The organism is Streptomyces pseudovenezuelae (assembly GCF_001513955.1).
Lineage (GTDB): Bacteria > Actinomycetota > Actinomycetes > Streptomycetales > Streptomycetaceae > Streptomyces > Streptomyces pseudovenezuelae.
Map to the genome: position 1 here is coordinate 659,416 of NZ_KQ948148.1, position 228,231 is coordinate 887,646.

The window sequence follows — 228,231 nt, forward strand, 5'->3', positions numbered from 1 at the left end:
CCATGCCGACCAGCGAGTTAAGTTCCTCGATCCGCATCTTGCGTGCGGCGATGAAGAAGATCCCGAGCAGAACCGCTCCGCCCGCGATCAGAGCGGCGAGCGAACCGAGGACTCCCTGACCGAGCGACTGACCGATGCTGTAACAGGCCGCCCCGCTGAGCAACGCCGCCGGGACGGAGGCGATGCAGAGCCGGGCGTAGGTCCGCAGGACGCGGTTGCCGTCCAGGTCGCCGCCGAGGCGCTTGCGCAGCCGGTTCCAGGCCACGCCGACACCGATGGCGTAGGCGAGACCGTAGGAGGCGGCCATGCCCGCCACAGCCCAGCGCGGCGGCAGCACCACGTAACACAGGGCCGAGGCGCCCGCGTTGACCGCCGCCACGATGACCGTGTTGTAGAAGGGGGTGCGGGTGTCCTCGTAGGCGTAGAAGGCGCGCAGGACGACGTACTGCACGGAGTAGGGGATCAGGCCGAGGGCGAAGGCCATCAGCATGAAGCCCATGTTCGTGGCCTCGCTGGTACCGGACGAGCCGAAGATCAGCGTGCACATCGGGATGCCGAGGGCGAGGAAGCCGAAGGCGATGGGCACGATCGCGACGGCCGTGGTGCGCAGGCCCTGGGAGATGTCGTCACGGACGGCGCCGCCGTCGCCCTCGGCCGCCGAGCGGGCCAGACGCGGCAGCAGAGCCGCCATCAGGGAGACGGTGATGATGGCCTGCGGGAGGCCCCAGATCAGCTGGGCGTTGGCGTAGGCGGCGAAGCCGGTGCCGTCGACGGGAGAGGCCTTGCCGGACGCGGTGGACAACTGGGTGACGACGAGCGCGCCGGCCTGGTTGGCGAGGACGAACAGGACGGTCCACTTGGCGAGCGTGACGGCCTTGCCGAGGCCGTGGCCGCGCCAGTCGAAGCGCAGCCGCATCCGGAAGCCGGTCTCGCGCAGGTACGGGATCATGGCGAGCGCCTGGACCACGAGACCGAGCAGGACGCCGATGCCGAGGAGGCGCTGTCCCTCCGGCGGGATGTTCGAGACCTTCATCCCGGAGTCGGCCGCGGTGCCGTAGACCCACATGAACGTGCCGAGCGTCACGATGATGACGATGTTGTTCAGGACCGGGGTCCACATCATCGCGCCGAACTTCCCGCGCGCGTTCAGGATCTGCCCCATCACCACGTGGATGCCCATGAAGAAGATGGAGGGCAGGAAGTAGCGGACGAAGGTGATGCCCACCTCGTTGGCCGCCGGGTCGCTGGCCACCGAGTCGGACAGCAGACGGATCAGGAACGGGGCGCCGAGCACCGCGATCCCGGTGAGTACGCCGAGCGCCACCATCACGAGGGTCAGCAGCCGGTTGGCGTACGCCTCGCCGCCGTCCTCGTCCTCCTTCATGGCGCGCACGAGCTGCGGTACGAACACGGAGTTGAGGCCGCCGCCGACGGTCAGGATGTAGATCATCGTCGGGAGCTGGTAGGCGACCTGGAAGGTGTCACCGAGCAGACCGACACCCAACGCCGACACGATCAGGGCCGAACGGATGAAGCCGGTCAGGCGCGAAACCATCGTGCCGGCCGCCATCACGGCGCTCGACTTGAGCAAACCTGTGGCCTTCCCGCCCTTTTTCGCGGGGGCTGCGGGGGCTGCGGGGGCTGCGGGAGCTGTGGACGCCGCCGCAGCCGTCGCCGTCGCCGTACCGAGATTCATGGTCTCGTCGGCCGAGGGCGCAGCCGCCGCGGGAGCCTGGAACTGCGGTGTCTGCGGCGGGCCGCCCGGACCCGGTACCGACGGGGGATCCGTCGGCCGGCCGCCGCGCTGCTGCTGATCGCGGAACAGGTGAGCGAAGGCATCCGGCTCGTGGCGTTCCTCGCCGGAGTGGCTCACCAGATCATCGACGCCCACGAACTGGGTGGTGCGAGGGTCGTCGCCGTACGGCAGGTACTGCGTCGGGCCCTCCGGCTCGGGGGCCGGGGTCTGTGCCCACACATGCGGGTCCGGGGCGTAAGGGGACTGGGGCGGCTGGGAGTACAGCGGCTGCTGCGGCTGATGGGTCCCAGGGGGCGGCGGGGGATGCGCGGCACGGTCGTAGAGAGCCTCCGCGACCGGGTCCTGGGCATGGAGGTCCTGCGCCCGGTAGGGGTCCTGGTCGTAGGCGTCCTGGAGGTACATGTCCGCGGGAGCCTGTGGCGGCACCTGGCCATGCTCGGGCGGCGGCCCCTCGGGGCGACCCGAGTTGTCCGCGCCCTGACCGCGATCACCGTCGTACGGCGCGTTCATGGTTACCCCACCTCATCGTCCCGGGCCCACCGGCCACGACATCCTCAACGGTCCACTCTCTCACCCGTGCCGGACGGGTCGGCGTTTTGCGCTGCGGTGTCCGCCGTCAGGTCACTCGGCTGCTCCGGGTCCTCTGCCCCGGGCCCGGAGTCGGCCTCCTCCGTGAGACGGTCCTCGGGACCTTCCGGGTTCTCCGGACCGTCCGCGGCTTCGCCCGTCTCGTCGTCGGGGCCGTTCTCCTCGGCCTCACGGGCGGCCGCGCGCTTGCGCTGGGTGTACATCCGGAATCCTGCCAGCACCAGCAGCAGGACACCGCCGCCGATGACCAGCATCACGGTGGCCGTGAACTCGGTGACCTTCACGTCGAACCTGACGGCCTGGCCGTACGGTTGGCCGTCCTCCGTGTACAGCTGGGCGATCACCGAGGCCTTGCCGTTGGCGTTGGCCGTCGTGGTGAACTTCACCGTCTGGCTGTGCCCGCCGGAGACCTCGACCGCCTGCTCGTCGTAGGAGGAGCCACCGATCTCGAGCCGGTTGGGGCTCAGCGAGGTCAGCCGCAGCCTCAGGTGTTGCACTCCCTGCACCAGGTTGTTCTGCACCGTCACGGGGATCGTGGCGCTGCGGCCGGAGAGCTTGGTCTCCGACTTGTCGATCAGGCTGATCTGGGAGATCAGTTCGTCGAGATACGTCTCGACGTCGCTGCGGAAGCTGCTCGCCTCGGTGGCGTTGCCCCGCCACGACGTGGACATTCCGCGGTTCATGGCCAGCCCGAAGGGGGTCACCACACGGGACTGGTCGAAGAGGATCACCTTGAAGTTGTCGAGCTTGTTCTGTGTGCTCGCGATCTGCTGGAAGGCCCACTTCGGCAGCTCCTGCTTGCGCAGCGAGGCGGGGTAGGCGGACGCGGCGGGCACCTTGGTGGTGGCTCCGGGGTCGGGCTTGGCCGCGGCCGCCGCCGAGAGCTTCTGGGTCTGTGACCAGTTCCCGCCCTGCAGCGCGGTGATCGCTTCGGCCATGGCATCGGCCTGGCTCGCCGTGGGCATGCGCTGCGGGGCGACGACGATGCTGCGCTGCTTGTGCGTCTGGAGATCGAGAGCGAGGCTCTGGGCGAGGAACCGCTGGACGGCGAGGGTGGCGGAGGAGGCCTTCGTCAGATCGCCCTGAAAGGCCGTCGACAGCCGTGCGTCGGCGACGACCGCCGTGGTGCCGCCCCCGATGGGACGGGCCGCGGAAGGCGTGTACGACAGGCCGGCGGTCTCCTGGAGGCTGTCGCTGCGGGCGATCACCTTGTCGGCTCCGGCGGAGGTGGCGACCTTGACGATCGACCGGTCCACCGCGCCGTTCACGGGCCAGGCGAAGTCGGTGCTCGGCGTCACGTGGAGCACGGTGCGCACCGTGGTCGCCGCGACGTCGGTGGCCTCGTCGAGGTGGCTGAGCGAGCCGGTGACGCTCGTGCCGTTGTGGGCCAGGGAGGCGAGGTCGGGATCGGCGAACGGAAGCGCCACGACCTCCTTGTCCTCCACCGCCTTCTGCAGCCTGGCCAGCCACTGCTTGGCGAGTGCCTGGTGGGTGCCCGGGGTGGTGGTGTCGCCCTCGCCCTGGATCCGGTAGCTGTGGGTCATCGCGTCGACGGACGCCAGCAGGTCCGGGTCGATCACCCAGGTGACGTCCAGGTTCTCGCCCAGCGACAGCATCTGGTCCAGTCGGCCGCCCGCCGAGATCTCCTTGGCGAGGTCGTCGTCGAGGAAGACGGGCGTCTGCTGGGCGTTCGAGCCGGTCTCCGCCGTCATGTGCACGGAGGAGATCAGCGGCCACAGGAACGTTGTCTTCGTCTTCGTGTCCGCCTCGTCGGACTGCCACGGCAGGAAGGTTCGCTGGATGCCCAGCTGCTGATCCCACGACTGTGCGGCGGTCCTGCCCGACAGGGAGACGGCGAGCTGGTAGACCCCGGCGTCACCGAGGTCCAGCTCGTCGACCGGCACGGAGAGGGAGAAGGGCTCGGCGACCCCGGGGGTCAGTTTCGCGAACTTCGCCTCGTACTTGCCGTCGACCTCGGATCCGGTGGCGCCCTGGAGGGAGTCCTTGCCGTCGCTGACGGTGTCGATCGACGAGCGGGTGTTCAGCTCGGGACCCACCTGCAGCCCGACGTGGGCGGCGGTGACAGCCTGCTTGCCGTTGTTGGTCACTGTCCCCGAGACGGTGAGAGTGTCACCGTCCGTAGGCGCGCTGGGGCTGAGGGTGTCGATCGCGACGGAAACGGACCCGGAGGCGTCGGCGGCCTCAGCGGGTGCCGCGGCGGGAAGCTGGCACAGGCCGGCCAGTAGGGGGACCCCTGCGAGCAGGGCTCCGGTGCGCCGCAGCCAGCGGCGGGCAGGTGAGGGACTCGTCCCCTGGAAGTCTGCCGCCTCGGCCACGCGCTCGCCCGTCCCTCGTCGTCGTCAGTGGTCGTCGGAATGTGCGTCCACGCATGGTAACGATGCGCGCTGAGGGGAAGTGCCGCGGACCGGTCCACAAGATCGGGGGACGCCCCCGCGCTGTCCTGAATGTGCACGTATAAAGGGGAGCGTGCCCGTGAGCCTTCGGAGCAGACCTTGTGCAGGTCCCGATGGCGAGTCTGTGCACGTTCAATGGAGGCGCCCGCGGACGCCCGGGCCACGTACCCTCTTCTGTTGTGCCGAACGCCAACGAAGACAACCTCAGTGCCCCGTATCAGGTGCAGGACCGCGCGGTGAACGAACTGCTTGAGGTCACGCCTGTCGCCGACGATCTCGCCCGCCGCTTCCAGCAGGCCGGGTTCTCACTCGCCCTCGTCGGCGGTTCGGTCCGGGACGCACTGCTCGGGCGGCTCGGCAACGACCTGGACTTCACGACCGACGCCCGTCCTCAGGACGTGTTGAAGATCGTCCGGCCGTGGGCGGACGCCGTCTGGGAGGTCGGGATCGCCTTCGGCACCGTGGGGGCGCAGAAGGACGGCTACCTCATCGAGGTGACCACCTACCGGTCCGAGGCGTACGACCGCACCTCACGCAAGCCCGAGGTGTCGTACGGCGACTCCATCGAGGAGGACCTCGTCCGGCGTGACTTCACCGTGAACGCGATGGCCGTCGCGCTCCCGGAGAAGAAGTTCATCGACCCGCACGGCGGCCTCGACGACCTCGCGGCGCGTGTGCTGCGGACGCCGGGTACTCCGGAGGCGTCCTTCTCGGACGATCCGCTGCGGATGATGCGGGCCGCACGGTTCGCGGCGCAGCTCGACTTCGAGGTGGCGCCCGAGGTGGTCACCGCGATGACGGAGATGTCCGGGCGCCTGGAGATCGTCTCCGCGGAGCGGGTGAGGGACGAGCTGAACAAGCTCGTGCTGTCCGCCCATCCGCGCAAGGGACTGACACTGCTGGTCGACACGGGCCTCGCCGAGCATGTCCTGCCGGAGCTGCCGGCCCTGCGGCTGGAGAGTGATGAGCACCACCGGCACAAGGACGTCTACGAACACACGCTGATCGTCCTGGAGCAGGCCATCGCGCTGGAGAAGGAAGGGCCCGACCTCACCCTCCGCCTGTCCGCGCTGCTCCACGACATCGGCAAGCCGCGCACCCGCCGTTTCGAGAAGGACGGCCGGGTCTCGTTCCACCACCATGAAGTGGTCGGAGCCAAAATGACCAAGAAGCGGATGACGGCACTCAAGTACTCCAACGACCTGGTGAAGGACGTCTCGCGGCTCGTCGAGCTTCATCTGCGTTTCCACGGATACGGCGACGGGGAGTGGACGGACTCGGCGGTTCGCCGCTATGTGCGGGACGCGGGCCCTTTGCTCGACCGGCTCCACAAGCTGACCCGTTCGGACTGCACGACGAGGAACAAGCGCAAGGCGGCCACCCTGTCGCGTGCCTACGACGGTCTGGAGGAGCGGATCTCCCAGCTTCAGGAGCAGGAGGAGCTGGACTCGATCAGGCCCGACCTCGACGGCAACCAGATCATGGAGATCCTCGGCGTGGGACCCGGTCCTGCCGTGGGTCGCGCGTACAAGCACATGTTGGAGCTCCGTCTGGAGAACGGGCCGATGGGGCACGACGAAGCAGTGGCCGCCCTCAAGGAGTGGTGGGCCGCGCAGGGCTGAGGCCGTGAAACGGGGTCATGTTTCACGTGAAACATGACCCCAAGCGCTGGGGGGGCGGTGTTTCACGTGAAACATCGCCCCTTCATCGCTCTGTCGCCATCTGCCGTTCCTTCGTCATCGCCACGGCGATCACTGCGTAGAGCACGGCGACACCGATCACCAGGGGCGCCGAGCGTCCGTCCGGCGGCAGGACCAGGGCGGCCACGGCTGCGGCTCCCACGAAAGCGATGTTGAACAGGACGTCGTAGACGGAGAAGATCCGGCCCCGGAACCCGTCGTCGACGGACGACTGCACGATCGTGTCCGTGGCGATCTTCGCGCCCTGGGTGATGAGGCCCAGGACGAACGCCGCGACGAGCATGGGGACGGTGGCGAAGGGGAGCCCGAGGGTGGGTTCCAGTGCTGCGGCGGTTGCCGCGCACACGACGATCCAGCGCTGCGGGCCGAGTTTCCCCGCCGCCCAAGGAGTGATGACCGCGGCGACGAAGAAGCCGGCACCGGAGATTCCCAACGCCAGTCCCAGCAGGGCGAGTCCGTCGTCCGGATCCGACGTCAGGGCGTACCGGCAGAGCATCAGCACCGTGACGAGCAGAGCCCCGTAACAGAACCGCATGACCGACATCGCCCCGAGCGCCCGGGCCGCCGACCGACGTGGGGGTGCGGCAAGGTGCCGTACACCGGCGGCCAGGTCGCGGGCCGTTCCGGCGAGGGCAGCGTCCAGGCGGGGCCGGATCAACTCACGGTCGGGGCCCAGCAGGTCCGGTGGGATACGCAGTGCGGCGAGGGCACCGCACAGGTACAGCCCCGCTCCCAGCAGCACAACGGCTGCGTCGGAGTCGGCGACCAGTAGCCGTACGACGAAAGCCAGGCCACCGCCCACGGTCGCGGCGAGCGTTCCGGCGGTCGGGGAGAGCGAGTTGGCGATCACCAGCCGTTCCTCGTCCACGACGCGGGGCAGTGCGGCCGAGAGGCCGGACAGGACGAAGCGGTTGACGGCGGTGACGCACAGGGCGGAGACGTAGAAGAGCCAGTCCGGGACGTGGCTCAGCATCAGGACGGCTGTCCCCGCTGCCAGCAGGGCGCGCACGAGGTTGCCGTAGAGGAAGACCTGGCGGCGCCGCCAGCGGTCCAGGAGGACGCCGGCGAACGGGCCGACCAAGGAGTAAGGGAGCAGCAGGACCGCCATCGCCGAGGCGATCGCGGTGGCTGAGGTCTGCTTCTCTGGGGAGAACACGACGTAGGCGGCGAGTGCGATCTGGAAGACGCCGTCCGCGCCCTGGGAGAGCAGACGTACCGAGAGCAGACGCCGGAAGTCCCGGAAGCGGAGAAGGACACGCAGATCGCGGACGACGGACATGGGGCACAGCCTCACACACGGCGAGGGTCCTCGGGCTGTACAGCCCGAGGACCCTCCGCAGCCCTGGCAGGAGCGTTTTCGGTGAGCCTTAGCGCTCGACCTCACCCTTGATGAACTTCTCGACGTTCTCGCGGGCCTCGTCGTCGAAGTACTGGACCGGCGGGGACTTCATGAAGTAGCTGGAGGCCGACAGGATCGGGCCACCGATGCCGCGGTCCTTGGCGATCTTCGCGGCGCGCAGGGCGTCGATGATGACACCGGCGGAGTTCGGGGAGTCCCAGACCTCGAGCTTGTACTCCAGGTTCAGCGGGACGTCACCGAAGGCGCGGCCCTCAAGACGGACGTACGCCCACTTGCGGTCGTCGAGCCAGGCCACGTAGTCCGACGGGCCGATGTGGACGTTCTTCGCTCCCATGTCCCGGTCGGGGATCTGGGAGGTCACGGCCTGCGTCTTGGAGATCTTCTTGGACTCCAGGCGCTCGCGCTCGAGCATGTTCTTGAAGTCCATGTTGCCGCCGACGTTCAGCTGCATCGTGCGGTCCAGGATCACGCCGCGGTCCTCGAACAGCTTCGCCATGACGCGGTGCGTGATGGTGGCGCCGACCTGGGACTTGATGTCGTCACCGATGATCGGGACGCCCGCCTCGGTGAACTTGTCCGCCCACTCCTTGGTGCCGGCGATGAAGACCGGAAGGGCGTTGACGAACGCGACCTTGGCGTCGATGGCGCACTGGGCGTAGAACTTCGCCGCGTCCTCGGAACCGACGGGCAGGTAGCAGACGAGGACGTCGACCTGCTTGTCCTTGAGGATCTGGACGACGTCTACCGGGGCCTCGGCGGACTCCTCGATCGTCTCGCGGTAGTACTTGCCGAGACCGTCGAGGGTGTGGCCGCGCTGGACGGTGACACCGGTGTTGGGCACGTCGCAGATCTTGATGGTGTTGTTCTCGGACGCTCCGATGGCGTCCGACAGGTCGAGGCCGACCTTCTTGGCGTCCACGTCGAACGCGGCGACGAACTCGACGTCACGCACGTGGTACTCGCCGAACTGGACATGCATCAGTCCGGGGACCCTGGCCGCCGGATCGGCGTCCTTGTAGTACTCGACGCCCTGAACCAGCGACGCGGCGCAGTTGCCCACGCCGACGACGGCTACGCGAACCGAACCCATTCCGGTTGCTCCCTGTGTGTACGAGTGAGGCCCTGGCAGGGACCTCACGTGGCGGTGTCGCCGGGCGTATCCGGCCCGGGGGTGTCCCCGGGCCGGGGCAGGACGCCCGGCGCTCCCTCTGTGGTGTCGCGAGTGGGTTCTCCACGGCCGGGACCCTTCAGGTCCCGGCCGGCCCGCTCGCTCTCGATGAGCTCGTTCAGCCAGCGCACTTCGCGCTCCACGGACTCCATCCCGTGGCGCTGGAGCTCAAGCGTGTAGTCGTCGAGGCGCTCCCGGGTGCGTGCCAGCGAGGCACTCATCTTCTCCAGGCGCTCCTCCAGTCGGCTGCGGCGGCCTTCGAGGACTCGCATGCGGACGTCGCGCGAGGTCTGCCCGAAGAAGGCGAAACGAGCAGCGAAGTGCTCGTCCTCGTACGCGTCGGGACCCGTCTGCGAGAGCAGTTCCTCGAAGTGCTCCTTACCTTCCGCCGTCAACCGATAGACGATCTTGGCGCGACGCCCTGCGAGTGGTGCGGCGAGGGCGTCCTCGGTGGTGTGCCCCGGTTCCTCGATCAACCAGCCGTTGGCGACCAGCGTCTTGAGGCAGGGGTAGAGCGTGCCGTAACTGAACGCGCGGAACACACCCAGTGACGTGTTGAGACGTTTACGCAGCTCATAGCCGTGCATCGGGGACTCGCGGAGCAGGCCGAGTACGGCGAATTCGAGGATCCCGGCACGCCGGCTCATCGTCGCCTCCTCTTGACTGTCTCGCACCGATGTATCGACTCGATACATCAAGACGATAGAACGCCCTTCCGGAAGCGACAAGTGGGGGGACGGTGAACGGGATCACATCAACGATTCATGTGAACCAAGTTGCCTGTTTTGGGGTGAACTTCGGGGCTCGGCGGGTTTTGACGGTGCGTAGTCTGTGCGGCATGCACACCACCGGGAACCGAGTGACGCCTGGGGGGCGTCGCTGTCCCGGTGCGGTACGGATGAATGCGGAACCGACCACATCCGTACTTCGGGGGGACCGGAAACCAGCCGCCGTTTCCAGGCGCGCAAAGGTGCGCCTGCCCGAGGAGTAGTCGTTCGATGAGCGAGCACCGTCGCAAACCGCCGCAGCCGCAGGGAGGCGGACGTGCCGCGGCCCGACGCGGCCAGTCCGGCTCGTCCTCCGGCCGCCGCGCGGCACCGCGAGGCGCCACCGGGTCTCTTGCCGACTCCTATGGGACGAGTTCCCAGGAGTCGGGTTCGTACGGCCCGGGAGGCGAGGAACGTTCGTACGGCAGCCGCGCCGAGGCCCGCCGTGCGTCCCAGAGAAGCACAGGCGGCGGTGGTCGCCGCAGAGGGGCGGAGCCGGGCCGCGGGAGCCGGCGCGGGGCGCCGACCGGTCGCGGGCGCGCGTCCGAGGCCGGCAAGAAGCGGTTCATCGACTATCCGCGCGCGGGCAGGTACGGCGTGGCGCGCTGGGTACCGTCCTGGAGGCTGGCGGCAGGGCTGTTCATCGGGTTCATCGGCAGTCTGGTCGCGGTCGCCGGCATCGGATACGCGGTCGTGGCCGTGCCTGACCCGGCACAGACCGCGACGGCGCAGAATAATGTCTTCTACTGGTCCGACGGCAGCCAGATGGTCGCGACCGGCGGTGAGACCAACCGACAGATCGTCAAGCTCGCCCAAATCCCGAAGGCGATGCAGCACGCCGTCGTCTCCCAGGAAAACAAGACCTTCTACACGGACAACGGCATCGACCCCAAGGGCATCGCCCGCGCCGTATTCAACATGGCCAGAGGTGCCAACACGCAGGGTGGCTCCACCATCACCCAGCAGTACGTGAAGAACGCGCGCCTGGACGACCAGTCGCAGACGGTCTCGCGAAAGTTCAAGGAGATCTTCATCTCGATCAAAGTCGGGACCACCGTCTCCAAGGACGACATCATGGCCGGCTACCTGAACTCCGCCTACTACGGACGCAACGCCTACGGCATCCAAGCCGCGGCACGGGCGTATTTCGACAAGGACGCTGAGGACCTGAACCCGGGTGAGTGCGCCTTCCTGGCGGCGATGCTCAAGGGCGCCACTTACTACGATCCGGCGGGCGCGATCTCCATCGACCCGACCGCCACCCCGGACGCCAACAAGCGGCGGGCTACGCGTCAGATGCAGGACACGCTCGACAAGATGCTCGAGTACAACTACCTGAGTCCCACGGACCGCGCCCGGTACACAACGCTTCCCCCGGTGAAGAACCCGCGGTCGAACACCAGGCTCAGCGGTCAGACCGGTTACCTCGTCGACCTGGCCAAGGCCTATCTGATCAACAACACGAAGATCACCGCGAACGACCTTCAGCAGGGCGGCTACTCGATCTACACGACCTTCGACAAGAAGAAGGTTCAGGAGCTTCAGCAGGCCGTCGACAAGGTTCGCAAGGCCAACATCAAGCCTGACAAACGCCCGGACACGGACACCCACGTTCAGTTCGGCGGGGCTTCCGTGGACCCGGCCACCGGCGCGATCCGCGCGTGCTACGGCGGCGAGGACGCGACCAAGCACTTCACCAACAACTGCGACTCGACTGGTGCCCAGGTCGGTTCGACGTTCAAGACCTTCGTGCTCGCGGCAGCGATGAAGTGGGGCGTGCGCGACCCTGATCTGGGCGAGAGCCAGGCTCAGGACGAGCGCACCGTCGCCTCGCCGAAGAGCCTGTACAGCGGCAAGAACGACCTCAAGATCAAGAACTACGACGGCTCGATCTGGAAGAACGAGAAGGGCAAGGAGTGGAACCAGGAGAACGACGGCAAGCAGTCCTACGGCTCTCCGCCCCAGTACCAGATCGACCTTCGTGAGGCGATGCGGGAGTCGGTGAACTCTGCCTTCGTCCAGCTCGGTATGGACGTCGGCCTGGACAAGGTGAAGGAGGCGGCCCTGGATGCCGGGCTGCTGGAGAACAGCCTGACGGGCACCAACTACCCGTCCTTCTCCATCGGCATCTCCGACCCGAGCGCGATCCGCATGGCCGGTGCCTACGCCACCTTCGCCGCCAGCGGCAATCAGAACACCCCGTATTCCGTGGAGAAGGTCACCAGCGAGAAGGGCGTGGATTTCGTCCACAAGAAAAAGACGAAAGAAGCTTTCACGCCGAACGTCGCCAACAATGTGACCGACGTTCTGAAGACTGTGGTGGAGAAAGGTACGGGTACCAACGCCCGGCTGCCAGGTCGTGATGTGGCGGGCAAGACCGGTACCACGGACGGCAACAAGTCCGCGTGGTTCGTGGGGTATACCCCGCAATTGTCCACTGCAATCACGATGTTCCGTTACGACGATGACGAGAGCAATAAGAGCCGTACCTTCCTGGAAATGTACGGAACGGGTGGCCAGGAGAAGATCCATGGTGCGTCGTTCCCCTCCGAGATCTGGCACGACTACATGGAGGAGGCGCTGAAGGGCCAGAAGTCGATGGACTTCCCGGCGCCGGAACCGATCGGTGAGGTCGTCAACGATGTGCCGAGCCCGACGCCCACGCCGACACCCACACAGAGCGAGTCGGCCAGTCCAACGCCCACCCCGACCCCCAGCGAGTCCTTCCCGTCTCCGACGCCCACGGCGAGTGAGACCTGTCGGTTCGAGTGGCAGTGCACCGACGCGGGCGGTACGAACAACGGTGGCACCGACGGAGGCGTGAGCCCGACACCTACGGCCACATCAACGGATACGAACGGTGGCAACACCAACGGGAACGGTAATGGGGGCCTATTCGGCGGTTCGCCCGGATAGCACCTTTTCCTGATCTCCTGTCATGAGGCGCATTTCAGTCCTTCGGGGCGAGATGCGCCTCATGTGTCTTCCGCGGCACCGGCCGACCGGGAAAATGCTTTGAGCTTCCTGCGCGGGCGATGTTAAGTTGGCCACGAAGTTCTCGCGGAAGATGGAGTGGTATGAATCGCTCGTTCAGGAAAATTGGTGGAACCGCATTGGCGGGGTCTGTGCTGCTGACGGGCTTTGGCCTTGTCTCGGCGACCCCGGCTGCGGCCGCTGATACGTGTAGCGCCTATCAGAGCAAGGAGTTCGACACTCCTGGCGTCGACGTCGATGTCAAGATCAGGCTGTGCGTCCGGAAGAGCGGAGGCGTGCATTTGGCCTACGCCGAGGGTACCTGGGGCGACGGGGGCGGCCCTGTAGCCAATTTCGAGCAGTTCGACATCCACGTTCGGGTCGAGCGCAGCGACGTCGTCAAGAACCAAAGCACGTGCAGCCTGTCGGGTGACCTCAACCTGTACGGCTCGGGTTCCTTCGACGAGCGCGGGACCTCGCGCAGCGGCAGTCTCCACTGCGGGTTCATGACTTCCACGACGGCCTCCGGCACTGGTGGTTGGAGCGCGGACGGCAGCGTCACCTACAACATCAACAACGATGGTGAAGGCGCACACACCTGGGACCTCACCGGATCGCCGACCATCGGCTGACCGCTGTTTCCCCTTGCCGCGAGGGCTGCCGTACCCGGAGAGGATGCGGCGGCCCTCGTCGTGCGCCCAGCCTTGTACGGCAAGATGTGCGGCATGCCCAGTGCTGAATCGACGCCAACGAGCGTGCACGAGTCGGAGCCAGTGCGTCCGACCAAGGACGACGAGGTCTCCAGGAACGGCAGCGAGTTCATCGGCGGTCCTCTCGGGCGGCGCGCCCTTCTGGGGACCTCCTGGTGGACGCCCGTCCGGGTCATCGCGCTCGTGGCCATCGGCGTGTTCGCGCTCGGCCTGGTCCAGAAGGCGCCCTGCTACAACGGCGGCTGGTTCTTCGGCGCCAGCACCCAGTACACCCACGCGTGCTACTCGGACATCCCGCACCTCTACCAGGGGCGTGGCTTCGCCGACGGACTCGTCCCGTACTTCGACAAGCTCCCCGGTGACATGCAGTACCTCGAATACCCGGTGCTGACCGGTGTGTTCATGGAGGTCGCCGCCTGGCTCACACCCGGAAGCGGCAGCATCCAGCACCAGGAGCAGTGGTACTGGATGGTCAACGCCGGGATGCTGATGGTCTGCGCGGCCGTCATCGTCGTCTGCGTGAGCCGTACCCACGCCCGCCGCCCCTGGGACGGTCTGCTGGTCGCCCTGGCGCCCGCCTTCGCGTTGACCGCCACCATCAACTGGGACCTGCTGGCGGTCGCTCTGACGGCCTCCGCGATGCTGATGTGGGCGCGGGGCCGTTCGCTCGCCTTCGGTGTCCTCCTGGGGCTCGCCACCGCCGCGAAGCTCTACCCGGTCTTCCTGCTCGGCCCGCTGTTCGTGCTGTGCTGGCGGGCGGGCAAGTGGCGGGACTTCGGCAAGGCGCTGGGCGGGGCGGCCGTCTCCTGGCTCGTGGTGAACCTGCCGGTGATGTTCTTCGCCTTCGACGGCTGGTCGAAGTTCTACACGTTCAGCCAGGAGAGGGGCGTGGACTTCGGTTCCTTCTGGCTGATCCTGGCGCAGAACTCCAGCGACCCGTGGAGCACCGACACCGTGAACACCTTCGCCACGCTGCTGGTGCTGCTGTGCTGCGCGGGTATCGCGGCGCTGGCCCTGGCCGCCCCGCGTCGGCCGCGCTTCGCCCAGCTGGCGTTCCTGATCGTCGCCGCGTTCATCCTCACCAACAAGGTCTACTCGCCGCAGTACGTCCTGTGGATGGTGCCGCTGGCCGTGCTGGCCCGGCCGAAGTGGCGGGACTTCCTCATCTGGCAGGCGTGCGAGGTGGCATACTTCCTGGGGATCTGGATGTACCTCGCGTACACGACCAGCGGCAACGCCCACAAGGGTCTGCCGACCGATGGCTATCACTGGGCCATCGGACTGCATCTGCTGGGCACGGCCTACCTGTGCGCGATGGTCGTGCGCGACATCCTCATGCCGGAACGGGACGTGGTGCGCCGGGCCGGCGACGACGATCCCTCGGGCGGTGTGCTCGACGGAGCCGAGGACGTCTTCGTACTGGGCCCAGCCGCCCGTCCGCCACGGCACGCGGCCCACTTCGAGGGACCACAGGTCGAGTGGGGCGGCGCCCCCGAGCCCACTGACCGTTCGCTCTGAGCGAACAACTTCTGGACGACGTACGCCGGTTGAGCCATACGTGTGAAAGGCCGTACACGGACCTCCCGTGTACGGCCTTTTCCGTCCGTGGTGCTGAAAGGGCTCAGCGGTCGACGATCCGGTCGAACTGGGTGGTGGTGTGCCGCAGATGGGCCACCAGCTCCTCGCCGACCTTCGGCTCCGCGGCGTCCGACGGCACGAACAGGATGGAGACCTGCATGTGCGGCGGCTCGGCGAACCAACGCTGCTTGCCGTCCCAGACGAACGGAGAAAGGTTCCGGTTGACCGTGGCCAGGCCGGCCCGAGCCACCCCCTTGGCGCGCGGCATGACGCCGTGCAGGGCCTTCGGGGCCTCCAGACCCACCCCGTGCGACGTACCGCCCGCCACGACGACCAGGAAGCCGTCGGAGGCCGCCTTCTGCTGCCGGTAGCCGAAGCGGTCCCCCTTGGAGACGCGGGTGACGTCCAGGACGGCGCCGCGGTACTCCGTGGAGTCGTGGTCCCCGAGCCACAGCCGGGTTCCGATGCGGGCCCGGAAGCGGGTCTGCGGGAACTGCTGCTGCAGCCGGGCGAGGTCCTCGGCCTTGAGGTGGCTGACGAACATGGTGTGCAGCGGCAGCCGGGCGGCGCGCAGCCGGTCCATCCAGCCGATGACCTCCTCGACGGCGTCCGAGCCGTCGGTGCGGTCCAGCGGCAGGTGGATCGCGAATCCTTCGAGGCGGACGTTCTCTATGGCGGCGTGCAACTGCGGCAGTTCCTGCTCACTGATGCCGTGCCGCTTCATCGAGGACATCACCTCGATGACCACGCGGGCGCCCACCAGGCCGTAGACCCCGTCGATGGACGACACCGAGCGGATCACCCGGTCGGGCAGCGGCACGGGTTCCTCGCCCCGCCGGTACGGCGTCAGCACCAACAGGTCACCGCCGAACCAGTCCTTGATCCGAGCGGCCTCGTAGGTCGTGCCGACGGCGAGGACGTCCGAGCCCAGCCGGGTGGCCTCCTCCGCCAGCCGCTCGTGCCCGAAGCCGTAGCCGTTGCCCTTGCAGACCGGGACGAGTCCCGGGAACTGCTCCTGCACGTGCTTGTGGTGCGCCCGCCAGCGCGCGGTGTCGACGTAGAGCGTGAGCGCCATGGCCGGACCCGGAACCTTTCTAGTGGCTGCGGTGTATCAGAGGTATGCGAGCTATTGAAGCGAAGAGCGCGACGTCAGCGGCGCGACATGTAGATGTCGAGGGCCTTGTGGAGCAGCTTGTTGAGCGGGAAGTCCCACTCACCGAGGTACTCGGCGGCCTGGCCGCCCGTGCCCACCTTGAACTGGATCAGACCGAAGAGGTGGTCGGTCTCGTCCAGCGAGTCGGAGATGCCCCGCAGGTCGTAGACGGTCGCACCGAGCGCGTAGGCGTCACGCAGCATCCGCCACTGCATCGCGTTCGAGGGCCGGACCTCACGGCCGATGTTGTCGGAGGCGCCGTAGGAGTACCAGACGTGGCCGCCGACGATCAGCATCGTCGCCGCCGACAGGTTCACGCCCTCGTGCCGGGCGAAGTACAGCCGCATCCGGTTGGGGTCCTCGGTGTTGAGGGCCGTCCACATGCGCTGGAAGTACGACAGCGGGCGGGGCCGGAAGTGGTCGCGCACCGCCGTGATCTCGTACAGCCGCTGCCATTCCTCGAGGTCCTGGTAGCCGCCCTGGACGACCTCGACGCCGGCCTTCTCGGCCTTCTTGATGTTGCGGCGCCACAGCTGGTTGAAGTTCTTGTGCACCTCTTCCAGCGAGCGGTTCGCGAGCGGCACCTGGTAGACGTAGCGGGGCTGCACATCACCGAAGCCGGCTCCCCCGTCCTCGCCCTGCTGCCAGCCCATGCGGCGCAGCTTGTCGGCGACCTCGAAGGCGCGCGGTTCGATGAAGTCGGCCTCGATGTCGCGCAGGCGCTTCACGTCCGGGTTCTGGATGCCGGCCTTGATGGAGGTGGCCTCCCAGCGCCGGATGATCACCGGCGGGCCCATCTTCACGGAGAAGGCGCCCTGGTGCTTGAGGTGCGCGAGCATCGGTTCCAGCCACTCGGTCAGATTCGGCGTGAACCAGTTGATGACCGGGCCCTCGGGCAGATAGGCGAGATAGCGCTTGATCTTGGGCAGCTGACGGTAGAGGACGAGACCCGCGCCGACCAGTTCGCCGGTGCGTTCGTCGAACCAGCCGAGGCTCTCGGAGCGCCACTCCGCCTTGACGTCTGCCCAGGCCGGAACCTGCATGTGGCTAGCCGACGGCAGGCTCTGGATGTACGCCAGATGCTGCTCGCGACTGATCGTCCTCAGGGTCAGGCTCATTTCGGGGCGCTCCTCGGGCTGGTGTGTCCCCATGGGTACAGGGGCTCCGGCTCTCGCGCCGAAGCCTACTGCGCCTTGAGAGCGCCCCGACTGGGCGTACGGAACCTGCGCCCCGGCTCATGGGCCGCTGAGGCGTTCCGTGGTGCTTTGGGTGATGTTGAGAAGACGGGTGCCCGTGGCGTCAGCTGATGACTCCGCCGAAGAGGCCGCCGTGCGCCATGCCGAGGAAGAAGCCGATCGCCGAGGCACCGAGACCGAGGATCAGTCCGAAGCGCTCCCGGGTCGTCTCCGAGATCCACTGGCCGTACGCACCGGCGAGGATGCCCACCAGACCGGCCCAGGAGCTGAGCAGGTGCAGGTTGTCGAACATCGCCGTGACGAAGGCCGTGACACCCAGCACCAGGGTCACCGCGAGCAGCGTGTCCTGGAGGGGGTGGGGCTTTCCGTCCGTGGCGAAAAGGCCTCCGGCGGTGTTGGGTCGCATTGCCTGTGCCATAGGGCACCTCCTGCGGAAGACGGCGCACCGTAGCGCCATACACACCCGATGTGTACAGAGTGACCGTCCTCCGGGCCGGATTTCAACCGGAAGCCGGTGTGCGGGTAGTCTGTACCGTCTGCACGGTGTCTGCCCATGTCACGACCGGGACTACCGCAAGGAAGCCCCGATTGTCAGTGGCGGCCGATACCGTTGCGTACGCATCACAACCCTCCTGCCACGGAACGACCGTGGCCGTTGAGTCCAAAGGAGGTGGGTTCCACATGCGTCACTACGAGGTGATGGTCATCCTCGACCCCGATCTGGAGGAGCGCGCTGTCGCCCCCCTGATCGAGAACTTCCTCTCCGTCGTCCGTGAGGGCAACGGAAAGGTCGAGAAGGTCGACACCTGGGGCCGTCGTCGGCTCTCGTACGAGATCAAGAAGAAGCCCGAGGGCATCTACTCGGTCATCGACCTGCAGGCCGAGCCTGCGGTCGTCAAGGAGCTCGACCGCCAGCTGAACCTGAACGAGTCGGTCCTCCGGACCAAGGTCCTCCGCCCCGAGACCCACTGAGCTTCCGCTCAGCTGATCCCGGGATTCGAGTAGCAGCAACCAAGCAGCCAGAGCAGCAAACCCGCCGAGAGGTTCCCCATGGCAGGCGAGACCGTCATCACGGTCGTCGGCAATCTTGTCGATGACCCCGAGCTGCGCTTCACCCCTTCCGGTGCGGCGGTCGCGAAGTTCCGTGTCGCGTCCACCCCCCGCACCTTCGACCGTCAGACCAACGAGTGGAAGGACGGCGAGAGCCTGTTCCTGACCTGCTCGGTCTGGCGTCAGGCGGCGGAGAACGTCGCCGAGTCGCTCCAGCGAGGCATGCGCGTCATCGTGCAGGGCCGACTGAAGCAGCGGTCCTACGAGGACCGTGAGGGCGTCAAGCGCACGGTCTACGAGCTGGACGTCGAGGAAGTCGGCGCCAGCCTGCGCAGTGCCACGGCCAAGGTCACCAAGACGGCCGGCGGTGCCGGTCGTGGTGGCCAGGGTGGTTACAGCGGCGGTGGCGGCGGCGGCCAGGGTGGCGGCGGCTGGGGCGGTGGCCCCGGCGGCGGTCAGCAGGGCGGCGGCGCTCCGGCCGACGACCCCTGGGCGACCGGTGCTCCCGCCGGTGGCAGCCCGGCCGGCGGTGGCGGTGGCGGTGGCGGCTGGGGTGGAAACTCCGGCGGCGGCGGTGGCGGCGGCTACTCGGACGAGCCCCCCTTCTAGGCCCTGGGCCGAGGGGTGGGTCGTACCCACACTTCTTGATCACACAGGAGAAACACCATGGCGAAGCCGCCTGTGCGCAAGCCTAAGAAGAAGGTCTGCGCTTTCTGCAAGGACAAGGTCACGTACGTGGACTACAAGGACACGAACATGCTGCGGAAGTTCATTTCCGACCGCGGCAAGATCCGTGCCCGCCGCGTGACCGGCAACTGCACGCAGCACCAGCGTGACGTCGCCACGGCCGTCAAGAACAGCCGTGAGATGGCGCTGCTGCCCTACACGTCCACCGCGCGATAAGGGAAGGGTGACCGACTAATGAAGATCATCCTCACCCACGAGGTCTCCGGCCTCGGTGCCGCGGGCGACGTCGTCGACGTCAAGGACGGTTACGCTCGCAACTACCTGATCCCGCGGAACTTTGCGATCCGCTGGACCAAGGGTGGCGAGAAGGACGTCGAGCAGATCCGTCGTGCTCGCAAGATCCACGAGATCCAGACCATCGAGCAGGCCAACCAGGTGAAGGCCCAGCTCGAGGGTGTCAAGGTCCGTCTGGCCGTCCGCTCCGGCGACGCCGGTCGTCTCTTCGGTTCCGTCACCCCGGCCGACGTCGCTTCCGCGATCAAGGCTTCCGGTGGCCCCGAGGTCGACAAGCGCCGCATCGAGCTGGGCTCGCCGATCAAGACCCTGGGCGCTCACGAGACGTCCGTGCGTCTGCACCCCGAGGTTGCCGCCAAGGTCAGCATCGAGGTCGTCGCGGCCTGACCGCTGCGGTTGTCTTGAGCATTGGTGAGAGGGGCCGTACCCGTGAGGTGCGGCCCCTTTCGCATGCCGGGAGCCGTTGTGGAAGGGGTGGTGTTTCACGTGAAACGTGACGGCCCCCGATGTTTCACGTGAAACGGTCAGCGGGTCGCGCCGGTGACGATCCAGCGGCCTGAGCGGGTGCGTAGCCAGAGCGTCAGCATGCGGATCACCATCATCAGCGTCATCGCTGCCCACAGGGCGGTGAGACCGCCACCCAGTGCCGGCACGAGCAGTGCTGCCGGAGCGAAGACAGCCAGGGTGATCACCATGGCCCAGGCGAGATAGGGTCCGTCGCCCGCTCCCATCAGTACGCCGTCCAGGACGAAGACGACACCGCAGATCGGCTGGGAGAGAGCCACGATGACCAGTGCGGGCAGCGCGGTGTCCTTGACCGTGGGGTCGCTGGTGAACAGGGGAAGGAACAACGGTCGGGAGAGTACGACCAATACGCCGAGAGCGACTCCGACCGCGATGCCCCACTCCACCATCCGACGGCAAGCCTGGCGGGCGCCTTGAGCGTCGCCGGCGCCCAGATAGCGCCCGATGATGGCCTGCCCGGCGATGGCGATGGCGTCCAGTGCGAAGGCGAGCAGGCTCCACAGGGACAGGACGATCTGGTGTGCGGCGATGTCGGCGTCACCGAGGCGAGCTGCCACGGCTGTCGCGATCATCAGGATCGCCCTCAGGGAGAGCGTGCGGACCAGCAGAGGAACACCGGCTTGTGCGGAGGCCCTGATCCCAGCGGCGTCGGGGCGCAGAGAGGCGCCGTGCTTGCGGGCGCCGCGGACGACGACCACGAGATAGGCGGCGGCCATGCCCCATTGGGCGATGACCGTGCCCCAGGCGGAGCCCGCGATGCCGAGGTCGGCGCCGTAGACGAGGCCTGCGTTGAGGACGGCGTTGGCTATGAAGCCGGCGATGGCGACATAGAGCGGCGTCCTGGTGTCCTGCAGCCCGCGAAGTACTCCGGTGGAGGCGAGCACCACCAGCATGGCCGGGATGCCGAGAGCCGAGATCCGCAGATAGGTGGTCGCATAGGGAGCGGCGGTGTCAGAGGCACCGAAGAGTTCCACGATCGACGGCGCGGTGGGCAGGACGGCGGCGATGACGGCGGCACCGAGCAGCAGTGCCAGCCAGATGCCGTCCATGCCCTGGCGGATGGCGGCCTGCAGATCGCCCGCTCCTACACGGCGGGCGACGGCGGCAGTGGTGGCGTAGGCGAGGAAGACGAAGACGCTGACGGCCGTCGTGAGAAGGGCCGAGGCGATGCCGAGACCGGCGAGTTGGGCGGTGCCCAGATGGCCGACGATCGCGCTGTCGGCCATCACGAAGAGGGGCTCGGCGACGAGCGCGCCGAAGGCCGGAACGGCGAGTGCGACGATCTCGCGGTCGTGTTGTCGCCGGGTGGCCTTGGGGGTCGCGGACGCCTGTGTCATGTGCACCAATCTAATCGTCCACAGGTAAGTGATGCAATGGGTGTTAGACCCTTACTGGCGTTCAGAAGGCGTGCACTGCTGTGTACAGTTCGCACTGATCTTGAGCCGACCGGAAAAGTTTTTCTTCTGCACAGCCGGTGGACGGCGAAAGCGCAGGTCAGGGGAGTTCCTTGCGGATAGGGCGGAGCTTGTTCACAGGCCTGTCCACCGGGTCGTGCACAGGTTTTGCGGAGTTCTCCACAGCATCCGGGCCGTCGTCCACATGGCCTGTGGATAACCAGATTGGCTGACGGTGCCGACGGGCCTACCGTGGTCCGGCGCCCGCTCCGTCCGTCGGCCTGGAAACCATCACAAAACCGACGCGCCAGAACCGGAGTTGGGCGTCTCATTTGTCAGTGCCGTGCCGTAGAACTGAGAAGCACGGCGAGGTCCGCTCGGCGGACGGGAGGAGGTGGCTCGGTGAGTATTTCCGAGCCCTTGGACGACCCGTGGGCCGACAGCGGTCCCAGTGATCGTCTGCCTTCCTCGCGCCGCCGCGGCGACGGGGGCCGTGGGCGCGACGAGCAGCACGACCGCGGCAGGGACTCCGACACCTGGGACGGCGGAGGCACGGCCTTCGAACGGGTTCCGCCCCAGGACCTGGACGCCGAGCAGTCCGTGCTCGGCGGCATGCTCCTGTCCAAGGACGCCATCGCGGACGTCGTCGAGGTCATCAAGGGCCACGACTTCTACAAGCCCGCCCACGAGACGATCTTCCAGGCGATCCTGGACGTCTATGCCAAGGGCGAGCCGGCCGACCCCATCACGATCGCCGCTGAGCTCACCAAGCGCGGCGAGATCAACAAGGTCGGCGGCGCATCGTATCTGCACACCCTCGTCCAGACGGTCCCGACGGCGGCGAACGCCGAGTACTACGCGGAGATCGTCCACGAGCGGGCGGTCCTGCGGCGCCTGGTCGAGGCGGGGACGCGCATCACCCAGATGGGATACGCGGCCGACGACGACGTCGACGAGATCGTCAACCGCGCCCAGGCCGAGATCTACGCGGTCACCGAGCAGCGCACCAGCGAGGACTATCTGCCGCTCGGCGACATCATGGAGGGCGCGCTCGACGAGATCGAGGCGATCGGCTCGCGCAGCGGCGAGATGACCGGCGTGCCGACCGGCTTCACCGACCTCGACTCGCTCACCAACGGCCTGCACCCGGGCCAGATGATCGTCATCGCGGCCCGTCCCGCCATGGGAAAGTCCACCCTCGCACTGGACTTCGCCCGAGCCGCCTCGATCAAGAACAACCTGGCCAGCGTCATCTTCTCCCTCGAAATGGGCCGCAACGAGATCGCGATGCGTCTCCTGTCGGCCGAGGCGCGGGTGGCCCTGCACCACATGCGTTCGGGAACCATGACGGACGAGGACTGGACCCGGCTGGCGCGCCGGATGCCCGAGGTGTCCTCCGCGCCGCTCTACATCGACGACTCCCCGAACCTGTCGATGATGGAGATCCGGGCGAAATGCCGGCGCCTGAAGCAGCGCAACGACATCAAGCTCGTGATCATCGACTATCTGCAGCTGATGCAGGCCGGTGGCTCCAAGCGGCAGGAGAGCCGTCAGCAGGAGGTCTCGGACATGTCCCGTAACCTCAAGCTCCTGGCCAAGGAGCTGGAGGTCCCGGTGATCGCGCTCTCGCAGCTCAACCGTGGTCCCGAGCAGCGCACGGACAAGAAGCCCATGGTGTCCGACCTGCGTGAGTCCGGCTCCATCGAGCAGGACGCCGACATGGTGATCCTGCTGCACCGCGAGGACGCGTACGAGAAGGAGTCACCGCGCGCCGGCGAGGCGGACATCATCGTGGGCAAGCACCGTAACGGACCGACGGCGACGATCACCGTCGCCTTCCAGGGCCACTACTCCCGCTTCGTGGACATGGCCCAGACCTGATGTCCGCGCCTCTTCGGGGCGTGGCGGTCGGCTAAAGAAGTCGACGTCCGCGTCCCGCACGGGATGGACTGGGGGCATGACGACACCTCAGGAAGAGCTGCTTCCCGGCACGCGTCGGGCGCTGCTGCACCGGATCGCCGTGGCCCAGGCGGAGGGCAGAGCACCCTCGCTGGTCGCGGCGGTCGTGCGGGACGGACGGACCGTGTGGCACGGGGCGCGTACCTCGGTGGACGGGCACGGCCCGGACGAGAACGTGCAGTACCGCATCGGCTCGATCACCAAGGCCTTCACCGCCGTCCTCGTCCTGCGACTGCGTGACGAGGGGCTGCTCGACCTCGCCGACCCGCTGGAGAAGCACGTACCCGGCACGGGAGCGGGGGAGGCCACCGTCGCCGAACTCCTGGCTCATACCGGCGGGTTGGCCGCCGAGTCCCCAGCGCCCTGGTGGGAGCGCACCTCAGGGACGCTGCGTCCCGAACTCCCCGACGTACTGGGCGAGCAGCCCCTCCTTCATCCGGCGGGACGCCTCTTCCACTACTCCAACCCCGGCTACACCCTGCTGGGAGCACTCGTCGAGAAGCTGCGCGGAGCTCCGTGGGAGGAGGTGCTCCGCAGAGAGGTACTCGCACCGCTGGGTCTCGACCGCACGAGCGGCCGTCCGGAAGCGCCGCATGCCGGTGGCTGGGCGGTCCATCCGTGGGCCGATGTGATGCTGCCCGAGCCCTCCGAGGACCTCGGCCTCATGGCTCCCGCCGGGCAACTCTGGTCCACCACAGCGGACTTGGCGCGCTTCGCGGTCTTCCTGGCGCACGGGGACGACCGGGTGCTGTGCGCGCAGACCCTACGTGAGATGCGTACGCCCGCGGCCCCGTCCGGGACGGGGGATCTCGCCGACGGTGCCACGTACGGGCTCGGGTTGCAGATCCAGCACCGGGACGGACGGCTGCTCGTGGGCCATTCCGGCTCGTTGCCGGGCTTCCTCGCGAATCTCACGATCAGTGTGACGGACGATGTCGCCGCGGTCGTGCTGGCCAACTGCACCTCTGGCCCCCTGCTGTCCGCCGCGGGGTCCGATCTCGTACGGATCGTCGCCGAGGCCGAGCCCAGGATCCCCGAGCCGTGGCGCCCGATGCGGCAAGCGGCTTCGCCCGCACTGGAGTTGGCCGGGCAGTGGTACTGGGGGACGCACGGATTCGCCCTACGTCTGACGGAGGACGGACTCGCCTCGCTGGAGCCCCTGTCGGGCGCAGGCCGTCGCTCCCGGTTCCGGGCCAACGCCGACGGCACCTGGACCGGTCTGGAGGGCTACTTCCAAGGGGAGGTCCTCAAGGCCGTACGGCGGCCTGACGGATCCGTGGACCACCTCGACCTCGGTTCGTTCGTGTTCACGCGGCAGCCGTACGAGGAGGGGGCTTCCGTACCGGGTGGAGTGGATCCGGAGGGGTGGCGTGGTATCGGCTAGGCGTTCCTGGCCTGGTTGACGAGTGGCGCCCTGTTTCACGTGAAACAGGGCGCCTTGCCGTGCGGTGAGGAGACGGCCAGGGGAGGGATCAGAGGGTCAGTTTGAAGCCCACGTGTGAGGCGGTGAATCCGAGCCGTTCGTAGAAGCGGTGGGCGTCCGTTCGTGTGTTGTCGGACGTCAGCTGTACCAACTGGCAGTTCTGACGGCGGGATTCCTCGATGGCCCACTCGATGAGCCGGGACCCGAGCCCACTGCCACGCTCGTCGGCGTGGATGCGCACCCCTTCGATGATCGATCTGGTGGCACCTCGCCGCGACAGCCCCGGAACGACGGTGAGCTGCAGCGTGCCGACCACGCGTTCCTCCCGTGTGGCGACGACCAGATGCTGGTTCGGGTCGGAGGAGAGGCGTTCCAGCGCGGCCAGATAGGGGGTCAGGTCGTCCGGGGACTCCCGTTGGGCACCCAAGGGGTCGTCGGCGAGCATGCCGACGATCGCGGATACGTCGTCCGTCGTGGCGGGCCGTATGTCGAGTTCTCCCATGTCGGCACCCTACGCAGGGCGCCCGTCCGCGGGCACCGCAGGTGTCTGGAGGGTCTCCAGGGCTCGTACGAGCTGATGTCAGGAGCGAACCGATATTGCCGTCGCTTGCAAGTATAGGGCGTCTGCAATTATTGTGGACGTGCGCAACATGCTCCTGCAATCGTCTGGGAAGGTGTCACCCCCCATGCCGCTCGCGCTTCTGGCCCTCGCGATCGGGGCCTTCGGAATCGGAACGACCGAGTTCGTGATCATGGGGCTGCTGCCCGAGGTCGCGGACGACTTCGGGGTCTCCATCCCCACCGCCGGCTTCCTGGTCACCGGCTACGCGCTCGGCGTCATGTTCGGCGCCCCGCTCATGACCGCCCTCGGCACCAAGATCTCGCGCAAGCGGATGCTGATGCTGCTGATGGGGCTGTTCATCGTCGGCAACCTGCTCTCCGCCTTCGCCCCGGCCTTCAGCGTGATGCTCATCGGCCGGGTGGTCGCCTCCCTCGCCCACGGAGCCTTCTTCGGTATCGGCTCGGTCGTCGCCGCCGACCTGGTGGCCCCGGACAAGAAGGCCGGAGCCATCGCGATGATGTTCACCGGCCTGACCGTCGCCAATGTCGTCGGCGTCCCGCTGGGCACCCTGATCGGTCAGAGTGCCGGCTGGCGTCTCACCTTCGCGATTGTCGCGGCCCTCGGAGTCGTCGGCCTGGTCGGCATCGCCCGGCTTGTCCCCGAGATGCCCAGGCCGGAGGGCGTGCGTCTCCGTCACGAACTGGCCGCTTTCAAGAACGCCCAGGTGCTGCTCGCCATGGCGATGACCGTGCTCGGCTTCGGCGGTGTCTTCGCCGCCATCACCTACATCGCGCCGATGATGACCCACGTGGCAGGCTTCGCCGACGGCTCGGTGACCTGGCTGCTGGTCCTCTTCGGCCTCGGTATGGTCGGCGGCAACCTAGTCGGCGGCAAGTACGCCGACCGGGCGCTGATGCCCATGCTGTACGTCTCCCTGGGCGCTCTGGCCGTCGTGCTCGCGCTCTTCACGTTCACCGCGCACCACAAGGTCCTGGCCGGCGTCACCATCGCTCTCATCGGTGCCCTGGGCTTCGCGACCGTGCCGCCGCTCCAGAAGAGGGTCCTCGACCAGGCGCACGCGGCCCCCACGCTCGCCTCGGCCGTCAACATCGGTGCCTTCAACCTCGGCAACGCCCTCTCGGCCTGGCTGGGCGGCCTGGTCATCTCGGCCGGATTCGGCTACACCGCTCCCAACTGGGTGGGCGCGGCCCTGGCCGCGGGAGCTCTCCTCCTGGCGTTCCTCTCGGCCGCGCTGGAGCGCCGGGACAGTGCTCCCGGCGCCGTGGTCGCAGGAGCGACACCCGCGGAACAGCGGACCACGGTGCACCACTGAAACGAGGTGCACCTGCACCGCTGAGACCGCGACGCCTGCCTCAGAGCGCCGCCACCGTCAGCGGGGCGAACCGCCGAGTCCAGTCGCCCGGCAGCTCCTGGATCCCGTACGTCATGACCGAGTTGAGGGCGACCGGCGCCAGGCCACGTGCCCTGGCCCAGGCCCGCAGCTCTTCGTGCCGTACGTCGATGTCGGTGCGCAGGGGACGGTCGGTACCGGCGGCGAGTGAGGTCATGAGGGCCTGGGCCGTCTCGGTGTCACGGGCGATCAGCGGGCCCACGACGTGGGTGTGCATGTTGGGCCAGGCAGCCGCGTATCCGGTGATCCGGCCGTTCTCCTCGGCAACCCGGAACTGGTCGGCGAAGGCCGGCAACCGGGTGATGAGATGCGTGCGATCGGTACCGAGCACCTCCTCGTCGAGCCGGAGAATCGCGGCGAGGTCGTCGGCGGTGACCGCGCGCGTGCTCACGGCCGGTTTCGGGCCGCCCGGAGCGAAGTGTCCGTGGAGCATCTCCGCCTGGCCGGCGACCTTGAAGCCCAGTTCCTCGTAGAGCGGGCGGCCGTAGGGCGTCGCGTGAAGGGTCAACGGGGTGGTGCCCATCGCCGAGAGGATGTGCCGCATGAGCCGACGGCCGATGCCCTGTCGGGCGTGCCGTTCGGCGACCAGCACCATTCCGATCGCTCCCAGATCGGGCTCGCTGTAGGGGCCGTACTCCGTGACCACACAGGCGGTGACGAGGCCTCCGTCGGGGTCGTCGATGCCGTACCCCTTTCCGGCCGCGAGGAGGAGGCCCCACTTGTACTCCTCGCGTGGCCACCCCCGGTCCTCGGACAGGTCCGCGCAGGCGGTGAGATCGCGAAGCGTCAGACGGCGGATGGGGAGAGCGGTGAGAGAAGGAGTCGGCACGCAGGTCAGGCTGTCCGACGGGTGCCCTCGGCGTCCACCCGTTTCCCGGGGTGCGTACGGGCTTTTGGCCATGTCGTGGCCAAGCGCACAGGACGCGATCAGATACTGGGTGTTTCACGTGAAACATCGGAGAACGACGACCGTCCGGCGATCGGTGGAAGTCCCCATGAAGGCTCCACCGGGCTTAAGGACCATTAGCCTCACGAGCATGGCGCGACTTCATCTCTTCGACCTCGACGGCACGTTGCTGCACGGGACCAGCGCGCCCGTACAGATCTCCCGGCAACTCGGACTGGAAGCCGAGGCGGTGGCACTCGACCAGGCGATCGGAGCCGGGCTCATAGGCCCGCCCGAATACGCGCAGCAGGTCCGCACGCTGTGGGCCTCCTTGACCGAGGCACACGTCGTCGCGGCCTTCGAAGGTGCCCCTTGGCTGGCCCGTATTCGGGAAGTCTGGGCGGAGATCCGGGCACAGGGGGACTATTGCGCGGTCGTATCCCTCTCCCCGTCGTTCTTTGTGGAACGGCTCACCAGTTGGGGAGCTCATGCCGCGTACGGATCCCGCTTTCCGGCCGTCCCCTTCACCGAGCCCGTGGATCCCGCCGGGGTGCTCAGTGCCGCCGCCAAGGTCCTGATCGCGGACCGGCTGTGCGAGCAGTTCGGAGTGACGCGGGACGACTGCGTCGCCTATGGCGACTCATCGTCCGACAAGGATCTGTTCGCCATGGTGCCGGTCTCGGTGGCGGTCAATGCGGATCATCACCTGTCCGACATCTCGACCCACTCCTATGACGGCATGGATCTGTGGGAAGCCTATGAATTGGTGCGCCACGCGCGGTAATGGGGCAATGCGTGATTCGCTTCGCCCGGCCCCCGCGCGCAATCCGTGGAGAAGGAGGGGGACTTGTGTGCGCGGCGGCGACCGGTAGGGTCGACTCCGGTTCTTGTCCCCGTGGGGGTGTGACCGGCCCGCGTGGTCGGGTGCGGGCAATGCAGCTTAATGCGACGGACAGATCGAAGACCCGCATTCGTGGTAAAGCGGTCCCGGCATCCATGCGCGGTGGCACGCTGCGGTGGACTGCGCACAGGGCTGAATGTGGCCGTGTCGGCCTGACGCGGAGCGGGAAAACGAGCCGTCCGCGGGGGAAAGCAGGCTTCTTCCGACCGAGGAAGTGCGCAGACCGACCGAAAGACGTTCGAGGCGAGGCACACCATGGACGCTCCGACCGGCATGTCGGCCGACAACGGCACTTCCGGGGGCGGGGCCGGCTGGTTCGCTCCGCACCATCAACCGACGGCGGCGCCCGGTGCCGTGCACGAGACGGCGGAGGGAAGCAGTCGGGCCGAGCTGCCCCCGGTCGGCAGGCCAGGGCCGGGCACCTCTCCGGCAGCCCCGACGGCCATCGGGGCGGACCTGTCGGCCCAGGCGGCAGCGGCGGAGGAGATACCCGGCCTGGCCGACGAGGCACAGGGCCCGACACGGCCGTACGAGACACCTCCCGCGGTGCGGACCCCGTCCTTACCGCGGTCCGGCCCGGCGCAGCCCCTGACAGCGCAGGACGAGACCCCTTCTGCACGCGAAGCCCCCGCCCCGCACCAAGGCACCCTCATGGGGCTCGGCACCGCTCCCGCGCAGTTCCCGGGCCTGTCCCCGAGGGACCAGCCGCCCTCCCCGGACGCCGTCCGCATCCGCCGGACCATGGCCGAGGTGGCGCCCGTCGCCGACAAGGTCACGTCGTACTTCTACGCGCTGCTCTTCGTACGCCACCCCGGACTGCGCCCGCTGTTCCCCGCCTCCATGGACGCCCAGCGGGACCGCCTGCTCAGGGCGCTGCTGACGGCGGCCGAGCACATCGACAACCCTCCGGTGCTGGTCGACTACCTGCGGAACCTGGGCCGCGGCCATCGCAAGTACGGCACCCGCGCCGAGCACTATCCGGCGGTCGGGGAGTGCCTCATCGGCGCGCTGAGCCAGTACGCCTCGGACAGCTGGGACAGGGAGACCGAGGCGGCCTGGGTCCGGGCGTACACGACGATCTCGCAGGTGATGATCGACGCGGCGGCCGCGGACGAACTGCGGGCCCCACCCTGGTGGTACGCGGAGGTCGTGTCGCACGACCTGCGGACCCCGGACGTCGCCGTCGTCACCGTCCGGACCGACCAGCCCTATCCCTTCCTGGCCGGCCAGTACACGAGCCTGGAGACGCCGTGGTGGCCGCGCATCTGGCGGCACTACTCGTTCGCCTCGGCGCCCCGCTCCGACGGTCTGCTGTCGTTCCACGTGAAGGCCGTCCCCGCGGGCTGGGTCTCCAACGCCCTGGTGCACCGGGCCCGCCCCGGCGACACCGTCCGGCTCGGTCCGCCGAGCGGGTCCATGACCGTGGACCACACCACCGACAGCGGACTGCTCTGCCTGGGCGGCGGTACCGGAATAGCTCCGATCAAGGCGCTGGTCGAGGACGTGGCCGAACACGGTGCACGACGGTCGGTCGAGGTGTTCTACGCAGCCCGCACCGACCACGACCTGTACGCCATCGACACCATGCTCAGGCTCCAGCAGTCCCACCCCTGGCTGTCGGTCCGCGCCGTCGTCGACCAGCAGGCCCGTCTTCGGTTCCCGGACGCCGTACGCGCGTACGGCCCCTGGCGCGACCACGACGCCTACCTTGCGGGGCCGCCCGGCATGATCCGCAGCGGTGTGGACACGCTCAGGTCCCTCGGGATTCCGCCGGAACGCATACGCCATGACTCCGTGGAGGAACTCGTTCTGGCCCAGTGACCGCGTGCGAGGTCAGCCCAGGTCCGGTGCGTGCATGGCCCGTACGCCCTCGATGTTGCCGTCCAGATAGTGGCGCAGGGACAGCGGGACCAGGTGGACGGAGGCGATCCCGACGCGGGTGAAGGGCACCCGGACGATCTCGTACTCCCCGATGGGCTCGTCCACTTCCGGCCCGTGCCGCAGGGACGGGTTCATCGACTCCAGGTGGCAGACGAAGAAGTGCTGCACCTTCACTCCGGTCGCACCGCCGTCGTCGCCGATGTGCTCGACGGTGTCCACGAAGCAGGGCACCACATCGCTGATCTTGGCGCCGAGTTCCTCGTAGACCTCGCGGTGCAGGGCGTCGACGACGGTCGTGTCCGTCGGCTCGACTCCACCGCCGGGAGTCAGCCAGTAGGGATCCATGCCGGGCTTGGTGCGCTTGATCAGGATCAGATCGTCGCCGTCGAGCAGGACGGCACGTGCGGTGCGCTTGACCACGGGTCTTACGGTCATGGGGGGAATGTGGCCCGGATGGTTCCACGTGAAACATCGCGTGCCGTCATCGCTCGGGATCGCCGGGCGGAGAGCGTGAAGCGTCGGCTCAACACCAGTCGGCAGCCGCCCGCAGCAGCCATTCGTGCGCCCGCGCGATATGCGGCATCGCCAGCGTCCCGGTGCGCACCACCAGGAAGTACGTCCGCAGCGGGGGCACGGTGGGCTCGTGCAGGGCCACGACCTCGCCGCGCTCCAGGGCGGTCGCACACAGATAACGCGGCAGCACCGCGAGCCCGGCGCCCGCGACCGCGCAGGCCAGCACCGCGCGCAGGTCGGGGACGACCACGGTGCCCGGTGCGGCCGGGCGGGAATCGAAGACGGAGGCCCAGTAGCGCGAGACGAAGGGCAGCGACTCATGCACCTCGACCACGGGAACGTCCTCCAAGGCGGGAGCGCGTTTGACCCCGGGAACGGCCCTGAGCGCCTCCCCCGAGCCGAGCTTGCCGGCCCAGCTGGGGGCGGCGACCAGCACGTGCTCCTCGTCGCAGAGCGTGCTCGCGGTGAGCAGCGCCCCCCGTGGACGGGCCGTGCTGATGGCCAGATCGTGATGCCCGGCGGCCAGACCCTCCAGGGTCTCCTCGGCGTTCCCGAAGGAGGCCCGCAGGGCGAAACCCTGGCCGTCCTCGCCGGTCAGCTCGGTGAGCGCGGGCAGCGCCCGCTCGGCGGTGAACTCGGGTGGCCCGGCCAGATGCAGGGTGCGCAAGGAGGACTCGTCGTCGAGGCCGGTCTCGGTGATCTCCACCAGGGCGTCGAGATGAGGGGCGGCCTTGTGGGCGAGCTCGTCACCGATGGTCGTGGGGGTCACGCCGCGGGCCTGCCGAAGGAACAGGGGACGGCCCAACTGCCGTTCCAGGGTGCGGATCTGCGAGGTGACGGCCGGCTGCGACAGCCCGAGCAGCGCGGCGGCGCGGGTGAAGGAACCGGCCCGGTGCACCGTCACGAAGGTGCGCAGCAAGGCCAGATCCATGGTGACGTCCCCCTCCCTGCCCCTGCCACGGCCCCGGGGCAGGGGCCCAACTATAAATATGTCGATAGGTCTCTGTCGCTACTGTGATTGGACACTGACACAGAGTCAACTAGCCTTGTTCGCGCGGTTCTTAGCGCGCGGGAACCGGGGCGGTCCGAGCCACGAGGGGGGAGGCTCGGACCGTCCGTCGTGCGTACCCGGACACGGTCGCGCGTCCGTGGAAAGCCCCGCGGGGACTGTCAGTCGACCGATTCGTCCAGCGCGCGCAGCACATCCGCCACCAGGTCCTCGGGATCCTCCGCCCCGACCGAGAAGCGGACGAAGCCCTCCGGCACATCGTCGCCGCCCCAGCGCCGACGCCGCTCGGCCGTGGAGCGCACCCCGCCGAAGCTCGTCGCGTCGTCCACGAGCCGCAGGGCGTCGAGGAAACGGTCGGCACGCGTGCGCGTGGGCAGCGTGAAGGACACCACGCATCCATAGCGGCGCATCTGCTGCGACGCGATCTTGTGCGAGGGGTCGTCGGGCAGCCCCGGGTAGCGCAGCCCGGTCACCTCGGGCCGCTGCCGCAGCGCCTGGGCGAGCACGAGCGCGGTCGCGTTCTGCCGGTCGACCCGCATCTGGAGGGTCGCGATCGACCGGTGGGCGAGCCAGGCCTCCATGGGTCCGGCGATCGCCCCGACGATCTTCCTCCAGCGGCGGACGGCGTCCATGGGCCCGCCCTCGCGACCGGTGACGTACCCGAGGAGGACGTCTCCGTGCCCCGTGAGCTGCTTGGTGCCGCTGGCCACGGAGAAGTCCGCGCCGAGCTCCAGCGGACGCTGTCCGAGCGGAGTAGCGAGCGTGTTGTCGACGGCGACCAGCGCACCACGCGCGTGTGCCGCCTCGACGAGCCGCCGGATGTCGCACACGTCGAGACCGGGGTTGGACGGGCTCTCGATCCACAGCAGCCGCGCGCCGTCGAGGACGTCGAGCTGGGCGTCGCCGCCGGTCGGCGCGGTGCGCACCGCGATGCCGTACGCCTCCAGCTGGGCGCGGATCAGTGGCAGCACCTGGTAGCCGTCGCCGGGCAGGACGACCGTGTCCCCGGCGCGCAGCTGAGAGAAGAGCACGGCGGAGACGGCGGCCATGCCCGAGGCGAAGACCAGCGTCTCGACACCGTCCTGACCCGGCGCCTCCAGCTCGCCGATGGCGCGTTCCAGCAGGCTCCAGCTCGGATTCGTGTCACGGCCGTAGGTGTACGGGCCGTCGACCTCGCCGGGCAGATGGAAGTGGGCGGCGAAGGCCGGACCGGGCAGGGTCGGTTCGTTCTTGACCGCCTCGGGCAGTCCCGCGCGCACCGCGCGCGTGCCCTCTCCCTGGTCCGCAGCCCTGTCGCTCATGCCACCCGTCCTTCCGTCCGCTCGCGCACCTCGGCGAGCAGACCCTCGCTCGCTGCCTCCACCATCTCAAGGCACTCCTCGAAGCCGTCCAGGCCCCCGTAGTACGGGTCCGGAACGTCCAGCTCGTCGCCCGCGGCGGGGTCGTACGACCGCAGCAGCCGTACCTTCCCGGCGTCCTCCGGCGTGGGCGCGAGGCGTCGCAGGGCCCTGAGGTGGCCGACGTCGAGGGCGATCACCAGGTCGAGGCGGGAGAACCAGGCCGGCTGGAACTGCCGGGCCGTATGGGCGCCGTCGTAGCCGTGCTCCTCCAGGACGGCCACGGTGCGCGGGTCGGCGCCGTCGCCCTCGTGCCAGCCGCCCGTGCCGGCGCTGTCGACCTCGACCAGGTCCTCCAGACCGGCCTCGGCCAGGCGGGCGCGGAAGACCGACTCGGCCATCGGGGAACGGCAGATGTTGCCCGTGCAGACGAAACAGACGCGGTAGGTCATGCCTTCTCAGTCCTCGTCAGTCCTCGTCGGGCAGGACGACGTGCAGGGCCCAGGACACGATCGAGATGATCAGGCCGCCCAGAACGGCCGTCCAGAATCCCTCGACATGGAAGCTCAGGTCGAGCTTGTCGGCGAGCCACGAGGTCAGCAGCAGCATCAGCGCGTTGACGATCAGCGTGAACAGACCGAGCGTCAGGATGAACAGCGGGAAGGTGAACACCTTCACGATGGGCTTGACCAGGAAGTTCACCAGGCCGAAGACCAGGGCGACGAGGATCAGCGTCCAGACCTTCTTGCCGGTGCTGTCACCGGTCAGGGTGATCTTGTCGAGCAGCCAGACGGCGACCGCCAGAGCACCCGCGTTGGCGATCGTCTTGACTAGGAAATTCTTCATGTGTCTGATCGTGACAGAAGAGATCGGTTACGGGCACTGACGAGGGTGGACTAAGTCGATGAAGGCATTCCGGTTGGATGAACTGGAGGCGGAGCGCGCCGCCAACGACGGTGCCTACCTCCAGTTCCTGCGTGAGCGGAACATGTCGGTCGGCCTGTACGCACTCGACGCGGGCGCGCAGGACCCGCAGCAGCCGCATCGCCAGGACGAGGTCTACTTCGTGGTCAGCGGACGCGCGGCGATCACCGTGGGCATGGAGACCACCCAGGTCTCGCGCGGCAGCGTCGTCTACGTGCCGGCCGGTGTCGCCCACAAGTTCCACCACATCAGCGAGGACCTCAGGGTCATGGTGGTGTTCTCTCCCCCCGAGAGCTGACCTGCGACCTCGGGGTTCCCTAGGGGATCAGTCAGGGGAGGACAAGGGGTGCGAGACCCCCGCAGCGGCACCTCCCGGCTCTAGCATCGAGTGCAGGACATTGGTGGATCCGGTACCAGAGGGGCCGGACGGTGCCGGAATGCAGAGAGGTAAGTGCGATGGGAGAGATCTTCGCGGGGATGCCGTGGTGGGTGAAGTGGATCGCGGTGCCGGTCATCGCCCTGGTCGTGTTCGGCGGGCTGATAGCCACCGTGGTCGGCTTCGTCATCGGCCTGCTCTTCAAGCTGCTGGTCTTCGTGGCCCTGGTCGGCGGTCTCGTCTACGTCGTACGGAAGTTCATGTCGAGCTCCTCTTCGCGCAGCGACTGGTGAGCATCCGGAGCGGGCGGGGCGACCGGTAACAGGAATGCCCCGTTCCCTCGGGCGAGGGAAGTTTTCCGGACGGGCCGTATACGAGCGGTGGCGGACCGTTAAAGTCCGGAACTCGACGCGGGGACGACCCCGCGAGCGGAGTACACCCCCTCCCGTGTTCCCCGCACGGGCTGCCCCCTCGCGCCCCGGGAGTGACCCTTGGCCACGGTTGACACCGCACCCGCACAGATCGACGCCCGCTCGACGACTCCTCCGACCCAGCCGACGGCTTCGGTACGACCGACAGCTTCGGTACGACCGACGGATCCAGGAGGCCCGGCAGCCGCTGCCCAGCCGGTGGGCCCCGCGCAGCCGGTAGGCCCCACCCCACCGGCAGCCCCGGCTCAGCCGACAGCTCCGGTACGGGCGTCAGCGCCCGCTCTGCCGCCCGATCCCGCTCCGCCCACGGCTCCGGTCCGGACGTCGGCTCCCGTGCAGCCCACCGCGTCCGTACGGCCGTCCGCCGCCGTCCAGCGGCACGCGGCGCCCTCCGTCGAATCTCCCGAACAAGCCCACTCCGCCACCCTGATCGGGTCCGTGCAGCGCGCGATGCGCCTGCTCGAATCCGTCGCGGAGCACGAGCACGGAGCCCCCGCCAAACAACTCGCCCGTGAGACCGGGCTGGCGCTCCCCACGGCGTACCACCTGCTGCGCACCCTCGTGCACGAGGGCTATCTGCGCCGCGACAAGGGCCTGTTCTTCCTCGGGGAAGCGGCTGAGCGGCTGAGCAGCAGCGGAGCCGAGCAGAAACGTCGCAGCACCGTCGTCGACGCGCTCGCGCACTGGCGGGATCTGATCGGTGTGCCGGTGTACTACGCCCAGTACCGGGACGGCGAGATCGAGGTCCTCTGCGTCTCCGACAGTCCCGCAAACCCTGCGGTCGAGGAGTGGGCCGACTTTCGCGAGACCGGGCACGCACACGCGATCGGGCAGTGTCTGCTCGCCCAGCTCGACGACGAGGGCCGGCGTGACCACCTCGACCGGTACCCGGTGCGGTCCATCACGCCGTACACCGTGCGCGACGACCACAGTCTGCTCCGGCGTCTCGAACGGACCGCCCGGATGGGGCCGGTGATCGAACGTCAGGAGTACGCACTGGGGACCATGTGCGCGGCGATTCCGATCACGGTGGGTAACGCTGCGTCAACGATGGCCATCTCATTGCCCGCTCATCAGGCAGACCGATTGGTGGCCGCAACCCAGCAATTGCAAGAAGAAATCGGGCGGTTGATGGGATCGCTCGCGATCTCTATCAGTATCTGAAAACTCACTCCTTGTGATCTGTCGTACACGTTCAGCAAGATGCCACCAGTGTCAAAGGGATCTTTTCGGCCGACGAAGGCAGATGACGGGGTAAGCGATGCGCGAGACCGTACAGGCAGAGGTCATGATGAGCTTCCTCGTGTCCGAGGAGCTCTCCTTCCGCATTCCCGTGGAACTGCGCTACGAGGCCTGCGATCCGTACGCGGTCCGGCTGACCTTCCATCTCCCGGGCGACGCCCCGGTGACCTGGGCTTTCGGCCGTGAGCTGCTGATCGACGGGGTGGGACGGCCCTGCGGGGAGGGCGATGTACGCGTCTCGCCCGCCGGCTCCGACCTGCTGGGTGATGTCCTGATCAGGCTTCAGGTCGGCGGTGACCAGGCCCTGTTCCGCTCGTCGACGGCGCCGATCATCGCGTTCCTCGACCGCACCGACAAACTGGTGCCGCTGGGCCAGGAGACCGCGCTGGCTGATTTCGACACCCATCTCGACGAGGCGCTGGACCGGATCCTGGCGGAGGAACAGAGCGCGGGCTGACCCCCTGCGGGGGCGAGCCGACGGAACGCTTCATCGTGAGGTGGGAGGGTGCAGGAACGCTTCTGCCGGACCGGAAGCAGTCGGGGCCGCCCGGAACCGCTCGGACGACGAGGTCGGAGCGGGAGCGGATGTGGCGCGATTCAGCGCGTGCCCTGGCACGCCGTTGTACGGCGAGCGATCTCCTAGTGGCCCGTGAGCTGTGGCAGGGAGCCGGGAGCCGTAAGCCGGGCGACGGGTCCCCTGGAACCGGAAGGAGCCTCGGAGCAAGCCGGCCGGAGTGCCGCTACGCCCCGCCTCGCCTTCTCGCTCCCTCGGCCCCCTCTCACCGCCTGCGCCGCCGCCCCTTCCCGCCACGTCCAGCCGTCGGCCGACTGTCGGCCGTGCCCGCGCTCGCACTCATCGCCGGTACGGGCGTGGACGCCACCGCCTCCGTCCCCGGGCGGTCGGCCGAGACCACCAGGGCCGCGAGGGCCGTGGTGACCGGGACCGAGGCGACGAGGCCGATCGAGCCGACCAGCGTGCGCACGATCTCCACCGCCACCAGCTCGCTGTTGGCGACCGTCCCCACGCTGGACTGCGCGATGGAGAAGAGCAGCAGCAACGGCAGCGCGGCGCCGGCGTAGGCGAGGACGAGGGTGTTGACGACGGACGCGATGTGGTCGCGGCCGATCCGGATACCCGCGCGGTACAACCCCCGCCAGCCCATCGTCGGGTTGGCCTCGTGAAGCTCCCAGACCGCCGAGGTCTGCGTGACCGTCACGTCGTCGAGGACACCGAGCGAGCCGATGATGACGCCGGCCAGCAGCAGACCGCTCATGTCGATCGACGGGTACAGCCCGTGGATGAGCCCGGTGTTGTCGTCCGTGTTGCCCGTCAGAGCCGCCCAGCTGATGAACAGCGAGCCGAGGACGCCGATCAGCACGAGGGAGATCAGCGTGCCGAGGACCGCCACGGAGGTTCTGGCGGACAGCCCGTGGCACATGTAGAGGGCGATCAGCATGATGGCGCTCGACCCGACCACCGCCACGAGCAGCGGGTTCGAGCCCTGGAGGATCGCGGGCAGGACGAAGAAGTTCAGCAGGAGGAAGCTGACGGCCAGGGCGATCAGCGCCATGACACCGCGCATTCGCCCGACGATCACGACGGCGAGCGCGAAGATGCCGGCGAGCAGCGCCATCGGGAACCCGCGGTCCACGTCGGTGACCGAGTACTGCAGGTCCCTGGGCGCGGAGGGCTCGTACGCGACCACGACCTTCTGGCCCTCGTGCAACTGCCGTGACTGGTCCGGCTGGACGATCTCCGTGAAGGTGCGGCCCTTGTCCTTGCCGGTGTCGACCCGGATCGTCGCCTTCTTGCAGCTGCCCTTCGCCTGCTGCTCGGCGGACGAGCCCTCGGCGGTGGAGGTGTCGCCGGTCGGGGTCTCCCCCGAGGCGTTCACCGACTTGCAGCTGACGCTCACGACCTTGCTGACCGTGGCCTTCTGGGTCTGCCGGTCGAAGCCGACCCCGGTGCGTTCGTGCGCCGGGGCGCCACCGGGCCACAACACCCCGAGCCCCACGAGCACGGCCACACCGAACGGGATGAGGATCGCCGCGATGACCTTGCGCAGATGCTTGGAGACGGGAGTCGCCGGTCCGTGGCTGTGACTGTGCGAGTGGCCGTGCCCCCCACCGGAGCTGGGCCCGCTCCCATGCCCATGCCCGTCACTGGAACCGTGCCCATGCCCGTCACTGGAACCGTGCCCGTCACCGGATCCGTGTCCGCCGCCGTGCCCGTCACCGCCCTGGCCGTCACCGCCACTCAGACCGCCGCCACCGAGGCCGCTGCCTCCGCCGCCCTGGACACCGTGGCTCGCCCCCTGGCCGTAGCTGTGGCCACCGCCGTGGCCATCCGCATGCCCGCCACTGTGCTCGCGTTCATGCTCGTGCCAGCCGCCGACCCCACTGCCCCCACCGGTCCCGCCGGTTCCACCGTCGCCGAAGCCACCGCGGGAGCCGTTGCCGGGGCCGTGCCCAGGGCCGTTTCCGGAGCCCGGCCGGCGCGGAGGCTCGGGGGGCGGGTACGGGGGCTGATGCGTCGTGGTCACCGCCCGATCATCGCAAGAACGACAGGGGCCCCCTGTTCACCGCGCCCGAATTGACGCTAGCGTGGAGCCACCTTTGTACACGCGGGAGCTCGGAGCACCGGGCTGAGAGGGCGCTGACCTCCGTCCCAGCGATGTTTCACGTGGAACGTCATCTCAAGCGAGTGACGTTCCCCACGAAACGTCGGCAGACGGAAGCCGCTGCGTCGACCGCCGAACCTGTTACCGGGTAATGCCGGCGTAGGGAGTAGGTCTCATGACCATCAAGGACGCGCGCACGCCTGCCTCCGAACAGAACGACGACCAGCTCGACTCGGAGGCCGGGAAGTCCATCGGCTGGCACAAGGCGTACGTCGAGGGCTCGCGCCCCGATCTGCGGGTGCCGGTCCGTCAGGTGCACCTCACCAACGGGCAGTCGGTCACGCTGTACGACACGTCGGGCCCGTACACCGATCCGCTCACCGAGACGGACGTCCGCCGGGGCCTCGTGCCACTGCGGGAGAACTGGATCATCGCCCGCGGGGACACCGAGGAGTACGCGGGCCGTCCCGTGCGCCCCGAGGACGACGGGATCAAGCACACCTCTCCGCGGGGTGGCCTCCGCAACCTCGACGCGGTCTTCCCGGGGCGCTCCCGCCAGCCGCGCCGCAGCCGTGACGGCCAGGCGGTCACCCAGCTCGCCTATGCGCGACGCGGTGAGATCACCCCTGAGATGGAGTACGTGGCGATCCGGGAGAACGTCGCCCCCGAGGTGGTCCGTGAGGAGATCGCGGCGGGCCGCGCGGTGCTGCCGGCGAACGTCAACCACCCGGAGATCGAGCCGATGATCATCGGCAAGCGGTTCCTGGTGAAGGTCAACGCCAACATCGGCAACTCGGCCGTGACTTCCTCCATCGAGGAGGAGGTCGAGAAGATGACCTGGGCGACCCGGTGGGGCGCCGACACGGTCATGGACCTGTCCACCGGCCGCAACATCCACACCACCCGCGAGTGGGTGCTGCGCAACTCCCCCGTCCCCATCGGCACGGTGCCGCTCTATCAGGCGCTGGAGAAGGTCGACGGCCGCGCCGAGGAGCTGACCTGGGAGATCTACAAGGACACGGTCATCGAGCAGGCCGAGCAGGGCGTGGACTACATGACGGTGCACGCGGGCGTGCGCCTGCCGTACGTACCGCTGACGGCCAACCGCAAGACCGGCATCGTCTCGCGCGGCGGCTCGATCATGGCCGCGTGGTGCCTCGCGCACCACAAGGAGTCGTTCCTGTACGAGAACTTCGAGGAACTGTGCGAGATCCTCGCCGCCTACGACGTCACGTACTCGCTCGGCGACGGCCTGCGCCCCGGTTCGATCGCGGACGCCAACGACGAGGCGCAGTTCGCGGAGTTGCGCACGCTCGGGGAACTCAACCGGATCGCGAAGCGTTTCAACGTACAGACCATGATCGAGGGCCCGGGCCACGTCCCGATGCACAAGATCAAGGAGAACATCGACCTTCAGCAGGAGATCTGCGATGAAGCTCCGTTCTATACGCTCGGCCCGCTGACCACCGACGTCGCGCCGGCCTACGACCACATCACCTCCGGCATCGGCGCCGCGATGATCGCCTGGTGGGGCACCGCGATGCTCTGCTACGTCACGCCCAAGGAGCACCTGGGCCTGCCCAACCGGGACGACGTCAAGACGGGTGTCATCACCTACAAGATCGCCGCGCACGCGGCCGACCTCGCCAAGGGACATCCGGGCGCCCAGGAGTGGGACGACGCCCTCTCCGACGCCCGCTTCGAGTTCCGCTGGGAGGACCAGTTCAACCTGGCCCTCGACCCCGACACGGCCCGGGAGTTCCACGACGAGACCCTCCCGGCCGAGCCGGCCAAGACGGCTCACTTCTGCTCCATGTGCGGGCCGAAGTTCTGCTCGATGAAGATCTCCCAGGACATCCGCCGGCGCCACGGCGACAGTCAGGAGGAGATCGAGGAGGGCATGGCCCAGAAGTCGAAGGAGTTCGCGGCGGCGGGCAACCGGGTCTATCTCCCGATCGCCGACTGACGCGGGCGAACCGTCGACGGCCGGTCCGCGGTCAGGTCTTCGGCTTGCGCTCCCCGTGGTGGGGGCGCAAGCCGAGGGGCTGTGCCGGTGTCATTCCGGCTGGTGTTCCGGCCCCCCGAAGTCCGGGCTGGTGTAGTCCGGGCTCGTGAAGCTCGGTCGGGCGCCGGAGGCTCCCTCATCCGGGCTGCTGAAGCCCGGGCGGTCGTAGCCGAGGCTGGGCATCCGGCTGGCCGGCGGGGGCGGTGCCGTGTGGTGCAGTGCGGCGGTGCCGGGGTCGGCCAGGGCCTCCCTGAGGAAGGGGAGGAGGCCGCGTTCCAGCAGGGCCTCGCGCCAGGCGTCCCTGGCCCGCGCCACCTCCTCGCTCAGGGCGCCGTACTCCGCGTCCGGCGAGGGCCGGTTGCGCAGGGCGGTGATCAGCAGGCCGCCGGCGGCGACCAGGATCGCGGCCGCGGTCAGGGCACCGAACACCCAGCCGATGGTGATCATGGCGTGGGCGAACGCCGGCGGTGGGCTGAGCATCTGGAGGATGTAACCCACGAGCAGGAAGATCGCCGCGGCGATCCCGGCCAGGACAGGCGTCAGAACGGCGGCGACGGCGACGGCGCCCGCACCGGCGGTCTCGGCGACCTCTCCCATGGTGGTGGCGAGCCCCATCGCACCCGTGCCGGACTCGGCCGGGCCGGGTTCGTGCACGGACGACAGGGTGGACTGCGTCGCCGGGCGGCGCTGTTCCTCGCGGACCTTCACGTAGTGCTGGTACTCGGTCGCCGCGGCCGCCGTGATGAGTGCGGTGGCGTTCAGCGCCATGGTGCGCAGCTGTTCGGGATTCAGCCGCTGTCCGATCGCGGCCAGTTCGGGACGGTGTGGTGCGGAGCGCAGCGCCTCATCGAGGATCCGCTCGTACTCCTGGCGGTCCTCGCTGTGCAGGTGCTGCGGAACGCTGTTCATGTGCATCCCCCGATGCTCCGTAGGGCTTGGGGCTCGCATGCCAACGAGCCGTCGGGCAGAAACGGAGGGGAGCCTGCTACGGATAAGCAGATGGTAGAGCGGTCACGGCACAGGGTGACAGGGGGTTTCCAGAAATTGGCCTCTGGCCTGCGCGGTCGACGGTCGTTCCGCCGTGGGGGAACGAATGCCCTGTGAAGGCTCAGATATCCAGGGGCAGTTGCTGGACCAGCAGTTTTCCGGCCATGGTCACCCCGCCGTCCATCGCGATGGCCAGTCCGTCGGCGTAGACGTGCGGTCCCTCGACCACCGGACCGGATTCCTCCTTGTCGTCCTCGGAGCCCACTTCGCCGAGCAGATAGGGGATCGGGCTGTGTCCGTGGACGATGCGGGTGCCGCCGTACATGTCGAGCAGGGAGCGCACATGGTCGGCGCCGCCCTCGTCGCGGAAGGAGAAGCGCTTGGTGAGCTTGCGGAACAGGTCCCACACCTCGTCGGCGTCATTGCGCGTGAGGGTCTCGCGGACGGTGTCGTTGACCGCCTCGATCGAGTCGCCGTAGTCGAGGTAGGCGGTGGTGTCGGAGTGCACGAGCAGATGGCCGTCGACTTCCTCGACGGCGTCGAGGCGGGCCATCCACTGCAGGTGGTGGTCCTGGAGGCGGTCCATGTCGGTCTTCTGGCCGCCGTTGAGCAGCCAGGCCGCCTGGAAGGTGGCGGTGCCCGCGCCGGAGTTGACGGGGGTGTCGCCGAACCGCTTGGCGCCGAGCAGCAGCAGCTCGTGGTTGCCCATGAGCGCCTTGCAGTAGCCGCCGGCCGCGGCGGCCTCCGCGGACAGCCGCATCACGAGGTCGATGACGCCGATGCCGTCGGGTCCGCGGTCGGTGAAGTCACCCAGGAACCACAGCCGGGCGGTGCCGGCGCACCAGTTGCCCGCGGCGTCGACCAGGCCCTTCTCGTGGAGTGCGGCCATCAGTTCGTCGAGGTAACCGTGGACGTCGCCGACGACGTACAGCGGGCCGGGGCCGTCCTCCGCGAGTTCGGCGGGGTCGGCGGCCGCCTGGATCCCGTCACCGTGGTCGATGACGGGCAGGTCCTGCTCGGTGGGGGTGTACCCCTCCGGGTAGGCCTCCTCGTGGGCCGGCGCGACGTCGCCGGGGTGTGTGCTGTGGCCGTACGGACCGGTCTCGTTGACGTACGCGGGCACCCGGAAGTCGCGCAGCACCGCCGTGCGCTCCACCTCGGGTCCCTGACCGGCCCCCTGAGTCATCAGACCCCTCCACCATCGCGCCGCATCTGCACCGCTTCGGACTGCCTGGTCGCAGCGGCCCGCGGTGTCGTGGGCCCATCATAGGAATGCGGATCGCGCCGTGTGATGACCCAGGGGTGGTGAATCGGAGCAAGACTCCTGTTCATCGCGGCATTCGCCCCGGTTGGGCCGGGCTTCGCCCCTCGCCCGGCCACCGTGCGGCTACTGTCCCTCGGGCGACCGCGGCGGGCTGACCGTCGTGCGCGGGGCCCGTCGCTGGGACGAGGTGCGCACGATCAGCTCCGTCGGTATCACCTGCTCGACCGGTTGGTCCGATTCGACCCCTTCGATGGCGTCGATGAGGAGCTGGATCACGGCCGTGCCGATCCGGCGGGGCTTGAGGGAGAGCGTGGTGACGGGCGGCTCGGTGCTGGCGTACACGGTGGACTCGCTGCAGCAGACGATCAGCAGGTCGTCCGGGACGCGCAGCCCGTAGCGGCGGGCGGCGGCCAGCAGGTCGGTGCCGTTGGGGTCGAACAGGCCGTAGACGGCGTCCGGTCGGTCCGGGCGGGCGAGCAGCCGGTCGGCGGCGACGGCGCCCGCGCACGGATCGTGCGCCGGATAGGCCTCGTAGACCGGGTCCTGGCCCACCCGCTCGCACCAGCGCAGGTAGGCGGTGGTCGACAGGTGGGTGTACGTGTCCGTCGTCGTCCCGGTCAGCAGGCCGATGCGGCGGGCGCCGGCGTCGGCGAGATGGTCGAGGATGCCGAGGACGGCGGCCTCGTGGTCGTTGTCGACCCAGGCCGTGACCGGGAGCGCGCCGGCCGGGCGGCCGTCGGAGACCACCGGTAGGCCCTGCCGGACCAGTTCGCTGACGACCGGGTCCTGGTCGGACGGGTCGATGACCACGGTGCCGTCCAGGGCGACGTTCGACCACACGTCGTGGCGCGAGGTGGCCGGGAGGATGACGAGGGCGTAGCCGCGGGCGAGCGCGGCCGAGGTGGCGGCCCGCGCCATCTCGGCGAAGTACGCGAACTCCGTGAAGGTGAAAGGTTCATCCCCGTACGTCGTCACGGTCAGGCCGATGAGTCCCGACTTGCCCGTACGGAGGGTTCTGGCGGCGGCCGAGGGCCGGTAGCCCAGCCGGTCGGCGACCTCCCTGACATGGCGGCGGGTGGCGTCCGGGAGCCTGCCCTTGCCGTTCAGGGCGTCGGAGACGGTCGTGATGGAGACTCCGGCGGCGGCGGCCACGTCTCTGATGCCCGCCCGGCCCGGCCGACTGCCTCGACGTGAGGTTTCCGCGCGGCTCACCTGGTGCTTCCCTGCTGCTGTCATGGCGAGCCGATAGTAGGGCTCATGCGGTGGGGTAGGGCGGACGCATATGCACGCGTTGACAGGCACGTTTCTGCAAGGTCATTTAGTGTCAACTACCTTTGAAACAAAGTCAGTTAAACGATCCAATGGCACTACGTAACTTGTCGGCACGCATGGACCTGCCGAGGTCCCGATGTTTCGAAGAGGTCTCAACTCACCTGCACGGGTGACGCGCGCTACGGCGTGAGCCACCGGCGCATAGATATATGTGACCGCGCCCCCTGATTCGTCTGCCTTCGTACGGTGATGCCCCTGATGCCTGTGGGGCTGATGAGGTTGGTTCTCACCTGTACGCAGCGGCGCCCAATCCTCATAAGGTGAGCAGTATTGGAGCCGGCTGCCCGAGTCGGCCGCCATGTGTCGGTGGTCATGAGGAGGACTGCGGTGAGCGAGACAAGCCCGAAGCTGCGCGCCGAGCTGGAGGGTATCCCCACGTACAAGCCGGGAAAGCCCGCCGCGGCCGGCGGCCCGGTGGCCTACAAGCTGTCCTCCAACGAGAACCCGTATCCGCCGCTGCCGGGCGTGCTGGAGACCGTGACGGCCGCGGTCTCCTCCTTCAACCGCTACCCGGACATGGCCTGCACGGGCCTGATGAACGAGCTGTCCGAGCGCTTCGGCGTCCCGCTCTCCCATCTGGCCACCGGAACCGGGTCCGTCGGCGTCGCCCAGCAGCTGATCCAGGCGACCTCGGGACCGGGCGACGAGGTCATCTACGCCTGGCGGTCCTTCGAGGCGTACCCGATCATCACCCAGATCAGCGGCGCCACCTCGGTGCGGGTACCGCTCACGGCGGGCGATGTGCACGATCTGGACGCGATGGCCGACGCGATCACCGAGCGGACCCGGCTGATCTTCGTCTGCAACCCCAACAACCCGACGGGCACGGTCGTGAGGCGGGCCGAACTGGAACGCTTCCTCGACCGGGTGCCGAGTGACGTGCTGGTGGTGCTGGACGAGGCCTACCGCGAGTTCATCCGCGACCCCGAGGTGCCGGACGGCGTGGAGCTGTACCGCACGCGGCCGAACGTCTGTGTGCTGCGCACCTTCTCCAAGGCGTACGGTCTCGCGGGCCTCAGGGTCGGCTTCGCGATCGCCCATGAGCCGGTGGCCGCGGCGCTGCGCAAGACGGCGGTGCCCTTCGGGGTGAGCCAGCTCGCCCAGGAGGCGGCGATCGCCTCGCTGCGAGCCGAGGACGAACTGCTCGGCCGGGTCGGCTCGCTGGTCTGTGAGCGCAACCGCGTGGTGGAGGGGCTGCGGGCCCAGGGCTGGACGGTGCCCGAGACCCAGGCCAACTTCGTCTGGCTGCGGCTGGGGGAGCGCACGGTCGACTTCGCGGCGGCGTGCGAGCAGCACGGTGTGGTCGTACGGCCCTTCGCGGGCGAGGGTGTGCGCGTGACGGTCGGGGAGGCCGAGGCGAACGACATCTTCCTGAAGGTGGCGGAGGGCTTCCGCAAGGAGCTGTGACGCGAGGTGGTGAGTCCGCGGGCCCGGGGTTTCACGTGAAACCCTGGGCCCCGCGCGCCAGGGGCCGACCGGTCCCTTCCAGATGTGACCTATCGGACCCACTCAGGGACCCCCCTCCCGTCCCGTGTCGAACGGCCATGCGTCATAATTGCTTGTGAATGTGAACGCTTTCACAAGCGCATCTCTTTGCATGCATTTGTTCCACAAGCCTGTGAGGTAAGGAGCGGCGACGTGGACCTGGCTCTGGCGCCGGAGACCCTGGCGCGCTGGCAGTTCGGCATCACCACCGTCTACCACTTCCTGTTCGTCCCTCTGACGATCTCCCTGGCCGCCCTCACGGCAGGCCTGCAGACCGCCTGGGTGCGTACGGAGAAGGAGAAGTACCTCAGGGCCACCAAGTTCTGGGGCAAGCTCTTCCTGATCAACATCGCGATGGGTGTGGTCACCGGCATCGTGCAGGAGTTCCAGTTCGGCATGAACTGGTCCGACTACTCGCGGTTCGTCGGCGACGTCTTCGGTGCCCCGCTCGCCTTCGAGGCCCTGATCGCCTTCTTCTTCGAGTCCACCTTCATCGGCCTGTGGATCTTCGGCTGGGACAAGCTGCCCAAGAAGATCCACCTGGCCTGCATCTGGATGGTCTCGATCGGCACGATCCTGTCGGCGTACTTCATCCTCGCGGCCAACTCGTGGATGCAGCACCCCGTCGGCTACCGGATCAACAAGGCGAGGGGACGCGCCGAGCTCACCGACTTCTGGGCGGTGCTGACCCAGAACACGGCGCTCACCCAGGTCTTCCACACCATGTCGGCCGCCTTCCTGACCGGTGGCGCCTTCATGGTCGGCATCGCGGCCTTCCATCTGTTCCGCAAGAGGCACATCGCCGTGATGAAGACCTCGCTGCGCCTCGGCCTGGTCACCGTGGTCGTCGCCGGCATGCTCACCGCGATCAGCGGTGACACGCTCGGCAAGGTCATGTTCAAGCAGCAGCCGATGAAGATGGCCGCCGCCGAGGCCCTGTGGGACGGCCAGGACTCCGCTCCCTTCTCGATCTTCGCCTACGGCGACGTGGAGAAGGGCCACAACACCGTGGCCATAGAGATCCCGGGTCTGCTGTCCTTCCTCGCGGACGATGACTTCACCTCGTTCGTCCCCGGCATCAACGACGTCAACAAGGCCGAACAGCAGAAGTACGGGCCGGGCGACTACCGGCCCAACATCCCCGTCACCTTCTGGGCCTTCCGCTGGATGATCGGCTTCGGCATGGCTTCCTTCGCCATCGGCCTCGCCGGACTCTGGCTGACCCGCAAGAAGTTCATGCTGCCGCAGCACCTGAGGGTCGGCGAGGACGAGGTGCCGCATCTGGTCCTGTTCAGGAACAAGGCCCTCAGCCCCAAGCTCGGCAGGCTCTACTGGCTCGTGGCGATCTGGACCCTGGGCTTCCCCCTGATCGCCAACTCCTGGGGCTGGATCTTCACCGAGATGGGCCGCCAGCCGTGGGTCGTCTACGGCGTCCTGCAGACCCGGCACGCGGTCTCCCCCGGCGTCTCCCAGGCCGAGGTGCTCATCTCGATGCTCGTCTTCACGGCTCTGTACGCCATCCTCGCCGTCGTCGAGGTCAAGCTGCTCGTGAAGTACGTCAAGGCCGGCCCGCCCGAGCTCACCGAGGCCGACCTCAACCCGCCCACGAAGATCGGCGGCGACACCCGTGACGCCGACAAGCCGATGGCCTTCTCGTACTAGGCCGAGGGAGATCGAGTCATGGAACTTCACGACGTCTGGTTCGTGCTCATCGCCGTCCTGTGGACCGGCTACTTCTTCCTGGAGGGGTTCGACTTCGGGGTCGGAGTCCTCACCAAGCTGCTTGCCCGCAACCGGGTCGAGAAGCGCGTCCTGATCAACACCATCGGTCCTGTGTGGGACGGCAACGAGGTGTGGCTGCTGACGGCGGGCGGCGCGACTTTCGCCGCCTTCCCCGACTGGTACGCCACGCTCTTCTCCGGCTTCTACCTGCCGCTGCTGGTCATCCTGGTCTGCCTGATCGTCCGCGGTGTCGCCTTCGAGTACCGGGCCAAGCGGCCCGAGGAGAACTGGCAGCGCAACTGGGAGACCGCGATCTTCTGGACCTCGCTCATCCCCGCGTTCCTGTGGGGCGTGGCCTTCGGCAACATCGTGCACGGGGTGAAGATCGACCAGCACTTCGAGTACGTCGGCTCCCTCTGGGACCTCCTGAACCCGTACGCCCTGCTCGGCGGACTGGTGACGCTGACCCTGTTCACCTTCCACGGAACGGTGTTCACGGCCCTGAAGACCGTCGGGGAGATCCGGGAGCGGGCACGGAAGCTGGCGACCCGGGTCGGTCTCGTCACCGCTGTCCTCGCGCTGGTCTTCCTGCTCTGGACCCAGGTCGACAGCGGTGACGCCAAGAGCCTGGTCGCGCTCGTGGTGGCCGTGGCCGCGCTGGTCGCCGCCCTGGTGGCCAACCAGGCCGGCCGTGAGGGCTGGTCGTTCGCCCTGTCGGGCGTCACCATCGTGGCCGCCGTGGCCATGCTCTTCCTGACGCTCTTCCCGAACGTCATGCCGTCCTCGCTCAACGCGGACTGGAGCCTGACGGTCACCAATGCCTCGTCGAGCCCGTACACCCTGAAGATCATGACCTGGTGCGCGGGGATCGCCACACCGGTTGTCCTGCTCTACCAGGGCTGGACCTACTGGGTGTTCCGCAAGCGGATCGGCACGCAGCACATCGCCGAAGCCGCGCACTGAGCCCGCATGGGGGGCATGTTTCACGTGAAACATGCCCCCGTGAGAAGAGGGTGTGTTTCACGTGAAACCGATCGACCCGCGTCTGCTCCGATACGCCCGGGCCACCCGCCTCTTCCTGGTGGCCGTGGTCGGCCTGGGCGGTCTCGGAGCCCTGCTGGTCATCGCCCAGGCGATGCTCATCGCCGAGATCGTCGTCGGTGCGTTCCAGCATGGTCTCGCGGTCGCTGAACTCCGCACTCCCCTGCTGCTGTTGGCGGCCGTCGCTGTCGGCCGTGGGCTCGTCGCCTGGCTCACCGAGTTGGCCGCCCATCGCGCGAGCGCCGCAGTGAAGTCGGAGCTGCGGGGGCGGCTCCTGGAACGAGCCACGGCTCTGGGGCCCGGGTGGCTGAGCGGGCAGCGGACGGGTTCCCTGGTCGCCCTCGCCACCAGGGGGGTCGATGCCCTCGACGACTACTTCTCGCGCTATCTCCCGCAGTTGGGCCTTGCGCTGGTCGTGCCGGTGGCGGTGCTGGCGCGGATCGTGACCGAGGACTGGGTCTCGGCGGCCATCATCGTCGGGACCCTGCCCCTCATCCCGGTCTTCATGGTGCTGATCGGCTGGGCCACGCAGTCCCGGATGGACCGGCAGTGGCGGCTGCTGTCCCGGTTGTCGGGGCACTTCCTCGATGTCGTGGCGGGGTTGCCGACCCTGAAGGTGTTCGGCCGGGCCAAGGCGCAGGCCGAGTCGATCCGCCGCATCACCGGTGAGTACCGGCAGGCGACCATGCGGACGCTGCGCATCGCCTTCATCTCCTCCTTCGCCTTGGAGCTGCTGTCGACGCTTTCGGTGGCGCTGGTCGCCGTGACGATCGGGATGCGGCTCGTCCACGGCGAGATGAACCTGTACGACGGCCTGGTCATCCTCATCCTGGCCCCCGAGGCTTACCTGCCCCTGCGGCAGGTGGGTGCGCAGTACCACGCGGCGGCGGAGGGGCTGGCGGCCGCCGAGGAGATCTTCACGGTGCTGGAGACGCCGGCACCGGCATCGGGCACGGCCGCGGTACCGGCCGGGGCGCTGGCCTTCGAGCAGGTCACGGTCAGGTACCCCGGGCGCTCGGGGGACGCCGTCACGGACGTGTCCTTCGAGGTCGCGCCCGGGGAGACGGTCGCGCTGGTCGGGCCCAGCGGGGCGGGCAAGTCGACGCTGCTGAGCGTCCTGCTCGGATTCGTACGGCCGGCCGAGGGGCGGGTACGGATCGGGGGAGCCGATCTCGCCGAGGTCGGCCTGGAGGAGTGGCGGTCACGCATCGCGTGGGTGCCGCAGCGGCCGCAGCTGTTCGCCGGGACGATCGCCGAGAACGTACGGCTGGCCCGGCCCGAGGCCGACGAGAGCGCGGTACGGAAGGCGCTGGGGGACGCGGGGGCCCTGGAGTTCATCGACGCCCTTCCGCAGGGGGCGGACACCGTGCTCGGCGAGGACGGGGCCGGGCTGTCCGCCGGGCAGCGGCAACGGCTGGCGCTCGCCCGGGCGTTCCTCGCGGACCGGCCGGTGCTGCTCCTCGACGAACCGACGGCGGCGCTCGACGGAGCCACCGAGGCGGAGGTCGTGGCGGCGGTGCGGCGGCTGGCGGCCGGGCGGACGGTCCTGCTGGTGGTGCACCGGCCGGCGTTGCTCGGGGTGGCGGACCGGGTGGTGCGGCTGACGGAGCCCGCAACACCGGCCCCCGCGCCAGCCATGGCCCGGACGTCCACGGCACGCACGATCGAGGACGGCGGCCCCGTGTCGGCCGAGCCCGGGACGACCGAGCCGACCACGCGGGCGCACGGCGTTCTCGCCCGTGTCCGTGCCATGTCGGGCCCGCGACGAGGCCGGCTGGCGCTCGCGCTGCTGCTCGGCAGCCTCGCGCTCGGAAGTGCGGTGGGACTGATGGCCACCTCCGGCTGGCTGATCTCGCGGGCCTCGCAGCAGCCGCCTGTTCTGTATCTGATGGTGGCCGTGACGGCGACCCGGGCCTTCGGGATCGGGCGGGCCGTGTTCCGGTACGCGGAGCGGCTGGTGTCGCACGACGCCGTGTTGCGCATGCTCGCCGACACCCGGGTCGCCGTCTACCGGCGCCTGGAACGGCTGGCACCCGCCGGTCTGCGCACGGCCCGCCGGGGTGATCTGCTCTCGCGGCTCGTCTCCGACGTGGACGCGCTCCAGGACTACTGGCTGCGCTGGCTGCTGCCCGCAGGTGCCGCCGTCCTGGTGTCGGCGGCCTCCGTGGGCTTCACGGCCTGGCTCCTGCCGGCGGCCGGTGCCGCGCTGGCCGTGGGCCTGCTGGCCGCCGGTGCCGGTGTCCCCCTCATCACGGGAGCCGTGGCGCGCCGCGCCGAGCGCAGGCTCGCCCCCGCCCGCGGGGCGCTGTCGACGCACGTGACCGATCTCCTCACCGGGACCGCGGAGTTGACCGTCGCCGGTGCCCTGCCCGCCCGTACGGCCGAGACCCGGCGGGCCGACGGCGTACTCACCCGGATCTCCTCCCGCGCCGCCACCGCCACCGCACTCGGTGACGGCCTCACCGCCCTGATCTGCGGCCTGACCGTCACCGCCACCGCCCTGGTTGGCGCACAGGCGGTCGCCTCCGGGCGGCTCGGCGGGGTCGCGATGGCCGTGGTCGTGCTCACACCGCTGGCTGCCTTCGAGGCCGTCCTCGGGCTGCCGCTCGCCGTGCAGTACCGCCAACGGGTGCGCAGGAGCGCGGAGCGCGTCCACGAGGTGCTGGACGCATCCGAGCCGGTACGGGAGCCGGAGCACGCTCGGCAGGCGCCCGCCTCGCCGTTCCCGCTCGTCCTCAGGGGACTGACCACCCGGCACGCAGGCCAGGACCGGGACGCGCTCGCGGGCCTCGATCTCACCCTCGCCGAGGGCCGGAGGACCGCCGTGGTCGGGGCCTCCGGCTCCGGCAAGACGACCCTCGCGCAGGTGCTGCTGCGCTTCCTGGACGCGGGCGCCGGCACCTACACCCTGGGCGGCGTGGACGCCTATGGGCTGCGCGGTGACGACGTACGGCGGCTGGTGGGGCTGTGCGCCCAGGACGCGCACCTCTTCGACAGCTCGGTGCGCGAGAACCTGCTCCTCGCCAAGAAGGACGCGGACGAGGAGGAACTGCGGGACGCCCTGCGGCGGGCCCGCCTGCTCGACTGGGCGGAGAGCCTGCCCGACGGGCTCGACACGCTGGTCGGCGAGCACGGGGCGTGGCTGTCCGGCGGTCAGCGTCAGCGGCTCGCACTGGCCCGGGCGCTGCTCGCGGACTTCCCGGTCCTCGTGCTCGACGAGCCCGCCGAGCATCTCGACCTTCCCACCGCCGACGCGCTCACCGCCGATCTGCTGGCCGCCACCGAAGGCCGTACGACCCTCCTCATCACCCACCGTCTGGCGGGACTCGAGTCGGTGGACGAGGTGGTCGTGCTCGACGAGGGGCGGGTCGTGCAGCGGGGCTCCTACGCGGAGTTGGCGGGTGCGGAGGGGCCACTGCGGAGGATGGCCGAGCGGGAGGCGGAGTCGGAGCTGCTGGTGGCGGCGGGCTGACGCCGCCCGACGACGCCGGCGGTACGACGGTCGGGTGGCAGGCGCCGCACTGACCCGTCCGCAGCAACGTGTCCCCCGGGCGTACGCCTTGAACAGGACCGGGTCCAGGTACCCGGGACAGGATCGCTGACATGCGATCACCTCGCCGTCATCCGCTGCTCGTTCCGGCTCTGCTGTGTGCGCTCGCGGTGCTGGTGGCGCGGCCCGCGGACGCCGCGGCCGACGGCGAGGACGGCCGCGCGGACGCTGATCCGGGGATCAGCGCGCAGGTGTTGCGGCTGTACCAGGACGCGGCGCTGGCGACCGGCCGGTACGAGGCGGGGCGCCAGGAGGCGGAGGCGCAGCGGGCCAGGGAGCTGTGGTTCCAGGAACTGCTCGGCCGGGAGCGGCGGGAGATCGCCGTTCTGCACGAGGGGCTGGGCCGTATCGCCCGGGCCCAGTACCGCGACGGTGGCGGGCTTCCGCTCACCGCGCAGATCATCTTCGCGGCCGACCCCGCCGACCTGATGCGAGGTCAGCACGTCTTCTCCCGGACGATGCTGGCCGTCGACAACGCGGTCGAGAAGAGCCGTCGGGCCGAGGCCCGGCTCGCGGCGGACGAGGCGAGGGCCGCGGCGGTCCGGCAGCGGCTGGAGCGCCGCAGTGCCGAACTCGCCGCTCTGAAGCAGGACATCGAGCAGACACTCGAAGAGGCCCGGTGGCGGTTGCAGGGACAGGCCGACGCCTCGGTGGCGGCCGGTTCGTGCCGGGGTGCCGTGCGCCTGGACCAGCCGCAGCCGGCCGCGGAGCACACCTGGGTCACTCCGGTGGCGGCGTACGAGCTGTCCGCCGGGTTCGGCAGCGGCGGGTCGCACTGGGCGAGCCGGCACACCGGGCAGGACTTCGCGGTGCCGATCGGGACGCCGGTGCGGGCGGTGGGCGCGGGCCGGGTGGTGAAGGTGTCCTGCGGAGGAGCCTTCGGCATCGAGATCGTGATCGAGCACACGGGCGGCTATTACACACAGTACGCCCATCTCGCCGCCGTCACCGTCGACCAGGGGGAGAGCGTCGTGCCGGGGCAGTGGATCGGCCAGTCGGGCACGAGCGGCAACTCCACCGGTCCGCATCTGCACTTCGAGGTGCGGGTCACGCCCGAGGCGGGTTCTGCGGTGGACCCGGTGCCGTGGCTGGCGGCACGAGGCGCGCCGGTCGGCTGAGCCGCGACGACCCCTACAGCCGCTCCAGCATCCGTTCGATCACCACGGCCACTCCGTCGTCGTTGTTGGCGACGGTCTGGCCGGAAGCGGCCGCGATCACGTCGGGGTGGGCGTTGCCCATCGCGTACGACTGCCCCGCCCAGGTGAGCATCTCGACATCGTTGGGCATGTCCCCGAAGGCGACGACCTGTTCGTGCGAGATCCCGCGCTCCGCGCAGCACAGGGCGAGCGTGCTGGCCTTGGAGACGCCGGGGCCGCTGATCTCCAGCAGGGCGCTGGGGCTGGACCGGGTGACGTTGGCACGCTCGCCGATGGCCAGGCGGGAGAGGGTGAGGAAGGCGTCCGGGTCGAGCGAGGGGTGGTAGGCGAGGATCTTGAGCACCGGCTCGGCGGCTCCGGGACCGTCCTCGGCCAGCAGTTCCTCGGCGGGGGCGAGGTTGTCCGGGATCTCCATGTGCAGCTTGGGGTAGTCGGGCTCCTGGTGGAAGCCGTACGTCTGCTCCACCGCGTACACCGTGCCGGGCGCCGCTTCCCGCAGCAGCCGTACGGCGTCCAGCGCGTTGTCCCGGGCCAGGTCGCGCACCTTCACGAAGCGGTGGGCGCCGGGGCCGCCGTGCAGGTCGACCACCGCGGCTCCGTTGCCGCAGATGGCGAGACCGTGGCCGTGGACGTGGTCGCTGACGACATCCATCCAGCGGGCGGGGCGGCCGGTGACGAAGAAGACCTCGATGCCGGCCTTTTCCGCGGCGGCGAGGGCCGCGACCGTACGGGGGGACACCGACTTGTCGTCGCGCAGCAGAGTGCCGTCGAGATCGGTGGCGATCAGGCGCGGCGGTATGCCGGCGGCCGGGGTCTCGGGCTGTCGAGTCGCTGAGGTCACCCGCTCATTCTCCCGCATATGCGTGCACGGCCGTGCGGGTGCCCGCACAGGTGAGACAGAGACGACGCGGGGGCGGACCCACCCGCCCCGGTGCCGTTGTCTCAGCCCAGTTGTGCCGGTGCCTCCATGGCGATCTGCTCGAAGACCTTCTGGTCGGCGGCGAAGTCCGAGTCGGGGATCGGCCAGTGGATCACGAGTTCCGTGAAGCCGAGTTCGCGGTGGCGGCCCGCGAAGTCGACGAACGCGTCCAGGGACTCCAGAGGGCGGCCGCGGTCAGGGGTGAAGCCGGTGAGCAGGATCTTGTCCAGGCTGTTCACGTCCCGGCCGAGTACCGCGCAGGCGTCGGTGAGCTTGTCGACCTGACCGCGGAGGGCCTGGCGGGACTGCTCGGGGGTGCCGTTCTCGTACAGCTTCGGGTCGCCGGTGGTCACCCACGCCTGTCCGTGGCGTGCGGCGAGCTTGAGGCCACGCGGTCCGGTGGCGGCCACGGCGAAGGGCAGCCGGGGCCGCTGGACGCAGCCCGGGATGTTGCGGGCCTCGTGCGCCGAGTAGAAGTCGCCCTCGTAGGACACGGAGTCCTCGGTGAGCAGGCGGTCGAGCAGCGGGACGAACTCGGCGAGCCGGTCGGCACGCTCGCGCGGGCTCCACGGATCCTGGCCGAGCGCGGTGGCGTCGAACCCGGTGCCGCCCGCGCCGATGCCGAGGGTGACACGGCCGCCGGAGATGTCGTCGAGGGTGATCAGTTCCTTGGCGAGGGTCACCGGGTGCCGGAAGTTCGGCGAGGTCACCAGGGTGCCCAGGCGCAGCCGTTCGGTGACGCCCGCGGCACCGGTCAGGGTGGGCACGGCACCGAACCAGGGACCGTCGCGGAAGGTGCGCCAGGACAGGTGGTCGTACGTGTAGCCGGTGTGGAAGCCGAGCTGTTCCGCGCGCTGCCATGTCTCGCGGCCCCCCTCGTTCCAGCGGCGGTGGGGGAGGATCACGGTACTCAGACGCAGACTCATGTGTCCGAGCGTAAGCGCCGGGCCCTGTTTCACGTGAAACAGTGACGCACGGTCACTGTACGCGGCCGCTGAGCCAGGGGCTGAGGCCGACCGGGATGAACTCCTTGTGCACGCGGTCGCCCGGAAGCGGCACCATCAGGAAGTGGCTGGGCGGGAAGCGGCGCGCTTTCACCCAGGCATGGCCCTCGTAGAGGGCGCGGAGGAAGGCGGGGACGTCGTCGCGGGCGACGTCGGGGCACTCGACTCCGTCGACGGTGATCAGGGCGTCGTCGTCCGGGAACAGGCGCACATCCACCCGGGGCCGACCGCCGAGTTCGACGTAGGCCTCGTGGGGCAGGGTGCCGTCCGGGTCGGTGGTGACGCCGATGCCTGCGGCGCTGCGGCGTGAGGTCTGGTCGGCGCCGATATCGTGGGTCACCTCGATGGCGAGGCCGTACTCGGCGGCGAGGGCGCGGAGCGCGGTGACTGCGGCCTCGGTGGTGGGCAACTGGTCCATACCACTGATCATGCCTGGAGGGGGGTCAGTGCGACTCGGGAAACCGCAGATAGCGCGGCGGTACGGCCCGGGTGAGCCAGACTCCGTTCGCGCTGACGTGGAAGACATGGCCGTCGCGGTGCATGGCCTGTGCGTCCACGGAGAGCACGACGGGGCGGCCGCGGCGGGCTCCTACCCGGGTCGCGGTGTCGCGGTCGGGAGACAGGTGCACGTCGTGCCGGTTCATGGGGCGCAGTCCCTCGGCGCGGATGGCGTCCAGGACGCGGGCCACGGTGCCGTGGTAGAGGTACGGCGGCGGGGTCGCCGGGGGCAGTCCGAGGTCGACCTCGACGCTGTGGCCCTGGCTGGCGCGGATGCGGGTGCCGTCGACGGCGAAGCGTTGTTTGTCGTTCGCGGCGACGACCTGGTCCAGTTCTGCACGGCTGATGCGGAAGTTGTGCGCGGCGGTCGCGGCCAGCAGGGCGTCGATCTCGACCCAGCCCGCCTCGTCGAGAGTGAGCCCGATCCGCTCGGGCTGGTGCCGCAGGTGTTTCGAGAGGTACTTCGACACCTTCACGGTGCGTCTTTCGTCCATGTCGCCAGGGTGCCGGGAGAGACGTGAATCACGCGAATGATTTTGGCCCGGATGTTTGGTCCACAACCAACTGTAGTTATCCACAGGCTACTTGGCGTTTCTGTGGACAACTCCCTGTCATGTCAGCCCCCTTCGCCAAGATCGACTGGGGGACGCTCACTTGACGTGAGCGCATCCAACTTCCTTGCCCGCACCTCCCGTTCAGCCGCCAGCGCGAAGAACTCCGCCACCCGCTCCGCCCCAACGAGCTCTTCCACAGCCCGCATCGTCTCCTCGGGCACGGCCACGGAACGTGACTCCGATCGCCCTGCGGGCCGCTCCCCCGTATCGAGGTGCTGCCGCAGCTGCCGTACCGCCAACAACCGCATGGCCCGAGCGAGTTCGGCGTCCACGGTCTGCTGGGCGAGGGGCCGCAGCCGGCGTACTAGAGAGGCCGCTTCGGAGGCGTCGGCCTCGGTCGGCCGGTGCGGTCCCTGCAGGTACCGGGCGAAGACGTGCTCGGTGGTGAACTCCAGGAAACGGGCGGCGATGTGCTCGACCTGCCCCCTCAACTCCCGCAGATGGCCCGAGATCGCGGAGAGCGGCACCCCGGACGCGTGCAACTCGGCTGCCACAGCTAGCTCTTGGGGGCTCGGCACGAGGAAGGAGCCCTCGTCCCCGGGCACCGGCTCCAGCACGCCGAGTTCCACCGCCTCGGCGACCGCTGCCTCGTCGGGGATGCCACCGAAGCGTGCGTCCAGTTCGGCGCGGGAGATGCGGACGGCCTCCTCGTCGGTCCACGGGCCGTCGACCTCGGCGACCAGCCCGAGGATCCCGCCGAGGCCGCGGCCGGAGTCGTAGGCCTCCAGGAGCTCCTTGATGGAGGCCAGGCCGTAGCCGCGGTCGAGGAGGTCGGCGACCTGCCGCAGCCGGGCGAGGTGGGAGTCGGTGTAGATGTTGGCGCGGCCGCGACGTTCGGGGCGGGGGAGCAGTCCGCGGTCCTGGTAGGCGCGGATGGTGCGGACGGTGGCGCCGCTGAGGTGGGCGAGGTCCTCGATCCGGTAGGCGGGGGTGTCGCTCACGAGGCCGCTCTCGCCGCCGGTGACCGCTTCAGGTATTCCACCGCACGGCTCAACGACCCTTCCCGAGACGGGTGGTAGGACCGCCGGAGGTATCGCGGGACGGCCGCGCCGAGCTCTCGCCAGGCGGGCAGCAGACCCTTTCGTACGGCCTTCTCGTGCTCTTTGAGGGAGTAGCGCAGCCGCCCGGCCAGCTGTGGATCGTGGCGCATGAGGTAGGCGGTGCCCCATACCCACAGGTACAGCATCACCGGGGCCGTCACCGCCATGCCGGCGATGCGGCGGGTGTAGCGGGCTGTGCCGGTGCCGCCGCAGTGCTGGTACATGTCGAAGGCGACCGCGCGGTGTTCGACCTCCTCTGCGCCGTGCCAGCGCAGCAGGTCGAGCATGACCTCGTCGGCGCCGGCCCGGTCGAGGCCGTCGGCGGCCAGGACCCAGTCGCCGAGCACCGCCGTGAACTGTTCGACCGCGGCGACGACCGACAACCGGAACCGCAGCCACTCGCGCGCGGGAATGGGCGCGTTGAGCGGTGGGCGCTCACCGAGCAGCCGCTCGAAGAGGAAGTCGGCGTACTTGGTGAAGTCGGCGGTGTCGAGCCGCTGGGCCGCCAAGTGGTCCAGCACGTGCGTGTGCTGGACGCTGTGCGTGGCCTCCTGGCCCATGAACCCCTTGACGTCGGCGCGGAGTCCGGGGTCCGTGATCAGCGGCAGGCCCTCCTTGAAGACCTTCACGAACCAGCGCTCCCCCGCCGGCAGCAGCAGGTGCAGGACGTTGATGACGTGGGTGGCGGTGGGCTCGCCGGGGATCCAGTGCAGGGGTGTGCGGGACCAGTCGAAGGCGACGCGGCGCGGGGCGATCTCGTGGGTCACGTCGGCGGCTCCAGCCGTGCGATCGCGCGCAGTGCCTTCGGCGCCCACCGGGCCAGGGCGTGGGCGCCGCGGGCCTCCGGGGTGACCGGTACGACGGCCTGGTTGCGCACGACCGCTCTCAGGATGGCGTCGGCGACCTTCTCGGGCGGGTAGTTCCGCAGCTGGTAGAGGCGGGCCGTGCGCTTCTGGCGGCGCTTCTCCTCGGCGGCGTCGAGGCCCGCGAAGCGCGCGGTGGAGGTGATGGCGGTGTTGACGAAGCCGGGGCAGATCGCCGAGACACCGATCCCCCGGCCGGCCAGTTCGGCGCGCAGGCTCTCGCTGAGCATGAGGACGGCGGCCTTGGAGGTGCCGTAGGCGGACAGCGCCCTGGAGGGCTGGTAGGCGGCCGCTGACGCGATGTTGACGATGTGGCCGCCCTGTCCGCGCTCGGCCATCTGCCTGCCGAAGAGCCGGCAGCCGTGGATGACGCCCCACAGATTGACGTCGAGGACCTTCTTCCAGTCCTCGGTGGTGGTGTCGAAGAAGGAGCCGCCGATGCCGATGCCGGCGTTGTTGACCAGGACGTCCACCACGCCGTACTCGGCGGTGACCTTGGCGGCGAGTTTCTCCATGGCCTGTTCGTCGGAGACGTCCACGGTCTCCGCCCAGGCCTCGGGAGCGCCGAGCAGCCGGGACAGCTCGGCGGTGCGGGCGGCGGACTCGGTGTCCCGGTCGACGGCGACCACGCGCGCGCCGGCCTCGGCGAAGGCGAACGCGGTGGCCCGTCCGATGCCGCTGCCCGCGCCCGTGACGAGGACGAGCTGCCCGCCGAACCGGTCGGCGTGCTTCCCGGTCGCCTGTACGGTGCTCCGGCCGCCTTCGACGGAGGTCACGAACTCCGTGATCCACGCCGACAGCTGGTCGGGCCGGGAGCGGGGGATCCAGTGCTTGGCGGGCAGCGTGCGCCGGGTCAGCCGCGGGGCCCACTGCTCCAGGCCGTCGTAGAGCTTCTCCGAGAGGAACGCGTCCCCCAGGGGCGTGATGAGCTGCACGGGTGCGTGGGCGTACGCGTCGGGGCGCGGGTGGCGCAGCCGGGCCCGGATGTTGTCGCGGTACAGCCAGGCGCCGTGGGCCGCGTCGGTGGGCAGCGAGGCGGTCGGGTAGCCGTCGGCGGGGATCTTCTCGGCGCGCTCCAGTACGCGCGGCCAGACCTTGCCGAGCGGGCCGCGCCAGGCCAGTTCGGGCAGGGCGGGGGTGTGCAGTGCGTACACGTACCAGGACTTGGCGCCCTGGCCGAGGAGCTGGCCGACGCGGCGCGGGGTGGGGCGCTTGAGGCGGCCCGCGATCCAGTGGCCGAAGTGGTCGAGGGAGGGTCCGGACATCGAGGTGAAGGACGCGATGCGGCCCTCGGTGCGCCGGACGGTGACGAACTCCCAGGCCTGCACCGAGCCCCAGTCGTGTCCGACCAGGTGGACGGGCCGGTCCGGGCTGACGGCGTCCGCGACGGCCAGGAAGTCGTCCGTCAGCTTCTCCAGGGTGAACCCTCCGCGCAGCGGCTCGGGTGCCGTGGAGCGGCCGTGGCCGCGGACGTCGTAGAGGACGACGTGGAAGCGGCCGGCGAGGCGGGCGGCGACGTCGGACCAGACCTCCTTGCTGTCCGGGTAGCCGTGCACCAGGATCACGGTCGGCTGTCGGGGGTCGCCCAGTTCGGCCACGCACAGGTCGACTCCGCCGGTGCGTACCCGGCGCTCGCGCGCATCGTCGAGCAAGGTCACTTCTCCTCCGCCCAGCGCCGCACGTGCGGCAGGTCGTCGTCCAGCCAGAAAGCGCTCTGCTCGGGATCCCGGGAGTCGGTGACGACCAGGATCTCCTCGAACTTGGCGCCGGTGCCCCGGAATCCGAGGTGCGGTTCGACCGCCCACAGGCCCGGCTGCGGCGGGTGGTCGGAGAAGCGGTACGGCGACCACAGGGGCGACCAGCCCTCCCGGTGACCGTGCAGCGCGTCGGCGGCCAGGCCTTTCAGGGACTGGGTGCCGAACCCGAGGACATGCGGTGACCAGCGGCGCTGCTTGACCTGGTCGACCTTGTGGGCGATCACGCCGAAGGGGTACGCGCGGTGCCGGTTGGCGTAGCCCTGGCGGACCATGAGGCGGTCGACGTCCTCGTAGATCTCGCGCAGCGGCCGCCGCTCACGGACCTCGCGCAGGATCAGCTCGCGGTGCGCCTCCAGGTCGGCCATCAGCCGGTCCTGGACCGGGTTGACGCCGAGCGAGCCGGAGTAGCCGATGTCCGCGGTGCAGCCCCCGTGGACCGGGGCCATGTCCAGGATGAACGGCATCCCGGGCTCCAGTCGGCGGTCGGTGGGGAAGAACTGGAGCGGCACGCGGAAGCCGGTGAACGCCGTGCGGTCGCCGAACCAGGCGAAGGGCAGGTGGAACCAGTCCCGCACGCCCCGCTCGCGCAGCCACTCGCGCTGCATCCGGGCGGCCTGCCGCTCGCTCACGCCGGGCTCCAGGCGGGCCGCGACCGCCTCCGCGCAGTCGTACGCGAGCCGCTGGACCTGCCTGAACCCCCGCAATCGGGTGGAGAGTTCGCTGTTCACTGCTGTGGTCATGCCGCCTCGTCCCCGTCGACCGCGGTACGTGCCCGTAACGTGACACTGGCGAATGTGACAGTCATTGGAGGCTGCGTCAATAGGGCCCGGACCGGGCTGTGGAAAAACCCGCCGACGGGGAAAACGGCGGCCGCGTTGTTGGACTTCAGGGTGACCCCTAGGTGCCCGTACCTCTGGAGTCTGATGCCGATGCAGCTCTGCGGGGTGACGACCTGAGTGGTCCGCGTCACTACTGTCGGGGATGTGACTGTGATCGCGACCGAAAGCCTGAGCAAGCGGTTCCCCCGGGTGACCGCGCTTGACCGGCTCTCCTTGGACGTCGGACCCGGTGTTACCGGACTCGTCGGCGCCAACGGAGCCGGCAAGTCCACCATGATCAAGATCCTGCTGGGTCTGTCCCCCGCGTCCGAGGGCCGTGCCGAAGTGCTCGGGCTCGATGTCGCGACCAAGGGCGCCGCCATCCGTGAGCGGGTCGGCTACATGCCGGAGCACGACTGCCTGCCGCCCGACGTCTCGGCCACCGAGTTCGTCGTGCACATGGCCCGCATGTCCGGCCTGCCGCCCACCGCCGCGCGTGAGCGCACCGCGGACACCCTGCGCCATGTCGGCCTGTACGAGGAGCGCTACCGCCCCATCGGCGGCTACTCGACCGGCATGAAGCAGCGCGTGAAGCTCGCGCAGGCCCTGGTGCACGACCCCCAGCTGGTCTTCCTCGACGAGCCGACCAACGGCCTCGACCCGGTCGGCCGCGACGACATGCTGGGCCTGATCCGCCGTATCTACACCGATTTCGGCATCTCGGTCCTGGTCACCTCGCACCTGCTGGGCGAGCTGGAGCGCACCTGCGACCACGTCGTCGTCATCGACGGCGGCAAGCTCCTGCGCTCCAGCTCCACCACCGACTTCACCCAGACCACGACGACCCTCGCGGTCGAGGTCACCGACACCGACGAGCACCCGGACGGCACCCGCGCGGTGCGCGAGGCGCTCCAGGCGCGCGGTGTGGAGGTCCTCGACTCCCAGAGCGGGCTGCCGGGCGCCGGCCACATCCTGCTGCTGACCGCGCAGGGCGAGGAGACCTACGACGTCGTCCGGGACCTCGTCGCCGATCTCGGCCTGGGCCTGGTCCGCATGGAGCAGCGCAGGCACCACATCTCGGAAGTCTTCACCAACGAGGACGAGCAGCGGAAGGAGGCCGTCGGCCATGGCAGTTGAGCACCCGGTCACCGTCCCCTCGGGTGACCAGACCCGCATCCACAACATCGGCTACCGCACCTACGACGGCCCCCGGCTCGGCCGTTCCTACGCCACCCGCTCGCTGTACTCGCAGTCCCTGCGCGGCGCCTACGGCCTCGGCCGTTCGGTGAAGTCCAAGGTGCTGCCGATGCTGCTGTTCGTCGTGATGTGCGTGCCCGCGGCCATCATGGTGGCCGTCGCGGTCGCCACGAAGGCGCACGACCTGCCCGTCGACTACACGCGGTACGCGATCATCATGCAGGCCGTCATCAGCCTGTACGTGGCCTCGCAGGCTCCTCAGTCCGTCTCGCGCGACCTGCGCTTCAAGACCGTGCCGCTGTACTTCTCGCGGCCCATCGAGACGGCGGACTACGTGCGCGCCAAGTACGCGGCGCTGGCCTCGGCGATGTTCATCCTGACCGCCGCCCCGCTGATCGTGCTCTATGTGGGCGCGCTCCTGGCCAAGCTGGACTTCGCCGACCAGACCAAGGGGTTCGGCCAGGGCCTCGTCTCGGTGGCGCTGCTCTCGCTGCTCTTCGCCGGTATCGGCCTGGTCATCGCGTCGGTCACTCCGCGCCGCGGCTTCGGCATCGCGGCCGTGATCGCCGTCATGACCATCTCCTATGGCGCGGTCTCCACCCTCCAGGCCATCGCCGACGCCCAGGGCAGCTCCAGTGCCGTCCCGTGGATCGGCCTGTTCTCGCCGGTCACGCTCATCGACGGACTGCAGTCCGCGTTCCTCGGCGCGAACTCGGCGTTCCCGGGAGCGGTCGGTCCGTCGAACGGCGAGGGCGTGGTCTACGTCCTGGCCGTCCTCGGCCTGATCGCCGCCAGCTACGGCCTGCTGATGCGCCGCTACAAGAAGGTGGGACTGTGACCACGCTCCAGATCGACCATGTCTCCCGCTGGTTCGGCAACGTGGTCGCCGTCAACGACATCACCATGACGATCGGCCCCGGCGTCACCGGCCTCCTGGGCCCCAACGGCGCCGGCAAGTCCACCCTCATCAACATGATGGGCGGCTTCCTCGCCCCCTCCACCGGCACCGTCACCCTCGACGGACAGCAGGTGTGGCGCAACGAGGAGATCTACAAGCACATCGGCATCGTCCCCGAGCGCGAGGCGATGTACGACTTCCTCACCGGGCGCGAGTTCGTCGTCGCCAACGCCGAGCTGCACGGCCTCGGCGCCAAGGCCGCCCAGAAGGCGCTGGCCACGGTCGAGATGGAGTACGCGCAGGACCGCAAGATCTCGACGTACTCCAAGGGCATGCGCCAGCGCGTGAAGATGGCGAGCGCGCTCGTCCACGACCCCTCGCTGCTCCTGCTCGACGAGCCCTTCAACGGCATGGACCCGCGCCAGCGGATGCAGCTCATGGACCTGCTGCGGCGCATGGGCGACGAGGGCCGCACCGTGCTGTTCTCCTCGCACATCCTGGAGGAGGTCGAGCAGCTCGCCTGGCACATCGAGGTGGTCGTCGCGGGCCGGCACGCGGCCAGTGGCGACTTCCGCAGGATCCGCCGCCTGATGACCGACCGTCCGCACCGCTATCTGGTGCGTTCCAGCGACGACCGCGCCCTCGCGGCCGCGCTCATCGCCGACCCGTCGACGTCCGGCATCGAGGTCGACCTGGCGGAGGGCGCGTTGCGCGTGCAGGCCGTCGACTTCGGCCGTTTCACCACGCTGCTGCCCAAGGTCGCGCGCGACCACGGCATCCGACTGCTCACGGTCTCGCCCTCCGACGAGTCCCTCGAGTCCGTCTTCTCGTATCTCGTCGCGGCGTAGGAGGCCGAAAGATGTACGACCCCACAGTCGCCCGACTCACCTACCGGGCCCTGCTCGGCCGCCGCAGGGCCCTCATCCTGGGCGCCCTGCCCCTGCTGTTGATCGTGATCTCCGTGATCGTGCGCGCCCTGGTCGGCGCCGACGATCAGACCGCGTCCGACCTGCTGGGCGGGCTCGCGCTCGCCACCATGGTGCCGATCATCGGCGTCATCGCGGGCACCGGGGCGATCGGCCCGGAGATCGACGACGGTTCGGTGGTGTACCTGCTGTCCAAGCCGGTCAAGCGGCCGACGATCATCTTCACCAAGCTGATCGTGGCGATCGCCGTGACGATGGTGTTCTCGGCCCTTCCGACGCTGATCGCGGGCCTCATCCTCAACGGCAACGGCCAGCAGATCGCCGTCGCCTACACGGTGGCCGCGCTGGTCTCCTCGATCGCCTACGCGGCGCTCTTCCTGCTGCTCGGCACGGTGTCCCGGCACGCGGTGGTCTTCGGTCTGGTCTACGCGCTGGTCTGGGAGGCCCTGTTCGGCTCCCTGGTCGCCGGGGCGAAGACCCTGAGCGTCCAGCAGTGGTCGCTGGCCGTCGCCCACAAGGTCGCGGGCGGGGACCTGGTCACCTCGGACGTCTCCCTGCCGACGGCCACCGTCCTGCTGGTCGTGGTGACCGTCCTCGCGACCTGGTACGCGGGACAGAAGCTGCGGTCGCTGACGCTGGCGGGCGAGGAGTAAGCGCCCCTGACGTCCCGCTTATTGACCGGGACTTCACCGATGTCCGGTCACACTGGACAAAGGGGAACGTCGGGCTGCGAGTCGAAGGGAACGGGCATGGCAGACGACTGGGACGACCTCGTGCTGGACGAGGACTTCATACGGTCCGCGGGGACGACCGAGCCGTCTGCCCGCGCCCGGATGCTGGCGGCGCGCTGGCGTGACGAGGAGCCCGAACCGCAGCCCTGGCGCTCCGACGAGCCGCCCGCCGGGTGGTTCTTCAGCAAGCGCCGACGGCGGTGGCGGCGTCGCTAGCCTCGAACACACGGCCGCATTTAATCGGTGGCGCCCAACTCGTCGTACCGGCACAGTGGTTGTGTCCACACCGCCGGACGACCCTCCGGCGCCACGTTCTGGGAGAGGAGCCGGACGACGTCCCTGCACGGCAGTACGTCCAGCTCCCGTCAGGGCGGCCCGCGGAGGACTCCGGTGTAGTTACGCCACCGTGGAGTCCAGCGCAGGAACCGCCCGGGGCGGCCGCTTCGAGCACGCGACGTCGCTCTCGCGTGAGGCCGCCCACCCGGAGGATTGGCCGAGTGGTAAGGCACCGGCTTGCTAAGCCGTGGTCGGGCCTGGAAAGCCCGCGCACGTTCGATTCGTGCATCCTCCGCAAGACGTTGCCGGCCCGTCGACGCGCTCCCGGCCCAGCCGGACAGCGCGCGGCCGTCAGCCCAGCAAGCGCTCCAGCACCACCGCGATTCCGTCCTCCTCGTTGGAGGACGTCACCTCGTCGGCCACCGCCTTGAGTTCCTCGTGTGCGTCCGCCATGGCCACGGCGTACGAGGCCCAGGCGAACATCGGGATGTCGTTGGGCATGTCGCCGAAGGCGATCGTGTCCACCGCCTTCACGCCCAGGCGGCGGGCGGCCAAGGACAGGCCCGTGGCCTTGGACAGGCCCAGCGGGAGCAGTTCGACGATGCCCTCGCCCGACAGCGCGACCGACACGAACCCGCCGGCGGCCCGCAGAGCGGCCTGCGCCAGTTCGTCGTCCGACAGCTCGGGATGCTGTATGTAGATCTTGTTCAGCGGGGCGGCCCACAGATCCGACGCGTCCGTGAACGGCGTCGACGGCAGGGCGCCCGTCACCGCGTACCCCGGCCCCACCAGCACGTCGCCGTCGAGGCCGTCACGGCTCGCCGCCAGGTACAGCGGGCCGACCTCCGCCTCGATCTTCGCGAGGGCCACTCCGGCGAGCTGCCGGTCCAGCGTCACCGACGTCAGCAGACGGTGTTCACCGGCGTGGTACACCTGTGCGCCCTGGCCGCAGACCGCGAGACCGTCGTAGCCGAGGTCGTCGAGGATGTGCCGGGTCCACGGGACGCCGCGTCCGGTCACGACGATGTGGGCGGCGCCCGCCGCGGTGGCCGCGGCGAGCGCGTCACGGGTGCGCTGCGAGACCGACTCGTCGGAGCGCAGGAGCGTTCCGTCGAGGTCGGTCGCGATCAGCCGGTACGGAAAGGGCCGGCTCACTTGGCGACCGGCTCCAGCAGCTCCCGGCCGCCCAGGTAGGGACGCAGCACCTCGGGCACCCGCACCGAACCGTCGGCCAGCTGGTGGTTCTCCAGGATCGCCACGATGGTGCGCGGTACGGCGCACAGCGTGCCGTTGAGCGTGGCCAGCGGCTGGACCTTCTTGCCGTCGCGCATGCGGACGGACAGGCGGCGGGCCTGGAAGCCGTCGCAGTTGGAGGCCGAGGTCAGCTCACGGTACTTGCCCTGGGTCGGGATCCACGCCTCGCAGTCGTACTTGCGGGAGGCGGAGGAGCCGAGGTCGCCCGAGGCCACGTCGATGACCTGGAACGGCAGTTCAAGACCGGTCAGCCACTGCTTCTCCCAGTCCAGGAGCCGCTTGTGCTCGTTCTCCGCGTCCTCGGGGGCGACGTACGAGAACATCTCGACCTTGTCGAACTGGTGCACGCGGAAGATGCCCCGGGTGTCCTTGCCGTAGGTGCCGGCCTCGCGGCGGAAGCACGGCGAGAAGCCGGCGTAGCGCAGCGGCAGCTTGTCGGCGTCCAGGATCTCGTCCATGTGGTACGCGGCGAGCGGGACCTCGGAGGTGCCGACCAGGTAGTAGTCGTCCTTCTCCAGGTGGTAGACGTTCTCCGCGGCCTGGCCGAGGAAGCCGGTGCCCTCCATGGCGCGCGGGCGGACCAGTGCGGGGGTGAGCATCGGGGTGAAGCCGGCCTCGGTGGCCTGCGCGATCGCCGCGTTGACGAGGGCGAGCTCCAGGAGCGCGCCGACGCCGGTGAGGTAGTAGAAGCGCGAGCCGGACACCTTGGCGCCGCGCTCGACGTCGATGGCGCCCAGCGCCTCGCCGAGCTCCAGGTGGTCCTTGGGCTCGAAGCCCTCGGCACCGAAGTCGCGGATGGTGCCGTGCGTCTCCAGGACGACGAAGTCCTCCTCGCCGCCGACGGGGACGTCGGGGTGGACGAGGTTGCCGAGCTGCAGGGCGAGACGCTTGGTCTCGTCGTCGGCGTCGTGCTGAGCGGCCTCGGCGGCCTTGACGTCGGCCTTGAGCTGCTCCGCCTTCTGGAGCAGCTCGGCGCGCTCCTCCGGAGTGGCCTTGGGGATGAGCTTGCCGAGCGACTTCTGCTCGGAACGCAGCTCGTCGAAGCGGACGCCGGACGACCTGCGCCGCTCGTCGGCAGACAGGAGGGCGTCGACGAGGGCGACGTCCTCTCCACGGGCGCGCTGGGAGGCGCGCACTCGGTCGGGGTCCTCACGGAGCAGGCGAAGGTCAATCACGCGGCCAAGGCTACCGGTGCGGGGATACGGCCCACGACTCACTATTCCCAGCCGTACCGAATCGTGTCTTACGTACCGCTATGGGTGAATTGCGGAGCGTGTCAATGAAAGGGGCGCCGGGTCCCCGGGACGAAGCATGGGCGGGGAGTCGGGTTGACTGGACTCCCTTGCGGCGAGCGGGACTTGGCGTGCGGTTGTCCACAGGAATCCACACCCCTCGAAAAGTTATCCACAGGGTGTGCGGGAGGTCTGTGGATTTCGGAATTGATCACTCCGAAACCTGGGGATCACGTCGAGGATTCCCCTCGCAAACCCGCTTTTACCCCTACTTTCGAGTGGAAAGTGGTCACCCCAAAGGATTGCCTAAAGGAAAACAGTGGACGAAGGGTGACGTGCGCGCGTGTGGACACTGATGGGCCCTGAGGGCCGATTTGTCGACAGGGTCGCCTTTTGTTGTCGACTTGTCCCCAGGTCGAGAAGCAGGCCTGTGGATAACTCCTGTGGATAACTAAAATCTGCAGGTAGGACCGGTGTTGTCCGCAGGCAGGACCGGTGTCAGAAGCGTCCGTCCTGGCACCGGGCCACCCAGTCCGAGGCCGCCATGAACTCCTCGTCCGAGGTGCCGGCCAGCGGTGCCCGCAGGTCCGCGGCGTCTTTGTCCGCACGCGGGTACGAACCGAGGAAGCGCACCTCGCGGCAGATCCGCTTCAGCCCCATCAGCGCCTCCGCCACCCGGCGGTCGCTGATGTGGCCCTCGGCGTCGACGCAGAAGCAGTAGTTGCCGATGCCTGCGCCCGTGGGCCGGGACTGGAGCAGCATCAGGTTGATACCGCGGGTGGCGAACTCGCCGAGCAGGTCGCGCAGTCCGCCGGGGTGGTCGTCGCGCTGCCACAGCACGACGGAGGTCTTGTCGGCTCCGGTCGCCGCGGCGGGCCGGGCCGGGCGGCCGACCAGCACGAACCGCGTCTGCGCGTTCTCGGCGTCATGGATCCCGGTCTCCAGTGCCGTGAGGCCGTACCGGGCCGCGGCGAACGCGCCGGCGAAGGCCGCGTCGTACTGTCCCTCCTGGACCAGCCGGGCCGCGTCCGCGTTCGAGGCGGCCGACTCCCAGTGGGCGTCCGGGAGGTGCTTCTTCATCCAGTTGCGCACCTGCGGCTGGGCGGCCGGGTGCGCGGAGACCGTCTTGATGTCCGCGAGCCCGGTACCCGGCCTGACCAGCAGCGCGAAGGTGATCGACAGCAGCACCTCGCGGTAGATCATCAGCGGGGTGCCCGCGACCAGCTCGTCGAGGGTGGCGGTGATGCCGCCCTCGACCGAGTTCTCGATCGGCACGAAGGCGGCCTCGGCCTCACCCACGCGCACCGCGTCCAGCGCGGACTGGACCGAGACGTAGGGGATCAGCTCCCGGGTCGCCGCCTCGGGAAGGGTCCGCAGCGCGACTTCGGTGAAGGTCCCCTCAGGGCCCAGATACGCATAGCTCGCTGGCATGACCTCACCCTAATGGCCCTTGCGAAACGGCACGCACCTGTCTCAGGAGTGCCCCTCCGCCGAGTGAAACGGCGTGACCAAGGGACCACCCTGGACGTTCGCGTGACCGGCTGACCGGCTGACCGGCTGACCGGCTGACCGGCTGACCGGCTGACCGGCTGACCGGCTGACCGGCTGACCGGCTGACCGGCTGACCGGCTGACCGGCTGACCGGCTGACCCAGGCGCCGCCCTCGCCACCCAAGCGGCACCCCCGCCGTCCCGCCCGTCTTCACCCCGCCCCGCCCGCACTCCCCGCTCTCACCCCTCCAGCAGCCGCTGCCCCACGTACTCCCCCTCCGCCGCCCCGCCCGGCACCGCGAACAGGCCGCTCGACTCGTGCCGGATGTACTGGGAGAGCGCGTCCCCGCGGTCGAGCTTGCGCTGGAGCGGGACGAAGCCGCGCAGCGGGTCCGCCTGCCAGCAGACGAACAGCAGCCCCGCGTCCGGAGCGCCGTCCGCGTCGATGCCGTCGTGGTACGAGAACGGGCGGCGCAGGATGGCCGCGCCCCCGTTCTGGTCGGGCCGGGTGATCCGGGCGTGGGCGTTGACCGGGACGAGCAGATCGCCCTGGGCGTCCGTCTTCTCCAGGTCCATCGCGGTCGTCTCGGTGCCCCCGGACAGGGCCGCGCCGTTCGCCTTGCGGCGCCCGATGACGGCCTCCTGGGTCCCCAGGGACAACTTCTCCCAGTCGTCCAACAGCATCCGGATGCGACGTACGACCGCGTAGGAGCCGTTCGCCATCCACGCGGGCGTGCCGGATTCCGGGACGAAGACGCGCCGGTCGAAGTCGGACTCGCCCGGCTTCGGATTGCGCGTGCCGTCCAGCTGGCCCATGAGGTTGCGGGCCGTCATGGGGTGGGCCGTGGCTCCCGGGGTGCGGTTGAAGCCGTTCATCTGCCAGCGGACCTTCGCCGCGCCGCCCGCGTCCTTCTGGACCGCGCGCAGGGCGTGGAAGGCGACCAGGGCGTCGTCGGCGCCGATCTGCACCCACAGATCGCCGTTGCTGCGGGCCTTGTCGAGCTGGTCGGAGGAGAAGTCGGGGAGCGGGTCGAGGGCGACCGGACGCTGCTTCTCCAGTCCGGTGCGGGAGAAGAAGCTGTGCCCGAAGCCGAAGGTCAGCGTCAGTGAGGAGGGGCCGGCGTCCCGGGCGACGTCCGTGTCGTGGGCCCCGGTGGCCTCGCCGGCCATCAGCCGCCGAGCCGTCTGCGACCAGCGGCGCAGCAGCGCGGCGGCCTCCTTGCGCCCGGCGCCCGCCGCGAGGTCGAAGGCGACGAGATGGCCACGGGCCTGGAGGCCCTCGGTGATGCCGGCCTGATGTTTCCCGTGAAACATCACCTCGTCGCTGCCGACCGAGGTCAGCGCAGTCGCCGCGGCGGGTGCGGCGGCATAGCCCACGGCCGCGCCGGCCGCGCCGAGGACGAGCCCGGTGGCGCCGGCGGTGCCGAGCAGGGCACGGCGTGAGATGCCCTGCCCCGCGGCGGGACTCTCCTCTGTGGCGGCGGCTTCGGCGACGCCGGGAAGGGACTGTTCAGCCATGGTGCGGTTCAGCCGATCTGCGCGTTCTTGGAGACGGTCGTCTGGTCGATGTCGGAGGTCCGCACGGTCACGGCGACCTTCCAGTCGCCCGCCATGGGGATCTGTACGTTGCTCGCCGACCAGTGGCCCGTGGCGATGCGGTCGGGGGTGACGGCCAGCGGCCCGATCTTCTTGGCCTCCAGGGTGAGGGCGACCTTGACTTCGGGGATGTCGAAGGCCCGGCCGTTGGACCGCTGGACGTAGACGTGCATCTCGTTGCCGCCCACGCGCGCGGGGTCGAAGTCGACCGTCACGACGCCCTTGCCGTCGGTGCCGCCGGTGTCGAAGGACATGTCCAGGGTCACCGCACCGGACCCGGCCGAGGAGGACGAGGAGGAGGACGAGGAGGCCGCCGTGGCCGCCTTGGCGTCCTCCTCCGTACGGCCGGGCTCGGTCTGCGTCAGCACGGTCGTGACCGCCAGCAGCACGACCGCGACACCGGCCTCGGCGAGCACCGAGCGGCGCAGCCCGAACCGGTTCGGATCGGCGTCCCGCGTCCGCTTCTGGCGCGCGGAGTCCATCGCGGCCTGCTGCCGGGCGAGCTGAGCGGCCCGCTTGGAGTCACCCGCGCCCTTCGAACCGGCCCCCTTGGACTTGCCGGGGCCGGCTCCGGAGCCGGAAGCATTCGCGGCGACCCGCTCCTTGTCCGGCATCCGCTCCTTCTGCTGCGCCCGCTTCCCCCGCTGCACCACCGTGTCGGCGAGCTGCCCGGTCCACCGCCGCGAGATGAACGCGATCCCGACCAGCAGCGCCACCAGCCCGATCTTGACCAGCAGCAGCTGCCCGTACCGGGTCCCGGTGAACGCCGACCAGGAGCCCAGCTGCCGCCAGGACTGGTAGACGCCGGTCGCGACCAGCGCGACGACGCTGCCGAAGGCGACCTGGGAGAACCGTCGTACGGCGGCCGACTCGACCGGGACCTCGGAGCGGTACAGCGCGACGAGCAGCGCGGTCAGCCCGCCGAGCCAGCCGGCCACGGCCAGCAGGTGGAGGACGTCGACGGGCATCGCGATGCCCGTCTGGAGGCCCACCGAGGCGTGTTCGGCCATCGCCCAGCTCGCCGCGAGCCCGGCCGCGACGACGGTCCCGCCGATCGCGAGCCCGAAGGTGAGGTCCCGCTTCTCCTCGTCCTCGCGCTTGTCATAGGCCCCGAAGAGCACGGAGATGAACAGGGCGGCCGCCGCGAGCAGCAGCAGCCGGGAGACGAGGGCCGCACCCGACTTGGTCTGGAGCACGTTCCCGAGCAGGTCCAGGTCGAAGATGTCGCCGACCTTCCCGGAGCCCGTGTAGGAGCCGCGCAGCAGGAGCAGCAGCAGGGTGGCCGCGGTGAGCGTGAGCCAGCCGCCGACGACGAGCCGCTGCATGGGCCGTACTCCGGCGCCGCGCTGCCAGCAGCCGAGCACGAAGGCGGCGCCGCCGACCAGCACGATGAAGCCGGCGTACGACATGTACCGCCCGAAGCCGTACAGCCAGCCGACGAACCCGCCGCCCGCGGTCTCCCCGGAGACGGAGACCGAGGTGGTCGAGGGGGCGCCGATGGAGAAGGTGAAGGCACCGGCGACGGGATGGCTGTCGGCGGAGACGACCTGGTAGGTGACGGTGTAGGTGCCGTCGGGCAGTCCGCTGTGGAGTTTCACGGCGTACGTCGTGCCGCTGACCTCGGACGGCTTGCCCTGCTGGACGGCCTTGCCCTTGGGGTCGAGGACGCGCAGCGAGTCGTTCGACAGGGCGACCTTCTCGGAGAAGGTCAGCGAGACCTGGTCGGGCGCCTTGTCGACCACCACCCCCTGCTGGGGGTCGCTGCCGGTGAGCGCGGCGTGCGCCGAGGCCGGCCCGGCCGTGGTCAGCAGCAGGCCGCACGCGGCCAGGAGCAGCAGTACCAGGGTCCGGACGCGGGGGGCGATGGTCTGCGTCAAGGTGGTCCCTCCCTCAGTGTCCGGTCTTGGGGACGTAGGTCGCCGACTTCACCGGCATCTTCACGACGACGGGGTCGGACGTGGCGAAGTGCAGTTCGACGGTGACCGTCCGGCCCTCCTTCGGGGTCCGCTTCAGCTTGTCGAACATCAGATGGTTGGCGCCGCTTTTGAACACGAGTTGACCGTGGGCCGGGACGGGCAGGCGGGAGACCTGCTCCATCGCGCCGCCGTCGGTCGTGTGCATCGTGACCTCGCCCTCGTCGCTGGTGACCGAGGTCAGCTCGTCCTTCGACGAGCCGGAGTTGGAGATGACCAGGTACCCGGCGGCCATGTCGGCGGAGACGGGCTGCGGGATGTAGGCACCGGAGACGCTGAGGCCTGCCGAGGAGTCGCCGCCGTCCGAACAGCCGGCCAGCAGCAGGGCCGCCCCCGTCAGGACGGCGAGCCCGGTGGACGCGCGGTTCACGGGTTCTGCCCCTTGATGAGCTTGGGCAGGTCCTTGGTGTAGTCGTCGACGGTGGCGTCCTCGCCGTAGAGGACGTATCCCTGGTCGGTCCTGGGGGAGAAGGCGACGACCTGGGTGCCGTGCACCGAGACGGTCTTGCCGGTCTTCTTGTCCTTGTGGGTCGGCTCGATGGAGATGCCGAGGGTGCGGGCGCTCGCCTGGATGGTGGCGAAGTCGCCGGTCAGGCCCACGAACTCGGTGTCGATGCCCTTGAGCCACTTGCCGAGCTCGGCCGGGGTGTCGCGGGCCGGGTCGGTGGTGACGAAGACGACGGTCAGCTTGTCCTGCTCGGACTTGGGCAGCTGCTTCTTCGCGACGGCGATGTTGTTCATCGTCAGCGGGCAGATGTCGGGGCAGTGGGTGTAGCCGAAGTAGATCAGCGTCGGCCTGCCCTTCGTCTCCTTGCGGAGGTCGTACTTGCCGCCCTTGGTGTCGGTGAGGACCAGGTCCGGCTTCTCGAACGGCTGGTCGAGGACGGTGGCCGCCTTGTCCGAGCCGGACTCCTCCGAGACCACGGAGACGGGGGAGCCGCTGTCGTCACCGCTGCCGCAGGCGGAGAGGGTCAGGGTGGCGGCGGCGACCAGCGCGGCCGCCGCGAACATCTTCTTGCGCATATCGAAATGTCCCAGAGGTAAGTTTTTCGGTGGTGCGCGCCGGGGTCGTACGGACCCCGGCGCGCGTCCCGCGCGTACAGGTCAGGCGTCGCTGCGCCGGCGGCCGGCGAGCACGCCGTAGGCCACGCCCAGCGCGCCGACGACGATGCCGACCACGCCGAGGACACGGGCGGTGGTGTCACTGCTGTCGCCGTCGGAGGCCTCGGTGGCCGCGGCGGCGTTCTCGGTCTTGGCGTCGGCCTCCTCAGCGGCCGTCGAGCCGTGGTGTCCGTCCTCGGAGGCCGCGGACAGGGCGAGGACGGGAGCCGGCGTCTCGGGCTCCTCCGCGCCGTCCTCCTGGACCTCGATCCAGCGCACGACCTCCTTGTTGGAGTAGGTCTGGATCGCCTTGAAGACCAGTTCGTCGGCGTCCTCGGGCAGGGCGCCGACGGAGACCGGGAACTTCTCGAAGTAGCCGGGCTTGATGCCGCCGTCCTTGCCGGTGGCGGTCCAGGTGACCTTGGAGACAGCCTCGGTGATCTGCTCGCCGTGCAGGGTGAGCGGCTTGGCGAGCTTGGACTTGGTGACCTCGATCTTCCAGCCCGGCATCGGCTCCGGCATGACGGAGGCCAGCGGGTGGTCGGCCGGGAAGTTGACCTCGAGCCTGGTGGTGGAGGCGTTGTCGCGCTCGTTGGGAACCTTGAAGTCCACGACCGCGTAACCGCCCTTGGCGGCGGTGCCCTCGGCCTGCACGCTGACGTGCGCGAACGCGGGTGAGGACAGACCGATGACGGCGGTGGCGGCGACGGCACCGGTGGCGGCGAGACGAGAAGCCTTCATGAAGAGCACTCCGCTTCGAAAGGGGTGGCTGTGAAGAGGGGTACGCGTGCGCACACGCGCGTGCCGCACGACGGCGGCCCTCATCCAGGTCCTTCCAGGTCCGTCGGGGACCGTCCAGGACCTCGCGGGTCCCTCGGAAGTGGAGTGGTGGTCGCGTCGCGTCAGGCGGCGAGAGCGAGTTCGGCGGCGGCCGGCGGCCCGCGCCTGATCACCGTGTGCTGGAGTGCCGCGGTACACGGGCGGGGCGGGAGGAGCGATACGGCCAGCGGGGCGCGCGGCCCGGTGTTGGGAGCCCCCGGCAGTCCCGCACGCAGGGCACGCACCAGGGCGAGCGCCCCGCGCAGGGATCGTACGAGTGCCCCCTCGGCGACCGACTGCGCCGAGCAGGTGGAGAGTTCGGCGAGCCGGAGCAGCGCCAGGTCCCCGTGCCGCAGCAGCCATCCGGCGGCGACGGCAGCGAGGACGTGCCCGAGGATCATCGGCAGGGACGGCCAGACGGAGCCGGCGCTCATGGCGTCCGCGGATTGGGGCATCGCGGTGGTGCCGGTACCGGGATAGAGCCGCGCGTCGGTGAGGATCTTCTGCGCCTGCGCCGGGCTGATCGCCGCGGCGGTGGTCCCGCACAGCAGCCGTGCGGCCTGCTGGACCAGCGTGGCGTCGGACACCGGCGGCACGGACGACATCGACATGGACGACATCGACGACATCGACGACGTCGAGAACAGCGACGACGACATCGCGGCCGTGCCGTGCTGCCCGAGCCCGAAGAGCACATGCAGCACGGTCTGTCCGACCGCGAGCAGTGTCGCGATCCCCGCCAGCGAGCGCGCGCGCCCGGCGAGAGGTGCCACGACGAGAAGGACCCCGGTGAACCCCGCGCCGAGCGTCCACAGCGGAACCGTGGCGCAGGAGGCGAGGGAGTGACCGGCCGCGGCCAGCACGACGCAGACCGCGGCGAACACCGCGGCCCGCAGAACCCGGAGATCTCCTCCGGAGCGCGCGTGGGGGGCAGTCATGGCGGGCTCATCATCGCACTGGGCTTATGAGCGCCATACGGCAGGTCCACAAGATGACGTACGAGGGGTACGCCCGGAAGGTCACTTCTGGTGCGCGCTGTCCCACATACACCGTGCGTTGTCGCCGACACATCGCCCATATGGGCGGCATCACGTCAACGATGTGCTTACACCGGGGCGCGCGCGGCAATACGTAACGGTATGTCGAGCCGCGGCCAGGAGGCTGGAGCATGAGCATCTGGTGGTCACTCCATCTGCGGCGCGAGGCTGCGAGCGTTCCGCTCGCCCGGCGTCTGCTGCTCGGCACCATGGAGACCGCGGGCGTCGACCCGGACGTCTCCTACGACCTCTCCCTAGCCCTCAGCGAGGCCTGCGCCAACGCGGTGGAGCACGGCGGGGAGAGCGGGCCGCAGGACTCCACGGCGGCCTACCGGGTCACCGCCTACCTCGACGGCGAGAAGTGCCGGATCGAGGTCACCGACTCCGGCCCGGGCTTCCCGCCCGTGCGGCCCCGCCCCACCCCCGTGGAGGCGGAGAGCGGCCGCGGCCTCGGTCTCATCCAGGAACTCGCCGACCACGTCCAGATCGGCAACAAGCCGGGCCGGGGTGCCGTGGTGAGCTTCGACAAGATCCTCAAGTGGCGCAAGGACGCACCGCTGATGGCGGTGTGAAGACCGGGCTTCAGCTTTCTCGGCATCCTCAGGCTGCGCACAGCCTCCCCCCACGCTCCTGACGGCCAGGGCTCCTAATTTCCTGCCCATGACGGGAAACCACGGGAACTCCAGCATCACCCGGCGCCGCGCCCTCGCGGTGACGGGCGGTACGGTCGCGGCGGGCGGGCTCGCCGTCACCGGCTACCAGTCGGCCTTCGCCGACACCACCGGCACCACCGAGGCGACGGCCACCGCCTCGGCGACCGCCACCGACGCGTGCATGACGCTCCTGTCGAGCGTCACGGAAGGTCCGTACTACCTCGACGGCGCCCTGGTCAGGAAGGACATCACCGAGGGCAAGAGCGGGGTCCCGCTGACGCTGCGGCTGACCGTCGTGGACGCCACCGACGGCTGCACCCCGGTCAAGGGCGCGGCCGTGGAGATCTGGCACTGCGACGCCTGGGGCTACTACTCCGGCTACACCACCGCCAACCCCGGCGGCTCGGCGCCCGCGGAGAGCGAGGACGGCTCGACCGCGAACGACGCCACCTATCTGCGCGGCTACCAGATCGCGAACGCCAACGGGGTGGTGAAGTTCGAGACGATCTTCCCGGGCTGGTACACCCCGCGCACCTGCCACATCCATGTGAAGGTGCACACCGGGGGCGAGAAGGAGGACGGCACCTACGAGGGCGGCAAGGTCAATTACACGGGCCAGCTGTTCTTCGACGACACGGTCGCCGAGGAGATCTTCGCGCTGGAGCCGTACTCCCGGCACTCCGGCAGCTACACCACCCTCGACAACGACATGGTCTACGACGGCGGCGGCGCCTCCAGCGGCCTGCTCACCCTCAAGGCCGTCCACAAGGCTGACCCGTCCAAGGGCTACAAGGGCTCCCTGAGCCTGGCCGTCGATCCCGACGCCGAGAACACGGGCGCGGGCAGCGGCGGTGGCGGCACGCCCCCGAGCGGCGGCCCGACGGGCGCACCGCCGAGCGACGCTCCGTCCGAAAGTGCCAGTGCTTCGGCCGCCGCGTCCTCGTAGGGTACGGCCGTGAGCAGCCGCGAGGACGAGGCGCTGGCGCTGGCCGCCGTGGACGCGCTGACCGGTCAGCTGGCCCTGGTTCCCAAGCCGGGCCTGCCCGACCCGCGCGACCTCGGCGCCCGCGCCACCCGTCGGGACCACTGTTCCCTGCGCTGGTCGGCCAGGGCGCTCGCGCCCGGCCTCGCGGCGATGGCCGCCGCCGCCCGTCGCACCGGCGAGCCCAGCCCCCAGCTGCGCGCGGAGCTGGGCGCGATCGGCCGGTGCACCGAGCACTCGGTGGGCCTGGCGGGCGGCGGCCACCGCGGCGCCCTGTGGACTCTCGGTCTGCTGGTCGCCGCGGCCGCCCTCGACCCGGGCGCACGGTCCGCGGACGTGTCCGCGGCCGCCAAGAAGATCGCCGCGCACAGCGACAGACGGGCCCCGCGCCGGCCCTCCCGGGGCTCCTCGGTGTCCGCGAAGTACGGCGCGGCGGGCGCCCGGGGCGAGGCGCGGGCCGGATTCCCGCACGTACGGCGGGCGTTGGACGCACTGGACAGGTCCCGCAGGGCGGGTGCGGCAGAGTCCGAGGCCCGCCTGGACGCCCTGCTCACCGTGATGTCGACCCTCCAGGACACCGAACTCCTCTACACGGCGGGCCCCTTGGGCCTGCGCCACGTCCAGGCGGGCGCCCGCGGGGTCCTGGAGGCGGGCGGTACGACGACGGCCGCGGGCCGGGAGGCCCTGCTCGCCCTCGACGCGGACCTCCACGCGCGCGCGTGGAGCCCTCGCGGCAGCGCGGGGTTGCTCGCGGGGGCCCTGTTCGTGGACGCGCTTCCGGTCCGGGCCGACCCGGTGTCGGCCTGACCCGGTGTCGGCCTGGCACAGGGCCGGTCGTCGAGCGTCGGTCAGTTCGCGAGCGCGTGCGCCTCGACGTCCTCGCAGGGGGCGTCCGTCTCCGGCACACGGCAGGCGGCCCGCCTGGTCGCCGGTCCCATCGCGTACGACGCCACCAGCGTCGCCCCGCCGAGCAGCAGCCATCCCGGCGTGCCCCACTCGACGAGCAGCGTCGTCAGGACCAGCGGCCCCAGGGTCCGGGCCACCGTCACCCCGGTTCCGAAGAACCCCTGGTACTCGCCGACCCGTTCGGCCGGAGCCAGGTCGAAGGAGAGCTGCCAGGACCCCGCCGACTGCCCCATCTCGGCCACCACCTGCAACACCGCCCCGAGGACCAGCGCCCCCACGGCCACCCACGGCGAGACCCCCGCCGACAGCGCGAACACCGCGCAGGCCGCCAGCATGACCCACCCCGACCGCCGCACCGCGCGCGTGGCCGACGCGAGCCCGGTCACCCCGCGGGCCATCCGCACCTGGAACACCATCACGGCCCCGGTGTTGAGCACGAACAGCGCGGAGACCAGCCAGGTCGGAGCCGCGGTCCGCTCGGCGATCCACAGCGGGATCCCGAGGCTCAGCAGCGGCATCCGCAGCAGCAGGACGGTGTTCAGCAGGGTGATCACGGCGTACGGCCGGTCGCGCAGCACTCCGGAGCCTCGACGCCGGTCCACGGCGCCGCGCGGCGCCACCGACGGCAGCCGCAGCAGCAGCCCCGCACACACCAGGAAGCTCACCGCGTCCACCGCGAACACCCCGAGATACGCCGACCGCGTCCCGGCGTGCAGCGCCAGCCCGCCGAGCCCCGCGCCGACCGCCAGTCCGGCGTTGAGTGTCGCCTGGAGGTGGGCCAGCAGCCCGGTCCGCTCCCGGGCGGACACCAGCCCCGCGAGCAGCGCCTGCCGGGCCGCCGCGAGCCCCGACTGCGCGGAGGCGTAGGCACAGGCCGCCAGGACGAACGGCACGAAGTCCCGCACCACCAGGAACGACGCCACCGCCAGCCCCGTCGCCAGCGCCAGCAGCACCGCCGTACCGCGCGCCCCGCGCCGGTCCGCCAGCCGGCCGAGCGGCACTCCCACCATCGACCCGACCCCCCATCCGACGGTCAGCCCGAGCCCCACGCGCGCGGGGTCGAGCCCGACGACGTGCGTGAAGTAGAGCGCCGACGTCACGTAATAGGCGCCGTCCCCGACGGAGTTGCTCAACTGGGCGAGCGCCAGGACACGTTGCGGCCCCGCGGGCGGGACGAGTGAGTTCGTCATGGGAACGACACTAGAAGCGCGGTGGACCGCTGGGCAGGCCCAATAGGAGCGCCTATGAATGGCCCAATTCCAGGACGCGGGCCAGGGCGTCCAGCGCCCCGGGATACGCCCCCTCCCGGGGCGTCCCGTATCCCACGACGAGCCCCTCGCGGGACCCCGCCGTGTGCCAGTGCTCCCGGAGGGACCCCACTGCGAGCCCCTCCACCGCGGCCCGCGCCAGCACCGCCGCCTCGTCCCCGACCTCGACCAGCGCGTGCAGCCCGGCCGCGATCCCCTGGACCCGCCGGCGCTGCCCCAGCCGCTCCACGAGCCGGTCCCTGCGCCGCCGGTATCTGAGCCGGCACGCGCGCACGTGACGGTCGTAGGCGTGACTGCGGATCAGTTCGGCGAGCGCCAGCTGACCGAGGGTCTCGGTGCTGTGGTCGCTGTGCAGCTTGGCGTCGGCGACGGGTCCGACGAGGTGCGGCGGCAGCACCATCCAGCCGAGCCGGAGCGCGGGTCCGAGCGTCTTGGACGCCGTCCCCAGGTAGACGACCCGGTCTGGCGCCATCCCCTGGAGCGCCCCGACGGGCTGCCGGTCGTACCGGAACTCCCCGTCGTAGTCGTCCTCGACGACCAGCGCCCCACGCGCGCGTGCCCAGTCGGTCAGCGCCCGCCGCCGCGAGGGGTGCAGGGTCACGCCGGTCGGGTACTGGTGGGCGGGAGTGACGACGACGGCCGCGGGGTCCCCGAGACCGTCGACCTCGACGCCCCGCTCGTCGACGGGCACCGGCACCACCCGCCCGCCACCGCGCCGTACGACCTCACGGTGGAACGGCAGCCCGGGGTCCTCCATGGCGACGTCGGCACCCGCCAGGACGCGCGTGAGCAGAGCGAGTCCCTGCACGGCCCCGGAGGTGACGACGATCCGCTCGGGCGGTGCGACGACCCCACGGGCCCGCCCCAGATATTCGGAGAGCGCGACCCGTAGCTCGATCCGTCCCAGGGGATCGCCGTAGTCGTAGGCGGAGACCGGTGCGGTCGCGACGGCCCGCCGCACGGCCCTGAGCCAGGCGGCGGCCGGGAAGGCGCCGACGTCCGGACTGCCGGGCCGCAGATCGAAACGCGGCACGGGCGCGCGTGCCGCGGCCTTCAGGGGTGCCGCGTCGAGAGCGGGCAGGGGCGCGACCTCGGTACCGGCCCCTTGCCGAGCGGTGAGGAACCCCTCGGCGATCAGCTGGTCATAGGCCGCCTTCACGGTCCCCCGGGAAACCCCCAACTCCTCGGCGAGCCGTCGAGTCGCGGGCAACCGGGCGCCGGGGGCCAGCTGACCGTCGCGGACGGCGTCGCGCAGGGCTCGTTCGAGCCCGACCCGACGCCCTTCACCGGCGATGACTTCCAGATGCAGGTCCACCGGACCCACTTAAGGGGCGCGGGGAACCGCGCGACAAGCCACGACGCACCCGCGCCCGAAACTCAAGCCTTCAGACCCGCCATCCACGCCTCCACCTCGTCGGAACGACGCGGCAGCCCGGACGACAGGTTCCGGTTCCCCTCGGCCGTCACCAGGATGTCGTCCTCGATCCGCACCCCGATGCCCCGGTACTCCTCGGGCACGGTCAGGTCGTCGGCCTGGAAGTACAGACCGGGCTCGACGGTCAGCACCATCCCCGACTCCAGGACCCCGTCCACGTACGCCTCCACCCGCGCGGCGGCGCAGTCGTGGACGTCCATGCCGAGCATGTGCCCGGTGCCGTGCAGCGTCCAGCGCCGCTGGAGACCCAGCTCCAGGACCCGCTCCACCGGGCCCTCGACCAGGCCCCACTCCACGATCCGCTCGGCGAGCACCCGCTGGGCCGCGTCATGGAAGTCCCGGTACTTGGCACCCGGCTTCACGGCCGCGATCCCGGCCTCCTGGGCGTCGTACACGGCGTCGTAGATCCTCTTCTGGATCTCGCTGAACCGGCCGTTGATCGGCAGCGTCCGCGTGACGTCGGCCGTGTAGTACGTGTGCGTCTCGACGCCGGCGTCCAGGAGCAGCAGCTCACCCGCCCGTACGGCCCCGTCGTTGCGCACCCAGTGCAGGGTGCAGGCGTGCGGTCCGGCCGCGGCGATGGTGCCGTAGCCGACGTCGTTGCCCTCGACCCGCGCGCGCAGGAAGAAGGTGCCCTCGATGTAGCGCTCGGAGGTGGCCTCGGCCTTGTCGAGGACCTTCACCACGTCCTCGAAGCCCCGCACCGTCGAGTCGACGGCCTTCTGGAGCTCCCCGATCTCGAACTCGTCCTTGACCAGCCGCGCCTCGGACAGGAAGACCCGCAGCTCCTCGTCCCGCTCGGCGGTGACCTTGTCGGTCAGCGCGGCCTCGATGCCGGCGTCGTAGCCGCGTACGACCCGCACCGGGCCGGTGGCCTCGCGCAGCTTGTCGGCGATCTCCCGCACGTCGGACACGGGGACGCCGTACAGCGTCGACGCCTCGGTCAGCGAGTGCCGGCGTCCGACCCACAGCTCACCCTGACCCGACAGCCAGAACTCACCGTTCTCGCGGTCGGAACGCGGCAGCAGGTACAGCGTGGCGGTGTGGCCGCCGGAGACGGGCTCCAGGACGAGCACGCCGTCCTCGGTCTGGTTGCCCGTGAGGTACGCGTACTCGACGGAGGCCCGGAAGGGGTACTCGGTGTCGTTGGAGCGGGTCTTCAGGTTGCCCGCCGGGATCACCAGCCGCTCCCCGGGGAAGCGCGCGGAGAGCGCCGCGCGGCGGGCCGCGGTCTCGGCGGCCTGAGCGATCGGCTCCAGGTCGCGCAGCTCGGTGTCCGCCCAGCCGGACTGCATGCTCTCGGCCAGCTCGTCGGAGACGCCCGGGTAGAGGCCGTTCTTCCGCTTCTTGATCGGCTCTTCGGACTCATCTTCCGGGGTCGCCGGGGTGAGTTCTTCGGCCACGGTCATCCTCCTTGAAACGGCACTGGACCCCGTCCATCGTACGGTCGTACGGAAGGGGGCCCAGGGCCGGAAGACCTGTTACCACCCGCTACTCGAAGTGAGCCGCGAGCAGCACGACGTCCTCCGGGGAGTCCGCCCCGTCCAGCCCGTCCGGCAACACGGTCCGCAGCACGTGGTCGGCCACGGCGTCCGGGTCGGCGCGCAGCGCCTTCGGCACCCCGGCCGCCGCCGCGTGCAGACGCGCGAAGGCGCGGTCGGTGGCGTCACCGGTGCGGTGCAGCAGCCCGTCGGTGTACAGCAGGACCGTCTCTCCGGGCTCGGCGCTCAGCTCCACGCTCGGCGCCTCCCAGCAGGCGAGCATGCCGAGCGGCGCGGACACGGAGGTCTCCACGAACTCGGTGCGCCGCTCACCGATCAGCAGCGGCGGGCAGTGCCCGGCACCGGCCAGCGTGATCTTGCGCAGCGCGGGCTCGCAGTAGGCGAACAGGGCGGTGGCGGAGCGGGCCGGCTCGGTCAGCCGGAGAAGCAGCTCCAGGTCGGACAGGACGGCGACCGGGTCCTCGCCCTCCATCACGGCGTACGCCCGCAGGGAGGCCCTCAGACGCCCCATCGCGGCGATCGCGCTCGGGCCGGAGCCGGTCACCGAACCGACCGCGAGACCCAGTGCCGCGTCCGGCAGCGGCAGCGCGTCGTACCAGTCGCCGCCGCCGCGCGGGCCGGTGCGGTGCCGGGCGGCGAGCCGGACGCCGGGGACACGGGGGAGCCGGGACGGCAGCAGCTCCTCCGCCATCGTCGCCATGCACGCGCGGGTGCGCTCGACCTCAAGGAGCCGGGCCAGGTGCTCGGTGGCGTAACGGACGTACAGGCCGACGAGGTGGCGCTGGCGCTCGGACGGCTCGGCGGGCTCGTCGTAGAGCCACACGGCGGCACCGAGGCGGCCGGCGTCGTTGGTGGCGAGGGGGAGCGCGTAGCAGGCCGCGTAACCGAGGCGGGCGGCCACCTCGCGGTGGCGCGGGTCGAGGCCGTCCTCGGCGAGCAGGTCGGGCTGGGCGATCTCACCGTCGCCGCCCGGCAGCCCGTCGAGGATGCGGCCGTACGACATCGCGCTGCGCGGCACGGTCTCGATGTGCCCGAGGTCGGCGCGGGCGAGGCCGAGGCCGATCGTGGTGTCGGGACCGAGGCCGTCGTCCGGTTCGAGGACGACCAGCGCGCGCCGGGCTCCCACCAGGGCGGATCCGGCGCGCAGGAGTTCCTGGAGGGCGTCGGACAGCGCGTCCGTGCGGGCGAGGCGTTCGGTGAGTTCGTGCAGGGTCGTCAGGTCTGAGACCCAGCCGGCGAGCCGGTCCTGGAGCAGGGCGCCGGGTGCGTTCGGCGCGGGGACCGAAGGGGTGCCCGGGGCGGCGGGCGCGGGCGCGACAGTGTGTGCGGGTGCGGGAACCGTGGAATCGATTCCGGCCACTTTCGGAGGGTGAGGGGCGTTCATGGCGTCCGGCTTTCCGACCGGTGCGTATTGCTCAAAAGCATCGCAAACCCCCATGTCATTCTGCGCCGCTAGCAGTGTCTCCACATGTACACGCACTCGTAAGGGGATGTCCAGCATTGTCCTGCCGGGATTCCTGGTGTCCGTGGGTAACCGGTGGAGAGTGGGTTGACGGGTAAAGTTGGCTAAAAACTGCCTCGGGTTACGGTGTATTGAGGTCGACTGGCCTTGCTCCACAGAGCGTCACAGCGGTCGTGATGGGTACGTACTCGGTAAGGACCAGGGGTGGTGGACCGTCACCCGGAACCTGGTGACCGACCCGGGCGTCTTAGCCACCGACGATCGAGCCCCATCCTCCCGTGGCGGAGGCGGAGAGAAATACGCGGGACGGCAAAACGCCAGACTTCGCCACCCCCCGCCACGCCCGCGCTTTTGATAGACGCAGTATGGGGTTCCCCTTGTCTCGGACAAGGGTGTGATGCGCCAACAGGTACGCACAGTGAAGTGATCGACACATGGTGTGATGTGGTCCACGGTGTTGCCAGCGGTGCAACGGAAAGGAACGAGCGCTCATGCGCGAGATCCTCGGAAGGCGACGCAGGCTCCTGTCCCAGCGCAGCGACGGAAGGCCTGAATTGTTCAGCGCGGCCCTGACCTTCGCGAAGGAATGGCAGTGGCCCGTACTCCCGGGCGTGGCGCCGGACCCGGAGGGCCGGGCCCGCTGCGGATGCCCCGACCCGGAGTGCACGGTCCCCGGTGCCCACCCCTTCGACCCGGGGCTGCTCGCGGCCACCACGGACGAGCGCATGGTGCGCTGGTGGTGGACCAACCGCCCGGCCGCGCCGATCATCCTGGCCACCGGCGGCAGCGCCCCCTGCGCGGTCAGCCTGCCGGCCCTGCCGGCCGCCCGCGCCCTGGCCGCGCTCGACCGCGAGGGCATGCGACTCGGCCCGGTGATCGCCGCGCCGACCCGCTGGGCGTTCCTCGTCAAGCCGTACTCCATGGAGCAGCTGGGCGAGCTGCTGTACGCCCAGGACCACGTCCCCGGTTCCCTGCGCTTCCACGGCGAGGGCGGCTACCTCGCCCTGCCGCCGTCCGAGACCGGCCACGGCGACATCACCTGGGAGCGGGCCCCGCTGCCGGGCTCCGCCTCCCCGTGGGTCCCCGATGTCGAGGCCGTGGTGGACGCCGTGGTCGAGGCCCTCACTCGTACGGGTGTGAGCGCGCCCGAGTTGTAAGGGTGTCGGGCGCGGGCGGAACCGGGTGCCCGCGCCAGGTCGTTATCGTCCGCTTCATGCTGCGACATTCCGGGGGACGACCCCCAGACCCCCGATGGGTTCGTCTGCTCGCCCTGTCGGGCATCGTGGTGTGCGCGATCGCGCTGCCCCTGGCCGTGGCCTCCGCGGGACAGGTGGGCGACGGAGGCCGCACGGTCGTACGCGATCTCGTGCGCCCCGCGGAGCCCCCCGCCGTACGACCGTCCGCGGACCCCTCGGCCGTACGGTCGTCGGCGGCCGACGACTACAAGGCGCCCCGGGCCGGCGCCGGACGCGCCCCGCTGCTGCTCGGCCTGGGTCTCGCCACCGCCGCGCGCTGCGGTCCCGAACTGACCTCCCCCGACGGCATCGAGGCGCAGACCTGTGTGCTCACGCAGGGCGAGGAGACCTGGGCGCGGACCTACTACCGCAACGCGACCGGCGCGGTGCTGGACGCCGCGCTCAGCTTCATGGGCCCCGGCGGGCGCACGGTGCAGCTGCACTGCGCGGTGAGTGCCGGGGACGAGCCGGACAGCTGTGAGACACCCCGGGAACACACCCGGGGAGCGCCCACCGACTACACGGCGGTCGCGGAGTTCGCCCGGCGGGGCAGCGGACCACTGCTGCTGCGAACCGGGAGCAACTCCGGGGAAACTACGGGCAGTTGACGCGCGCTGCCGTTCCGTAAAGCTGCCCGGGCACAGAAAGACCCGGTTGCTGGCGACGGGGGATGCACCAGCAACCGGGCTATTGGAACGGTAACAAGAGATCGGCCGTTCGCAAATTCGACCGCTCCGCTCCCTGGCTTATTCGGACACCGATTCGCCTACTCCTGAGGGGAGTTGTGGACGGAGGTGGCCGTTCCGCGGAGGCTCGGTGCGACTGACCGGCCGGTCAGCCGCACCGGCTTCGTCAACTCAGCGTCACCTGGCGGTTGGTGAGTCCGCCACGGGCGCGGCGCTCGTCGGGGGTCAGCGGTGCGTCCGTGGCCAGAGCGCCCGCGAGACGCTCGGCGAACTCGGCGGCCGGCTTCTCGATGTCCTCCGCGGTGACCCCGCTCGGCAGGTCCCAGACCGGGACGGTCAGGCCGTGGGCGCGGAAGGAACCGACGAGCCGGGTGCCCTCGCCGAGGCTCGACTTCCCGGCCGCGTGCAGTCGCGCGAGCGCGTCCAGAAGTTGCTCCTCGGGGTGCGGCATGACCCAGCGCAGGTGGTTCTTGTCCGGCGTTTCGCACCAGTAGGCGGCGTCGACGCCGGTCAGCCGGACGGTCGGGATGGCCGCCGCGTTGGCCCGCTCCAGGGAGGCGGTCACCTCAGGCGTGGCGTTCTCCGCGTCCGGGACCCAGAACTCGAAGCCCTCGTGCACAACTGGCTCGAAGGCGCCTTCGGGGTCGAGCAGATCCTGCAGTCGCGGACCGTCGGCGGGAGCGCGCCGGCCCTCGACCGGGGTGCCCGGGGCCGCGGTGAGCGCGCGCTGGAGGGTGTCGGCGAGGTCGCGGCTGATGTCACCCGACGCCGTGTCGTTCTGCAGGCCGAGCAGTACCGAGCCGTCGTCGCGGCGCAGGGCGGGCCAGGCCATCGGCAGGACCGTGGCCAGCGTGACCGACGGGACGCCCTCGGGGAGACCGCTCCTGAGGGTCAGCCCGACCGTGGCGGCGGGGACCAGCTCGCGCAGGGCAACCCAGTCGCCCTCGCCGGCGAGGCCCTCGAAGGGGCGGTGCACCAGCTCGGTCGCGGCCTGTGCGGCGGCCCGGCCGTGGCAGGCCTTGTAGCGGCGGCCGCTGCCGCACGGGCAGGGTTCGCGCGCGCCGACGACCGGGATCCGACCATCGGCGCCTGCGCCGCGGGCGCCATCCGTGGTCTGCGGGCGCTTGGCCTTCGTCTGGGGTCGCTTCTTGGCCATCGTGGCTGTCTCCCGGTTACGGCTCGTCTCGTACGGGCGCGAGCCTAGCCGCTTGCGACTTGGCCGACGGGAGCCTGTGGACAACCACCCGGGCATCCTGCTCGGACGTCCGGGCCCGGTCGCCTCAGCCGAGATCGTCGAACGCGTCCGAGAAGTCCAGGTCGGGTATCGCCACCGACGGGGCCACGACCCGCGCGGCGAAGTCGCTCCGCCGGCGGCCGGCGTCCGGATCGTGAACGTCCGAGTGGACGATCACCCAGACCGTGACCTCGCCCCGGGCGTCGTCCCTGACGCCCCAGTCGTCGGCCAGCGCGGTGATGATGTTGAGCCCGCGGCCGCCGTGCGCGGTGACCGAGGGGGTGGCCGGAGCCGGGCGGGTGGGTCCGCCGCCGTCCGTCACCTCGACCGTGAGCCTGCCGCCCGCGTCCACCCGCCAGGCGGCGCGGACGTCGCCGTCCCCGGCCAGGGCGTCGCCCAGCGGCCGGCCGTGCTTGCACGCGTTGCTCAAGAGTTCGGAAAGAATCAGTACGGCGTCGTCGATGACCGATTCCGCCACGCCACCCCTGCGCAGCTGCACGCGCATACGGTGTCTCGCTTCCCCCACGCCCGCAGGGCCATGGGGTACGGCCATGCTCGACGACGTGGGCACCTCCTGTGCCACCACCAACGCCACCCCCGAGACCTCCTTCGCCCCACGCCACGGTGTGGATGCCCCATTGGCCTGTACCGGAAACCGGCCAATCACGTTCCGCCGACGCATTCGCAACGGTCGAACACGCACCGAACGCGCCGGGGCACACCCTGTGACGGAGGGGACGTCAGCGGCCCAGTCGGTCGAGCACCGCGCGCGGGCGGTTGGTGATGATGGCGTCGACGCCGAGCTCTACGCAGAGGTCCACGTCCTCGGGCTCGTTCACGGTCCACACGTGCACCTGGTGGCCCGCCCGCTTCAGGCGCTCGATGTATCCGGGGTGGTTGCGCACGATCCGGATCGAGGGTCCGGCGATGCGCACCCCCGCGGGCAGCCGGCCGTCCCGCAGCCGGGGCGAGACGAACTGCAGCAGATAGACCGTGGGCAGGGTCGGCGAGGCGGCACGCACGCGATGCAGTGACCGGGCCGAGAAACTCATGACCCTGATCGGCGACTCGGCGGCGGAGGCGGGCGCGTCCAGGCCGAACCGCTTCAGCAGCGCCAGCAGCCGCTCCTCGACCTGTCCCGCCCAGCGCGTCGGGTGCTTGGTCTCGATGGCCATCTCCACCCGCCGCCCCGCGTCGGCGACGAGTTCGAGCAGCCGCTCCAGGGTGAGGACGGAGGTGTCCTCCCGGTCCTCGGGCCGGAACACCCAGTCCGGCTCCTCGTCCCGGGTGCGCCAGAACTCCCGCGTCCTGCGCGAGCCGAAGTCCAGGGCGGCCAGGTCGGCGAGCTCCAGGGCCGAGACCGCTCCGCGGCCGTTGGACGTACGGTTGACCCGTCGGTCGTGGACGCACACGAGATGGCCGTCGGCCGTGAGGCGTACATCGCATTCGAGGGCGTCCGCACCGTCCTCGATCGCCTTGCGGTACGCGGCGAGCGTGTGCTCGGGAGCGTCTTCCGAGGCTCCGCGGTGGGCGACGACTTGAGTCAGCTGCTGCCGTGCGTGGGTCACCGCGTCATGGTGCCACCGCTCGGGGGTACGCGTGCGAACGGAGGCATATGGATTGCGCCTCATTTGTCTTGCATGGCCTATATAAAGAGCAGCCACAGACCCACAGGCACCGCTTATGGTGCCCTGACGGCCCGTGGGAAAAGCTGACGGCATACAAAAGGACATGCACAGCTGACGCACGCCGGACATGAAGCGGCACTGGCCGAGCGTGACCGAGTGCGACCGACAACCGACAGCCGTGGACCGAGGAGAGAAGCTGTGAGCACCGAGAACGAGGGCACCGCGGTACCCCCGGCCCCGTCAGCACCCCCCGTGCCGGTGGACGCTCCCGCGGCTTCGGCACCCCAGGCCCCCGACGCGGGCGCCCCCACCACTCCGATCCCGCCGCACCCCTCCGGTGGCGCCCAGGGTCCGGAACTCGTGCACGCGGGACCGGCTCCGGCGTACGCCTCGGCACAGGGGCAGCCGCACGGCGGCCCGGGCGGTCCCGAGGGCGCCTGGCCGCCGCCACAGCCTCCGGCCACCCCGTCGTACGCCGACGGCGGTGCGGGCGGTGCCGGTGCGGGCGGCGCCGGTCCTACGGGTGTCTGGGGCGCGGGCTACCAGCAGCCGACGCCGAAGCCGAAGAACGGCCGCGGTGGTCTCGTCGCCGCGATCCTGGTGGCCGCGCTGGTCGCCGGCGGCCTCGGCGGTGGTCTCGGCTACACCCTGGCCAAGAACAACGACAACGGCTCCTCCACGACCCTGTCCGCCTCCGACAGCGGCGGCAGCGTCAAGCGGGACGCCGGTACCGTCGCGGGCGTGGCGCAGCGGGCCCTGCCCAGCACGGTCACCATCGAGGCCGAGTCCACCAACGGCGAGGGCGGCACCGGCACCGGCTTCGTCTTCGACACCCAGGGCCACATCGTCACCAACAACCACGTGGTCGCCGACGCGGTCGACGGCGGCAAGCTGACCGCCACCTTCCCCAACGGCAAGAAGTACGACGCCGAGGTGGTCGGCCACGCGCAGGGCTACGACGTGGCCGTCATCAAGCTCAAGAACGCGCCGGGCGACCTCAAGCCGCTCACCCTGGGCAACTCCGACCAGGTGGCGGTCGGCGACTCCACGATCGCGATCGGTGCCCCCTTCGGCCTGTCCAACACCGTCACGACGGGCATCATCAGCGCGAAGAACCGCCCGGTGGCCTCCAGCGACGGCAGCGGCAGCAACGCCTCCTACATGAGCGCCCTGCAGACGGACGCGTCGATCAACCCGGGCAACTCGGGAGGCCCCCTCCTCGACGCTCAGGGCAACGTGATCGGCATCAACTCCGCGATCCAGTCCACCAGCGGCGGCGGCCTCGGCGGCACCAGCCAGTCCGGCTCGATCGGCCTCGGCTTCGCCATCCCGATCAACCAGGCCAAGTACGTCGCCCAGCAGCTGATCAAGACCGGCAAGCCGGTCTACGCCAAGATCGGGGCCTCCGTCTCCCTGGAGGACTCCACGGGCGGCGCGAAGATCACCACCGAGGGTGCCGGCGGCTCCGCCCCGGTCGAGGCGGGCGGCCCCGCCGCGAAGGCCGGCCTCAAGCCCGGCGACGTCATCACCAAGCTGGACGACCACGTCATCGACTCCGGGCCCACCCTGATCGGCGAGATCTGGACCCACAAGCCCGGCGACAAGGTCAAGATCACCTACGAACGCGACGGCAAGACCCGCACGGTCGACCTCACCCTGAGCTCCCGCACCGGCGACAGCTGATCGACACGCGGCCGTCCCCACCTGTCCCCCTGCTCCCCGCGCCGCGGCCACCAGCGGCGAGGGGAGCGCCTTAGCAGAGGCCCCGGATCACTCCGGGGCCTCTGCGTCGTCCACGGCGGGGCAGAACCGGCATCCGCCCGGCCGGGCGGAGAAAAAAAGAGGGGCTATGTCCGCTCGCTCGGTGATCCGCACAATGCTGCCGCGCAGGTGTCGGCCGCGAATCCGACGGACTGCGGGGCGCAGGAGAACAGCGCCGCCGGACTCTCCCGCTGCCTCATCTCGATGACATGCAGAAGTGCGCCAAGGACTACGCGAACCGCGGGGCGCAGAACGCCGACTTCCTGGTCGCCGACGTGTCGGACCGCGACGCGGGCTGGTGCGCACAGCCGGCCCACGGCGGCCATGACAACTTCTGGACCGACCAGAAGGCCGCCGCCTCGCTGAAGTTCTATACAAGGACCACATGGTCGACTGGTTCTTCGGGCACATGGACCAGGTGGCGAACGCGCACATCGCCGGCCTGCTGTTCTGCGCGGGGCAGCAGGAGCAGACCTCGGTCGAGACCGACGGCCGAAACCCGATCAACAAGACGATCGCCTATCGCCACGCCGGGGGCACAGCCCTCAAGTAGGCACTGGAGAGGGGGAACGGCCGGACGCCAGTAGCCTTGCCCGGTGCCGGCCTGAGCCACGGGACCTTGTGTGGGCCACGCGCTCCGCCCGCCACCGGAGGCCGGTACGCTGTACCCGCCCCGCCCCAGGTGGGACGGGGCGAGGTGGGTTGCCCGAGCGGCCTAAGGGAACGGTCTTGAAAACCGTCGTGGCAGCGATGTCACCGTGGGTTCAAATCCCACACCCACCGCAGGTGAACGGCCCCTGACCAGGCAACTTGGTCGGGGGCCGTTCTCGTATGGTCGCACCGCGATTGCCCGTGGTTCCCCGTAACTTCCCGCTCGATCGGGCACGTGAGGGGCACGCCAGCCTCGCGGCATGACCGCACAGCCACGGATCGGCTCCCTCCGGGCTCGACGTATCCCCGATTACCCGCAGCACGACCGCGACTTTCTTGAGTACATGCTCGACTGCGCGAAGCCCGTGACTGGCGACGACGGTACGGCGTACTGATCTTCAGCTTGCGCCTCGTCGAGCCCCCTTCAACTCACCACTGTACGAACGACCTGGACGCCATGGGCCGCGTCTGCTCGGCTCTGCCTGGGTCGATGGTGGACGGGATGGGAGCACCCCGCGCACGCCACTACGGACTCGCAGTCGGGAACGGCGCCCCCTCCATCCCGGTGTCGGCCGATTCCCCGCCGGAGCCACGGCCTTGACCGTGGGCCGCGCCATTGCGGTGATCGGAAACGGGTTTTTCCCGGCCTACAGCTCGTAGTCGCGCGCCAGTTCCTCCCACGCGACCTCCCGCAGCCCCTCCTGCGCGTCGCATTCCGACGGCACGCGTGCGTGGGGCTGGAACCAGATGATCGTGAGGTGGCTGCCGTGCAGGACGGGGTCGCGGGACGGGGTCAGGGCCGTGGAGCGGAAGACGCCGACGCAGGCCACCGCCGGCAGCATCTCGACCGGACCGAAGGCGCCCGGGTAGTGGTCCGGGTACTCGTGCGGCGGCGGTATCAGGTGCACGGGGGCGGTCGGGTAGTCGTGTTCGGCCGATCGCAGCAGGCCTTTGATCCGCAGCTCGTTGACCGGTCTGCACGGGTAGCCGTCCAGCATCCCGCCGTACGTCGACGTCAGGCGCAGCTCCCCGAGGTCGACCCTGCGGCCGGAGGTCAGGACGAGCCGGGACAGGGTCATGATCGGCACTCTGTGGCGCTCCCATGGTGCGGGTGGTTCTGGTGGTGCGGGTGGCTCTGCTCTATGGCCGGCGGCCGGTCATCCGTGCCGCCGACGCGATCGTCGCCCGTGCCTCGCGTTCCGTGAGTCCCGTGGTGCGGGCCGCGTCCACCAAGGGGGCGACCAGCGCCGATCCGATGCCGTTCTCGTAGGCGCGGCAGGCGGCCCAGAAGAGGCGGGTGTTGCGCTGGCCCTCGTGGGCGGCGAGGACGAACTGCACGAGCCCCTGGCCCCGGTCGCCGGCCGAGGGATGGGTGGCGGGGTGGGTGGGGCGGGGCGGGGGCAGCAGCAGGTGCAGCAGGGCCGGCGGGCAGGCCGCGGGGGCGAGGTGGGCGGTGCCGGGGGCTGTGGAGTAGGTGCCGTGGTCGGTGCGGGAGCCGGGGCCGACGAGGTAGCCGCCGGCGCCCCGGATGTCGATGCCGGGGGCGAGTCGGCCCGCCGAGTTGGGCACGGCGGCGTCGGGCGGGCCGGTCAGCCACAGGTGGCGGCCGCCGCTCGGGGTCAGGACGACGACCGTGTCGGGGATCGTGAAGAGGTGGCGCAGGGCCAGTTCGCGCAGGGCCGCCGAGGAGTCCGTGCCCGACTTGGTGTCCAGGTCCACGCCGATCAGATGGTGGGGTGGCAGACCGCACGCGATGCCGTAACCCGTGGCCCAGGGCGCCGCGGCGAAGAGCTCGCGGATGCGGACGGGGTCGGTCGAGGCGTCGTAGACCCCGTGGCCGAACGCGCCGCACTCGCCGTGGCAGGGGGTGGCCAGGAGGCCGTCGTCGCGGTGGGGGGAGCGCAGGGCGGGGAGCTTGGTGCGGGACAGGGGGATGACGGCCAGCCCGCGCTCGGCGGCTGACAGGGCGTGGGCGAGGGCCAGCGTCGTGGCCTGCCGGTCGGTGGTGGCCATGTCTCCATGTTCGTACGTGTGTTCGAAAAAGGGAAGGGGTGGCGGGTGCGACGCGCCGAGGTCCTGGGATTGGCCGGAAAAGTGCCGGAACGCTTCCTCTGTTGTCCCGCTTGACGATCAAGAGTCCGGATCATCCCGCTCTTCTCCGTGAAGTCGCGAAAGGGGTTTATCGACTTGTCCTCACGCTTCAGGGGGAATAACCGCTTCCGCTCTGGTTCGCCGGGGATTCGGTGGGCAACTCTGATCTCGCGACGTCGTGCACAGCACCGGGGCGGTCGGCCAACTTCCCTGGAAACAGCCTTACTTGACGCACTACCGGTCACAGGCCGGGTTCTGGAGGAAACACCATGGCAAGCATCCGTACCGCTCGCGTCATCGCCGCCGTCTCCGCCCTCCCGCTCGCCGTCGCACTCTTCACCGGCGTCGCGGCAGCGGACAACGGCGGCTTCGCGGACGACGGATCGAACGCGGGAGTCGCGAGCATCGTGGGCAGCGGTGTCGGACACGACAACAAGGGCAACTCGTCCACGACACAGCAGAGTGCCGTCGGCTCCGGGGCGTCGAACCAGAGCAACACGGCGCAGGTCAACGGCTCCGCGTTCACGGCCATCAACCAGGGGAACAACAACACGTCCGTCAACTTCACCCCCTTGTGGTGGTGATCCGCGAGGGCTGACGGCCCTCGCCGGGGGGTGTGCTTCATGGGGTGGGACACGACCGCGCGGCGGCGCTTCGGCGCCGCCGCGCAGGCGTGTGCGCGGGCGCCTGCGGCGACCTTGACACCGCACCAGATCTGACGGACAGTCAGGAAATCTTGCGGACAAGGAGGTTGTCGCCATGACCGACGATCCGCACGACCTGACGTCCGGGCGGGAGGCCCAGGGCCCGCAGGCCTACGGCCGGGATGACGTGGTGGTCCGGTCGAAGTCCCGCGGTGCGGGTGAGCCGGCGGGTGGGCCGGGGGCCCGGGAGGCGGTCGGTCCGGTCGTCGGGCGGGAGGCGCAGGGCCCGGATGACGTGGCGGCCCCGTTGAAGTCCCGCGGTGCGAGTGCGCCGGTGCGTGAGTCCGGGACCGACGATCCGCACAGCCTGACGCCGGGCCCGGAGCCCCGCGGCCCGGAGGCGCATGGCCAGGATGATGTGGTGGCCCGCTCGACGTCCCGCGGTGCGAGTGAGTCGATGAGTGAGTCCGGGACCGACGATCCGCACGACCTGACGTCCGACCCGGAGGCACATGGCCGCGATGACGTGGTGGTCCGGTCGAAGTCCCGCGGTGCGGGTGAGCCGGCGGGTGGGTCCGGAGCCGGGGAAGCGGTCGGTCCGGTCGCGGGGCGAGAGGCCCACTGCCCGGATGGCGGGGTGGCCCCGTCGAAGGCCCTCGGCGCGAGTGAATCGGCGGGTGGGCCAGGGGCCGGGGAGGCGGTCGGTCCGGTCGTGGGGCGGGAGGACCGCGGTCCGTTCGTCAGCCGGGAGGCCCACGGTCCGTTCGTCGGCCCGGAGGCCCGTCGCCCGGTGGGTGGCGCGTCGCTCCAGGCAGGGACCGACGGTGCCGTGCCCGAGGACCACCCCCCGGCACACGATCTGCAGACCCGCCTCAAGTCCTACGAAGGGCGCCCCGCCGCTGTCTCCGCCACCGGCAAGGACCCCGTCAACCTGCCCATGATCCGCCACTGGTGCGAAGCCCTGGGTGATGCCCACCCGGCGTACACCGGCCCGGAGGCCATCGCCCCGCCCACCATGCTCCAGGCCTGGACGATGAGCGGCCTGGGCGGCCCTGGCGGCCTCGGCGGACACACCGGACGTGCCCAGGCGTACGACGAACTCCTCGCGCTCCTGGACGCGTCGGGCTGCACCTCGGTCGTCGCCACCGACTGCGAGCAGGAGTATCTCCAGCCGTTGCGCCCCGGCGACGAGATCACCTTCGACACGGTCATCGAGTCGGTCTCCGAGCGCAAGACCACCAGGCTCGGTACCGGCCACTTCGTCACGACCCGTACCGACGTCCGCGTGGGCGAGACCCTCGTAGGCACCCACCGTTTCCGCATCCTCAAGTACGCGCCCGCACAAGCGAGGAAGACCCCTCCCCGGCCCCGCCCCGTCGTCAACCGCGACAACGCCGGCTTCTGGGAGGGCGTCGAACGGCACCGGCTCCTCATCCAGCGCTGCACCGCCTGCGCGGCCCTCCGCTTCCCGTGGCTGCCTGGCTGCGCCCACTGCGGCGGCCCCGACTGGGACACGGTCGAGGCGAGCGGAGAGGGGACCGTCTACTCGTACGTCGTCATGCACCACCCGCCCTTCCCGGCCTTCGACCCTCCCTACGCCGTCGTGCTCGTCGAACTCGCGGAGGGCGTGCGGATGATCAGCAACGTGGTCGGGACGCCGTACGACAAGGTGCGGATCGGGATGCCGGTACGGCTTGCCTTCCAGTCGTACGACGGTGACCTCACCCTTCCGGTCTTCCGCGCCGCCGAGAGGGACGTCGCCGAGGAGGCCGCCGTATGAGAACGGGCGACGCGCTGCCACCCCTGGAGATCCCGATCACCCGCACCCTGATCGTCGCGGGCGCGATCGCCTCCCGGGACTACCAGGACGTGCACCACGACCCGGAGTCGGCCCGGCAGAAGGGCTCCCCGGACATCTTCATGAACATCCTGACGACGAACGGCCTGGTGGGGCGCTACATCACCGACCACTTCGGCCCGCGGACCGTGCTCAAGAAGGTGGCCATCAGGCTGGGCGCGCCCAACTACCCCGGCGACACCATGGTGCTGAGCGGGACCGTGGAGACCGTCGAAGGCACCACCGCGACGGTCCGGATCGTCGGATCCAACGGCATCGGCAACCACGTGACGGGGACGGTCACCTTCTCCCTGAAGGACGCCGAATGAGCACACGCGCGCGTGACCGGCTCGGCGGCCTGGCCGCGATCGCCGGCGTCGGGGCCACGGAGTTCTCCAAGGACTCCGGCCGCAGCGAACTGCGCCTGGCCGCCGAGGCGGTCCGCGCGGCGCTCGACGACGCCGGGCTCACCGCGGCCGACGTGGACGGCATGGTCACCTTCACCATGGACACCAGCCCGGAGATCACCGTCGCCCAGGCCTGCGGGATCGGCGAGCTGTCCTTCTTCTCCCGCGTCCACTACGGCGGCGGCGCGGCCTGCGCGACCGTCCAGCAGGCGGCGCTCGCGATCGCGGCGGGCGTGGCCGAGGTCGTGGTCTGCTACCGCGCCTTCAACGAACGCTCCGGCCGCCGTTTCGGCTCCGGCGTTCAGCACCGCGAGCCCTCCGCCGAGGGAGCCGCCCTCGGCTGGCCCCTGCCCTTCGGCCTGCTCACCCCCGCCTCCTGGGTGGCGATGGCCGCCCAGCGCTATCTGCACACCCACGGCCTCGGTCCGGAGGCCTTCGGGCAGGTGGCGGTGACCGGCCGCGCGTACGCCGCCACCAACCCGGCCGCCTGGTTCCACGGCCGCCCCATCACCCTCGCCGACCACGCGTCCTCCCGCTGGATCGTCGAGCCGCTCAGGCTCCTGGACTGCTGCCAGGAGACCGACGGCGGCCAGGCGATCATCGTCACCTCGCTCGCACGCGCGCGTGACCTCCCGAACCCGCCCGCCGTCATCACGGCCGCCGCCCAGGGCGCGGGCCGCGCCCAGGAGCAGATGACCAGCTTCTACCGCGACGACCTCACCGGTCTCCCCGAGATGAACGTCGTCGCCCGCCAGCTGTGGCGGACCTCGGGCCTGGCCCCCGAGGACATCGACGTGGCGATCCTGTACGACCACTTCACCCCGTTCGTCCTGATGCAGCTGGAGGAGTTCGGCTTCTGCGGGCGTGGCGAGGCCGCGGACTTCGTACGCCGGGCCGCGCTCCCCCTCAACACCCACGGGGGCCAGCTGGGCGAGGCCTACCTCCACGGGATGAACGGCATCGCGGAAGCCGTACGACAACTGCGGGGGACGGCCGTGAACCAGGTGCCGGAGGCGGGGCGGGTGCTGGTGACGGCGGGGACGGGGGTACCCACGTCCGGGCTGGTGCTCACCGTGGACGGGTAGCCCTCAGACGGGTAGCCCCCAGGGGTGATCCCGCAGTAGACGGGCCCTGCTCGTCCACCTTCAGGAGGTGCAGTCAGCCCCACTTCTACAACCTGAGGGGGAGTCCTCTTCGGGACCTGTGGCCGATGAGCGGGGGGTGGTCGCGAATCTAGCGTGGAGCCATGACCACACCCGTCTGCACCAGCGCTTCGAAGGCCGCCGTACCGGCGACGCAGACCCTCGCGTACCCCTCGTTCGCCTCGTACGTGAAGGCCCGCCAGCCGGTGCTGCTGCGTACCGCCCGGTCGCTGACCGCGAACCCGAGCGACGCCGAGGACCTGCTGCAGACCGCCCTGACCAAGACCTACGTCGCCTGGGAGCGCATCGAGGACCACCGGGCCCTCGACGGATACGTGCGCCGGGCCCTGCTGAACACCCGCACCTCGCAGTGGCGCAAGCGCAAGGTCGACGAGTTCGCGACCGACGAGATCCCCGAGCCCGAACCCGTGCCCGGCGGCGACGACCCCGCCGAGCAGCAGGCGCTGCACGACGCCATGTGGCGGGCGATCATGAAGCTGCCGGCCCGGCAGCGGGCCATGGTCGTCCTCAGGTATTACGAGGACCTCAGCGAGGTGCAGACGGCCGAGGTGCTCGGGGTCTCCGTCGGCACCGTGAAGTCGGCGGTGTCGCGGGCGCTGGGCAAGCTCCGCGAGGACCCCGAGCTGGTGCTCGCCCGCTAGGAGCGGCCAGGCGCGGCCCCCGTCAGGAGCAGCCAGGCACAGCTGGGAACAGCCAGGAACACCGGGGAACCGTGGGTGACGGCCGGCCGTTGTGAGGGCATCGTGACGTGATCGATCGCCCGGCTCTAGTGACATACCGCGCGGTATGTGCGCAGAATCGGCGCAACCCTTACTACCGCGTAGGCAATGTCGCCCCGGGAGGACGCCGTGCTGAGCACGATGCAGGACGTACCGCTGCTGATCTCCAGGATCCTGACCCACGGGTCGTCGATCCACGGCACCTCACAGGTGACCACCTGGACCGGCGAGCCCGAGCCCCACCGCCGCTCCTTCGCCGAGATCGGCGCCCGGGCCGCCCAGCTGGCGCACGCCCTGCGCGAGGACCTCCAGGTCGCCGGGGACGAGCGGGTGGCGACCCTGATGTGGAACAACGCCGAGCACGTCGAGGCCTACTTCGCGATCCCCTCCATGGGCGCGGTCCTGCACACCCTCAACCTCCGCCTCCCGGCCGACCAGCTGGCCTTCATCGTGGGCCACGCCGCCGACCGGGTCGTCATCGCCAACGGCTCGCTGCTCCCCCTGCTCGCCCCGCTGCTCCCGCACCTCAAGACGGTCGAGCACGTGGTGGTCTGCGGCCCCGGCGACCGTACGGCCCTCGACGGCTCCCACGCGCGCGTGCACGAGTACGAGGACCTCATCGCCGGCAAGCCCACCACGTACGACTGGCCCGAGCTGGACGAGCGCCAGGCCGCCTCCATGTGCTACACCTCCGGCACCACGGGCGACCCCAAGGGCGTGGTCTACAGCCACCGTTCGATCTATCTGCACTCCATGCAGGTCAACATGGCGCAGTCGATGGGTCTGACCGACCAGGACACCTCGCTGGTGGTCGTCCCCCAGTTCCACGTCAACGCCTGGGGCCTCCCGCACGCCACCTTCATGACCGGCGTCAACATGCTGATGCCGGACCGCTTCCTGCAGCCCGCCCCCCTCGCCGAGATGATCGAGCGCGAGAAGCCGACCCACGCGGCCGCCGTCCCCACCATCTGGCAGGGGCTGCTCGGCGAGCTCACCGCCAAGCCCCGTGACGTCTCCTCCCTCACCCAGGTCACCATCGGCGGCTCGGCCTGTCCGCCCTCCCTGATGGAGGCCTTCGACGCGCTGGGCATGCGGGTCTGCCACGCCTGGGGCATGACGGAGACCTCGCCGCTCGGCACCATCGCCCGCCCGCCGGCCCATGTGGTCGGCACACCCGAGGAGTTCGCGTACCGCCTCACCCAGGGCCGCTTCCCGGCCGGCGTCGAGGCCCGCCTCACCGGCCCCGGCGGCGAGCGCCTGCCCTGGGACGGCGAGTCCGCGGGCGAGCTGGAGGTCCGCGGCCCCTGGATCGCCGGCGCCTACTACAACGGCCCGGACGCCGAACCCCTGCGCCCCGCCGACAAGTTCAGCGAGGACGGCTGGCTGAAGACGGGCGACGTCGGCACGATCTCGGCCGACGGCTTCCTCACCCTCACCGACCGCGCCAAGGACGTCATCAAGTCCGGCGGCGAGTGGATCTCCTCGGTCGAGCTGGAGAACGCCCTGATGTCCCACCCGGACGTCACCGAGGCCGCCGTCGTCGCCGTCCCCGACGACAAGTGGGGTGAGCGCCCCCTGGCCACGGTCGTCCTCAAGGAGGGCTCCACCGCCGACTTCGAGTCCCTGCGCGCCTTCCTGGCGAGCGATGTCTGCAAGATCGCCAAGTGGCAGCTCCCGGAGCGCTGGTCGATCATCGAGGCCGTCCCGAAGACGAGCGTCGGAAAGTTCGACAAGAAGGTGCTGCGCAGGCGGTACGCGGAGGGGGAGCTGGACATCACCCAGCTCTGACCACAGCGCCGGGAGACCCGGAGGACATGGCGGTCAGGGCGCCCTGAACGAGAACCGGGGGCCCTGACCGCCGTACCGTGTCCGTCCTCGCCGTACCGCATTTGTCATCGCCGTACCGAAGTGGCGATCCAGCCCAGCGTGAGCCAGACCCCCGCCACCGCGCACACCCCGCCCCAGCCCCACCATCCGTACGCCGACCCCGCCAGTGCGGACGCCGTCGCGCCGCCCGCGAACCCGGCCACGACATACGCCGTGTTGGCGGTGGCCGGGGTCGAGGTCGTCGTCAGGGCGAGGGTCTGGTTGGCGACGTGGGAGGCGACCAGGGCCGCGTGGACGGCGATCGCCGCGACGAACAGGGCCCACATGACGTGTCCGCCGAGCCAGAACAGCGGTACGGACACGGCCGCGAGCAGATACGCCGACCGTACGACCCTGGCGGCGCCGAAGCGGTCCACGAACCCGCCGGCCAGTGGCGCCACGACGCTCGCGGCCAGCCCGAAGAGGCCGAAGAGCCCGGCGGTCGCGGTCGACAGGCCGTACCCAGGGCCGGTCAGCAGGAGGGCCAGCGAGGTCCACAGCGCGCTCCAGGCGCCGTACATCCCTGCCTGCCGCACGCACGCGCGCCACAGGTCGGGCGAGCGGCGCACGACGGACGGCAGGGTGGTCAGGCCCGAGAAGAGCGGGCCGGAGCGGCGCGTCCGTTCCGCCGGCAGGGCGTACGCCGTCGCGAGCCCGAGGACGGCCGTCAGGGCGGCCGCGCCCACGAACACCACCCGCCAGCCGAAGGCCTGTCCGATCAGCCCGCCGAGCACCCGGGCCGCGACGACCCCGGTGAACAGGCCGGCGATGACGGCAGCGACATGGCGGGCCCGGCGGTCGGCGGGGGCCCGCTGGGCGACCAGCGGGACCAGCAGCTGGGGGACGACGGTGGCCGCGGAGGCGACCAGGACAGCGGCGGCGAGGGCGGTGGTGCCGGTGGCGAGCGCGGCGGCGGTCAGGGCCGCGGTGGTCACGAGCGAGAGGGCGGCGACCAGGCGCCGCCGGTTCACGCTGTCGCCGAGCGGCGCGAAGACGAGCAGGCCGAAGGCGTAGCCGAACTGCGCGACCGAGGCGACCCAGGCCACCGCGGCGGGGGTCGAGCCGTAGTCGCGGGCGATGAGGGGGAGCAGCGGGGCCGCGAGATAGATGTTGGCGGCCGTGACGGCGGTGCAGACGGCGATGAGGACGAGGAGGAGCGAATCCGCGCGCCGGGCGGGGGCCTGGGTGGACCGTCCGGTGGTGACGGTTGCTGTCGGCATGACCGGGGGACCCTTCGAGTCAGGTCTAACAACTAACTGGTTGGTTGGTCGAACGGCTCAACAGTCTGGGAAGGCTTCCCATTCCCTGTCAACCAAATAGTTGGTTACTTGCCTGGCGTGCCCCTACCCTGGCCCCATGGCAGCAACCAGGGACCCCGAGGCCACCCGAGCCCGGATCTTCGAGGCGGCGGTCGCCGAGTTCGCCCGGCACGGCATCGCGGGCGCCCGCATCGACCGCATCGCGGCTCAGGCCAAGGCCAACAAGCAGCTGATCTACGCCTACTTCGGCAACAAGGCGGAACTGTTCACGAAGGTGCTGGGCAAGGCCATGCTCGACCTCGCGGTCGCCGTCCCGGTCGACCCGGACGACATCGAGAACTGGATCGACCGCCTCATGGACTACCACGAGGCCCACCCCGAGGTGCTGCGGCTGCTCTTCTGGGAGGGCCTGGAGTACGGCTCCGGCACCGAACTCCCCGACGAGGCCGAGCGCCAGGAGCACTACCGCCTCAAGGTCGAGACCCTCCGGGACGGCCAGGCCCGCGGTGTGGTCACCGACGCCATCCCACCCCGCGACCTGCTGTTCCTGCTGATCGCCGTGGCCAACTGGGCCGCGGTGGTCCCGCAGATGAAGCGGATCCTGGTGGGTGGGGAGCCCGCGGACCGGGAACGGCTACGGGCGTCGGTGCGAGAGGCGGCACGGCGGCTGGTGGCCGATTAGAGGTGTTGCGGGGCGCGGGGAAGGGCCGTTGGGGACGGGCGGAAGGGCCATTTGGGGGCCACTTGGGGGCGCGCGGAAGGCTTTTCAGGGGGGCGCGCAGGGGCTTTCGGGGGCGCGGGTAGGGGCTGTTAGGGGCGCGGGGAACTGCGCGACCAGCCACGACGGCGCCGCAGCCGCCGGACGACCCGCAACGCCCCCTCGGACGGCGCCTCAAGAACCGACGGCGCCCTCAGTTCGTCCCGATCCTGGCCAGCAGATCCACGATCCGCGCCTGAACCTCCGCACTCGTCGACCGCTCGGCAAGGAACAGAACCGTCTCCCCGGACGCCAGCCGAGGCAGATCCGCCTGATCCACAGCCGCCGTGTACACCACCAACGGCGTCCGGTTCAGCTGCCCGTTCGCCCGCAACCAGTCCACGATCCCCGCCCTGCGCCGATGCACCTGCATGAGATCCATCACGACCAGGTTCGGCCTGAGCTGCCCCGCCAACGTCACCGCGTCCGCGTCGCTGGCCGCGCGGGCGACCTGCATCCCCCGCCGCTCCAGCGTCGCGGTCAGCGCCAGCGCGATCTCCGCGTGCTCCTCGATCAGCAGCACCCGCGGTGGGTGCTGCTCGGTGTCCCGGGGCGCCAGCGCCTTCAGCAGGACGGCGGGATCGGCGCCGTACGCCGCCTCCCGCGAGGCCTGGCCGAGCCCGGCGGTCACCATGATCGGCACCTCGGACGCCACCGCCGCCTGCCTGAGCGACTGGAGCGCGGTCCGCGTGATCGGCCCGGTGAGCGGGTCCACGAACAGCGCGGCCGGGAACGCCGCGATCTGCGCGTCGACCTCCTCGCGCGACTGCACGACGACGGGCCGGTACCCACGGTCGCTGAGCGCCTGCTGGGTCGTCACGTCCGGCGCGGGCCACACCAGCAGCCGCCGCGGGTTGTCCAGCGGCTCCGGGGGCAGTTCGTCGTCCATCGGCTGCGGCCGCGGGGTGTCCGGGATCTCGACGGCCCCACCGGGACCGTCCAGCGGTTCGGGCCCCTCGGCGGCGTTCTCGTCCGGTGCCCCTATGGCGTACGACCGCCCGGCCGCCTCGGTGGCGTGCGCGAGCCGCGACTGCCCGGCGAGCGACGGCTGCGGTGCCTGCGCCGGTGCGGACACCGCTTGCTCGGCCGCCGGACGCGTTCCCGTCTCCGGGGTCGCGGCGGCAGCGGGGTCGGGCCGGGTGCCGAGCTTGCGCCGCCGCCCCGACCCACCGGACTGGTGCGGAGGAGGCGTGGCCGTCCCCGGCTGCTGCACCTGGGCCGCCTGCCGGGTGAACGGAACTCCCTGACCGAGGGTGCGCACGCTGATCGCCCGGCCCTGGGTGGAGTTCGGGTCGACGGGCGCGGCGGGTGCCACCGCGGCTTCGGCGGGCAGCGGCTGCGCCGACGGCGTGCCGGGCGGCGGAGCGGCCTGACCGGCTTCGGGAGCCTGCGCGGGCTGGGGCGCGGCCTGGTTCGGGGGTACGGCGGTGGCGGCGCCGTTCGCCGGTACGGGGACGCCGGCACCGGAGGCGTCGTGGCCACCGGGCCATGGCTGGGAAGCGGCCGGTGCCGGTGCCGGTGCCGGCACCTGTGCCTGGGGTGCCTCGGCGGGGAGCGGCATGCCGGGGGCCGGTGCGGGAAGGTCCGGGGCCGCGGGGAGCGGCGAGGCCGGGGCGGGTGCGGCCTGCGGGATCAGGCCGGCCTGTCCGGTCGCGTTCTGCACGGCGACGCCCGGGAACTGGGCCGGCGGCACCGCGCCGGGGACCTGCTGGGCCGGTGCCGTAGGAACTCCCACGGGCACGGGCCGACCGGCGGCGGCTGCCGGGACACCCTGCCCGGACTGAGCCTGGGCCTGGGCCTGGGCCTGGGCTTGAGCCTGGACCCCCTGCGCGGGCGTACCGGCCGTCGCCTCCGCGGGCTGGGCCACGGCCCGTCGACGGCGGCCCGTCGGCGCGTTGGTGGGGTGCGGCTGCGGCGGGGTGTGGTCGTCGGCCTGGTCGTGCGGCACGGCATCGTGCCGGCCTTCGTCACCGTGAACGTCGGCGGGGTGGGGCTGCGCGAGGCCGTTGGCGGGAACGGGGGCCGGAGCCTGACCCGGGGCCTGGACCGGGCCGGGCACCTGCGCGTTCGCGGGGACCTGGGCCTGACCGGGTGCCGGAATCTGACCCGGCAGCAGTCCTTGACCGGGGACCGGCACCTGTCCCTGACTCGCCACCGGCACCTGTCCAGGAAGCGGCCCCTGTCCCGCGACCTGGCCCGGGATCTGCCCGTGGGCCTGTCCCGGAACCTGCCCCGGCACCGCAGCCTGTCCCTGTACTTGGCCCTGCCCCTGTCCCGGGACCGGAGCCTGCGCCTGAGCCTGCACCTGAGCCGGTCCCGTCGGGTCCGTGCCGTCGGCCGGTCGGTCCGCGTCGGCGGGCGGGAGGGCGAACACCGAGCGGGGGGCGGCCTCCTGCGCCGCCGCGCGCTCGGAGGCGGCCGCGAGGGCGCGCCGCCGCCGTCCGTCCTGCTGCGGTGTGCCGTCACCGGACGGGCCCTGCCCGGCGATCTGGAGCTGCCCCTGCGGCCGGCCCGCCTCGGCGGAGCCGCCCGCGGGCAACGCCGCCGGCAGCGCGTGCTGTTCGCCACCGTCCTGCCGGGCCCGGTGCCCGGCGGGTACGGGCACGCCCTGCGGCGGCACGGTCCCGCCCAGGCCGGTGCCCGCGGCCGCGGAACCGGCGCCGTGCTCGGAGGCCATCACCACGGCGCCCTCGGCCACCCCGGCTTCGGCGCCCTCGGCACCTTCGGCGGGCCGCCCGCGGCGCCGCCCGGTACCGCCGGAGCCGTCCCCGTCGTCGCCGGAGGCCTGCGCCGGTACGGACACCTGCTGCTGGTCCTGCTCGCCCGCCGCCCGCCGCCTGCGCCGCCCGGTGGGCGCGACGGAGTCGTCGGTCCCGGAGGGGACGTCGGCGTCCAGGAAGGAGTCGGTGGAGGAGCGCCGGGCCCGCCGCCGTCCGCCGCCCTCGGCCGGGGCGCTCTCGACGGGGGCGCCCTCCTGGGGCCCGGCCTCCAGCGCGGCCGGACCGGGAACCGCGACGGCCCCCGCGCCACCGCCGATGGGCACTTCGAGGACGTACGCGCTGCCGCTCATGCCGGGCACCTCGTGCGTCTGGAGCACACCGCCGTGAGCGCGCACGATGCCCCGCACGATCGGCTCGTGCACCGGGTCTCCCCCGGCGTACGGCCCGCGCACCTCGATGCGCACGCTCTCGCCGCGCAGCGCGGCCGCGACCACGACCGTGTTGTCCATGTAACCGCCCGCGGACACGGGAGAGTTCCCGGTCGCGTCGACCCCGGCCACGTCCGCGATGAGATGCGCGAGCGCGGTCGCGAGGCGCTGGGCGTCGACCTCGGCCTCGATGGGCGGCGCGTGCACGGCGAACTGGACGCGCCCCGGCCCGATGAGCTCGACCGCGCCGTCCACACCGGCGGCGACGACCGCGTCGAGCATGACGTTCGTACGGACGACGACGTCGGTGCCCGCGTCGAGGCGCTGGTAGCCGAGGACGTTGTCGATGAGGTTGGTGATGCGGGAGTAGCCGGCCGAGAGGTGATGCAGGACCTGGTTGGCCTCGGGCCACAGCTGTCCGGCGTCGTCGGCGGCGAGCGCGGACAGTTCGCGCCGCAGTTCGTCGAGGGGCCCGCGCAAGGAGCGTCCCAGCAGCGTCAGTAGTTGGTCGTGCCGACCGGCGAGGGCCTCGTAGCGGTCCTTCTCGCGTTCCCCGAGAGCGGCGTAGCGCTCCTCGCCCGCGGCGATCTCCTCGTCGTGGCGCTCCTGGAGCTCCTCCAGCTCGGTGATGTGCTTCTGGCGCAGCGCGGTCAGCTCGGAGGCGTGCTCCTCCTCCAGCCGCTCCAGCTCCTGCGCGTGGGCCTTCTCCGCGGTGGACTTCTCGTCGGCGAGAGCGTCGTAGGGCCGCCGGTCGGTGAAGGTGAGCACGGCGCCGACGAGCTGGTCGCCGTCGCGCACGGGCGCGGTCGTCAGGTCGACCGGGACCTTGTCGCCCTTCTTTGACCACAGCACCTGCCCGCGCACCCGGTGCTTGCGTCCGGAGCGCAGGGTGTCGGCGAGCGGGGACTCCTCGTACGGGAAGGGGGTGCCGTCCGCGCGTGCGTGCAGGATGAGGTCGTGGAGCTCGCGGCCGCCGAGGTCGCTGGCCCGGTAACCCAGTATCTGAGCGGCCGCCGGGTTGACGAGCACGATCCGCCCGTCGGTGTCGGTCCCCACGACACCCTCCGAGGCGGCCCGCAGGATCATCTCGGTCTGCCGCTGCGAACGGGCCAGCTCGGCCTCGGTGTCGACGGTCCCCGTCAGATCCCGTACGACGAGCATGAGCAGTTCGTCGCCGCTGTAGCCGTAACCGTCGTAGGCCTGCTGGCCGTTCTCCAGGTTGGCGCTGGTGACCTCGACGGGGAACTCGCTGCCGTCGGTCCTGCGCGCCACCATCCGGGTCGGCTTGGTCCGCCCGCGCGGGTCCATGTGGTCGGGCCGCCGCATGGAGCCCGGGATGAGCCGTGAGTCGAAGTGGGGCAGCAGATCGAGCAGCCCGCGCCCGACCAGCGCGGTGCCCGGCGCCTCGAAGGCCTCCAGCGCGATGGTGTTGGCGTTGACGACGGTCCCATTGGCGTTGACCAGCACCAACGCGTCGGGAAGCGCGTCGAGTATGGCTGCGAGGCGAGCAGCGCCTCGGGATGGCCTGCTGCTCACGAGACGCTTCCTCCCTGTTACCGCACCTTGCCGACCGCTCGGGCCATCTTGCCAAGGGGCCCGCGACGTGTCACGCGAGGGAGTCTAAGCGCAGCGCCTGCGCGGGGGTGCCGGATGAGAGGGAGGTCGCACGACGAAGTGAAGTAGAACGTGTGACCGCCTCCCGGAGGCTAGGTGCCCATGCCGGGGAGGAGCGGCACGAACCGGTCCCAGCGGGCGGTCTCGCATCCGTTGCTCCGGTCGAACCGGGCGTCCACGGGTCGACCGGCCCAGGTCCCCGTGACATGGGCGGTGGCGGGACCGCCGTAGAGCATCGTGCAGACGCTGCCCTCGGGGACGGGGGCGAAGGTGTCGCGCCCCCACCGGGTGTTCTTGTCCAGCCCGGCGCACGCGCCCACGGGGTCGGGGTGGGTGCCGCGCGCGGGGTGACAGTCGACCTCGAAGGTCCCGTCGGCCCCGCTGCCCGCGTCCCGGACGGTGACGGTGAGGTGGTCGCCGGCCTCGGTGTACGCCGAGGCGGGGACGGGCGCCAGGGCGGCGAGGAACAGGGGGAGCGGGATCGAGCGGGCGAGCCGGCGGAACGGGGTGACGTATGACATGCCCTGACTAACGGCGGACGAGGCCGGACGTTGCGCGGAAGCACTTTGCCCTGCGCCCCGCCTGCCTAGTACCGTGGGAGCCGATTGGTGGCGCGACCTTCGGCTGTGTCATCATCTGCACGCACCACTCGCGCTCGCGCGGGCGGCTGTGCTGGAGGCGTCGCCTAGTCCGGTCTATGGCGCCGCACTGCTAATGCGGTTTGGGACTTCAATCCCATCGAGGGTTCAAATCCCTCCGCCTCCGCGCAAGATCACCGAAGCCCCGGTCCGAGCGACCGGGGCTTCGTCGTTCCCGGCCGTTCCCGGTCGTTCCGGATCTCGCTCAGATGTACGTTTCCGCAGCTCACAACGGGTATGGCAAACGGATTTCACATGCGAGCGGCAGTCATGTAATGTTCTTCCTGTCGCCGCGAGCGGCCCGGAAGGGCAAGAAACGGCGAGAAAACAGAACAAGCACTCGTAGCTTAACGGATAGAGCATCTGACTACGGATCAGAAGGTTGCAGGTTCGAATCCTGCCGAGTGCACAGCACGTCAGAGGCCCTGTGGAGTGATCCACAGGGCCTCTGCTTTATGTCTTGACGGCAGTGTTTGACGGCAACCGCCTTTGGAAGTCGATCAGACGGCTACCGGGACACCGGCCGCGCCGTCGTCATCGTCCGGGTCGTTGCCGTCACCCCTTAGAGCATCCCCGACGCGATCGAACGCGGAGCGCTGCGAATCGAGCCGTACGAACGTGTAGATGTCCATGGTCACGCGGATCGAACTGTGGCCGAGGACTTCCATGATCATGCGGGCGTCGGCGCCCTGTTCGTGGAGGAGCGAGGCGCAGGTGTGTCGAAGGTCGTGGAAGCGGACCTTGCGGACGCCGGCCCGTAGGGACAGCGCCTCGAAGGAGCGGTTCAGGTTGCGTGGCTCGATCGGGGTCCCGTTCTTCGTCGTGAAGACCAGACCGTGCCCCGTCCCCTTCCAGTTGTCGCCCGCACTCTTCCGATCGGCGACTTGCTGGGCGCGCTGAGCACGGAGCGCCGTCACGCACTCGGACGGCAGGGCCACGCGTCGCGCCGAGCGCTGCGTCTTCGGAGCCACGATCAGCAGCTCACCGCCGACCCGCTGTAGAGCCTGTCGGACGGTGAGGACGCCGTCGTGAAGGTCGAGATCCGACCAGCGCAGGCCCAGCAGCTCACCGCGACGCAGGCCGATGCGCACCGCCAGCTCGTACGCGGCCCAAAGCCGGTTGTCACGAGCCGCCGCCAGGAGCTGACGGCCCTCCTTGACCGTCAGTGGTTCGATCTCGCGCTTCGTTCCCATGCTCAGCTCCACGTTCCGAGCCACGTTGCGGGGCAACTCGTCTTCTCGTACGGCGTGCTGGAGAGCGGCACGCATGATCACCAGCAGAAAGCGCACAGTACGGTCCGAGGGGAGTTTCTTGCAGCACTTACCGAGGGCGCAGCAGCGCCGCTTGTGCTCCGGACGCTTCTTGTCCTTGCCCTGCGCGCAGCACTGGCAGGTGACGGCCGTCTTCGCGAGGAAGGCGCGGATGTCGCGGGCGGTCAGCCGGACCAGCTTCTTCCGGCCGAACTCCGTGGTGACGTAGTTGCGAACGAGCGATTCGTAGTTGACGTAGGTCGTCCGGCGGACCTTGCCCTGCGCAACGTTCGTCAGCCAGTAGGCCAGATACTCGGCAATCGTCATCTTGTTGGTGGCGACCGGGAGCCCACTGAGGGAGTTCGCCTTGAGCTTGGTGAGCTTCTCGTGGGCGTCATCCCAGGTCTTGCCGTAGACGCTGCGCCGCTTGTATGTGCCGTCTGTCGTGAGGACGTACGCGCTTCCCTCCCAACGACCGTCCTTGCGCAGGTAGATGGTGCCCTCGTTGTTGGCGTTCTTCTTCGACTGGGCCATCAGGCGGCTTCCTGTTCGGTACGGAGGGAGATGTACGAGTCCACGGCGGCTTCGCTGATGCGTCGGCAGCGGCCGATCTTGAAGGAGGCGAGTTCGCGGGAGCGGATCAGGTCGTGGACCTTCCAGCGGCTGATGCCGAGACGCTCGGCGACCTGGTCCACGGTGAGCACGGCCGTCGTCATGCAGGCAGCAGCCCTTCCTGTTTGGCGCGTTGGGTGAGGGCGATGTCGTGGCGGACCTGGGCAGCGAGGAGTTCTTCGCCGGGGCTGTAGCCACTGCTGAGGTAGGTCCAGGAGGAAGCAGTGACGAGGGTGGTGTTCTCGTCCTCGACGGGGAGGCCGGCCCGGATGCGGGCGGCTTCGGCCTGAGCCGTTCGCCAGGCGCGGCGTACATCGCGGAGTGCGCCCAGGGTGGTCGAGTAGGCGCGCGACTTGCTGGAGAAGTGGCCGCGGAAGCCGAGCATGTGAGCCCACTTCCAGAGCTTGAGGTGGGCGAACTCGGGGAGGTGGCCGAGGGCCCAGGCGGTGCGGATCATCTGCCGGGCGTGCTGCTGGACGGGGAGGTCTGTGAGGGGTTCGGCTTGGCCGGTGCCGTCGCAGTCGGCGCACAGGTCGCGGAATCCGTCCGGGCCGCGTACGTAGCCGCGTCCGACGCAGGGGCGGCATACGAGGGTGCGGTCCACGGTGCCCGCGCCTTCGGCGTTCTTGGTCGCGTACTTGGCCACGTATCCGGCGACCTTGGCATCCGTGAGTTCGCCGTCCCCCAAGGCGGAGATCTGGTCCACCTTGAAGCGGTCGCCCCACCGGATGATGCGTTCGCCGACCGCGTCCGACTCGACCGTGAGCCGGGCCCGCTCGACCGCCAGGCCGACGGCGACCCGGAGGGTATCGAAGGTTGCCCAGGCCGGGGGCGAGGTGGTGTGGCCATCGGGCCCGTCGAAGCGGACGACCGCGTGGAAGTGGACCAGGCCGCGTTGTTGGTATTCGGCGACCTTGGCGAAGGAGACGCGGAGAGCCGCGTTGAGTGCCTTCTGCGTCATGCTGAGGTGTTCGGCGAGGGCGCGGCGCAGGTAGGTGGTGAAGCGTGCCCACAGAGCCCCGGCGTGAGCGTTCCACAACACGGCCCCGGCATAGTCGTAGCTCGTTGGACGGAGTGGGGTGCCGAGTTCGGGAGCGTCCTGGAGGTGGCTCTCGCCGCATGCGCAGGGGCGGGGCTTGCCCGCGTCGGTCGTCGGACGGTTGTGGACGGGGCCGAAGGACGGGGCGGTGAGGGTGACGAATGCACGAGGGTGGTCGCGGACGGCTTCGGCGACGTTCTTGCCGCCGGACAGTCCGGCCTTGATCAGGTGGTAGGTGTCGGCCGCGTAGACGCGGGAGCAGGAGGGGCAGCGGGAGGCGCGGCGGTTGCCGCAGGTGGTGAGGAGGCGTCCGGAGGGTTCGTCCTCGGAGCGGTAGGAGCGGACCACTTGCTTGGTGGTCTGGTCGGTGGTGACTGTCCAGCCGTGCAGGTTGACGGGACTGGTGCAGCCGCGAAGGTCGCGGATCTGTTCGGCGACTCGGTCGAAGTCGTCCGTGTTGGCCAGTTCGACCAGGTGCCGCAGGCCGGGGCTGATGACGTGGCGCAGGTCGAGGGGGCGGCGCATGAGTGGCGGAGAGTCCTTTCTGGCACGAGGGTGGGCCTGCGGGCAGCAGCGATTCAGTGCGCTCGGGCTGCTGCCCGCAGGCATGGCAGGTCGGGCCCAGGGGTGGGCGGCGGTGGGAAGTGCCGGAGAGGCCGGCGAAGGGGAGCAGCCGCTACAGAGCGGCGTGCAACGCGGTGGCCATGGGCAGGCCGATCCCGAGTCGCGTTTTGAGCTGGGCTGCCGTGATCGGTTCACCGTGCTCGGTGTGGTGAGACGTTGCGATGGAGCGTGCTTCGGTCAGCAGCGGCTCAGGAACCTTGATTGCGGGTGAAGCGGGAGCCGGGGCGATCTGAGGAGCGACCGAGGCCGGGGCAGGAACGGTGAGCGGCACCGCAGGACGGGAGACGTCGGAAGTCGTCTCAGGCTCCGACCCGATCGCGTTCGGCAGGGGAGTTGATGCGGCGGGGCGCGCAACAGTGTGGAAGGCGCGCAGGAGCTGCGGGCCGACGGTGCCCCAGCCGAGGAGGAGCAGCGGGGCGACCGCGTCGACGGCGGCACGGCCGTAGTGTCCGGCGACGATCGGTTCGGCGACGTTGAGGGCGAGGGTCAGCAGTCCGGAGAAGTGCATGAGGCGCGTGGCAGACGTCATCTGCTCTGCTGGGAGACCGCGTAGAGAGAGGTAGCGGAGTGCGACCAGGAGGCCGACCACGGATAGGTCCACCATCGGGGCGATGAGCGGTGCGATCGGGCGGGGCACGCCGAGGCGCAGGGCGAGGGACCAGACGTTGCCGAAGGAGAAGACGAATGCCAGCGCGGCAATGACGATCATGACGGCGGTGATGGTGCGCTGTGTGATCCGGTCTTCTGCCATGAGTGTTCACCTCCTCTCCTGAGGTATCAGGGACGTGCGAGGGCGTACGTCGGGCTGGTCAGGCGTCGAGCTTCGTAAGATCCACATCCGCCATGCGAGGGCCGAGGACGGCTTCCAGGAGGGCGTACGGGTGGGTGGTCAGGTCGGCCGTTTCTTCGGCTATCCGAGCCGCTTCCGTGTCGGGTACGTAGGGCGTACGGATGCGGGTGAAGCCGGGTTGCGACTGGTGGTTCATCGACGCGACGCCGACGTAGGTGGGGTCCTGGAGGTTGATCGGGTTGGCGTCCGGCCATTCCCGGATCTCGTCGCCGAGAGCGGCCACGGCGGCTTCGGCGGTCTTCTGAGCGAAGCTCAGACCTACGGGGCAGACGTCGCGGATGAAGGTGGGGATCGCGTCGCCGGTGGACTTCTGAGTGGTGAGGATGACGAGTAGTCCCACGGACCGGCCCTTTTTAACCAGGTCTTCCACGAGCCGGGCGTTCTCGGCGGCGAGCGCGGCCAGCTTCTTCGTCTGCTGGTCGCTGCCCTTGTGGTCGCGGAAGTAGGTGTGTGCTTCGTCGATGATCAGTACGACGAGGGGCCAGCTCTCGGAGGGGCCGATGTCCCACATGGACTTCACGCCGAGCACGTGGCGCACCGACGCCGACCGGGCGCGGCGGAGCTCCACCAGGTGCCGGAACAGCTTGTTGGCCTCTTCCAGGTCATCCCCCACGAAGGCGAACATGCGCTGTACCCAGTCCGCGTAGTCGCCTTCATAGGCAGCCGACACCTTGCCGTCCGCGCAGGCGAACTGCACCGCAGGCGAGGGCGCCCAGTCGGAGAGGAGCCGGTTGATCAGGCTGGTCTTGCCGAAGCCGGGTAGGCCGGCCACGGTCACGCCGGGCACCTGAGTGAGGTTCACGGACACGGGCTGTGCGTACTCGTCCAGGCCCAGATCCCACTGGGCTGTCTCCTCCGGTGGCTCACCCGTGGGGTGGTGCTCGGTGGGAAACTTCAGCGGATCCAGTCGCACACCCCGGATGAGGACCTGCCCAGGACTGTCCTGGGTGACCGCCACTCGCGTGCACCGCCAGGCGTCCGCTAGGTGTGGACCCGCCTTCTGGAATTGCTGCAGCCCTACGCCAGGCAGGCACTGCGCCCGAGCGATCACTCCGTACGCGTCGTGCTTCACCTTCAGGGAGGGGATGAGGACGCGCGGCTTGATGGGCTTGCCGTTCGTGTTCGCCAGCGACGCCAGCGCGGTCGGGGTCTTGTCCGTGGCGGACAGCTTGAGCATGGGTGCGAGCCGCTTCCAGCCCCACCGCACGCGAATGGCCTGCCGTATGGACTGCCGGGTCATGGCATCGGCGCGAACGTAGCGGACCACCCACCAGACTGCCCATCCGACAAGCACGGCGAGCGCGAGGGCGACGACGAGCGGGACGTGACCGAAGATGCCTTCCGCCGGGGGGTTCGGATCCTTCATGTGCGCTTCTCCAACGGGTTGTAGAGGAAGGCCCCGAGGGCTGTTTCGAGGGCCGCCCGATCCGCCGGGCGGTCGAGGCGGGGGTAGCCGTAGCCGACGAGCACAGCCGCCACCGAGGTCACGAGTGATTCGGTGAACCGGGCATCCGGCCCGGCGTGAGGCAGCGGGTAGCTGCGCTCAGCGCCGGACCGGGAAGTGGTGCCGCTCACGCCGCCTCAGCGGCCGGGGCCACCAGGTCCAGGCGGTCCGCGCGGTAGGCGATGCCGTCCGAGAGCGAGCCGTTGAAGATGCGCGCCCACGGTGTGGCGAACAGCTCCACCGGCATGACCGGGACACCCGGCCGGAGGCCGTTGGGGAGGCCGGTTTCCGGGACGGTGATCTTCAGGGCCTCGGCACGGTCCTCTTCCATGAAGAAGAGGGTGATCGTGTAGAGCTTCGCGCCGGTCTCACGGTCGGTGGCGAACTGCGTCTTCTCCTGGTCCGCGTACTTCGGCACCGGCAGGGTGCCGACCATGAACGAGGACGTGGGGAGCAGGCCAACGCGGATGCGTGCCATGGGAGTTGAGTCCTTTCGATTGCGCTCCACCGGAGTGGTGGGGCGTGCTCTCCATTGAACATAGCAGACCTAGCAGAGTCAAGTGAATCGAGTGAGCTAGGCTTCAACTGACGTAGGCCACCTATGTCAGTGGGGTGTGCTAGGGCTGCTAGGAATCGCTACTCTTGGGCCATGAGCCCCGCGCCAGAGAGCAAGCACGATCGCCGGCCGCCCTATCAGCACGCTGCCGACGAGATTCGGCGCGACATCTTGCAGGGGCGGATCAAGCCGGGCGAGCAGATGCCGTCCATCCGCGAGCTACAAGAACGCTTCGGCGTGGCGAACATGACCGCCAGGTCCGCGCTCAACGTGCTGCGCGATGAGGGCCTGATCTACACGATCCACGGGCGGGGCAGCTTCGTCGCTGACCACAACGCCGGCGGGGAGCCCTCGGCGAACTACAACGCTCCAGCCTGGTATTTGGCGAACAAGGACGCGAGCGCTGGCCAGTCAGGGGCGAGGGAGGGAGAGCCCGACGACGCCGAAGCAGTCGAAGTCGCCGGGACCACCCTTGCCGAGGTACTCACCGCACTACGTGACGAGATCCGTGTTCTCAGTGCCGATCATCAGGAACTGCGGCGTGAGGTCGAGGAACTGAAGGCAGCTCAGCAGCCGAAGCCGCAGTCCTGAACTGGGCCACTTCCTCTCGCAACTCCCTTGTCTCTCTGCTGAGGCGAGCGACCATGGCCCGCATCTCCTCGATCAGTGCGACCACCTGATCCGTGTCCCCGCCGTGAATGCTGGTCGACCCCATTTCGTTGTCCGGTATGTGCTCGGTCATCGTTCCTCGCTTGCCACCGTGCCGTCGTTGCGTGCCGCACTCGCTCGCTCCGTCGGGGCCCGCCCGCCGCATCCGTGTCTCTCCCAGGTCGATCGACTACTTCGCTGCGGTGCTGTTCAGAGTTTCTTTACTGGATCAAGGCGGCCCGCCTGCGGCGGACCGCGCGCGCTGGCGGCCACGGGCCGCCGCCGCTCCCTGTCTCCGCCACCGCTGCGCCGGCCCCCGGCCGCTCAGCGCGCAGTACCGCCGAGTCAGACAGCCAGGGCAGGAAGCGGTTCACCCAGACCAAGGACCAGGCCGAGGCCGAGCAGGCACGACCCCGCCGCCCTGGTGACCCTCGTTCCGAAATCTGGAAACGTGGCTGATGCCGGAACAGGGTTGCTGGAGACATACATGACGGGTGCTTGTTCGGCGGACTCGCCGTCGTGGCTGACTTTCGGTGGTCCAGGTCAGAACTGTGCGCCCGATGACCGTCGTTCATCCGCCCTCCTCCCCAACGCAACGCCAGCTGACAGGGGTTGCAGCCGCACCCGAATCCGAGCACGCCGACTGCCCCGGTACCATCGGCACCGGGGTCCTGATCAGGACTTCCATGACCGGACCACCCGGAATGCTGTCCAGGCTGAGGGTGGTCCGGTCTCTTGCTGTCGGCCGCCCGCGCGAGCAGGCTCGGTGAAACGGGCCGTGGGATCAGCTCAGGGCTTTACCCACCTCGTAGATCGTTGGCCGATCTTCGGGAGCGTGGCTGAGCATCGCGTCGACCAGATCGCCCAGCTCACCGGGCGCCTTCACAGCACGGCGCCTTCCGTTCGCCACTGCTTCTCTCTGGACGGCGCGTGGAGCGTCGTCCGGGTACTCGACCGCTCGCCACCCGGTGGCTGAGATCAGGAGGGACGCCCCGAGGGCGTAAATGTCGGCCTCCTGCGTCGGCTCGGCTTCTCCGATGTCGAGCACGCTGCGAGCGATCTCTGGTGCCTCGTAGTGGACGAGGCAGCCGCGGAACGGGAAGTCGTAACTCTCAGGTACCTGCCCGCCGCGAGCTAGCGCGAGGTCGATGAGATGAGTTCGTACCGGCCCGATGATGAAGTGGGCAGGCTGCACGTCGCCGTGTGCCCAGCCCCGTACATGGAGTTCTGCCAGCGCTTCGACGCAGCCCAGTGCCACGCTGTAGTGCGGCGCGATGGATGAGCCCCGCCTGCGGCAGGGCTCCCAGATCCGGTACAGGTCTGGCCCCTCGTGCCACGGCTGGAAGTTCCAGGTTCCACGCTCCCACTCGCCGTACGCGACCTCACCCGAGCCGAGACGGTGCAGCACGGCCCCTTCGCGTGCGGGCGCAAGCGCGGTCCAGGGTTGGGCCGGCCACTCCCCAGTGGCCTCGATCGGATAGCCGAGTTTCACGGCGTAGTGACCACGGGGGCCGTCCACCTCCCAGACCGTGGAGCCCCGACGGCTCAGGACCAGCCGCTGTTCCGTGGGCATGAGCGCGTCGAGCACCACAATCGGCATTTCAGGGGTTGAGTCGGACAACGTCCTCTCTCCTTCCGGCGACGCGGCCGACCACCAACCCGGGCCGACCGCACCGCTGTTGTCTGGTGCTACGCGTCACCGTAGGGACGGCCGCAGTCCGAGTCGCACTGTGCGAGGTTCGTGCCGTCGACGGTCCACAAGTCGTCGAAGACCGCGAATCCAGCGGCCTTCATGGCACGGGCCGAGCCCGCGACCTTCTCCGGGTCGCGGGCCCCGCCTCCCGGCTTCGGGTTGTGATGCAGGAAGCGGCCCGCGTACCGCTCACACAGCTGGGCGTACTCCTTGGTGTGCAGGATGAGTGCGTGAAGGCCGAGGTCGACATCGTCCGAAGGGACCATGGAAACGGTGGCAGTTGCCGCCGTGACCACGAAGGCCACCGCCTGGTCCGCGATCCGCTCGGCACGCTCGGCCGACTCGCTGTTGTGGGTGACCACGAAGTGGGCGAGGCTCTCGAACAACTCCTCACCTGCGACCGCGCGACCGGTCCTCTGCACGCTCGCCGTTGCTGTCATGTGCCGTCTCCTCATGTGAAGTGGTGCAGGGCACTTACCTGCCGCCTCGATCGCCGAGTTCAACTCGAAGGCGATCGCCAGCGGGATCGGAGGCCGGCCCCGAACGGGGACGGGGAGCCGTACGTGGCACCCGCTCGGGGCGGCCGGTCTAGTACTGGCCGGTGCCGAGGGCCATGCCGATCACCAAGCCGCACGAGCCGCTGATGCAGATGATGAACAGGACCCCGGCATACCGGCCGACGGCGCGCATCACAGCCCGACCCGACTGTTGCCGTTCCTCGTTGCCAGACGGGCGTTCAGTTCTTCCCGAGCGCTGAGCGCGACGACGTTGTCCGGCATGGCATCCCACTCCCTGCCTCCAGGGATTGGCCGCATCTGCACGCGACCGCCGATCTCACCCATGACGACGCCGATGCGTCTGCTGGCACTGTCCTTCGCCAGTTCGCCGATGCCTGGCCTGGTCTGCTGGTTGCTCGCCATGCACACGAGCTTCGTGCCGACCACCAGGACGTCGGAACCACCGACAATCCCCACTTCAGGACGTCCCGCGTCGGGTAGAACGTCCCTAGTGCCGTCCCCGGATGTTAGGAGAGATTGAAATGGCAAACGAGAGACTACGTGCGGCCATGGCGGCCGGTGGCTGGACGTACAACGCCCTCGCGGGCAGGGTCGAAGTCGATCCCAAGTCCGTCGAACGATGGGTCAACCTGGGGCGTACGCCGCGTCGTGCCACAGCCATGTTGGCAGCAGAAACGCTAGGAGAAGACGTGCACGCTCTATGGCCATCACTCAGGCAGGCACGCCCCGCCCGCGCCGTCAGCCCAGAACTTGTGGCCCTCTACGACCAGCGGGCGGACATCCCCGTATCCACCTTCGTGGACCTCCTGACCCAGGCGCGCGAGCAGATCGACGTGTTGGTGTACGCCGCTGTCTTCCTGCACGAGGCGTACCCGAGACTCAACGAGCTCTTGAAGGAGCGAGCGGCCGAGGGCTGCACTGTCCGCATCGCGCTCGGCGACGCGGAGAGCTCGAACGTCCAACAGCGTGGTGAGGAGGAGAAGTTCGGCCACGGCATCCAGTCACGTTGCCGCCTCGCGCTGATGCACTACCGCCCGCTTATCGGGACGCAGGGCATCGAGGTACGGACCCATGCCACGACGCTCTACAACTCGATCTATCGGGCCGACGACCAAGCACTGGTCAACGCCCACGTCTGGGGCGTGAACGCCTACCGAGCCCCTGTGTGGCACCTGCGCCGAAATGGGGAAGGCGGCATGTTCGAGACCTACGCTGACAGCTTCGATGCAGTGTGGGCGACCGCCAAGCCAGTACGAGAGAAGTGATCATGGCACGCACGGAGTACTACGACGACCCGGACGCCCCCAAGCCCAACAGTCTGGTCGTCGCCGCGTCCGCAGTGGTCACTGACGACGAGGGACGCATCCTCCTACAGCGCCGGCGGGACAACGATCTCTGGGCGCTGCCTGGCGGCGGCATGGAAATGACGGACTCCCTGCCAGGCACCGCCGTCCGTGAAGTGAAGGAGGAGACGGGCCTGGACGTGGAGATCACCGGCCTCGTCGGGACCTACACCGATCCTCGCCACGTCATCGCCTATACGGATGGTGAGGTGCGTCGACAGTTCAACGTCTGCTTCACCGCGCGTGTGATCGGAGGTCAACTCGCGATCTCGGACGAGTCCACGGAGCTGAAGTTCGTCCAGCCTGAGGAGATTGATCAACTGCCCATGCATCACACGCAGCGGCTACGAATCCGGCACTTCTTGGAGCAACGTGAGCGGCCCTATCTCGGTTGATTTCGGCGTCTTTGGATCAGATAGGCCGACCTCTGAGGCCTAGCGCAACAGAGGCTGGTCACTGGAGGTCATTGATGCCGAGGGCGACCACGCCCTTGTCGGCCACTGCGGTGTCAGTGGAGGTGACCACACGGCTGCGGTCTTGGAGGTGGGGTCTTGCTGGTTCCGTGTTGGGGAACGAACGAGGATCATGTGCGCGGCTACCGTTAGAGCAGCCACCGCACACGCACCCGAAACCCGACGAATAGTAACCACACTCACGAAAAGCCCCCGAAATGCCCGGAACCGGGCACCAAGGCAGTCTCCCAAAACCATTCACCCAATGTCGGTCACCTGGCACGCCCCGCCAATCGATGTTGGGCCTCGGGAGCAGCCAAGGGGGCTGTGAACAGCATTGCCGCTGTTCACAGCCCTTTCGAACAGGGGCGCTTGTCAGGCGGGGTGAGGTCTACTTCGTCAGCCGTCGCATCAGATCGGTGAGCTCCGCTTCCTGCTTCGCCAAGCCACTGGTCGCCCCAGCGGCTGTGCACATGTGCTGGGCCGCGCGTACCACCGGGGCGACTTCTGACAGGTGGGCTCGCCTTTCCAGGCGTATGCGAGCGAAGGTGATGTGGGCGTCTACCGCGATCTCTAGGGGTGTTGCGCTCAGCTCATCCGTCCGGATGAGTGAAACCGCCTCCCGCGTGGCTGCCCGCGCCTCCTGGTCGCGTGCCAGTGCGTGGTATGCCGAGCCGAGACTGGTCAGGCAACGGACCTGGAACGGCACCAGAGAAGGATTTTCGTGGCCGTTCTTCCGAAGCTCTGTCAGCAGAGTGTTCGCTGTGATGAGGTCTCGCAGACCGGACTCACTGTGGCCCTGTTCGACGGACATTTTCCCTTTCATTTCAAGGACGGTGGCCAGCTCCAGCCTCACCCCGGGCCGCTCCGCGCCCCGGGCTTGGTAGAGGCGAACGGCATTCCGGGCGCTTGCCGCCGCTTCCTCCCGATGGTTTGCCGCCCACTGATGCAGGGCGAGCAGAGCGAGAAAGACCGCTGTCTCCACCCCTTCCGTTCCTCCGATTTCCCGCAGCGTGGAGCCGAGCCTTCTGATGCCTCGCGCAGATCTTCTGAGGTCGCCGACGGCGACCAAGGCACGCACGTACGAGGTCGTCAGCCGGACGTCCAGCCAGGGTAGGGGAGCGTAAATCTGGCGGAAGTGCGCGTAAGTGCGTAGTGCGATCAGGGACATCGTCACGGAATTGCTCAACTCGCCTTTCGCCAGGAGGATGTCGGCGATCCTGCTCTGGCGCTCCGCGAGGTCCGGTGCGAACCACGGGAGGCGTTGCGCGAGTTCTTCGCTCGCCTCCGCCGCCTGCCGCGCGAGGGTGAGCGCTTGGTCGTGATCGCCGGCCATCTTGAGCGCATCGGCCCGCGCCCCAAGGACCAGTGCCAGGACAGTCTTGTCCCCTGGAACCGGGACGCGGGTGTTCGCCTCTGTGCCGGTGAGGGTAACGCTCTCAAGGGAGAGCGGAAGCGCGGTGGTTACCCGTCCGCACTTCAGGAGGATCGTCGTGTGCTTCGCCAGGGCGACCGCCAGCGCTTCACGATGCCGGGGTTCCTTTCTCGCCAGGCTCCGGTACAGACGCAGTGACTCCGACGAGACGGTCAGCGCCTTGATCGGGCTCTCGTGTGCCATGGTGTCGCCCAGGACTGCGAGCGCCTCTGCCAGCGGAACGGTCCGCCTCTTGTCCGCGTCCCTCACCTTCCGTGCGAGCGACACCGCTTCGCTGGCCGAGTCGATGGCGGCGCGTGTGTGTCCTTTCCTCACCTGCACCGTGCTCATGAGGGCAAGAGCCTGTACAAGGCGCTCGGCACAGTGGACGGACCGTTTCTCGGCGAAGAGCTTGCGCCATTCTGAGATACTCTGCGCTGCCGTGCGCCAGGCGGCTTCCACATCCGCCATGCCCAGCAGGAAGCTGGCTTGTGAGTGCAGCGCACGGGCCAGGTACACACGGCGATTCGGGCCCCATTCGGACACTCGCCGGAGTCGGCTCACAGCTTCGTCGCAGATCATGAGGGCCCGCAGGTCACCCGATTCGTAGAAGAGCCATTCGGCATGGTGTACCAAGGAGGCGGAGAGCGCTGTTCCGAAGGTACCCGCGCTCCTCTCGGGGGCAGTCGGGCGGGAATCGTCCGGCGCTCCGCCCACTGACAGGGAATCCTTGATCTTCAACGCCTCCGCGCCAGCCTGCGCTGCCTCCTTGTGGCTGCCCTGCTCGGTTAGGGCGGCGCACAGACTAAACAACGCGTCGGCCAAGGCGGCGCTGTGGCTGTCCGATCCCGCTTCGGCGAGAGGACGCAGGAGGGCGATCTCTTGGTGTGCAGTCTCGGCAGCCTGGTCGAACAAACCGGCAAGCTGGTAGATGGCGGTGAGTTCGTGACACAGGGTTGCTTGCTCCGCCGGGTCCTCCACCTCCTGCAACCGGGCCTTGGTGACGCGGGCGAGGATCGCTGCCGCACCCGTACCCAGTCCCTTGTGTTGGTGGGAACGCAGCGTCTCGGCCACGATCCGCAGAGTCCCGAGTTCGATGTGTGGATTGTTCGCTAAGGTGGCCAAGGAGGCATTGCCGCATTCCAAGACGATCCGAGGACGGGCCTTGAGCAAGGGGGAGAGGTAGTCCACGGAGATGTGGCGCCACCGGGGTGCCATCTCGATGAGCGTGGTGAGGGCCGCGCGAACGCTCCGGCTGTCGTCCTCACTCGACGACTTCAGCAACTGGTCCGTGGCCTCAGCCATCCAGCGCTGCCCCGTGAACTCCGCACCGTGACCCGGTAACGTCAGGGCGACGAAGTCCTCGGCCAGCCGATCGGGTTGCAGAGGCTCCAGGACATCCTCCTCCTCCCTGAGCACGGAGGGAGACGGATAGCAGAAGGCGTGGTCCTCGACGATTTTGCGGGCGCGCTCGTTATTGCTCGCGGTGCCCATGAGGACCGCGATCTCGTAGGCCTCACGCCGTCGCAGGGGGCCGCACAACGAGGCTGCATAGACCGCGCTTTCCAGCGCTTCGGCATCGGTGCGGAGCCGCTTGCGGCGCTCCAGGTTCTGCCAGTGGTCCCGTTCCCGTTTCAGAAGGTACGAGGACAGTCGTGCGGGATCCACAGGAGCCGAGGTCTTCTGGTGATAGGCGTCGACCGCGGCGAGCGCCGCCATGTGGATTGTGAGGATCAAGGAGTAGGCGGGGTCGGAGAGCAGTCCCGGAGGTGGGTTGACCGCTTCGAGCTCGGAGACCTTGAGCCGCGCGGCGAACGCGTTGCGTGCTTCGAGGAAGGCGCGCTCCCGGTCTTCTAGTCGGGCGCCCAGAGGGGGTAGCCGGACCGCTTCCGCGACCAGGTCCAGATCCCTGTCGAGACTGTACTCAAGCTGCTCCCACCAGGCGCCGGCGGGTCGTGAGAGCAGGAGAATGCGAAGCGGTAGCTTCCAGAGTTCTAGGGACTGACGGATGAACTCCGACAGGTCATGCTCGGGCCATCGCTCCGCGTAGTCGACGATGACCAGGACACCTGTGGCGTCTTCGCCCACCACGGGCGCGCTTCGCATGTCCGGCGCTGAGTTCTTCGTGTGCTGGGCTTCCAGAGCTATCCAGCCAGCTTCACCCCAGGTCCGGGCGAGGTGCCGGGCGAACCGGGTCTTGCCCTCGCCGCCGGGGGCGTGCAGAAGGCGTAGGAGTACGTCCTCGTCACGGTCGCGCCATGTGGCGAAGTCCTCCTCCTCGTCGGACCGCCCGGAGAAGTCCACCACCTCATCGCGCGTGCGCAGGAGCTTGCTCGGTTGCTGACGTCCCTGTGCGGCAGCCGAAAGGGAAATGCGGTTCTCCAGGAACAGCTTGTTGATCCGCCAGGGGGGTGTGACCTGGGGGATGATCATGTCGCGCCCCGCCTGATAGACGGTCGCGTTTTCGTCCGCCCACGCGACGATGCTGGAAAGGGGCCGGTCCCACTCGGTCAAGGACGGTCCAGAGCGATGTCGCGACCTGCCTCGCCAAGCTTCGTCCGCCGAACGTCCGGCGTCGCTCCCATCCTCGTCAGCAAGAGATCCATGGCAGCCCCCAGGTTCACCAATAGTGGACAAATGCTACATGCGGTTGAAGTCCCTGCGAACGGGTGCGCACCGACCGGGAAAGCCGCAGGGCGCGGTCTCAGCGTTCACTCCGACGGCTCCTGTGGCCTCGACCGGTCCGAGCCGACGATGTAGTCGCGGCCGACCTGGATAAGGCGGGCGTTGCCGCTGGCCCGCCCCCGAAGGCGCACCGAGGTGCCGCGTTCGGCGGGTCTGGCGTCAAAGTTGGCGTCCCGCTGCCTCGCAGTGCGGTCCCCTTGCCCGGGCTCCACCGCCTTGACAGAGAGATAGGGTTTGATCACTGCCGTGACCAGACCCGGCACGAAGACCCAGCACATCTCCTCAAATTCCGGCTTGCCGTTGACTCTGGCTGTGGCCGGAAGGAAGTGATGTGGTTGCAGCGTGGGTGTGCGGCCTGCCCGGACGGCTCGCCGGAACACCGGGTCTGACACCACGGCCGCCAGCGGAAGACCGTGGTCGACCGCCGCCGCCATGGCCTGATAAGCCGGTTCGCTGTCGATGAGCCGGCACGCGTCATTGACCGCATCACCCCGGTGCGCGGGTGGCTCCAGCGGGCCGACATGCACGCTCGCGCGCAGCATGAGTTTCGGTTCGTCGGCTAGCCGGGTTCGCGCATGTTGCTCCAGCGCCCGGCTGAGGTTTGCGAGAAAAGGGTCGACAAGTCGGGCCGCGTGTCGCGCGTGAAGTACGTAGATGGCTCCGTCCCCCCGGTCTTTCACCGCGTCCTCTGGCGTCGAGACGTCGCTGATACCGCTCTGCGTGAACAACGTTGAGACGATGTCGTCGAGGCGGGCGCGGGTGGGCGCCATGTGCATTTCGGGAATCTGGCTATACCCCTTCATATCGATGACCAGGAGCGCGTGCTCTTGGGGCACGTCAGCTGCGTCGGACGCGGGGAGAGCGGGCATGGAACCTGGCCTTTCTGGCTCATGAGAGCTTTCCGGCTCATGAGAAGGGGTGAGATGTGACGTACGCGATGGTCCTCGGTCTCACGGTCGTGTGGTGCCCAGGAGTGGGCAGCACACAGGCGTGTTGCGTCACTCCCGGGTGTTTGCGTGAGTCTGGATCGACGCGATGTCCCGTACGACGAGACCACCGGATGCCTCCGTGTCGAGCCACCCCTGCACTCGCCATGGTCGGAGAGCTGATCCGACGGCGTTGCGAGATGCGCCGATCATCTGTGACAGCTCCGTCTGCGTCAGCCGTAGGACGTGATGGGTGCCCGGGGCCGAGGCCGCCTGGAGCAGGCGGCCGAGGGTAGAGGCCAGCCGGACAGGCACTGGCGCAGTGGCCATCTCCAGGCGTACCGCCTCCGCTTCGCGGACTCGTGCTATGGCGTGACGCAGCAAAGGGCCCAGAAGTTTGTTGCTGTTGGTGAAGGACAGGAAAGCCGATGCGGGTACCACGTGAACCCTGCAGACCTCGGCAGCCGTCACAGACGCCGTACGCGGCTGATTATCCAGGACGGCCAGCTCTCCGAGAATTTCACCCGAGCCGCGCACTGACAGTAATGTCTGCTCCCCTTGAGCTCCCGTCACCGTGATCAGGACGGAGCCGGAAGCCAGTAGGACGACGTGAGTGCCGCGATCACCTTGGCGTAGCAGTACAGACCTTGCCGGCCGCACGTGAAGCGGCGCCAGGTCGCACAGTTGCGCCCACAGATGCTGACCGATGACCGAGCTGTGTGACCGGTACATACCCACCCCCGTCGTGATGGCTGTCACCCCGTGATGTTCTCAAATGGTGATGTACAGGATCAACAGTGCTGCTCCCGATACGCTGAGCGCCGCCATCGTGACGTCCACGGCACACCTGAGGATCCGGAACTTCCGTTGAGCCAGTGTCGTGAACAACGCGAGCCGCTCGGCTTGCAACAGCTGATGCCGGTCCGCTTCCGGCGCCACGGCGTCCGCCTCGGCGGTCTCCGCCCGCCCGGGAGTAGCGGTGAGACACGCGAAGATCCTCAACTTGCCGTCTGGCGGGAGGACGGGGCGTATGGCCCACATCGTCATCATGAGTGCCGCACCGAGAAGGCCAGCGACACCCACCAAGGCGGTCATAGGCACCCATGCAGATTTCGGCATCGTGGACAACAGCGCCGCGTCGGCGGTCAGTAGACCGCCGATCAGGCCGCACAAGATTGCCGCTTTCATGTCTGCGCGCTGTAACTCCTGGAACATGCCGTCCGCTTCGGGCTCAAGCCGACTACACCACACCGGTCCGTGCGCGCCGGAGTTCCCACTGGGCTCGGACATACGCCCCCCTGACGTCTCAGCCACTGTCTGTGATCTCAACCGTGCCAGGCCGACAGCAGCGAGGGTGACCAACGCAGGGCGCCAGGCCTGCCGAACGCGTCACACACTGGTCGCAACACCAGCCCCTGAGGGCGTTGCCTTAACCAAGCCACGGCGGACCTATTAGAGGCGTGGACCTCCCCTGTTGGCGGAGAAGCGTGCCCAACTTCTTCGACTCACAGCGCAGGGTTTGATTAACGCGCCGCGTGCCCACGGCTGGCAGACGCCCCCCGATGGACCGTCAGCAGAGCTGAGTGATGACCTTGAGCAGGGTGCCGCTTCCGCCGCAGATCAGGTGGTGTTTGCTACCCGTCTTGCGCCGGTCGACTGGCAACGGACCGGTGTGTCGGCACACCCATTTTTTCGTGTGGATGTGTGAGCCGTCCACACAGGCTCGTGACCAGTCGAGTTCGCCAGCCGCGTTCACTAACCGTGACCTCGCTGGGCTCGGAGGCTTTACCGTGATTCCCGCGGTTCCCCGCTCGATCTGGGGCGCTATAGAAGCGCCGACAGGTGGCAATCGGAGGCAGGTCTCTTGTTGAGAGTCAGACTATGTCTGCGGAAGCGTAGCTCGTTGAGCCGCAAGTTCTGCCCTTCCGTAGTAGCCATCAGCCTTATAAAGGAAGGCGAAACTACTGACGATTAGACCAACTGCTGTGCATAGCCACAGTGCTATATGTCCTCCTCCGATGGGGTGTACGAAGAAGGACCCGATGGTTCCGCTGCCAAGTAGCGACGTGACCGCGAGAGCGGCGGCACGCAATCCTTTGCCTAACGTTCGGCGGCGGTCTTCCGACTTGGCGAAGTCATCCATAAGGTCTGTACCGCTGTCGATTTCCCCGATGCGTGTCTTCAGGATGAAGGCGTGCAATCGTTCAAGGGACTCGATGCTGGCATCCGGAGAGATCTGCTCGGCGATGCTTTCACGGATGTCAGTATGGAGGTTGTGGCCGCCGATGCTCTGAGCGATCTGGTTGAAGAGCTTGTCTTTCCACCAGTAGGAGGGGCCACCATCATCCCCGGGATACTTGCTTTCCAAGCCTTGGTGTCCATAGTGCCGTTCAGGCTCCTCAGTTAGCTTGATGAGGATCAGCTGTGCAATGGGCATGAGTGGCGCAAGGCGAACGCGGGAGTGCGCGAAGCTAACGATCTCGACAGGCATATGGCCCTGCCAGCCGGGATTGATGAAGTCACCAGTGCAGTGAATCATTAAGCCGAGTCGGGCGTAAGAACTGCGCCCCTCGATCTTGCCAGCGTAGAGCGGCGGCACCGTGAACTTCTCGTAGGTTCGGCCGAGCAGGACCTCATTGGGCTTGAGATCAATGGCCTCGCCGGGGCGATATTTCACTTTCTTCCAGCGGCGTCTAGGCGCTAACTCTTGGAGTTGCTTGTTGCGGAGATCGAGTACAGGCCGGCGCCAAAATCGCCAACCAGGCGGACGCGGGACCTTTCGAGCTTTCCAGAAATGAGTATCGAGGCGCAGGTCGATCGAGCAGGGCTGAATCTGCCTGTCAGGATCGAACCCGTAGTCCGGGTAGCGAGCCTCAATCCCCAAGTCTGGAAGGATATCTCTAATGGTCTTGTCCGCTGCGTACAACTACGCCTCCGCCTCATCCCACGCCTGGATATCCTTTAGTGCGAAGCTACGCTCAACCTGCTTGTCGAGATCAATGGCATCCATTAGCCATTGCTTGCCAGGGTGCCAATCGGTTGAACCAAACCAGATCTTGAGTGGCTGGATATGTCGCCAGCCCTTTTCGCCCCGGTAGTTGATGTAAAGGATCCTGACTTCTTGTTCGGACAACACAGTGAGCTCGTTATCGGAAGAGGGTGTATCCGTCATACTTTCATTCCCCCTCTTCCTTCACCAACTCGAATCGCTGTTGTGTCCCCGTCTGGGTTTCTACGGTTTCTTGGAACATGGTGAGTGGTCGAACCCATACACCATGATCACCGTAGAGTGCTTGGTAAACGACGAGCTGTTCGGATGTCTCGGTGTGTTGTGCCACGTGCAAAACTCGGTACAAGTTTCCCTTGTAGTGTCGATAGACACCCGTGCTCAACTGGCACCTTTTTCCGTAGAGCATAGATTTACGGTAAGGCAAGATTGCCCCCTCTCCTATGCATGAATCCCCGAAGCTGTCGAATGTCGCCGTGCGCTTATGCGTATCTTCCGATGGGCTAATTACTACCCATGGCCCACGCTCTCAAGCGTGGGCGCGCGTCCACACCGTAGCGCGAGCGCGCCCCGAGGGAGCCTCGCTTGTGGGGAACGTAACGCAGGCGTGTGGACTCGCATGATGATAGTTTGTCATGTTTTCAGATACTTTTCATGATCGATTATTCACTCGATCGCTGACCACGCGGGCGTTCTGGTCCTATTGGAATCGGACGGCAATGGCACCAGTTGGCTTGCTCTGTTGCAATGCCGGCAAGCGTAGTGATCCGTGATGGCGGCTGACAGGTGGCGGCCATGTAGAGCTCTCGATGCCGTGAGCGCGGGAAACCCGGTGGAACGGCACTCGCGGACCATCCACACTGCCTTCATGGACAACACCCCGACTGGCGGCTGGTCACCGGCCGACAACCCCTATGCCATCGCTGTCTCCGAAGCGCGGTGGTGGAAGGAATCCGCTCGGCTTGCCGTTCTGCGCATGCGTCCAAATGATGACGCCCGCTTCGGCTGGTTCAGCACCCAGCAGATCGACGCGCGGCAGCTCGTTTTCGCTCTACGGCAACTGATCTCCGCTGAAGACCTTGAACAGTTCGCGCTCAAGGAGATCGGCATCGACCAGGCCGTGCGGGATGCACTCACCGAGGCGCGGCAGCGGTTTGAGAACGCGCTCCCTGGTATCAAGGAGATGCGCGACGGCCTCATGCACTTCGAGGAGTGGGCGCGCGGCCTGGGGCGCGGTCCGCAGAAGAAGCAACGGGATGATGGTGTCCTGCCGCGAGATGTTGCACGACACTTCTGGGGCTTCGGGTTTAACCCGACCGCGGGCACGGTGTCGTTCGGCCCTTACATCATCAGTATTGATACAGCAGAGCGGGCCGCTCATGAATTCGCTCATGCCATCTATATGGCAGCACATGAGGTGGATAAGAGGAATACGGCAGAGCTGCGCGCAAAGACGATTGCTGCCCTGACGGTTGGGGGTATTCAATCCGGCGTGCCTGATGCTGGCTTCAAGGTCTCGCCCGGTGATGATCTGAGCATCTGGGTATCGCTGGACCGAACTCCTGGAGTCGAGGAGTTGGTGTACATCGGCCTTGCAACGCGCATTGTTGAGGCCCTGGCATCGGCCGACTTGCGGCTTGTCTCGAACATAGATACTGCGGACCAGGCGGCAGTCGTTCGACTGGCACGTGGTGAGTGTCTGTATGTGGCCGCAGACACCGTTGAGGCAGATGAATCAGAACCTGATGGGTCGATAGAACCTATCACCCTGGCGCAATTCCAGCGGACCGTGGATCTGGCTGTAGAAAAGCTCCGAGAGGCTGATCGCTGTGCAGAGATCGGGGCCTTCGAGGCAGCGTGCGTGTTGGTCGGTGCCGCCGTTGAGTCTGCGCTCATCGCTCAGGTCTGCGTCTTCCAATCGGAAGTCCGCGCCGCAAATCTTTGGCGAAAGCACCGCAAGCGGAAGACGGGCCCCGAAGAAGAAACACCGCTACTTAAGTGGACTCTTGAAGACCTCATTCAGGTAGCAGTCAGGATGAAGTGGCTGCCAACCTCCGGTGAGGCTGGTTCTGCGACCGAGCCAGCAGAGAGGCTTGTCGGTGAGGTCGGCGATGCCGTGCGGTTCATCCAAGAGGTGAGGAATTTCGTTGCCCATCCGGGAAAGTACGTCCGTAGCGAGTATTGGCCAACTATCGGGCGCGCTGAGTATGACGTGGTGTACGGGGTCGCGCGGGCGGTGCTGGATCATCTGCACGAAGCAATAGAGAAACTTGGGTCATGCACGTGAGACGGTTTTAGCTTGACGTCTTCTGACCTCATGCCGTCGGCCAACCTTTACCAGGGCGCGCCTCGGCGCAGCGCGGGGCGGGCCGAAGGCAGAAGCGTCGCCCGCAGCGGAACCGGGAAGCGCGCCTGGCGGAGCGGAGCGCAGCAGGGGCTTGAACCCGTAGAGAAAGTTGTAGTTCAGCCGATCTGCGGGGGCCGACTGCCGGAGTGGTGGTGGCCAGAGTCGATCTTGTTGGAGCTGTAGCGGGTCGGCTGGTAGATCGTCATGACGACGGCGCGACCGGTCGGCGTTGACGGCAGCGCTGACGGCAACGACGGCACACGGACGCACATAATCGCTGGCATGAGCAATCGGAGTAGGAGGCCGTCGGCAGCCCTCACGGCAAGCTGCCCGATCCTACGGATCAGAAGGTTGCAGGTTCGAATCCTGCCGAGTGCACACAGTTCAGAAGCCCCGGATCACTCCGGGGCTTCTGGCGTTTCAGGCGCGTACGGCAGCGCAGCGCAGCAACACTCTCCGAACCCGATCTCCCGGGTGGGATCGCAAGGATCTGGAGAATCTGGAAGATCGGGAAGCCTCGCGCGCCGAGCCGTTGCGGGGCCGTTGTCAGACCCGTGCTGCATGCTCTGCCCATGCTGATTGCGACCGACAGTCGAGGCCATGTGCTGAAGCACCCGTCGAAGCCTGCGATAGGCGCGATGCTCGCCGACCTGCGACCTGGCGACCACGTGCTCCTTGAGCGGCAGGACCATGACCGTGAGGGCGACTGGTACATCCAGGTCTGGTTCCGCGACGAGACCACGTACCAACTGGAGTTCCGAAACGGCGTCCCCGCAGAGCACTACCAGACACTGACCACCTCTCAGGAGCAGGTCAGCCAGGCGCTCCTCGGCTGGGCGGCGGACGAGCCGGACTGGCAGCGCGGCATCACGTGGGACAACATCGGCGCCATGTTCGGCGCACCGGTCGCGGAGGATCCGGATCAGTCCGCTCTCTAGTGTCATGCTCCTGCCGATCATGGGACCACGGGATCAGCGTGCGGGGAACTGGTACGACGGCGCGTCGGCGTACGCGTCCGCTGCCGGGGCCGTGTGGAGATGTCCTGAACGGCCTTCTCTTCCCTGACCTCAAGGCTGTCGATCAAGTCAAAGCCCCCTCGGGATCGTCCCGGAGGGGGCTTTGGTGTGGCGTGCGGTGGCCGGCTGGTCGGTGGGGGTGTGGGGCATGACCTCACGCGTTGCTCGTGGCCAGGCCGTGGAAGGCCTGGGTGGTGTGGGGGTGGGCGAGTTCGTCGAGCAGGTGGCGCCAGTCGGGGTCGGTCTTGGTGGGGTGGGCCAGGTCCCAGGCGGTGAGGAGTGGGGCCAGTTCGTTCTCGGGGGAGGTCTTGACCGGTGGGGCGGACAGCTGCGGGCTCATGGGAGTTCCTTCCGGAGGTGGCGATGAACTCGGTTTCGGGGTGCGGTGGTTCGGATCCGATGGCTTCTACGATGCCGCCGATGCCCGGCCCGCGACATGGAGCCGTCCACCCGAAACGGGGTGGGGGCAGCTGTACCCCCAGGGGGCTGCCGGCACCCGTCGCGGGAGTGTCGTAGCCCTCTGCGACCGTGGTCATCGCGGGCGGTGCGGACATCGAGAAAGGGTGGCTGCACCACGGTCTGTCGTGGTCCGGGCGGGCGGATACGCCTGCATCGGCGGCCGGCGAACGACTCCCGCTTCCCCGGGCAGAACTACCAGTTGGTGGGAGGGGAGTCATACGAGGACGCGGTTGCTCGTGAACTCGACGAGAAGGTATGGGTGTTCGGGGTGGCGGCTGTGTCTTGACTTCAGGTTTCGTGCCGCGGCGAGGTCCGCGCGTGCTGGCGGGCGGCGGGCGTTCGTGGCTGGGCCTCGGCGTCGGGCCGGGTTCCCGGTCAGCAGGCGGTGCTCACCGCGGTCCGCGGCAGGGTCGGGCGGGGCAGGGCGACCACGGTCCCGGACGGGCGCCGGGACGTGTGGGTGCCGGTGAAGACGAACAGGCGCAGGACCAGGAAGCGGCCGATGCCGGCGAGGGCCGAGGCGCTCAGGTAGACCGCCTGTTCCGTGAGCAGGGCCGGCGAGGACTGGACGGAGTGCAGGAGGATCATCGCGACGCAGGTGACGGCGTACGCGGCGGCCGCCGAGCCGGAGGACTGGAGGTGTCGGCGCCAGCCCGGGCGGCGGCCGGTGCCGAAGGTGAACAGGGCGTGCAGCTCGGTGCACAGGAGCGTGGAGGCCACGGTGATCACCGCGTTGGCCACCGCCCACGGCATCGTCATCGCGACCAGCGGTACGGCGAAGCTGGAGAGGACGCCGATCCCGCCGCCGCAGACGACGAAGCGCACGAAGGAGGCGAGCGGGCCGGGCGTGGACGGGGACTTGGTCCGGTCGGCCGTCTGCGGCTCCATGGGTTTCCTCCGGCTCGGCGCTGCCTGGTCGATCCGCTGGATCCCGGGTGGACCAGCTGCGATCAACGATGCCGTGGCGGGCTCGCCGAAACGATGGAGTGTTCTACCGAACCGAAGGTAGGGCTGGCTCCACCCCCGGGGTGGGGCAGCCCCGGCGCCCGCCCGTCAGTGACCCGGCCCGCGCGCCAGTTACCCGTCGTCCGGCGCCTGCCCGCCAGTTCCCAGATCCCGGCGTCCGCCCGCCAGCCCCCGGATCCCGGCACCCGCCTCCCCGTCACTCACCCTCCGCGTCCTTCGCCCGCAGCTCCTCGATATAAGCGAGCGCGAGGTTCGTCGAGCGGCTGAACCAGTCGTGGAGTACGGCGATCTCGTCGGCGGAGTAGCCCGCGAAGACGGTGTCGAGGCGGTCGTAGTACGGCTGGTAGAGGGCGACGACCTTGGTCACGGCGTCGGGCAGCGCGGCGACCCGGACGCGGCGGCGGTCGTGGGGGTCGGGGACGCGGGTGACGTAGCCGCCGCGTTCGAGGCGGTTGAGGATGCCGGTGACCGCGCCGGTCGTGACGTGGGCGTGCTCGGCGAGGTCGCCTGCCGTGAGGAGGTTCTCGCCGGCCTTCAGGACGCAGGCGAAGCACAGCAGGTCGGTGACGTTCAGGCCCAGCCGCTGGGCCATCTCCTGCTGGCCGAGGTGGGCGGTGGCGATGAAGAGGTCCATCGCCTCCAGTGCCTGGGCCGGAGTGGCGGTGGGGCGGGGCTCGGCGGGCATCGGATTCCTGATTCTCTTAGTACGTGAGAGGTTTCTGCGGTAAATTTCTTAGGACGTGAGAGAACGGGTCGAGGAGGATCTGTGAGTGCACATCAGTATGACGAGGGGCACACGGTCGCGGGATGGACCGGAGTCGGCATCGCCACCGTGGGGACGTCCGTGCTCGGACTGGGGGTGTGCCGGGTGTCCGGCGCGCTGATCGCCGTCGGCCTCGTGATCACCGCGGCGGCCGCCCTCGTCACCTGGGCCCTGCACCTGACCGGCTGGGGCAAGCCGCCGGGGCGCCGGCCGCGCGAGCAGTGGGGCATGCGGGTGCGGGACACGGGCGCACGGCAAGGGCATCCCGGATGCGTCGGGTGCCGGATGGCGGGCCGGGGCGGCCCGCGGACCAGGGCGGTCGAGGTGAGGCCCGCCGCGACGGCGGAACCGGCCTCCATGGAGTCGGTGGGCTGACCGGCCCGGCGGTTGCCGTGCGGCCCCGTTGTCAGTGGTGGCGCCTACTCTCGTGAGGGATGGCACAGGGATGGAAGTGCTCGGGGTTGTCGTGGCCGGAGGACGGCCCCGTGCTGCGGTGGGAAGGCGGTCGGCGCAGTGTGCTGACCTGGGGGAAGCGGGTGGCCTTCGGGGTCGCGGAGGGGGGTGTGCGGACATGTGTGGGAGCGCGGGGGCATGCGTGTGCGGCGCGGGTCGCGGTGTCGGGGCGGAGCACGGGGGCGCGTTGCGAGGAGTGCGCGCGGCTGGACAGGGCGCACTCCGTGGCCGCCGACACCCTCGCGGACGACCCCCGGCCGTACCGGGTGTATCTGGCGTGGTTCGGGCCCGGCATGGTCAAGGTCGGCATCACGGCGCACCAGCGGGGTTCCGCCCGTCTGCGGGAGCAGGGTGCCGTCTGCTTCAGCTGGCTCGGCACCGGTCCGCTCATGGCCGCCCGGCGCACCGAAGAGCTGCTGCGGGCGGCGCTCTCGGTACCGGACCGGATTCCCTACGGCGCCAAGCGGGCCGTGCGGTCCGCCCTGCCGGCGTCGGCCGCCGAGCGGGCCGCAGAGCTCGCCGGGCTGCACGCGCGGGCGGGGCGGCTGGCCGGCTGGCCGGACTCCCTGGAGCAGGCGCCGTACGAACCGGTGGACCACGTCGAGGTGTTCGGGCTCGCCGGGCTGCCCACCGCCGCGGGTGAGGTGAGCGAGCTCGTCGCGGGCGGGTCGGTCGGCGGGCGGCTCCTCGCGGCCGCCGGACCCGACCTGCACCTGGAGACGGACGGCGGGGGAGTCGTCGTACTGGACACCCGGCTGATGACGGGGTGGGAACTGGTCCCGGCCGACGGCGCGGAAATCACCGTGCCGGTGAGAGAGTTCAAGGAGGCGCCGGGGGTTCAGGACGGGTTGTTCTGACGAGTCCGACGAGGGGGAGGACCGGGGATGGACATCACCGTTCAGTGGATACGCACGTCGTGGACGAAGCGGTCCCGCGGCGGCGAGGCGGCGACACGGAGGAACGCGGCGCCGGCCGGCTTCGCGCTGCCGCCGTCCGCGGTGGGGCGGGCCGCAGCGCCGTTCGTCCACGCGGTCCGGATGGACGAGCGGGACGACTTCGTGCCGCACGACCACCAGGGCGACCATCTCAAGGGCGTCGACGTCCAACTCCGGGAGGCCGACGGGCGGTTGCGGGTGCTGCCCCGGGTGAGACCGATGTTCGGGGTGCCGCCCCGGCCGCGGCGGCGCCCGGGCGTGCGGCTGGAGCCCGGGCAGTGGGTGCGGTGGCAGCTCAACTACCGCTTCAGCAGTGCCGTCGGCCTGCGGGACTGGTCGTACTGGCTGGACACCTTCAACATCGCCTACGGCCCCGTCGGCGCCGAGGTGTTCCTCGGGGCGCCGACCGTTCATGTGGACGAGCAGGGGCCGGTCCGCTAGCGGCCCGAACCCGGGACGGATGCCTCGTCCGTCCCGTCGGGCAAGCAGTTCCCCAGGCGTTGCCTGAGAGGCGCCTGTGTGTTTCTCAGGAAAATCACAGACTCTCGAAAGGGTGCTCTCAGGGGTCCCCGACATGGTGTTCACCATGACCACGACCTCGCCCCAGGGGCGCACCGAACTGCTGAGGCCGGACGGGAGCCCCGTCCGAGTGCTTGTGGTGGACGACGAGCTGTCGATCACCGAACTGCTGTCCATGGCCCTGCGCTATGAGGGATGGCAGATCCGCAGCGCGGGCGACGGCACGGGTGCCGTCCAGACCGCACGGGAGTTCCGGCCCGACGCCGTCGTCCTGGACATGATGCTGCCGGACATGGACGGGCTGACCGTCCTCGGGCGGCTGCGGCGCGAACTGCCGGACGTGCCCGTGCTGTTCCTGACGGCGAAGGACGCTGTGGAGGACCGGATCGCCGGGCTCACCGCCGGTGGCGACGACTACGTCACCAAGCCCTTCAGCCTCGAAGAGGTCGTGGCCCGGCTGCGCGGGCTCATCCGCCGCTCCGGAGCGGCCGACCGCCGTTCCGACTCCGTGCTGGTCGTCGGTGACCTCACCCTCGACGAGGACAGCCACGAGGTCTCGCGGGCCGGGCAGAACATCCACCTCACCGCGACCGAGTTCGAGCTCCTGCGGTTCCTGATGCGCAACCCCCGGCGGGTCCTCAGCAAGGCGCAGATCCTCGACCGGGTGTGGTCGTACGACTTCGGCGGCCAGGCCAACGTCGTCGAGCTCTACATCTCCTACCTGCGCCGCAAGATAGACGCGGGGCGGGAGCCGATGATCCACACCCGGCGCGGCGCCGGCTACCTGATCAAGCCCGCCGCCTCATGAGCGGGCGACGACGGCCGCGGGCGCAGAAGCGGGCAGGGCGGCCAGGAAAGCCGCGCACGCTGCGGACGCGGCTCGTCGTCGCGTCGGTGGTGCTGATCGCGGTGGTCTGCTCGGTGATCGGCACGGTGACGACAGTGGCGCTCCGGTCGCATCTCTACGACCAGCTGAGCGGCAAGCTGAACGAGGCATCCTCACGTGTGGCGCCGCGCGACTTCCCGCCCGGGAAGCTCGGCAACGGCAACCGCAACAACAGTGACGGCGTCAACCAGAACGGCCAGCTCGGCGGGCAGGGCAACCAGCAGAACACCCCCGCCAAGTTCGTCACCGGACCGGGCCCGGACGGCACGATCGCGGCCAAGGTGGAGAAGGGCAAGATCACCGACGCCAAGCGCGGAGTGAAGTCCGACTCCGACCAGAACTTCGCGATGAACGCCCGGAACCTCACGGCGGCTCAGATCAAGGCGCTGAACGCGGTTCCCAAGGACGGCAAGCAGCACAAGGTCGAGCTGCCCGGCATCGGTGACTACCTCGTCCGGTACTCCAGCAACGACACCTCCGCCTATTACGTCGCCCTCCCCACCACGGACGTGGACGCCACCATCGACACCTTGATCCTCGTCGAGATCAGCGTCACCGCCGCCGGCCTCGGCGCCGCCGTCATCGCCGGTTACGTCCTCGTCGGGCTCGCCACCCGCCCCCTGCGCAGGGTCGCCAACACCGCCACCCGGGTCTCCGAACTGCCTCTCCACACCGGGGAGGTCAACCTGAGCGAGCGGGTGCCCGAGGCGGAGTGCGACCCGCACACCGAGGTCGGCCAGGTCGGCTCCGCGCTGAACAGGATGCTGGACCACGTCCACGGCGCCCTGCACGCACGGCAGCAGAGCGAGATGCGGGTGCGGCAGTTCGTCGCCGACGCCAGCCATGAGCTCAGAACACCGCTCGCCTCCATCCGCGGCTACGCCGAGCTCACCCGGCGCGGCAGAGAGGAGGTCGGCCCCGACACCCGGCACGCCCTCGGCCGTATCGAGTCCGAGGCGGGCCGGATGACCCTGCTCGTGGAGGACCTGCTGCTGCTCGCGCGCCTGGACGCCGGGCGGCCGCTGCAGTTCGAGCAGACCGACCTGATCCCGCTCGTCGTGGACACCATCAGCGACGCCCGCGCGGCCGGCATGGACCACAACTGGCGCCTCGACCTGCCCGACGAACCCGCCCTCGTCTCCGGCGACGCGGCCCGCCTCCAGCAGGTGCTCATCAACCTGCTCGGCAACGCCCGCAAACACACCCCGCCGGGTACGACGGTCACCGCGCGCGTGCAGCGCCGCGGACCGTGGATGTGCGTGGACGTCGAGGACAACGGGCAGGGCATCCCGTCCGACCTGCTCCCGCACGTCTTCGAACGGTTCGCGCGCGGCGACTCCGCGCGCTCCCGCGCCACCGGATCCACCGGCCTCGGCCTTGCCATCGTGCAGGCCGTCGCGACCGCGCACGGCGGTGCGGTGACCGTGGACAGCGTTCCGGGGCGGACCGTGTTCACCATGCACCTGCCCGCGGTCGGCCCCGTGGCCCCCCATCCGGCGCCCGAAACGAACTGGCAATCGCACTCACAGGCACAGCACAGCGCCGCCATATGGGTGCAACAGGGGGCTTGACCAGAGTCGTTCCCATGCGAACCGACTCTTCTCCCGGCACCCTGCCGGCGCGGGAGCACCTCCCGGCCGGCGACGCCGGTACGCCTGTCCTGGACGTAGTGATCCCCGTCTACAACGAGGAGAAGGACCTCCAGCCGTGTGTGCTGAGACTGCACGAGCACCTCAAGCGCACGTTCCCGTACGCGTTCCGCATCACCATCGCGGACAACGCGTCGACGGACACCACTCCCCTGGTGTCGCGGCGGCTGGAGGCGGAGATACCGGAGGTCAGGGCCTTCAGGCTGGAGCAGAAGGGCCGCGGCCGGGCGCTGCGGACCGTCTGGTCCGCCTCGGACGCCCCGGTCCTCGCCTACATGGACGTGGACCTGTCCACCGACCTCAACGCCCTGCTGCCGCTGGTGGCCCCGCTGATCTCGGGCCACTCCGACCTGGCGATCGGCTCCCGGCTCGCCCGCAGCTCCCGGGTCGTGCGCGGTCCCAAGCGCGAGTTCATCAGCCGCGCGTACAACCTGATCCTGCGCGGCTCCCTCCAGGCCCGCTTCTCCGACGCGCAGTGCGGCTTCAAGGCCATCCGGCGTGACGTGGCGCAGGTCCTGCTGCCGCTCGTCGAGGACACCGGCTGGTTCTTCGACACCGAGATGCTGGTCATCGCCGAGCGCGCGGGACTGCGGATCCACGAAGTGCCCGTCGACTGGGTCGACGACCCCGACTCCACCGTCCACATCGTCAGGACGGCGACCGAGGACCTCAAGGGGGTGTGGCGGGTGGGCAAGGCCCTGGCCAGCGGATCGCTGCCGCTGGACCGGATCACCCGGCCCTTCGGCGACGACCCGCGCGACCGCGACATCCAGGACGTGCCGAAGGGGCTGGCCCGCCAGCTCGTCGGGTTCTGTGTCGTCGGCGGTCTGTCGACCCTCTTCTATCTCGTCCTCTACAGCGCCTTCCGGCAGTTCGGCGGCTCCCAGACCGCCAACGCGCTGGCCCTGCTGGTCTCCGCGGTCGCCAACACCGCCGCCAACCGGCGCCTGACCTTCGGGGTGCGCGGGCGGGGCGGTGCGGTGCGGCACCAGGCGCAGGGCCTGGTCGTCTTCGGCATCGGCCTCGCGCTGACCAGTGGCTCGCTCGCCGCGCTCAACACGGCCAGCAGCGACCCCGCGCACTCCACCGAGCTGGCGGTGCTGATCGCCGCCAACCTCGCGGCGACCGTGCTGCGCTTCCTGCTCTTCCGGGCCTGGGTGTTCCCGGACCGCGGTGAGGACCGGGACCGGTCCACCGTCGTCGCCACCCACACCCCGTCCGCGCCGGCCAGTGCCACCCGGCAGCTCCCGCAGCAGCCCGCGCCGCTGCCCCAGCGCCCGACGGCCGCCCGGTACGCCACGACCACGCCGTACAGCCCGCCGTCCCCGTACGACACGACGTACGACAAGGCGTACGACACGACGTACGACACGACGTACGACACGACCGAGTTCCGCGCCGGTGAAGCCGCGGAGCAGCGCTCCTGGAAGGACGCCACCATGCAGCTCGACCCGGTGCGCCCGACCGACACCGACCCGAGGAACTCCTGATGACCACGCAGACCGACCGTCCGACCCAGCAGGGTTCCGGATGGGGTCCGGCGCCGGTGCCCCCCGAGGCACCGGTCGTTCCCCCGGCCCCCGAGTCCGGTGAACCCCAGCAGCCCTTCGTGCGCAGACTGTGGCGCGGCCGCCCCGAGGACCCGCGCTGGGCGCGCCCGGCCTTCCTCGGCCTGCTGGCCGCGACCCTCCTGCTCTACCTGTACGACCTGAGCTCCTCCGGCTACGCCAACTCCTTCTACTCGGCGGCGGTCCAGGCCGGCAGCCAGTCCTGGAAGGCGTTCTTCTTCGGTTCGCTCGACGCGGGCAACGCCATCACCGTCGACAAGCCCCCGGCCTCGCTGTGGCCGATGGAGCTGTCGGTGCGGGTCTTCGGCCTGAACTCCTGGGCGATCCTCGCGCCCGAGGTCCTGATGGGTGTCGGCTCGGTCGCCGTCGTCCACGCCTCCGTGCGCCGCCGGTTCAGCCCCGCGGCCGGTCTGATCGCGGGCACGGTGCTCGCGCTCACCCCCGTCGCGGCGCTGATGTTCCGGTTCAACAACCCCGACGCCATGCTGGCGTTGCTGATGGCGCTGGCCTGCTACTTCGTGGTCCGCGCCCTGGAGGACGGCCGCACGAAGTGGCTGCTGTGGGCCGGTGCCGCGATCGGTTTCGCGTTCCTCGCCAAGACCCTGCAGGCCTTCCTGATCCTGCCGCCGCTGGCGATCGTCTACGCCGTCTGCGCGCCGGTCTCCGTGAAGAAGCGGCTGGGCCAACTGGCCGCGGCCACGCTCGCGTTGGTCGTCTCCGGCGGCTGGTGGGTGGCGATCGTCGAACTGTGGCCCGCCTCCTCCCGCCCCTACATCGGCGGCTCCCAGAACAACTCGTTCCTTGAACTGACCTTCGGCTACAACGGCTTCGGCCGACTAAGCGGCGACGAGACCGGCTCGGTCGGCGGCGGGGGCGGCGGAGGCGGCACCGGCCAGTGGGGCGAGACCGGCTGGGACCGGATGTTCAACTCCGAGATCGGCGGCCAGATCTCCTGGCTGCTGCCGGCCGCGCTGATCCTGCTCGTCGCCGGCCTGGTGGCGACCCGCAAGCTCGGCAGGACCAGCGTCAGGCGTGGTTCGTTCCTCGTCTGGGGCGGCTCGCTGCTGATGACCATGGTCGTCTTCAGCTACATGGCGGGCATCTTCCACCAGTACTACACGGTGGCCCTCGCCCCCTACATCGCGGCCGTGATCGGCATGGGCGCGGGCATCCTGTGGGAGAAGCGCACCGAACTGTGGGCGTCGATCACCCTCGCGGCCTCGGTCGTGGCGGCGGTGTCCTGGAGCTACGTCCTGCTCAACCGCACCTCCGACTACCTGCCCTGGCTGAAGTACCTGGTCCTGATCGGCGGCCTGGTCGCCGCGCTCGGCCTGATCTTCGCGGGCCGCGTCAGCCGTCAACTCGCCCTCGCCGCGGCCTCCCTGGGCCTGGTGGCCTCCCTGGCCGGCCCGACGGCGTACACGATCAGCACCCTCCAGGAGGGTCACACCGGTTCCATCGTGACGGCGGGTCCGGCGGGCGCGTCCATGATGGGCGGCGGCGGTCCCGGCGGTGGCCGGGGCGGCTTCGGCGGCGGCATGCCGGGTCAGAACGGCCGGCAGAACCAGCAAGGCCAGAACCAGCAGAACGGCAACGGCGGCACGGGCGGCTTCCCCGGCGGCGGCATGCCCGGCCAGAACCAGCAGAACGGCAACGGCACCACCCAGGGTCAGCAGGGCGGCCCCGGCGGCCAGACCGGCGACGGCGGCGGCATGGGCGGCGGCGGTGGCGTCGGCGGCCTGCTGAACGGTGCGAGCGTCACCTCCGAGGCCAAGAAGCTGCTGGAGGCCGACTCGTCGAAGTACACCTGGGCCGCGGCGGCCATCGGCGCCCAGAACGCGGCGAGTTACCAGCTCTCCACCGGTGACCCGGTGATGGCGATCGGCGGCTTCAACGGCACCGACCCGTCCCCGACGCTGGCCCAGTTCAAGGAGTACGTGGCGGACGGCAAGATCCACTACTTCATCGCCAGTGGCTCGGGCGGCGGCATGGGCGGCAGCAGCAGCGGTACCTCCTCGCAGATCACCTCATGGGTCGAGGCCAACTTCAAGAAGATCACGGTCGGTTCGGCCACCTTCTACGACCTCACCCAGAAGGCGAGCGGCTGACGGTTCTCCCCGGCGGAAGGGCGGTGACCTCGGTCGCCGCCCTTCTCGTCGTACGGCGGCGGAGCGCGGCCGGAAAGTTCGTTGTACGCCGTATAAGAACTGTTCTACGGTGTACAGCATGACCGCTTCCGCCCCGGCCCCCGTCGCCGTCTCCCAGGGCCATCCCCAGCGCTGGCTGATACTCGGCGTCATCTGTCTCGCGCAGCTGACCGTGCTGCTCGACAACACGATCCTGAACGTGGCCATCCCCTCCCTCACCACCGAACTGGGCGCCGCCACCTCCGACATCCAGTGGATGATCAACGCGTACTCGCTGGTGCAGTCGGGGCTGCTGCTCACCGCGGGCAGCGCGGCCGACCGCTACGGCCGCAAGAAGATGCTGGCCGCGGGACTGGTGCTGTTCGGCCTCGGATCGCTGGTCGCGGGTCTCGCCGACTCCACCGCCCAACTGATCGCGGCACGGGCCGGCATGGGCGTGGGCGGCGCACTGCTGATGACCACCACGCTCGCCGTGGCGATGCAGATCTTCGCGCCGGAGGAACAGCCGAAGGCGATCGGCATCTGGGCGGCGGTCAACTCCCTGGGCTTCGCCACCGGCCCTCTCCTCGGCGGCTTCATGCTGAACCACTTCTGGTGGGGCGCGATCTTCCTGATCAATTTGCCGGTCGCCGCGCTCGCCCTGGTCGCGGTCATCGGCTTGGTCCCCGAGTCCAAAAACCCGCGCGGCGACCGCCCCGACCTGCTCGGCGCGTTGCTCTCCACGATCGGCATGGCCTCCCTGGTCTTCGCGATCATCTCCGGCCCCGAGCACGGCTGGACGTCCGGCCGGGTGCTGACGCCGGCGGCCGTGGCGCTCGTGGTCCTCGCCGGGTTCGCGTACTGGGAGAGCCGCATCCCCCACCCCATGCTCGACATGCACTTCTTCCGCGACCGCCGGTTCACGGGAGCGGTGGCGGGCGCGGTCCTGATCACCTTCGGCATGGGCGGCTCGCTCTTCCTGCTCACCCAGCACATGCAGTTCGTCCTCGGGTACGGCCCCCTGGAGGCGGGGCTGCGCACGGCACCGCTCGCGCTGATGATCGTGGCCCTCAACTTCACGGGCCTCGCGGCGAAGTGGTCGACGAGACTCGGCACGCCGCTCTCCATCGGCCTCGGCATGGCGGTGATGGCCGCGGGCCTCCTCTCCATCGCCACGCTCACCGACCACGGCTACCCGGGCACCCTGCTGGGCCTGGTGCTGATCGGCGCGGGGGCGGCCGTCGCCAGTCCCGCGATGGCCCACGCGATCATGAGCGCGATCCCGCCGGAGAAGGCCGGGGTCGGCGCCGGGATCAACGGCACGGTGGCGGAGTTCGGGCAGGGGCTCGGGGTCGCCGTCCTGGGCGCGGTGCTGAACGCCCGGTTCGCGGCGGGGATTTCCGTGGCCGCGGTGTCCCTGCCGGGGGCGCTGGCCGAGGCGGGGTCGGCGCCGGAGCGGGCGCGGATCACGCAGGCGTTCGCCTCCGGCCTGGAGAGCAGTCAGTTGGTGGGGGCGGTGGCCGTGCTGCTGGGCGGGGTGGTGGCGGGGGTGCTGTTGCGGCGGGCCGAGCGGGGGGAGGCCGCCTGAGGGCGGGGGCTTCCCGGCCGTCGGCGGGCGCGGGTGCGTCGTGGCTGGTCGCGCGGTTCCCCGCGCCCCTTAAGTTGGAGGGCAGCCGGCATCTTTGCCGGTGGACGGACGTTTCTGAAAGGTGCGCCATGGCTAACGCGGGCCAGAGGACCTCGGGTCGGACCAGTGTCTGGCTGGAAGGCAAGGTGCGCCGAGGTGGGCGTGGGGGCGGGCAGCCGTCCGGGCTGGACCGGGACCGGATCACCGAGGTGACCGTACGGCTCCTGGACGCCGAGGGGCTCGCCAAGTTCTCCATGCGACGGCTGGCCGCCGAACTCAACGTGACCGCGATGTCCGTCTACTGGTACGTCGACACCAAGGACGACCTCCTCGAACTCGCCCTGGACGCGGCCTTCGGCGAGCTGGAGCTGCCGGACCCGGACGCCGACGAGGACTGGCGGGACCAGCTGCGCGCGCTGGCCGGGCAGTACCGGGGCCTGCTGGTCCGGCATCCCTGGGTCTCACCGCTGGCCGGCACCTTCCTCAACATCGGCCCCCACTCCCTGGCCCTGTCCCGGACCGTGCACCGGGTCGTGCGCAGGACCGGCCTGCCCGCGCACGGCATCACCGGCGCGATCTCCGCCGTCTTCCAGTTCGTCTACGGCTTCGGCACCATCGAGGGCCACTTCAGCACCCGCTCCGCCCAGGCCGGGATGACGCAGGAGGCCTACTTCCGGCATGCCATGACCGCAGCCACCCGGTCCCCGGGCGCCGCCGAGATCCTCAAGGAGAACGAGGAGATCATGAAGGCCCGCGGCGGCGACACGGTCGAGGAGATGCGGGACAGGGACTTCGAGTTCGCCCTCGACCTACTGGTGGCAGGCATCGAGACGATGGTGAGCAGGTCCTAGGCGTCCGGCGAAGCCAGCCGCGCAGGGAAACCACCGGTGGCCACCGGCCCCCACCGCTCCGGCGTGACCCGGATGATCGACTTCCCCTGCTTCACCATCGCCGCCCGGTACTCGTCCCAGTCGGGATGCTCCCCGGAGATGTTCCGGAAGTACTCCACGAGCGGCTCCACGGACTCCGGCGAGTCGATGACCTCGGCGGTCCCGTCGACCTGCACCCACGGCCCGTCCCAGTCGTCACTCAGGACGATCACGCTGACCCGGGAGTCCCGCTTGGCGTTCCGCGTCTTCGCCCGCTCGGGATACGTCGACACGACGATCCGCCCCGAGTCGTCGACCCCGCAGGTCAACGGCGAGGCCTGCGGGGACCCGTCCGCCCGCCGCGTCAGCAGGATCGCCCGGTGCCGGGGCCGTACGAAGTCCAGCAGCTCATCCAGGGAGACGGACTTGTTGGTCGCAATGTTCGGTGCCATGGAATCAGCCTAGTTGGAGCGCCCCGGCGGTCCCCGCACCGACTTCCAGCACGCGCGGGGGCGTATCCGGCAGCGCCGCCTCACGCCTGGGGCAGCGACTCCCCCTGCACGGCCTGCACGTCGAGCTCGACCTTCAGGGTCGTGCCGATGGCCGCGATCCCCGCCTGGACGACCTGGTTGTAGTTCATCGCGAAGTCCTCCCGCCGCAGCTGGGTCGTCGCCCGGAAGGCCGCGCGGGTCCCGCCCCAGGGGTCGGCGCCGGTGCCCAGATAGGCGAGGTCCAGATCGACGGGCCGTACGACACCGCGCATGGCCAGCTCACCCCGTACGGTCCAGCGGTCCGTGCCGGCCACGACCAGTCCGGTCGACCGGTAGGTGATCTCCGGGTACCGCTCGACGTCCAGGAAGTCCGCCGACCTCAGGTGCTCGTCCCGCATCGCGTTGCCCGTGTCGATCGAGGCCGCCCGGATCACCGCCTCCACCCGGGACTTGGTCACGTCGTCCGGGGCGACCTCGATCGCCGCCGTGAAGTCGGTGAAACGGCCGTGCACGCTGGAGATGCCCAGGTGCTGGGCGACCGCGCCCACGCTGGAGTGGGCCGGGTCGACGGTCCAGGGCCCCGGCGGCGGCAGTTCCGCCCCGCCGACGCGGGCCAGGGTGACCGTGCCGACCTCGGCCCGGCCGCTCGCGGTGACGATCGCGCTGGACGCGGCGGGCGCGTAGCCGACGGCCGTCACGATGACGGTGTACGGCCCCGGTTCCAGCGGAGTCCCGTCCCGTACGGCGCCCTCCGCGTCCGCCTCCGCGCGCAGCACCTGCGTCCCGGTCATGTCGGTCACCGTGACGACCGCGTGCGACACGGCCCAGCCGTCCCGGGTTCGGATCCTCGCGGTCAGTCCCATGTCACGTACCTCCTCGAAGAAGACCGGCCCGTGGCGGGCGCGCGCCTCCGCTCAGAGCGCGCGCTCCCTGCCACGGGCCGGAGCGGGTGAACTACTCGCCGGGGTGGGCGAGTTCGATGTCGTGGCCGTCGACGCCGGGGCCGTTCAGCGTCAGGGCCGTCGCCTGCGGCGGGTAGCCGGTGGCGATGACCGTGTACTCGCCGCCGTCCAGGTCGGTGAAGGCGTACGCCCCGTCCGACCCGGTGGTGGCGGTGCCGACCACGTTGCCGGCCGCGTCCACGAGGGTGACCCGCGCGTCGGCCAGCGGACCGTGCGGCGCCCGGACGACACCCTGGAGGCGGGCGCCCGAGTCGAGGTCCACCTCGATCCGGGTGACACCGGTGCCGCCGACCTCGACGGGCAGGGCGCGCGGCCGGAACCCGGCGGCGTTCACCGCCACGGTCACCGCACCCGGCACCAGCTCGCCGAAGGCGAACTCGCCCTGCTCACCGGTCGTCCCGGTGGCCAGCAGGTCGCCCCGCACATCGGTGACGATCACCATCGCGTCCTTGACCGGCTCCCCGTTCTGCGCGGCCCGCACGAGCCCGTTCAGCCCGCTGGTGCCGCTGAGGAGGATGTCGTAGGCGACCGGCTCGCTGTTCACGAGCACGGTGGACGCCTGCGGCTGGAAGCCGTCCGCGGAGGCGATCAGGACGTACGACCCCACGCTCGGCGCCTCGACGGCGTAGGAACCGTCCGCCTGCGTGACCGACCGGCCCAGCTGCCGTCCCGCGAGCGAGATCAGCGTGACCGCGGCCTGCGGGACCGGCGCGCTCTCGGCGCCGCGCACGAAGCCGCGGACCGGGATGCCGCCGGAGCCGGCCGGGGCCTCCTCGGGGCGGGCGAGGGTGGCCACGGCGGACAGCCGCTGCGTGCCCTCGGGGGCGGTCTCGGTGTCGGAGGTGGCCGTGGGCCGGTTCGGGGTGTGCCCGGCGGTCGAGGCCTCGGCCGTCTCCGCGGGAGCCTCGGCCGGCGACTGCTCCGCCGCGGCCTGTGCCAGCGCGCCCTTGGTCCGCAACGGAACCTCCTTGATGAACAGGGTGATCAGGAACGCGACGGCCGCGAGGGCGCCGGCGATCAGGAACACGTCGGCGATGCCGTGGCCGTAGGCGCTCTCCACGAGCGTGCGCACCGGGGCCGGGAGCTTGGCCAGGTCCGGGATGCTGTCGGTGGACGAGCCGGAACCGGTCAGGGCGGCACGGTACTGGGGGTCGAGAGCGGCGACGCCGTCCGTGACGTAGTGCGTGATCCGGTGGGCCATGACCGCGCCGAGCGCGGAGACGCCGACCGCACCACCGAGGGACCGGAAGAAGGTGACCGTCGAGCTGGCCGCGCCGAGGTCGCTCGCGTCGACCTGGTTCTGCGTGCACAGCACCAGGTTCTGCATCATCATGCCGATGCCGAGACCCAGCAGGGCCATGAAGATCGACATCTTCCAGTAGGCCGTGTCGTACCGGATGGTGCCCAGCAGACCGAGACCGGCCGTCACCAGCACGCCACCGCTGACCAGCCACGCCTTCCAGCGCCCGGTGCGGGTGATGAACTGCCCGGAGACGGTGGAGGAGATGAACAGTCCGCCGATCATCGGGATGGTCATGACGCCGGACATCGTGGGGGACTTGTCGCGGGCCAGCTGGAAGTACTGGCTGAAGAAGACCGTGCCGGTGAACATCGCGACACCGACGAACAGCGAGGCCAGCGAGGCCAGGGTGATGGTCCGGTTCCGGAACAGCCGCAGCGGGATGATCGGCTCGCTCGCCTTGGACTCGATCAGCACGAACAGCAGTCCGAGCACGATCGAACCGCCCACCATGGCGTACGTCTGCCACGACACCCAGTCGTACTTGTCACCGGCGAAGGTGACCCAGACGAGCAGCAGGGAGACGGCGGCGGCGATGAAGAACGCGCCGGACCAGTCGACCTTGACGTCCCGCTTCACGACGGGCAGGTGGAGGGTCTTCTGCAGCACGATCAGCGCGATGACGGCGAAGGGAACACCGACGTAGAAGCACCAGCGCCAGCCCAGCCACGAGGTGTCGGTGATGACACCGCCGAGCAGCGGGCCGCCGACGGTGGCGACGGCGAAGGTCGCGCCGAGGTAGCCGGAGTAACGGCCGCGCTCACGCGGGGAGATCATCGCGGCCATGACGATCTGCGCCAGGGCGGACAGACCGCCGACGCCGATGCCCTGGACGACGCGGCAGGCGATGAGCATGCCGGCGTTCTGCGAGAGACCCGCGGCGGCGGAGCCCAGCACATAGATGACGAGGGCTATCTGGACGAGCGCCTTCTTGCTGTACAGGTCCGCGAGCTTGCCCCACAGGGGGGTGGCCGCGGTCATCGACAGCAGGGCGGCCGTGACGACCCAGGTGTAGGCGGACTGGCCGCCGCCGAGGTCGCTGATGATGTGCGGGAGCGCGTTGGTGACGATCGTGGACGACAGGATCGCCACGAACATGCCGAGCAGCAGGCCGGAGATGGCCTCCATGATCTGCCGGTGCGTCATCGGGGCGTACTCGCCGGAGCCTCCCCCGTGCTTGGCGTGAGCCCGCACACCGGCTGGTGTGGTCGTTGCCATGGACTTCCTTCTCTTACTGGGTGATCGCGGGTGTACGGGTGGTCTGTTCGAGTACGGGGGGTGCGGGCGGCCGGGGTTCGGGGCCGTGGGTGCGGGTGTCATGGGAGCGGGTGTCGTCGAAGCTCGCCCGCAGACGCGCCATCAGCGCGGTCAGCTGGGCCACCTCGTCGTCGCTCCAGTCGCTCATCCGTTCCGCGAGCATCTGGCAGGTCCGCCGGGACAGCTGGTCGAGGAGCGACCGGCCGGCGGGCGTCAGGCGCAGGATGCGGGAACGCTTGTCCGCCGGGTCGGGGGAGCGCTCGATCCAGCCGCGCTCGGCGACGTGCGCCACATGGCGGCTGGTGACCGACATGTCCACGGCGAGCAGCTCGGAGAGTCTGCTCATGCGCATGTCCCCGTAGCGCCCGAGCAGGGTCAGCACGGCGGCGGAACCGGCGGGGCACTCGGACGGCATCATCCGTCCCATCTCCCGCTTCACGGCTCCGAAGGCGCTGAACTGGCGGATCAGCTCCTCGTATCGCGCCTGCTCGGCCATCACACCTCCCGTATTCGTTGCTTAGGGCAACCATAGGCGTGCTTGGTTGCTACAGGCAAATAAAACGGCGTAGGTGCGGCATAAAAACTTGGCAAAGGCAAGTATCGCGAACGTAAACCAGCACGTAGGGCCTGTCGGCACCCCGGTCGGCCCCGCACTTGGGCCCGACTCCCGGATTCGCTAGGGTCTCTGGGCATGGCTGACAACCAGGGCCCCCAGGGCAACTACGACCCCGCCGGCAGCACCCAGATGTTCCGCGCGTTCGTCGACGAGGCACCGCAGACCGGCCGCCGGCAGGCCGCACCCGCCGCATCGGGCGGCCCCCGCATCGGCCTCATCATCGGCGTGGTGATCGCGGTGGCGATCGTGGCGGCGGTGGCTTGGCTGGCACTGAAGTAGCCCCCACGACAGGGGCCGCCCCCCGCCACACCGCCGCCGACGGCCCGTAGCTCCTCAGGGGCGCGGGGAACTGCGCGACCGGCCACGACGGACCCGCGCCCGCCCGACGAGCGAACTCGGCACGACGATGGGCGCCGGGTTCAGGCCCGGCGCAGCTGTCCGCGAGGGACGGTGGCAGGAGTGACGGCCCGTAACAGCGCAGCCCACCTGCAGCTCCTCAGGGGCGCGGGGAACTGCGCGACCGGCCACGACGGACCCGCGCTCGCTCGACGAGCGAATTCGGCACGACGATGGGCGCCGGGTTCAGGCCCGGCGCAGCTGTCCGCGAGGGACGGTGGCAGGAGTGACGGCCCGTAACAGCGCAGCTAGCCCGTAGCTCTTTAGGGGCGCGGGGAACTGCGCGACCAGCCACGACGGACCCGCGCCCGCCCGACGAGCGAACTCGGCACGACGGGCGCCCGGTTCAAGCCCAGCTCGCACTGCCCCGGCGCATCCACAGGCCCCCGAAGGCGCTTCCGGATGCCCGGTGACAGGCGAGGAACCCTCAGTCGGAGATGAGCCCCTCGCGCAGCTGGGCCAGCGTGCGGGTCAGGAGGCGGGAGACGTGCATCTGGGAGATGCCGACCTCCTCGCCGATCTGTGACTGGGTCATGTTGGCGAAGAAGCGCAGCATGATGATCTGGCGCTCACGGGGCGGGAGTTTGGCCAGCAGTGGCTTCAGGGACTCCCGGTACTCGACGCCCTCCAGAGCCGTGTCCTCGTAGCCGAGGCGGTCCGCGAGGGAGCCCTCGCCGCCGTCGTCCTCGGGGGCCGGGGAGTCGAGCGAGGAGGCCGTGTACGCGTTGCCGACCGCGAGGCCGTCGACGACGTCCTCCTCGGACACGCCCAGCACGGAGGCGAGTTCGGCCACCGTCGGAGAGCGGTCCAGCTTCTGGGAGAGCTCGTCGCTGGCCTTGGTGAGGGCCAGCCGCAGCTCCTGAAGGCGGCGCGGGACGCGGACCGACCACGAGGTGTCGCGGAAGAACCGCTTGATCTCGCCGACCACCGTCGGCATCGCGAACGTCGGGAACTCCACGCCGCGTTCGCAGTCGAAGCGGTCGATCGCCTTGATCAGGCCGATGGTGCCGACCTGGACGATGTCCTCCATCGGCTCGTTGCGCGAGCGGAAGCGAGCCGCCGCGTAGCGCACCAGCGGGAGGTTGAGCTCGATGAGGGTGTCCCGGACGTACGCACGCTCGGGGCTGTTCTCGTCGAGTGCGGCAAGCCGCAGGAAGAGGGAGCGGGACAGGGTGCGGGTGTCGATGGCTCCGGACACCATGGGGGGTGCCGGGAGGGCCGGGGCCGGCGCGGCCTCGACAGCCGTGACGTCGTCGAGTGCGGGCTCAGCCTCGCTCTTTGTGAGCGTGAGCACCTTCGAGCTGCCCTGATCTGCGGACATGCCACCCCCTTTGGGTCGCGGGACGGTCGTGGCGAACGCCCCGTGGTGGAACGTCAGCCTTCACCTGAATACCGGAGCCGAAGCCTCGGCAAACGCGCTTCCCGCAGAATGTCACATGTCGGCAACACGCTGTAGTGACATGTCGACATGTGAGACTCGAATACGCCCTGGATAAAGGGGGTCTGACGGTTTTTCGGCACAGAAGTGTCGGGAACGGCGCCGGTGAGCGATTCGCTCGCGCCGGTTACTTCTCGATCCCGCTTGCGAACTGCGGTGTTCCGGAACGTGCGACCGTGCGCCCCTTATGCATCGGCAATCCGCCGAAGACTATGCGTCGATCCGATTGGCGGATCGCAGCCGCTGGAAGCTACGCGCGAGTAGCCTCGAAACGTGCATCTGTGAGACGCCGAGTTCCGCGCTGATTTGGGACTGGGTGAGATTGCTGTAGTAGCGCAGCAGCAGGATTCGCTGTTCGCGTTCCGGGAGTTGGACCAGGAGATGGCGCACCAGATCGCGGTGTTCCACGCCGTCCAGCGCCGGGTCCTCGTAGCCGAGCCGGTCGAGCAGGCCCGGCAGCCCGTCGCCCTCCTGGGCCGCCTCCAGTGAGGTGGCGTGGTACGACCGTCCGGCCTCGATGCAGGACAGCACCTCGTCCTCGGTGATGCGCAGCCGCTCGGCGATCTCGGAGGTCGTGGGGGTGCGCCCGAAGGCGGTCGTCAGGTCCTCCGTCGCCCCGTTGACCTGCACCCACAGCTCGTGCAGCCGGCGCGGTACGTGGACGGTGCGGACGTTGTCGCGGAAGTACCGCTTGATCTCGCCCACGACGGTCGGCATCGCGAAGGTCGGGAACTGCACGCCCCGGTCCGGGTCGAAACGGTCGATGGCGTTGATGAGCCCGATGGTGCCGACCTGGATCACGTCCTCCATCGGCTCGTTGCGGGAGCGGAAGCGGGCTGCCGCGTAGCGCACGAGCGGGAGGTTGGCCTCGATGAGCGCCGCCCGCACCCGGTTGTGCTCCGGCGTGCCCGGCTGGAGCTCCTTCAGCTGGCCGAAGAGCACCTGGGTGAGCGCCCGGGTGTCGGCGCCGCGACTGCGTGGGGCGGCCTCCTGGGGAGCCTCCTGGGGAGGCGCGGTACTGGCCGACACGGTCAACGCCACCTCTTCGTTGGTCAACTCATCCGTCAAAAGCGGTCATAGCATCACAAGACATGTGCACTGTGTGCAAGCACCGCATAACGTTGGGTTACGCCGTGTTGAGGGGCAACTTGGGGTGAAGGACGCAGAAAAGCCCCCCGCCGTTCCCGGCAGGAGGCTTCGGAGCGCTCGGGCTCAGTGCACTCGGGCTCAGTACGCGTAGTCCGCGATCACCCAGGTGGCGAACTCCTTCCACAGCGCCACGCCCGCCTGGTGCTCCGGGTGCTCGACGTACGTCCGCAGCGCGGTCGCGTCCTCGAACCCGGAGTTGATGGCGAAGTCGTAGGCGATGGGGCGGTCGCTGAGGTTCCAGCCCAGCTCCCAGAAGCGGATCTCGGGGATCTTGCCGTCCAGCGCGCGGAAGGCCTCGACGCCCTCGACGACGCGCGGGTCGTCCCGCTCGACACCCTCGTTGAGCTTGAAGAGGACGAGGTGGCGGATCATCTGAACTCCCAGCTAGTGCGCGCCGTCGGCCAGCCATGTGAAGAAGTCGCCCACGGCCTTGGCGGCGTCCGATATGCCCTGGAACCCTATCTGCACGTAGTCGGCGGCCTTGGCCGGGTCCGTGATGATCACGTACAGCACGAAGACCACGAGCACATAGACGGCGAGCTTCTTTCCGTTCACCGCCATCGCGGCCTCCCCCGCTTGGTACGTCTGTTCCTTCTGGGGCGCGAGTGTAACCGGGGTGATCAGTACGCACGAAGGGCCCCGTCTTACGACGGGGCCCTTCTCAAGCGGTAGCGGAGGGATTTGAACCCTCGGTGACTTGCGCCACACTCGCTTTCGAGGCGAGCTCCTTCGGCCGCTCGGACACGCTACCGAGGGAGACCTTACAGCAAGGTGGGGCGTGCTTTGAAATCCGTATTCAGCGGTCCCGGAAGAACCCCGTGAGGAGGCCGGCGCACTCGTCCGCGAGGACTCCGCCGACCACCTCGGGGCGGTGGTTGAGGCGCCGGTCGCGGACGACGTCCCACAGGGAGCCGGCCGCGCCCGCCTTCTCGTCCCGGGCGCCGTAGACGACCCGGTCCACCCGGGACTGCACGATCGCGCCCGCGCACATCGTGCAGGGCTCCAACGTGACGACGAGCGTGCAGCCGGTCAGCCGCCACTCGCCGAGCTCCGCCGCCGCCCGCCTGATCGCGAGGACCTCCGCGTGTGCGGTCGGATCGCCGACCGCCTCGCGTTCGTTGTGGCCGGCCGCCAGCACCGTCGTACCGTCCGGGGACAGTACGACGGCGCCCACCGGCACGTCCGGGCCCGCCCGGCCGGCCTCGTCCAGGGCGAGCCGCATCGCGGCCCGCCAGCGGTCGCGTACCGGGTCCGGGGTGTCCTCGTGCCCGGTCCCCGCGGTCAGCGGACGGTCTCCAGGACCTCCGAGGCGCCCAGGGCCTCGGCGATCTCGGTGAGGGCGTCCTCCGACAGGGCCTTCAGCTCCTTCTCGCCGATGCCCAGGTCGTCGAGGACCTGCGGGTCGCCGACCGGGCCGTGCGGCACGGCCTCTCCGGAGCCGGCCACTTCGACGGTGTCGTCGTCGTCCTCCTCGTCGTCACCGTCCTCGGTGCCGTCGAGGTCGAGGGCGTCGAGGTCGGGGTCGTCGTCGGGCTCCCTTCCGAGCAGTTCGTCGGTGAGCAGGATCTCGCCGTACGAGCTGCGGGCAGCGGCGGCGGCGTCCGAGACGTAGATACGAGGGTCTTCCTCGCCGTCGATGCGGACGACGCCGAACCAGGCGTCCTCCTGCTCGATCAGCACGAGCACCGTGTCGTCCTCGGCCGCGGCTTCCCGGGCGAGGTCGGCCAGATCCGACAGCGTCTCCACATTGTCGAGGAGCTCCGTGTCGCTCGCTTCCCACCCGTCTTCGGTGCGCGCGAGCAGTGCGGCGAAGTACACCGTGACTCTCCCACTGGTCATAGGCGTGCCGGTTGGGGGTCCCCCCGGCGGAGGTTCGGGCGGGGAGAGCTCGGCTCCGAGCCCCACCCACTCGGAATCGTGGCAGAAACAAGGCGTTCAGGGGACGTCTTCGGCACCCTGTGTCCGGTGGTTTTGATCGCACGCGCGTCGGCACGTCGGTGAAGGACTCACCAGCGCACTCGTCGCCGCCACGAGCGGGATCGTACGCGGCTTTCCCAAGGGCCCACGCACGGCCACCTGTTCAGTGCGCCTTCAGCGCATCTTCAGCGCGCCTTCTGCGCCCCTGCAGTACGTCCCTCGACGCACCTTCACGGCACCCCTGAGCGCGCCGCCGGGCGCCGGGGGCGTGATCTTCCTTACCAGCGGAAGGTCCGCATGCGCATCGCGTGCCGCAGCCGGGCCACCTTCGCGCGACGCGGCTGCACCCGGTCGCGCAGTTCCCGGGCCTCCGCGAGATCGCGCAGGAACTGCGCGCGACGGCGTCGGCGTTCGGCGTCGGTCTCCTGTGACGGTTCGTGCTCAGGCAGGTCAGGCATCGGTTCATCACCCCAGTCCGTCCCTCTCACGTTCCCCCGGTCGGGCGGTTTGACGCCAGCGCGAGGGGGGCGATGGTCCCGGCTACTGTTGTGGACATGCGTCTCCACGTCGTCGACCACCCTCTGGTCGCCCACAAGCTCACCGCGTTGCGCGACCAGCGCACCGACTCCGCGACCTTCCGCCGCCTCGCCGACGAGCTGGTCACCCTGCTCGCCTACGAAGCCACCCGCGACGTGCGCACCGAGGCGGTCGACATCCGCACCCCGGTCGCCGCCACGACCGGCGTGAAGCTCTCCTACCCGCGCCCCCTCGTGGTGCCGATCCTGCGGGCCGGGCTCGGCATGCTCGACGGCATGGTCCGTCTGCTGCCGACCGCCGAGGTCGGGTTCCTCGGCATGATCCGCAACGAGGAGACGCTGCAGGCCACCACGTATGCGGCGCGGATGCCGGAGGATCTCTCGGGGCGCCAGGTGTACGTCCTCGACCCGATGCTCGCGACCGGAGGCACGCTGGTGGCGGCGATCCGTGAGCTGATCAAGCGCGGCGCGGACGACGTGACGGCGGTGGTCCTGCTGGCCGCGCCGGAAGGCGTGGAGATCATGGAGCGCGAGCTGGCGGGTACGCCGGTCACGGTGGTCACGGCGGCGGTCGACGACCACCTCAACGAACACGGCTACATCGTCCCGGGCCTCGGTGACGCGGGGGACCGGCTGTACGGGGCGGCGGAGTAGTCCTCCGACGGGGTGGGTGGGGGCGGGCGTTTTTGCGCAGTTCCCCGCGCCCCTGGAGGGGTGGGTGGGTGGTGGGGTCGGGGCCGGGGTGGGGGGTGTCCGTCCTCGGTCCGGCGGCTCGGTCCCTCCACAAGGGCTCTGTAACGGACGCCGGCCGCTGCGGGCGGACACCCCCCACCCCGTCCCCTGCGCGCCGTACCCGGCCAACGGTTCCGTCGTGGTGCCGGCGACTGCACCCCCCTAGGGGCGCGGGGAACTGCGCGACCAGCCACGACGGACCCGCACCCGCCTGCCCACCTGATCCGGTCAGGGGCGCGGGGAACTGCGCGACCGGCCACGACGTGCCCGCACTCGCCCGGTGAGCCAAGCCCAGCGCAGCTACCCGCAGCTCTTCTTCGCCCCTGTGGCCGCAGGCGTCGGCGCGCTCAGTGCGGTGAGTGCCTTGTCGGCGGCCGCCTTGCTGTTCAGGCTCTTGAAGCCGTTCCCGATGATCAGGTCGACCTCCGTGCCCTTACGGGTGTCCGTGCGGGTCTCCGCGGAGACGAGCTGGGTGCCGAGGACCGGCAGCGAGGTCTTGAGGGCCGTGGACGGACCGAGCAGTATCCCCGTGCCCTTGACCTTCTTGTCGTAGGTCGCCGTCGCGTTGCCCACGTCGCCGATCTTGAAGCCCCGCTTCTTCAGCTCGTCCGCCGTCTTCTTGGCGAGCCCGCCGCGCGCGGTGGCGTTCAGGACGTTGACGGTGATCTGGCCCGGCCGGGGGAGAGGGGCCGCGGAGGCGGACGGGGACGCGCCGGCCTTCGTCGTGCAGTTCGTCCTGGACCCGGCCGCGGAAGCCTGGTCCCCGCCGCCCGTGAACACGTCGATCAGCTGGAGCGTGCCCCAGCCGACCAGGCTCAGCGCGGCGACGGAGGCCACCACGCCCAGCACGAGCCTGCCGCGCCGCCGGGACCGACGCATCCGGGGGTACTTGTCGCCCGTGATCCGGTACTTACCGCCCATGCCGGGGGGCGTCAGCATGCTCATGGGCGCAGCGTAGTGCGCCCGGGCGGCAATGCCTACTAGATGATCATTGGCCACCGCGCAGGAGAACCCGAAAGGGTCAAACCTTTACAGCGCGGTCACTCAGTCCAGCTCGAGCACGCGCGCGTGCAGCACCTGTCGCTGCTGGAGCGCCGCCCGCACCGCGCGGTGCAGGCCGTCCTCCAGGTACAGGTCGCCCTGCCACTTCACGACGTGCGCGAACAGGTCGCCGTAGAACGTCGAGTCCTCGGCGAGCAGGGTCTCCAGGTCGAGTTGGCCCTTGGTCGTCACCAGCTGATCGAGGCGGACCGGGCGCGGTGCGACGTCCGCCCACTGCCGGGTGCTTTCCCGGCCGTGGTCGGGGTACGGCCGGCCGTTTCCGATGCGCTTGAAGATCACACGGAAAGCCTACCGGTCAAGACCTTCCGGGCGCAGCCATGGCGACCGAGTGCGACGCTTGAAAAAAGCCGCGAAAAGGGGCTAAACGGGAGCAGGGGTTTGGTATGAGCGAGCGAAAGACCCCGCCGAAGGGCGTGACAGCGGCCGCCGCGGCAACCGCCGACCGAACCATGCCGGAGGCACAGTCCGTCTCGGCCGCGCTGCCCCAGGAGGCCCTGGAGATCGCCTCCGGCTACGCGTTCGGCGGGCCCGCGCTCGATCTGGGCGCGCTGCTGTGGGACGGGGTCTGCCTCCCGGACGCGCAGGTCAGGATCCCCCTGCCGATGCTCAACCGGCACGGGCTCGTCGCCGGTGCCACCGGCACCGGCAAGACCAAGACGCTCCAGCTCATCGCCGAGCAGTTGTCGGCGCAGGGGGTCCCCGTCTTCCTCGCCGACATCAAGGGCGATGTGTCGGGCATCTCCGCGCCGGGCACGCGGAACGAGAAGGTGCAGGCCAGGGCTGCGGAAGTGCATCAGCAGTGGGAGGCCGGCGGCTTTCCCGCGGAGTTCTACGCCCTCGGCGGCATCGGGCACGGCATCCCCGTCCGGGCCACCGTCACCAGCTTCGGGCCGCTGCTCCTGTCAAAGGTGCTCCAGCTCAACCAGACCCAGGAGCAGTCTCTCGGCCTGATCTTCCACTACGCCGACCGGAAGGGCCTGGAACTGGTCGACCTCAAGGACCTGCGGGCCGTCGTCGCCTTCCTCACCTCCGACGAGGGCAAGGGCGAGCTGAGGGGCATCGGCGGGCTGAGCACGGCCACCGCGGGAGTGATCCTGCGCTCCCTCACCGCCTTCGAGGCGGAGGGCATGGCCGACTTCTTCGGGGAGCCGGAGTTCGACACCGCCGAGCTGCTGCGGACCGCGGACGACGGGCGCGGGCTGGTGTCCGTCCTGGAGCTGGCCGCCGTACAGGACCGGCCGCGGCTCTTCTCGACCTTCCTGATGTGGCTGCTCGCCGATCTCTTCCACGATCTGCCGGAGGTCGGGGACGTCGACCGGCCGAAGCTCGTCTTCTTCTTCGACGAGGCGCATCTGCTCTTCAACGGGGCCTCGAAGGCGTTCCTCGACTCCCTCACACAGACCGTCCGGCTGATTCGCTCGAAAGGAGTCGGCGTCTTCTTCGTGACGCAGACCGCGAAGGACGTACCCGCCGACGTTCTCGCGCAGCTCGGCAACCGCGTCCAGCACGCGCTACGGGCCTTCACGCCGGACGACCAGAAGGCGTTGAAGGCGACCGTGAAGACCTTCCCCGACTCCGCGTACGACCTGGAGGAACTGCTCACCGGTCTGGGGACGGGGGAGGCCGTGGTGACCGTGCTGAGCGAGAAGGGGGCGCCCACGCCCGTCGCCGCGACCCGTCTGCGCGCTCCCGAGTCCCTGATGGGTCCCCTCGACGCCGGTGCGCTGGACGCGGCGGTCAGGGCCTCCTCGCTGTACGGGCGTTACGCACAGGCTGTGGACAGGGAGTCGGCGTACGAGAAGCTCGACTCCCGCGGCGCCAAGGGTCCGGACGAGATGAAGGCCCCGCCCCGGTCGCGTGCGAAGGACCCCTCCGTCGTCGAACAGGTCGTCGGCAGTGGCATGTTCAAGTCGCTCGCGCGGTCACTGGGCACACAGATCGGTCGGGAGATCACCCGTTCGGTCTTCGGTACGGCCCGGAGGAGGCGGTAGTCCGCCTCCTCCGGAGGATCAGCCGCGCTTCTCCTCTCGCACCGGCGGCTGCTTGTTCGTGTTCTGCGGTTTCGGCGCACTGCGTGCGGCCTCCGCGCGCAGCAGGGCGCGCAGGACCGCGTACGGGTCGACGGGCATGACGGTGTTCCTCGCGTGAGTGCTGAGCAGGCCTGGGAAGCGGGCTCTGTCAGCAGCGCAGGACCACGGAACGCAGGGCGGGCAGCGCGTACGGCGGTCGCTGGGCCGCCGGGAGGGGACGGGCCGCCGGGACACCGGGCACCGCCTGCGACCGCGGAACGGGCCGCAGAGGTACGGCCGCACGGTGCACGGCCCGGGCCGGTGGCCGCAGGACCGTGTCGAGGACGTCGTACTCGACGAGTTCCCCGGCCGGGACGGGCGGCATCGGGTGCGCCTGCACCTGTGCGCCGGGAACCAGCAGCGCGAGCAGCAGCACGAGCACCCGCAGCCAGTCACGGCTGCCCGGGGCACGTCGTACGGAACTCACACAGCTCGTCTCCCCCTCCGGCACGCCCACGTCATCACTTCGGCCCCGCAATTCACCCGGGCGCAGCAGGGGCGACCAGTCCTGGTCGGGGATTCGTGTGGTGGCCGGTGCGCGGTGTCGCTGAGGTGCGGCGGCGGAGCAAGGCCCGGCACGGCCCACCGCCCGCCCGGTCCGGGACTGCCACAACCGTCCAGTCCCGGACCGGGACACCCACCTTGGTCCGCGGCCCCGCCTCGCGGGCAGTCACACAGCCGTGGGGGGGGCGAGTTGCCGGGCCCCGGGAAGGGCGGCGCGTGACCAGTGGGCGCGCCGCCACGGTCGTTCGGATCCCTGCCCGGGGCGATGGGCGCCGCCCGCCGGAACGCGATCGGTCGGCGGCACCCCAGGCCCGCCTTCGGCTTCGGGCAGGGCCACGCCTCACCGTCACCCACACACCACGTGCCCGCAATTTCCGGCCCGCGCGCAGCATCAGTGAGGCGGTGGTGTGGTGAGGGTGGGCGACTGGGGCCCGGTGTCAGCAGGGCGCGGCGCTGTGGGGGCCGGCAGGCGCATCCGGTGGTGTCACACCGTGTGCGGTACCTGTCGGGCTCGGCCGCGGATGCTGAGGGCGGTGATGATCTCGACGATTCCGACGACGACCAGCCAGATGCCGCCGACCAGGGTGAGGACGGCGACCGACTCGAAGGGGGAGTCGATCAGCACGATCCCGGCGATGAAGGTGAGCGCGCCGAGGAGGATCTGCCAGCCGCGGGCCGGCATGGAGCGGTCGGACGCGGCCGCCAGGGTCTGGGTGATGCCGCGGATCAGCCAGCCGATGCCGATCCACAGGGCGAGCAGCAGGATCGACCGCATCGGGCCGCGCAGGCAGAACAGGCCCAGCAGGATCGACAGGGTGCCGCTGACGAAGGCGAGGACGCGCAGGGCGGTCGTCTTGTGCGTACCGAAGGCCGCGACCAGCTGGAAGATGCCGCTGACCAGGAGGTAGACGCCGAAGAGGACGCCTACCGCGAGCAGGGAGCCACCGGGCCAGACCAGGACCAGGACGCCCAGGATCAGGGAGGCGACACCCGTGACCAGGACGACCTGCCAGGCGGCCTGGGCGAGGGCGTGCAGGGGGCCCTCGAAGGGCGGTTCGGGCGCGTGCGGTGCGGTGCCCGGCGGGTGGCCCGCGTGGACCCTGCGGTCGTCGAAACGGTCGTCGAACTCGGTCATGGTCCATGCTGGGACCGCCGTGCACCGTGCGGCCACCCGGGGCGGGCCACCCGGCTGACTAGGACTTCCCGGCCGCCTTGGCCGCCTTCGCGGCCGCCTTCATCTCCTGTTTGTGCGCGCGGACCTTCGTCAGCGACTCGGGTCCGGTGATGTCGGCGACGGACCGGAAGGACTTCGCCTCGCCGTAGGCGCCCGCGGCCTCCCGCCAGCCCTGCGGCCGGACGCCGAGCTGCTTGCCCAGCAGCGCCAGGAAGATCTGGGCCTTCTGCTTGCCGAAGCCCGGCAGTTCCTCCAGGCGGCGCAGCAGCTCGCGGCCGTCGTCCACGCCCTTCCAGACCAGCTCGGCCTCGCCGTCGTAGTGCTCGACGAGGTACTGGCACAGCTGCTGGATCCGCTTGGCCATCGAGCCCGGATAGCGGTGCACGGCCGGCTTCTCGGACAGCAGCGCGACGAAGGCCTCCGGGTCCTGCGCCGCGATGTCGTGCGCGTCGAGGTCGCTCGCGCCGAGGCGGTCCGCGATGGTGCGGGGGCCCTTGAACGCCCACTCCATCGGGACCTGCTGGTCCAGCAGCATCCCGACCAGCGCGGCGAGCGGGGAGCGGCCGAGGAGCTCGTCGGCCTCGGGGTCCTGGGCGAGGTGAAGGGTGACGTCCATGTCCCCGATCATGCCCCCGCCGGCAGCGCGCCTCTACCGGGAGCCGGCGGGCAGGTCCCGCCAGTAGCCGAGCGCGTGCACCCGCTGCTTCGGCACGCCCAGTTCCTTGCGGACGTACGACGACAGGGTCCGGGTCGTCGCCGTGTCGCAGGCGATCCAGACGTACGCGTCCGGGTGGCTGCTCAGCAGGGCGGGCAGGTCCGCCTTCGCCTGGGCGACGAGGTGTGCCCCGGAGTCGAGGCGGAGCACCCGGCGGACCTCGTGGCGGGACGGGTCGGTGCGGAAGGGGAGGTCCTCGTCGCCGCCCTCGAACCAGACGGTCGCGGGGGAGGAGTCCAGGGCGCCGAGGAGGGAGTTGAGGGCGGGCAGGGAGGCCGGGTCGCCGAAGGCGAACACATGGGTGGGCTCGGGGTCGGGGCGGTCGAAGCCGGTGCCGTGGACGGTCGCCTCGACGGTGTCGCCGGGCTTCGCGGCGCGGGCCCAGTCGCTGGCGATCCCGTCGTGCAGCGCGAACTCCATGGTGAAGGTGCCCGCCTCGGGGTCCGGGTCGACCAGGGTGTAGGCCCGCTGGTGCGGCTTGCCCGCGGCGGCGAACCACAGACGCACCCACATCGTCGGATGGACGCCGGTGGCCGCCAGCATCCCGCCGTCGGTGAGATGCACCCGCCGGTACGCGTCGGTGACGTCCTCGGCGCCGGTCACGGTGCACACGAAGTCCTTCGCGCGCAGCAGTCGCAGGACCGCTCCCTCCCAGCCGTGCCCCTGCCCCATGGTCTTTTCACCCTTCGCGTACGATTCCCCCACCAGCTGACTTAGGTAAGCCTAACTTAAAGAAGGACGGGTTCGAGGGTGAGTATCGAGATCCACCGCGACGCCTGGGGGATCCCCCACCTCCGCGCGGACAGCGCGCGTGAACTCGCCCGCGCCCAGGGCCGGGTCACCGCCCGCGACCGCGCCTGGCAGCTGGAGGTCGAACGGCATCGCGCACAGGGCACCTCGGCCGCCTTCCTCGGTGCCGGGGCCCTGTCCTGGGACACCCTCGCGAGACGGGCCCGCCTGGACGACACGGCCAGACGCTGCTTCGCGGCGCTGGAGAGACGGGACCCGGAGACGGCCGAGTGGGTCCGGGCGTACGTCGACGGCGTGAACGAGGAACTGCCGGCCACCACCGCCCCCGAGTTCACCCGCGTCGCACTCACCCCCGGGCGCTGGGAGCTCTGGACCCCGCTCGGCGTCTGGCTCGCCACGCACATCCTCTTCGCCGGCTTCCCCGCCAAGCTCTGGCGGGACGAGGCGACACGGCACCTGGGCCCTGAGGCGGTCGGTCTCTTCGCCGCCGACGGCCCCGGCACCTCCGGCAGCAACGGCTGGCTGGTCGCCGGCGCCCGCACCACCACCGGCCACGCCGTCCTCGCCGGCGACCCGCACCGCTACATCGAGGACCCCGGTGTCTACCAGCAGATCCACCTGGTCTGCCCCGAGTTCGACGTCATCGGTTTCGCCGTCCCCGGCGTCCCCGGCATCGCCCACTTCGGTCACACCGGCACGGTCGCCTGGTCCATCACCAACGCCATGGCCGACTACCAGGACCTCTACCGCGAACGGCTGCGCCGCACCGGGGCCGGTGTGGAGGCCCTCGGCCCGGACGGCACCTGGCACCGCGCCGGCCGGCACACCGAGACCGTCGAGGTGGCGGGCGAGGCGCCGGTCGAGATCGAGGTGATCGAGACGGACCGGGGCCCGGTCATCGCGGGGGGCCCGGAGGGGCTGGAAGGGGGAGGGGTGGTGGAGGAGCCCCCGGCCGCGGACGCCTCCCGGTCCGCTGCCCTCCCCGCTCCCCCCTCGGCGTCCCTTCCCGCCGCCACGCCTCTCGCCCTCTCCCTCCGCTACCCGCCCCGAGTCACCGGGGACCTCGGCTTCAGCGCACTGCTCCCCCTCCTGCGGGCCCGCCGTACCGCCGACGTGGACCGTGCCTTCGACCAGTGGGTCGAGCCCGTGAACGTGGTGCAGGCTGCGGACACCGAGGGCGGGCTGCTGCACCGGGTCGCCGGCAGGGTCCCCGTGCGCACGGAGGCCAACCGGCTTCGTCCCGTGCCCGCCTGGGAGCCCGGTCATGAGTGGCGGGGCTGGCACGAGACCCCGCGTGCCGGTCTCCGCGACGGTGTCGCCGTGATGGCCAACCAGCGCGGCCCCGCCACCCCGCTCGGCGTCGAGTTCGCCCCGCCCCACCGGGCGAACCGCATCACCGCCCTGCTGAACGAGAAGGAGCGGTGGTCGGCCGCCGACATGCCGCTGATCCACATGGACACCCATCTCGCCTCGGCCCAGCCCCTGTTGGAGCACATCGAGGCCCTGGACGACCTGAGCCCCGAGGCCGCGGCCGTCAGGGAAACGATCCGCCAGTGGGATCGCCGCATGGCCGCGAACAGCGGGGAGGCAGCCCTGTACGCCGCCGTGCGCGGCGCGGTCGTACGACGGCTCGCCGCCCACCCCGCGTTCGCGGCCCTGGCCGACCCGCCCGCCTACCCCGACGTCCTCCTCCCCTGGCTCGGCCTTGTCCCCCGTGTCGCCTTCGCGCTCGAACACCTCCTGAAAGCCGAGGAGTTGTACGGCATCGACCGGGCCGAGGCCGTGCGGGCCGCCCTGGAGGAGGTGGCCGCCGAGCCGCAGCGGGGCGCCTGGGGCGACACCCACCGCCTCGCCCCCTGGCGGGCGCTTCCCGAGAGCGAGAGCGAGAGCGAGAGCGGGAGCGGGAGCGGGGGTGAGAGCGGGAGCGAGCGCGAGGCCCCCGGTCTCTCCGGCGACCACGACTGCGTCCTGTGCACCTCCGCCGTGCCCGGACTCACCGACCTCGCCGCGCGCGGCCCGGCCGCCCGTTACGTCTGGGACCTGGCCCGCCGCGAGGACAGCCTCTGGGTCGTCCCGCTGGGCGCCTCCGGCACGCCCGGCTCGCCCCATCACCGTGACCAGCTCCCCCTGTGGCTCAGGGGAGATCTCGTCCCGGTAGTCACCGACCGGCAGCAGCTGACGAAGGAAGACTGAGGAGACCGATGTCCGACACCCCCACCCGTGAAGCGGTCCACACCCAGACGGTGGACGGCTACGGCACCGTCCGCATCCTGCGCCTGGACCCGCACGCCGACGCCGCGACCGTCCACGCCTGGGTGCGCGAGGAACGCGCCGCGTTCTGGGGCATGAACGGCCTCACCCAAGAACAAGTGGCCGAGATCTACGCCCACTTGGACACCCTCGACACCCATCACGCCTATCTGCTGGAGAAGGACGGCGAACCGGCCGGACTGCTGCAGACCTACGAGCCGGAGGCCGACCGGGTCAGCGAGTGCTACCGCGTCGAAGCCGGTGACATCGGCCTCCACCTGCTGCTCCGGCCCCCGGGGCGGCACGGCACCCGCCCCGGCTGGTCGTCGGCGCTGCTGACCGCCGTGGCCTCGTACGTGCTGCTGGGCCTGGACAGGCGGCGGGTCGTGGTCGACCCCGACGTGCGCAACGAGAAGGCCGTCGCCCGCTTCCTGAAGCAGGGCTTCGTGGCCGGAGACGTGGTCGTGCTGCCGGAGGTCGACCTCCCCGACGTGCACCTGCCCGAGAAGCACGCCCAACTGGCCTTTCTGGCAAGGGATATAGCCTTCCCGGGTGACGCCTGACGACTTGGTCGCCCACTACGGCCTGATACCGATCCCCCGCGAGGGCGGACTGTTCCGGCAGACCTGGGCGGGCGAGGAGCGTGCCGACGGAAGACCGCACGGCACGGCGATCGTCGCCCTCCTGACCTCGGACGACTACTCCGCCCTGCACCGCCTGCCCAGCGACGAGATCTGGCACCACTACCTCGGCGACCCGCTGGAGATCCTGCTCCTGGCCCCGGACGGCACGACGGCCGACGCCGTCCTGGGACCGGACATACGCGCCGGCCAGCACCCCCAGCTGACCGTGCCCGCGGGCACCTGGATGGGGGCCACGACCCGCGGCGCCTGGACCTTCTTCGGCTGCACCATGGCCCCCGGCTTCACCTACGAGGGCTACGAGCACGGTGACGCGGCCGAGCTGACGGCGCGTTACCCGTCCGAGGCCGCCCGGATCGCGCGACTGTGCCGTCCATGAGACTCCTGGACGGACAGGTCGCCCTGGTCACGGGCGCGGGCGGCGGCATCGGGCGGGGGATCGCGCTGCGGTTCGCGGAACAGGGCGCGGCGGTCGCCCTGCACTGCCGTACGGCGGTGGCGGCGGCCCGTGAAACGGCGTCCCGCATCGAGGACTCGGGCGCCCGGGCCGTCGTACTGGAGGCGGATCTGCGGGACGAGGACGCGTGCCGGCGGCTGCTACGGGAGGCCGCCGCGTGGGGCGGGGGACTGACCGCGCTGGTCAACAACGCGGGCGTGCAGCCCGTCCAGCCCCTGCCCGGGATGAGGGCCGCGCAGTGGCGGGCCGTCGTGGACACCAATCTCACCGGCGTCTTCGCGTGCACCCAGGCGGCCGCGGAACTCATGCGCCCGGGCGGGTCCGTGACCCACATCGCGTCCGTCGAGGCGCGTCAGCCCGCCCCCGAGCACGCGCACTACGCCGCCTCCAAGGCCGCGATCGTGACGCACGCGCGGTCGGCGGCCCTGGAGTACGGTCGCCGCGGCATCCGGGTGAACACGGTCTCGCCCGGGCTGATCGACCGGGAGGGGCTGGCGGAGGCCTGGCCGGAGGGGGTGGAGCGGTGGGAGCGAGCAGCGCCCCTGGGCAGGCTCGGGAGGCCCGAGGACGTGGCCGACGCGTGCGTGTTCCTCGCCTCCCCGCTCGCGTCCTGGGTCACCGGGCACGACCTGGTGGTGGACGGCGGCGTGTCCGCCCGGCCGACGTGGTGAGCGCTGCGGGGTTCGCGTCCGTACATGTCGGGAAGACCGCGAGCCCAGGTACGGAGCAGTGACGTGAGGTGTGAACGTGCGCGCAGCAGCACAGGCCGGCGAGGGCGAGGACTTCAAGGGCTGGTGCTGCTGGGCACCGTGCTGGTCCTGCTCCTCTTCGGCGGCGCGGGAGCGGCTTCGGCCCACGCGGCCCTCCGATCCACCGACCCCGGGGACGGCACCGTCCTCAAGTCCGCCCCCCGTGACATCACCCTGACCTTCACCGAGTCCGTCGGCCTGCTCGACGACTCCTTCCGGGTGCTCGCCCCCGACGGCAAGCGCCTGAAGGTCACCGACGCCGGGCACGGGCCGGGCGGCTCGGACACGGCCCGCGTCTCGCTGCCCGCCGAACTCGCCCAGGGCACCTACACGGTGGCCTGGCGGGTGGTCTCCGCCGACAGCCACCCGGTCTCCGGCGCCTTCACCTTCTCCGTCGGCAAACCCTCCCCGGCCACGGTGATCCCGGACACCGGCCCGACCGAGGACCCGGCCACGGAGAGCCTCTTCAACATGGGCCGCTACCTGGCCTACCTCGCCGTGGCCCTGCTCATCGGCACCGCCGTCTTCCGCACCGCCTGCCGCCCCCCGGAGCCGTTCCGCCTGAACCGTCTCCTGTGGGCGGGTTGGGGCACCCTGCTCGGCTCGACCGTGTTCCTGCTGGTGCTGCGGGCGCCGTACGAGTCGGGAGCGGGCCCGACCGCCGCGTTCTCCCTGAAGGCTTTCGAACGCACCCTGGGCACCCGCCCCGGCGAGGCCCTCCTGGTCCGCCTGGCACTGCTGCTGGTCGCCTGGTTCTTCGTCGTACGACTGCTGCGGCTCGGCGAGGAGAGGCTGTCCCGCGCGTGGCAGGCGGCCGGCGGTGCGCTCGCCGTGGGTCTCGCGCTGACCTGGGCCGCCGCCGAGCACGCGTCCGCGGGGATCCAGGTGCCGGTGGCGATGACGTCCGCGGTGCTGCACGTGCTGGCGATGTCGGTCTGGCTGGGCGGTCTCGCGGCCCTGCTCACCCTGCTGCACCGGGCCCCCTCGCAGCTTCCGGCCGCGGTCGTCGCCCGTTTCTCCCGGCTGGCCTTCGCCTCCGTGACCGTCCTCGTCGCCACCGGCGTCTACCAGTCCTGGCGCGGCCTCGGCTCCTGGGAGGCGGTCACCGGCACGACGTACGGCCATCTGCTCGTCCTCAAGCTGCTCGCGGTGACGCTGCTGCTGGCGGCGGCGAGGCTGTCGCGCCAGTGGACGGGACGGCTGGTGACGGTGGCGGCCAAGACGGAGTCGAAGTCGGCCGTACGGGAGAAGGTGCCCGAGCCGGCCGTGCGGGAGAGGGTGCCGGAGCGGGTGGGCGGGCCGCCGTCGGCTCCGGAACCGGCGCCCGTCACCGCCGGGCCGGCCGCACCGGCCTACCGGCACGGTCTGCGCCGTTCCGTGCTCGCCGAAGTGGCTGTCGGGGTCGTGGTCCTGGTGCTGAGCACCGTGCTGAGCGGCACGCTGCCCGGCCGGGCCCAGGCCGACGCGGCCGAGGCGGGCCCGGCCACGGGCGGGCTGCCCGCCGCGTCCGTGACCGACGTCCCCTTCGCGGTGGGCGGCGCCACGGGCAAGGTGCAGATCACCCTCGACCCGGGCCGCACCGGCGACAACTCGGTCCAGGCCATCGTCTACGCGGCCGACGGAGGCCTCGCCACGGTCCCCGAACTCCGGCTGTCCTTCACCCTCCCGGCGAAGGAGATCGGCCCGATCGACGCCGGACTGAAGAACAAGGGCGGCTACTGGGGCACGAACGACCTGACCCTGCCCCTCGCGGGCGACTGGCGGATGAAGGCGACCATCAGGGTCTCCGACGTCGACCAGATCAGCGTCACGAAGACGGTGCGGATCGTGGGCTGAGCGGGCTGATTGGGCTGAGCAGGTCCGCCATGTGTTCGGCGGCGTGCACGGCGGCCGCCCCGCAGCAGTTGTTGAACAGGACGTGGAGCTCGTCGACCCGCTCGGCCGCCGCGTGCAACCGCGGTACCCACTCGGCGAGTTCGGCGCGCGTGTAGTCGTACCGGAAACGCTCCTCCTTGCTGCCGCGGCCCCAGGAGGAGCTGCGCCCGTGGAAGCGCACGACGGACAGCCGGGGCGCGGTGACGGGGGTGACCGGCGGCAGGGAGGCGGGCAGTCCCTGGCGCATGTCCACGGCCACGGCGGAGAAGTCGTACTTGCCGAGCAGCGCGCAGGTGAGGTCGTACTGCCCCTCCTCCCACCACGACGGGTGCCGGAACTCCACCTGGACGGGCCATCCGGCGGTACGCTCCGCGGTCTCCTCCAGGAACCGCTCGGCCCGCGCCCCCGGCCGCAGCCACGGCGGGAACTGGAACAGCACCCCACCGAGCCGCCCGGCCTCCCGCAACGGCTCGATCCCGGCGGCGAACCGCGCCCACACCTCCGCCAACGGGACGTCCGCGAGGGCGGACTGCTTCACCGGATGCCCGGTGAGCGGCGCGTACGCCTTCACGTCGAACACGAACCCGGCGGGCGTGCGCTCCACCCACAGACGGCTGTTGCGCTCGCTGGGCAGCGCGTAGAACGTGCCGTCCACCTCCACCACCGGGAGCCGCTCGGCGTAGTACCGCAACCGCCCCTCGGCGTCCCGCCGCCCCGGCGGGTACCAGCCGCTGCGGACGAGCGCGGGATCGGTCCAGGAGCACGTGCCTACGAGAACGCGGGTCATGGGGTGCCGGGTACCGACCTAGGCTTCCGGCATGACTTCCCAGGCGTATCTCTCCGCACTCTTCTCGCTGGACGGCCGGGTGGCGCTGGTGACCGGCGGAAGTTCGGGCATCGGCAGGGCGATCGCGGGGGCGTTGGCGCGGGCCGGGGCGAGCGTGGTGATCGTGGCCCGCAGGGAGCCCGAACTGTCCTCCACGGTTGCGGAGTTGACGACCGACGGCTGCCGGGCGGCCTGGGTGAGCGGCGACCTGAGCACCCGGGAGGGCGTCCGTACGGCGGCGGAGGCGGCCGCCGCCGTGTTCGGCGAGCCGGACATCCTGGTCAACTCCGCGGGCATCAACCTGCGTCCACCGATGACCGAGCTCACCGACGAGGTGTGGGACACCACCATGGCCGTCAACCTGGAGGCCCCCTACCTCCTGGGCCAGCGCTTCGGCCCCGGCATGGCCGAGCGCGGCTTCGGCCGGATCATCCACGTCACGTCCCAGCAGGCCCACCGCGCCTTCGTCCACAGCGGCGCCTACGGCGTCTCCAAGGGCGGCCTGGAGTCCCTGGCCCGCTCCCAGGCCGAGGCCTGGTCCCCGCACGGCGTCACCTGCAACACCCTCGTCCCCGGCTTCGTACTGACCCCCCTCAACGCCCGCCTCGCCGACGACCCCGCCCAGGTCGCCACCCTGGCCGCCCGCACCATGACCGGCCGCAACGGCCTCCCCGACGACTTCGCCGGCCCCGCGGTCTTCCTGGCGAGCGAGGCGGCGGCGTACGTCACGGGGCAGGCGGTTTTCGTGGACGGGGGGTTGTCGGTGCATTGACGGCTTCCGCTGGGGGGTGGGAGCCGGGCACGTCTGCGAGCATGCGGGCCCGGTACCTCCACGTGCCGGACGCCATGCTCAAAGACGTCGCCCGGAAGATCGCCGAAGCCATCTGGGGACCGTCCGAGACACCCGCTGTGGACAAAAACCAGGACAACGAGGGCTGAGGACAACGACGAAGGGCCCCACCTCGCGGTGGGGCCCTTCGACATCGTGCCCGGTGAGGCACTGGCGGAGGATACGAGATTCGAACTCGTGAGGGGTTGCCCCCAACACGCTTTCCAAGCGTGCGCCCTAGGCCTCTAGGCGAATCCTCCGCGGCAAACAATACAAGACGTTGAGGAGTGCTCGCGAACTCGTTCCCACCCCCTGCCATCGGGTACTGTTTGGGCAGCCCCTCACGCGGCGCTATCTGACTGAACTCCCCCAGGGCCGGAAGGCAGCAAGGGTAGGTTGGCTCTGGCGGGTGCGTGGGGGGCGTTCGCGTTCCCGGACCGGGGGCCCGCGCGGGGTCGGGTTGTCAGTGGGCGCCTATAACCTCGTATGCGTGTCGTCTCTCGCGTTGTACCGCCGCTACCGCCCGGAGTCCTTCGCCGAGGTCATCGGGCAGGAGCATGTCACCGACCCGCTGCAGCAGGCGCTGCGGAACAACCGGGTCAATCACGCGTACCTGTTCAGCGGTCCGCGCGGATGCGGCAAGACGACCAGCGCGCGCATCCTCGCCAGGTGCCTGAACTGCGAGCAGGGGCCCACGCCGACCCCGTGCGGCACCTGTCAGTCCTGCCAGGACCTGGCCAGGAACGGCCCGGGGTCCATCGACGTCATCGAGATCGACGCAGCTTCCCACGGTGGTGTGGACGACGCCCGTGAGCTGCGGGAGAAGGCCTTCTTCGGCCCGGCGAGCAGCCGCTACAAGATCTACATCATCGACGAGGCCCACATGGTCACGTCGGCCGGTTTCAACGCGCTGCTCAAGGTCGTCGAGGAGCCCCCGGAGCACCTCAAGTTCATCTTCGCCACCACCGAGCCCGAGAAGGTCATCGGGACGATCCGGTCGCGGACCCATCACTACCCGTTCCGGCTCGTACCGCCCGGCACTCTGCGGGAGTACCTCGGCGAGGTGTGCGGCAAGGAGAACATCCCCGTCGAGGAGGGCGTCCTGCCACTCGTCGTGCGGGCCGGCCAGGGCTCCGTGCGTGACTCCATGTCCGTCATGGACCAGCTCCTCGCCGGAGCGCGGGAGGACGGTGTGACGTATGCCATGGCCACCTCCCTCCTCGGCTACACCGACGGCTCCCTCCTCGACTCCGTCGTCGAGGCCTTCGCCACTGGTGACGGCGCCGCCGCCTTCGAGGTTGTCGACCGGATCATCGAGGGTGGCAACGACCCGCGCCGTTTCGTCGCCGACCTGCTGGAGCGGCTGCGGGACCTGGTCATCCTCGCCGCCGTTCCCGACGCCGCCGAGAAGGGGCTCATCGACGCCCCCGCCGACGTCATCGAGCGCATGCAGGCCCAGGCCGGCACCTTCGGCCCCGCCGAACTGAGCCGGGCCGCCGACCTCGTCAACGAAGGCCTGACGGAGATGCGCGGCGCCAACTCGCCCCGTCTCCAGCTGGAGCTCATCTGCGCGCGTGTGCTGCTCCCCGCGGCCTACGGGGACGAGCGTTCGGTCATGGCCCGCCTCGACCGCATCGAGCGGGGCGTGAACTTCTCGGCCGCCGGCGCCGGCGCCCCCGCGATGGGGTACGTGCCGGGGCCGGAGGCGCACGGGGGAGCCGCTCCGGGCTCCTTCACGGCCGCCGTCCCGCCCCCGTCCGCCGCTTCGCCGTCGGCTCCGCTTTCCCCGTCGGTGCCGGTTCCGCCCGGCGGCGGTCCGGCCGCGGCCCGGGCGGCGGTCCGGGCCGCGGGAGCCGCGGGAACGGACGGACACCCGGGCGGAGCAGGCGGCCCGGGCGGATTCCCCGGCGCTACGGCCGACTCGGCGCCCCCCGCCGTTCCGGCCGCCCCGGCCCCCACTCCCACCCCCGACGGCCCGCCCTCTCCCACAGACGGCCAGGCGCCCGGCGCTCCGGCCGGTGCACCGGCCGGCCAAGGCCCGGCCCCCGCAGCGTCCGCCCCGGCTCCCGGCGCCTGGCCCACCGCCGCACCCGCCGGTGGCGGGCGGCGTCCCGGGGGGTGGCCCACCCCCGCCCCGGCCGGCGGCGGCCAGTCCCAGACGCCCGCGGCGCACCGACCCGCGGCCGCCTCGGCACCGGCCCAGCCCGCCCCCGCGGCGGCCTCGGCCTCCGCACCCGGTCCGGCCGCCTACGCTCCGCCGGCTGGTGGCCTCGACCCCCGTCAGCTCTGGCCCAACATCCTGGAAGCGGTCAAGAACCGCCGCCGCTTCACCTGGATCCTGCTCAGCCAGAACGCCCACGTGGCCGGCTTCGACGGCACCACCCTCCAGCTCGGCTTCGTCAACGCCGGTGCCCGCGACAACTTCGCGAGCAGCGGCAGCGAGGACGTGCTGCGTCAGGCGCTCTCCGAGCAGTTCAGCGTGCAGTGGAAGGTCGAGGCCGTCATCGACCCGTCGGGCGGCGGCGCGGCACCCCCGGCCTCCGGTGGCTTCAACAGCGGCGGTGGCGGTGGCGGTGGCTACGGCGGAGGGGGCAGTGCCGGCGGTGGGTACGGCACCGGGAACACGGGGGGCTACGGCGCCCCGGCCTCCCAGGCCCCGCCGGCCCCCCGGCCGACGCCCGCCCCGGCCGCCCGGCCCGCATCGGAGCCCGCCCCCGCACCGGCCCCCGCCCCACAGCGGTCCGCGCCGGAACCCCCGCCCGTCTCCATCGAGGACGACATCCCCGAGGACGACGACCCCGACCTCAACGAGTCGGCGCTTTCGGGCCGCGAACTGATCGTGCGGGAGCTCGGGGCGACCGTCGTGGAGGAGATCACCAACGAGTAGCGGGCGGGTGGAGGAGGCGGCCAGACCCCCGCATCCTGGAGGAACCTACGACTCCTGCGCCTCCACCCCTTAGGAACCTGGCACAAAAACCCCGTTAGGCTGACCCCCGTGAAGGTCCTCGTCATCGGTAACGGCGCCCGCGAACACGCCCTGTGCCGCTCCCTGTCCCTCGACCCCGACGTCAGCGCACTGCACTGCGCACCCGGCAACGCCGGCATCGCCGAGGTCGCCGAGCTGCACCCGGTCGATGCCCTCGACGGCGAGGCGGTGGCCGTGCTCGCGCAGCGACTCGGCGTCGACCTGGTCGTCGTAGGCCCGGAGGCCCCGCTCGTCGCGGGGGTCGCCGACGCCGTGCGCGAGGTCGGCATCCCGGTCTTCGGCCCGTCCGGGGAGGCCGCGCAGCTGGAGGGCTCGAAGGCCTTCGCCAAGGAGGTCATGGCCGCGGCCGGAGTACCCACCGCGCGTTCCTACGTCTGCACGACCCCCGAGGAGGTCGCCGAGGCCCTCGACGCCTTCGGCGCCCCCTACGTCGTCAAGGACGACGGTCTCGCCGCGGGCAAGGGCGTGGTCGTGACCAGCGACCTCGAAGCCGCGACGGCCCACGCCAACGCCTGTGAGCGGGTCGTCATCGAGGAGTTCCTCGACGGCCCCGAGGTCTCCCTCTTCGCCGTCACCGACGGCGACACCGTCCTCCCGCTCCAGCCCGCCCAGGACTTCAAGCGCGCCCTCGACGGCGACGAGGGCCCCAACACCGGCGGCATGGGCGCGTACTCCCCGCTGCCCTGGGCCGACCCGAAGCTGGTGGACGAGGTCCTGCAGACGGTTCTGCAGCCGACGGTCGACGAGATGCGCCGCCGCGGCACCCCCTTCTCGGGCCTGCTGTACGCCGGTCTCGCGATCACGTCCCGGGGTGTGCGGGTCATCGAGTTCAACGCCCGCTTCGGCGACCCCGAGACCCAGGTCGTCCTGGCCCGCCTCAAGACCCCGCTGGCCGGTGTCCTGCTCGCCGCCGCGAGCGGCAACCTGGAGGACCTGCCGCCCCTGCGCTGGAGCGAGGACGCCGCGGTCACCGTGGTCGTCGCCTCGCACAACTACCCCGCCACTCCGCGCACCGGCGACCCGATCACCGGCCTCGACGAGGTGGCCGAGCTCGACGCCCCGCACGCGTGGGTCCTGCACGCGGGTACCAAGCGGGACGGCGACGCCGTCGTCAGCGCCGGCGGTCGCGTCCTGTCGGTGACGGCGTCCGGCAAGGACCTCACCGAGGCCCGCGAGCGCGCGTACCGGGCCGTGGGCCGTATCCGGCTCGACGGTTCCCAGCACCGGACGGACATCGCGGCGAAGGCGGCGTCCGAGGCCTGACAAGCCCGAAAACCGGGGCGAAACCCCCGCTCCCGAACAACCCGACCGGCCCCGGATCCGTCTAAGGATTCGGGGCCTGATCGTTGCTGTACGTCATCCACCTTTCCCCAAAGCCATTCCATCGAGTGACCGGGGCCGCATACGGCTGACGGGGGCCCGGGCCCCAACTAGGGTGCCGCGCAAGCGGTCCGGCACTTGGCCCACCGGCATTGCGGTGTCAGTGGTGAGTGCCACAGTGGGGGAGTGAGCAACGCCAGGACAGCTGGGCATCCAGGACGGCAGGGAGGGGGTGAGGTCCGGTCATGACCAGTATCGGTGTGGAGGTGGGCGCGCAGGCCGCGCGTTCCCGGGCCCTCGCCGTGCTGCGGATCCGCAGCCGTGCGCTGGCCGTGGCGCTGCTGCCCGCGGCGGTGGCCGTGGTGCTGCTCGCCGGAGGGTCCACCAGCCATCTCGTGGGCGGGTTCTGGGACACCGCCCGGCTGGTCATGTGCGTTCTCGGGGCCGTGGTGCTGCTCGCCGCCGGGGCCGTCGCCCTGGTCGTCGCCCGCGCCCGCCCCGCCGTCAGCCCGACCGTCGCGATCGCCGAGGAGTCCGCGCCCGACCTTTACCGCATGGTGCGCGACCTCGCCGACCGCCTCGACGTCCCCGCCCCCTCCGCCATAGCGCTCACCCCGGACTGCGACAGCTGGCTGGAGGACCGCACCCACCCGGCCCACGGGCCGCCCCCGCAGGCCGGCCGGGAGGACGAGATCGCGGGCGTCCGCGGCTCCCACCGCGGTGTCCCGGCCGCACCGGTGCTGGTGATCGGTTCGCCGTTCCTGTGGTGGATGCGCGTCGGCGAACTGCGCGCGGTCCTCGCCCCGGTCGTCGCCGGTACGGGCCCCTCGGCCCACCCGGACATAGCTGCGGCCCGCCGTTTCGTACGGGGTCTGGACGCGGCGGTCGCCGTTGGCTCCGTTCCCGGCCGGTGTCGGCTCACCCGTGTGCTGTGCGCGGGCGTCGCCTGGGTGGCCCGCCTCCTGCTGCGCAGCTGCCGGGAGCACGCGACCCAGATGGAGCGCGGGGTCGCCGCCGCGGCCGCCGAGCGCGCACAGGCTGTGGACTACGGCCTCAGGATCGTGGCCCAGGAGCAGGTGGGCCTGGCGTACGCGGGCTGGGACCGGCTGCTGACCCGGGTCGCGCTCCCCGCCTGGCGGATGGGCCGCTGGCCCTCCCGGCTGGACGCGGGCGTGGTGGCCGCCCTCACCGAACTGTCCCGCCGCGACCGCCTGGCCGAGGGCTTCGCCTCCCGGCTGGGCGAGCGCCCCGCCTGCGACCTGCTCGAAGAGCCCGGCGCGATCGACGAGGCCGCGTCCCTGCTCGCCGCCCGCCTCTTCCACGGCGGGCCCGCGGAGACCGGCCCGGACTGGTCGCCGGTGGACTGGCAGGAGTACCCCGAAGAGGTCGTGGACCGGAAGTGGCGCCTGGACGCGGCCCGGCTCCACCGGGTCCTCGACGCACAGGGCGTGCGTCGGCCCCCGGAGACCACCGCACCGGACTCCGACGCCCCGACCCTCTCCCGAGTACTGACCCATTTGTCCGCACCTCAGTCTCCGGCCGTGGACAGGTCAGCCGACTCGATGCCACGGTCCTCGGCTGCCGAGGGGTCCACCGGTCCGGGGTCCGGGCCCGTGGCCGCCGACGGGCCGGCGACCCGGATGCCACGGTCCTCAGCTGTCGCAGGGTCCGCTGGTCCGGTCCCGGAGCCCGAGGCCGTCGAGGAGTCAGCCGACCCGACCGCACGGTCCCGGCCCGCCGATCGACCTGCCGGTCAGGCCATGCCGTCCGCGCCAGCGTCCGACCCTGCCGACCGGCCGTCGCAGCCCGCGGACGCCGACCAATCTGCCGTGCAGTCCGTGCAGCCCGCTGCAGCGTCCAGCCACGCCGAACAACCGTCTGAGTCCGCCGCCGATCGACCTGCCGGTTCGGCTGCGGAGTCCGCGGCAGCGTCCGCCCCCGCCGACCGGCCCGTAAGTCCCGCGCCTCACCCCACGGCAGCCGACGAGCCCGTCCACCCGGCCCCGACCCACCCGGCCACCCGGGACTCCGCCGCAGCAGACCTCGTACCGGCTCCGCAGGACGACCGCATGGCGGCGAACCGCAACCCGGCCATGCCGGACGACCTCGCGGCCGCCCACAACGACCCGATCCCGCTGGACGAACACGGGACCCCCCACAACGACTCCACCCCACCGACCAACCAAGCAGCCCTCCACGACGAGGCCACCCCCGAGGGCCCACCCGCCCCCGACGACGAAACTCGCACCGAGGACGACGAACCCCGCCCCGGCGAGACCCACGACACCCACGACACCCACAACCTCACCGAAGCCGCCGGCGTAGAAGCCGAAAGCCTCGCCGCAGCTCTCAGTGCCGAGCTCGCCCGTGAGGAAGCCGCCGCCCCCCACTCCCGTACCGCCGCTCCCGACTTCGCCCCCTGGGACGACACCGCCCTGCCCCTCTTCCCGCTGCAGCCCCCTCGCAGCGCCCGCGAGCTGCTGACCGACCACGTCACCGCGATGGTCTGCTGCGCAGCGATCGACACCGCCGGTGCCACCCCCGGCCTGGACTGGCTCGACGGCCCCTCGCTCCTCATCAACGGCGAGCGCGCCGCCGACCTCGCCCCCCGCGTCCTGAGCCTCGTGGAGGACGGCGACCCGGCCCCGCTGCGTGCCTGGCTGGTCAAGTCGGGGATACGCCCGGAGAAGCCGGTCCGTCTCGTCTGAAGAGACGGAATGCCCTCTTCCACTTTCGGCCAATACGCGACGAATAGTGACAGTCCGAGTGCGGAATGTGATGTGCTGGGACCGATCGCGCACATGGCAAGGGCGCGCGCCATAGGACAGGCGCACGACACATGCCCGGCACGCGACGACACCGCACGCGTACACAGCACCGCGCAGGGACGACGACGGGGGCACGAGGGAGGGGAGCGACCATGGCGCCAGGTCCGGAGCAGATCCGCCGCTGGGAGTCGGGAGCACTCGCGCACGCCGTGACGGACCCCTTCGGCCAGGGCCCCGTCCCCTGGCTGCGCGGCAGTGAGACGTACTTCGACGACACCGGCCAGGTGGTCCCCTGGTACGTCGAGACGGACCCCGCCCACACCTCGAAGGAGGGCGCCCCGCGCGTCCGCCTCCCCTCCCCCCGCAGCGCGCCCGGCGGAGGGCCCCGCTCGGCCGACGACGTCCGCCGGCAGATCAAGGGCTTCGCCTCGACCGGCGCGGTGGCCCCCGGCGAGGCCGTCGACTTCCACATCACCGTCGACCCGCCGCAGGAGTTCGGTGTCGACATCTACCGCATCGGCCACTACGGCGGCGACGGAGCGGCGAAGGTCACCACCAGCCCCCGTCTCTCCGGCATCGTCCAGCCCCCGCCGCTGACCGCGGACCGCACGGTCTCCTGTCACCACTGGTGGCTGTCCTGGCGCCTGCAGATCCCGTCGTACTGGAGCATCGGCGCGTATGTCGCCGTCCTCACCACCGCCGACGGCTACCGCTCGCACATCCCCTTCACGGTCCGCGACAACCACCCCGCCGACCTCCTGCTCCTGCTGCCCGACGTGACCTGGCAGGCGTACAACCTCTACCCGGAGGACGGCCGCACCGGCGCCAGCCTCTACCACGCCTGGGACGAACAGGGCCGGCTCCTCGGCGAGTCCGACGCCGCGACCACGGTCTCCTTCGACCGGCCGTACGCGGGCGCGGGCCTGCCGATGCATGTGGGCCACGCCTACGACTTCATCCGCTTCGCCGAGCGCTACGGCTACGACCTGGCCTACGCCGACGCCCGCGACCTGCACGCCGGCCATCTCGACCCCACCCGCTACCGGGGCCTGGTCTTCCCCGGCCACGACGAGTACTGGTCGACGGCCATGCGCCGCACCGTCGAGGGAGCCCGGGACAGCGGCACCTCGCTGGTCTTCCTGTCCGCCAACACCATGTACTGGCAGGTCGAGTTGGGCCCCTCGCCGTCCGGTGTCCCCGACCGTCTGCTCACCTGCCGAAAACGCAGGGGGCCGGGAAAACCGGCGCTCTGGCGCGAAGCCGACCGGCCCGAACAGCAGGTGGTCGGCATCCAGTACGCGGGAAGGGTGCCCGAGCCCCACCCCTTGATCGTCCGCAACGCCGACCACTGGCTGTGGGACGCGACCGGCGCGCACGAGGGAGACGAGATCGACGGGCTGGTCGCGGGTGAGGCCGACCGGTACTTCCCGCGCACCCCGCTGCCCGAGCACGACGACCGCATCCTGCTCGCCCACTCGCCCTACGCCGACAGCGAGGGCGCCCAGCGCCACCAGGAGACGTCCCTGTACCGCGCCCCCTCCGGCGCGCTGGTCTTCGCGGCCGGCACCTTCGCCTGGTCCCCGGCACTGGACCGCCCGGGCCATGTCGACACCCGTGTCCAGCGCGCCACCGCCAACCTCCTGGACCGCATCTGCAAGCGTGACTGAGCCCACGCGAGGCACTCGCCCAGGACCGCAGCACACCCCAAGTCCAAGGTCAGCCGCCTGTGCGGGACAATCGACGCGTTGGACATAGCCACGGGGAGGAACCGTGTCCGGATTCGTAGAAAAGCCCGAGCCGCTCCAGGTTCCGGGCCTGGTGCACCTGCACACCGGAAAGGTGCGCGAGCTGTACCAGAACGAGGCGGGCGACCTCGTGATGGTCGCCAGTGACCGCCTGTCCGCCTATGACTGGGTGCTGCCGACCGAGATCCCCGACAAGGGCCGGGTGCTCACCCAGTTGTCCCTGTGGTGGTTCGACCAGCTCGCCGACCTGATGCCGAACCACGTGCTGAGCACGGACGTCCCGGAAGGCGCCCCCGCCGACTGGGCCGGCCGCACCCTGGTCTGCAAGTCGCTCCGGATGGTCCCCGTCGAGGCCGTCGCCCGCGGCTACCTCACCGGCTCGGGCCTGGTGGAGTACAACGACTCCCGCACGGTGTGCGGCCTCGCCCTTCCCGAGGGGCTCGAAGACGGCTCGGAACTCCCTGCCCCGATCTTCACCCCGGCCACCAAGGCCGCCGTCGGCGAGCACGACGAGAACGTCTCCTACGAGGAGGTCGCCCGCCAGGTCGGCGCGGACACCGCCGCCGAGCTGCGTCAGGCGACCCTCGCGGTGTACTCGCGGGGCCGGGACATCGCCCGGGACCGGGGGATCATCCTCGCGGACACCAAGTTCGAGTTCGGCTTCGACGGGGACACCCTCGTCATCGCGGACGAGGTCCTCACCCCGGACTCCTCCCGCTTCTGGCCGGCCGAGCAGTGGGAGCCGGGGCACCCGCAGCCGTCGTACGACAAGCAGTTCGTGCGCGACTGGCTGACCTCGGCGGAGTCCGGCTGGGACAGGAAGAGCGAGCAGCCTCCGCCGCCGCTGCCGCAGGAGGTCGTGGACCGCACCCGCGCCAAGTACATCGAGGCGTACGAGCGCCTGACGGGCACGAGCTGGTCGTAACGCGAAAGGCCCCCGGTGGGAACCGGGGGCCTTTGCCGAAACGGAGCGAACGACGAGGTTCGAACTCGCGACCTCAACCTTGGCAAGGTTGCGCTCTACCAACTGAGCTACGTTCGCATGCGCCGTGGCGCGAGAACCACTATACCCAACCTCGCTCCCGCGCGAGCCGCACGGCCGCGTGACGGTTCTCGGCGCCGAGTTTGGAGACGGCCGACGACAGGTAGTTCCGGACGGTTCCCTGGGACAGCGCGGCCCGTTCGGCGATCTCGGCGACGGGCGCCCCGTCGGCGGCGAGTTCCAGTACCTCGGCCTCCCGCGCGGTCAGCGGGGAGTCCCCGGCGGAGATCGCGTCGGCGGCCAACTCGGGGTCCACGTAACGGTTTCCCGCGTGCACCGTGCGGATGATCTCCGCGAGCCGCTGCGCGCTCACGGTCTTCGGGACGAACCCCCGCACACCCGCCGCCAGAGCCCGCTTGAGGTGCCCCGGCCGTCCGTGACCGGTGACGATCAGGACCTTGCAGGCGGGCAGTTCGGTCCGCAGGGATGTGGCGACCTTCACACCGTCCGCGCCGGGCATCTGCAGATCCAGTACGGCGACGTCGGGTCCGTGCGCCCGGGCCATCGCCAGCGCCTCGGGGCCGGTCGCCGCCTCCGCGACGACCGCCAGGTCGTCCTCCAGCGAGAGCAGCGCGGCGAGCGCGCCCCGGATCAGATGCTCGTCGTCGGCGAGCAGGATGCGCACGCTCTCGCTCACGCGTTCCCCTCCGCCGCCAGCGGCATCTCCGCCACCCTTGGCACCTCCATCGCCAGTGGCACCTCAGCCACCAGCCGGAACGCACCCTGCCGCACCGGTCCCGCCTCCAATGTCCCGGCCACCGCCGCGAGCCGTTCCCGAAGCCCGGCCAGCCCGGATCCACCGGTACCGCCCGACGATCTCAGCACCCCGTCGTTCTCCACGGTCAGCACCACTCGCTCCTCCTCCGTCCGTACGGCCACCGTGCACCGCTTGGCGTCCCCGTGCCGCAGGACGTTCGTGGTGGCCTCCCGCACCACCCAGCCCAGCGCCGACTGCACCTCGGCGGGCAGCCCGGCCGGCTCCCCGGTGACCTCGCAGTCGATCCCCGCGGCGGTCAGCACCCCTCGCGCTCCCGCCAGTTCGGCCCCGAGGTTGGCCTCGCGGTAGCCCCGTACGACATCCCGCACCTCCCGCTGTGTCTCCTGCGCGATCCGCTGCACCTCGGTCATCTGGTCCACGGCCTCCTCCCGGCCGCGCCGAGCGAGCTGCACGGCCAGCTCGCTCTTCAGCGCGATCACCGCGAGGTTCCGCCCCATCACGTCGTGCAGGTCCCGCCCGAACCGCAGCCGCTCCTCCGCGACGGCGAGCCGGGCGCGGGTCTCGCGGGCCTCGTCGAGCTCGTAGACGGCGGTGAGCAGCCACACCGAGAAGACCGAGGTGAAAGCGAAGAACCCGGCACCGAGAAGCACGGCGACCGCAGTCGCCAGGGCCGCCGGACCGGGCATCCCCAGCGGGAAGGCGATGCCCCCCGCGCCCGCCGCGAAGCCCGCCACGAGGCCGAAGATCCGTTTCCGGTCCCGTATCCCCAGCGCGATCGCTCCGGCGCCGAAGATCAGCACGACCGCGAAGATCCCGCCGGCCGCGGCGTCGACGTCCTCACCGCTCGGCCCGTGTTCCGTGATCGCGATGGCCGTCGTGGCGACCGCGGCGGTGATCGCGCCGAGTGTCCACAGCATGTGGACGGGCTGCTCACGGCTGCCGCGCGTCCAGTCCAGCGCCCTGGAAGCGGCCACCGCACAGGTCACGGCGTGCCCGCCCAGCATCACCAGCAGCAAGGCGGTCAGCCAGCCCGGCATCGCACCGAACAGCGGCACCCCGACCGCGGCGACCTCGGCCACCGCGAAGAAGTGGAACGACCACCGGGTGTACGTCTCGACCTTCGCCGGTGTGCTCTTCCGCCGCCACCAGCCCCCCGCCTCGCGCATGCTCTCCCCGTACGTCAGCGCCTCGGCTCCCACCGGAACCACCGTCCCACAGCAAACACCGCCAGGACGGTCCAGGCCAGCGCGGTCGCGAGGGCGCCCAGTGCCTCGTACACCGACAGGGTGCCCGTCCAGCCGCCGCGGATCAGGGTGATCACGGGGGACAGGGGCAGCAGCTCGCACACCGACGCGAGCCGGTCGGGCAGCAGCTCCAGGGGCACGGTGACGCCCGAGAGGGTCATCGAGACCAGGACGAACGGCAACGTGGTGACCTGCGCGCTCTCCACGGTCCGGGTCACGGCGGCCGTCACGGCCGCCAGGGCCGCGCACATCACCAGCCCCAACAGCAGTCCCAGGACCGCGAGATGGGGCGCGTGCGGCGCGGGCAGGTCGAGCAGGACCGTGCTTCCGGCCACCAGCACCAGGGACTGCACGATCCCGGTCGCGCCGACCGGCAGCGCGGTTCCGCCCAGGATCTCGCCGTCCCGCAGCTCCCCGGTGCGCAGCCGCTTCAGCACGAGTTCCTCGCGCCGGGTGGTGTAGACGCCGACGAGGGCGCTGTAGACCCCGAACAGCAGGGCGAAACCGATCGCGGCGGGCAGCAGCACCAGGCCGACGCTCAGCCCGGACTCCTCGACGTCCATGCCGTCCACGAAGGACCGCAGGCTGAACGGCAGCACGAGCGGGATCAGAACGGCCGTGAGGAGCGTGGCCTTGCTCCGCCCGAGCAGTGTGAGCTCGGCCCGGGCGAGCGCGCCCAGCCGCCCGGTGGGGGTGGTGAGGGAGCTCATGCCGCCACCTCTTCGCGGGCCGCGATCCCGAGGAACGCCTCCTCCAGCGAGGCCGACCGCACATCGAGCCGCCGCAGCTCGACCCCGGCGCGCTCGGCCCAGGTCAGCAGCCCGGTGGCCGCCCGCTGCAGCTCATGCGTCCGCAGCCGTACGACGCTCCCGGCGACCTCGTGCCCGCAGACCCCCAGTTCCGCGAGCGGTGGCAGATCCCCCACGAAGTACCCGTGCGGCAGCTCGAAGGAGATCCTGGCCGGCTGGGCGGCGGTCACCTCGGCCGGTGTCCCCGTGGCCGCGATCCGCCCCTCGTGCAGGATCGCCAGCCGGTCGGCGAGATCCTCGGCCTCCTCCAGGTAGTGCGTGGTGAGCAGCACGGTCGTCCCCCCGTCGCGCAGGGCCCGCACCAACTCCCAGGTGTCCCGGCGTCCTTCGGCGTCGAGGCCGGTCGTCGGCTCGTCGAGGAACAGCACCTCGGGGTCGCCGAGCAGCGCGAGCGCCAGGTCGAGCCGCCGTCGTTCGCCCCCGGACAGCTGCTTGACCCGTACGCCGGTCCGCCGGGCGAGCCCGACGAGTTCCAGCACCTCCCGCGGCGGCCGGGCCCCGCTGACGCAGCCGGCCCACATCCGCGCGGTCTCCTCCACGGTCAGCTCGGAGGGAAAGCCGCCCTCCTGGAGCATCACCCCGGTCCGCGGGCGGACGGCGGCCCGCTCGGTGTACGGATCGTGTCCGAGGACGCGGATCCGTCCGTCGCTCGGCCGGGCGAGCCCTTCGAGGAGTTCGACCGTGGAGGTCTTGCCGGCGCCGTTGGTGCCGAGCAGGGCGAAGACCTCCGCGCGGCGCACAGAGAAACCGATCCCCCGCACCGCCTCGAACCCGCCCCCGTACACACGCCGTAGGCCGGTGACCTCAATCACGTGTTCGTGTTCGTCGGTGTTCATGAAGCCAGCGTCCCGGCGGACCGGAGGCGACAGCAGTGCGCGCTGTCACCACTCCGTATGACAAATGTCAGTCAGACGTCCCGGCACCCGGACGACCAGCCGGCCGCGGGCATGAAAAAGCCCCCCGGCAGAAACCGGAGGGCTTGATTCAGAGCGGACGACGAGGCTCGAACTCGCGACCTCAACCTTGGCAAGGTTGCGCTCTACCAACTGAGCTACGTCCGCATTGCATCCGACCGGCTCTCACCGATCGGCGCGGGCACCAGCGTACCTGATCGTCCCCTGGAGGGGCAGGTACGGCGATGCAGAGCGGGTGACAGGAATTGCACACTGCGCCTTCCCCCTGGAAGGGGGATGTTCTACTACTGAACTACACCCGCATGTACTCCGTGAGCTGGGCCTTTTCGGCCTCGCCCCTCGGCGTGCTCCAGACTCTAGCTGACCAGGTGGGGTGCAACGCAAGTCGGTTGTCCCGAGGGGCGGGTGACCCGGTGTCGACCGGCCCTCAGCGGGCCTCGGCGAACGCCTCGTAGACCTTCTTGGGGATCCGTCCGCGGGCGGGGACGTCCATCTTGTTGGCCTGGGCCCAGGCCCGGACCGCCGCCGGGTCGGGAGCGACCTCGGTCTGCTTGTACGCCTTGCCCGACCTGGACCGCTTGCGGCCGGCCTCCACGTAGGGCTCGAGCGCCTTACGCAGTTTCTTGGCATTGGCTTGATTCAGGTCGATCTCGTACGACTTGCCGTCGAGTCCGAAGGCGATCGTTTCCGCCGCTTCCGAGCCGTCGATGTCGTCAAAGAGAGTGACCACGACCTTCTGCGCCACGAATATCGGTCCCTTCGTACGGCACGTTGTCAATTCATTTGTACAGTGCCCGACAATGCATTGTGAAGCTCGACTAAATCCTTCCGCGTGTCCGAGCGCAATAGGTATCGGGTGTCGATCTGAGATCTTTCCCGGAAATTTTCGCGAACATCCCCGCACGCCGTGCGTGGTGATGGCCGTCACGTAGATTCCTACAAGTCAACGCGCGTAGAAATTTTGTGCGGGTAGTCTGAAGGAACCTGCTCAGCACCACACCACCGGGAGTGCCAGTGGCACGCGTCGTAGTCGACGTCATGCTCAAGCCGGAGATCCTCGACCCCCAGGGCCAGGCGGTGCAGCGCGCACTGCCGCGTCTGGGTTTCGAAGGCATCTCCGACGTACGTCAGGGAAAGCGATTCGAACTGGAAGTTGACGGCCCGGTCGACGAGGCCGCGCTCGCCCGCATCCACGATCTTGCGGAATCCTTCCTCGCCAACACCGTGATCGAGGACTTCACCGTCAAGGTGGAGGAAGTCGCGGAGGCCGCGAAGTGACCGCTCGTATTGGCGTCGTCACTTTCCCGGGCAGCCTCGACGACCGCGACACCCAGCGCGCGATCCGGCTCGCGGGCGCCGAACCGGTAGCCCTCTGGCACAAGGACAAGGACCTCCACCAGGTCGACGCGGTCGTCCTTCCCGGTGGTTTCTCCTACGGCGACTATCTGCGGGCCGGTGCCATCTCCCGCTTCTCGCCGGTGATGGAGACGGTCATCGAGCAGGCCAAGGCGGGACTCCCGGTCCTCGGCATCTGCAACGGCTTCCAGATCCTCACCGAGGCCCACCTGCTCCCGGGCGGGATGCTGGGCAACGACCACCTCCACTTCATCTGCCGCGACCAGAAGCTGCGGGTGGAGAACGCGGACACCGCCTGGACCGTCGACTACACGTCCGGCCAGGAGATCCACATCCCGCTGAAGAACATGGACGGCCGGTACGTCGCCGACGAGTACACGCTGGACAAGCTGGAGGCCGAGGGGCGGGTCGTCTTCCGCTACCTGGACTTCAATCCCAACGGCTCCCTCCGTGACATCGCCGGCATCACCAACGAGGCCGGGAACGTCGTAGGCCTCATGCCGCACCCGGAGCACGCCGTCGAGCCGCTCATCGGCTCCGGCCGTACCGACGGCCTCCCCTTCTTCACCTCGATCCTCAAGAAGCTGGTGGGCGCATGAGCCGGACGCCTCTGGACACGGTCGAGCACGCGGCCGCGACCCCCGACGTCGAGCTGCCCTGGGCCGAACTGGGACTGAGGAAGGACGAGTACGAGAGGGTCGTCGAGATCCTCGGGCGCCGGCCCACCGGCGCCGAGCTCGCCATGTACTCGGTCATGTGGTCCGAGCACTGCTCGTACAAGTCGTCGAAGGTGCACCTGCGCCAGTTCGGCGAGAAAGCGCCCCAGTCGGACGCCCTTCTCGTCGGCATCGGCGAGAACGCGGGCGTGGTGGACGTCGGTCAGGGCTACGCCGTGACCTTCAAGGTCGAGTCGCACAACCACCCCTCGTACGTCGAGCCCTACCAGGGCGCGGCGACCGGTGTCGGCGGCATCGTCCGCGACATCATCGCGATGGGCGCGCGGCCTGTGGCCGTGGTCGACCCCCTGCGCTTCGGCGCGGCCGACCACCCGGACACCAAGCGCGTGCTGCCGGGCGTGGTGGCGGGCATCGGCGGCTACGGCAACTGCCTCGGCCTCCCGAACATCGGCGGCGAGGTCGTCTTCGACGCCTGCTACCAGGGCAACCCGCTGGTCAACGCCGGTGCCATCGGTGTGATGCGGCACGAGGACATCCACCTCGCGAAGGCGTCCGGCGCAGGCAACAAGGTCATCCTGTACGGGGCCCGCACCGGCGGTGACGGCATCGGTGGCGCGTCGATCCTGGCCTCCGAGACCTTCGACGACGCCAAGCCCTCCAAGCGCCCGGCCGTCCAGGTCGGCGACCCCTTCCAGGAGAAGCTCCTCATCGAGTGCACCCTGGAGGCCTTCAAGGAGAAGCTGGTCGTCGGCATCCAGGACCTCGGCGCGGCCGGTCTGTCCTGTGCCACCTCCGAGCTCGCCTCCAACGGCTCCGGCGGCATGCGCGTGACGCTGGACGACGTACCGCTGCGCGACTCGACGCTCTCGCCCGAGGAAATCCTCATGAGCGAGTCGCAGGAACGCATGTGCGCCGTCGTGGAGCCGGAGAAGGTCGACCGGTTCCTGGAGATCTGCGACAAGTGGGACGTCATCGCCACCGTCATCGGTGAGGTCACCGACGGCGACCGGCTGGAGATCTACTGGCACGGCGGCAAGATCGTCGACGTCGACCCGCGCACGGTCGCGCACGACGGCCCGGTCTACGAGCGCCCGTACGCCCGCCCGTCCTGGCAGGACGAGCTCCAGGCGGACGACGCGAACAAGCTGCCCCGGCCTTCGTCGAGCGACGAGCTGAAGGACCAGGTCCTGAAGCTGGTGAGCTCGCCCAACCAGGCCTCCAAGAAGTGGATCACCTCGCAGTACGACCACTTCGTGCAAGGCAACACGGTGCTGGCCCAGCCGGAGGACTCCGGCATGATCCGCATCGACGAGGAGACCGGCCTCGGTGTCGCCATCGCGACCGACGGCAACGGCCGGTACGCGAAGCTCGACCCGTACGCGGGCGCCCAGCTGGCGCTCTCGGAGGCCTACCGGAACGTGGCGACGACCGGCGCCAAGCCCCTCGCCGTCTCCGACTGCCTGAACTTCGGCTCGCCCGAGGACCCGGCCGTCATGTGGCAGTTCGCCGAGGCCATCCGCGGACTGGCCGACGCCTGCCAGCAGTTGGGCACCCCGGTGACCGGCGGCAACGTCTCGCTGTACAACCAGACCGGCGAGGTCGCCATCCACCCCACCCCCGTGGTCGCGGTCCTCGGTGTGATCGACGACGTGGCCCGCCGCACCCCGGTCGCCTTCCAGGAGGAGGGCCAGCTGCTGTACCTCCTCGGCGACACCCGTGAGGAGTTCGGCGGCTCGGCCTGGTCCCAGGTCGTCCACGACCACCTCGGCGGGCTGCCGCCCAAGGTCGACCTGGAGCGCGAGCGGCTGCTGGCCGAGATCCTGATCTCCGCCTCCCGCGACGGCATGATCGACTCCGCGCACGACCTCTCCGACGGCGGCCTGATCCAGGCGGTCGTGGAGTCGGCGCTGCTCGGCGGCAAGGGCGCCCGCCTGATCGTCCCCGACGGTCTGGACGCGTTCACGCTGCTGTTCTCGGAGTCGGCCGGCCGCGCGGTGGTGGCGGTCCCGCGCTCCGAGGAGCTCCGCTTCAACGACATGTGCGGAGCGCGGGGCCTGCCCGCCACCCGCATCGGTGTCGTCGACGGCGACTCGGTCGAGCTCCAGGGCGAGTTCGCGCTGTCCCTGGAGGAACTGCGCACGGCTCACGAGGAGACGATTCCGGCGCTGCTCAAGTAGCAGGCAGTCGTACGACCGTGAAGGCCCCGCCCGTCGCCCTGACGGGCGGGGCCTTCGTCACGGGGACGCAGGACTAGGCTCACCGCCATGCCCACGGCCAGGAAGCGCGCCCGCACCTACGACCCCCTCAAGATCCGCAAGGCCGTGCAGGCCCAGCTCGGAAACGTACGCGAGGCCGTACGCACGCTGACCCCCGAGCAACTGGCGCTTCCCACCCGGCTGGGGGAGTGGACCGTACGGGAGCTGGTCGCGCACATCGGGATGGCGGTCACCGCCGTGCACCGGGGCCTGGAGCGGCCCGCGCCCGCGCGGCAGGACGCCACGGTCCTCGACTGGCCCTTCGCCACCGCCGCCAGTTCCGCGGCCATCGCCGGGTTCACCCGGGACCTCGCCGAGCGGCACCCCGATCTCGACGCCTACCTCGGTGACATCGACCGGACCCTGACCGAGCTGCTGGACAGCCACCCCGGCACCCGGCTCCTGGAGACGAACGCCGGCGCGATGCCCCTCGCCGACTACCTCGTCACCCGCACGGTCGAACTCGTCGTCCACACCGACGACCTGAGCGCCGCCGTGCCCGGCCTGGACATCCCCCACGACCGTCAGGCACTCGCCGCCTGCACCCGTCTGCTCGCCGACGCCCTCGCGGTCAAGGCGCCCGGCGGCTCGACCGAGGTGCGGATCCCGCCGTACGCCGTCGTGCAGTGCGTCGAGGGGCCCAGGCACACCCGGGGCACCCCGCCGAACGTCGTCGAGACCGACCCGCTGACCTGGATCCGGCTCGCCACCGGCCGGCTGAGCTGGAACAGCGCGCTCGACGCGGCGAAGGTCAGTGCGAGCGGGGAGCGGGCGGACCTGGGCGGGCTGCTGCCGTTGATGGCCTGACATCGACGGGTGAGAGGCCGAACCCTTCGCGGGTCTCGTGCGTCCAAGGGGCATGAAGCGGACGACACGTGTGACATGCGCCGCCCTGGCCGCCGTCGGCACCACACTGCTGGCGGCCGCCTGTGGCACGGAACCCGGCACCGCGAACGACAGCGTCACCGACCGCGGGAAGACGTCCCGGCCGGCCGGCATCGCGGACGTCGACTGGTTGCCGCAGAAGGTGACCGTGAACGGCAAGGAGTACGTCCTGCCGAAGGACGCCAAGACCGTCCGGGACGCCCGCATCGTCTTCAAGCCGGACGCCGACGCCTCCCGCGACGACGGCGGCGAGTCCGGCGGCTCGGTCGGCTGCAACAGCATCGGTGCCGACGCCGAGATCAACGGCGACACCGTGCGGATCACCGACCTGGTCCAGACGCTGATCGGCTGCCCCGACCCCCTCGGAGAGTTCGAGGCGCGGTTCGTCGACGTCTTCCAAGGCACCCACAGGGCCGAGGTCGCGGAACGGGACGGCGTCAGCACCCTGACCCTGACCACCCCCGGCGGCGACACCATCACCTTCCGCGAGAAGAAGCCCCCGGCCCTGAAGGGAACCCGCTGGTCGCTGGGCGGCGACGCCCACCTCACCCTCACCAAGAACAACACCGTCACCGGCAGCCTCGGCTGCAACACCTTCCGCGGCAGGGCCACCGTCAAGGACGGCACCATCGAGTTCGGGCGCCTGGCGACCACGCGCGTGATGTGTGCGGGCCCGGTGATGAAGACCGAGCGCGAACTCGCCGGAATCCTCTCCGGAAAGGTCTCCTACCAGCAGGAACACGATTCCCTGAAGATCACCAAGGCCCCCGGGAAGAGCGTTACGGCACGAGCGGAGTAAGAAAGCCCACTCTCCACGCATTCGGACCAGTGGTCGATCTCGCCTACACTCGGAGCCGTGCCACGTGGTGACGGACGACTCAACCACGACCTGCTCCCCGGTGAGAAGGGCCCCCAGGACGCTTGCGGCGTCTTCGGTGTCTGGGCTCCGGGCGAAGAGGTCGCCAAGCTCACGTACTTCGGGCTCTACGCCCTCCAGCATCGGGGCCAGGAATCCGCGGGTATCGCGGTCAGCAACGGCTCCCAGATCCTCGTCTTCAAGGACATGGGCCTCGTGTCCCAGGTCTTCGACGAGACCTCTCTCGGTTCGCTCCAGGGTCACATCGCGGTCGGTCACGCCCGCTACTCGACCACCGGCGCCTCCGTGTGGGAGAACGCCCAGCCGACGTTCCGTGCCACCGGGCACGGTTCCATCGCGCTCGGCCACAACGGCAACCTGGTCAACACGGCGCAGCTCGCCGAGATGGTCGCCGACCTCCCCAAGCAGGAGGGCCGCAGCCCGCGGGTGGCCGCCACCAACGACACCGACCTGCTCACCGCGCTCCTGGCGGCCCAGGTCCACGAGGACGGCACGCCCCTGACCATCGAGGAGGCGGCCCCCGTGGTCCTTCCTCAGGTCCAGGGAGCCTTCTCGCTCGTCTTCATGAACGAGCACACCCTCTACGCCGCCCGCGACCCGCAGGGCATCCGCCCGCTGGTCCTCGGCCGCCTGGAGCGCGGCTGGGTGGTCGCCTCCGAGTCCGCCGCCCTCGACATCTGCGGTGCCGCCTACGTCCGCGAGATCGAGCCGGGCGAGTTCGTCGCCATCGACGAGAACGGCCTGCGCACCTCCCGATTCGCGGAAGCGAAGCCCAAGGGCTGTGTCTTCGAGTACGTCTATCTGGCGCGGCCCGACACCGACATCGCCGGCCGGAACGTCTACCTCTCCCGCGTGGAGATGGGCCGCAAGCTTGCCAAGGAAGCGCCCGTCGACGCCGACCTGGTCATAGCGACCCCGGAGTCCGGCACCCCGGCGGCCATCGGCTACGCCGAGGCGTCCGGCATCCCCTTCGGTGCGGGCCTGGTGAAGAACGCCTACGTCGGCCGTACGTTCATCCAGCCCTCACAGACCATTCGCCAGCTCGGCATCCGTCTGAAGCTGAACCCGCTCAAGGAAGTCATCAAGGGCAAGCGCCTGGTCGTCGTCGACGACTCGATCGTGCGCGGCAACACCCAGCGCGCCCTGGTCCGCATGCTCCGCGAGGCGGGCGCCGCCGAGGTCCACATCCGGATCTCCTCGCCCCCCGTGAAGTGGCCCTGCTTCTTCGGCATCGACTTCGCCACCCGCGCGGAGCTCATCGCCAACGGCATGACCATCGACGAGATCGGCACCTCCCTGGGCGCCGACTCCCTCGCCTACATCTCCATCGACGGCATGATCGAGGCGACCACCATCGCCAAGCCGAACCTCTGCCGCGCCTGCTTCGACGGCGAGTACCCGATGGACCTCCCGGACCCCGAGCTGCTCGGCAAGCAGCTCCTGGAGACGGAGCTGGCCGCCGGCCCGGCCGCCACGGCCGCCGCCGACGCGATCCGTCGCCCGTAGCCGGACCGTCCCACCTGCAGTACGACACGAAGGTTCTCACTAGCCATGTCTGAGACAACTGGTGCCAGCTACGCAGCCGCGGGCGTCGACATCGAGGCGGGCGACCGCGCCGTAGAGCTGATGAAGGAGTGGGTGAAGAAGACGCAGCGCCCCGAGGTCCTCGGTGGCCTCGGCGGCTTCGCCGGCCTCTTCGACGCCTCCGCCCTCAAGCGCTACGAGCGTCCCCTGCTCGCCTCCGCCACCGACGGCGTCGGCACCAAGGTCGACGTCGCGCGTCAGATGGGCGTCTACGACACGATCGGCCACGACCTGGTCGCGATGGTCATGGACGACATCGTGGTGTGCGGTGCCGAGCCGCTGTTCATGACCGACTACATCTGTGTCGGCAAGGTCCACCCCGAGCGGGTCGCCGCGATCGTCAAGGGCATCGCCGAGGGCTGTGTGCTCGCCGGCTGCGCCCTCGTGGGCGGCGAGACGGCCGAACACCCGGGTCTGCTGGGCCCGGACGACTTCGATGTCGCCGGCGCCGGGACGGGCGTCGTGGAGGCCGACCGGCTGCTCGGCGCGGATCGCATCCGGAAGGGTGACGCGGTCATCGCCATGGCGGCCTCGGGTCTTCACTCGAACGGGTACTCGCTCGTGCGGCATGTGCTCCTGAACGAGGCGGGCCTCGCCCTGGACGCCCGGATCGAGGAGCTCGGCCGCACCCTCGGCGAGGAGCTCCTGGAGCCCACCAAGATCTACTCACTGGACTGCCTGGCCCTGATGCGCACGGCCGAGGTGCACGCCTTCTCGCACGTCACCGGCGGCGGACTGGCGGCCAACCTGGCCCGTGTCATCCCCGACGGCCTGCACGCGATCGTGGACCGCACCACGTGGACCCCGGCCCCGGTCTTCGACCTCGTCGGCACGACGGGCCGGGTCGAGCGCCTGGAGCTGGAGAAGACCCTGAACATGGGCGTCGGCATGATCGCGATCGTCCCCGAGGAGTCCGCGGACGTCGCCCTGGAGACCCTGGCCGACCGCGGGGTCGAGGCCTGGGTCGCGGGCGAGATCACGGACCGCGGCGAGCACGCCACGGGTGCCGAGCTCGTCGGTGACTACGCCTAGAACCACGCTCGCCGGACGCACAGGCAGCGCAAAACCCGGTCCGGTGGTGTGGACCACCCCGGACCGGGTTACGCACAGCTAGGTCGTCAAGCTCCGCGGCGTTGAGACGCAGGACCGGACTCGTCGTCCTCGTCCTCGTCGTCGTTGTAGAGATCCGCGTACTGGGCGTACGGGTCGTCTTCCTCGTCGTCGTCCTCGAACGGCTCGCCATTCGGCGGCTGGCTCGAAGTCGAAGCGCCCAGCTCATTGGCCAGACGCGACAGATCTGTCCCGCCGCTGCTGTACTTCAGCTGGCGGGCGACCTTCGTCTGCTTGGCCTTTGCCCGGCCGCGCCCCATGGCTCGACCCCCTCGGATACGGGGCTCGGTGGCCCCAGAGTCTTGACACGCGTTCATGATCTGGAACGGGCTCTCCGCAGAGAGACCGGTCCGTAGGGCTTCCACGGTACCTGAGCCCACGCCCATACGGTACGTCGCCCGCAGCACGTGCCCGACACCAGGCCCCGTGGAATGCCCCGTCCTCGCTGGTCAACCGCGATTTTAACCACTTCTTCGCGGCCGACCCGCCGACGAACGTGAGAGTTCTCTCCAAGTGTGCGCCGACGGGTACCGGTCAAACGTCAGTGCGCCCGTTTCATGGCCGCCTCGTGCATACGCTGCTCGGCGATCCGGTCGGCCGCGGCGGCCGGCGGAATCCCGTCCTCCTTCGCACGTGCGAAGATGGCGAGCGTGGTGTCGTAGATCTTCGAGGCCTTCGCCCGGCACCGCTCGAAGTCGAACCCGTGCAGTTCGTCGGCGACCTGGATGACCCCGCCCGCGTTCACCACGTAGTCCGGCGCGTAGAGGATCCCGCGGTCGGCGAGGTCCTTCTCGACGCCCGGGTGGGCGAGCTGGTTGTTGGCGGCGCCGCAGACGATCCGCGCGGTCAGCGCCGGCACGGTGTCGTCGTTCAGGGCCCCGCCGAGCGCGCAGGGGGCGTAGATGTCCAGGCCCTCGGCGCGGATCAGGGTGGCGGTGTCGGCGACGGCCGTCACGCCCGTCGGATGCGCCGCGAGGATGCGTCCCACCGCCTCCTCGCGCACGTCCGTGATCAGGACCTCGGCGCCCTCGCCGCGCAGATGCCCGACCAGGTGGTGCCCGACCTTCCCGACGCCCGCGATGCCGACCTTGCGGCCGGTGAGCGAGGGGTCGCCCCACAGGTGGGCGGCGCTGGCCCGCATGCCCTGGTAGACGCCGTAGGCGGTGAGGACGGAGGAGTCGCCGGCGCCGCCGTTCTCGGGCGAGCGGCCGGTCGTCCAGCGGCACTCGCGGGCGACGACGTCCATGTCGGCGACATAGGTGCCGACGTCGCACGCGGTCACGTAGCGGCCGCCGAGCGAGGCCACGAAACGGCCGTAGGCGCGGAGCAGTTCCTCGCTCTTGTCGCGCTCCGGGTCGCCGATGATCACGGCCTTGCCGCCGCCGTGGTCGAGCCCGGCCATGGCGTTCTTGTACGACATCCCGCGCGCGAGGTTCAGCGCGTCGGCGACGGCCTCCTGCTCGCTCGCGTACGGGTAGAAGCGCGTCCCGCCGAGGGCGGGGCCGAGCGCGGTGGAGTGGAGGGCGATGACGGCCTTGAGGCCGCTCTTGCGGTCCTGGCAGAGCACGACCTGCTCATGACCGCCCTGGTCCGAGTGGAACAGGGTGTGCAGCACATCGGCAGCGGCGCCGGTTACGTCGGTCACTGTGGTGACTCCTGGGTAAATTGCGGCGATGGGGCACAGGTTCCCGTACGGGTGGCGGGGCCTGTGAGCACGAGATTAGGGCCTGTGGCGGCCCGTAAGCGTGCAGTGCTCAGGATCACCTTCTCGGGAAGCACGGGCGTGCGACGATTTGCATAGTTTTCCCGCGCGTTTGTGTGCGGGTTTCGCAGGTTTTCCCGGCAGGCGGCGGGGGAGAGAGCAGGCGTGCCCAAGGTGTCCTCGGTGATCGTCCCGTACGCGACCTATCTGCGCGTGTACGAACCGCTGGCCGCCTTCCCCGAGCCCGAGCGCGGCCACTGGGCGCGCTACGCCCGCCGCCCGGACCGTCCCTCGTACCAGGACGAGCTGCGCCGCTCCCTGGCCGACCTGCTGCCCACCCCGCCCGTCCCGGTGCCGGTGCACGAGAGCAGCGACGCCTTCGTGCTCGATGTGGACGGCGTGGTGTGCGTGTGCCCGTGGCGCACCCGGCTGCGCGGCTGGCTGGCCCTGGAGGAGCTCGGCGAGGAGTTGCCGGGACCGGTCCTGGACGCGGTGCTGCCCGAGGTCGTACGCCGCCAGACCGCCCAGGACTACGAGCGCTGGCTGGCGCGCAACCCGGACGCCCGGCCCTGGATCCGCACCGCGACCTGGCAGGTGCCGCTGAACTGGTTCGTGCTCGTCTCCGACGAGGAGCGGCGCTTCGACAAGGGCTCCGGCGAGATCCCGCCGATGCTGCGCTACCGCACGCCCATGGTGGAGGCCCGGCGGCGGGTGGCGCGGGCTCTGCGGGCCCTCAAGGACGCCGTCGACGAAGGTCCGCTCATCGACGGCCTGATCGATGTGGGGCGCTGGCTGGAGGAGTTCCACCCGCGCTCGCTGGTCGAGCTCGACTACGGCGGTCTGGTGCATGTGCTCCCGCCGGGCGAGCTGGAGGACGACCACTCGGCGGCCGACGTGGCCGAGGGCATCGAGGCGCTCCGGCACGGTGACGGTGCGACGGCGGGCGAGGCCTACGGGCGGCTCGTGGAGCGCTGGCGGGCCGTCAGGGACCGTCGCTCGGCGAACTGAATGTGCCCCATGTCACGAACAGGCGTTTGACCTGACGCCCGTTTTGGGGTTTCGTCCTCGCTCAAGGTGTTCAACTTCCCCTGAAGTCTCACCGACAAGGGACGTAGGTCCCGATCCGGGTCGTACACCTCACGGAGTGTCAAGCGTGACGGACCGCACGTACCCGGCTCTTGCATCTCTTGCCCCTCCTCATGCCAAAATAGGACAAGGGGCCCGGGGGAGGTTCCGCTTTGGGGGGTCTGGTGACTCCTGATCGCCTGTGTGACTGATCGTCACAGAGGCGTGACTGTCCGCTATGGCATGGTCCATCGGCTTCCGTCGCCGATGAACACCTGGGGGGCAATTCCATCGGTTTGGCCGACGCGGCTGGACAGATGGTGTAGTTGTAGTGCCGAGGACAAGCCGTTCGTCCTATAACCGACTCGACCCGCATCCGCCATTTCGGGCAACGCGGGTCAAGGTGCAGAATTTAGAGGAAAGAACCGAGAACGATCGGTTCTCCCGAGGAGGCCGCTCATGACCGCTCGCACCCCTGATGCCGAGCCGCTGCTGACCCCGGCTGAGGTCGCCACGATGTTCCGCGTGGACCCGAAGACGGTGACGCGGTGGGCGAAGGCCGGCAAGCTCACGTCGATCCGCACGCTCGGCGGGCACCGCCGTTACCGCGAGGCTGAGGTCCGCGCTCTGCTCGCGGGTATCCCGCAGCAGCGCAGCGAGGCCTGAACAACTGAATAACCGGACAAACCGGCTCGCCCCCCAGCTGGCCGCAGCGTCCGAACACTGGCTCCAAGCGACGCGGGTCCTGCCCCAACAGGGCCCATTCTCCACCCCGTCGTCGATCGCGCTGGACTCCGCCGAGTCCAGCGCGATCTTTTTTGTGCGCGGACTGTGGGTGGCCGGCGAGCCTGTGAGCGGGCTTGTCGGAGTCTGGGGAGGGGTGTCGGATCTCCTGTGAGGCTGTCCCGGGTCAGGTGCGATCGAGAGTGCAATTGCACATATTAAATTGACCTGTTGTAGGACAGGGGTAAGTTCCACGGTTTCAAAAACTCACGCGGTGACTCCCGTCACATGCCAGAGTCCTTGTTGCCGTCGGGCCCGGTGCGCTAAAGGGCGTTATGCCGGGGAAGGGCTCTCGTCCTCCACCGACTCCTGAAGGGCCGGGTCGGCCGTCGGGCCCGAGTCCATCGCCAGCCGCAGCAGGCGGTGGCAGATCGGGCAGTGGTGGGTCAGATGCCGATACGACGACGCGGCCGACAGATGCGCGCGGAGCAGCGCCCGCGTCTCGTGCCTGACCGTTGCCGCCATCCGCCACCTCCGGGCTCCGCTGGAACGGGGGCCTGGTTTCTGGGTACCCGTGCTTTGAGACGCCGTCAAGATGGCGTGGTGCTCCGTAGGGCCGTGGAACGCCCGCTGTGCCGCACCCGGCGCTGCTGCGGCCGTTCTGGGGGCTGCCGCCCCCCAGCTCCCCGCTTCGGCCCTGAAGGGGCCTCGTCCTCAAACGCCGGACGGGCTGGGATACCGGAACCGGCGCCCGCACATGAAGAAGGCCCGCACCCCGTTGCGGGGATGCGGGCCTCACTCCTTGATGCGGTCCTGACGGGATTTGAACCCGCGGCCTCCACCTTGACAGGGTGGCGAGCACTCCAAACTGCTCCACAGGACCAGGTTTTGCGGCGCTTACTGGTGCGTTGCGCTGCGAGAAGGACTGTACAGGAGCTGGCGGGTCCTGGTCGAACTCACCCTGTGTGCAGGTGTCGTCACGGAGCCAGTGCGTCGATCGCCTTCACGATCCGCTTGTCGGAGACCGGGTACGCCGTGCCGAGCGCGTGGGCGAAATAGCTGACCCTGAGCTCCTCGATCATCCAGCGGACGTCCAGGACCTGCTGGGGCACGGGCCGCCCCTGGGGGAGTTGCTCCAGGAGCCAGGCGTACTCGTCCTGCATCTCGTGGACCTTCTCCATACGGGTCGTGTCCCGCTGGACGTTCGTCGCCATCTGCTGGAGACGCCGGTCCGCCGCGACCAGGTAGCGCATCAGGTCGGGCAGGCGGCGCAGGCCCGTCTCGGTCACGAAACCCGGCTTCACGAGCGCGTCCAACTGCTTGCGCACGTCCGTCAGGTTCGCCAGCAGCACGGGGCTCCGTACGGCCTTCAGGCGCCGTTCGCACGCCTGCCAGGCGGCGAGCACCTGCTGCACCTGACCGACCGTACGGACCGTCGTGTCGACGATCTCGGCGCGCACCTTGTCGAACAGCTTCCGGTACGACTCCTCGTCCCAGGCCGGCCCCCCGAAGTCCCCGATCAGCTTGTCCGCGGCCGCCGTGGCGCAGTCCTCGAACAGTGCCTGGATCGAGCCGTGCGGGTTCGCCGACAGGGCCAGCTTCTGGGGGTTCGTCAGCTTCTCGGAGGCGAACTTCGCCGGGTTCACCGCGATGTTGCGCACGATCAGCCGTCGCGTGCCCTTCCACATCGCCTCGGCCTGCTCGGCCTCGGTGTCGAAGAGGCGCACCGAGACCGTGTCGCCGTCGTCGACCAGGGCCGGGTAGGCCTTGACCGGCTGGCCGGCCCGACGGGTCTCGAAGACCCGGGTGAGCGTGCCGATCGTCCAGTCGGTCAGGCCGCCCCGCTCCAGGGACTCCCCGCCCTCGCGGGACGCGGTCGCGGCCGCCGCCTGCGAGAGGGCCTGGCGTGCCTTCGGCCTCAGCTTGAGGCGCAGCGCCTCCAGGTCCTTGTCCTCGGCCAGGTTGCGCCGCCGCTCGTCGACGATCCGGAAGGTGATCCGCAGATGGTCCGGGATCCGCGACTGGTCGAAGTCCTCGGCGTCGAAGGGAACCCCGACCATGCGCTTGAGCTCGCGGGCCAAGGTGGTCGTCAAGGGCTCCTGCAACGGGACGGCCGTGTCCAGGAAGCGCTTCGCGAAGTTCGGTGCCGGTACGTAGTTGCGGCGGATCGGCTTGGGGAGGGAACGGATCAGCTCCGTCACCAGCTCCTCCCTCAGGCCCGGGATCTGCCAGTCGAAGCCCTCGTCCCTGACCTGGTTCAGGACCTGGAGCGGGATGTGGACCGTCACACCGTCCGCGTCCGCGCCCGGCTCGAACTGGTACGTCACCCGGAACTTCAGGGGGCCCTGCCGCCAGGAGTCGGGATAGTCGGCCTTGGTGACCGCCTCCGCCGACTCCCGGATGAGCATCTCCCGCTCGAAGTCCAGGAACTCCGGCTCCTCGTGCCGCTTCCGCTTCCACCACGAGTCGAAGTGCGCCCCGGACACGACGTGTTCGGGCACCCGCCGGTCGTAGAAGTCGAAGAGGGTGTCGTCGTCGACCACGATGTCCCGGCGCCGGGCCCGGTGCTCCAACTCCTCCACCTCGCTGAGGAGTCGGCGGTTGTCGGCGAAGAACTTGTGGTGGGTGCGCCAGTCGCCCTCGACCAGGGCGTTGCGGATGAAAAGCTCGCGGGAGGACTCCGGGTCGATCCGGCCGTAGTTCACCTTCCGCTGGGCAACGATCGGCACGCCGTACAGCGTGACCTTCTCGAAGGCCATCACCGCGGCCTGGTCCTTCTCCCAGTGCGGTTCGGAGTACGTCCGCTTCAGCAGGTGTTCGGCCAGGGGCTCGACCCACTCCGGCTCGATCTTCGCGTTGACCCGGGCCCACAGGCGGGAGGTCTCCACCAGCTCCGCCGACATCACGAAACGCGGCTGCTTCTTGAAGAGCGCCGAGCCCGGGAAGATCGCGAACTTGGCGCTGCGGGCGCCCAGGTACTCGTTCTTGTTGCCGTCCTTCACGTCCTTCATCCCGATGTGGGAGAGAAGCCCGGCGAGGAGGGAGACGTGGACGGACTGGTCGGGCGCGTCGTCCTCGTTGAGGTGGATGCCCATCTGCCTGGCGACGGTCCGCAACTGCGTGTAGATGTCCTGCCATTCGCGGATGCGCAGGAAGTTGAGGTACTCCTGCTTGCACATCCGGCGGAAGGACGACGAGCCGCGCTCCTTCTGCTGCTCGCGGACATAGCGCCACAGATTCAGATAGGCGAGGAAGTCGCTGGTCTCGTCCTTGAAGCGGGCGTGCTGCTGGTCGGCCTGGGTCTGCTTGTCGGCCGGCCGCTCGCGCGGGTCCTGGATGGACAGCGCGGCGGCTATGACCATGACCTCGCGGACACAGCCGTTCTTGTCGGCCTCCAGGACCATGCGCGCCAGACGCGGGTCGACGGGCAGCTGGGCGAGCTTGCGGCCGGTGTCGGTGAGCCGCTTGCGTACGTCCTTCTGCGCCGGGTCCAACGCGCCCAGTTCCTGCAGGAGTTGGACGCCGTCGCGGATGTTGCGGTGGTCCGGCGGGTCGATGAAGGGGAACTTCTCGATGTCGCCGAGGCCGGCCGCGGTCATCTGCAGGATGACGGAGGCGAGGTTCGTCCGCAGGATCTCGGCGTCCGTGAACTCCGGGCGCGCGTCGAAGTCCTCTTCGCTGTACAGGCGGATGCAGATGCCGTCGGAGGTACGGCCGCAGCGGCCCTTGCGCTGGTTGGCGCTGGCCTGCGAGACCGGCTCGATGGGCAGCCGCTGGACCTTGGTGCGGTGGCTGTAGCGGGAGATCCGGGCGAAGCCGGGGTCGATGACGTACTTGATGCCCGGGACGGTGAGGGAGGTCTCGGCCACGTTGGTCGCCAGAACGATCCTGCGCCCGGTGTGCGGCTGGAACACGCGGTGCTGCTCGGCGTGCGAGAGCCGGGCGTACAGGGGCAGGACCTCGGTGAAGCGGTAGTTCTTCTTCACCAGCGCGTCCGCCGTGTCCCGGATCTCCCGCTCGCCGGAGAGGAAGACCAGGATGTCGCCCTTGCCCTCGCCCTGGAGCTCCTCCACCGCGTCGCAGATCGCGGTGATCTGGTCGCGGTCGGAGTCGTCCGAGTCGTCCTCCAGCAGGGGCCGGTACCGCACCTCCACCGGGTACGTACGGCCGCTGACCTCGACGATCGGTGCGTCGCCGAAGTGCCGGGAGAACCGCTCGGGGTCGATGGTCGCCGAGGTGATGACGACCTTGAGGTCGGGACGCTTCGGCAGCAGCTGGGCCAGGTACCCGAGCAGGAAGTCGATGTTGAGGGACCGCTCGTGGGCCTCGTCGATGATGATCGTGTCGTAGGCGCGCAGCTCGCGGTCGGTCTGGATCTCGGCGAGCAGGATGCCGTCCGTCATCAGCTTCACGAAGGTCGCGTCCTGGTTCACCTGGTCGGTGAACCTGACCTTCCAGCCGACGGCCTCGCCGAGCGGGGTGTCCAGCTCCTCGGCGACCCGCTCGGCGACCGTGCGGGCGGCGATCCGGCGGGGCTGGGTGTGCCCGATCATGCCCTTGACGCCACGGCCGAGCTCCAGGCAGATCTTCGGGATCTGGGTGGTCTTGCCGGACCCGGTCTCACCCGCCACGATCACGACCTGGTGATCACGGATGGCGGCCGCGATGTCGTCCTTCTTCTGGCTGACCGGAAGCTGTTCGGGATACGACACCGCGGGCACGCGGGCGCGGCGCGCACCCACGCGCTCCTCGCCCTTGCCGACCTCGGTCTCGATCTCGGCGAGCACGGCGGCCCGCGCCTCCGGCTTGCGGATCTTGCGCGCGCCTTCGAGCCTGCGCCCGAGCCGGTGCGCGTCACGCAGGGACAGCTCGGTCAGGCGGGCGGCGAGTTCCCCGAAGGCGGGGGAGCCGGGGGCGGGGGCAGGGTGCGTAGACATACGCGGTCCAGGATCTCATCCCGGCGAAAATAGTGGCGAACGGTTTTGTCGGCCGCCGTGGGCCCACCGGTCGCACGGCACATACAACAAGACCCCGATCCGGGGATCGGGGTCTGTGCTGTGGCTGGGGCCGGGGTCGAACCGGCGACCTACCGCTTTTCAGGCGGTCGCTCGTACCAACTGAGCTACCCAGCCGCGAGGCTTCCGGGGAAACCTCAGCGGTCCTGACGGGATTTGAACCCGCGGCCTCCACCTTGACAGGGTGGCGAGCACTCCAAACTGCTCCACAGGACCAAGCTTTGCCTTGGACAGTTTCGCACACCTGAGAGGGGGCTACCAAAATGGTTTTTCCCGTGTTTCCGGCGGCGTTATGTCGCTGGATCAGCGTAGCAGATCTGGGGACTGGGTCTGCACCAGCGATCTTGGAGCCGGCTGTGCCCGGCAGGCCTCACACCCCGCGTGACTTGCTGCGGAGAAGCCCGTGTGAGCGGGGCCGGTGGCCGGTTAGGATCCCGTAGTGATCACCAACCGTGCCATGCGTCGGGTTTCACGCGTGGTTGTGGGAGCCGCAGTGGGAGGCGCTGCCGCGTGGGCACTGCGTCTCCTGGATGCCGCCGGTCGCGAGTACACCTTCACATTCGGCGGGGTCGTGGTAGGTGCTCTCCTCGCCGGAGCGGCCGACTTCTACAGGCGTACGGTGAGGCTTACGGAGATACGGGTGAGCGTGCCGCAGCTGAGTGAACTCACCTTCGTGGTCAACGACGACACACGTCAGGTGTCATGGCAGCTCTTTGTGGAGTCCGTGACACGGATCTCGACACAGCGGCTCAATGACGACGACGGCCTTATCAGGGAGGCGCTGACCTCGCTGTATGGCCTGTTCGCGACAACACGCGACATCCGCAGGACCGCTCGACCCTCCGCAGGCGGCAACGGCATCACCGTCGAATACCTGGCGGTGAACCTCCTCAACCGTGAGTTGCGCCCCTTCCTGTCGAAATGGCATCCAAGGCTGCGGCAGTACGAAACAGCCTTCCCCAACGCCCCCGAGGCAGAGTGGGCAGATGCTGCCGAGTGCCGGCGACACCTGGCTCTTGTACAGGCCCACACCCGCGAGTACGTGATGGGGTTCGCCCGACTGGCCGGAGTAGTTGACCCGGAACTGATGCTGGGCGGGATCGACGTGCCAGGACACGATGGGGGTGACACCCGCTCCTAGGCCTACTCCTGGGCGGTCGCGATTCTGCTGAGGCCCAGGACCAGGAGGGCCGCGATCTCTGCCGGCCGGTGGGTGGCGGCGAGCCGGCGGTTCTCCTCTGCGGAGAGTCCGTTGCGCAGCCCGGCCCAGCGTGAGTCCTCACGCGCGGCCATGAGCAGCCGTCGGCCTTGGACGAGGCGCGGGTCCTCCGGTTCTGCCCCCGGATCCGGGGGCAACCAGTCGCAGGTGTCCACACGGAGGGCGCGCAGGACATCGACCGTGACGCCGCCCAGGCCGCCCACCAGGAAGAGGGGGGTGGAGGACTCGAGCGACAGCAGGGCTTCTTCCATCAGGCCCGGCACAGTCCCGGAGAAGTGGGAGCGCTTGCCGCCGAGCAGAATGCGGGCGTTCGTGCCCTGAGCCATGGCCTTCCGCATCGCCGTCAGCGCTCGGGCCGCCGCTTCCGGGGCGAGGGCCGGTGACGGTTGCGTGCCTCGGCCGGCGAGGGGGTCCGGAATCACCTGGCCGTCCGAGTCGAGACACAGGACGCGGGCCCAGCTGCCCACGGACAGCCGTTCTGCCAACTCGTCGTGGGTCATGTGCTGGTGTTCGCTCCACGAGAGGTAGACGGTCAGCAAGGGCTCAGAGCCCTGCTCGTACCGTCGCAGCTCGGAGAGCAGAAAAGTGGTGTACCCGTCCGGCCGCAGGTGGCCGCCGTAGGCCAGGGTGCCGCCGGACGCCAGGACCGTGCGGGTGATCTCCCCGAGGATCACGTTCACATGGGACTCCATCAGCCCGAGCCGGGCGAGGTCCGGGCTGTTCGAGACCGACACCGCGACCGTCTGTCCCTTGAGCGCGCAGGGGGGCAGGAGACTCATCGCCGCCGCTCACCCGCCTCGGGCCGCGAGCAGTTCGACCGTGGTGATGTCCAGCCCACTGCGGATGCCTCCGATGATCGCGATTTCGTCCAATACTTGCATCTCGTCTTTGCCCAACGGTGGACCCGGGTGCACGATGCGGGGCCTGGAGTCGGCGATGGTGTGTCCGCTGCGCCGGGCGTCCGCCAGCCAGCCGGTGATCCAAGTCGTCAGAGTGGCCGGCTCGGGAGGCTGGGGCGCCCACCAGTCGACCTGCAGACCGGGGTGTGCGGCGAGTGTCCGCAGACGCGAGCGCCACAGGACACGGTTCAGATACTCGTCCACGAGCAGGTTCAGTGCTCGTCTGATCGTTCGCTCGGTCGTGTCATCCGTAACGCTGCCCACGCACAGCTGCGGGACGTGGTCCAGGAGGAAGGAGCCTCTGCGGTCGCCGACGCTCAGCGCGTCGAGAACGACGACCGGTACCCCCGCTCGCTTGGCCGTGAGTACCTCCCGCTGGCACCAGTGGCGGCTCGCGTATTCGTCGGTGCGCACCGCGAGCATGATGCCGTCGGCCGCTCTGTCCACCAGTTCCCGGAGGGAGTCGGACCCGGGCATGAGGCTGTGGTAATCGATCCACTCGGCCAGTCGGGTGTCGCGGACGCTGCGTCGGACGCGGTCGATGATGCCGTTCGGCGCGTGTTCGCCATGTCTGGTGTGGCTGATGAACACAGTGAGCCGGCTGTCGTTTCCGTGCACCAGCTGGGCGATGGCTTGGGAGAGATCCCGCAGTCGGGTGTCCTGGATGTCCTCGGGTTGAGGGCCTCCCGGCTCGCCGAAGCGCTGGATACAGCCCATGAGCCGCTCCAGCTCGCCGACGAGCGGGGCGTCCGCCATGAGCAGGGGAAACACCCCGACCTTGGACTGTGAGCGCCTTGTCTCCCACGCCTGTCGGATGTGCAGCGCGTAGTCGTGCCAAGGGTCCCCGCTGGTCTCCGCGGCCCGCATCCACTGGGCCCCGAGCAGCGGAACGATCACCACGTACTCGGCTCCCGGGCTCCCGGTGCCCGGGAGCGGAATCGATCGTGGCGCGCTGCTCTCGCCGTGCAGCCCGGCGGAGCGTTCGTAGACGTCGACGACCCCGTCCAGCATGCCGGTGAAGCGATCGCCGCGGAAACGGGCCTGCAGCGCTTCGGCGATGTCCTTCCCCTGATGGTCGAGTGGATGCCAGACCACGTAGATCTCGACCACCGGGGCATACAGCGGAACTATCACCGTGACACCTTACGGGCGGGTCACCCCGGGCGTCCCGGGATCACGGACAACGCGACTCCACAGTGCGGTCATGAGCGTTCGAGAGCCGTCTCACAGCCCTTGGCGCGGGGTGTTCTCGTCGGACGACGTCACTTCGAGGATCGACAGAAGCGATGCCCGGACCTTTCGTTCCTTGCCATCCACGAACTCGATCCTCAGACGTACGCGGACGCCCTTGCGGAGCCGTTCCTCCACGCCCCTGTTTGCCGTCAGGACGGCGGGGACACTCCACGGCTCCAGGCGTACCCGCCACGTCTCCCCGCGTCGGCGAAGGACGACGCCGATTGCCTCGGTCCCCGTGCGCAGCTGCCGGACGGCCGCGTCTCCGGGATCGTCGGTCAGTCGTTTGACGGAGGCGAGGACCTCGCCGGTCACTGGATGGAATCCCGTCACCACGAGCTCCGAGCGGTCCCCTTGTTGCAGCGGGTACTCACGAGCGTCCCCACCGCCGAAGAACCATCTGCCTTCCCAGGACAGTTCCGTGTTGAGGACAAGAGCCGTGAGCCCCGGTGGCAGCGGTTCCCGGCCCGGGGCCGGAGCGGCGGCCCAGTCCTGCAGATCGAATCGGATTCCGTTGTACAGCTTCTGTCGTACGCTGCCCACCATCCGGTCTCCGAGGCGGACGTCGCCTCGGACGGCGGCGCCGGGCAGTACCTCCGGTTCGGCCATCCTGAGCTTGATCTGCCGGTTGTTGGCGCCGATGCTCTGTACGACCACATCGATCTCGTCGCCCACGTCCAGTGGGTAGCTCCGGGCGCTGCGCAGCTTGAAATCCCAGCCGCTGACCGGAAGAAGGCGGTGGGTGTACAGCTTGCCCAGGAGCGGTTCGTACTCGGGCTGTGCGACTCCGGCCGCCTCGTTCAAAGACACCAGCACACCCTGTACGTCCTTGGCCACGACCTGGCCCCGGTAGCGCTGTCCGACCGTCAGGTTGCCTCGGCTCTGCAGCGCCCGTACCCGTCTGACCATCACGGCCTGGCTGTTCCGGTCGACCACATCGATCTTGACGAGGATCGCCCCGTTCAGCAGGGCTCCCAGTCCCTCGGGCGACAGCTTGGGGAACTCCGCCCTGCTCTGTGGGAGGAAGGCATGGATGGTGGGTTCGTCGACCAGGCGTACCACGTATCCGGTGGCGCCGCGGCTCACGGACAGGACCTGGGCCTGCATGGTCCGCTGGGTCTCCCGTGCCTCCTCGAGCCGATCGTAGAGATCCGAGCGTTCCCACTCCTCTGGCGGACGCTCCCCGTCGAATTGCGCCAGCCGCACCACGCGGCCGTCCAGGGTGATGATTTCCACGGCGTTCCGTCCGCACGCGACCGTGTGCACGGCGTGATCGACGTCGATCAGCTCCTCTCCCTGCGGCTGAGTTTCCGAGACGACCCGCACGGAGACCGGTGCGGTGGCCGGAACCCGGATGCCGATGCGCCGCTCGGTGGAGACCGGACCGACGAAGAGGTGTGAGCCGTCGCGCGCGATCCCCACGACGGTCTGCGGTACGAGCGCCATCGCGTCTCTGAAGAGGGACCGGTCGAAGGCGCCCTCCGGCCACGGGAGTTCAGGGTGCGGCAGTCCGACCGACCGGCACAGTTGGGCCAGCAACCACGCCGACGGACCGAGCAGTACCTCCCTGGGCAGCCGCATGAAGGCACCGGACGCCCATTCGAGTATCCGCAGCCTTCGCTGTCGTACGACGCTGTGCACGACGAGGGCGAGTTCCTCGTCGGCCATCGTGGGGAAGTCCTCGGTGGTCACGTACGACCACACGATCCGTTCCTCGAGGCGCAGCAGCGGAGACAAGAAAGCCAGCCCCGGGGCCATGGCCTCCCGGAGCCCGGGCACGAGCACCGTCGACTCTCCCGGAACCGTCGCACGCAGCACTTCGCGCAGGACGGTCCGCGGTCGCAGGTGCAACGCAAAACCGTCGGAGGCCGAGCTCTCCACGATCCCGGACTCACAGAGCCGGGCCTCCAGTGCGAGGGTGCTGCGCGGCATCGCGTGCAGGCGCACATCGCGCAGCAGGGGAAACGGCACGAAGGGCGTCGTGCAGACCAGCGCGGCCAGTTGGGCCACTTCGGCCTCGTCGGCTCGGGGAAATCCGATCCGGGTCCTGACCGCCTCCGCGAACTGCTCGCTCATCAGCTTCTGACCACCCAGTGCTCCGGGCGAAATCGTGCCCCGCTGCCTGGCAGGTCGCCGAACCAGACGGCACGGGCGTGGTGCCCGCGGCGGTTGAGAGCCGCCATGAGGTGATGAAACTCCAGCGCACGGCCGAGCGGGTCGGGCCCGTAGCCTCCCGAGACCAGAAGGACACAGGAGGCCCGTGAAGGAACACGGTACGGCTGCCAGCGCCATACCGGCCCTGTTCCGCAGCCCTGGGCGACGCTGTGTTTGAAGGCCAGCAACTCCAGTCCGGGAACGGCGGCCAGCTGGACGACGTCGAGCAGGGCCCGCAGATCGAGTCCGAAGGGGCCGCCGTAGAGGCCGATGTCATGGACGACCTGGATGGGCAGCGCCACTTTCGAACGCGGCAGCACCGGCAAGTGCCGTACCACCTGGCCCTGTGCCAGCATACGGACCACCCTGTCCACGTCGATCCTGCGACCGGGGACCCGTCGCAGCAAGAGCCGGTGCATGCGCTCGCGGTCCCATGTCTGGACGTACCCGGTGATGCGTTCCACCGTCAGCGCGGCGCTCTCAACAGGTGTTTGGGGGTGCTCCAAAGACATGGCGCCGTTTTGACGTGTGTGCTCCGAGGACAGGACCGTGTCGCTTTCCAGAACGTACGGGATCACCCGTGACGGCGGTCTGTCGCCCGATGGGTCGCCGAGACCCCAGAACCAGCGCAGCCCCTGGGAGCCGGGGTAGTCCCCGTCGGTGTGTTCGGACAGGTCGCCGGGGGGCGTCGACACCATGACGCGGCCGAAACCGCGGTCCCGGTCCTCGAAGTCGTCGAGGTCGTCCATGTCTTCCGGATCGCCCTCCGGTACGGCCTGCTCGTTCTCGCTCCCGGCGAGAGGTAACAGCTGGTAACCCAGGAGGCTCAGGGCGAATTCCAGGTCGACGATGTTGTCCCGGGCGGCAATGACTCGTACCGCGTCGGCGATGGTCATGCCTCGTCCTTCCGCGTCGCACGAAGAGGGATCACCATTGGGAGAAGGCGTTCCGGCGCATGATCGATTTCTCCACCACGAGTTTCTCGATCAGTTGCCACTCGGTGGAGTCGAGTTCGACGTCGAGCGTGATCAGGACTTCGACGAGGTCGAGGAACTCAGCGGTACTGGCGTGTGCGTGCTCACTGTTGTCGGCCTCGAAGCGGGGGGCCAGTTTCGCCACGCCGCTCATCAAAGCCTCGTCGGTCTCGAGCACAGGGAAGTGCAGACGGGCGATCTCCTTAAGACGATCCGCGTCGGGGCCGAGGATGGGCAGGACCACGCAACGTCGGACAAAGGCTTCCGGGAGGTCACGTTCGTTGTTCGTGGTGATGATGATGAGGGGGCTTTCCTCCAGCTGGTCCGGCCCGTTTTCGACCATGTCGTTGATCTCGGGGACGTAGAACCGCCTGCTGCCCAGAGGGACGAGCAGTCCGTTGCAGAAGGAGCTGTCCGCCTTGTCGATTTCGTCGATCAGCAGGACGGCGCCGTTTCTGGTCGCTTCGTACTCGCGTAGATGCCTCGGTGGGTTGGCCGGCCTCGTCTTCTCGCTGCCCGACCCTCGACGCCGGGCGGTAACGGGGTTGAGGGACCACCACAGTGGACCCGGTTCCAGGTAGTTGGTGAAGACCGTTTCCTCGTCGGTGAGTTTGGAGAGCTGGGCGTCGTTCAACCGACGGATGGAGTCGACGCGCCACAGCAGGTCCTGGGAGTCCGAATCGTCGGTGACGACGAACTCGAAGTAGGAGAAGCCCAGACTGCGGGCCACGAAACTGGCGAGGCTCGATTTGCCGCAGCCGGGAGGCCCGGACAGGAGCAGGGGCCGGCCTGTGATGAGCGCGACTTGGACCGCGGTGCGGATCTGCGGGGTCGGCGCGTAGACGGAGCCGTCCCGCTGGTCGCCCTTGCGCGGGTTCGCGGGCCGTCCACTCGACATGTCGCGGACCAGTTGCAGAAGGCCGTCGAGGGATGAGGGCTCCTCAGTCATCGCTGTCCACCTCAATCAGGTCATTGGCCAACTGGGCTGTGTCACTGACGTACTTGCGGGCTGCATCTTCCTTGGCCTGTGTGAATGATTCGTACGCTGGTTTGACGTTTCCCGCCTGCCACAGACGGTGACCGGTAGGCGCCAGGGCGACGATGACGATCCCACGATAAATCCGACGCAGTCCGTCCATGACGGCTCGAGCCGTCGCCGGGTCCACCCCGTCACAGCGCAGCACGACGAAGGCCCCCTTCAAATCGTCGAGTTGGGCCGTCAGTTGTTCACGGGTGTAATGGTGCGAGAGGTTCAGCTCGTCCCGCAGGGAGTGGTCGCAGCGCGTCACGAGTTCGTTGATCGGGTCCTCCCCGGTGATCTCCGGGATGGAACGCACCGGGTACTGGAAGTCGCCCATGGTGGCCCGCTCGGCCAGGGTCACGCCCAGGCGGATTGCGCGGGTCGGTAACCCGACCACATGGTCCGGCGCCGAAAGGCTGGTGGCCGCCATCACCGCCTGGGCCGCGTCCAGTTCGACCCACAGGGGCTGGACATGCGCAACCGCACGCTGGACCCGGTGCGGCTCCAGCTGCGGCACCAGTTCCTGTAGGGCCCGGTAGACCGGTCGCGGCCCGCAGGAGAGGAATGCGGCGGCCAGCGCTCGCGGCTTTCGACGCGTGGTCAGCCAGAGGTCGGGATCGACACCGATGGCCTTCGCCGCCCTGAGCAGCGCGTCTTCCGACGCCCCCGCGAGGTACGACGACACATTGTCGATCCAGCGCTGCGTGGGCGAGTCGGCCGTGTCGCAGCGTGTGACACTCCTGTCCAGTGCCTGGGCTATCTCGTCGGCTGTCGGTTCCACACTCGTGTCGTCGGTCTTCCCGGCCGTGGGGCGCAGCGGCAGCAGGGAGTCCAGGCGAAGGATGCGTCCCAGTTTGCTTGCGTTCACGTCGTTGTCCGTGACGTCGCCCAGCAGAACGGGCAGGATGTGGATGGGATCGCCCACCGTGCGACGGAAGTTGAGGATGGTCGCTTCGGCGAGGACGTACGAGGAGTCGAGGGCGTCCCGGTCGATCAGGATGACGGCGGCCCGGCAGCGGGCCAGTGCGTCGTAGATGAGGGTGTCGAAGCCTTCGCCCTCTTCAAGGTTCTTCTTGTCGAGCCACGCCTGGAAGCCGAGACGGGGCAGACCGGTGTCGAGGGTTGTCAGCAGGTTGATCAGGTAGTTCTTGCGGTGCTGGTGATCTCTGAGCGAGTCGTTCTCGCCGAGTTCCCGTTCCGTCCTGATCCTTGAGCTGTGGCTGAGGAAGACCAGACCCCGCTCTCCGAAGGATGATCCGGAGGGGTGCCCCTTGTCGTCCGTCTCGTCGGCGGGCAGTAAAGGGGCGCTCATACGGTGCGCGGGCGAAGGAGGACGGCCGCCTGCCGCACCGCGTCCGGCCCAGGGACAAACCACCATCTGCTCACAGAAACCGCCCCCTCGCTCGTTCCCGACCTCGATCAGGATAGGTCTTGGGAGCCCCCGATGTTGCTGATGTCCCTGGTCCGTGCGCAGTCACGGGGGAAACGCGCAAAGCCCGCACCGGATCGGCAAGCCGATCGGGCGCGGGCATACGGGTCTCTTGTGCCCCCAACGGGATTCGAACCCGTGCTACCGCCTTGAAAGGGCGGCGTCCTAGGCCGCTAGACGATGAGGGCTATCGGCCCGCCTGGGCGCTTCTCAGCGCGTCGGGGACGTGAGAAGCATATGGGATGCCGGGAGGTATCGCCAAAACGGTTTAGGGGCTGCCCGTGGGCGAGGCGCTGGACGAGCCCGTGCGTGAACCGGTGGGGGAGGGGGTCGCTCCCGGCTGGTTGTCCTCGGGGAGGTGGCGGCTGACCTCCGCCGTGGTGAGTCCGAGGCCGCCGAGTTTGATCTCGTCCCAGGCCTGCAGGTGGCGGGTGTCGCGGTCCATGTAGAGGATCGAGGCCTCGATGGGGTCGGGGTACTTGCCCTCGACGGCCCGCAGCCCGCTGCCGCCCGTGGAGCCCTCGACGCGCAGCCGGGTGCCCTTCTTCATGACCTCCATCTCCTGGTGGTGGAGGTGGCCCGACAGGATCATCGGGACCTCGCCGTCGACCCGGCGGGCCGCCGAGGGTTCGTGGGCGATCGCGAGGTCGACCGGCGTGCCCGCGGCCCGCTGCGCGCGCAGCGCGGCGGCCAGGCGGTCGCCCGCCGCCTCCTGGGACTCGTCGGCGCCGGGGTTCGTGGAGCGGTCCGGGGTGAACTGGGGGTCGCCCATGCCGGCGAAGCGCAGCCCGGCGATCGTCTCGGCCTTGCCGTTGTCGAGGACGTGGACGCCCTTGAGGCCCTCCAGGTAGCGCTGGGTGGTGAGGGAGTCGTGGTTGCCGCGGACCCAGACGTAGGGCGCGCCGAGGTCGGGGATCGGGTCGAGGAAGCCGTTCTCCGCCGCCGTGCCGTGGTCCATGGTGTCGCCGGAGTCGACGATCACGTCCACCTTGTACTGCTCCACCAGCGAGGCGATGATCTTCCAGCTCGCCGGGTTGAGATGGATGTCGGAGACGTGCAGGACCCGGATGGTGGTGGGGTCCGGCTGGTAGGCCGGGAGCGTGGACGTGACGTCGTAGAGCTTCGTCACGTTCGTCACCAGGCGGGCCAACTCCTTCTGGTAGACGTCGAACTCGGTGACGATGCTGCGCGCGTTGCCGACCAGGGAGGGGGCGGAGGAGAGCAGCCCCGAGAACCTGGGCTCCAGGACCGACTCCGGGTTCCAGGTGGCGTACGCCGTGCCGCCGCAGGCCGCCAGGAGGGTCAGGGCCAGTCCGCCGGCCGCGAGGGCCCGGCGGGGGCGGCGGTAGACCGCGAGGCCGAGTGTCGTGGCGCCCAGCACCACGGCCGCGCAGGAGCGCAGGGCGAGGTCGAGGGTGCCGTGCTCGACGTCCGTGGCGACCTCGTCCTGGAGCCCGGACAGGCGCTCGGGGTGGTCGACGAGGGCCTGGGAGCGCTCCGGGTCGAGCTGGTCGACGTTGACGTCGAGGCGGACCGGGGCCTGGTGGCTGTCCAGTTGGAGCGCGCCGAGCGGGGAGACGTTGATCTTCGTGCCGCCGGACAGGGACGGGCGCAGGGTCATCGTGGTGTTCATGGGGCCGACCGGGACCCGGACGTTGCCGACGATCAGCAGTCCGAGCCAGGCGCCCATCAGGACGACGGCGACCAGGCCGAGGGCGCGGGCCCAGGGGTGCGGCGGATGGACGAGCTCGACGGACGGGTGGGAGCGGCGCCTGCCGTACTGGGAGGCGAGGGCTCGCGAGGGCTTTCGTACGGCGTTCAGGATGCTCCGGAGGTTCAGGACTGCGGCGGGGACGCGGGCCATTGGTCCCGTATGCCCAAGTCCGCCCGCGGATATGCGGGCGCGCTCCTCCCTCTCGTCCGACCGGGTCGTACCGGAGAATGGGTGTGTGCTGGAGATGACGCGCGAGGAGTTCGAGGAACTGGTGTCCGAGGCGCTGGACCGGATTCCGCCGGAGCTGACGCGGCTGATGGACAACGTCGCGGTGTTCGTCGAGGACGAACCGCCGAAGGACGACCCCGAGCTGCTCGGGCTGTACGAGGGCACGCCGCTGACCGACCGGGGCGAGTGGTACGCCGGGGTGCTGCCGGACCGCATCACGATCTACCGGGGGCCGACGCTGCGGATGTGCGAGACGCGCGAGGACGTCGTCGCGGAGACCGAGGTGACGGTCGTGCACGAGATCGCCCATCACTTCGGGATCGACGACGCGCGGCTGCACGCACTCGGGTACGGGTGAGGCCGTTTCGAACGGGGCGCGTGTCCTCTTGTGGGCGGCGGGAGTTGGGCAGGTTGACTCTTTGACGACCGCCCTCGGAGGTGGCTGCTCGTGCGCCCCTTGTACGTACCCGTCCGTCTGGCCGCCACGGTCATGGCCGTCGCCGCCACCGCGGGCTGCATGAGCGTGGGCGGGGACGACGGCGGCGGCGGCGCGAAGCCGTCGCACTCCGCCGGTGAGCGGGCCGGCGAGGCACCCGACGGGGGGTCCGCCGCCGCGGGCGGTTCCGTGGGGCTCGGCGGGACGGGCTCGGACGGCAAGCACGGCAAGCGGGGCAAGGGGAAGGACGGCAAGGGGTCCGCCTCGCCGTCGGCGTCCGCCTCGGCGGGAGCCGGCGCGTCGGCCTCGGCGGGGGCGAAGCCGGGGGGTTCGGTGCGGCCTGCGCCCTCGGCCACGCAGACCGATCCGGCGCCCACCCGTACGCCCGACCCGGAGCCGCCGGTGCCCAGCGAGCCGCCCGCGTCACCCACCCCGTCGCCGCCGCCCGCCGAGCCGTCCTCGTCCGCGCAGCCGGAGACGGGACCGCAGCTGAGCCAGCGGGAGCCGGCGCCCACGGCGGGGTCGCCGGTGTGACGGCGAGAGGCCCCGAGTGACCTCGGATACATACGCGGGCATCGGTTTGCCTTCGGGGTCGATGGGTGCGTATGGTTATAGATCGTTTGATCATTTGCCCGGCGCCAAAGCAGAAGAGCGCCGTGTGGCGCGTTCTCTCCCTTACCGTGGCTGACCGCATAGAGGCGGTCGTATTGCGAATCACGGAGTTGACGGGCGCGTGCCGACGAGACTCCGGAAGGTTTCGCATACGCATGTCCATTTCCAGTACTGATCACGTCGTCGTGCCCGAGAACGAGGGCACCGAAGGCGTCGTGGAAGCTCCCGAGGTCACCTTCGCGGACCTCGGTCTCCCCGAGGCCGTCGTGCGCAAGCTCGCACAGAACGGCGTGACCACCCCCTTCCCGATCCAGGCCGCGACCATCCCGGACGCCCTGGCCGGCAAGGACATCCTCGGCCGTGGCCGCACCGGCTCCGGCAAGACGCTCTCCTTCGGTCTGCCGACCCTGGCCCGCCTGTCCGGCGGCCGCACCGAGAAGCACCGGCCGCGCGCCGTCATCCTCACCCCGACCCGTGAGCTCGCGATGCAGGTCGCGGACGCACTGCAGCCCTACGGCGACCAGCTCGGCCTGAAGATGAAGGTCGTCTGCGGCGGTACGTCCATGAGCAACCAGATCTACGCCCTGGAGCGCGGTGTCGACGTCCTCGTCGCCACTCCGGGCCGGCTGCGCGACCTCATCAACCGCGGCGCCTGCTCCCTGCAGGACATCGAGGTCGCCGTCATCGACGAGGCCGACCAGATGTCCGACCTGGGCTTCCTGCCCGAGGTCACCGAACTGCTCGACCAGGTCCCGGCCGGCGGCCAGCGGATGCTGTTCTCGGCCACGATGGAGAACGAGATCTCCACGCTGGTCAAGCGCTACCTGACCGACCCGGTCACGCACGAGGTCGACAGCGCCCAGGGCAACGTCACGACCATGTCGCACCACATCCTGATCGTGAAGCCCAAGGACAAGGCGCCGGTCACCGCGGCCATCGCCTCCCGCAAGGGCCGCACCATCATCTTCGTCCGCACCCAGCTGGGCGCGGACCGCATCGCCGAGCAGCTGCGCGAGTCCGGTGTGAAGGCCGACGCGCTGCACGGCGGCATGACCCAGGGCGCGCGTACCCGCACGCTGGCCGACTTCAAGGACGGCTACGTCAACGCGCTCGTCGCGACCGACGTCGCCGCCCGCGGCATCCACGTCGACGGCATCGACCTGGTCCTGAACGTCGACCCCGCCGGTGACCACAAGGACTACCTGCACCGCGCGGGCCGTACCGCTCGCGCCGGCCGCACCGGCACGGTCGTCTCCCTGTCGCTGCCGCACCAGCGCCGCCAGATCTTCCGGCTGATGGAGGACGCGGGCGTCGACGCCGGGCGTCACATCATCAACTCCGGTACGGCCTTCGAGCCCGAGGTCGCCGAGATCACGGGCGCCCGTTCGATGACCGAGGTCCAGTCCGAGTCCGCGGCCAACGCGGCTCAGCAGGCCGAGCGCGAGGTCGCCCAGCTCACCAAGGAGCTGGAGCGGGCGCAGCGGCGCGCGACCGAGCTGCGCGAGGAGGCCGACCGCCTGGTCGCCCGGGCCGCCCGCGAGCGCGGTGAGGACCCGGAGACTGCGGTCGCCGAGGCGCAGGCCGTGGTGGCCGAGGCCGCGGTGGCGGCTGAGGCCGTGGTCGCCGAGCAGCCCGCCGAGCGCCCCGCGTACGAGCAGCCGCGTCAGCGCCGCGACGAGCGGGGCAACTACGAGCGTCGTGACGACCGTGGTGGCCGTTCCTTCGAGCGTCGTGACGACCGTGGCGGCTTCAACCGCGACCGCCGGGACGGCGAGCGGGGCGGGTTCCGCCGTGACGACCGTGGTGGCCGTTCCTTCGAGCGCCGTGACGACCGCCCCTCGGGTGGCTTCAACCGCGACCGTCGTGACGACCGCTCCGGCGGTGGCTTCAACCGTGACCGTCGTGACGAGCGTCCCTCGGGCGGCTTCCGCCGCGACGACCGCCCCTCGGGTGGCTTCAACCGCGACCGCCGCGACGACCGCTCCGGCGGTGGCTTCAACCGTGACCGTCGTGACGAGCGTCCCTCGGGCGGCTTCCGCCGCGACGACCGCCCCTCGGGCGGTTTCAACCGAGACCGCCGCGACGAGCGTCCGTCCACCCACCGGGGCAGCGACCGTCCCTTCAACCGTGACCGCCAGGGCGACCGCCCCACCGGCGGAGGTTTCCGCTCCGGTGGTCACGACCGCCCGCACGGCCGTCGTGACGACCGTCCGGCCGGCTCCTCGTTCGGCCGCCGCGACGACAAGCCGCGCTGGAAGCGCAACGGCTGACGCCTGCTGACCCCCCAAGGGATCCGGAAGGGCCCGCACGACTTCGGTCGTGCGGGCCCTTTTCGCATACGTAATCGACTACCGGAGCCTGTGGGGCAGTTGTTAACATCCGTTGGATTGCGTGGCGGAGTGTGGCCGAGGGGGAAGACAAGGCCTGCCGACGCGCCTTTTCTGACTTCCCTGGGGAGGGACCCTTGACCCGGCGTGCCCGGATCGCACTCACTCTTGCCTCGCTGGCCGCTCTGAGCGCCGGCACCCTGACGTCCGCGGGCCCGGCGGCCGCGGACACCACCCCGACGCCGATCGCCACGGACGGCGTGTGGGGCATCGACTACGCGGGCGGCTATCTGACCAGCGTCGAACACCGGCCCGACGGCGAGCAGTACGTCGTCGGCCGGCAGCTTTCGCCCGACGGCTCCACCGTGCTGGAGCAGGCCACCCGCGGGTTCGCCGGCACCTACGCCGACGGCACCCATCTGCAGCGGGTGCCGTGCGACGCGGGCGGATGCGTGCCGCTGCGGTCCCTGAGCACGCAGAGCGTCGGCTACTTCCAGGTCGACGAGTACGACAAGGAGCGCGCCCAGATCTGGGTGGAGCCGACCGCCTACCGCTCGGACGAACCGGACGTCACCGGCGGCCGTTTCGTGGACGCCACCGGCCGCTACTACGTCTACAACGCCGCCTCCACCGGCAAGCAGTACGTCGACGCCGTGAACCGGTACCGCGCCGAGGACGACCGCCTGACCCGTTCCGTCACCGCCGCCTCCGTCTGGGGCTCGGCGCTGTGGACCCCGGGCTCGGGCAACGGCGTCGTCACGCAGTACGACCTGGAGGGGAAGAAGACGGTCGCGACCGTCTCCACCGGAGCCCCCTGCACCGTCAAGGAGCTCCAGGTCGTCGGCCGCTGGATCTACTGGAACTGCGGCCCCTCGGGCGCGGCGGGCGTGTACGACCGTACGGCGAAGAAGAACATCAAGGTGCCCTCGGGCCCCGCGCTCGTCGGTGACGGCTATCTCGTCCAGCACGACCGGAGCGCCGGCAAGCTGATGCTGACGGACTATCACTCCGGTACGGCCGCCATCGCGCGCGCGATCGCCGACCTGCCGGCCGGGAACACCGCCGACCAGCGGCGGCTGACCTGGTCGGTGGACAAGCTCGGCGGGGGCGTCGCCTACGTCGGCGCCGACCACACGATCCGGATCGTGCCGAGCGGAGTGCCCACCCAGTCGCTCGGGAAGATCGAGTCGGACCTGGACGACAACCTCTTCGACGCCGCCGGCCGCAACAGCGGCAACATGGAGTGGAACAGCACCTTCCAGCTGAACAAGCCGGCCGACTGGACCTTCACCGTCAAGGACGCCCAGGGCCGCACCGACCGCACCCTCAAGGGCAGCGGGGCGGCGGTCACCGTCGCCTGGGACGGGAAGACCGCGTCGGGTGCCTACGCGTACAACGGTCCGAAGACCTGGACCCTGACCGCCACCGCCGCCGACGGCGGGGGCACGTACACGACGAGCGGCAAGCTCGCGCTCAGCGGCGGCCGCCAGGGCCACCACGACCAGGGCGGCTACGCCTACGGGGAGCTGGTCACCCTCAACTCCTCGGGCAGCCTGGCCCTCCAGTACACCAACGGCGGAGGAAAGTTCGACTGGAAGCAGAACGGGTCCGGCTGGCCCGCCGGGACCGTCGCCGTTCCCTTCGGCGACATGGGCAAGGACCGCTGCGCCGAGATGCTGGTCCGCATGCCGAACGGCGAGCTGCGCCGCTACGCGGGCAAGTGCGGCGAGGGTTCGTACGCCCCGGCGAGCAGCCACACCTCCCTCGGCACCGGCTGGAACGCGTACAACGTCCTGACCGCCCCCGGCGACCTGACCGGCGACGGCCGCACCGACCTGCTGGCCCGCAAGGCCTCGACCGGTGACGTCTACCTCTTCGCCAACGACGGGGCGAGCAGGCTGAAGCCGGGCGTGAAGATCCGCAGCTGGGCGACGTACAAGAAGATCGTCGGAGCCGGCGACCTCAATGGCGACGGCTTCGGTGACGTCCTGGTGCAGGACAAGGCCGGGACGCTGTGGCGCTACGACGGCACCGGCGCCGGCCAGGTCAAGGAGCGGGTGAAGGTCTTCTCCAACTGGGGGACCTCCTACAACGTGGTCGTCGGCGTCGGGGACATCACCGGCGACGGGAGGAACGACCTGGTCTCCCGGGACACCGCGGGCAACCTCTACCGCAACAACGGCGACGGCAAGGGGTCGTTCGGGGCCCGTACGAAGATCGCCACCAGCTGGCAGGCCTACAAGGGGATCTTCTGATGCGGCGCCTGATCAGAACGGCGGCCACGGCCGGCATCCTGGCACTGGGCGCCGGGCTCGTCCCGGCCCTCGCCGCGCCGGCCGTCGCGGACACTCCCGGACAGCTCGACATCACGCCCAACTGGCGCGCGGTGCCCCGCGAGGACTCGCTGGGCTCCTTCGGCGCGACCGGGTTCGTGCACTCGCCCGAGGACGCCGACCCGAGCTTCGGGCAGGAGTTCCAGTGGACCCGGTTCGACACCGGCCAGACCACGACCCTGCTCGGCTACGGCAACAACGAGGACGCCGCTTTCGCCGAGTTCGGCGCCGAGTCGGACTACGTGGCCCACCACTACCCGGGCTCGATCGACATCCAGAACATGGCGGACGGCTCCACGCACCGGTTCACCGTGCCCTACGGTTCCGGAGACCTCTTCCAGGGCCTGCTCGGCTCCACCGTCGTGGTCGAGGACTACACGGACAGCGACCTGCAGACGGTGGACAGCTGGTATCTGTTGCCCGCCGACAACCCGGTGATCGACGCCAAGGTCCCGGTCACGGGCTGGCCCGAGGGCACCGACCTCAAGCAGGTCCGGCTGGTCGCGGGCGACGCCCGGGAGGCCGTCGTACGGTTCGCCACCTCGGCCGCCGACGCGGAGAGCGGCCGCTACGACCGGCTCGGTCTGATCGACCTGAGGACCGGCGCGCTGCGCACCCTCGACGCGAACACGGGCTGGAGTCCGTATGTCGCGCTCGCCGGGGACGACCTGCTGTGGATCGACCCCGACCGGGTCGCCCATGTCCGGTCCCGCACCGACCTGGCCGCACCCGAGCGGACCTTCCCGGTCCCCACCGACCTGGATCTCTCCAAGATCGGCCTGCTCGACGGCTGGCTGCTGGCCTTCACCCGGACCGACGGCACGGACGCGGCACTCAAGCGGAACCTGGTGGCGCTCTCCTTCGACGGGCAGCGGCGCCGGACCCTGCTGGAGAAGGCCGACAAGGAGGCCGTGCAGATCGGGGGCGGCGGGGTCGCGGTGATCGGCGGGACCTCGTCGGCCGACTGGTACGTGCAGAAGGCCACGGTCGGCGCGGACGGCGTGCCGGCGCTGGAGAAGGTGCGGCGCCTGGACCCGGTCGCGGCCGGGGTCGACGCGATCGCGCTGAGCGCGGGCACCCTGTCCACCGTGGAGAAGGAGGGCCCGCAGGGCGCCGGCTTCTACCACCGCACCCTGAGCCCCGCCCAGGCGCCCACCTCCGCGTCCGACCCGGTCTATGTCGGACGGGAGAGCGGACGGTCGTACGACTACACGGTCTGCGGGCAGACGGCCTGCACCCAGCTCCTCAACAGCGGTGACGGGCGCACGGTCTACCAGGTCCGCAACTACCAGAACAACCCGCAGGTCGAGATCGTCGGCCGCCGCGGACCCGACCGGGCGGACCGTGCGCTGACCGGGAACTTCGACGGCCGGCTCACCGAGGCCACCGGCCGGTACGCCGTCTACCAGAGCGGCCGGCCCACGGTCCCGGGGTACCCGGTGCCGGACGGGGTGACGATCGTCGTCGACCTCGACACCGGGTCGGTCGTCGACCAGCGGCCGGAGACCGGCGCGACCGTGTGGGGCGGCACGCTCTACGCGGCCACCACCACGGCCGGCACGGTCGCCCGCAAGGACCTCGCCACCGGCAAGGACACCGGAAACCTCGACACGGGCGCGCCCTGCGTACCGGTCGAGCTGCAGAGCGCCGGGCCCTGGCTGTACTGGACCTGCGAGCAGTTCCAGCAGCACGGCGTGGTCAACGTGAAGACCGGCGAGAAGATCGCGCTGCCCGCCGGCCGGGGCGGTCTGCTCGGCGACGGCTACTTCGTCAACCAGCGCTACACCGGCTCCAACCTGCGGTTGACCGAGTTCCAGAGCGGCGGCACCGCCGTCACCCGGGATTTCGGCATCCCGATGTCGACCGACGGCAGCGAGACCCGCCGCCGCACCTGGGCCGTGGACCGCTTCGGCGGCGGCATCGCCTATCTGGACAAGCAGAACCTCGTCCACGTCGTGCCGAGCGGCGTGCCCGCCTCGCCGCTGACCGCCACCCAGGCCGTCACGCCGGCCGGCTTCAAGGCGGCGGACACCTGGAAGGCGTCCTGGCAGCTGTCCAAGCCCGCCGCCTCGTGGAAGCTGACGCTGAAGGCGGCGGACGGCACGGTGGTGCGCACTCTCGGCGGAGGCGAGTCCCGCAGCTCCGTCACGGCCGTGTGGGACGGCCGTACGACGACCGGTGGTTGGGCTCCCAACGGCCCGTACACCTGGACGCTCACCGCTCAGCCCGCCGACGGCCAGGGCGCTCCCCTGACCGCGACCGGCAGGGCGGCACTGTCGGGCGGTGCGGCCGTGCGCCACGACCACGTGGGCTCGGACGGAACCGGTGACCTGCTCACCCTCGACTCCTCAGGTGCGCTGGCCTTCCAACCGGGCACGGGCAAGGGCACGTTCTCCGGAAAGGTCACCGGCACCGGCTGGCCCACCACCGCGCGCCTCGTCTCGTACGGCGACCTGAGCGGGGACCGCTGCGACGACGTCCTGGTGCGGCTGAGCAGCGGGGCGCTGCGCGCCTACAAGCCGGGCTGCGGTGCCGCGCTGAAGCCGTCGACGCCGTACACCTCGCTGGGCACGTCCGGCTGGAACCAGTACGACGTGCTGACCGCGCCCGGCGACGTGACCAAGGACGGGCGCCCGGACCTGATCGCGCGGAACGCCTCGACCGGGGCCGTGTACCTCTACAAGGGCACCAGCTCGGGCACGTTGTCGGCGCGGGTGCAGCTCTACGCCAACTGGAAGACGTACAAGAAGGTCGTCGGGGCCGGCGATCTGAACGGCGACGGCATCGGTGACCTGCTCGCGCAGGACACGGCGAACAACCTGTACCGGTACTACGGCACCGGCAACGGCACGTTCGGTGCCCGGGCGAAGGTCTTCTCGAACTGGGGCGGTTCCTACAACGTGGTCGTCGGCGTCGGCGACATCACCGGCGACGGCAAGGCCGACCTGGTCTCCCGGGACACCGGCGGGGCCCTGTACCGCAACGACGGCAACGGCAAGGGGTCGTTCGGGGCGCGTACGAAGATCGCCACCGGCTGGCAGGGTTACAAGGGCCTTTTCTAGAGGGGTACTTCCGCGAAGAGGGGCACTTCTCGGCCAAGTTGTGACGTGTGTCACGCCCCCGGTGTGGGAATCGCTGGGGGCATGACAGATGACGACATAGCGAGTGGGCTGTCCGACGAAGAACGGCTTGCCCAGCTCGGCTACACGCAGGTCCTCGCCCGCCGCATGTCGGCGTTCTCCAACTACGCGGTCTCCTTCACGATCATCTCGGTCCTGTCGGGGTGTCTGACCCTCTACCTCTTCGGCATGAACACGGGCGGTCCGGCCGTGATCACCTGGGGCTGGGTCGCCGTAGGCCTGATGACGCTGTTCGTGGGCCTGTCGATGGCCGAGATCTGCTCGGCGTACCCGACCTCCGCGGGCCTGTACTTCTGGGCCCACCGCCTGGCGCCGCCCCGGACCGCGGCCGCCTGGGCGTGGTTCACGGGCTGGTTCAACGTGCTGGGCCAGGTGGCGGTGACGGCGGGCATCGACTTCGGCGCAGCGTCCTTCCTCGGGGCCTATCTGAACCTCCAGTTCGACTTCGAGGTGACCCCGGGCCGGACGATCCTGCTGTTCGCGGGCATCCTCGTGCTGCACGGTCTCCTCAACACCTTCGGGGTGCGCATCGTCGCGCTGCTGAACAGCGTGAGCGTGTGGTGGCACGTGATCGGCGTGGCGGTGATCGTCGGCGCCCTGACCTTCGCCCCCGACAAGCACCAGTCGGCGTCCTTCGTCTTCGGCGAGTTCGTGAACAACACCGGCTGGGGCAGCGGGGTCTACGTCGTCCTGATCGGCCTCCTGATGGCCCAGTACACCTTCACCGGCTACGACGCCTCGGCCCACATGACCGAGGAGACGCACGACGCGTCCACGGCGGGCCCGAAGGGCATCGTCCAGTCGATCTGGACGTCGTGGATAGCGGGCTTCGTGCTGCTCCTGGGCTTCACCTTCGCGATCCAGTCCTACGACGGCGCCCTCAACTCCCCGACCGGCGCGCCGCCGGCGCAGATCCTCCTCGACGCGCTCGGCGCCACCGCCGGCAAGCTCCTCCTCCTGGTCGTGATCGGCGCCCAGCTCTTCTGCGGCATGGCCTCGGTGACCGCCAACAGCCGCATGATCTACGCCTTCTCACGCGACGGCGCGCTGCCGTTCTCGCACGTCTGGCACACGGTCAGCCCCCGCACCCGGACCCCGGTCGCGGCGGTGTGGCTGGCGGCGGGCGCGGCGCTGGTCCTGGGCCTGCCGTACCTGATCAACGTGACCGCCTACGCGGCGGTGACCTCCATCGCCGTCATCGGCCTCTACATCGCCTACGTCATCCCGACCCTGCTGCGGCTGCGCAAGGGCGACGCCTTCGACCGGGGGCCCTGGCACCTGGGCCGCTGGTCCCGCGCGATCGGCGTGGTCTCGGTGGCGTGGGTCGCCGTCATCACGGTCCTGTTCATGCTCCCGCAGGTCTCCCCGGTCACCTGGGAGACCTTCAACTACGCCCCGGTCGCCGTCCTGGTCGTCCTCGGCTTCGCCTGGACCTGGTGGGCCGCCTCGGCCCGGCACTGGTTCCTGAACCCCGAGCACGAGCGCACCAAGGCCCGCGAGGCGGCCCGCGCGAACGCGCCCGAACCGGTCGATCCCTGATCTTCCCGCCCGTTCCGTCCGTCCGACGCGGCCGTGTCCCGGATACCCGATCGGAGACACGGCCACGTCCGGCTATGCTCGGGGAGGCAACATCGCCTGGGCCCTTAGCTCAATTGGCAGAGCAGTGGACTTTTAATCCATTGGTTGTGGGTTCGAGTCCCACAGGGCCTACCGGTGGTGGGCGGGGGTTCCCCCTCTGGCCTGCTGTGCAGCGCCTGTGCCGGCTTCGGCCGGCCCAGGCGCTGCTTGCTGTGCGGGGTCAGACCCGGGTCAGGCGGACCGCCACCGTCTCGGCGACCGTGACCGGGCGGTCGTAGTCCGGGTCCGTCGCCGTCGCGCGGCCCTCGACCTCGACGTCCCCCTTCTGGAAGGGGACCGAGCCGGTGGGCACGGCCGTGCCGGTCCAGGCGACCGGGGCGCCCGGGGTGCAGGACACCGTCGTGGAGAAGGAACCGCGGATCAGGTCCCGCCTCTTCACCTGCGTGACATCGCCCGCCACGGTCACCCGCACCGGCTTGTCGCAGCTCACCGTGCCGTGGAAGGTGGCCTTGCCGTTGAGGGCGCTCGCGGTGCCGTCCAGGGCGATGTCGAGACCGAGGCCGAGTTCGGCCGGCGGGGCCGGGTTGTCGACGTGGACCTCGCCGCGCGCGGCCGTGGTGCCGCTCTCGCAGTGCTGCTCGAAGGCGGCGTCGAGCTTCTTCACATAGCCCTGCGGGCCGAACTCCACCGCGGAGACGGTGAAGGTGCCGGTGAGCTGGTTGCAGCCGCGGCCGTTGCCGCTGAGCGACAGCCCCGGTTCGGTGCCCTCGTTGAACGGGTAGCGGGTGGCTCCGGTGTACGTCCCGGCCGTCAGCGCCTCGCCGGACGGCGCCGCGAGGTTCAGGGTCCACCAGTCGCCGTTCGCCCCGTCGACGGATAGGGTGACCACCCCGTTGCCGGTGCTGCCGGAGACGTTCAGGCGGTCCTGGGACGCCGTGTACGAGTAGGACTGGCCGCCGCTGATCCAGTCGCCCTCGTCGCCGCTGAAGCTGAAGGAGCCCTCGGTGACCGGCTGGGCGTGTGCCTCGGTGCCGGAGAGCAGTCCTGTGGTGCCGGTGGCCATGGCCAGGGCCAGCGCGAGGGTGGCGGTGGCTCGGGTCAGAACGCGTCCGGGCAGGCTGAGTTGCATGGATGTTCCCCCTGGTGAGATGAGACGGGCCTCGTGGGCGAGGCGAGTCTGCCAACGCGGGGGATGTGCGACAACTGTGTTTCAGGTGTGATGAGTTGAGGTTTCGGCCAACGCCTGGACCGACCGCCTTCGGGGTGGGCCCGCAGGGGATTCCAGGGGGAGTTGCAGAGGGTGTGTCAGGCCAGATGGTGGTTGGGGGCCGTCGCCCGCTCCTCGTACTCGCCGAGCACCACGACGTCCACTCCCGCCGCCGTCAGCGTCCCCGTGCCGTCGGCCCCCGCGACGAACGTGTCCGGCTCCCGCCACGCGGTCACCACCCGCTCCACGCCCGCGTCCAGGATCAACCGGGCGCACGGGGCGGGGCGGGAGGCGCGGTGGGTGCAGGGTTCCAGGCTGGTGTAGACGGTGGCGGTGGCGAGGCGCGGGTCGTCCGGGGCGATCTTCGCGAGGGCCGCCTCCTCCGCGTGGACGACCGGGTCGCCGCCCTCCCGGGAGTGGCCGCGGGCCAGCTCCGTGCCGTCGGCGGCCACCACCACCGCGCCCACGCTGAACGCCGTCCGGGAGGGCGGGCACTCGGCCGCCAACTCGCAGGCCAGCGCGAGCCAGTGGTGGTCCGCCGAGGTGGCGGTCAGGCCCGTGCCGGGGGCCGTGGGTTCGTAGCGCATCAGGACCACGTCCTCGATACGGCGGGTCTCCAGGAGGCGCAGACGGCCGCTCTGGTAGGCACCCGGGCCGAAGAGCCGCGGGGCGTCCGGGTCGCCGACGAACAGCGGGGCGAGCACCAGCTGCACCTCGTCCGCCAGACCCTGCTGGAGGAGCTGGGTGTGGATCCGGCCGCCGCCCTCGACCATGAGCCGTTCGACGCCGTACACCGAACGCAGGTGCTCCAGCAGCCGGCGCCAGTCCAGCGCGGGGCCGAGGGGGACCACGTCGGCGGCCAGACCCGACTCACGGGCCCGCTCCGCGCCCTTGTCCGTCGTGTAGACGACCTTCTCGCCGCCGGTGTGCCAGAAGTTCGCGTCCGGGTCCAGCTCGCCCGAGCCGCTGACCGTGACCTTCAGGGGGTACGGCGGCTTCCCGGCGGCGACCCGGGCCGCGCGGCGCGCCTCGGAGTTCACCAGCAGGCGGGGGTTGTCGGCGCGGATCGTGCCCGCGCCGATCAGGATCGCGTCCACGGACGCCCGGACCTCGTCGACGCGGTCGAAGTCGGCCGGGCCGGACAGGAGGAGCCGGTCGGGGCCGGTGTCGTCGAGGTAGCCGTCGAGGGAGACCGCGGCGGAGAGGAGGACGTAGGGGTGGGGCATCGGGCGGTCCCTCTCGAAGACGGGTGCGGGGGCTTCAGGAACGGCGGGCTTGGTTCAAGTTTGAAGCAAACCTACACTGGGGGCATGACGACCCGCTGGCTCAGCCCCGACGAGCAGCGAGCCTGGCGTGCGTACATCGCCGCCTCGCTCCTCCTGGAGGACACCATCGACCGGCAGCTCCAGCAGGAAGCCGGCATGCCCCACCTGTACTACTCCATCCTCGCCAACCTCTCCGAGACCCCGGAGCGGCGGCTGCGGATGACCGAGCTCGCCGAGGGGCTGAAGATCACCCGGCCCCGGCTGACGTACGCCGTCGCCCGGCTGGAGAAGGACGGGCTGGTGCGGCGCGAGAGCTGCCAGTGGGACAAGCGCGGCAGCGTCGCGGTCCTCACGGACGAGGGGGTGGCCGTGCTGGAGCGGGCGGCGCCGGGGCATGTGGAGACGGTCCGCGCCGCGCTCTTCGACCGGCTCACCCCGGAGCAGGTGGGCCAGCTGGAGGAGATCTTCACCAGCGTCACCGCGGGGCTCCAGGGGGAGGGCGGGCCTGCCGAGGAGGTCCCGTGGCGCCGGCGGTCGTCCCCGTCCTGCTCGTGAGGGACTCCCGTGTGGCGAGCCGTGTGACGAGTGGTGTGACGAGGGCCATAAAAGCGTTGATTCAAATTTAAAGCATGAGGTAGGGTCTCGATCAGTAGAACTGCTTCAAATCTGAAGCAGGTGTGCCTACGGACCGGAGTACCCGCATGTCCGACCTGCCCGCCGCCACCCAGCGCTCCCGCGTCCGCGTCCCGCTGCGCTTCGGGGACGGCTACCGCACCGACGCCGAGCTCGTCACCTTCCACGGCCTGACCGACGGGCAGGAGCACCTCGCCGTCGTCCTCGGCGACCCCGCCCCCGGCTCCGTCCCGCTGGTGCGGCTGCACTCCGAGTGCCTCACCGGCGACGTCTTCGGCTCCGCGCGCTGCGACTGCGGCCCCCAGTTGCGCGAGGCGGTCGAGCGCATAGCCGAGCGCGGCGGCGTCCTGCTCTACCTCCGCCAGGAGGGCCGCGGCATCGGCCTCTACAACAAGCTCGACGCGTACGCCCTCCAGGACCAGGGCCTCGACACCTACGCCGCGAACACCGCGCTGGGCCTGCCCGAGGACGCCCGCGACTACACGGCGGCCGCGCAGATGCTGACCGCCCTGGGGCTCGACGAGATCGACCTGCTCTCCAACAACCCCGACAAGGCGGGTCAGTTGAGGGATCTGGGCATCCAGGTCCACGACCGTGTCCCCACCGGCGTGTTCACCACCGCGCACAACGTCCGCTACCTGCGCGCGAAGGTCCTGCAGACCCAGCACACGCTGCCGCTGGGCGAGTTGACCGAACTCGGTGTCGGCTGAACGTCACTTGGGCCTGTGCGCCAGATACGCCAGCACGGCCAGGACCCGCCGGTGCCCGCTGTCGCTCGGCGGCAGGCCCAGCTTGAGGAAGACGTTGCCGATGTGCTTGCTGACCGAGCGGTCGGTGACGACGAGGGTCTTGGCGATGGTCGTGTTGTCGTGGCCCTCCGCCATCAGCTTCAGCACCTCGCGCTCGCGCGGGGTGAGGGCGTCCAGCGGGCTGCCCCGGCGACGGGTCAGAAGCTCGGCGACGACCTCGGGGTCGAGCGCGGTGCCGCCGGCCGCCACCCGTTCCAGAGCGTCGAGGAACTCGTCGACCCGGCCCACCCGGTCCTTGAGCAGATAGCCGACCCCGCTGGTGCCCCCGCCCAGCAGCTCGGCGGCGTACGACTCCTCGACGTACTGCGAGAGCACCAGCACCGGGAGTCCGGGAATCCGCTCCCTTGCCTCCAGGGCGGCCCGCAGGCCCTCGTCGCGGAACCCGGGCGGCATCCGCACGTCGAGCACGGCCACGTCCGGCCGGTGTGCGAGCAGGGCCGGCAGGATCTCGGGGCCGGTGCCGACGACGGCCACGACCTCGTGCCCGCAGGACGTCAGCAGGAGGACGATCCCCTCTCTCAGCAGGGCGTTGTCCTCGGCGATCACCACACGCACGGCAGCTCCACATCGATCACGGTCGGGCCCCCGGCGGGGCTGGTCACGTCGAAGGTCCCGTCGAGCGCGGCGACCCTGCGCCGCATCCCGAGCAGCCCCGTGCCCGCGGACTCGTCGGCGCCGCCCCGGCCCTCGTCCCGCACCCGCACGGTCAGCCCGCGCCGGGTCCGGGCCAGCCGGACCCCGGCCAGGTCCGTCCCGCTGTACTTGGCCGCATTGGTGAGCGACTCGGCGACCACGAAATAGGCCGCCGCCTCCACCGCCGCGGGCGCCCGGGTGCCCGCGGCCAGGCCGCCGTCGTCCACCGTCACCGTCAGCCCGCTGCTCGCCGCGAGCGCCCGTACCGCGCCGACCAGGCCCCGGTCGGTGAGGATCGGCGGGTGGATGCCGCGCACCACGTGCCGCAGCTCGGTCAGCGCCTGCTCGGCCTGGTCCTGGGCGTCGTCCAGCAGCCCGCGGGCGGCGTCGGGGTCATGGTCGTAGGCCCGTTTGGCGAGTCCGATCCGCATCGACAGGGCCACCAGGTTGGCCTGCGCGCCGTCGTGCAGATCCCTTTCGATGCGGCGCAGTTCGGCCTCGTGCGCGGCGATGGCGTCGGCCCGGGTCTCCGTCAGCTCCTCCACCCGCCGGGCCAGCCCGGCCTCGGGGGAGGGCATGAGGAGCGCGGTCGACCAGCGGGCCTCGGTGTCCGCGAGCCGCACGATCAGCGGCAGGACGACCGGGTCGCGGCGCAGCACCCCGGCCCACGCGCCGTCGACCACCAGGGCCAGGGGCCACAGGGGGAGGGCGAGGGCGAGCAGGGCGCCGTAGAGGTAGTAGGCGAGCATCCAGCGGAAGTCCCTGAGGGAGCCGGGGTCCCGCACCGAGACGCGCAGCCGCTCGCGGAGCGTGCCGGTCATCGGCGGGTACGCCTCGGGGATCTCCCGGCCCGTCCACCGGGTGGTCAGGTTCCGCTTGGCGCCGGCGATCCGCCGTACCAGCAGCACGACCTCGGGCAGCAGCCAGCAGCCCACCACGGCGAGCGTGCCGACGGCGGCGATCAGCAGCACGGTGACGAAGAGGTACATGCCGAAGCACATCGCCGCGGCCAGGGTCAGATGCCCCGTCGCCCTCGCCGCACGCCGCACCGACTCGCCCATGCGGCTCACGCTAGACGAACGGGCCCCGGGCGCACGGTGTAGCCCGCTACACCTTCGGGGGGCGACCGGGCCCTCAGAACAACCCTGGCGCGAACCACCTCGCGGATGACGTATGCTGGTCACACAACGACGCGGGGTGGAGCAGCTCGGTAGCTCGCTGGGCTCATAACCCAGAGGTCGCAGGTTCAAATCCTGTCCCCGCTACTCAAGGCTCAGGGGCCGGATTCCAGTTCACTGGAATCCGGCCCCTGAGTGTTTTCCCCGGTCGGAAGCCGCCCCGCGGCCTTCGTGACGCGGGGTGAGCGAGTGACCGCCCTCCGCATAACAACTGACGCACCGTCAACACCGGTGGATCGTCCGAGGCGGAGTCAACTCGCCCGTTTTTCACCGTTCATGGGCCGTAAGTCCCACGGGATTTCGTTAATGATCAAGCGGAACAGCTTGGAATCGGGCCCCCGGGTCTATTAACGTTCGATAACGCAGCGCGGTCGTCCCAGCCGTCACAAGAGACGGCTCCGTGCTCACGCGCCGAATTCCGCAAGGGAACCGGGGAACCACCACTTGGGGTGAATCGCTCGTAGTCCGCCGTGGCAGCACGGCGGGTATACGCGCGTAGGAGACCTTCCTGCTCCGAACCCGTCAGCTAACCCGGTAGGCGAGAAGGAAGGAAAGGAGCGCGCCCACGTGGCGTCCAACCCGCCTGCCCCCGAGGCGCCGTACGCACCCAGCGACACCCTTGTGTACGGCGGTTACCGCGCCGACGACGAGGCCCCGCTCGGCGAGTGGAACCCGACCGCGGACTCCCTCGCCCCCGTACGAGGCCGGCACCGCGTCGCCAAGCAGCGTGGCGGAGGATTCGCCCGTAGCTCCACCGTTCTGGGCGTCGGTGTCATAGCCGCCGTCAGCGCGGGCGGGATGGCCAGCGCCAACACCGGCAAGCCGCCGGTCTCGATCTCCATGCCCGACCTGGGCTCCGTGAGCTCGCTCATCTCGGACGACTCCGGCCCCGCCGCGGACGACACGAGCGCCTTCAGCAGCGTCGGCGCCACCACCGCCGACACCGCCACGGGCACCTCGGACGCCGGCGAGGCGCTGCGCTCGCGCATCCTGGCCCAGGCCGAGCTGCAGCAGGACCAGCTCGACACCAAGGCCGCCCAGGCCGTCGCGGCCGCCGCCGAGAAGGAGGCCGACGCGGCCGCCGCCAAGGCGGAGAAGGAAGCCCAGGAGAAGGCCGCCGCCGCGAAGAAGAAGGCGGAGGAGGCGGCCGCGAAGAAGGCCGAGGCCGAGCGCCTCGCCGAGCTCGCCAAGCAGTACACGCTGCCGACCTCGTCGTACACCATCACCGGCACCTTCGGTCAGGCCGGTTCCCTGTGGTCCTCCGGCTACCACACGGGCCTCGACTTCGCCGCCCCCACGGGCACGCTCATCAAGGCGATCCACAGCGGCACCATCACCGAGGCCGGCTGGGCCGGTTCCTACGGCTACCGCACGATCCTCACCCTCGACGACGGCACCGAGCTGTGGTTCTGCCACCAGTCCTCGATCAGCGTCAGCGTCGGCCAGAAGGTCGGTACCGGTGACGTCATCGGCCGCGTGGGCGCCACCGGCAACGTGACCGGCGCGCACCTGCACCTGGAGGTCCACCCGGGCGGCTCGGCCGACGGGATCGACCCGATGGCGTGGCTGCGCGGCAAGGGCCTCACCCCCTGAGGCTTCTGCCGGTGTTGCGGAGCGGGTGCCTCCGCTTGTTTACGAGGACTTTGCGGCCACAGCGGAAGACCGGTGTCCGACGCTTGCGTTGACGTACGACATGACTTCTCTTCGCAAGCTCGGCTCCTCCGACCTCGAGGTCTTCCCGCTCTCCCTCGGTGGCAACGTCTTCGGCTGGACCGCCGACGAGGCCACCTCCTTCGCCGTCCTCGACGCCTACACCGCGGCGGGCGGCAACTTCGTCGACACGGCCGACACGTACTCGTCGTGGGTCGAAGGCAACTCCGGCGGCGAGTCCGAGACGGTCATCGGCAACTGGCTGGCGGCCCGCGGCAACCGCGACGACGTCGTCATCGCCACGAAGGTCAGCCAGCACCCCGACTATCCGGGCCTGACCGCCGGCAACATCAAGGCCGCCGCCGACGCCTCGCTGCAGCGCCTGCGCACCGACCGCATCGACCTCTACTACACCCACTTCGACAAGCCCGAGGTGCCGGTCGAGGAGATCATCGGCGCGCTGGACGAGCTGGTGAAGGCGGGCAAGGTGCGGGCGATCGGCGCCTCCAACATCTCCGCCGCGCGGCTCTCGGAGTCCCTCGCCTTCTCCGACCGCGAGGGCCTGGCGCGCTACGTCGCCCTCCAGCCCCACTACAACCTGGTCTCCCGCGACACCTACGAAGGCGAGCTGGAGTCGGTGGCCGCCGGCGCGGGCCTGGCCGCCGTCCCGTACTACGCCCTCGCCTCCGGGTTCCTCACCGGCAAGTACCGCCCGGGCGCGACGGTCGCCAGTGCGCGGGCCGCGGGCGCCGGAAAGCACCTGGAGACCGAACGCGGCCGGAAGGTCCTCGCGGCCCTGGACGACATCGCCGAGGCCCACACGGTCCCGGTCGCCACGGTCGCCCTCGCCTGGCTCGCGGCCCAGCCGACGGTCGCGGCCCCGATCGCCTCCGCCCGCACGGTGGAACAGCTGCCGGCGCTGCTGGGGGTCGGGGAGCTGACACTGACGGAGGAGGAAGTGGCTCGCCTGACGGAGGCGTCGGCCTGACTCTCCGGCCCGTGGGCCGTCCGGCGGTGCGGAGCTCCGCCTGGATCTACGTCCGGTACGGGTTGTAGGCGGGGTACGGCGCCATCGGGTGGACCGGGTGGACCACCGGGTGGGCGGGGTGCGTCGGCTGGGACTGGTGCGCCGGGTGGGCCGGGTGCGGGGGGTGCGGGGGGTGCGGGGGGTATCCGTACACCCCGTACACCGGCCAGGGCGGTGCGGCCACAGGTACCGGGGGTGCCGTCATCCGTGCCGCGTGGTCCAGCGCCGGCCGGGCCACCTCCCGTCGCCGCCACAGCTCGTGCAGCAACTCCCGCTCCCGTACGACGAAGTCCGCGTTCGCCCGACCGAGCCGCCCGCGGCGCCGCAGGAACGCCAAGGACGTCGCGTACGCCTCGTACTGCGAGACCGCCCGCGCCGCGGCCCGTCCGCCGAACTGCCGCCGCGCGTAGTCCCGCGCCATCCGCCGCGCCCGCATCGAGCCCAGCGCATACGGCTCGACCGGCGTCAGCCACCCGGCGACGGTGTACGCGGGCAGCTCCTCGCGCACGGTTTTCAGCTCCCGCTGCCGCGTCCAGACGACCAGCCAGGTCAGCAGCGCGAACGCCGGCACCATGAACATCGCGTACACCGCGAAGAACCCGTACTCCCCGAAGGTCGACGAGCCGTTCCACATCGCGTGCATGCCCATCGCGAGCAGCAGCCCGGACAGCGGGAGCAGAACCCGCCGTATGTGCTGGCGTTCCGCCGACAGCGCGGAGATGCCGAAGCCGATGCCGGTGAGGACGGTGAACAGGGGGTGCGCGAACGGTGACATCACCACGCGCACGAAGAAGGTCGCGGCGGTGACGGAGGCGATGCCGCGGTCGCCGTTGAGCTGGTCGGTGCCGAAGGCGGTGCCGAGGTACAGGATGTTCTC

The 228,231-nt window shown here is 69.9% G+C and carries 198 protein-coding genes, 15 tRNA genes, 1 other RNA gene, 1 pseudogene and 1 riboswitch (2 of these 216 cut by a window edge); of the genes and pseudogenes, 98 read left to right on the forward strand and 117 right to left on the reverse strand.

Annotated features, from left to right (window positions below; translation table 11 throughout):
• Nucleotides 1–2,266 carry the 5' portion of a murein biosynthesis integral membrane protein MurJ gene (murJ, locus tag AQI94_RS23300; RefSeq protein ID WP_031036240.1) on the reverse strand. It extends 23 nt beyond the left edge of the window, so the window shows 2,266 of its 2,289 coding nt (coding positions 1–2,266); its start codon is at nt 2,264–2,266; its stop codon lies off the left edge, out of view.
• Nucleotides 2,267–2,310: 44 nt separating this feature from the next.
• Entirely contained in the window at nt 2,311–4,680 is a 2,370-nt protein-coding gene (locus AQI94_RS23305; protein WP_031036237.1) for a DUF6049 family protein, read from the reverse strand.
• Between the two features lie 257 nt (nt 4,681–4,937).
• On the opposite strand from AQI94_RS23305, the gene AQI94_RS23310 reads away from it, so the two are divergent.
• On the forward strand, nt 4,938–6,380 hold the full coding sequence (locus tag AQI94_RS23310; protein ID WP_031036234.1) for a CCA tRNA nucleotidyltransferase: 1,443 nt from the start codon (nt 4,938–4,940) through the stop codon (nt 6,378–6,380).
• A gap of 82 nt (nt 6,381–6,462) precedes the next feature.
• Here AQI94_RS23310 and AQI94_RS23315 read toward each other — a convergent pair whose 3' ends face one another.
• From AQI94_RS23315 to AQI94_RS23325, 3 genes are all read right to left on the reverse strand, one after another.
• The gene (locus tag AQI94_RS23315; RefSeq protein WP_031036231.1) at nt 6,463–7,737 is read right to left on the reverse strand and encodes an MFS transporter; all 1,275 of its coding nucleotides are present in this window, start codon (nt 7,735–7,737) and stop codon (nt 6,463–6,465) included.
• An 88-nt stretch (nt 7,738–7,825) separates the two neighbouring features.
• Nucleotides 7,826–8,908: an inositol-3-phosphate synthase gene (locus AQI94_RS23320; RefSeq protein ID WP_031036229.1), complete on the reverse strand. Its 1,083-nt coding sequence runs from the start codon at nt 8,906–8,908 to the stop codon at nt 7,826–7,828.
• 44 nt (nt 8,909–8,952) lie between these two features.
• Nucleotides 8,953–9,633: a PadR family transcriptional regulator gene (locus tag AQI94_RS23325; RefSeq protein ID WP_031036226.1), complete on the reverse strand. Its 681-nt coding sequence runs from the start codon at nt 9,631–9,633 to the stop codon at nt 8,953–8,955.
• Between the two features lie 351 nt (nt 9,634–9,984).
• Here AQI94_RS23325 and AQI94_RS23330 point away from each other — a divergent pair, with 351 nt between their 5' ends.
• From AQI94_RS23330 to AQI94_RS23340, 3 genes are all read left to right on the forward strand, one after another.
• A complete protein-coding gene (locus AQI94_RS23330; protein ID WP_031036223.1) occupies nt 9,985–12,669 on the forward strand; it encodes a transglycosylase domain-containing protein in 2,685 nt (894 codons plus the stop codon).
• Nucleotides 12,670–12,830: 161 nt separating this feature from the next.
• Nucleotides 12,831–13,358, forward strand: coding sequence for a hypothetical protein (locus AQI94_RS23335; protein WP_031036220.1), 528 nt, complete (start codon nt 12,831–12,833; stop codon nt 13,356–13,358).
• A 93-nt stretch (nt 13,359–13,451) separates the two neighbouring features.
• Complete coding sequence (locus AQI94_RS23340) at nt 13,452–14,954, forward strand: glycosyltransferase family 87 protein (protein WP_031036216.1); 1,503 nt, start codon at nt 13,452–13,454, stop codon at nt 14,952–14,954.
• 103 nt (nt 14,955–15,057) lie between these two features.
• Here AQI94_RS23340 and AQI94_RS23345 read toward each other — a convergent pair whose 3' ends face one another.
• The 3 genes from AQI94_RS23345 to AQI94_RS23355 all read right to left on the reverse strand — a co-directional run bounded on the left by AQI94_RS23345 (nt 15,058) and on the right by AQI94_RS23355 (nt 17,781).
• Nucleotides 15,058–16,089 (reverse strand): alanine racemase, encoded by a 1,032-nt coding sequence (locus tag AQI94_RS23345; RefSeq protein WP_031036213.1) that lies wholly within the window; start codon nt 16,087–16,089, stop codon nt 15,058–15,060.
• 74 nt (nt 16,090–16,163) lie between these two features.
• Entirely contained in the window at nt 16,164–17,285 is a 1,122-nt protein-coding gene (gene femX / locus AQI94_RS23350) for a peptidoglycan bridge formation glycyltransferase FemX (protein ID WP_031036210.1), read from the reverse strand.
• Nucleotides 17,286–17,466: 181 nt separating this feature from the next.
• Nucleotides 17,467–17,781, reverse strand: a complete 315-nt coding sequence (locus tag AQI94_RS23355; RefSeq protein WP_031036207.1) for a hypothetical protein — start codon at nt 17,779–17,781, stop codon at nt 17,467–17,469.
• Between the two features lie 263 nt (nt 17,782–18,044).
• Here AQI94_RS23355 and rpsF point away from each other — a divergent pair, with 263 nt between their 5' ends.
• The 4 genes from rpsF to rplI all read left to right on the forward strand — a co-directional run bounded on the left by rpsF (nt 18,045) and on the right by rplI (nt 19,781).
• On the forward strand, nt 18,045–18,335 hold the full coding sequence (rpsF, locus tag AQI94_RS23360) for a 30S ribosomal protein S6 (RefSeq protein ID WP_007383258.1): 291 nt from the start codon (nt 18,045–18,047) through the stop codon (nt 18,333–18,335).
• A 78-nt stretch (nt 18,336–18,413) separates the two neighbouring features.
• Nucleotides 18,414–19,022 (forward strand): single-stranded DNA-binding protein, encoded by a 609-nt coding sequence (locus tag AQI94_RS23365; RefSeq protein ID WP_062229912.1) that lies wholly within the window; start codon nt 18,414–18,416, stop codon nt 19,020–19,022.
• Between the two features lie 57 nt (nt 19,023–19,079).
• Complete coding sequence (gene rpsR / locus AQI94_RS23370; RefSeq protein ID WP_003949403.1) at nt 19,080–19,316, forward strand: 30S ribosomal protein S18; 237 nt, start codon at nt 19,080–19,082, stop codon at nt 19,314–19,316.
• 18 nt (nt 19,317–19,334) lie between these two features.
• Nucleotides 19,335–19,781 (forward strand): 50S ribosomal protein L9, encoded by a 447-nt coding sequence (gene rplI, locus AQI94_RS23375; RefSeq protein ID WP_031040024.1) that lies wholly within the window; start codon nt 19,335–19,337, stop codon nt 19,779–19,781.
• 137 nt (nt 19,782–19,918) lie between these two features.
• On the opposite strand, the gene AQI94_RS23380 is transcribed toward rplI, so the two are convergent.
• Nucleotides 19,919–21,256: an MATE family efflux transporter gene (locus AQI94_RS23380; RefSeq protein WP_031040010.1), complete on the reverse strand. Its 1,338-nt coding sequence runs from the start codon at nt 21,254–21,256 to the stop codon at nt 19,919–19,921.
• 459 nt (nt 21,257–21,715) lie between these two features.
• Between AQI94_RS23380 and dnaB the strand changes: the two genes are divergently transcribed.
• On the forward strand, nt 21,716–23,194 hold the full coding sequence (gene dnaB / locus AQI94_RS23385) for a replicative DNA helicase (protein ID WP_031040008.1): 1,479 nt from the start codon (nt 21,716–21,718) through the stop codon (nt 23,192–23,194).
• Nucleotides 23,195–23,270: 76 nt separating this feature from the next.
• Entirely contained in the window at nt 23,271–24,656 is a 1,386-nt protein-coding gene (locus AQI94_RS23390; protein ID WP_031040005.1) for a serine hydrolase domain-containing protein, read from the forward strand.
• An 88-nt stretch (nt 24,657–24,744) separates the two neighbouring features.
• Here AQI94_RS23390 and AQI94_RS23395 read toward each other — a convergent pair whose 3' ends face one another.
• Nucleotides 24,745–25,197, reverse strand: coding sequence for a GNAT family N-acetyltransferase (locus AQI94_RS23395; RefSeq protein WP_031040002.1), 453 nt, complete (start codon nt 25,195–25,197; stop codon nt 24,745–24,747).
• 184 nt (nt 25,198–25,381) lie between these two features.
• Here AQI94_RS23395 and AQI94_RS23400 point away from each other — a divergent pair, with 184 nt between their 5' ends.
• Complete coding sequence (locus AQI94_RS23400) at nt 25,382–26,590, forward strand: MFS transporter (protein WP_031039998.1); 1,209 nt, start codon at nt 25,382–25,384, stop codon at nt 26,588–26,590.
• Between the two features lie 40 nt (nt 26,591–26,630).
• Here AQI94_RS23400 and AQI94_RS23405 read toward each other — a convergent pair whose 3' ends face one another.
• Complete coding sequence (locus tag AQI94_RS23405; protein ID WP_031039995.1) at nt 26,631–27,497, reverse strand: GNAT family N-acetyltransferase; 867 nt, start codon at nt 27,495–27,497, stop codon at nt 26,631–26,633.
• A 208-nt stretch (nt 27,498–27,705) separates the two neighbouring features.
• Here AQI94_RS23405 and AQI94_RS23410 point away from each other — a divergent pair, with 208 nt between their 5' ends.
• Nucleotides 27,706–28,338 carry an HAD family hydrolase gene (locus AQI94_RS23410; protein ID WP_031039992.1) on the forward strand — a complete coding sequence of 211 codons (633 nt, stop codon included), beginning with the start codon at nt 27,706–27,708 and terminating at the stop codon, nt 28,336–28,338.
• A 372-nt stretch (nt 28,339–28,710) separates the two neighbouring features.
• Nucleotides 28,711–30,276, forward strand: coding sequence for a globin domain-containing protein (locus AQI94_RS23415; RefSeq protein ID WP_078902646.1), 1,566 nt, complete (start codon nt 28,711–28,713; stop codon nt 30,274–30,276).
• Nucleotides 30,277–30,288: 12 nt separating this feature from the next.
• Here the strand turns inward: AQI94_RS23415 and AQI94_RS23420 are convergent, their stop codons facing one another.
• The 5 genes from AQI94_RS23420 to AQI94_RS23440 form a co-directional block, all read right to left on the reverse strand.
• A complete protein-coding gene (locus tag AQI94_RS23420) occupies nt 30,289–30,771 on the reverse strand; it encodes an NUDIX domain-containing protein (protein ID WP_031039986.1) in 483 nt (160 codons plus the stop codon).
• A gap of 88 nt (nt 30,772–30,859) precedes the next feature.
• Nucleotides 30,860–31,780, reverse strand: a complete 921-nt coding sequence (locus AQI94_RS23425; RefSeq protein WP_031039983.1) for a LysR family transcriptional regulator — start codon at nt 31,778–31,780, stop codon at nt 30,860–30,862.
• A 239-nt stretch (nt 31,781–32,019) separates the two neighbouring features.
• The gene (locus AQI94_RS23430; RefSeq protein WP_031039980.1) at nt 32,020–33,159 is read right to left on the reverse strand and encodes a cystathionine gamma-lyase; all 1,140 of its coding nucleotides are present in this window, start codon (nt 33,157–33,159) and stop codon (nt 32,020–32,022) included.
• The gene (locus tag AQI94_RS23435; RefSeq protein WP_031039977.1) at nt 33,156–33,647 is read right to left on the reverse strand and encodes a low molecular weight protein-tyrosine-phosphatase; all 492 of its coding nucleotides are present in this window, start codon (nt 33,645–33,647) and stop codon (nt 33,156–33,158) included. Before AQI94_RS23435 ends, AQI94_RS23430 begins: the two co-directional genes overlap by 4 nt.
• 16 nt (nt 33,648–33,663) lie before the next feature.
• Complete coding sequence (locus tag AQI94_RS23440) at nt 33,664–34,041, reverse strand: phage holin family protein (RefSeq protein ID WP_031039974.1); 378 nt, start codon at nt 34,039–34,041, stop codon at nt 33,664–33,666.
• Nucleotides 34,042–34,099: 58 nt separating this feature from the next.
• Between AQI94_RS23440 and AQI94_RS23445 the strand changes: the two genes are divergently transcribed.
• The 4 genes from AQI94_RS23445 (at nt 34,100) to AQI94_RS23460 (ending at nt 36,625) form a co-directional block, all read left to right on the forward strand.
• Nucleotides 34,100–34,417 (forward strand): cupin domain-containing protein, encoded by a 318-nt coding sequence (locus tag AQI94_RS23445; protein ID WP_031039972.1) that lies wholly within the window; start codon nt 34,100–34,102, stop codon nt 34,415–34,417.
• Nucleotides 34,418–34,575: 158 nt separating this feature from the next.
• A complete protein-coding gene (locus AQI94_RS23450) occupies nt 34,576–34,788 on the forward strand; it encodes a DUF5326 family protein (RefSeq protein WP_020119530.1) in 213 nt (70 codons plus the stop codon).
• Between the two features lie 588 nt (nt 34,789–35,376).
• Nucleotides 35,377–36,090 (forward strand): IclR family transcriptional regulator, encoded by a 714-nt coding sequence (locus AQI94_RS23455; RefSeq protein ID WP_031039967.1) that lies wholly within the window; start codon nt 35,377–35,379, stop codon nt 36,088–36,090.
• Between the two features lie 97 nt (nt 36,091–36,187).
• Complete coding sequence (locus AQI94_RS23460) at nt 36,188–36,625, forward strand: SsgA family sporulation/cell division regulator (protein WP_031039964.1); 438 nt, start codon at nt 36,188–36,190, stop codon at nt 36,623–36,625.
• A 322-nt stretch (nt 36,626–36,947) separates the two neighbouring features.
• On the opposite strand, the gene AQI94_RS23465 is transcribed toward AQI94_RS23460, so the two are convergent.
• The gene (locus AQI94_RS23465) at nt 36,948–38,429 is read right to left on the reverse strand and encodes a YibE/F family protein (protein ID WP_078902647.1); all 1,482 of its coding nucleotides are present in this window, start codon (nt 38,427–38,429) and stop codon (nt 36,948–36,950) included.
• 535 nt (nt 38,430–38,964) lie between these two features.
• On the opposite strand from AQI94_RS23465, the gene thiC reads away from it, so the two are divergent.
• Nucleotides 38,965–40,755: a phosphomethylpyrimidine synthase ThiC gene (gene thiC / locus AQI94_RS23475; RefSeq protein WP_031039955.1), complete on the forward strand. Its 1,791-nt coding sequence runs from the start codon at nt 38,965–38,967 to the stop codon at nt 40,753–40,755.
• A gap of 90 nt (nt 40,756–40,845) precedes the next feature.
• On the opposite strand, the gene AQI94_RS23480 is transcribed toward thiC, so the two are convergent.
• From AQI94_RS23480 to AQI94_RS23490, 3 genes are all read right to left on the reverse strand, one after another.
• A complete protein-coding gene (locus tag AQI94_RS23480; RefSeq protein WP_031039951.1) occupies nt 40,846–41,709 on the reverse strand; it encodes a membrane protein in 864 nt (287 codons plus the stop codon).
• Between the two features lie 193 nt (nt 41,710–41,902).
• Nucleotides 41,903–42,967 carry a metallophosphoesterase gene (locus AQI94_RS23485; RefSeq protein ID WP_031039947.1) on the reverse strand — a complete coding sequence of 355 codons (1,065 nt, stop codon included), beginning with the start codon at nt 42,965–42,967 and terminating at the stop codon, nt 41,903–41,905.
• Nucleotides 42,968–43,168: 201 nt separating this feature from the next.
• Nucleotides 43,169–44,281, reverse strand: coding sequence for a LacI family DNA-binding transcriptional regulator (locus tag AQI94_RS23490; protein ID WP_078902645.1), 1,113 nt, complete (start codon nt 44,279–44,281; stop codon nt 43,169–43,171).
• Between the two features lie 423 nt (nt 44,282–44,704).
• Between AQI94_RS23490 and hisC the strand changes: the two genes are divergently transcribed.
• The 5 genes from hisC to AQI94_RS23515 all read left to right on the forward strand — a co-directional run bounded on the left by hisC (nt 44,705) and on the right by AQI94_RS23515 (nt 53,293).
• Nucleotides 44,705–45,784 carry a histidinol-phosphate transaminase gene (gene hisC / locus AQI94_RS23495; protein ID WP_031039943.1) on the forward strand — a complete coding sequence of 360 codons (1,080 nt, stop codon included), beginning with the start codon at nt 44,705–44,707 and terminating at the stop codon, nt 45,782–45,784.
• 231 nt (nt 45,785–46,015) lie between these two features.
• Nucleotides 46,016–47,524, forward strand: a complete 1,509-nt coding sequence (locus tag AQI94_RS23500; RefSeq protein ID WP_031039941.1) for a cytochrome ubiquinol oxidase subunit I — start codon at nt 46,016–46,018, stop codon at nt 47,522–47,524.
• Between the two features lie 18 nt (nt 47,525–47,542).
• Nucleotides 47,543–48,547 carry a cytochrome d ubiquinol oxidase subunit II gene (cydB, locus tag AQI94_RS23505; protein WP_031039938.1) on the forward strand — a complete coding sequence of 335 codons (1,005 nt, stop codon included), beginning with the start codon at nt 47,543–47,545 and terminating at the stop codon, nt 48,545–48,547.
• Between the two features lie 61 nt (nt 48,548–48,608).
• Nucleotides 48,609–52,097 carry a thiol reductant ABC exporter subunit CydD gene (cydD, locus tag AQI94_RS23510; protein WP_062229913.1) on the forward strand — a complete coding sequence of 1,163 codons (3,489 nt, stop codon included), beginning with the start codon at nt 48,609–48,611 and terminating at the stop codon, nt 52,095–52,097.
• Between the two features lie 131 nt (nt 52,098–52,228).
• Nucleotides 52,229–53,293, forward strand: coding sequence for a M23 family metallopeptidase (locus AQI94_RS23515; RefSeq protein ID WP_031042258.1), 1,065 nt, complete (start codon nt 52,229–52,231; stop codon nt 53,291–53,293).
• A 13-nt stretch (nt 53,294–53,306) separates the two neighbouring features.
• On the opposite strand, the gene AQI94_RS23520 is transcribed toward AQI94_RS23515, so the two are convergent.
• The 8 genes from AQI94_RS23520 to AQI94_RS23555 form a co-directional block, all read right to left on the reverse strand.
• Complete coding sequence (locus AQI94_RS23520; protein ID WP_199814308.1) at nt 53,307–54,191, reverse strand: Cof-type HAD-IIB family hydrolase; 885 nt, start codon at nt 54,189–54,191, stop codon at nt 53,307–53,309.
• 83 nt (nt 54,192–54,274) lie between these two features.
• Nucleotides 54,275–55,177: an LLM class flavin-dependent oxidoreductase gene (locus AQI94_RS23525; RefSeq protein WP_031042253.1), complete on the reverse strand. Its 903-nt coding sequence runs from the start codon at nt 55,175–55,177 to the stop codon at nt 54,275–54,277.
• Nucleotides 55,178–55,229: 52 nt separating this feature from the next.
• Nucleotides 55,230–55,673, reverse strand: a complete 444-nt coding sequence (locus AQI94_RS23530) for a hypothetical protein (protein ID WP_225890246.1) — start codon at nt 55,671–55,673, stop codon at nt 55,230–55,232.
• A 25-nt stretch (nt 55,674–55,698) separates the two neighbouring features.
• Nucleotides 55,699–56,247: an RNA 2'-phosphotransferase gene (locus tag AQI94_RS23535; RefSeq protein WP_031042246.1), complete on the reverse strand. Its 549-nt coding sequence runs from the start codon at nt 56,245–56,247 to the stop codon at nt 55,699–55,701.
• 122 nt (nt 56,248–56,369) lie between these two features.
• Nucleotides 56,370–57,308 carry a MerR family transcriptional regulator gene (locus tag AQI94_RS23540; protein ID WP_031042243.1) on the reverse strand — a complete coding sequence of 313 codons (939 nt, stop codon included), beginning with the start codon at nt 57,306–57,308 and terminating at the stop codon, nt 56,370–56,372.
• Nucleotides 57,305–58,174 (reverse strand): metal-dependent hydrolase, encoded by an 870-nt coding sequence (locus AQI94_RS23545; protein WP_031042240.1) that lies wholly within the window; start codon nt 58,172–58,174, stop codon nt 57,305–57,307. The genes AQI94_RS23540 and AQI94_RS23545 overlap by 4 nt, the downstream gene beginning before the upstream one ends.
• A complete protein-coding gene (locus tag AQI94_RS23550; RefSeq protein WP_031042239.1) occupies nt 58,171–59,928 on the reverse strand; it encodes an SDR family oxidoreductase in 1,758 nt (585 codons plus the stop codon). The genes AQI94_RS23545 and AQI94_RS23550 overlap by 4 nt, the downstream gene beginning before the upstream one ends.
• Nucleotides 59,925–60,767: a M24 family metallopeptidase gene (locus AQI94_RS23555; protein ID WP_031042236.1), complete on the reverse strand. Its 843-nt coding sequence runs from the start codon at nt 60,765–60,767 to the stop codon at nt 59,925–59,927. The genes AQI94_RS23550 and AQI94_RS23555 overlap by 4 nt, the downstream gene beginning before the upstream one ends.
• 249 nt (nt 60,768–61,016) lie before the next feature.
• On the opposite strand from AQI94_RS23555, the gene AQI94_RS23565 reads away from it, so the two are divergent.
• From AQI94_RS23565 to AQI94_RS23590, 6 genes are all read left to right on the forward strand, one after another.
• Entirely contained in the window at nt 61,017–61,982 is a 966-nt protein-coding gene (locus tag AQI94_RS23565; protein WP_031042233.1) for an ABC transporter ATP-binding protein, read from the forward strand.
• Nucleotides 61,972–62,880, forward strand: a complete 909-nt coding sequence (locus tag AQI94_RS23570; RefSeq protein ID WP_031042232.1) for a membrane protein — start codon at nt 61,972–61,974, stop codon at nt 62,878–62,880. Before AQI94_RS23565 ends, AQI94_RS23570 begins: the two co-directional genes overlap by 11 nt.
• Nucleotides 62,877–63,788: an ABC transporter ATP-binding protein gene (locus AQI94_RS23575; protein WP_031042231.1), complete on the forward strand. Its 912-nt coding sequence runs from the start codon at nt 62,877–62,879 to the stop codon at nt 63,786–63,788. The genes AQI94_RS23570 and AQI94_RS23575 overlap by 4 nt, the downstream gene beginning before the upstream one ends.
• Before the next feature lie 11 nt (nt 63,789–63,799).
• Nucleotides 63,800–64,519: an ABC transporter permease subunit gene (locus tag AQI94_RS23580; RefSeq protein WP_031042230.1), complete on the forward strand. Its 720-nt coding sequence runs from the start codon at nt 63,800–63,802 to the stop codon at nt 64,517–64,519.
• Nucleotides 64,520–64,558: 39 nt separating this feature from the next.
• A complete protein-coding gene (locus tag AQI94_RS23585; protein ID WP_455680399.1) occupies nt 64,559–64,813 on the forward strand; it encodes an SGM_3592 family protein in 255 nt (84 codons plus the stop codon).
• Nucleotides 64,814–65,080: 267 nt separating this feature from the next.
• Nucleotides 65,081–65,168: transfer RNA gene (locus AQI94_RS23590), tRNA-Ser, on the forward strand.
• Nucleotides 65,169–65,224: 56 nt separating this feature from the next.
• Here AQI94_RS23590 and AQI94_RS23595 read toward each other — a convergent pair.
• From AQI94_RS23595 to AQI94_RS23635, 9 genes are all read right to left on the reverse strand, one after another.
• A complete protein-coding gene (locus tag AQI94_RS23595; protein WP_031042229.1) occupies nt 65,225–66,028 on the reverse strand; it encodes an HAD family hydrolase in 804 nt (267 codons plus the stop codon).
• Nucleotides 66,025–67,302, reverse strand: coding sequence for a serine--tRNA ligase (serS, locus tag AQI94_RS23600; RefSeq protein ID WP_031042228.1), 1,278 nt, complete (start codon nt 67,300–67,302; stop codon nt 66,025–66,027). The genes AQI94_RS23595 and serS overlap by 4 nt, the downstream gene beginning before the upstream one ends.
• A 555-nt stretch (nt 67,303–67,857) precedes the next feature.
• A complete protein-coding gene (gene pheA / locus AQI94_RS23605) occupies nt 67,858–68,790 on the reverse strand; it encodes a prephenate dehydratase (RefSeq protein WP_031042227.1) in 933 nt (310 codons plus the stop codon).
• 299 nt (nt 68,791–69,089) lie between these two features.
• Nucleotides 69,090–70,367 carry an iron uptake transporter deferrochelatase/peroxidase subunit gene (gene efeB / locus AQI94_RS23610; protein WP_031042225.1) on the reverse strand — a complete coding sequence of 426 codons (1,278 nt, stop codon included), beginning with the start codon at nt 70,365–70,367 and terminating at the stop codon, nt 69,090–69,092.
• 8 nt (nt 70,368–70,375) lie between these two features.
• A complete protein-coding gene (locus AQI94_RS23615; protein ID WP_031042222.1) occupies nt 70,376–72,322 on the reverse strand; it encodes a copper resistance CopC/CopD family protein in 1,947 nt (648 codons plus the stop codon).
• A 13-nt stretch (nt 72,323–72,335) separates the two neighbouring features.
• Nucleotides 72,336–72,788: a copper chaperone PCu(A)C gene (locus AQI94_RS23620; protein WP_031042207.1), complete on the reverse strand. Its 453-nt coding sequence runs from the start codon at nt 72,786–72,788 to the stop codon at nt 72,336–72,338.
• Nucleotides 72,785–73,441, reverse strand: a complete 657-nt coding sequence (locus AQI94_RS23625) for an SCO family protein (RefSeq protein ID WP_031042202.1) — start codon at nt 73,439–73,441, stop codon at nt 72,785–72,787. The genes AQI94_RS23620 and AQI94_RS23625 overlap by 4 nt, the downstream gene beginning before the upstream one ends.
• An 81-nt stretch (nt 73,442–73,522) precedes the next feature.
• Nucleotides 73,523–74,260, reverse strand: coding sequence for a YcnI family copper-binding membrane protein (locus tag AQI94_RS23630; RefSeq protein ID WP_031042199.1), 738 nt, complete (start codon nt 74,258–74,260; stop codon nt 73,523–73,525).
• 161 nt (nt 74,261–74,421) lie between these two features.
• Nucleotides 74,422–75,276: a hypothetical protein gene (locus tag AQI94_RS23635; protein WP_031042196.1), complete on the reverse strand. Its 855-nt coding sequence runs from the start codon at nt 75,274–75,276 to the stop codon at nt 74,422–74,424.
• A gap of 230 nt (nt 75,277–75,506) precedes the next feature.
• On the opposite strand from AQI94_RS23635, the gene AQI94_RS23640 reads away from it, so the two are divergent.
• The 3 genes from AQI94_RS23640 to AQI94_RS23650 all read left to right on the forward strand — a co-directional run bounded on the left by AQI94_RS23640 (nt 75,507) and on the right by AQI94_RS23650 (nt 77,817).
• A complete protein-coding gene (locus AQI94_RS23640; RefSeq protein ID WP_031042192.1) occupies nt 75,507–75,947 on the forward strand; it encodes an ATP-binding protein in 441 nt (146 codons plus the stop codon).
• An 88-nt stretch (nt 75,948–76,035) separates the two neighbouring features.
• Complete coding sequence (locus tag AQI94_RS23645; protein WP_031042189.1) at nt 76,036–76,974, forward strand: intradiol ring-cleavage dioxygenase; 939 nt, start codon at nt 76,036–76,038, stop codon at nt 76,972–76,974.
• Between the two features lie 9 nt (nt 76,975–76,983).
• Nucleotides 76,984–77,817 carry a triphosphoribosyl-dephospho-CoA synthase gene (locus AQI94_RS23650; RefSeq protein ID WP_062229914.1) on the forward strand — a complete coding sequence of 278 codons (834 nt, stop codon included), beginning with the start codon at nt 76,984–76,986 and terminating at the stop codon, nt 77,815–77,817.
• Nucleotides 77,818–77,858: 41 nt separating this feature from the next.
• Here the strand turns inward: AQI94_RS23650 and AQI94_RS23655 are convergent, their stop codons facing one another.
• The 4 genes from AQI94_RS23655 to AQI94_RS23670 all read right to left on the reverse strand — a co-directional run bounded on the left by AQI94_RS23655 (nt 77,859) and on the right by AQI94_RS23670 (nt 83,622).
• Nucleotides 77,859–79,106 (reverse strand): MFS transporter, encoded by a 1,248-nt coding sequence (locus AQI94_RS23655; RefSeq protein WP_031051192.1) that lies wholly within the window; start codon nt 79,104–79,106, stop codon nt 77,859–77,861.
• A gap of 52 nt (nt 79,107–79,158) precedes the next feature.
• Complete coding sequence (gene pdxR, locus AQI94_RS23660) at nt 79,159–80,499, reverse strand: MocR-like pyridoxine biosynthesis transcription factor PdxR (protein WP_037943463.1); 1,341 nt, start codon at nt 80,497–80,499, stop codon at nt 79,159–79,161.
• Between the two features lie 62 nt (nt 80,500–80,561).
• Nucleotides 80,562–82,028 (reverse strand): aminopeptidase P family protein, encoded by a 1,467-nt coding sequence (locus tag AQI94_RS23665; protein WP_031051187.1) that lies wholly within the window; start codon nt 82,026–82,028, stop codon nt 80,562–80,564.
• An 82-nt stretch (nt 82,029–82,110) separates the two neighbouring features.
• A complete protein-coding gene (locus AQI94_RS23670) occupies nt 82,111–83,622 on the reverse strand; it encodes a PP2C family protein-serine/threonine phosphatase (RefSeq protein ID WP_199814358.1) in 1,512 nt (503 codons plus the stop codon).
• A 452-nt stretch (nt 83,623–84,074) separates the two neighbouring features.
• Here AQI94_RS23670 and AQI94_RS23675 point away from each other — a divergent pair, with 452 nt between their 5' ends.
• Both AQI94_RS23675 and AQI94_RS23680 read left to right on the forward strand, forming a co-directional pair.
• The gene (locus AQI94_RS23675; RefSeq protein ID WP_062229915.1) at nt 84,075–84,740 is read left to right on the forward strand and encodes a bifunctional DNA primase/polymerase; all 666 of its coding nucleotides are present in this window, start codon (nt 84,075–84,077) and stop codon (nt 84,738–84,740) included.
• Nucleotides 84,741–84,796: 56 nt separating this feature from the next.
• Nucleotides 84,797–85,426, forward strand: a complete 630-nt coding sequence (locus AQI94_RS23680; protein WP_051832480.1) for a hypothetical protein — start codon at nt 84,797–84,799, stop codon at nt 85,424–85,426.
• Between the two features lie 244 nt (nt 85,427–85,670).
• On the opposite strand, the gene AQI94_RS23685 is transcribed toward AQI94_RS23680, so the two are convergent.
• The 3 genes from AQI94_RS23685 to AQI94_RS23695 all read right to left on the reverse strand — a co-directional run bounded on the left by AQI94_RS23685 (nt 85,671) and on the right by AQI94_RS23695 (nt 88,306).
• Complete coding sequence (locus tag AQI94_RS23685; RefSeq protein WP_031050754.1) at nt 85,671–86,660, reverse strand: DUF5926 family protein; 990 nt, start codon at nt 86,658–86,660, stop codon at nt 85,671–85,673.
• Between the two features lie 124 nt (nt 86,661–86,784).
• Nucleotides 86,785–87,420 (reverse strand): ATP-binding protein, encoded by a 636-nt coding sequence (locus AQI94_RS23690; RefSeq protein ID WP_037943385.1) that lies wholly within the window; start codon nt 87,418–87,420, stop codon nt 86,785–86,787.
• 58 nt (nt 87,421–87,478) lie between these two features.
• Nucleotides 87,479–88,306 (reverse strand): glycerophosphodiester phosphodiesterase, encoded by an 828-nt coding sequence (locus tag AQI94_RS23695; protein WP_031050749.1) that lies wholly within the window; start codon nt 88,304–88,306, stop codon nt 87,479–87,481.
• Between the two features lie 258 nt (nt 88,307–88,564).
• Between AQI94_RS23695 and AQI94_RS23700 the strand changes: the two genes are divergently transcribed.
• The 3 genes from AQI94_RS23700 to AQI94_RS23710 all read left to right on the forward strand — a co-directional run bounded on the left by AQI94_RS23700 (nt 88,565) and on the right by AQI94_RS23710 (nt 90,910).
• Complete coding sequence (locus AQI94_RS23700) at nt 88,565–90,049, forward strand: S1C family serine protease (RefSeq protein ID WP_031050746.1); 1,485 nt, start codon at nt 88,565–88,567, stop codon at nt 90,047–90,049.
• 463 nt (nt 90,050–90,512) lie between these two features.
• Nucleotides 90,513–90,680 carry a hypothetical protein gene (locus tag AQI94_RS45720; protein ID WP_225890247.1) on the forward strand — a complete coding sequence of 56 codons (168 nt, stop codon included), beginning with the start codon at nt 90,513–90,515 and terminating at the stop codon, nt 90,678–90,680.
• 143 nt (nt 90,681–90,823) lie between these two features.
• Nucleotides 90,824–90,910 (forward strand) — tRNA-Ser (locus AQI94_RS23710).
• Nucleotides 90,911–91,425: 515 nt separating this feature from the next.
• On the opposite strand, the gene AQI94_RS23715 is transcribed toward AQI94_RS23710, so the two are convergent.
• Nucleotides 91,426–91,857, reverse strand: a complete 432-nt coding sequence (locus AQI94_RS23715; protein WP_031050743.1) for a hypothetical protein — start codon at nt 91,855–91,857, stop codon at nt 91,426–91,428.
• Between the two features lie 61 nt (nt 91,858–91,918).
• Complete coding sequence (locus AQI94_RS23720; protein WP_062229916.1) at nt 91,919–92,791, reverse strand: bifunctional DNA primase/polymerase; 873 nt, start codon at nt 92,789–92,791, stop codon at nt 91,919–91,921.
• 347 nt (nt 92,792–93,138) lie between these two features.
• On the opposite strand from AQI94_RS23720, the gene AQI94_RS23725 reads away from it, so the two are divergent.
• From AQI94_RS23725 to AQI94_RS23755, 6 genes are all read left to right on the forward strand, one after another.
• On the forward strand, nt 93,139–93,453 hold the full coding sequence (locus AQI94_RS23725) for a hypothetical protein (RefSeq protein WP_031049272.1): 315 nt from the start codon (nt 93,139–93,141) through the stop codon (nt 93,451–93,453).
• A gap of 889 nt (nt 93,454–94,342) precedes the next feature.
• Entirely contained in the window at nt 94,343–95,293 is a 951-nt protein-coding gene (locus tag AQI94_RS23735; protein WP_031049276.1) for a bifunctional MaoC family dehydratase N-terminal/OB-fold nucleic acid binding domain-containing protein, read from the forward strand.
• A complete protein-coding gene (locus tag AQI94_RS23740; protein WP_031049278.1) occupies nt 95,290–95,679 on the forward strand; it encodes a MaoC family dehydratase in 390 nt (129 codons plus the stop codon). The genes AQI94_RS23735 and AQI94_RS23740 overlap by 4 nt, the downstream gene beginning before the upstream one ends.
• Nucleotides 95,676–96,842 carry a lipid-transfer protein gene (locus tag AQI94_RS23745; protein ID WP_031049280.1) on the forward strand — a complete coding sequence of 389 codons (1,167 nt, stop codon included), beginning with the start codon at nt 95,676–95,678 and terminating at the stop codon, nt 96,840–96,842. The genes AQI94_RS23740 and AQI94_RS23745 overlap by 4 nt, the downstream gene beginning before the upstream one ends.
• Nucleotides 96,843–97,003: 161 nt before the next feature.
• On the forward strand, nt 97,004–97,561 hold the full coding sequence (locus AQI94_RS23750; RefSeq protein ID WP_031049282.1) for a SigE family RNA polymerase sigma factor: 558 nt from the start codon (nt 97,004–97,006) through the stop codon (nt 97,559–97,561).
• A 186-nt stretch (nt 97,562–97,747) separates the two neighbouring features.
• Nucleotides 97,748–99,427 (forward strand): long-chain fatty acid--CoA ligase, encoded by a 1,680-nt coding sequence (locus AQI94_RS23755; RefSeq protein ID WP_031049284.1) that lies wholly within the window; start codon nt 97,748–97,750, stop codon nt 99,425–99,427.
• A gap of 104 nt (nt 99,428–99,531) precedes the next feature.
• Here AQI94_RS23755 and AQI94_RS23760 read toward each other — a convergent pair whose 3' ends face one another.
• Nucleotides 99,532–100,725: an MFS transporter gene (locus AQI94_RS23760; RefSeq protein ID WP_031049286.1), complete on the reverse strand. Its 1,194-nt coding sequence runs from the start codon at nt 100,723–100,725 to the stop codon at nt 99,532–99,534.
• Between the two features lie 136 nt (nt 100,726–100,861).
• Here AQI94_RS23760 and AQI94_RS23765 point away from each other — a divergent pair, with 136 nt between their 5' ends.
• A complete protein-coding gene (locus AQI94_RS23765; protein ID WP_031049287.1) occupies nt 100,862–101,446 on the forward strand; it encodes a TetR family transcriptional regulator in 585 nt (194 codons plus the stop codon).
• 229 nt (nt 101,447–101,675) lie between these two features.
• Here AQI94_RS23765 and AQI94_RS23770 read toward each other — a convergent pair whose 3' ends face one another.
• Both AQI94_RS23770 and AQI94_RS23775 read right to left on the reverse strand, forming a co-directional pair.
• Entirely contained in the window at nt 101,676–106,205 is a 4,530-nt protein-coding gene (locus tag AQI94_RS23770; protein ID WP_107119430.1) for a PAS domain-containing protein, read from the reverse strand.
• Nucleotides 106,206–106,375: 170 nt separating this feature from the next.
• Nucleotides 106,376–106,804, reverse strand: a complete 429-nt coding sequence (locus tag AQI94_RS23775) for an SSI family serine proteinase inhibitor (protein WP_031041404.1) — start codon at nt 106,802–106,804, stop codon at nt 106,376–106,378.
• Nucleotides 106,805–106,957: 153 nt separating this feature from the next.
• On the opposite strand from AQI94_RS23775, the gene AQI94_RS23780 reads away from it, so the two are divergent.
• Both AQI94_RS23780 and AQI94_RS23785 read left to right on the forward strand, forming a co-directional pair.
• Nucleotides 106,958–107,048: transfer RNA gene (locus tag AQI94_RS23780), tRNA-Ser, on the forward strand.
• Nucleotides 107,049–107,257: 209 nt separating this feature from the next.
• Nucleotides 107,258–107,330, forward strand: a tRNA-Arg gene (locus AQI94_RS23785).
• 91 nt (nt 107,331–107,421) lie between these two features.
• Here AQI94_RS23785 and AQI94_RS23790 read toward each other — a convergent pair.
• The 7 genes from AQI94_RS23790 to AQI94_RS23820 all read right to left on the reverse strand — a co-directional run bounded on the left by AQI94_RS23790 (nt 107,422) and on the right by AQI94_RS23820 (nt 113,218).
• The gene (locus AQI94_RS23790; protein WP_031041408.1) at nt 107,422–108,705 is read right to left on the reverse strand and encodes a site-specific integrase; all 1,284 of its coding nucleotides are present in this window, start codon (nt 108,703–108,705) and stop codon (nt 107,422–107,424) included.
• Nucleotides 108,705–108,887, reverse strand: a complete 183-nt coding sequence (locus AQI94_RS23795; RefSeq protein ID WP_031041410.1) for a helix-turn-helix domain-containing protein — start codon at nt 108,885–108,887, stop codon at nt 108,705–108,707. The genes AQI94_RS23790 and AQI94_RS23795 overlap by 1 nt, the downstream gene beginning before the upstream one ends.
• Nucleotides 108,884–110,347 carry a replication initiator gene (locus AQI94_RS23800; RefSeq protein ID WP_031041413.1) on the reverse strand — a complete coding sequence of 488 codons (1,464 nt, stop codon included), beginning with the start codon at nt 110,345–110,347 and terminating at the stop codon, nt 108,884–108,886. The genes AQI94_RS23795 and AQI94_RS23800 overlap by 4 nt, the downstream gene beginning before the upstream one ends.
• 151 nt (nt 110,348–110,498) lie before the next feature.
• On the reverse strand, nt 110,499–111,197 hold the full coding sequence (locus AQI94_RS23805; protein ID WP_031041416.1) for a DUF2637 domain-containing protein: 699 nt from the start codon (nt 111,195–111,197) through the stop codon (nt 110,499–110,501).
• 58 nt (nt 111,198–111,255) lie between these two features.
• Nucleotides 111,256–112,662, reverse strand: coding sequence for an FtsK/SpoIIIE domain-containing protein (locus tag AQI94_RS23810; protein ID WP_031041419.1), 1,407 nt, complete (start codon nt 112,660–112,662; stop codon nt 111,256–111,258).
• The gene (locus AQI94_RS23815) at nt 112,659–112,871 is read right to left on the reverse strand and encodes a hypothetical protein (RefSeq protein WP_031041422.1); all 213 of its coding nucleotides are present in this window, start codon (nt 112,869–112,871) and stop codon (nt 112,659–112,661) included. Before AQI94_RS23815 ends, AQI94_RS23810 begins: the two co-directional genes overlap by 4 nt.
• The gene (locus AQI94_RS23820; RefSeq protein WP_031041424.1) at nt 112,868–113,218 is read right to left on the reverse strand and encodes an SCO3933 family regulatory protein; all 351 of its coding nucleotides are present in this window, start codon (nt 113,216–113,218) and stop codon (nt 112,868–112,870) included. Before AQI94_RS23820 ends, AQI94_RS23815 begins: the two co-directional genes overlap by 4 nt.
• Before the next feature lie 171 nt (nt 113,219–113,389).
• Here AQI94_RS23820 and AQI94_RS42350 point away from each other — a divergent pair, with 171 nt between their 5' ends.
• The gene (locus AQI94_RS42350; RefSeq protein WP_063760154.1) at nt 113,390–113,887 is read left to right on the forward strand and encodes a GntR family transcriptional regulator; all 498 of its coding nucleotides are present in this window, start codon (nt 113,390–113,392) and stop codon (nt 113,885–113,887) included.
• A gap of 841 nt (nt 113,888–114,728) precedes the next feature.
• Here the strand turns inward: AQI94_RS42350 and AQI94_RS23830 are convergent.
• The 3 genes from AQI94_RS23830 to AQI94_RS23840 all read right to left on the reverse strand — a co-directional run bounded on the left by AQI94_RS23830 (nt 114,729) and on the right by AQI94_RS23840 (nt 116,557).
• On the reverse strand, nt 114,729–115,565 hold the full coding sequence (locus AQI94_RS23830; protein ID WP_031041430.1) for a protein kinase family protein: 837 nt from the start codon (nt 115,563–115,565) through the stop codon (nt 114,729–114,731).
• 68 nt (nt 115,566–115,633) lie between these two features.
• Nucleotides 115,634–116,077, reverse strand: coding sequence for a glycine-rich domain-containing protein (locus tag AQI94_RS23835; protein WP_031041433.1), 444 nt, complete (start codon nt 116,075–116,077; stop codon nt 115,634–115,636).
• A 249-nt stretch (nt 116,078–116,326) separates the two neighbouring features.
• The gene (locus tag AQI94_RS23840; protein WP_031041437.1) at nt 116,327–116,557 is read right to left on the reverse strand and encodes a hypothetical protein; all 231 of its coding nucleotides are present in this window, start codon (nt 116,555–116,557) and stop codon (nt 116,327–116,329) included.
• 119 nt (nt 116,558–116,676) lie between these two features.
• Between AQI94_RS23840 and AQI94_RS23845 the strand changes: the two genes are divergently transcribed.
• On the forward strand, nt 116,677–117,420 hold the full coding sequence (locus AQI94_RS23845) for an XRE family transcriptional regulator (protein WP_031041440.1): 744 nt from the start codon (nt 116,677–116,679) through the stop codon (nt 117,418–117,420).
• Between the two features lie 2 nt (nt 117,421–117,422).
• Nucleotides 117,423–117,893, forward strand: a complete 471-nt coding sequence (locus AQI94_RS23850; RefSeq protein ID WP_031041445.1) for an NUDIX domain-containing protein — start codon at nt 117,423–117,425, stop codon at nt 117,891–117,893.
• 448 nt (nt 117,894–118,341) lie between these two features.
• Here the strand turns inward: AQI94_RS23850 and AQI94_RS23855 are convergent, their stop codons facing one another.
• The 7 genes from AQI94_RS23855 to AQI94_RS43065 all read right to left on the reverse strand — a co-directional run bounded on the left by AQI94_RS23855 (nt 118,342) and on the right by AQI94_RS43065 (nt 126,391).
• Nucleotides 118,342–121,878 carry an ATP-binding protein gene (locus AQI94_RS23855; RefSeq protein ID WP_031041448.1) on the reverse strand — a complete coding sequence of 1,179 codons (3,537 nt, stop codon included), beginning with the start codon at nt 121,876–121,878 and terminating at the stop codon, nt 118,342–118,344.
• A 197-nt stretch (nt 121,879–122,075) separates the two neighbouring features.
• Nucleotides 122,076–122,885, reverse strand: a complete 810-nt coding sequence (locus AQI94_RS23860; RefSeq protein WP_225890248.1) for a hypothetical protein — start codon at nt 122,883–122,885, stop codon at nt 122,076–122,078.
• 162 nt (nt 122,886–123,047) lie between these two features.
• Nucleotides 123,048–123,707, reverse strand: coding sequence for a Crp/Fnr family transcriptional regulator (locus tag AQI94_RS43060; protein ID WP_078902669.1), 660 nt, complete (start codon nt 123,705–123,707; stop codon nt 123,048–123,050).
• A gap of 39 nt (nt 123,708–123,746) precedes the next feature.
• Nucleotides 123,747–124,265, reverse strand: a complete 519-nt coding sequence (locus AQI94_RS23865; RefSeq protein WP_158806205.1) for a Pycsar system effector family protein — start codon at nt 124,263–124,265, stop codon at nt 123,747–123,749.
• A gap of 589 nt (nt 124,266–124,854) precedes the next feature.
• The gene (gene dcd, locus AQI94_RS23870) at nt 124,855–125,859 is read right to left on the reverse strand and encodes a dCTP deaminase (protein WP_158806207.1); all 1,005 of its coding nucleotides are present in this window, start codon (nt 125,857–125,859) and stop codon (nt 124,855–124,857) included.
• 42 nt (nt 125,860–125,901) lie between these two features.
• The gene (locus tag AQI94_RS23875; RefSeq protein ID WP_051832011.1) at nt 125,902–126,147 is read right to left on the reverse strand and encodes a hypothetical protein; all 246 of its coding nucleotides are present in this window, start codon (nt 126,145–126,147) and stop codon (nt 125,902–125,904) included.
• A gap of 4 nt (nt 126,148–126,151) precedes the next feature.
• Nucleotides 126,152–126,391 (reverse strand): DUF1653 domain-containing protein, encoded by a 240-nt coding sequence (locus tag AQI94_RS43065; RefSeq protein ID WP_078902668.1) that lies wholly within the window; start codon nt 126,389–126,391, stop codon nt 126,152–126,154.
• A 459-nt stretch (nt 126,392–126,850) separates the two neighbouring features.
• Between AQI94_RS43065 and AQI94_RS23880 the strand changes: the two genes are divergently transcribed.
• Together AQI94_RS23880 and AQI94_RS23885 are read left to right on the forward strand one after the other, a co-directional pair.
• Nucleotides 126,851–128,269 (forward strand): hypothetical protein, encoded by a 1,419-nt coding sequence (locus AQI94_RS23880; protein ID WP_158806209.1) that lies wholly within the window; start codon nt 126,851–126,853, stop codon nt 128,267–128,269.
• Nucleotides 128,270–128,901: 632 nt separating this feature from the next.
• Complete coding sequence (locus AQI94_RS23885; RefSeq protein ID WP_225890249.1) at nt 128,902–129,267, forward strand: sortase family protein; 366 nt, start codon at nt 128,902–128,904, stop codon at nt 129,265–129,267.
• A 232-nt stretch (nt 129,268–129,499) separates the two neighbouring features.
• Here AQI94_RS23885 and AQI94_RS23890 read toward each other — a convergent pair whose 3' ends face one another.
• From AQI94_RS23890 to AQI94_RS23900, 3 genes are all read right to left on the reverse strand, one after another.
• The gene (locus AQI94_RS23890; RefSeq protein WP_031041468.1) at nt 129,500–129,685 is read right to left on the reverse strand and encodes a hypothetical protein; all 186 of its coding nucleotides are present in this window, start codon (nt 129,683–129,685) and stop codon (nt 129,500–129,502) included.
• A gap of 494 nt (nt 129,686–130,179) precedes the next feature.
• Nucleotides 130,180–130,692: a GtrA family protein gene (locus tag AQI94_RS23895; protein WP_031041471.1), complete on the reverse strand. Its 513-nt coding sequence runs from the start codon at nt 130,690–130,692 to the stop codon at nt 130,180–130,182.
• A gap of 274 nt (nt 130,693–130,966) precedes the next feature.
• On the reverse strand, nt 130,967–131,455 hold the full coding sequence (locus AQI94_RS23900) for a MarR family winged helix-turn-helix transcriptional regulator (protein WP_031041474.1): 489 nt from the start codon (nt 131,453–131,455) through the stop codon (nt 130,967–130,969).
• Nucleotides 131,456–131,536: 81 nt separating this feature from the next.
• On the opposite strand from AQI94_RS23900, the gene AQI94_RS23905 reads away from it, so the two are divergent.
• The 9 genes from AQI94_RS23905 to AQI94_RS23945 all read left to right on the forward strand — a co-directional run bounded on the left by AQI94_RS23905 (nt 131,537) and on the right by AQI94_RS23945 (nt 142,147).
• On the forward strand, nt 131,537–131,908 hold the full coding sequence (locus AQI94_RS23905; protein WP_037941749.1) for an HGxxPAAW family protein: 372 nt from the start codon (nt 131,537–131,539) through the stop codon (nt 131,906–131,908).
• 59 nt (nt 131,909–131,967) lie between these two features.
• Nucleotides 131,968–132,843: a DUF2797 domain-containing protein gene (locus AQI94_RS23910; protein WP_079062558.1), complete on the forward strand. Its 876-nt coding sequence runs from the start codon at nt 131,968–131,970 to the stop codon at nt 132,841–132,843.
• Nucleotides 132,844–132,870: 27 nt separating this feature from the next.
• On the forward strand, nt 132,871–133,362 hold the full coding sequence (locus AQI94_RS23915; RefSeq protein WP_031047842.1) for a hypothetical protein: 492 nt from the start codon (nt 132,871–132,873) through the stop codon (nt 133,360–133,362).
• A gap of 145 nt (nt 133,363–133,507) precedes the next feature.
• On the forward strand, nt 133,508–134,248 hold the full coding sequence (locus AQI94_RS23920; protein ID WP_031047840.1) for a response regulator transcription factor: 741 nt from the start codon (nt 133,508–133,510) through the stop codon (nt 134,246–134,248).
• Nucleotides 134,245–135,897, forward strand: a complete 1,653-nt coding sequence (locus AQI94_RS23925) for a sensor histidine kinase (protein ID WP_031047837.1) — start codon at nt 134,245–134,247, stop codon at nt 135,895–135,897. Before AQI94_RS23920 ends, AQI94_RS23925 begins: the two co-directional genes overlap by 4 nt.
• A gap of 14 nt (nt 135,898–135,911) precedes the next feature.
• A complete protein-coding gene (locus tag AQI94_RS23930; protein ID WP_031047834.1) occupies nt 135,912–137,465 on the forward strand; it encodes a bifunctional glycosyltransferase family 2/GtrA family protein in 1,554 nt (517 codons plus the stop codon).
• On the forward strand, nt 137,465–139,651 hold the full coding sequence (locus AQI94_RS23935; RefSeq protein WP_031047831.1) for an ArnT family glycosyltransferase: 2,187 nt from the start codon (nt 137,465–137,467) through the stop codon (nt 139,649–139,651). Before AQI94_RS23930 ends, AQI94_RS23935 begins: the two co-directional genes overlap by 1 nt.
• A 118-nt stretch (nt 139,652–139,769) precedes the next feature.
• Nucleotides 139,770–141,257 carry an MFS transporter gene (locus AQI94_RS23940; RefSeq protein ID WP_107064267.1) on the forward strand — a complete coding sequence of 496 codons (1,488 nt, stop codon included), beginning with the start codon at nt 139,770–139,772 and terminating at the stop codon, nt 141,255–141,257.
• A 128-nt stretch (nt 141,258–141,385) separates the two neighbouring features.
• A complete protein-coding gene (locus AQI94_RS23945) occupies nt 141,386–142,147 on the forward strand; it encodes a TetR/AcrR family transcriptional regulator (RefSeq protein WP_031047825.1) in 762 nt (253 codons plus the stop codon).
• Here the strand turns inward: AQI94_RS23945 and AQI94_RS23950 are convergent.
• From AQI94_RS23950 to AQI94_RS23965, 4 genes are all read right to left on the reverse strand, one after another.
• Complete coding sequence (locus AQI94_RS23950; RefSeq protein WP_031047823.1) at nt 142,144–142,617, reverse strand: PPOX class F420-dependent oxidoreductase; 474 nt, start codon at nt 142,615–142,617, stop codon at nt 142,144–142,146. The two genes, AQI94_RS23945 and AQI94_RS23950, sit on opposite strands and share 4 nt — an antisense overlap.
• Before the next feature lie 80 nt (nt 142,618–142,697).
• A complete protein-coding gene (locus AQI94_RS23955) occupies nt 142,698–143,519 on the reverse strand; it encodes a YceI family protein (RefSeq protein WP_031047821.1) in 822 nt (273 codons plus the stop codon).
• 91 nt (nt 143,520–143,610) lie between these two features.
• The gene (locus AQI94_RS23960) at nt 143,611–146,136 is read right to left on the reverse strand and encodes an MFS transporter (protein WP_031047817.1); all 2,526 of its coding nucleotides are present in this window, start codon (nt 146,134–146,136) and stop codon (nt 143,611–143,613) included.
• Between the two features lie 13 nt (nt 146,137–146,149).
• On the reverse strand, nt 146,150–146,671 hold the full coding sequence (locus AQI94_RS23965; protein WP_031047815.1) for a MarR family winged helix-turn-helix transcriptional regulator: 522 nt from the start codon (nt 146,669–146,671) through the stop codon (nt 146,150–146,152).
• A 195-nt stretch (nt 146,672–146,866) separates the two neighbouring features.
• On the opposite strand from AQI94_RS23965, the gene AQI94_RS23970 reads away from it, so the two are divergent.
• Nucleotides 146,867–147,070 carry a hypothetical protein gene (locus tag AQI94_RS23970; RefSeq protein WP_031047813.1) on the forward strand — a complete coding sequence of 68 codons (204 nt, stop codon included), beginning with the start codon at nt 146,867–146,869 and terminating at the stop codon, nt 147,068–147,070.
• A gap of 544 nt (nt 147,071–147,614) precedes the next feature.
• On the opposite strand, the gene AQI94_RS23975 is transcribed toward AQI94_RS23970, so the two are convergent.
• The 8 genes from AQI94_RS23975 to AQI94_RS24005 all read right to left on the reverse strand — a co-directional run bounded on the left by AQI94_RS23975 (nt 147,615) and on the right by AQI94_RS24005 (nt 152,149).
• Nucleotides 147,615–148,508, reverse strand: coding sequence for an RNA polymerase sigma factor SigF (locus AQI94_RS23975; protein ID WP_031061651.1), 894 nt, complete (start codon nt 148,506–148,508; stop codon nt 147,615–147,617).
• A gap of 327 nt (nt 148,509–148,835) precedes the next feature.
• Nucleotides 148,836–149,693, reverse strand: coding sequence for an RNA polymerase sigma factor SigF (locus AQI94_RS23980; RefSeq protein ID WP_037945450.1), 858 nt, complete (start codon nt 149,691–149,693; stop codon nt 148,836–148,838).
• Nucleotides 149,694–149,852: 159 nt separating this feature from the next.
• Nucleotides 149,853–150,146: a Dabb family protein gene (locus AQI94_RS23985; protein WP_031061657.1), complete on the reverse strand. Its 294-nt coding sequence runs from the start codon at nt 150,144–150,146 to the stop codon at nt 149,853–149,855.
• A 12-nt stretch (nt 150,147–150,158) separates the two neighbouring features.
• Complete coding sequence (locus AQI94_RS45095) at nt 150,159–150,335, reverse strand: hypothetical protein (RefSeq protein ID WP_031061661.1); 177 nt, start codon at nt 150,333–150,335, stop codon at nt 150,159–150,161.
• A gap of 105 nt (nt 150,336–150,440) precedes the next feature.
• Nucleotides 150,441–150,525, reverse strand: a tRNA-Ser gene (locus AQI94_RS23990).
• A 45-nt stretch (nt 150,526–150,570) separates the two neighbouring features.
• Nucleotides 150,571–150,996 (reverse strand): tRNA adenosine(34) deaminase TadA, encoded by a 426-nt coding sequence (gene tadA, locus AQI94_RS23995; protein WP_031061664.1) that lies wholly within the window; start codon nt 150,994–150,996, stop codon nt 150,571–150,573.
• A gap of 59 nt (nt 150,997–151,055) precedes the next feature.
• The gene (locus tag AQI94_RS24000; protein WP_031061679.1) at nt 151,056–151,592 is read right to left on the reverse strand and encodes a tRNA adenosine deaminase-associated protein; all 537 of its coding nucleotides are present in this window, start codon (nt 151,590–151,592) and stop codon (nt 151,056–151,058) included.
• Nucleotides 151,593–151,969: 377 nt separating this feature from the next.
• Entirely contained in the window at nt 151,970–152,149 is a 180-nt protein-coding gene (locus tag AQI94_RS24005) for a hypothetical protein (RefSeq protein ID WP_031061682.1), read from the reverse strand.
• 96 nt (nt 152,150–152,245) lie between these two features.
• Here AQI94_RS24005 and upp point away from each other — a divergent pair, with 96 nt between their 5' ends.
• Entirely contained in the window at nt 152,246–152,881 is a 636-nt protein-coding gene (gene upp / locus AQI94_RS24010; protein ID WP_031061692.1) for a uracil phosphoribosyltransferase, read from the forward strand.
• 378 nt (nt 152,882–153,259) lie between these two features.
• On the opposite strand, the gene AQI94_RS24015 is transcribed toward upp, so the two are convergent.
• A complete protein-coding gene (locus AQI94_RS24015; protein WP_225890250.1) occupies nt 153,260–153,904 on the reverse strand; it encodes a LytR C-terminal domain-containing protein in 645 nt (214 codons plus the stop codon).
• Nucleotides 153,905–154,003: 99 nt separating this feature from the next.
• Nucleotides 154,004–154,300 carry a type II toxin-antitoxin system VapB family antitoxin gene (locus AQI94_RS24020; RefSeq protein ID WP_003999914.1) on the reverse strand — a complete coding sequence of 99 codons (297 nt, stop codon included), beginning with the start codon at nt 154,298–154,300 and terminating at the stop codon, nt 154,004–154,006.
• 104 nt (nt 154,301–154,404) lie between these two features.
• Between AQI94_RS24020 and AQI94_RS24025 the strand changes: the two genes are divergently transcribed.
• Nucleotides 154,405–156,012 (forward strand): helicase HerA-like domain-containing protein, encoded by a 1,608-nt coding sequence (locus AQI94_RS24025; RefSeq protein WP_031047158.1) that lies wholly within the window; start codon nt 154,405–154,407, stop codon nt 156,010–156,012.
• Nucleotides 156,013–156,199: 187 nt separating this feature from the next.
• Here the strand turns inward: AQI94_RS24025 and AQI94_RS24030 are convergent, their stop codons facing one another.
• From AQI94_RS24030 to AQI94_RS24045, 4 genes are all read right to left on the reverse strand, one after another.
• Entirely contained in the window at nt 156,200–156,517 is a 318-nt protein-coding gene (locus tag AQI94_RS24030) for a hypothetical protein (protein ID WP_031047155.1), read from the reverse strand.
• 561 nt (nt 156,518–157,078) lie between these two features.
• Nucleotides 157,079–157,729: an HdeD family acid-resistance protein gene (locus AQI94_RS24035; protein ID WP_031047151.1), complete on the reverse strand. Its 651-nt coding sequence runs from the start codon at nt 157,727–157,729 to the stop codon at nt 157,079–157,081.
• Between the two features lie 58 nt (nt 157,730–157,787).
• A complete protein-coding gene (locus AQI94_RS24040) occupies nt 157,788–158,384 on the reverse strand; it encodes an HhH-GPD-type base excision DNA repair protein (protein ID WP_031047147.1) in 597 nt (198 codons plus the stop codon).
• Between the two features lie 33 nt (nt 158,385–158,417).
• Entirely contained in the window at nt 158,418–159,155 is a 738-nt protein-coding gene (locus tag AQI94_RS24045; protein ID WP_031047145.1) for a siderophore-interacting protein, read from the reverse strand.
• 78 nt (nt 159,156–159,233) lie between these two features.
• Here AQI94_RS24045 and AQI94_RS24050 point away from each other — a divergent pair, with 78 nt between their 5' ends.
• The 5 genes from AQI94_RS24050 to AQI94_RS24070 all read left to right on the forward strand — a co-directional run bounded on the left by AQI94_RS24050 (nt 159,234) and on the right by AQI94_RS24070 (nt 165,166).
• The gene (locus AQI94_RS24050) at nt 159,234–161,426 is read left to right on the forward strand and encodes a penicillin acylase family protein (RefSeq protein WP_031047143.1); all 2,193 of its coding nucleotides are present in this window, start codon (nt 159,234–159,236) and stop codon (nt 161,424–161,426) included.
• Nucleotides 161,427–161,434: 8 nt separating this feature from the next.
• Nucleotides 161,435–162,046, forward strand: coding sequence for a GNAT family N-acetyltransferase (locus AQI94_RS24055; RefSeq protein ID WP_031047141.1), 612 nt, complete (start codon nt 161,435–161,437; stop codon nt 162,044–162,046).
• Nucleotides 162,036–162,503 carry a cupin domain-containing protein gene (locus tag AQI94_RS24060; protein ID WP_031047139.1) on the forward strand — a complete coding sequence of 156 codons (468 nt, stop codon included), beginning with the start codon at nt 162,036–162,038 and terminating at the stop codon, nt 162,501–162,503. The genes AQI94_RS24055 and AQI94_RS24060 overlap by 11 nt, the downstream gene beginning before the upstream one ends.
• Nucleotides 162,500–163,252 (forward strand): SDR family NAD(P)-dependent oxidoreductase, encoded by a 753-nt coding sequence (locus AQI94_RS24065; protein WP_031047137.1) that lies wholly within the window; start codon nt 162,500–162,502, stop codon nt 163,250–163,252. The genes AQI94_RS24060 and AQI94_RS24065 overlap by 4 nt, the downstream gene beginning before the upstream one ends.
• Nucleotides 163,253–163,375: 123 nt before the next feature.
• A complete protein-coding gene (locus tag AQI94_RS24070; protein ID WP_031047134.1) occupies nt 163,376–165,166 on the forward strand; it encodes a copper resistance CopC/CopD family protein in 1,791 nt (596 codons plus the stop codon).
• On the opposite strand, the gene AQI94_RS24075 is transcribed toward AQI94_RS24070, so the two are convergent.
• Nucleotides 165,138–165,992: a DUF72 domain-containing protein gene (locus AQI94_RS24075; protein WP_031047131.1), complete on the reverse strand. Its 855-nt coding sequence runs from the start codon at nt 165,990–165,992 to the stop codon at nt 165,138–165,140. The two genes, AQI94_RS24070 and AQI94_RS24075, sit on opposite strands and share 29 nt — an antisense overlap.
• A 31-nt stretch (nt 165,993–166,023) precedes the next feature.
• Here AQI94_RS24075 and AQI94_RS24080 point away from each other — a divergent pair, with 31 nt between their 5' ends.
• Both AQI94_RS24080 and AQI94_RS46715 read left to right on the forward strand, forming a co-directional pair.
• Nucleotides 166,024–166,803 (forward strand): SDR family NAD(P)-dependent oxidoreductase, encoded by a 780-nt coding sequence (locus tag AQI94_RS24080; RefSeq protein ID WP_031047127.1) that lies wholly within the window; start codon nt 166,024–166,026, stop codon nt 166,801–166,803.
• Nucleotides 166,804–166,814: 11 nt separating this feature from the next.
• Nucleotides 166,815–166,970: pseudogene (locus AQI94_RS46715) on the forward strand (site-specific integrase); the annotation flags it as partial.
• Nucleotides 166,971–167,032: 62 nt separating this feature from the next.
• On the opposite strand, the gene AQI94_RS24085 reads toward AQI94_RS46715, so the two are convergent.
• Nucleotides 167,033–167,120 (reverse strand) — tRNA-Ser (locus tag AQI94_RS24085).
• A 72-nt stretch (nt 167,121–167,192) separates the two neighbouring features.
• On the opposite strand from AQI94_RS24085, the gene ffs reads away from it, so the two are divergent.
• From ffs to AQI94_RS24115, 6 genes are all read left to right on the forward strand, one after another.
• Nucleotides 167,193–167,291, forward strand: an RNA gene (ffs, locus tag AQI94_RS24090) — signal recognition particle sRNA small type.
• A 59-nt stretch (nt 167,292–167,350) separates the two neighbouring features.
• On the forward strand, nt 167,351–169,747 hold the full coding sequence (locus AQI94_RS24095; RefSeq protein WP_062229920.1) for a DNA polymerase III subunit gamma and tau: 2,397 nt from the start codon (nt 167,351–167,353) through the stop codon (nt 169,745–169,747).
• A 108-nt stretch (nt 169,748–169,855) separates the two neighbouring features.
• Complete coding sequence (gene purD / locus AQI94_RS24100) at nt 169,856–171,109, forward strand: phosphoribosylamine--glycine ligase (protein WP_031057008.1); 1,254 nt, start codon at nt 169,856–169,858, stop codon at nt 171,107–171,109.
• Nucleotides 171,110–171,411: 302 nt separating this feature from the next.
• Nucleotides 171,412–173,874, forward strand: a complete 2,463-nt coding sequence (locus AQI94_RS24105; RefSeq protein ID WP_031057005.1) for a hypothetical protein — start codon at nt 171,412–171,414, stop codon at nt 173,872–173,874.
• A 212-nt stretch (nt 173,875–174,086) separates the two neighbouring features.
• Complete coding sequence (locus tag AQI94_RS24110; RefSeq protein WP_031057002.1) at nt 174,087–175,601, forward strand: N,N-dimethylformamidase beta subunit family domain-containing protein; 1,515 nt, start codon at nt 174,087–174,089, stop codon at nt 175,599–175,601.
• A 103-nt stretch (nt 175,602–175,704) separates the two neighbouring features.
• Nucleotides 175,705–176,604 (forward strand): phosphoribosylaminoimidazolesuccinocarboxamide synthase, encoded by a 900-nt coding sequence (locus tag AQI94_RS24115; RefSeq protein ID WP_031057000.1) that lies wholly within the window; start codon nt 175,705–175,707, stop codon nt 176,602–176,604.
• A 44-nt stretch (nt 176,605–176,648) separates the two neighbouring features.
• Here AQI94_RS24115 and AQI94_RS24120 read toward each other — a convergent pair.
• From AQI94_RS24120 to AQI94_RS24155, 8 genes are all read right to left on the reverse strand, one after another.
• Nucleotides 176,649–176,721, reverse strand: a tRNA-Gly gene (locus AQI94_RS24120).
• A 22-nt stretch (nt 176,722–176,743) separates the two neighbouring features.
• Entirely contained in the window at nt 176,744–177,358 is a 615-nt protein-coding gene (locus AQI94_RS24125) for a response regulator transcription factor (protein ID WP_031056998.1), read from the reverse strand.
• Nucleotides 177,355–178,605 (reverse strand): sensor histidine kinase, encoded by a 1,251-nt coding sequence (locus AQI94_RS24130; RefSeq protein ID WP_037945068.1) that lies wholly within the window; start codon nt 178,603–178,605, stop codon nt 177,355–177,357. The genes AQI94_RS24125 and AQI94_RS24130 overlap by 4 nt, the downstream gene beginning before the upstream one ends.
• A gap of 14 nt (nt 178,606–178,619) precedes the next feature.
• Entirely contained in the window at nt 178,620–179,393 is a 774-nt protein-coding gene (locus tag AQI94_RS24135; RefSeq protein ID WP_031056993.1) for an ABC transporter permease, read from the reverse strand.
• Complete coding sequence (locus AQI94_RS24140) at nt 179,390–180,328, reverse strand: ABC transporter ATP-binding protein (RefSeq protein WP_031056991.1); 939 nt, start codon at nt 180,326–180,328, stop codon at nt 179,390–179,392. Before AQI94_RS24140 ends, AQI94_RS24135 begins: the two co-directional genes overlap by 4 nt.
• Nucleotides 180,329–180,480: 152 nt before the next feature.
• A tRNA-Gly gene (locus AQI94_RS24145) sits at nt 180,481–180,553 on the reverse strand.
• 83 nt (nt 180,554–180,636) lie between these two features.
• A tRNA-Gly gene (locus AQI94_RS24150) sits at nt 180,637–180,708 on the reverse strand.
• A gap of 125 nt (nt 180,709–180,833) precedes the next feature.
• Nucleotides 180,834–181,151 (reverse strand): histone-like nucleoid-structuring protein Lsr2, encoded by a 318-nt coding sequence (locus AQI94_RS24155; protein ID WP_007383089.1) that lies wholly within the window; start codon nt 181,149–181,151, stop codon nt 180,834–180,836.
• Nucleotides 181,152–181,420: 269 nt separating this feature from the next.
• On the opposite strand from AQI94_RS24155, the gene purS reads away from it, so the two are divergent.
• From purS to purM, 7 genes are all read left to right on the forward strand, one after another.
• Entirely contained in the window at nt 181,421–181,684 is a 264-nt protein-coding gene (gene purS, locus AQI94_RS24160) for a phosphoribosylformylglycinamidine synthase subunit PurS (protein WP_015659417.1), read from the forward strand.
• Entirely contained in the window at nt 181,681–182,361 is a 681-nt protein-coding gene (gene purQ / locus AQI94_RS24165; RefSeq protein ID WP_031056988.1) for a phosphoribosylformylglycinamidine synthase subunit PurQ, read from the forward strand. Before purS ends, purQ begins: the two co-directional genes overlap by 4 nt.
• Nucleotides 182,358–184,616: a phosphoribosylformylglycinamidine synthase subunit PurL gene (gene purL / locus AQI94_RS24170; RefSeq protein ID WP_031056985.1), complete on the forward strand. Its 2,259-nt coding sequence runs from the start codon at nt 182,358–182,360 to the stop codon at nt 184,614–184,616. Before purQ ends, purL begins: the two co-directional genes overlap by 4 nt.
• An 87-nt stretch (nt 184,617–184,703) precedes the next feature.
• Nucleotides 184,704–185,501 carry a maleylpyruvate isomerase family mycothiol-dependent enzyme gene (locus AQI94_RS24175; protein WP_031056982.1) on the forward strand — a complete coding sequence of 266 codons (798 nt, stop codon included), beginning with the start codon at nt 184,704–184,706 and terminating at the stop codon, nt 185,499–185,501.
• A gap of 52 nt (nt 185,502–185,553) precedes the next feature.
• On the forward strand, nt 185,554–186,378 hold the full coding sequence (locus AQI94_RS24180; RefSeq protein WP_031056979.1) for an META domain-containing protein: 825 nt from the start codon (nt 185,554–185,556) through the stop codon (nt 186,376–186,378).
• 57 nt (nt 186,379–186,435) lie between these two features.
• On the forward strand, nt 186,436–187,962 hold the full coding sequence (gene purF, locus AQI94_RS24185) for an amidophosphoribosyltransferase (protein WP_031056976.1): 1,527 nt from the start codon (nt 186,436–186,438) through the stop codon (nt 187,960–187,962).
• Nucleotides 187,963–188,007: 45 nt separating this feature from the next.
• On the forward strand, nt 188,008–189,072 hold the full coding sequence (gene purM, locus AQI94_RS24190) for a phosphoribosylformylglycinamidine cyclo-ligase (protein WP_031056973.1): 1,065 nt from the start codon (nt 188,008–188,010) through the stop codon (nt 189,070–189,072).
• Nucleotides 189,073–189,158: 86 nt separating this feature from the next.
• On the opposite strand, the gene AQI94_RS24195 is transcribed toward purM, so the two are convergent.
• Nucleotides 189,159–189,410 (reverse strand): DUF3073 domain-containing protein, encoded by a 252-nt coding sequence (locus tag AQI94_RS24195; RefSeq protein ID WP_028808738.1) that lies wholly within the window; start codon nt 189,408–189,410, stop codon nt 189,159–189,161.
• 281 nt (nt 189,411–189,691) lie between these two features.
• On the reverse strand, nt 189,692–190,795 hold the full coding sequence (locus AQI94_RS24200; RefSeq protein WP_031056967.1) for a Leu/Phe/Val dehydrogenase: 1,104 nt from the start codon (nt 190,793–190,795) through the stop codon (nt 189,692–189,694).
• A gap of 222 nt (nt 190,796–191,017) precedes the next feature.
• Between AQI94_RS24200 and AQI94_RS24205 the strand changes: the two genes are divergently transcribed.
• Together AQI94_RS24205 and bldC are read left to right on the forward strand one after the other, a co-directional pair.
• A complete protein-coding gene (locus tag AQI94_RS24205; RefSeq protein WP_031056964.1) occupies nt 191,018–191,860 on the forward strand; it encodes a hypothetical protein in 843 nt (280 codons plus the stop codon).
• 516 nt (nt 191,861–192,376) lie between these two features.
• Complete coding sequence (bldC, locus tag AQI94_RS24210) at nt 192,377–192,583, forward strand: developmental transcriptional regulator BldC (RefSeq protein WP_003949541.1); 207 nt, start codon at nt 192,377–192,379, stop codon at nt 192,581–192,583.
• Nucleotides 192,584–192,973: 390 nt separating this feature from the next.
• Here bldC and AQI94_RS24215 read toward each other — a convergent pair whose 3' ends face one another.
• The 5 genes from AQI94_RS24215 to AQI94_RS24235 form a co-directional block, all read right to left on the reverse strand.
• The gene (locus AQI94_RS24215; protein ID WP_031056961.1) at nt 192,974–193,165 is read right to left on the reverse strand and encodes a DUF6274 family protein; all 192 of its coding nucleotides are present in this window, start codon (nt 193,163–193,165) and stop codon (nt 192,974–192,976) included.
• Nucleotides 193,166–193,448: 283 nt separating this feature from the next.
• Nucleotides 193,449–193,523, reverse strand: a tRNA-Asp gene (locus AQI94_RS24220).
• A 94-nt stretch (nt 193,524–193,617) separates the two neighbouring features.
• A complete protein-coding gene (gene hrpA / locus AQI94_RS24225; protein ID WP_031056960.1) occupies nt 193,618–197,577 on the reverse strand; it encodes an ATP-dependent RNA helicase HrpA in 3,960 nt (1,319 codons plus the stop codon).
• A 121-nt stretch (nt 197,578–197,698) separates the two neighbouring features.
• A tRNA-Phe gene (locus tag AQI94_RS24230) sits at nt 197,699–197,772 on the reverse strand.
• Between the two features lie 24 nt (nt 197,773–197,796).
• Nucleotides 197,797–197,871: transfer RNA gene (locus AQI94_RS24235), tRNA-Asp, on the reverse strand.
• Between the two features lie 223 nt (nt 197,872–198,094).
• Here AQI94_RS24235 and AQI94_RS24240 point away from each other — a divergent pair.
• A complete protein-coding gene (locus tag AQI94_RS24240) occupies nt 198,095–198,796 on the forward strand; it encodes a hypothetical protein (protein ID WP_159050644.1) in 702 nt (233 codons plus the stop codon).
• A 2-nt stretch (nt 198,797–198,798) separates the two neighbouring features.
• Here the strand turns inward: AQI94_RS24240 and AQI94_RS24245 are convergent, their stop codons facing one another.
• The 8 genes from AQI94_RS24245 to AQI94_RS24280 all read right to left on the reverse strand — a co-directional run bounded on the left by AQI94_RS24245 (nt 198,799) and on the right by AQI94_RS24280 (nt 208,448).
• Nucleotides 198,799–199,653, reverse strand: coding sequence for a hypothetical protein (locus AQI94_RS24245; protein WP_031056954.1), 855 nt, complete (start codon nt 199,651–199,653; stop codon nt 198,799–198,801).
• Between the two features lie 9 nt (nt 199,654–199,662).
• Nucleotides 199,663–200,907 carry a TIR domain-containing protein gene (locus tag AQI94_RS24250; RefSeq protein WP_158806407.1) on the reverse strand — a complete coding sequence of 415 codons (1,245 nt, stop codon included), beginning with the start codon at nt 200,905–200,907 and terminating at the stop codon, nt 199,663–199,665.
• A gap of 90 nt (nt 200,908–200,997) precedes the next feature.
• Nucleotides 200,998–203,082: a hypothetical protein gene (locus tag AQI94_RS24255; RefSeq protein WP_031056950.1), complete on the reverse strand. Its 2,085-nt coding sequence runs from the start codon at nt 203,080–203,082 to the stop codon at nt 200,998–201,000.
• Nucleotides 203,082–204,056, reverse strand: a complete 975-nt coding sequence (locus tag AQI94_RS24260; RefSeq protein ID WP_031056947.1) for a hypothetical protein — start codon at nt 204,054–204,056, stop codon at nt 203,082–203,084. The genes AQI94_RS24255 and AQI94_RS24260 overlap by 1 nt, the downstream gene beginning before the upstream one ends.
• A gap of 31 nt (nt 204,057–204,087) precedes the next feature.
• Nucleotides 204,088–205,083 carry an AAA family ATPase gene (locus AQI94_RS24265; protein ID WP_051832782.1) on the reverse strand — a complete coding sequence of 332 codons (996 nt, stop codon included), beginning with the start codon at nt 205,081–205,083 and terminating at the stop codon, nt 204,088–204,090.
• Nucleotides 205,076–206,533 carry a toll/interleukin-1 receptor domain-containing protein gene (locus AQI94_RS24270; RefSeq protein ID WP_107064331.1) on the reverse strand — a complete coding sequence of 486 codons (1,458 nt, stop codon included), beginning with the start codon at nt 206,531–206,533 and terminating at the stop codon, nt 205,076–205,078. The genes AQI94_RS24265 and AQI94_RS24270 overlap by 8 nt, the downstream gene beginning before the upstream one ends.
• A gap of 166 nt (nt 206,534–206,699) precedes the next feature.
• Nucleotides 206,700–206,772 (reverse strand) — tRNA-Glu (locus AQI94_RS24275).
• A gap of 80 nt (nt 206,773–206,852) precedes the next feature.
• Nucleotides 206,853–208,448 (reverse strand): metallophosphoesterase family protein, encoded by a 1,596-nt coding sequence (locus AQI94_RS24280; protein ID WP_031056940.1) that lies wholly within the window; start codon nt 208,446–208,448, stop codon nt 206,853–206,855.
• Nucleotides 208,449–208,533: 85 nt separating this feature from the next.
• Here AQI94_RS24280 and AQI94_RS24285 point away from each other — a divergent pair, with 85 nt between their 5' ends.
• The 7 genes from AQI94_RS24285 (at nt 208,534) to AQI94_RS24315 (ending at nt 219,084) form a co-directional block, all read left to right on the forward strand.
• A complete protein-coding gene (locus AQI94_RS24285; RefSeq protein WP_020124176.1) occupies nt 208,534–208,884 on the forward strand; it encodes a metallopeptidase family protein in 351 nt (116 codons plus the stop codon).
• 90 nt (nt 208,885–208,974) lie between these two features.
• Nucleotides 208,975–209,496 carry a hypothetical protein gene (locus AQI94_RS24290; RefSeq protein ID WP_062229921.1) on the forward strand — a complete coding sequence of 174 codons (522 nt, stop codon included), beginning with the start codon at nt 208,975–208,977 and terminating at the stop codon, nt 209,494–209,496.
• A gap of 233 nt (nt 209,497–209,729) precedes the next feature.
• Nucleotides 209,730–211,844, forward strand: coding sequence for a DEAD/DEAH box helicase (locus AQI94_RS24295; RefSeq protein WP_062229922.1), 2,115 nt, complete (start codon nt 209,730–209,732; stop codon nt 211,842–211,844).
• A gap of 194 nt (nt 211,845–212,038) precedes the next feature.
• Nucleotides 212,039–214,156 (forward strand): FG-GAP-like repeat-containing protein, encoded by a 2,118-nt coding sequence (locus AQI94_RS24300; RefSeq protein WP_031044142.1) that lies wholly within the window; start codon nt 212,039–212,041, stop codon nt 214,154–214,156.
• On the forward strand, nt 214,156–217,296 hold the full coding sequence (locus AQI94_RS24305; protein ID WP_031044139.1) for an FG-GAP-like repeat-containing protein: 3,141 nt from the start codon (nt 214,156–214,158) through the stop codon (nt 217,294–217,296). Before AQI94_RS24300 ends, AQI94_RS24305 begins: the two co-directional genes overlap by 1 nt.
• A gap of 81 nt (nt 217,297–217,377) precedes the next feature.
• Entirely contained in the window at nt 217,378–218,913 is a 1,536-nt protein-coding gene (locus AQI94_RS24310; RefSeq protein ID WP_031044136.1) for an amino acid permease, read from the forward strand.
• A 98-nt stretch (nt 218,914–219,011) separates the two neighbouring features.
• A tRNA-Lys gene (locus AQI94_RS24315) sits at nt 219,012–219,084 on the forward strand.
• Nucleotides 219,085–219,172: 88 nt separating this feature from the next.
• Here the strand turns inward: AQI94_RS24315 and AQI94_RS24320 are convergent.
• A complete protein-coding gene (locus AQI94_RS24320) occupies nt 219,173–220,081 on the reverse strand; it encodes a hypothetical protein (RefSeq protein WP_031044131.1) in 909 nt (302 codons plus the stop codon).
• Between the two features lie 176 nt (nt 220,082–220,257).
• Nucleotides 220,258–221,385 (reverse strand): dihydrofolate reductase family protein, encoded by a 1,128-nt coding sequence (locus tag AQI94_RS24325; RefSeq protein ID WP_031044127.1) that lies wholly within the window; start codon nt 221,383–221,385, stop codon nt 220,258–220,260.
• 84 nt (nt 221,386–221,469) lie between these two features.
• Between AQI94_RS24325 and AQI94_RS24330 the strand changes: the two genes are divergently transcribed.
• Complete coding sequence (locus AQI94_RS24330) at nt 221,470–221,979, forward strand: MarR family winged helix-turn-helix transcriptional regulator (RefSeq protein WP_031044124.1); 510 nt, start codon at nt 221,470–221,472, stop codon at nt 221,977–221,979.
• A 146-nt stretch (nt 221,980–222,125) separates the two neighbouring features.
• Entirely contained in the window at nt 222,126–222,767 is a 642-nt protein-coding gene (locus AQI94_RS24335) for a GTP cyclohydrolase II (protein WP_031044121.1), read from the forward strand.
• A gap of 3 nt (nt 222,768–222,770) precedes the next feature.
• Here AQI94_RS24335 and AQI94_RS24340 read toward each other — a convergent pair whose 3' ends face one another.
• Both AQI94_RS24340 and AQI94_RS24345 read right to left on the reverse strand, forming a co-directional pair.
• Complete coding sequence (locus AQI94_RS24340; protein WP_031044118.1) at nt 222,771–223,421, reverse strand: response regulator transcription factor; 651 nt, start codon at nt 223,419–223,421, stop codon at nt 222,771–222,773.
• The gene (locus tag AQI94_RS24345; RefSeq protein ID WP_031044116.1) at nt 223,409–224,560 is read right to left on the reverse strand and encodes a sensor histidine kinase; all 1,152 of its coding nucleotides are present in this window, start codon (nt 224,558–224,560) and stop codon (nt 223,409–223,411) included. Before AQI94_RS24345 ends, AQI94_RS24340 begins: the two co-directional genes overlap by 13 nt.
• A gap of 130 nt (nt 224,561–224,690) precedes the next feature.
• Between AQI94_RS24345 and AQI94_RS24350 the strand changes: the two genes are divergently transcribed.
• The 3 genes from AQI94_RS24350 (at nt 224,691) to AQI94_RS24360 (ending at nt 227,315) form a co-directional block, all read left to right on the forward strand.
• Nucleotides 224,691–224,764, forward strand: a tRNA-Met gene (locus tag AQI94_RS24350).
• Between the two features lie 312 nt (nt 224,765–225,076).
• Nucleotides 225,077–225,233, forward strand: a riboswitch (cyclic di-AMP (ydaO/yuaA leader).
• An 11-nt stretch (nt 225,234–225,244) separates the two neighbouring features.
• Nucleotides 225,245–226,270 carry a M23 family metallopeptidase gene (locus AQI94_RS24355; RefSeq protein ID WP_031044113.1) on the forward strand — a complete coding sequence of 342 codons (1,026 nt, stop codon included), beginning with the start codon at nt 225,245–225,247 and terminating at the stop codon, nt 226,268–226,270.
• Nucleotides 226,271–226,370: 100 nt separating this feature from the next.
• On the forward strand, nt 226,371–227,315 hold the full coding sequence (locus AQI94_RS24360) for an aldo/keto reductase (RefSeq protein WP_031044111.1): 945 nt from the start codon (nt 226,371–226,373) through the stop codon (nt 227,313–227,315).
• 46 nt (nt 227,316–227,361) lie between these two features.
• Here the strand turns inward: AQI94_RS24360 and AQI94_RS24365 are convergent, their stop codons facing one another.
• Nucleotides 227,362–228,231 carry the 3' portion of a PrsW family intramembrane metalloprotease gene (locus AQI94_RS24365; RefSeq protein ID WP_031044108.1) on the reverse strand. Its footprint extends 540 nt past the window's final position, so only the last 870 of its 1,410 coding nucleotides appear in the window; the start codon falls outside the window, past its right edge — the gene reads right to left on this strand; the stop codon is at nt 227,362–227,364.

Bases quoted from the DNA above. Each gene is read 5' to 3' on its own strand.
- AQI94_RS23515 (WP_031042258.1), top strand. From the start codon at position 52,229: ATGCGATCACCTCGCCGTCATCCGCTGCTCGTTCCGGCTCTGCTGTGT.
- AQI94_RS23655 (WP_031051192.1), bottom strand. From the start codon at position 79,106: ATGACGAACTCACTCGTCCCGCCCGCGGGGCCGCAACGTGTCCTGGCG.
- AQI94_RS24305 (WP_031044139.1), top strand. From the start codon at position 214,156: ATGCGGCGCCTGATCAGAACGGCGGCCACGGCCGGCATCCTGGCACTG.
- AQI94_RS23865 (WP_158806205.1), bottom strand. From the start codon at position 124,265: ATGTCCGAGCCCAGTGGGAACTCCGGCGCGCACGGACCGGTGTGGTGT.
- AQI94_RS23835 (WP_031041433.1), bottom strand. From the start codon at position 116,077: ATGACAGCAACGGCGAGCGTGCAGAGGACCGGTCGCGCGGTCGCAGGT.
- AQI94_RS23820 (WP_031041424.1), bottom strand. From the start codon at position 113,218: ATGGCACGCATCCGCGTTGGCCTGCTCCCCACGTCCTCGTTCATGGTC.
- AQI94_RS23930 (WP_031047834.1), top strand. From the start codon at position 135,912: ATGCGAACCGACTCTTCTCCCGGCACCCTGCCGGCGCGGGAGCACCTC.
- AQI94_RS23690 (WP_037943385.1), bottom strand. From the start codon at position 87,420: ATGCGTCGGCGGAACGTGATTGGCCGGTTTCCGGTACAGGCCAATGGG.
- AQI94_RS23840 (WP_031041437.1), bottom strand. From the start codon at position 116,557: ATGGCGAGCAACCAGCAGACCAGGCCAGGCATCGGCGAACTGGCGAAG.
- AQI94_RS42350 (WP_063760154.1), top strand. From the start codon at position 113,390: ATGAGCCCCGCGCCAGAGAGCAAGCACGATCGCCGGCCGCCCTATCAG.
- AQI94_RS45720 (WP_225890247.1), top strand. From the start codon at position 90,513: ATGGTCGACTGGTTCTTCGGGCACATGGACCAGGTGGCGAACGCGCAC.
- AQI94_RS23720 (WP_062229916.1), bottom strand. From the start codon at position 92,791: ATGGCCACCACCGACCGGCAGGCCACGACGCTGGCCCTCGCCCACGCC.
- AQI94_RS24140 (WP_031056991.1), bottom strand. From the start codon at position 180,328: ATGAACACCGACGAACACGAACACGTGATTGAGGTCACCGGCCTACGG.
- AQI94_RS23340 (WP_031036216.1), top strand. From the start codon at position 13,452: ATGCCCAGTGCTGAATCGACGCCAACGAGCGTGCACGAGTCGGAGCCA.
- AQI94_RS43065 (WP_078902668.1), bottom strand. From the start codon at position 126,391: ATGCTCTACGGAAAAAGGTGCCAGTTGAGCACGGGTGTCTATCGACAC.
- AQI94_RS24260 (WP_031056947.1), bottom strand. From the start codon at position 204,056: ATGACCATCGCCGACGCGGTACGAGTCATTGCCGCCCGGGACAACATC.
- AQI94_RS43060 (WP_078902669.1), bottom strand. From the start codon at position 123,707: ATGTACCGGTCACACAGCTCGGTCATCGGTCAGCATCTGTGGGCGCAA.
- AQI94_RS24195 (WP_028808738.1), bottom strand. From the start codon at position 189,410: ATGGGGCGCGGCCGGGCAAAGGCCAAGCAGACGAAGGTCGCCCGCCAG.
- AQI94_RS23355 (WP_031036207.1), bottom strand. From the start codon at position 17,781: ATGGCACAGGCAATGCGACCCAACACCGCCGGAGGCCTTTTCGCCACG.
- AQI94_RS23445 (WP_031039972.1), top strand. From the start codon at position 34,100: ATGAAGGCATTCCGGTTGGATGAACTGGAGGCGGAGCGCGCCGCCAAC.
- AQI94_RS24040 (WP_031047147.1), bottom strand. From the start codon at position 158,384: ATGGACGTCACCCTTCACCTCGCCCAGGACCCCGAGGCCGACGAGCTC.
- AQI94_RS23950 (WP_031047823.1), bottom strand. From the start codon at position 142,617: ATGGCACCGAACATTGCGACCAACAAGTCCGTCTCCCTGGATGAGCTG.
- efeB (WP_031042225.1), bottom strand. From the start codon at position 70,367: ATGGCTGAACAGTCCCTTCCCGGCGTCGCCGAAGCCGCCGCCACAGAG.
- AQI94_RS23685 (WP_031050754.1), bottom strand. From the start codon at position 86,660: ATGGCCAAGAAGCGACCCCAGACGAAGGCCAAGCGCCCGCAGACCACG.
- AQI94_RS24035 (WP_031047151.1), bottom strand. From the start codon at position 157,729: ATGACCGAGTTCGACGACCGTTTCGACGACCGCAGGGTCCACGCGGGC.
- AQI94_RS24270 (WP_107064331.1), bottom strand. From the start codon at position 206,533: ATGGTGGTTTGTCCCTGGGCCGGACGCGGTGCGGCAGGCGGCCGTCCT.
- AQI94_RS23580 (WP_031042230.1), top strand. From the start codon at position 63,800: ATGTACGACCCCACAGTCGCCCGACTCACCTACCGGGCCCTGCTCGGC.
- AQI94_RS23970 (WP_031047813.1), top strand. From the start codon at position 146,867: ATGGCTGACAACCAGGGCCCCCAGGGCAACTACGACCCCGCCGGCAGC.
- pheA (WP_031042227.1), bottom strand. From the start codon at position 68,790: ATGCCAGCGAGCTATGCGTATCTGGGCCCTGAGGGGACCTTCACCGAA.
- AQI94_RS23365 (WP_062229912.1), top strand. From the start codon at position 18,414: ATGGCAGGCGAGACCGTCATCACGGTCGTCGGCAATCTTGTCGATGAC.
- AQI94_RS23480 (WP_031039951.1), bottom strand. From the start codon at position 41,709: ATGCACATGAACAGCGTTCCGCAGCACCTGCACAGCGAGGACCGCCAG.
- AQI94_RS23450 (WP_020119530.1), top strand. From the start codon at position 34,576: ATGGGAGAGATCTTCGCGGGGATGCCGTGGTGGGTGAAGTGGATCGCG.
- AQI94_RS23900 (WP_031041474.1), bottom strand. From the start codon at position 131,455: ATGCCCGCCGAGCCCCGCCCCACCGCCACTCCGGCCCAGGCACTGGAG.
- AQI94_RS23885 (WP_225890249.1), top strand. From the start codon at position 128,902: ATGCTGATTGCGACCGACAGTCGAGGCCATGTGCTGAAGCACCCGTCG.
- AQI94_RS23890 (WP_031041468.1), bottom strand. From the start codon at position 129,685: ATGAGCCCGCAGCTGTCCGCCCCACCGGTCAAGACCTCCCCCGAGAAC.
- AQI94_RS23775 (WP_031041404.1), bottom strand. From the start codon at position 106,804: ATGTCATACGTCACCCCGTTCCGCCGGCTCGCCCGCTCGATCCCGCTC.
- AQI94_RS23915 (WP_031047842.1), top strand. From the start codon at position 132,871: ATGGACATCACCGTTCAGTGGATACGCACGTCGTGGACGAAGCGGTCC.
- AQI94_RS23415 (WP_078902646.1), top strand. From the start codon at position 28,711: ATGGACGCTCCGACCGGCATGTCGGCCGACAACGGCACTTCCGGGGGC.
- AQI94_RS23880 (WP_158806209.1), top strand. From the start codon at position 126,851: ATGGACAACACCCCGACTGGCGGCTGGTCACCGGCCGACAACCCCTAT.
- AQI94_RS23440 (WP_031039974.1), bottom strand. From the start codon at position 34,041: ATGAAGAATTTCCTAGTCAAGACGATCGCCAACGCGGGTGCTCTGGCG.
- AQI94_RS24310 (WP_031044136.1), top strand. From the start codon at position 217,378: ATGACAGATGACGACATAGCGAGTGGGCTGTCCGACGAAGAACGGCTT.
- AQI94_RS45095 (WP_031061661.1), bottom strand. From the start codon at position 150,335: ATGGCGGTGAACGGAAAGAAGCTCGCCGTCTATGTGCTCGTGGTCTTC.
- AQI94_RS23410 (WP_031039992.1), top strand. From the start codon at position 27,706: ATGGCGCGACTTCATCTCTTCGACCTCGACGGCACGTTGCTGCACGGG.
- cydB (WP_031039938.1), top strand. From the start codon at position 47,543: ATGGAACTTCACGACGTCTGGTTCGTGCTCATCGCCGTCCTGTGGACC.
- AQI94_RS24245 (WP_031056954.1), bottom strand. From the start codon at position 199,653: ATGAGTCTCCTGCCCCCCTGCGCGCTCAAGGGACAGACGGTCGCGGTG.
- AQI94_RS23670 (WP_199814358.1), bottom strand. From the start codon at position 83,622: ATGCTGGACATCCCCTTACGAGTGCGTGTACATGTGGAGACACTGCTA.
- AQI94_RS23985 (WP_031061657.1), bottom strand. From the start codon at position 150,146: ATGATCCGCCACCTCGTCCTCTTCAAGCTCAACGAGGGTGTCGAGCGG.
- tadA (WP_031061664.1), bottom strand. From the start codon at position 150,996: ATGCGGCTCGCCCTGGACGAGGCCGGCCGGGCGGGCCCGGACGTGCCG.
- AQI94_RS24015 (WP_225890250.1), bottom strand. From the start codon at position 153,904: ATGAGCATGCTGACGCCCCCCGGCATGGGCGGTAAGTACCGGATCACG.
- AQI94_RS24320 (WP_031044131.1), bottom strand. From the start codon at position 220,081: ATGCAACTCAGCCTGCCCGGACGCGTTCTGACCCGAGCCACCGCCACC.
- AQI94_RS23725 (WP_031049272.1), top strand. From the start codon at position 93,139: ATGGCAAGCATCCGTACCGCTCGCGTCATCGCCGCCGTCTCCGCCCTC.
- AQI94_RS23975 (WP_031061651.1), bottom strand. From the start codon at position 148,508: ATGTCCGCAGATCAGGGCAGCTCGAAGGTGCTCACGCTCACAAAGAGC.
- AQI94_RS23400 (WP_031039998.1), top strand. From the start codon at position 25,382: ATGCCGCTCGCGCTTCTGGCCCTCGCGATCGGGGCCTTCGGAATCGGA.
- AQI94_RS23680 (WP_051832480.1), top strand. From the start codon at position 84,797: ATGCTGCGACATTCCGGGGGACGACCCCCAGACCCCCGATGGGTTCGT.
- rplI (WP_031040024.1), top strand. From the start codon at position 19,335: ATGAAGATCATCCTCACCCACGAGGTCTCCGGCCTCGGTGCCGCGGGC.
- AQI94_RS23330 (WP_031036223.1), top strand. From the start codon at position 9,985: ATGAGCGAGCACCGTCGCAAACCGCCGCAGCCGCAGGGAGGCGGACGT.
- AQI94_RS23920 (WP_031047840.1), top strand. From the start codon at position 133,508: ATGACCACGACCTCGCCCCAGGGGCGCACCGAACTGCTGAGGCCGGAC.
- AQI94_RS24135 (WP_031056993.1), bottom strand. From the start codon at position 179,393: ATGAGCTCCCTCACCACCCCCACCGGGCGGCTGGGCGCGCTCGCCCGG.
- AQI94_RS23790 (WP_031041408.1), bottom strand. From the start codon at position 108,705: ATGGCCCAGTCGAAGAAGAACGCCAACAACGAGGGCACCATCTACCTG.
- AQI94_RS23530 (WP_225890246.1), bottom strand. From the start codon at position 55,673: ATGGACCAGTTGCCCACCACCGAGGCCGCAGTCACCGCGCTCCGCGCC.
- AQI94_RS24345 (WP_031044116.1), bottom strand. From the start codon at position 224,560: ATGGGCGAGTCGGTGCGGCGTGCGGCGAGGGCGACGGGGCATCTGACC.
- AQI94_RS23380 (WP_031040010.1), bottom strand. From the start codon at position 21,256: ATGACACAGGCGTCCGCGACCCCCAAGGCCACCCGGCGACAACACGAC.
- AQI94_RS23675 (WP_062229915.1), top strand. From the start codon at position 84,075: ATGCGCGAGATCCTCGGAAGGCGACGCAGGCTCCTGTCCCAGCGCAGC.
- AQI94_RS24105 (WP_031057005.1), top strand. From the start codon at position 171,412: ATGACCAGTATCGGTGTGGAGGTGGGCGCGCAGGCCGCGCGTTCCCGG.
- AQI94_RS23850 (WP_031041445.1), top strand. From the start codon at position 117,423: ATGGCACGCACGGAGTACTACGACGACCCGGACGCCCCCAAGCCCAAC.
- hrpA (WP_031056960.1), bottom strand. From the start codon at position 197,577: ATGTCTACGCACCCTGCCCCCGCCCCCGGCTCCCCCGCCTTCGGGGAA.
- AQI94_RS23395 (WP_031040002.1), bottom strand. From the start codon at position 25,197: ATGGGAGAACTCGACATACGGCCCGCCACGACGGACGACGTATCCGCG.
- AQI94_RS24215 (WP_031056961.1), bottom strand. From the start codon at position 193,165: ATGGCGGCAACGGTCAGGCACGAGACGCGGGCGCTGCTCCGCGCGCAT.
- AQI94_RS23745 (WP_031049280.1), top strand. From the start codon at position 95,676: ATGAGCACACGCGCGCGTGACCGGCTCGGCGGCCTGGCCGCGATCGCC.
- AQI94_RS23640 (WP_031042192.1), top strand. From the start codon at position 75,507: ATGAGCATCTGGTGGTCACTCCATCTGCGGCGCGAGGCTGCGAGCGTT.
- AQI94_RS23635 (WP_031042196.1), bottom strand. From the start codon at position 75,276: ATGACTGCCCCCCACGCGCGCTCCGGAGGAGATCTCCGGGTTCTGCGG.
- AQI94_RS23800 (WP_031041413.1), bottom strand. From the start codon at position 110,347: ATGCGCCGCCCCCTCGACCTGCGCCACGTCATCAGCCCCGGCCTGCGG.
- AQI94_RS23645 (WP_031042189.1), top strand. From the start codon at position 76,036: ATGACGGGAAACCACGGGAACTCCAGCATCACCCGGCGCCGCGCCCTC.
- AQI94_RS23520 (WP_199814308.1), bottom strand. From the start codon at position 54,191: ATGCGGGAGAATGAGCGGGTGACCTCAGCGACTCGACAGCCCGAGACC.
- AQI94_RS23525 (WP_031042253.1), bottom strand. From the start codon at position 55,177: ATGAGTCTGCGTCTGAGTACCGTGATCCTCCCCCACCGCCGCTGGAAC.
- AQI94_RS24175 (WP_031056982.1), top strand. From the start codon at position 184,704: ATGCCCACGGCCAGGAAGCGCGCCCGCACCTACGACCCCCTCAAGATC.
- AQI94_RS23320 (WP_031036229.1), bottom strand. From the start codon at position 8,908: ATGGGTTCGGTTCGCGTAGCCGTCGTCGGCGTGGGCAACTGCGCCGCG.
- AQI94_RS23390 (WP_031040005.1), top strand. From the start codon at position 23,271: ATGACGACACCTCAGGAAGAGCTGCTTCCCGGCACGCGTCGGGCGCTG.
- bldC (WP_003949541.1), top strand. From the start codon at position 192,377: ATGACCGCTCGCACCCCTGATGCCGAGCCGCTGCTGACCCCGGCTGAG.
- AQI94_RS24255 (WP_031056950.1), bottom strand. From the start codon at position 203,082: ATGAGCGAGCAGTTCGCGGAGGCGGTCAGGACCCGGATCGGATTTCCC.
- AQI94_RS24065 (WP_031047137.1), top strand. From the start codon at position 162,500: ATGAGACTCCTGGACGGACAGGTCGCCCTGGTCACGGGCGCGGGCGGC.
- AQI94_RS23955 (WP_031047821.1), bottom strand. From the start codon at position 143,519: ATGGGACTGACCGCGAGGATCCGAACCCGGGACGGCTGGGCCGTGTCG.
- rpsR (WP_003949403.1), top strand. From the start codon at position 19,080: ATGGCGAAGCCGCCTGTGCGCAAGCCTAAGAAGAAGGTCTGCGCTTTC.
- AQI94_RS23895 (WP_031041471.1), bottom strand. From the start codon at position 130,692: ATGGAGCCGCAGACGGCCGACCGGACCAAGTCCCCGTCCACGCCCGGC.
- AQI94_RS23810 (WP_031041419.1), bottom strand. From the start codon at position 112,662: ATGAAGGATCCGAACCCCCCGGCGGAAGGCATCTTCGGTCACGTCCCG.
- AQI94_RS23345 (WP_031036213.1), bottom strand. From the start codon at position 16,089: ATGGCGCTCACGCTCTACGTCGACACCGCGCGCTGGCGGGCGCACCAC.
- thiC (WP_031039955.1), top strand. From the start codon at position 38,965: ATGACCATCAAGGACGCGCGCACGCCTGCCTCCGAACAGAACGACGAC.
- AQI94_RS24045 (WP_031047145.1), bottom strand. From the start codon at position 159,155: ATGGGGCAGGGGCACGGCTGGGAGGGAGCGGTCCTGCGACTGCTGCGC.
- AQI94_RS24360 (WP_031044111.1), top strand. From the start codon at position 226,371: ATGACTTCTCTTCGCAAGCTCGGCTCCTCCGACCTCGAGGTCTTCCCG.
- AQI94_RS23585 (WP_455680399.1), top strand. From the start codon at position 64,559: ATGTCCGGTCACACTGGACAAAGGGGAACGTCGGGCTGCGAGTCGAAG.
- AQI94_RS23335 (WP_031036220.1), top strand. From the start codon at position 12,831: ATGAATCGCTCGTTCAGGAAAATTGGTGGAACCGCATTGGCGGGGTCT.
- AQI94_RS23665 (WP_031051187.1), bottom strand. From the start codon at position 82,028: ATGACCGTGGCCGAAGAACTCACCCCGGCGACCCCGGAAGATGAGTCC.
- AQI94_RS24005 (WP_031061682.1), bottom strand. From the start codon at position 152,149: ATGCCTGACCTGCCTGAGCACGAACCGTCACAGGAGACCGACGCCGAA.
- AQI94_RS23940 (WP_107064267.1), top strand. From the start codon at position 139,770: ATGACCGCTTCCGCCCCGGCCCCCGTCGCCGTCTCCCAGGGCCATCCC.
- AQI94_RS24335 (WP_031044121.1), top strand. From the start codon at position 222,126: ATGTCCGACCTGCCCGCCGCCACCCAGCGCTCCCGCGTCCGCGTCCCG.
- AQI94_RS23760 (WP_031049286.1), bottom strand. From the start codon at position 100,725: ATGCCGACAGCAACCGTCACCACCGGACGGTCCACCCAGGCCCCCGCC.
- AQI94_RS23765 (WP_031049287.1), top strand. From the start codon at position 100,862: ATGGCAGCAACCAGGGACCCCGAGGCCACCCGAGCCCGGATCTTCGAG.
- AQI94_RS23555 (WP_031042236.1), bottom strand. From the start codon at position 60,767: ATGACCACAGCAGTGAACAGCGAACTCTCCACCCGATTGCGGGGGTTC.
- AQI94_RS23315 (WP_031036231.1), bottom strand. From the start codon at position 7,737: ATGTCCGTCGTCCGCGATCTGCGTGTCCTTCTCCGCTTCCGGGACTTC.
- AQI94_RS23430 (WP_031039980.1), bottom strand. From the start codon at position 33,159: ATGAGCGACAGGGCTGCGGACCAGGGAGAGGGCACGCGCGCGGTGCGC.
- AQI94_RS23875 (WP_051832011.1), bottom strand. From the start codon at position 126,147: ATGACGGATACACCCTCTTCCGATAACGAGCTCACTGTGTTGTCCGAA.
- AQI94_RS23795 (WP_031041410.1), bottom strand. From the start codon at position 108,887: ATGACGACGGCCGTGCTCACCGTGGACCAGGTCGCCGAGCGTCTCGGC.
- AQI94_RS23630 (WP_031042199.1), bottom strand. From the start codon at position 74,260: ATGAAGGCTTCTCGTCTCGCCGCCACCGGTGCCGTCGCCGCCACCGCC.
- AQI94_RS23805 (WP_031041416.1), bottom strand. From the start codon at position 111,197: ATGGCAGAAGACCGGATCACACAGCGCACCATCACCGCCGTCATGATC.
- AQI94_RS23715 (WP_031050743.1), bottom strand. From the start codon at position 91,857: ATGACCCTGTCCCGGCTCGTCCTGACCTCCGGCCGCAGGGTCGACCTC.
- purL (WP_031056985.1), top strand. From the start codon at position 182,358: ATGAGCCGGACGCCTCTGGACACGGTCGAGCACGCGGCCGCGACCCCC.
- AQI94_RS23845 (WP_031041440.1), top strand. From the start codon at position 116,677: ATGGCAAACGAGAGACTACGTGCGGCCATGGCGGCCGGTGGCTGGACG.
- AQI94_RS24110 (WP_031057002.1), top strand. From the start codon at position 174,087: ATGGCGCCAGGTCCGGAGCAGATCCGCCGCTGGGAGTCGGGAGCACTC.
- AQI94_RS24330 (WP_031044124.1), top strand. From the start codon at position 221,470: ATGACGACCCGCTGGCTCAGCCCCGACGAGCAGCGAGCCTGGCGTGCG.
- AQI94_RS23755 (WP_031049284.1), top strand. From the start codon at position 97,748: ATGTCGCCCCGGGAGGACGCCGTGCTGAGCACGATGCAGGACGTACCG.
- AQI94_RS23960 (WP_031047817.1), bottom strand. From the start codon at position 146,136: ATGGCAACGACCACACCAGCCGGTGTGCGGGCTCACGCCAAGCACGGG.
- purM (WP_031056973.1), top strand. From the start codon at position 188,008: ATGTCTGAGACAACTGGTGCCAGCTACGCAGCCGCGGGCGTCGACATC.
- AQI94_RS23935 (WP_031047831.1), top strand. From the start codon at position 137,465: ATGACCACGCAGACCGACCGTCCGACCCAGCAGGGTTCCGGATGGGGT.
- femX (WP_031036210.1), bottom strand. From the start codon at position 17,285: ATGAGCCTGACCCTGAGGACGATCAGTCGCGAGCAGCATCTGGCGTAC.
- AQI94_RS23460 (WP_031039964.1), top strand. From the start codon at position 36,188: ATGCGCGAGACCGTACAGGCAGAGGTCATGATGAGCTTCCTCGTGTCC.
- AQI94_RS23425 (WP_031039983.1), bottom strand. From the start codon at position 31,780: ATGGATCTGGCCTTGCTGCGCACCTTCGTGACGGTGCACCGGGCCGGT.
- AQI94_RS23750 (WP_031049282.1), top strand. From the start codon at position 97,004: ATGACCACACCCGTCTGCACCAGCGCTTCGAAGGCCGCCGTACCGGCG.
- AQI94_RS23420 (WP_031039986.1), bottom strand. From the start codon at position 30,771: ATGACCGTAAGACCCGTGGTCAAGCGCACCGCACGTGCCGTCCTGCTC.
- AQI94_RS23740 (WP_031049278.1), top strand. From the start codon at position 95,290: ATGAGAACGGGCGACGCGCTGCCACCCCTGGAGATCCCGATCACCCGC.
- AQI94_RS24080 (WP_031047127.1), top strand. From the start codon at position 166,024: ATGACTTCCCAGGCGTATCTCTCCGCACTCTTCTCGCTGGACGGCCGG.
- AQI94_RS23965 (WP_031047815.1), bottom strand. From the start codon at position 146,671: ATGGCCGAGCAGGCGCGATACGAGGAGCTGATCCGCCAGTTCAGCGCC.
- AQI94_RS23945 (WP_031047825.1), top strand. From the start codon at position 141,386: ATGGCTAACGCGGGCCAGAGGACCTCGGGTCGGACCAGTGTCTGGCTG.
- upp (WP_031061692.1), top strand. From the start codon at position 152,246: ATGCGTCTCCACGTCGTCGACCACCCTCTGGTCGCCCACAAGCTCACC.
- rpsF (WP_007383258.1), top strand. From the start codon at position 18,045: ATGCGTCACTACGAGGTGATGGTCATCCTCGACCCCGATCTGGAGGAG.
- AQI94_RS24180 (WP_031056979.1), top strand. From the start codon at position 185,554: ATGAAGCGGACGACACGTGTGACATGCGCCGCCCTGGCCGCCGTCGGC.
- AQI94_RS23490 (WP_078902645.1), bottom strand. From the start codon at position 44,281: ATGACAGCAGCAGGGAAGCACCAGGTGAGCCGCGCGGAAACCTCACGT.
- AQI94_RS23485 (WP_031039947.1), bottom strand. From the start codon at position 42,967: ATGACTCAGGGGGCCGGTCAGGGACCCGAGGTGGAGCGCACGGCGGTG.
- AQI94_RS24295 (WP_062229922.1), top strand. From the start codon at position 209,730: ATGTCCATTTCCAGTACTGATCACGTCGTCGTGCCCGAGAACGAGGGC.
- AQI94_RS24280 (WP_031056940.1), bottom strand. From the start codon at position 208,448: ATGGCCCGCGTCCCCGCCGCAGTCCTGAACCTCCGGAGCATCCTGAAC.
- AQI94_RS24130 (WP_037945068.1), bottom strand. From the start codon at position 178,605: ATGCGCGAGGCGGGGGGCTGGTGGCGGCGGAAGAGCACACCGGCGAAG.
- AQI94_RS23910 (WP_079062558.1), top strand. From the start codon at position 131,968: ATGGCACAGGGATGGAAGTGCTCGGGGTTGTCGTGGCCGGAGGACGGC.
- AQI94_RS24075 (WP_031047131.1), bottom strand. From the start codon at position 165,992: ATGACCCGCGTTCTCGTAGGCACGTGCTCCTGGACCGATCCCGCGCTC.
- AQI94_RS24325 (WP_031044127.1), bottom strand. From the start codon at position 221,385: ATGCCCCACCCCTACGTCCTCCTCTCCGCCGCGGTCTCCCTCGACGGC.
- AQI94_RS23455 (WP_031039967.1), top strand. From the start codon at position 35,377: ATGCGCCTGCTCGAATCCGTCGCGGAGCACGAGCACGGAGCCCCCGCC.
- AQI94_RS24265 (WP_051832782.1), bottom strand. From the start codon at position 205,083: ATGACTGAGGAGCCCTCATCCCTCGACGGCCTTCTGCAACTGGTCCGC.
- AQI94_RS23435 (WP_031039977.1), bottom strand. From the start codon at position 33,647: ATGACCTACCGCGTCTGTTTCGTCTGCACGGGCAACATCTGCCGTTCC.
- AQI94_RS23570 (WP_031042232.1), top strand. From the start codon at position 61,972: ATGGCAGTTGAGCACCCGGTCACCGTCCCCTCGGGTGACCAGACCCGC.
- AQI94_RS23625 (WP_031042202.1), bottom strand. From the start codon at position 73,441: ATGCGCAAGAAGATGTTCGCGGCGGCCGCGCTGGTCGCCGCCGCCACC.
- AQI94_RS23535 (WP_031042246.1), bottom strand. From the start codon at position 56,247: ATGGACGAAAGACGCACCGTGAAGGTGTCGAAGTACCTCTCGAAACAC.
- AQI94_RS24025 (WP_031047158.1), top strand. From the start codon at position 154,405: ATGAGCGAGCGAAAGACCCCGCCGAAGGGCGTGACAGCGGCCGCCGCG.
- AQI94_RS23925 (WP_031047837.1), top strand. From the start codon at position 134,245: ATGAGCGGGCGACGACGGCCGCGGGCGCAGAAGCGGGCAGGGCGGCCA.
- AQI94_RS23325 (WP_031036226.1), bottom strand. From the start codon at position 9,633: ATGAGCCGGCGTGCCGGGATCCTCGAATTCGCCGTACTCGGCCTGCTC.
- AQI94_RS24055 (WP_031047141.1), top strand. From the start codon at position 161,435: ATGTCCGACACCCCCACCCGTGAAGCGGTCCACACCCAGACGGTGGAC.